Genomic DNA, 209,487 nt, shown 5'->3' with positions numbered 1-209,487 from the left:
TCTAAGTCGAAGTAGCCAAGATTGGATTTCATAGTTTTTCGGCTCTTGCCGTTACGGCTATTAGTTGTGGCTTTATTTTGGTAATCATGTTTCGCATACCCAAGATGATTATCTAATTCGGCTTCCAGCATTTGCTGAAGCACTCCTCCAAATAAGTCTTTTAAAACATTTTGAATATCTTCAGCCGTTTTAATACTTGGATCCTTCGCTAATATTTTTATTAATTCTTCCTTTGAAAATGACATAGTCTGTGTTCCCTCCATAATTGATAATTTATTATATCATTTTCTGAAGTTTACACAGACTATTTTACACTCTCAATTTAAAGGGCCATATTTAAATTTGACCCTTTAAATTAAATATGTTTATTAATCTTCAAATTTAAATAACTCCTCAACGGAAACATCAAAAATTTTAGCTATATCTATTGCTAGTTTTAAGGAGGGATTATATTTTCCATTTTCTAAATGAACAATAGTTTCACGTCTTACTCCAACAAGTTCAGCAAGATCAGTTTGTTTCATAGAATATTTTTCCCTGTACTCCTTTATCTTTGTCTTTAAGGTAGGCAATTTGTTTAAATCTCCTTTCTATCATAGTAACTAAAAAGTAAATATTTTAAAGACATAATACTGAATATTAATAAAAACAATATGTCACTAATTAAATTTAAGCTTAAGTTTGTATAACTAAATGAGGACAAACGTATAAAAAAAGCAAATGCGACAAGGAGTACTAGTAAAACATGAATACATATTCCATTTACTTTACCTAATATTGTATTAGCTAGTTCGTCAAGACCCTCTTTTTTCTTTAAATGATATTTCCAAGTAATAATTAAGATTACCCATGGAATTATACCTAAGAAATTTTTCACAGTACTACTTAAAAAATCAAGCTTATCTATTAATATAATTATAAATACTAATAAACAAGGTATTGATTCTAAGAATAATTGTGTTCTAAGATTCAATTTTTTTTCTTTCATAATATTCTCTCCCTTTTAAGTGATATATTTATAACTTATTATATTATAAATATATCACCATTTCCAATATTAGTAAATATATTTGTTGTATATTTGTAACTTAATTCATATTAGTACATAAAATTAAAGTGATAAGTAAAGACATAAGCAAAAAGGAGCAAATATTTGCTCCTTTTCAATTTAATTATAATATATTTGAAATTACTTACTAAAAAATACAAATACTAATTGTTGAATAATATGGTATTTCATAAATTTAATAGTATTATGTGTAATTTACTTCTTATTCATCATAAGTTCCATATTTTTTATTTTATAAATGTTAAATTGGTCCACATCTAATTCCATATCAACCTCTGCCACCATTAAAACGTAGTATCTCATAGAGTTTACCATCTAATTTTACTTGTATAGTATCATCTGTATTATTTTCTAGAAATTCATAATCAATCTTTTCTTTAATATAATACTTGGCAATAGCATCCTTTGTAATACTAACAGCTGGGTAAATATTGTAGTTTTCATATGGAATATCAATACTTATTTTTATAATATTTTTGAAAATATTCTCCATAAACTCCATCCGATTAATTTATTGAATCTACTTGGTAAATTGGAATTTGTTGAATTTTAAATTATGATTATTTACTATTATTCAACTATCTCAAACGTAAACATACAGGGGGCTTTTATATTATTTTTGACCGCTGTCACGTCAACGTCTTTGATTTTTAGGTTTATGCCTAAAGCAAGCTGCAGCTCATATAAACGTCCACCTGCACATTGTCCGAAATATGCTTCAAAGGAAGTTGAAATCCCCTTTTCCAGATGAATTAAGCCGTGCTTGCAGGCGAAACTTATGGTGATAGTTTTAGTTTTCTCGTCTAATACGATGTCAGTGGGTTTGGATTTATAACCGATTCCTATGGTATTCACAAATATATCAAATCTTTCAGTGAGTGGTTTATTTCTGTATTCAGTTGCGAAAGCTCTACGCTCCTTATCTAACTTAGCGCCACGACACGTACCGTTTTTAGCCCATATTGTAAAACATTGCTCCTTAGTTAGATATTTCTCCATAGTGTTTATGAATTTAGTATCGCGTTCGTTCCTATCACTTATAATCATTATATCTTCAAACAAAGGCAGATAGCTTTCAGGAATATTGTTTTTCTTCTTCTTCATTTCATTTAACATTGTTTTCATCTAAATATACCTCCAAAAATTATAATATAACAACAGTATGTTAAAGTTCATAAAATATAAGTAATATTCTATATAAATTCTAATTTATATAACTCTTTATACAATACTAAATTAGTAAATTTTATATTTTTTCTAGGCATAATTTAATAAATAATTATAAAGAGCATGTACTATAGTTGGAACTACAATTGAATTGGACTTTTCTTTAATAAAATTAAGGAAAAAATGAAATGTTGCTCTATTACCAAGTGAAAATAATATAGATGTTATATTTGTAGAAGAACTTAAATCATTAGGCAGATGTAGAATAGCAAATAAAAGAGCAACTAATAATGTTGCTATAAACTTATTTGAAATTATTTTCTCAAATTTCTCTTGAAAGAACCATCTAAATATGATTTCTTCAGGCAATGCATAAATAAGTAATTCTACCATATATATTATTTTAAAGTTAGGATGATTACTTGTTGCTAATGGAAAAATAATAAAAATTACCCCTACTGAAAACATAATTGCATAAAATATTTTTCTTATTATTATTTTAAATTTTATATTATTCTTTATACTTAATTTCAAATTTTTTAAATTAGTAGTCAGGGATCCAATTATAATTGGCAGAATAAGCAATAAGCTCATTAATATAATTCCAATTAATCCTTGTACGTCACTTTTATTACTTAGGGTTTTTAATTTTTCATGATTATGAATAATTATAGTTGTTATGATAAATTCATATAAATATAAAGTAATACACATACTTACTAATTTGAATTTGTTATTATTTTTTATACTAGTCATAGTTTACGCCCCCATTAATTAGCCGAATTTAGATATCAGAATACTATTATAAACAAGATTTTTTTAATTTATCTAGAACTATTTATTATCATCATATCTATACCCCTTTACCTTTTATTTCTATATTATAACATTTAAGTTTATTTAAGTAAAATTATGTAACATAATACCTTCTGAATTAGTATCAAGATATTAAGTATAATTATGATACTAAGTATATAATTAGTAACTATGTTACTCAAAAGTGCATTATTAACAGAAGTATATAGTTGCTATAAAATTAAGATATAGATGTAGTAGAGATAGAGAGGATCAGAGAAGAAATGAGTAATATAAAATTAAATAAAATAGCTGAATATATTCAAAATGCAGATGCTATAGTTATTGGTGCAGGGGCTGGTCTTTCTGCATCGGCTGGATTGTTGTACAGTGGAAAAAGATTTACTGATAATTTTAGTGAATTTATAGATAAATATGGAATGCAGGATATGTATTCATCAGGGTTTTATCCCTTTGAGACAGAGGAGGAAAAGTGGGCTTATTGGAGTAAGCATATCTATCTTAATAGATATGAGTTTCCTGTAGGAGAAGTATATAAGGATTTATTAGAGATAGTTTCAGGAAAGAAGTATTTCATTATTACTACTAATGTCGATCATCAGTTTTATAAAGCTGGATTTTCAAAAGAAAGAGTATTTGCAACTCAAGGAGATTATGGATTACTTCAGTGTGCACATGGGTGTCATAAGAAATTATATGATAACGAAGCACTAGTTTATAAAATGGTAGAAAAACAAAAAGACTGTAGAATCCCATCAGAATTAGTTCCTAAATGTCCTGTTTGTGGTGAAGAAATGGAAGTGAATTTAAGATGCGATGAGTATTTTGTTGAGGATGAAGAATGGGATAACTCATTAGCTAACTATGAAAGGTTTATTGAAGAAAATCAAAATAAGAATATAGTATTTATAGAACTTGGTGTTGGAATGAATACTCCAGCTATAATAAAATATCAATTTTGGAGAATGACAAATAAACTAAAAGATGCAAAATATATATGTATTAATTTAAATGAAGCCTATGCACCAGGTGCGATTATGAATAAGTCCATTTGTATAGAGAGTGATATTTCTGAAGCAGTAAATGACTTGAAGAAATTAATTAAGTAGTTAATAGGAATGGAAGTGAAAAAGTGAATATTCAAAATCAGGATGAAAGATTAGATTATTTAGTAAAAGAACTTTGTAAGGATTCTATAGAATATAAAACTATGAAGGTTAATAAGGCAGATAGAAGAATGGCTATGAGATCTCTTATGAATATTCGTATGCCTAAGTCAATTTCAAAAGAATTTTTAAAGATTCAAGATGAATTTCTTAAGGAGGAGGCAGTAGAAAAGGGAATTATTAGCCTTCATGATATTCCTACAGTTAGGGAAGAATATGGGTCAAAGATAGACTATGCAGATAAAATATCTATATGGCAGGGAGATATAACAAGACTTGCTGTAGATGGAATTGTAAATGCAGCTAATTCTCAAATGCTAGGATGTTTTGTACCATGTCATAAATGTATAGATAATGCAATACATTCATCAGCAGGAATACAACTGAGACAAGAGTGCTATGAATATATGCAAGGAAAAAGAAAAAAAGATTTAGACTACGAAGAACCGACGGGAAGTGCAGTAGTAACATCAGCTTATAATTTACCATGTAAGTATGTAATACATACTGTTGGACCAATTGTTTATAATGAATTAACAGATAAATTAAGAGATGATTTAAAAAATTGCTATTTCTCATGTCTTAAATCAGCTGTAAATAATGGAATTCGTAGCATTGCATTTTGCTGTATATCAACAGGAGAATTTCATTTTCCAAATGAAGAAGCAGCGAAGATTGCACTTAGCGTAGTTAGTAACTTTTTAAAAACTCATGAAGAATATATTGATAGAATAATCTTTAATGTTTTTAAAGATTATGATTTAGATATATACAAAAAATTAATTTAAATTAGAAAGGAGTTATTACAAAAAGATTATTTCAAATAATTTTGTAATAACTCTTATTTAATATATTAAAATTTAACTATTAATTTTATTTGGAGAATTTGATTCAATCCTATTTATTTTAAAATGATAAACAACTGCAAATATTAAATTATTTATACATAATCCAATATATACTCCTATTAAGCTGAATTTAATAGATAATAGTATAATCCATGATATAGATATAATACTTATAAAACTTGTGAATTTCAATACAAAGCCTTCATTATTGATACCTTGCAAATAACTTTTGTAGATCTGATGAAAAATATTAAACACTTGTACTAAAATTACTAATATAAATATGTTAGTTACTCTTAATATTAAATTTTCATCCTTAGTAATAAGACTTAATATTTTATTAGGGAAAATATAAACAAAAAGCCCTATCATTAAAACTAAGCATCCTGATAAGATTATTGCAGTATTTAAGATTTCTTTTGAATTACCTTTTTTATTTGAAAATGACTTTTGAATAGATAATGTAATTGCAGAGGCTGAAAATGCATAAATAGGCAGAGCCATAATGCTAGCAACGCTTTCAGCTAAATTATATGATGCAATTTCATATACTCCAAGTCTTGAAACAATTCCAGTTAATATAATAGTGAATATAGTTTCTTCCATAATATCTTGACCTAGTAGAGGAATATATAACTTAATAAGTTTACTAGTAATGTTTTTATTAATTGCTCTTTTAAATTTTATATGTCCGTTTTTATAAAATTTAAGTATATAAACTAAAATTCCAGCTAATAATCCTATTACATTTCCTATAGCAGCGCCTTTTGCTCCTAACTCAGGAAAACCTAATTTCCCATATACAAATAAGTAGTCAAATACTATGTTTATACTTGTAGCAATGATTGTACTATAAAAAGATATCTTTGTATCTTTTAGATTTCTAAAATAAACAGAAAAATTAAAGATAATCATATTCATTACTATTGTTATTGAATCGATATAAAAGTATTCTAAGCATAACTTTAAGATAGTACCTTCTAGTCCAAATACTTTTGCAAATAATAAATTACCTCCTAGTAAGGATAATAATATTATAGCTATTCCAACTATTAAAGATATGAACATAACTGTAAAAAATGTATTGTTAAATGTAGTCTTATCATCTTTCCCAATATATTGTGCAGCAATAATATTATATGCAACTGAAATTGCACCTAAGGATCCTGTAATTCCATATACTACACTAGCAGATACACCAACAGCAGCAAAGGCATCGGTTGAATAATTACCAACTATAGCTTTATCGAATACTTCAAATAAAGTCATAACTATATAATTCATTAAAATAGGAACTGACATTTTAAGTAATATATCAATATATTTATTTTTTAATATTTTCATTTTATTCTCACTTTCTCAAACAATATATTTTATTTGATTAAAAGAGAATAGTATTTTAATAGCCTATTCTCCCAATAGGCTGAAAACAAGCAGATTATTCATTATATATTCCTCCATTTACTTATTTTATAAAAAACTACCATAATTATAGCATATTATAAATTTAAATATTAGAGATATTCTATATAAGTTAATTATATGTGAATTATTTGTTAGCATATTTTAAAGAAATTATTACAATATGGTTAACAGTAATGTTTTTATCTTTATTTGATGTTAATATAAGATAAGATTAATTATTAATCATAAGTAAGGTAAAGGATGATTATATGTTAAAAGATGTTGGTAAAAAAATTATTAGAGAAAAAATAATAAATGATGATTTTTTAGATATTATACATAAAAATATGATGCCTATGAATGAGTTGATGGCTTATTATCGTTGTGCAATTATGGAGGTTGAAACAAAGTTTAATGTATTAAATGAACAATTTTCATTACAATATGATAGAAACCCAATAGAAAGTATAAAAACAAGGTTAAAGTCTCATGAGGGTATTATAAAAAAATTAAATAAGAAGGATTTACCTTTTACATTAGAATCAATACAAGAAAATATAAAAGATGTTGCAGGGGTAAGAGTAATTTGTTCATTTCCAGAAGATATTTATATGTTAGCAGATTGCTTATTAAATCAAGATGATATTAAGCTAATTGAAAAGAAAGATTATATAAAGAATCCTAAAAAAAGTGGATATAGAAGCTTACATTTAATTATTGAAGTACCAATTTTTCTACAAAATGAAAAGAAGTCTATGAAGGTAGAAGTACAATTAAGAACAATAGCTATGGATTTTTGGGCAAGCCTAGAACATAAATTAAGATATAAGAAAAATATTGATCCAGAAGAAGCTGAAATAATAAGTAAAGAGCTATTTGAATGTTCAGAGATTAGTGCAGCTTTAGATAAACGTATGGAAGAAGTACGAAATAGAATTGAAAAAAGGTAATAATATAATGAAAAGGTAATTGCACAACTTAGCGTAATTACCTTTATTTTAAGATCTTTAAATAAATTAAAAATAATAAATATTTAAAAGTATATTGACAATATACAGATTAGAATTATAATAAAGATATATTAGTTGAGCAAAATTAAATTTAACTAAATGGAATGAAGGAAATATGGATAAATATAATAAACTAAAATTAGAAAATCAATTATGCTTTCCACTATATGCATTATCAAGAGAGGTAATAAAGTTATATAAGCCATATCTTGATAAATTTAATCTTACATATACACAATATATAACAATGCTTGCAATGTGGGAAGAAGAAAAAATAATATTTAAAGAACTTGGTAAAAAGCTTCACTTAGATTCAGGAACATTAACACCGGTATTAAAGAAATTAGAGTCTATGGACTTTATAGTTAAGTATAGAACTAAGGAAGATGATAGGATTGTTATTGTTGAATTAACAGACAAAGGTAGAGAGTTAAAAGATCAAGTGCTTGATATCCCAGAAAAAATGTATTGTGGCGTTGAAATGAGCAAAGATGAGATTGTTCAGCTTAAATACTATTTAGAAAAAATGTTAAAAAAGTTTTAGGAGTAATCTTAAAATTTTTTAGGAAAATTAATTGAATTAAATTAAATTTTGATAAATTATATTTTATAAAAGAGAGGATTGTTAATATGAATTTTTATGATTTAACTGCAAATAATATGAGTGGAAAAGAAGTAAAGATGAATGAGTTTGAAGGTAAGGTGGTATTAGTTGTTAATACAGCAAGTAAGTGTGGTCTTACTCCTCAACTAGAAGGTTTGGAAGAACTTTATAAGAAGTATAAAGATAGAGGATTTGAAATACTTGGTTTCCCTTGCAATCAGTTTGCAAATCAAGATCCAGGTACTAATAAAGAAATAAGTCAATTTTGTCTTATAAATTATGGTGTTACTTTTAATATGTTTGAAAAGATAGATGTAAATGGAGAAAATACACATCCAGTATATAAGTTTTTAAAAAGTAATACTAAAGGAGTATTAGGAAGCGAAATAAAATGGAATTTTACTAAATTTTTAATAGATTCAAAAGGCAATGTAGTTGAAAGATTTGCTCCAACTACAACTCCAGCAAAATTAGAAAAATATATAGAAAATCTATTAAAAGAAAAATAAAAAATATTTTATATCAGTGTAAAAATTATATAAGAGAATTTTTTATTAATATAAAAATCTGTATTTGTAATAAAAAAATATTATAAATACAGATTTTTTAATTTAATAAATTTCAATTTAAAAGACTTAAAATTATTTTTCTATAAAGCATTAACAGCTTCTTCTAAAACTTTTCCTATAGAATCATGAATAACTAAATCAGCTTTATTGTCAGCAGAAGTTGAACTCTTATTAATTAAAACTAAATTCTTTCCTCTAAAGTAATCAATAAGTCCAGCGGCAGGATAAACTACAAGGGAAGTACCACCAATAATTAAAGTATCCGCTTTTGATATTGAATCGATAGCACCTCTAATAGTAGAGTCATCAAGACCTTCTTCATAAAGAACTACATCAGGTTTAACTGTTCCTCCACATTTAGTACATGTAGGAACCCCTTTAGATTCTAAAATAAACTTTTCATCATAAAAGGCATTACAGCTAACACAATAATTTCTTAAAATAGATCCATGTAATTCATAAACTTTTTTAGAACCAGCAGCTTGATGTAACCCATCAATATTTTGAGTAATAACAGATTTAAGTTTACCCATTTCTTCAAGTTTAGCTAAAGAAATATGAGCAGCATTAGGCTTTGCTTCAGGATATATAAGCTTAGCTTTATAAAAATTAAAAAATTCTTCAGGATATCTTATATAAAAGCTATGTGATACTAGCTGTTCAGGAGTAAAAGTTACATTAAGTTTTTCATTAAACAATCCATTAGAACTTCTGAAATCAGGGATACCAGATTCAGTACTTACCCCAGCACCTCCAAAGAATACTATATTATCACTATTTTTTAAAATTTGAGTTAGGGTTTCTATTTTATTTTCCATAAAATCATCTCCAAAACAAGATTTGTTAATTTTATTATTACATAAATAAATTTTTAATAAAAGAGTGTAGATGTTAATAAGAAAAATAAGTACTTTTATAGAGTATAAAATAAAATCCTAGTTATTATAGATAACCAGGTTGAGTAGTATTAAAGTTAAATTTTACTTATAAGTAGTTTGATGGATACCTATATTGATTCACCATGGAATATAGTAACAGGCAATTTATAGTACTGCTCTAAGGACTCACTTTTACCATCAATTCTTTGAATGAGTAAGTTAATAAGCAAGGATACATATTCATCAATAGGTTGGACAATACTTGTTAACTTTGGAAAATAGCTTCTAATAAGATTACTTCCATCATAACCAATAATTTTTAAATCATTAGGAATAGACTTACCAAGTTTTTCAGATTCATTTAATAAAAGTAGAGCAGTGAGGTCATCAGTACAAAAAACACTGTCAATTTTTTCAGTTTTCAATATTCTAGAAATTTCCATAGATTTAACTGTTGGAGAATAATCATCAGGAAAATTAAAAACTTTAGGTTCAAGGTTATTTTTATTAATAGTATCTAAATAACCTTTTAATCGATCATTTGTTGGAGAAGAGGACTTATTTGTACCAGTAAAAATTGCAATGTCCTTACCACCATGAGTAATCAATAATTTAGTAGCTAATACACCTCCACTATAATTATCACTACTAACAATTGGAATACCATCTGATAGATAACGATCAAATGAAACTATTGGTAAATTGATATTTTCATATTCTTTGATTCCTAGATTATGTGAGCCTGTTATAATTCCATCAACTTTATTAGCAATAAGCATATTCAAATATTCACGTTCTTTTATATGATTATTTGCACTATCACAAAGTATAGATTTATAACCTTTTTCAAATAAATTGCGTTCTAATTTCTCAATAAGTTCGGCAAAAAAAGGATTTGAAACAGAAGGAAAGACTAAACCAATTAGCTGACTTTTCTTCCCTTGTAGTGACCTTGCAAGGGCATTTGGTTGGTAGTTTAATTCTGTCATGGCTGCATGAACTTTATCAATGGTTTTTTGGCTTAGGTATCCATAATTATTAATTACACGTGAAACAGTAGTTGGTGATACACCAGCTTTTTTTGCTACATCTGTGAGTTTAACTGCCATAAATAATTTTTCCCCCCTTACAAAATATATTGTAAATATTTTCATTGTGCTTTTCAAGTTATGTATTAAGATTTAAATTAAGAATCCTTTTAAAATAATAATTATCAATTGCAAATTTAAATTGAATTCTTAATTAAAAAATAACTACAAAGGTCTATAATTGCCATAAATTAAATTATAACGTATTTGATTACTTATAATCAATATTATTTTCCAATTAAATTTATTTATATAAAAACACATAGCTTATAGATGATTAAATATTTTATTTAACAAATAATTTCTGATCATAAAGAGTAATGTCAAACATTAAACATAACACAAAACTGCTATACATATTGATTTAACAGGGATATATATAATTTATTTTATTTTAAAAACAAAATATGATAAACGATTGACAGTTTATTAGAAACATTTTATACTAATATTGTAAAGCGAGGTGAAATTATGGAATATATGGTAAGGTTAGAGAAGACTTTAGATAATCCTGAGATTGTTTCAATAAATCGAAGAGAAGCTCATTCTGATCATAAACATTTTCGAAAAATAGAAAGTGCTGAAAATGAGAAATTAGATTTTTTCCAGTGTCTAAATGGTGAGTGGCTTTTTTCATATGAAGAAAACTTTAAACCATCAGATTTTTATTTGTTGGAATATGAAAATGAAAAGTGGGATAAAATTTCTGTACCAAGTCATATTCAGCTAGAAGGATATGGAACACCCCAATATACTAATTCAGTTTATCCGTGGGATGGAAAAGAGTATGTTGATCAAGGTTGTACACCAAAGAATTTTAATCCTGTCGGACGATATGTGCGAAACTTTTCATTTTTTAGATATGATGATTCGGAGAGGACTATTTTAAGTTTTCTTGGTGTTGAAAGTGCTTTTCGAGTTTGGATTAACGGAGAATTTGTCGGATATTCTGAGGATTCTTTTAGTATATCTGAATTTGATATAACTGATTATCTTGTGCAAGGGCAAAACAAATTAGCTGTAGAGGTTTATCAATGGTGTTCAGGAAGTTGGTTAGAAGATCAGGATTTTTGGCGATTTTCAGGCATTTTTAGGGATGTATTTATTTATCAAATACCTAAAACACATCTATTTGATTTACAAATTAAAACAAAATTTTTTAATAAGTCATATTCAGATGCTATATTAGAAGCAAAGATGGTGTTTGAAGGAGAAATGAAAGGTAATGTTTTTTTAGAATTAATAGATGGAGAAGGCAAAGTATTAAAAACAAATAGATTGGATATTATACCTGAAGTAACAGAAAAGATGGAATTATCTAATGTTTCCCTTTGGAGTGATGAACAGCCATATTTGTATAAACTGCGTCTTCAAATTTTTGATGAAAAGAACAATCTTTTAGAGGTTGTAGATCAGCCTGTTGGATTTAGAGAGATAAAGATTCAGAATGCTGTAATGTATCTAAATGGTAAACGTTTAGTGATTAATGGAGTTAACCGTCATGAATTTAGTTGTTATTCTGGAAGAGCAATAACTAGAGAAGATATGATCTGGGATGTTAAAACTTTAAAACAACATAATATAAATGCTGTTCGAACATCACATTATCCTAATCATCCATTTTGGTATTCATTGTGTGATGAATATGGAATATTAGTTATGGATGAAGCTAACTTGGAATCTCATGGTACATGGCGAGGAGAAAAAGCAAGATTATCTGGGGCAGGAATACCTAAAAACAAACATGAATGGGAAATCTCAGTACTTGATAGAGCAAAATCTTTATTACAAAGAGATAAAAATCATCCATCTGTAATTATTTGGTCCTGTGGGAATGAATCTAATGGTGGTTCTGTTTTGTTTAAAATGTCAAATTACTTTAGAGAAAATGATCACACTAGATTAGTTCACTATGAAGGTATAGTAAATGATAGAACATTCAATGATACAAGTGATATTGAGAGTAGAATGTATTTGTCTCCAAGTGCAGTAGAGGAATATATATCAAAAAACCACGATAAACCAATGATACTATGTGAATACATGCATGCTATGGGAAACTCATTAGGAGGTTTAAGGGAATATCAAGGATTAAGTAAACGATATATTCAATATCAAGGAGGTTTTATTTGGGATTATATTGATCAGCTTCTGTTAAAAAAGAATACTTATAATCAGAGCTTTCTTGGATATGGTGGAGATTTTTCAGATCGTCCAAATGATTCGAATATGTGCGCAAATGGATTGATATTTGCAAATAGAGAAATTACACCTAAATTATTAGAAGTAAAAAAGGTATTTCAAAAAGTTGATTTTGAGATTCATAATGAAAGAATCAGTATTATAAATAATTTTGATTACTTAGATTTATGCGATTATAAATTGGTTGTTTATGCAAAAAAAATTGGTCAATTACTTGGAAGTCTACATTTTGATATAGTTATTCCACCTAAATCTAAAAAAGTAATAGACATTAGCAATTTGGTAAGTGAAAAAATTAATAGTGAGTACACTATTGATGTAGAGTTAAAATTAAAAAAAGAAACTATTTGGGCTAAAAAGGGACATGTTATAGCTTATGAACAATTTATTATAAATGAAGATATAATAAGTGATTTTAAAGAAAATACCAAAGTAGAAGCAATTAATAATAGTAAAATTATCATTGGACAATATAATGCGGGTGTTTATTTGGATAAAAAGTCCATTCTTTTCTCAAAAGCTGAAGGAAGCATGAGTGGAATGATAGATGGTGGATTAATTTCTATTAGAAATGGGGAAGAATTAATTGTTAGACCTCCAAAACCAATATATTGGAGAGGAACTACAGACAATGATAATGGATATAAGTTGGGGTTTAATAGTGGACAATGGTTAAGTGCAACACTTTTTCAAGATTGTGATTTTTCAGAGTTTTATGAAAAAAATGGATGCTTGAAGGTTAAATATGAGTATCGCTTATTCCCTAATTCAGATGCAAAGACAAAAATTATGTATACCATAAATCCAAATTTTGAAATTGATGTAGTGGTGAAGTATATTGGAGATTCAAAGCTACCTAAAATACCTGTTTTTGGATTGAGTTTTGTATTACCATTATCTTTTGATAAATTTACTTATTATGGGATGGGACCCTTTGAAAATTATTTAGATCGTAGGGAAGCAGCTAGGTTAGATGTTTATAAGCAGACTGTAAAAGAAAATTATGTTAATTATAGTATGCCTCAACAAAATGGAAATAGAACAGGAGTTCGAAGGCTGATTGTAGAAAATGAGGATAAATATAAAATAGAATTTTCCTGTGTAGATGGCAAACCATTTGAGTTTGATATTTCTAATTATAGTTGTTTTGATTTGCAAAATGCTAGGCACAATATTGAATTGCCAACACCAAATTATGTATTTTTAAATCTGTACTCAAAGCAGATGGGAGTTGGTGGGATTGATAGTTGGGGCACACTTCCGAATCCAGACACGTTGATCGATGCTTCAATAAATAGAGAATTTAAATTTAAGATAATATTAGTAGATAATCAGGAGGGGAAAAATGGATTATAAAGATATTGCAAGAGAGGTATTAGAAGCTATTGGTGGAAAAGAAAATGTAGTGGGTGCAGCTCATTGTGCAACAAGATTACGTTTGGTATTAAACGATATTAAGAAAATAAATCAAAAGGAAATGGATCAAATTGAAGCTGTAAAAGGAACTTTTGAAAACGATGGACAATATCAAATAATTTTAGGACCAGGAGTTGTTGATGAAGTATACAAGCAGTTTATTAAGATGACTAATATAGAGTCTATGACAAAAAAAGAAGTAAAGGAAGTTGCAAAAAATAAGGTTAAAAATCCTATATTACGTTTAGTTAACGTTCTTTCAGATATATTCGTACCATTAATTCCAGCAATTGTGGCTGGAGGATTATTAATGGGTATCAATAATGTTCTTACAGTAAAGGATTTATTTGGACCTATGTCTGTAGTGGAAATGTACCCAGGTATTAGTGACTTAGTTAGTATGATAAATACTATTGCAAGTGCATCCTTTACATACTTACCAGTTTTAATTGGATTTTCTGCTGCAAAAAGGTTTGGAGGAAATCCTTTTCTAGGGGCAACATTAGGAATGATTATGGTACATCCTGATTTGCTAAATGCTTATGGTTATAGTGAAGCTGTACTTAATAATGAAGTTCCGGTGTGGAATATTCTTGGCGGAATTGAAAAAGTCGGTTATCAGGGGACTGTACTACCAATACTTGCAGCAACATTTGTTTTAACTACTATAGAAAAAATATGTAGAAAGTATATTCCTCAAGTACTAGATAATTTATTAACACCATTGATTACAGTTTTTGTAACTGCATTTTTAACATTTACAATTATTGGTCCTATAACTCGTTCTGCTGGTGATGGGTTGACATATGGTATAGTATGGTTATGGAATACAACAGGTGCTTTGGGAGCAGGAATTTTCGGATCATTATATTCAGTAATTGTAATTACTGGGCTACATCAAAGTTTTACAGCGGTATCCATGCAATTAATTGCAGATATTAATAATACTGGTGGAGATATTATGGGACCAATTTGCTCAATGGCTAATGTGGCTCAAGGCGCAGCAGCAATGGCAGTTTTCTTTGTTAATAAAAATAAAAAAATGAAGGCAATAGCTTCATCTTCAAGTATTTCAGCATTATTGGGAATTACAGAGCCAGCAATTTTTGGCGTAAATTTGAAACTTAAATACCCATTTATTTGTGCTATGATTGGATCAGGAATTAGCTGTGCAATTGTTGGTAAATTTAATATATTAGCATCAGCAATGGGGGTCCCAGCAGGTTTACCTGGATTTATCGCTGTACCAGTTGGAAAATATATTCCATTTGGGATTGCGATGTTAGTGAGCTTTGTTGTGAGTTTTACTTTGACAATTATTGTTGATAAATACTTGGAAAATAAAAATAAATTACAACATATTAATTAAAAGTAGGAAATTTAAATGTTTGGATTAAAAAATACTATTGTCAATATAAACTTTCTATGACAATATGTAAACATAAACATGGTATGAATTAAAAATCGTTAGATTGTTACTGGCTAAGCAGGCAAAACTTTAACTTTTAGTATATAGATTTTAAATATATATACTAATATTAGTTATTGTTTTGGTTGCTTATTTTTTGTAAAGGAGGTTATTTAAATTAGGATAGAAAAAAATTTAAAATAATAATGTTGTTATATCTGTAAGTGATAATAATGAAGATTTTGCATTAACTTGGATTTTAGGGTTTGAAGATGAGGTTGAAGAGACAGAAGAATTAGAAGAGTTAGAAGAAAATAAAGATGTTAAACCTTTAAAAAATAAAATGTCTATAATGAGTCCGATAAATGGTGAAGCAGTTCCATTATCTTCAGTAAATGATTTAACTTTTGCAGAGGAGATTATGGGGAAAGGTATTGCTATAATACCAACAGAAGGTAAAGTAGTTTCTCCTATAAATGGTACAGTTGCCATGGTATTTAATACCAAACATGCAATTGGGTTAAAAACAGAAGATGGAGTAGAAATCTTAATTCATGTTGGATTAGATACAGTAAATTTAGAAGGACAACATTTTAATAGTTTTGTTAAAAGCGGAGATACAGTTAAAGTTGGAGATAAATTACTTGAATTTGATATTAAAGCAATAAAGGAAGCAGGTTATGATACAATTACTCCTATAATAATAACTAATATTACAGATTATTTAGATATTATACCTAGTAATGTAGCTTCAGTTAAAGCATGAGATGAGATTATAACTATCTTATAGGATATTTTATTTAAGATAACTTTAAAATATAAGATAGAATTAGGAGGATTTAATAATGTATGATAATTTAGATAAATTCCCGGAAAACTTTTTATGGGGTGGAGCAGTAGCTGCAAACCAATGTGAAGGTGCATGGAATGTTGGCGGTAAGGGAATTAGTATTTCGGATGTTACAACAGCAGGTGCTTTAGGTGTTCCAAGAGAATTCACAGATGGTGTTGTAGAAGGTAAATATTATCCATCCCATGAAGCTATAGATTTTTATCATAGATACAAAGAGGATATAGCATTATTTGCAGAAATGGGTTTTAAGTGTTTTAGAATATCAATAGCTTGGACTAGAATATTCCCTCAAGGTGATGAATTAGAGCCTAATGAAGAAGGTTTAAAGTATTATGATGATCTATTTGATGAATGTTTAAAAAATGGAATAGAACCTGTAATAACAATTTCTCACTATGAAATGCCTTATTGGTTAGTTGAAAAGTATGGTTCATGGAGAGATAGAAGATTAGTTGATTTTTATGTGAATTATTGTAATGTAATATTCAATAGATATAAAAATAAAGTTAAGCATTGGATGACTTTTAATGAGATAAATTTAATAACACTTCCTCCAACAATGTCTGCTGGAATTAAGATAAAAGAAAATGAAGATAAAGAACAAGTAGTTTACCAAGCAGCTCATCATCAATTTATTGCTAGTGCCAAAGCTGTTAAATTAGGGCATGAAATAAATCCTAATTTCAAAATTGGATGTATGCTTCTTTATCCCCTAGCATATGCTGAAATTTGTAACCCAGATGATGTTTTAGCTGCAAATAATTTCATGAATAAGCATTATTTCTTTAGTGATGTTCAAGCAAAAGGATATTATCCACAATATATGAAGCAATATTTCAAGAAAAATAATATTGAAATAAAAATGGAAGATGGAGATGAAGAAATACTAAAAGAAGGAACAGTAGACTTCATAGGATTTAGTTATTATATGACATTCGTTGTAAGTGGAGACAATAATGACAAAAAACTTACTGGTGGTAATATGATGAAGGGCATAAAAAATCCTTACCTTAAAGCTTCAGATTGGGGATGGCAAGTAGATCCAGTTGGATTTAGAATATCACTAAACAATCTTTATAACAGATATGAAATTCCTCTATTCTGCGTAGAAAATGGATTTGGAGCTGTTGATACAATAGAAGAAGATGGTTCTATTAATGATGATTATAGAATTGAGTACTTAAGACAACATATATCTGAAATGAAAAAGGCTATAACAATTGATGGAGTAGAAATGATAGGATACACTCCTTGGGAATGTATAGATTTAGTTAGTGCAGGTACTGGAGAGATGAAAAAACGTTATGGTTTTATATATGTAGATAAAGATAATGAAGGTAATGGAACTCTTGAAAGAAAGAGAAAAAAATCATTCTACTGGTATAAAGAAGTTATTGAATCCAATGGCGAAATATTATAAAAAATAACAAAAATATGAGATTAAAATAATAAATATTAAATAATTTAGCATATAAGAGATAATTAAAATCTTTTATATGCTTTTTTTATAATGTGGATAAAAATGGATAAGAGAATGGTATAATTATTTTATATTATTATGAAGGATGTTGAATTTATGAAGAATAATGAAAAGGTATTATTAGGATTATCATGCTTTTTAGGGGGAGTTGTTGCAGGTTTTTTAATTGCACCAATAAAACAGGGCATGTACTTTGGAAATAACTGTGGAAATCATGTTTCAAATGCTGAAGATTTAAATAAAATTGCAGAAAATAATTTATATGAAGATATAAGTGAAATAAACGACTAGATTATAAGAAAATCTAATTTTAAAGTACAAAGGAGGTTAAAGTGTGAATAGAGTTATAATTATAGGATGTGGAGGAAGTGGAAAATCTACATTATCAAGAACCTTATCTGAAAAAATTAATTTACCGGTAGTTCATTTAGATAAATTATTTTGGAGAGAAGGGTGGGTAAACATATCTAAAGAAGAGTTTGACATTCTTCTTGATAAGGAGTTAAAAAAAGAAAAATGGATTATAGATGGTAATTATGATAGAACCTTAAAAGAAAGATTAAAGAGATGTGATACTGTATTATATTTAGATTATCCAAGAAGAACATGCCTCCTTGGAGTAGTAAAAAGAGTCATATCGAGTTATGGTAGAACTCGTCTAGATATGGCAGCGGGGTGTCCAGAAAAGTTTGATTTTGAATTTATGAAATGGATATGGAATTTTAATAAAGAACATAGAGAGAAATTTTATAATACTCTTAAAGAAGAAAAAAATAAGAAGATATACATATTTAAAAATAGAAGAGAATGTAATAAGTTTTTAAAATCTTTATAAGAGGTGAATTAATATATGGGGTTAGGTATTATAGGAAGTGTACTCTTTTTGACTATTTTATATTATATTATTAGAGCAGCAGTAGAAGAGGGAACTTTAAGAGCATTAAATAGATATGATAAATCAAAAGAAAATAAAAATAATTAATATCATCCTTTAGGATTTAATTAAATAAGTTTATATAATAAAAAACTTGATAGATATTAATGTTTAGATCGACTTCGAGCGAAACGACGGAGATCATAGCATAATATCTATCAAGCTTTACTTATAAATTATTGGATACTTAGCATATATTCTTTCCAATCACCATTTTTAATATAAATAGCTTCATCTTGGAATTTTGGATCTATATCCTTATTATAAAAATAAGAATAACAATCTTCAGAGCTTTCATCATCAGTTAATTTAACTTGTACAAGTTTTCGTGAGTACTCATTATTAGGATTTCCTTCTTCTAAGAAACCTTCCATTTTGTCCATTGCTTTAAGTGTTGAATCATAATCTTCTATTTCAACAACTTCGCCAACTATGGTATTATTTCCAGGCAATACTGCTGGATAGCCTTTATATGGCATATGGTATAATTCAAATCCATTTATTTCAGCAGGTCTTATTGATTTAACTTTACCTTTTAAATAAAGGTCATAGTTAAAAAAACCTTCTCTTAAACTACCATAGACAAAAAGATTTATATTTTTACTCATTAGCAAATAGCTCCGCCTACAGTCTTTATATCTGATGAATTTTCTATAACAGCTTTTATGCTAAGTTCTAGACCTTTTGCTATATCATCTATTGACATAGATGGTGTATTAGGCTTTGTAGTTACTTGGGATGGTATATACGGTACATGTATAAATCCACCTCTTATATTTGGATACTTTTTATCAACTAAGTATAAAATTCCGTACATAACGTGATTACATACAAAAGTTCCAGCTGTATTAGATACAGATGCAGGAATTCCGTTATCATTCATTTCCTTTACCATAGCTTTTATAGGAAGGTTAGAAAAATAAGCTGCCTCTCCATCTTCATAAATTGATATATCTATAGGTTGGTTACCTTCGTTGTCTTTAATTCTTGCATCATCCATATTTATAGCAACTCTTTCTGGAGTGATACCAAATCTTCCACCAGCTTGACCAATAGATATAACAACATCTGGATTATGTTTTTGTATATTTTCTTCTATTTTTTCTAAAGATTTTCTAAATACAGTTGGTATTTCTATCTTTATTACCTCTTGTCCTAAAATTGTATCAGGTAATTTTTTTACAGCTTCTAAAGCTGGATTTATACTTTCTCCACCAAATGGATCAAAGCCAGTAATTAATATTTTCATATATAAACCTCCTTTATGTACTAAAATGCTAAGAAGTACATTAATGGTATGTGTATAGCAAGTAATATTATTGCAAAGATTGCTTGTACTTTTATTACAGCATTCTTATCTTTAGTTTCTAATAGAGCTACTGGTAAAACGTTAAAGTTTGCAGCCATTGGAGTAATTAATGTTCCACAGAATCCAGCTGTCATAGCTAATGCTGATGCAATTATAGGGTTTCCACCTTGAGCAAATACAAATGGAACACCAATACCAACAGTTATTACTGAGAATGCAGCAAATGCATTTCCCATTATAGCAGTAAATATAGCCATACCAACGCAATAAGCAGTTATACCTAATAAGATATTTCCTTCAGGAATAAAGTTTGAAATCATGTTTGATATAATATCTCCAACACCAGCTGTGGTAAATAATGCACCTAAAGCAGCTAACAATTGTGGTAATATTGCAGTTGATCCAACAGATTGGAACATTCTATTACTGTCTTCTATAAATTCATTAGGTTTAGCTTTAGTTATTAAGAAAGTAGCTATTAATGCAATTATAGATGAAATTCCTATAGAAGCTACGCTTGAAATTGGTGTAAATTGTGCAATAAGTAATGCAGCTAATGCAATTATTAATGAAGGTACAAATATTTTTATACCAATTTCGTTTGCTTTTAAGTTTGCAAAAGTGCTGTCTAATTCTTTTATAGTTCCGATATTAATTTGATTAAATGCAGCTAATATACCTATTACAACAATAAGTAAACCAGAAACAACTGGAGGAATAGTTTCACCTAGTATAAATATACAACCAAGAATTCCCCAGAATAAAGCAGTACCATATCTAGTTTTATGATTTTTATCTTTTAAAGTGAATAACATAGTAAGAATAAAGAATAATCCTACCATTATATAAAATATTTCTAATAAAATATTTGAAATAGCTTTTAAATCCATAAAATTACCTACCTATTTTTATATTTTTTAGCTAACTTTTTGTCTAATAAATAGTTTTGAATAACTCCTAAAACAAATGCTATTAAAGCTACAGGAATTGAGGCTTTAGCAATTTGTAATGTATCAACATTATAACCTAATGTTTCTAGTGTACCAGCTATAAGGAGAACCCCTGAGTTTGCTAAAAATACATTCTGACCAAAGAAGTTACCATAGTTATCAGCAGCAGCAGATGTAGCTTTTATTAAGTCTTCGTCTTCTTCTTTAAGATCTCCATGTTCTGAAATAGCAGCTCCTTGAGCCATTGGGTTAATAAGTGGTCTTACAAACTGAGGATGTCCACCAAGTTTAACCCCCATAAAAGAAGAAACTTCTCTTATAAATAAATAACCAGATAAAAGCTTACCAGTAGATAAACCTTTTACTTTTTCTATTAACATTATTGCTTTTTCTTTTAATCCGTATCTTTCACATAAACCTATTACAGGTAATGTTAGAAGAAATAAACTCATTTCTCTTTTTTGTACAAATGTTTGTCCTAAAGTTGTTAATATTTCAGAAATGCTCATATCGGCTATTAAACCAGTTACAATACCAGAAACAATAACAACTGCTATTGTATTAAACTTTAGCGCAAATCCTACTATTATTATTAGTATTCCTATTAAAGCCATTTTTATCGAATCCTTTCGAAATTTGTAGTTTTGTGAATATTGTAATTTTATTATATATGCAATTTTATAAAAAATCCATAGAAATTTTTGATAATTTATGCAAAAAGAAGTTTTAAAAATACTAAATAAATAATAAAATACAATAAGCATATAAAATAAATATGATTGAATAGCTTAAATTTGTTGGGATTCAAGAAAATTTTGAATTTTATTAAAATTTTATATGATAATATTTGTAATAACATTTTTACTGTAATAATAATCTTAAAAAACTTATTTAAAAAATCAAAAAAAAATTTACATTTAAATTTTAATATGATATTATATGAACATAATTAAATAAGTAGTGTGTTACTGGTAAAGCAGGCAAGGACTAAAAATATTATAGGTATACTATAACTATATCTATAAGTTTTGGTCCTTTTTTTATTTTTTTAGAAGTTTTTATAATATCTTAAAAGAAAATGCAAATAATAAGTCTGTAGAAGAACATACTACTGTAGTAATTTATTTTTAATTTATTTATAAACTTTATATTTGAGGAGGAGTTATAAATGTTACAGCAATTACAAAGAATTGGTAAAGCTATAATGCTTCCAATAGCAGCATTGCCAATAGCAGGTATATTATTAGGACTTGGTGGAGCTTTATTAGGAATATCTGGATTATCGAATCCACCAGCAGTTTATCAACCATTAATAGCTTTTGTTAATATTCCAGTTGTTACAGCAATATTAACAATAATGAAAAACATAGGGGATATTATATTTGGTAATCTACCATTATTATTTGCAGTAGGTGTTGCAGTTGGACTTGCTAAAAAAGATAAGGGGACTGCAGGATTAGCTTCAATATTTGGATTTATAGTTATGAACCAAGTTATATCTTCAATGCTTGCATTAGGATTAACTCAATTAGGTGTTCTTACTCCAGATTCAGTTGGAGAATATGGAACATATGTTACAACTAACTTAGGTATATTCACTTTAAATATGTCTGTTTTCGGTGGAATTATTACAGGTATAGTTACAGCAGTATTACATAATAAATATCATACAATACAATTACCACAAGTTATTGGGTTCTTCTCAGGTTCAAGATTTGTTCCAATAGTAACAGCGGTAGCGATGGCAGTAGTTGGTGCAGTACTAGCATTTGTATGGCCAATAGTTCAAAATGGAATAGTTGCTCTTTCAGGATTCGTTAATAGTTCAGGAGCAATAGGAACATTCTTATATGGACTTATAGAAAGAGCGTTAATTCCATTTGGCTTACACCATGTATTCTATACTCCATTCTGGTATGGATCATTTGTTGAGGGACAAATATTAGTTGATGGTGCATGGCAATCAGTAGCAGGTGCTAACACAGCGTACTTTGCACAATTATCAAGCATGAGTAGTTTAGTTGGTGCTTCAACAGCAGATATGACAACAATAGTTTCAGGAACAACAAGATTTATGGCTGGTAAATTCCCATTCATGATGTTTGGTCTTCCAGCAGCAGCCTTAGCTATGTATCATACAGCAGCTCCAACTAAGAAAAAAGTTGTTGGTTCATTATTAGCATCAGCTGCATTAACAGCATTACTTACAGGTATAACTGAACCTATAGAATTTACATTCTTATTCGTTGCACCAGCACTATATGTAGTTCATTGTATATTAGCAGGTTTATCATATATGTTAATGGGTGTACTTAATGTATTTATTGGTATGACATTCTCAGGTGGTTTAATAGACTTTACATTATTCGGGTTATTACCAGCAGGAGCAGGAGTTCCAACTCACTGGTTAAGATTAATTTTAGTAGGTATAGTTTATGCAGCAGTTTACTACTTCTTATTCTTATTCTTAATTAAAAAGTTTAACTTAAAGACTCCAGGTAGAGATGAGAGTGAAGAAGAAGTTAAGCTTTATTCAAAATCAGATTACCAAGCAAAAGCTGGTATTCCACAAGCTGAAATAAATGAAAAATCAGCAGGTAATGCTAAGAAGGGTAGTGAAATTCAAGAAAAAGCACCAGCTGTATTAGCTGCTTTAGGTGGAGAAGAAAATATAGTTAGTGTTGATGCTTGTATAACAAGATTAAGAGTTGAAGTTAAAGATAAAGCAAATGTTAATAAAGATGAATTAAAAGCATTAGGAGCAGCTGGAGTAGTTGAAGTTGGTAACGGAATTCAAGCTATCTTTGGTGCAAAAGCAGATGCTTATAAGAATGAAATAAAGAATATATTAGATATAGACTAATAATTGATAATTTAAAATTTTTTATGATATTAGGATATATAAATATAAAAGGTACTATTTCGTAACTATAGTTACGAAATAGTACCTTTTTTTAATTTTGGTTAGAAATATATAAGATGTATTTGAAGCAATAGTTTTCATATAAGTTATTATTATTATAGTTTTCTAAAGCTATGGAATTATTCACCAGCAAGAACTTTCTTTAGAGCTGCATCTATGGTATCAGTATCATCTGGATATTTTATATATAATGCTGTTGACTCTGCAATAGCAGCTGAATATGGGGTTTGTACTGATTGTTTAACTTTATGATCGTCAATAGAATCAATATAATCCTGTTGACGTTGCTTAGCTTCTTTTATTATCATATAGTATTCTTCTTCAGTTAAGGTTTGTTTTTCATTGGGGTGAGTGTTTTGTTGTGTATTTTCTTTTGCTGAACCTTGAAGACTATCTAAGCTAAACTTATTACTATAATCTTTTCCATCTATAGTTAAGATAATCTCTAATTCACCAGTAGTTGAATCAGCTATAGGTACTTCGGCCACGTAATGAATATTTCTTGTTTCTAGTGAGTTTATTAAAGTATATTTTTCTAAATCAGATCCATCAGTACTTTCTACAAGAGAAAAACAAGAATACTTATTATTTTTGATTTTTATTTTCGTAGTTATTATATCGTCAGCCATTTTGGCTTCATTACTCAAATTATATACATCGAGAATTACATCTATATAAATATTATCATTATTTTCTACATCATAGTAGGAAGAGTTTTCAGTAATAATTGAAGGTTTAATTCTTGTGGCAACATTAATGTCGTTTAAATAATATTCACAAATTCCAGGGACTTTATTGCTTTCTCCTGCAACACTAAATAATTCAGGAGTGGTAGTATCTTGATTTTCGTTATTAGATTTAGAAATATTATCTTTTTGTCCACATGAGATAAGTGATAAAGATAGTAACAATACTAATAATAATTTTAAAGTTAGATTTTTCATAATAGTTAATATCTCCTTAAAAATATATTTTAGTTTAAAAATACTTATATATTTATATTAACTTAACATGGAAGAAAATGCAAAAGTCTATTGAAATTGATTTCATTAAATGGTATTATTATGACAATAAGTTAAAAAAAGGGAAAAATATGAGGGAGTTTGATGATTAGGCAATCAGATATAGCGAAGATGTTAAATATTTCTAGGACAACTGTAGCAAGAGCTTTAAATGGTAAAGGAAGTATTAATCCTGATACAAAAGAAAAAATATTAACTCTATGTGAAGAATTAGGATATGCTAAAAATCCAATTAGTACATCATTAGCTCTAAAGAAGAGTAAGAGTATATATGCTTTTATTGTAAAGACAAAAAAGGAAGTCTATTCAAATAGTATTAAAGAGGGATTTGAAAAGGCTCAAAATGAATTTAAGTTTTATAAATATAAAATTAATATTATTGAAACGGATATTGATGAACCTAAAGAACAGGTGAAAATTTTAAAAAATATTTTAAAGAGTGAACAAGTTGATGGAGTAATAATAATTCCATTGTTAAAAGATGAAATTATAAAGATAAAGAAAGAAAATGATAAAACAGTCTTTATGGCTTTAGATATGCCTTTGGATAAAAATACTTATAGTGTATATTCAAATTATTTTAAAGCTGGAAGAATTACTGCAAATATACTTTTAAATGCTTTAAATAAAGGAGATAAAATATTACTTATTGATACTGAAGATGATAGAATATCCTCTAAATTAGTTTTTGAGGGATTTTACAGTAAGGTAATGGAAAGTAAAAAATGCGAAATTGTAGGACCTATTTTTCAGAGCAATCTTAAAAGTAACATAGATAATATATTAGAAAATAATCTAACTAAAGATATATCAGCGTTATATAGTAGTAGATTTCTAGTAGATATTGTAGAAAGAGCGATAAGTATAGGAAATGAAAATTTAAAAATAGTAGATAATGGATTTTCAAATGCTACAAAGCAACTAATTAAAAATGAAAAGGTTATTGCAACTGTAGCACAAAAACATTCAGAACTAGGATATTTAGTGGCTAAATATATGTTTGAATATTTATATAAAGATGTTAAGCCTAAGAAAAATAACAATGAATATGAAAATGTTATATTGTTTAAAGAAAACTTACCTTATTAAAACTACTATTTATTTTTCAAAAATGTTCACGAGAACGAATTATAAATATTTAACTACTAATTTTTTGTATATATTTGTTCTCGGGAAACTATATGGAAGATAAAAATTTTAAGTTTAATATCAGTTAGCATTAAATTGTTTGTTAGAAAATATAAAATATTTTCTTTAAAAATAAGTATATTAGGAGGGTAATAAATGAAAAAGTTTAAGGTACTATCAACATTACTTTTAGCAACAACAATAACAGCTTCATTATTTATTGGATGCGGAAACAAGGGAGCTGAGAATAATGGGGGAGATCAGTCGTCTAGTGATAGGAAAGTAGAGATAACTTGGTGGGCATTCCCTAATTTTGAGACTAAAGATGGAGTGGTTGGAAAATATGAGGAAGAGTTAGCAGCGGCTTTTATGGAGAAAAATCCAAATATTAAAGTTAATGTAGAAATGCTTTCATTTACAGGTGGCGGAGAAAAAATAAATGCAGCTATAGCCTCTGATTCAGCACCAGATGTTTTGTATGATGCACCAGGAAGAATAATAGATTATGCGAGGCAAGGGGTCCTAGCTACAGTGGATGATATGATAGCTGATTTAAATGGAGATGTATCTGACTCTATTTTACAAGGATGTAAGTTAGATGATAAATATTATATGTATCCATTTAATACAACTAATTTTATGATGTCAGTAAATAAAGATATGTTTGAAGAAGCAGGACTTTTAGATGTACTTCCATTAGATAAAGATGATAGAACATGGACAATTGAAGAATTTGAAGCAGCTTTAAAAGCTATAAAGGAAGCTAAGCCAGATATCATACCGTTAACATTCTATAGTAAGAGTACAGCAGGAGATCAAGGAACAAGGGCATTTGTTGCAAATATATTTGGTGGAAGTGTTATGAATGAAGATCAAACTGCATATACATTTGATTCTCCAGAAGCAATAAAAGCCATGGAATGGGTTAAAAAGGCAATTGATGAAGGACTTATCGGACAAGGTTCAGAAGCCTTAGCATCAAATGATGCAATTGACTTATACTTACAACAAAAAGCAGCAGTTACAATTCTTTATTCAACAGGATTATTAAAGAGTAATGAATCTAAAAAATCAGTTCAATTTGAAGATGCTTTAGTACCAATTCCATCACCAGAAGGAAAGCTTAAGTTGGAATCTTTAATTGGTGGATTATGTGTATTTGATAATAAAGATGAAGATAAAATTGAAGCGTCAAAGACATTTATAGACTTCTTAGCTAATGACCCAGATTGGCAAATAAAGAACTTAAAAGCAACAGGAACATTCTCCGTTAGAGATTCTGTTAAAGATATTTATGATGATGAGGAAATGAAATTTGCAGAAAGAATGGGGGAATATACTGCTAAATACTATAACACTGTTAATGGATTCGCAGAAATGAGAACTCATTGGTTCCCAGCTTTACAAGAAATAACTTTAGGACAAAAAAGTCCTGAAGAAGCATTAAAAACTTATAATGAAAAAGCAAATGAAACCCTTAAAAAATAATATATAAACTTTTAATAGTATTAATGGAGCAAATTGCTCCATTAATACTATTGAATTATAAAGGAGGTATAATCATATAGAATGGTTACAGAAGTGTTAGATAAAAAGCGAACTAGAGTTAAAGTTAATAAGCATTCAAAGATGGCTAAGAAAGAGTGGTTAGCATCATATTTATTTTTATTACCAGCTGCAATATTCTTTTTAGGATTTGTAATATTACCAATGATAGGTGGACTAGTAATTAGTTTTTTTAATTATGGGCCAAGAACATCTGAATTTATAGGTTTAGAAAATTATATACAAATTGCAAAGGATCCAGTATTTATTAAATCATTATGGAATACATTGTTTTTAGTTGTTGGGAATGTACCAATTGTTGTTGTATTCTCAATGTTTGTTTCGTTAACAATATATAAGAGATCATCAAAAGTAAGGTCTTTCTTTAGATCAATATTTTATTTACCAGCAATAGCATCTGTAGTTAGCATTACAGTTGTATGGGGATGGATATTTCATCCAAACTACGGAATTTTAAATTATATTTTAAGCTTGTTTGGAGTAGAACCTCAGGTTTGGCTTGGAAATCCAAGTATTGCAAAATGGGCAATATTAATTGTATTAGTTACTTTATCAGTGGGACAACCTATAGTTTTATATATGGCTTCATTAGGAAATATACCGAAGGATTATTTAGAGGCAGCAGAAATAGATGGAGCAAGTAATAGACAAGTTTTTCTAAATATAACATGGCCACTATTAAAGCCAACAACACTTTATATAGTTATAATAACAACAATAAATTCATTCCAATGTTTCTCATTAATTCAGTTATTAACAGCAGGAGGACCAAACTATGCAACTACAACTATAATGTATCAGGTATATGAAAGATCCTTTACATTAGGACAATATGGGTTAGCTTCCTCAATGGGAGTTGTACTTGCTGTAATAGTTATGGCTATATCAGTTGTTCAATATAAATATCTGGGTACAGATGTAGAATATTAGAGGGGAGAAGTTAGTATGTTTAGTATAAAGAAAAAGGAGAAAGAAGAGTTATATGACTGGAGAAGTCAATGGACAGTAAAACATGTTATTTCATTAATAATACTATGTATATTTACGGTGGTTTTTATATTTCCTTTTTATTGGATTATAACGGGAGCATTTAAAGATCAAGCTGCAGCTTTATCTATACCTCCTCAATGGTGGCCTAAAACTCCAACTATGGCTAATTTGATAAATTTAGCGAAACAACCACTTGTTAGATGGACTTTTAATAGCTTTTTTATAGCAATTTCAACAACATTTTTAGTTTGTTTAACAGCATCACTTGCTGGATATGTTTTAGCTAAAAAAAGATTCCCAGGAAGAAAGCTGATATTTTGGTTATTAATAGGGGCTATGGCATTACCAAAACAAGTTATAATGGTACCTCTATTTACAATATTAACAAAGCTAGATTGGATAGATACTTATAAATCATTAATATTACCAGCTGTAGGATGGCCTTTTGGAATATTCTTAATGAAACAATTTAGCGAAACAATACCATCTGAATTAATAGAAGCTGCGAAAATTGATGGATGTTCAGAACTTAGAATATTTAAAAGTATAGTATTACCGATAGTTAAACCAGGAGTAGCAGCGTTAGCAATATTCACATTTATTAGTTCATGGAATGATTACTTTATGCAATTAATATTAATTAGAAGTAAAACTATGCAAACTTTACCACTAGGTATAGCAACAATGCAATTAGAATTTACAACTGATTATGGATTAATGATGACAGGAGCAGCATTGGCATCTATTCCTATGATTATAATATTCTTAATATTCCAAAAATCATTCACTCAAGGTATTACAATTGGAGCTGTAAAAGGTTAACTGAGCATAAAGTACTATCATATATAAAAGTTCTCGAGAAGATTTAAAATATCCTAATAAAAGGTGATATATTCAAAATATTAAGATAGAGATAGAAAAAGGCGATAAATTTTGAGTTATATAAATTAATATTTAAAATTTAAAGGTATTGGAGTGAAAACAATGAAAGGATTATTTTCAGCATTATTAGTTTCTTTTGATAAAGAAGGAAATGTAAATGAAAAGGGGCTAAGAGAAATAGTAAGATATAATATTGATGTATGTAAAATAGATGGATTATATGTTGGAGGAAGTACAGGTGAAAACTTTATGCTTTCTATTGAAGAGAAGAAGAAGATTTTCGAAATTGTAAAGGATGAAGCAAAAGATAAAGTAACACTAATTGCACAAGTAGGATCATTAAATTTAAAAGAAGCAGTTGAGCTTGCAAAGTATGTAACTGAATTAGGATATAATGCTCTTTCAGCAGTTACACCATTTTATTATAAGTTTGATTTTGAAGAGATAAAAAATTATTATAATACTATAGTTAATTCAGTTAATAATAAAATGATAATTTATTCAATACCATTTCTAACAGGGGTAAATTTATCATTAGAACAGTTCAGAGAATTATTTGAGAACGAAAAAATAATTGGAATTAAGTTTACAGCAGGAGATTTTTATTTATTAGAAAGAGTAAGGAAGGCTTTTCCAGATAAGCTTATATATTCAGGATTTGATGAAATGTTATTACCTGCAGTTGCATTAGGAGTAGATGGTGCTATAGGGTCAACATATAATGTCAATGGAATAAGAGCAAGACAAATATTTGATTTAGTAAGAGAAGGAAAACTTGAAAAGGCTAATGAAGTTCAAAATGTAACTAATGATTTTATAAGTGATGCAATAAGTAATGGAATATATAATACTTTAAAATTAATATTGCAAGAAAGAGGTGTAGATGCTGGATATTGTAGGGAACCATTTAAGTCCTATACAAGGGAGCAGATAGATAGAAGTAAGGAAATTTCTAATAAATATTTTTAGTATTATATAGGATTAGTATAATGTAAAATTTTAATCTAGGGGGTTCATATGAATTATATAGCTATAGATATAGGTGGAACTAAGATTAAATTTGGAATAGCTGATGATTCAGGTAGTATATATGAAAATTCTGAATTTGATACAGAAGCATATAAGGGAGCCGAAGAATTAATTAAAAAAGTATATACAATTATAGATATACTATTAAAAAAAGAATTCTATAATATAAAGGGAATTGGAATAAGCACAGCAGGACAAGTAAATAGTGAGACAGGAGAAATAATATTTGCAACTAATACAATACCAGGATGGACTGGAGTGAAATTGAAAAATATAATAGAAGAGAAATATCATTTACCATGTATTGTTGAAAATGATGTAAATGCAGCTGCCTTAGGTGAATTATGGATGGGAGCTGGAAAGGGAGTTTCTAATTTTATATGTTTAACAATTGGTACAGGGATAGGTGGAGCAATTATAATTAATAATAATATTTTTACTGGAAGAAGCTATTCAGCAGGTGAGTTTGGACATATAAATTTATATCCTGATGGATTAGAATGTACATGTGGACATACTGGGTGCTATGAAGTATATGCCTCTACAACTGCTTTAGTAAAAAGAGCTAGAGAAGTCTTAAAAAATTCTTTATATAAAAATGAGATTGATTCTGCATTAGAGAATATAAATGGAAAGGTTATATTTGAAAAGGTGAATAATGGTGATGAGTTTTTTATATCTATAGTTGATAATTGGTGTAGAGATATAGCATTAGGATTAAAAACTTTAATACATGTATTTAATCCAGAGTTAATAATAATTGGTGGAGGAGTATCTGCACAAGGTAATAGTCTAATAGATAGAATAGAGAAGTATATTAAGAATATGGTAATGCCATCATTTTCTAAAAATCTTAAAGTGGATATTGCTAAATGTGGTAATATTGCAGGAATGTTAGGTGCAGTATATAGTTTAAAAATTAAATTAGAATTATAATAGAATATAATTTTATAAAAAGATGACTTAATAATATAGTCATCTTTTTGCATTTAAATTAAATAGTTTCCTCACTATAATTATTTCAATTTTTGTAAATAAAAGTTATAATAAAATATATTTATAAGAGGTGAAAATATGGATATAGCACTCATAGGATTTGGAGGAGTAGGTAAGTCTTTCATAAAGCTGTTAATTGATAAAGAAGAAAAGCTAAAGAAAAGAGGATTAGAGTTAAAGGTTAAGTATATTATTAAAAGTGATGGTGGAATTTATAATAAAGATGGAATTAGTTTAAAAGATGTAGTAAGTAATGATTATAAATTGACAGGCTTTAATTTTATAGAAGATATCAATATAAGTACTATTATTAAAAATAATGATATAGATACCTTAGTAGAGCTTACAAGTACTAATATAGAAACAGGGGAGCCGGGTTTAACCCATATTAAATTAGCTTTAGAAAATGGAATAAATGTTGTTACAGGTAATAAGGGACCAATATTATTAGAGTATAAGGTTTTAAAGAAAATAGCAGATGAAAATAATGTAAGATTACAAATAGGGTGCACAACCGGAGGGGCGTTGCCTTCTATAAATGTAGGAAGCTTTGATATAGCTGGTGCTGATATATTATCTATTGAAGGGATTCTAAATGGAACAAGTAATTATATTTTAACTAAAATGTATGAAAATGAAATTGAATATGAAGAAGCGCTACAAAGGGCTATTTCCTTTAAAATTGCAGAAGCTAATTATAAATTAGATGTTGAAGGTTATGATACTGCATCTAAAATTGTAATATTAGCAAATGCATTAATGGATGCAAATTTATCTCTCAATGATATTAAAGTTGAAGGAATAAATAATTTAAAGAAAAATAATATTTTAGAAGAAAAATCTAAAGGTAATAAAATTAAATTAATTGGAAAAGTATATAAAAAAGATGAAAAAGTTAGAGCTTATGTGAAGCCTCAAATTATTAATAGTGAGCATCCACTATATTTTGTAGATTATAAAAATAAGGGGGTATTCTATAGTACAGATACCCTTGGGGATATAAGTGTAATTGGTGGAGCTTCAGGAACCATAAATGCTGCAGCATCTATTTTAAGAGATATAATTAATATATGTTAGCAATTATAAATGAAATATATATTATAGTGGTAAAAATGAATTTATCACAATAGCAACCTTAAGTTGACAAAAAGCAAACTATGATTGGTAGTAGTATAACTTAGTATTAAATATTCTTTAATAGAGGTGATAAGATTGAAGTTTTCAGAAAAATTACAGATGTTAAGAAAAGAAAAGGGACTATCTCAAGAAAAACTCGCAGAATTATTATCTGTATCTAGACAAGCAGTTTCAAAGTGGGAGTCTGGTCAAACATATCCTGAAATAGAAAAATTAATAGTGTTAAGTGACTTATTTGAAATAACATTAGACGATCTATTACGTGATGGATATACTGAAGTTGAAAACAAAGATAATAATGAAATCAAATTAAAAGAGGAAAAGGATGAAGATTTCGAGGAAAAGGATGAACTAATAATTTTAGGAGGTTTTATTGCTGGAACTGCAATTGGATTTATTACAAATAATTTTATGTTAGGAACAGTAGCGGCATTTATAGGATTAGGATTGTCATATATTATTAAAGGAATAAAAGGATAAATATGGATACAAGAATGTGTTTAGGAGAATATTATGAGAAAAGAGAATAAGAAAGATTTAAGAAATAAAATATTATCAATAAGAGATTTATTAAATATTGAAGAAAAAGATATAATGGATAATAAAATACTTAATGAGTTAATAAGTACAGATTTATATAAAAAAGCAAAAAGTATATTTATTTATCTAAGCTTTGGTAGTGAGATAGATACCAATAAAATTATAAATAAGGCATTAGAGGATAAAAAGGAAGTATATATTCCAAAGATATATAAGTTTGATAAATCAATGAAAGCAATAAGATTAAATTCTTTTAAAGATTTGAAGAAAAATACTATGGGAATATTAGAGCCTATTGATGATAGTAATTTTATAGAAAAAGAAAATATAGATTTAATTATAGTTCCAGGTGTAGTCTTTGATTTTAAAGGAAATAGAATAGGCTATGGTGGGGGATATTATGATAGGTATTTAGAACCTATAAAGGAGTTTAAAAATAAAATGGTACTAGCTTATGATTTACAAATAGTGGATTTTATTGAGCAAGAGGATCATGATGTTACTTTTGATTATATTATCACTAATACAAAATTTAGAAAAATTAATAAATAATAGTTGTAATTAGAAAAATATGGTGTATAATATGATTATAATTAAATAGAAAGAGAACTTTATTAAGAACGGTGGAGGGACTGGCCCTGTGAAGCCTAGCAACCTATGAAATATAAACTTTTGTTTTATAAATTAGTGTGGTGCTAAATCCTGCAAGCTTTAGCTTGATAAATAAGGTGGTTTTATTAAAATTTATTTAATAACTGTGAATTTAGTGGTTGCTTCTTATGTTGAAGTAACCTTTTTATTTTTTTATAGGAAAGTATGGAATTATAAAGTTTTAAAATGATATGTAAGTTATTAGCATATAAATATTAGAAAAATACAAATTAATACTTTCCTTCATTTAGATTTCAAGTGAACATTTATAAGTTTGAGTTGACTTGGAGCGTAGCTACGGAATAATCAAACTTATATATATTTACTTAGCAATAAGCATTATTGGAAAAAGGGGCTTTATACAATAAATATTAGAAACCTAGAGAAAGGGAATAATATATTAAGGTGGGGTTATGCACAAAAGGTTGGGGAATCCTTGGTGCTACCAATATTCAAACAGAAACATATAAATATACAGATCATTTGGGGAAGTATTTTTAGTATATAAGCATAAGAGTTATCTACAAAGTGCTTATGTAATATTAGTTTTTTATAATTATTTGAAAAGCATCTCTCTATAAACTATAATATAAAATGATAATTATAACTTAGTATATTAATTACATTTGAGTAAGGAGTGTATTTATGTTTAATAAAGAGGAGCTTCAGATTATTAATGAGGCTGTAAAGATGTATGAAGAAAAGACAACTAAACTTTTAGAAGCTAGTACTAACAATAAGGAAAGAATGGTTGCTTATAATAGAAAGCAAAAGAAAGTTTGGTTACTTCAAAATAAGCTTAAAAAATTAATGGAAGAAAATAAATAAAAAAAAGGCGCTAAAAGCACCTTTTTTTATTTTTCTTTGTTAGCTATTTCTAAGATTAATCTATTCTTTAATTCAGAAACTGGAATTGCACCTTCTTCTCCATTCTTTCTGCTTCTTACTGAAGCTTCATTATTAGAAGCTTCTTTTTCACCAACAACTAGAATGTAAGGAATTCTTTCAAGTCTAGCTTCTCTAATCTTGTAACCAATCTTTTCAGCTCTATAGTCTCCATTTATTCTTATTCCTGCATTTTTAAACTCTTTAACTATTGACTCTGCATAGTCATTATATTTATCAGAAATAGGTAATACTATTGCTTGAGTTGGAGATAACCAAGTTGGGAATGCACCAGCATATTTTTCAATAAGCATTGCTAAAGTTCTTTCATAACATCCAATTGAAGATCTGTGAATTATATAAGGACGCTTCTTATTTCCATCTTTATCTATATAAGTCATATCAAATCTTTCTGCAAGAGCAAAGTCAATTTGGATAGTTATTATTGTATCTTCTTTTCCATGAACGTTCTTAAATTGAATATCAAGCTTTGGTCCATAGAATGCAGCTTCACCTTCAGCTTCTACATAATTAATTCCAAGGTGATCTAAGATACCTTTCATTAATACTTGAGTTTCTTCCCAAGCTTCTGGATTATTTATATATTTTTCAGTATTATTTGGATCCCACTTAGAGAATCTAAATGAAATATCTTCATCAATACCTAAAGTAGACATTATGTGATTGATTAATTCAAGAGAACTCTTGAATTCTTCTTCAATTTGGTCTGGCCTACAAACTATATGTCCATCAGCTAAAGTGAATTGTCTAACTCTTATTAGACCATGCATTTCACCTGATGATTCATTTCTAAATAAAGTAGAAGTTTCAGAATATCTTATAGGAAGTTCTCTATAGCTGTGTTGTTCAGCATTGTATATAGTATATTGGAATGGGCAAGTCATAGGTCTTAAAGCCATAACTTCCTCGTCATTTTCTTCATCTCCTAAAACAAACATACCATCTTTGTAGTGATCCCAGTGGCCAGAAACTTTATATAAATCACTTTTAGCCATAAATGGAGTTTTAGTTAAAACATAACCTCTTTTTTCCTCTTCATCTTCTACCCATCTTTGAAGAAGTTGAATCATTTTAGCTCCCTTTGGCATTAATAGAGGTAGTCCTTGACCTACTTTTTCATCAGTAGTAAATATTTTAAGTTCTCTTCCTAATTTATTGTGATCTCTCTTTTTAGCCTCTTCTAAAGCTTCTAAATGAGAATCTAAGTCTGCTTTCTTTAAGAATGCAGTTCCGTATATTCTTGAAAGCATCTTATTATTTTCGTTACCTTTCCAGTAAGCACCTGCACTTCTAAGAAGTTTAATGGCTTTAACTGGTTTTAATGACATTAAGTGTGGGCCCGCACATAGGTCAACAAAGTCTCCCATTTTATAGAAGGAAATAACTTCATCTTCTCCTAAGTCATTTATTAATTCAACCTTATATGCTTCATTAGCATCTTCCATAAGGCTTAAAGCTTCTGCTCTTGGTAGTTCAAATCTTTCTATTGAAGGATTTTCTTTTATTATCTTTCTCATTTCATCTTCAAGTTTAACTAAATCTTCAGCTGAAAAAGAATTTTCAACATCAAAGTCATAGTAGAAGCCATCTTTAATTGCAGGTCCAATAGCTAATTTTGATTCTGGATATAATCTCTTAACAGCATATGCTAATACATGAGATATACTATGTCTTACAGCATCCTTTCCTTCTTGAGAATCAAATGTACATATTGCAAGTTCAGAATCTTCTTTTACTATGTGACGTAAATCTACAACCTCTCCATTAACTATTCCACAGCAAGCATTTCTAGCTAAACCTTCGCTTATTGATTTAGCTATATCTAGTACTGAAACACCAGCTTCAAATTCTTTTATTGATCCATCTTTTAAAGTAATTTTAATCATATTACATTCTCCTTTCGTTTTTTAAAATAAAAAACTCTCGTCCCTTCTATATATAGAAGGGACGAGAGTAATAAATTCGATATTTCCCGCGGTTCCACCCTTAATTGCCTAATTTGTCTAAGCCACTTAAGATATCGTAACGTGATATTAAACGGACTTTATTAGAGTCACTCAGAGGTGGTCTTCAACTAAAATCAAGTAAGATAATTTCACCAAGCTTATCTCTCTCTGAAAATGAAAAATAGTCTACTCTTCTCTTCAACGAATTAAAATATTTATTAATAACAATTATAAATATTTTAATTAATAATGTCAACATTAATAGTAGCTATTGACAGTATTAATTAAAATTTATAGTTAAATTCCAAAATAAAAATGAACCAATAGGGCAGCCAAAGCAGAGCCAACAAAGGGCGCAATACCTGGTATTAGCAAACCATATTGCCAATCATTATTTGCTTTGTTTTTAATAGGAAGAACTTGAAATGCAAGTCTAGGGCCTAAATCTCTTGCTTGATTCATTGCAAATCCTGTTGGACCACCAAGAGCCATACCTATTGCCCATACTAAAAGGCCAACTCCTATTGGTAAAATACTTTCATATTTATTAGCAATCATAAAAATACTGCTAATAAAAATAAAAGTAGCAAATAATTCTACAAAGAAATTCCTTGGTAACTTACGTATAACTGGATTGGTTGAAAAAATATTTCTTATAGCAATAGGGTCAATTTCTTTTTCACTAGCTTTAAATTGTTCTGCATATACTATGTAGACTAATATTGCACCAATAAATGCACCTAAAAAGTCTGCTATACTATAGGGTAGAAAGTAAGACCATGGTAGCATCCCTAAAATACATTTAGCAAGGACCATAGCTGGGTTCATAGATACACCATCAAAAATAAATAATGCTATTGTTATACCAAATCCCCAGGTTGTAATAGCAAAGAGATGCCCACTTCCTTTATATTTACTACCTTTTAATACTTCATCACAATGCACTCCTACACCAAATATAATCATAAGTGCTGTACTTAAAAATTCAGCAGTTAAATCTTGAAACATATCTATTCCTCCTGTTGTCTTTTACATATTTTTTGTGTCTCAAAATAAATATCTTCTATTGGGATACCATATAAATTTGCAAGTTTAGCGCAATCTTCATATTCAATATCATATTTTTTGATATTTTTATAACATGCAACTTTAACTTGGACATTCCCATAAAGTGTTTTTATATTTAAAGTTTTACGATCCATAACAGTTCTGTGTTTAATTTCATAACGTATTCCTAAAGATGTAGTATGGCGAAATATAGCTTCAAAAAATTCTTCTTTTTTACTTGGATCAATTAAAAGAGTTAGTTTTGATGCCATCCTATTTTTTTTCATAGTGATTGGAGTTAAAAATACGTCTTTAGCACCCATACTAATTAATAAATTCATAGCATAACTAAGCTGCTCACTACTTTGATCATCTATATTAGTTTCAATTTCCATAATTTCATCAGTAATTATTTTTTTTTTAATAAAATTACTCTAAGAGCGTTTAAAGATTTAATATCTTTTTTACCAAATCCATATCCAATTTTTAAAATTTCCATATCATCAGGTAATGGATAAAATTTTGAAACAATATTTTTTACAAGTGCTATTCCTGTTGGAGTTACCAATTCTGTTTCTATATCTAAGCGTTGATGAACAGGAATTGAAGAGTTAACTCTAATTTGCATAACAGCTGGAACTGGAACAGGCATTTCTCCATGAGCAATTTTTATTCGACCACATCCATCAGTTAATGGAGAAGATATGACTTCAGTTATATTTAATTGTTCTAAACCAATAAAGGAACCTACAATATCAATAATTGAATCAATTGCACCTACTTCATGAAAGTGTATTTCTTCAATAGGTTTGTTATGAACAATTCCTTCAGCTTTTGCTATTTCATGAAATACGTCGATAGAATGAGTTTTTACGTAATCACTAAGATCACTTTTTTCTATTAAATTTTTTATATCTAAGAAATTTCTTCCATGATGTTTATGATGTTCAGGGATACCACAATCCTTTTGACCATTTTCTAAAATTACATCAAAATCACTTCCAAAGATAGAATTTTTATTCTTTTTTTCATATTGTAATTTATAGCCTGATAAATTTAATTTTTTTAATTCTGATTTTAAGATATTAAAGTCTAATCCTAAATCTAGCAATGCTCCAATAAACATATCACCGCTAATTCCAGAAAATGCATCTAAATATAATGTACACATAAGAATCCTCCTATAAATGATTAATCATGCTTGCGTTATAAGCAGCACCAAATCCGTTATCAATATTCACGACACTTAATCCACTGGCACAACTATTAAGCATTGAAAGTAAAGCTGTAACACCCTTAAAGCTTGTTCCATATCCAATGCTTGTAGGAACAGCAATTACAGGTTTATCAACGAGGCCAGAAACAACACTTGCAAGAGCTCCTTCCATACCAGCTATTACAATAACAACTTTTGCATTTCTAATAATATCTAAATATCTAAATAATCTATGAATACCTGCCACTCCAACATCATAAATGCACTTCACATTATTCCCCAATACATCAGCGCAAAAAGCTGCTTCTTTAGCAACTGGTATATCACTAGTACCAGCAGTTACAATAGCTATATAGCTGTTAGGTTTAACAATGTCTTTTTTATTTATTACCATACAGCAAGCTTCTTCATCATAAATAACATTAGGAATTTCTTTACATATATAATTTATCTTTTCCTTAGAAACACGTGTCGCTAGTACAGTTTTATTTTTAGATATTAATATTTTAGAAATCTCTATAATTTGCTTTGATGTTTTACCTTCACCATAAATAACCTCAGCATAACCATTTCTTTTTTCACGTTGTAAATCAACTTTAGCAATATCTATATCTATAAAATCTTCATTATCCATTTAAATTTTCTCCTTTACCTAAAACTTCATTTAGGCTTCCAGTTCTATATCCTTTTAAATCAAGAGCAACATAAGTACACCCAAAAGATTTAAATTTAATATAAATATCATCCATTATTGATTCATCAAAGAAATAAGATCTTTCATTTGGTGAAACTTCAATACGAGCGCTTTTATTTTGTAATCTAACACGAACATTTTTTAATCCTAAATTTAGCAGATAATCTTCACATTTACGAATAATATCTAGTTTCTCCTGATTAATTATTTCTTTATATGGAATACGAGTAGCTAAACATCCAGAACTAGGCTTGGATGCAATATCTACATTTATAGTTTTTAAATAATTTCTAATCTCACTTTTAGTAATTCCACATATTTTAAGAGGAGAGTATATTCCAAGCTCATTTAAAGCTTTAATACCAGGACGATAATCACCACAATCACTGGCATTTGTACCGTCAATTACAATTTCTTTTCCATTTTCTTTAGCAATTTCTTTTATCTTTGAAAATAATGCTTTTTTACAGTAGTAGCATCTACTGGATGGATTTTTAATAAAGTCATTTAGTTGAAGCTGACTATATGAAACTTCTATTAACTTTAATCCAATATTTTTTGAATAATTAATAACATCTTTTTTATCTCTTGATGTTAAAGTTTCACAATTAATAGATATTAAAATAGCATTATCACCAAGAACATCCTTTGCAATATAAGATAGAAAAGTACTATCAACACCACTAGAAAAAGCAATAGCACATGAAGAATATGAAGAAAGAAGATTTTTTAGTTTTAATAATTTTTCATTAAATTCATCCATATCTATTTATCTCCTTGAACTATTACACTTAATCCATCAGGTATTACTGCAACTTTTGCATCTTTTCCCTTTAATGAAAATGCATAATTTAATGCTTCATCAATATTTTTAGCTGTTTTCATATGCAAACCAGTTACTAATGAAGGATCAACCAAATCAGAAACAATAATTACAGTATGTTTAACTAAAATTCTAGCTAATATTTGAGAAGTCCATTGCTCTGGTACGGTTTCAGATCTAGGAGTTTCTATAGATTTATCTAAAAATTCTTGTGGATTTTTTACATTAGCTATATTATCATAAAATGCTTGTCCACCATGTCCATCTCTACAACCAGCAACTGCTATAATTATTCCATCTTTATTTAAAGTAGCTTCTGCAGCAGTCATTCCTTTGACAGCTTGATAAATATTTTGATCAAGAGGGTAACCACCATTTGTAGTAATAGCAATATCACAGTTAACTTTATTTACACGAGCTAATTTATTTACAAAACTACATCCGTCTAAATGAGCTTTTTCTGAATCACCTGCAAATGAACCTATAATTTTATGTTCACCATTAAGGACAACATTAACTATAAATGCTAATTTAGCAGTTTTAGCTGCATAGATCATATCTTCATGAATTAAATTGTGGGAAAGATTTCCTGTACGTGAGTTTTTATCATTAATAAATTCACCACAATGATTAGCCATAATTGTTTTATATGAAGCTATGCCTGGGAGAACAGATTTTCTTCCACCAGAAAATCCAGCAAAAAAGTGTGATTCTATAAATCCTTCAGCTAAAAGCAAATCAGCTTCTGCAGCAATTTTATTAATTATACATTCTCCACCACTTGGAAGAGTTCCGATTTTCTTCATAGAAGAATCATCTTTTGATATATGCATTACTATTTCTTCATTATTGACAATATCTTCTCCATACTTAGATATTAATTCTTCTCTTGTACTTTCTCTATGGAATCCTGTAGCAACTAATATACGTATTCTTGCATTAGGTGATACACTACGAATTCTTCTAAGTAAAATAGGTGTAATAATACGAGAAGGAACTGGTCTTGTATGGTCACTACTTATTATTACAATATTTTTTTTATTTTTTGCTAATTCTTCGAGGGAAGGGCTTCCTATTGGATTATCTAAAGATCTTTCGACAATATCTTTTTCACTTTCTTTACATATGTATGTCCCTTGTTTTGATTCTAATAGACCAGCAAAATTGTTATCATTTAATTTAAGAGTTATTGTTTTTGAGTCATAAGGAAGTTTAAATTCTTTCATATAATATCATCCTCCACTTTATAAAATTTTTTTTTGTCTTTTGACATGTCTAGTATAAAATAAATTAAAATATTATAATACATCATGAGATATTATCAATTGATGACATTATATGATGTTAATAATAATTAAAATATTGACATATATTATTTAAAATTTAAGGGGGAACAGTATTTATGAATATAGAATTTTTACTTGAGTTTTTAGAAAAAAACAATACTGATACTATTACTAGAAAACATCATTCATATTTAACTTTTTATGGCCTAGAAGAACAATATACGTATGTTTTAAAGGAAGGAATAATAAAAACAAGTATTATTTTAAAAGATGGTAGGGAATTTAATGTTTCATATATATGTGCACCTGATATAATTTCTTTATTAAGAGATGAAGTCAGTGCTAATACATTATCTCCATTTAATGTAAGAATTGAATCTGAAGAAGCTGTTTTTTATAAAATTCCAAGAGTTACTTTTTGGAAGTATGTTAATAATGATAAGAAATTACAAACATATATAAAGGATTATTATAGAGATAAATTATTAGAATGCATAGATAATCAAAAGATGATGATAATGAACAGTAAAAAAGGTGCCGTTTGTGCAATTCTTTATAAATTAATTGATATTTTTGGAAAACAAGAAAAGGATAGAATAGTTATAGACTTCTTAATAACAAATGATGATATTGCTGGATTTTGTGGAATTTCAACACGTAATAGTGTAAATAGAATTCTTCACGAATTAAAAAATGAGAAAGTAATTGATATAGTAAACAATAAAATACATATATTAGATGTGGAGTATATACATAGTTTTACTTTATATTAATGTTATCATTTGATGACATCATCTATTGTTTTGCATTATATAATCTCATGATAAATTAATCTCAGAAAGTGAGGTTATATTTATGCATATTCCAGATAATTATTTAAGTCCAAAAACTTGTGCAGTATTTGCAGCTACAGTTATACCTATTATAGGTTATTCAGCAAAAAAAATTAAATACGAAGTTAAAAACAAAAAGGAAACAATTCCTTTAATGGCTATTGCTTCAAGTTTATCGTTTCTATTAATGATGTTTAATATTCCTCTTCCAGGAGGAACTACAGCTCATGCTGTAGGAGGGTGTTTATTAGCAGTATTAATAGGACCTTATGAAGCATGTATAGCAATAACAATTTGCTTAATTTTACAGGCATTACTTTTTGGAGATGGCGGAATTCTTTCATTAGGTGTAAATATCTTTAATATGGCTTTTGTGATGCCTTTTAGCGGCTATTATATATATAGTTTTTTGAAAAAAATATTTAATAAAAAAGGTGAAATTATTGGTGTTGCTGTAGGCTCATATTTAAGTATAAATATTGCAGCTTTTTTAGTAGCTATAGAACTCGGAATTCAACCTTTAATTGCTAAGGATCAATTTAATAATCCATTATATAATCCATATCCATTATCCATAACTATTCCAGCAATGGTAGGAGCTCATATTATTATTGGTATAGTAGAGAGTATTTTTACTGTATCAGTTTATAAAATTGTTAATAAAACTAGCTTTAATATGGAGAATAATAAAAAAGAAAGTTTTATGTACAATCCTAATATAAAAATAAGACGATTTTATAAGATAATAGGAGTATTGATTTTACTATGCCCTATTGGACTTATTGCAAGTGGTACAGCTTGGGGAGAGTGGGATGTAGCAGGATTGGCAGAAAGTTTAAAATCATACAATATGACTCAAAGTATTCCAAAAGGTATTGAAAGTGGGATTAGTTTTTCAGCTTTATTTGCAGATTATAAAATACTAAATATACAAGATTCTATAGGATATGTTTTGTGTGCAGTTACAGCAATTATAATCTTTGTATTACTTTACCGTGTTATATTTAGAGAAAGGAAAGTAAAACTATAAATGCCTGAATGGATGAAAGAACAAGAAGATTATAATAGAATAGAACATAAAGCTGGATATATAATAAAAAATTTAAATAAATTTAGTTCATTATTAAGGTTTTTAAGAAATGAACATAGTTATAATAACAATAAAGATATTGAAGCATATTTAAGAGTATTATTTTTAATTATATATATTTTATGTACTGTTAAGAGTACTAGTATATATAAACTATGGGTTTGTATTTTATTTATTTTGATTGAACTATCATCAAATAGTGGAGCTTTAATATGTAGTATTTTAAAAAAATCAATAGTTACATTTATATTTCCTTTTGTGATGTTTATTCCTTATTTATTTTACGGTAAAATAAATAATTCAATATTTTATTTGGTTAAAATATTTACAGTTATGCTTTCTGTTCAAATTTTTATATCTAATACAACTATATACGATATAACAAAATCCTTAAAAAAGATATATTGTCCCAATATTATTATTTTTATTATGGATATAATGATAAAATATTTAAATATTACTACATATCTAATATATGATATATTACAAGCTATTATTATAAGGAATATAGGAATAGATAATAATAAGTACAATACTATCGGTGGATTGTTTGCAAATGTATTTATTAAAATAACTAGTTGTGGTGAAGATATTTATAATGCAATGGAATGTAGAGGGTTTACAGATAAGTATGTTAACGTAAAAAGTAAGTACATAAAAAAGAGTGATGTAGTATATATTTTTAAAAATATTATATTTTTAATTATTTATTATTATATAGATCAATTAATATGATGAAGAAATGTATAGTCCCTGAAGGTATATAGGTAAAGTGAAAATAATACTAGGGGTAATATTTATAGTAATATAAATAGTTTTCTATCAAATGTTACAACTGGATTATACAAGGAGGTTAATAATAATGATTAAATGCGAAAAATTGTATTTTTGTTATGGTGATAACACAGTATTAAATGATATTAATTTTACTATAGGTAAGAATGATTTTACTGTAATTATGGGTGATAACGGGTGTGGAAAATCTACTTTGTTAAAAATATTAAACGGATTAATTTTTCCATCCAAAGGGAAATATTTTTTTAATAATAAAGAAATAACGAAAAATTATTTAAAAGATAATTATAATATGGCTTTGTTTCATCAAAATATAGGATTTATATTTCAAAATTATGATGTACAACTATTTAATTCTACTGTTTATGATGAAATTGCCTTTGGTTTAAGAACTATGGGGTTATCAGAAAATGATGTCAATCAAAGAGTCATGGATTGTCTTAAGCTTTTAGATATAGAAGAACTAAAAACTAGAGTCCCTTATAATTTATCAGGAGGAGAAAAAAAGAAGGTTGTAATTGCTTCTGTTTTAGCGATGAACCCGCAAGTAATAATTTTAGATGAACCATTTAACGGCTTATCTATGAAAGTTCAAGAAGAACTTTTAGCTTTATTAGTGAATTTAAATAAATGTGGTAAAACAATTATTCTAACAACTCATAGATATGATCAAATAAAAGAAATAGCTAATCATTTTTTAATATTTAAAGATAAAAGTATTAAATATGATTTTACAAAAGATCAACTGATAAATAATAATGATGTCAAAGAGTATTGCAGAATGCTTTAAATTATTATATAGAAGTGCTTTTTTATTTATTTTTGTAATGATGGTATTAAGAAGTATTTGTAATTTGAAAATAAGCTATTTTTCTTCCTATATTAAATATATAAAAAATAGAGGAAATATAAAGAAAAATATGGATATATATATAATCATATGTTAAAATATCCATGAAAAACTTTAAAAATATATTAAAGTTATAAAATTTAATAGGCAAACTTAAAGAAATTTAAGGACGCAAAGCTATAGGGACTAAGGTTTATTACTATGTCAGCCAGTTGCCAAAGAGTACATTATACTTTTTGTTTTTAGTCTAATTATTATTAGTACTATCTTTATTGTGGTACAAAAAATATTAATTTAACTAGATTTATTATAAGACTACTCTTTGAAGTAGTCTTTTTTAGTGTGCTTTTTTATGGGTTACTTTACGGAAGGAGGGAATTACAAAAAAATATATCACTAATATAATGCTTTAAATTAAAACTTATAATACTAGGGGGAAAGTGAATGAAAAGGAAAATAGCATCGTTAATATTAGTATCTGTTGTATCTACAAATATATTACCTTCATTAAATACATTTGCATATGAAGATGCTACAGTTGAGTATTCTAATGAAAGTGTAGCAGAAGCAGAAATTTCAAGATTTGATGTGTATTATAGTGAATATAAAGATGCATATTTAGAAAAATTTAAAATGAACAACTCTAATATAGAGAAAGTAACAAATAATGGGAGACAGTATAACACTTCATATTTAAGTTATGCAACTGATGGAGACCTAAATACTCATTGGGAAACAGGAGTGCCTAATAACAGTACATTTAAAAATGAAGTAATCTTCCAATTAAAAGAAGAAACTACATTGAATAGAATAATGTATAAAGTTAGAAATGGTGGAAAAGGTTTCGCAAAAGAATTTAAAATATATGCTTCAAATACAGTTGATGGAGAAGATTTTAAATTGGTATCTACTGGTAGATATAATGTATCAGGAGATTTACTTGAAATTAAATTTACACCGACTAAATTTAAGAGAATAAAATTTGTTTTTGAAAATGCAAATGATAATTGGGCATCAGCAGCAGAATTCATGTTTTTTACTGAAGATGAATTAAGTGATAAAATGAAAAACTTATTTACTGATGATACAAAAAGTAAAGTTAGTGAAGAGTTTAATAGTTTAGAAAAGATAACTGCTTTAGAAGAAGAAATAAAAGATCATCCGTTATATAATGATTTTAAAGAAGAAATAGAAAATGCAAAGTTAATTATAGAAAATAAAAAAGTTATTTATACTAATGCAAAAGTATCTAAATTTAAAGATATGAATAGTGCATTAATTCCATCATACAATGAGGTTTATAAAATTGATTCTAGTAAAATAAAATCAATAACAACAAATGGTGGTCAATATTCAGATAACTCAATAGATAAGGCTATAGATGGAGATATAAACACAAAATGGCATTCAAAAGAAAAAAATAATTCGAATTTTACTAATGAAGTAGTAATTGAGCTAAAAGAATTAACCGTTTTAAATAGAATAGTATATACTGCACCTCGTGGAACTAATAGAGGATTTGCAGAGCAATTTGATATATATGCATCAAGAACTACTAAGGGAGATACTTTTGAATTAGTATCAAGTGGTTCATCAGAATTAACTCAGGATTCTGTAGAAATTAGATTTAATCCAACAGAGTTTAGAAGAGTTAAGTTTGTATTTAAAAAAGCTTATGAGGATTGGTCTTGTGCAGCGGAATTTGGACTATATACTCAAGATGAATTAGCAGAAAAAATTGAAAGATTATTTACTGATAGCACAATGAGTATTGTTAGTGAAGAATTTAATAGTGTTGACAAAATAAATGCTTTAGAAGAAGAAGTTAAAAATCATCCATTTTATGAAGATTTTAAAGAAGATATAGCAAATGCAAGAGAATTAGTAAACCAACAAAAAATAGAAGCTTCAGTAGCAACTACAAAAAAGTTTGAGCATTATTCTAATGAAGAGTATTCAAAATTATTTAAAATGGATAATGACAATATAGAAAGTATTAAAAATAATGGAGGTAAATATTTATCTCAAGTAATAACAAATGCTATAGATGGTAATTTAGATACTTATTGGGAAACTAATAAATATAATACAAATGATTTTACAAATGAAGTAGAGATAGAATTTAAAGAAACTGTAGAATTAAATAGAGTAGTATATGGAGCAAGAAAATCTGATACTAAGGGATTTGCTAAAGAGTTTGAAATATATGGATCTACAACATCTAAGGGGGATACATATCAGCTTGTAGCAACTGGTAGTCATGATAAAGTATCTGGATTAGTTGAAGCAAAGTTTAATCCAACTAAATTTAAAAGAATAAAATTTAAGTTCAAAAATTCAGATCAAAACTGGGCTACATTATCAGAGATAGCATTCTATAAACAAGATAAAGTAAATGATAAAGTTGATAGTTTATTTACAAACGGATTAATGAATGAATTATCAGAAGAATTTAATACATTAGAAAAATTAACAGTGCTAAAAAATGAAGTTAAAGGACATCCGTTAGAAAGCTCATTTGAAGAATCATTTGAATTGGCACATAAAATACTTAATGGTGAGCTAGAAACTGTAAAAATTGTTACTGCAGAGCAACATGGGGATATGGTAAAACATGCTAATAGTAATTTGAAGTTTGGTTTTGGTAATAATAATCAACCAACAGGAATATCTGCAAAACCAAAAGATGTAATAACTGTTTATGTAGATGCAGATCCGACACAGCCACTACCAAAATTAGCATTTTCTCAACAAGAAGGTAGTTATGCTAACTGGATGAGAACTGTGAATTTAGTTCCAGGTAAGAATGTAATAACTGTTCCTGAAGTACCAAAGGATGGAGCATATGCATATGATGTAACTAAAGGTGGAGCAATATATATAGTAAACCCTTATACTAGTGAAGAGCAATCTAAAGCGCCAGTTTTAAGGTTCGTTTCAGGAGATAAGTTCCCATTTCTTACGGAAGATACTAATGTAGATGAATTTAGAGAATTTTTGATAGAGTATAAAAAAGCTATAGATGAAGATATAGCAAAAAATCCTAATGTTTTAGACAGAAAGGTATTAGATGTATTTGAGTTTGTAAGTGATCATATAGTTTGGACAGGGACTGCAACAGGAGCATATCAAGCTTATATAGAACAAGGTGTAAATCCTTTAGATACAATAAAATCTTACAATACTCATATGAAAGAAATCTTTAGATACTATGGATTAGATGGAAGTAGCGAAAAAAATGATCCGAAGTATATAAGAGAAAATGTTAGATTAGCACAACCATTTGGATATATGTATGCAGGTTCTGGACATATAGGAGTACAAAGAGATGTAATGGCAAATCATTTAATTCCATTTGAAGACAGAGGACCATCTTGGGGATTAACTCATGAAATAGGTCATAAAATGGATGTAAATGCAAGATTATATGGAGAAGTTACAAATAATATGTTACCTATGCATATGTCTGCATTTTATAATAAAATAGATAATAGAATACCATATGAATCTCACACTTATAAAAATGTAATAAGTGAAAATTCCAATAAATATATGGATGGTGGATATTTTGAGAGGTTAGCTGTATTTTGGCAATTAGAAATGTATAAACCAGGTTATTGGGCTGAGTTAAATAAGTTATATAGAGAAAGAAATGTTAGCTTAGGAAATGAAAATACTAATAACGTTAAAATGCAATATTTAATTAAATTCTCATCAGAAGTAATAGGCGAAGATTTAAGCGAATATTTTGCTAGACATGGATTTGAGGTTAATGAAGAAACTAAACAGGAAACTAGTAACTATCAAAAACCAGATAAGAAAATATGGTACCTAAATAACAGCAAGGTTAATTATGAAGGAAATGGATTTACTCAAGATACTAATTTAGAAGTTTCATCAGCTTTAGTAGAAAATGGAGTTAAATTAACATTTAATGTAGATAATAATGTTAAATCAGATTTACTAGGATATGAAATATTAAAAGATGGTAAGTTAATAGGATTTACTTCAAGTAATTCCTTTGTAGATACAAATGCAGATAAAACTAAGAATTCTAAGTATGAAGTTGTACCTTATGATATTAACTTAGGAACTGGTGAAGCAGTTGAAATTTACTCATTTGCACCAAGTATAAATATTCAACAAAATAAGATAACGTTAAAATTAAGAGAAGAGTTTGATCCTATGAATTATGTAAAGGGATTAAGCTATGAAGGAAATGATATAACTTCTAAAGTTGAAGCTACACATAATGTAGATATTAACCAAAAAGGTGAATATCAAGTTAAGTATAAAGTAACTGATGAAGGCATAACATTAGAAAAGATTGTATCAGTTGAAGTAGTAAGTGATTATGATTATTTATCAGATGAAGAGTGGACAGCTGTAGAAACTCAATGGGGAAATCCAAGAAGAAATACCAACATAAAAGGTAGGGTAAATGGAGATATAAAATCATTTGAAAAAGGTTTTGGAATACATGCAAATGGTAAAATAACGTATGACTTATCAGATAAAGACTATGATAATTTCGAAGCTTTACTTGGAGTAGATATGGATATAGCAGCACAAAATAACTCAAGTATAAAATTTGAAATAATAGGTGATGATAAAGTCCTAGCAACAACTGACATCTTAAAGCATGCGAATAATATGGTGTATATAAATGTACCTGTCAAAGGAATACAAGAATTAGTAATAAAAATTTCAGATGCTGGAAATAATAATACTTCAGATCATGCGGTAATAGCTAATCCAAAATTAACTACAAATGATGCAAAGCCAGTTATTTCAGTTGAAGATAAGGTTTATAAAATAGGAGAAGCTATAGATTTTAAAGAAGGTGTTACAGCAAGAGATGCTGAAGATGAGGATTTAACTTCTAAGATAGAAATAAAATCAAATTCATTTGAAGAAGGTAAAACTGGAAGATTTGAAGTTGTTTATAGTGTAACTGATAGTGATAATAATACTACTGAAAAGAAATCTTATGTTACAGTATATGAAGATTTTACAGTTAATAAGTCTAAGTTTGGACAGTTTGATAATTTAAATGAATATAATGAAGAATTTAAGATTCCCGTAGTTTCAATAACTAACAATGGTAGAAGTTACCCAGGAACTGCTATTGAAAATGCCATTGATGGTAACATAAATAAACATTGGGAAACTTATACTCAAAATAGTGATACATTTAAAAATGAAGTTATTTTCGATTTAGGAGAAAGCAAAGAAATTAATAGAATAGCCTATGCTGCTAGAAGGGATGCTGGTGGAAAGGGATTTGCTAGAAAATTTGAAATATATGTTTCAGATGATGCAGAAGGAAATGACTTTGTTTTAGCTGGAAAAGGTGAATACAATGGGAATATTACTGATGTTGTTGAATTTAAAATTGCTAAAACAAAGGCAAGAAGGGTTAAATTTAAGTTTATAGAGGCTGATCAAAATTGGGCGAGTATAGGAGAAATATCTTTCTATAAAACAGATGAATTAGCTGATAAGGTTGGTAATTTATTTACTGATAACACTAAAACAGAAGTTTCTGATAGCTATAATACATTAGAAAAGGTACAAGCTTTAAGAGAAGAAGTTAAAGATCACCCAGCGGCTAACCTTTTTGAAGAAGACTTAGTTAAAGCTGAAGAAATAATAAGAGCTAAGTTCCCAACAATAGATGTTGAAGATATAACTTATGTTAAATTAAATAGTGATTTTGATTTAACTTCTGGTGTTACTGCAAATGATCAAGAGGATGGGAATATAACTAAAAATGTTACTGTTAATAACGATAATTTTAATATAAGTAAACCAGGACAATATACTATAACATATGTTGTAACAGATAAGGATGGAAATAAAGCAACTAAAGACAGAAAAGTTATAGTTTATAGTGAGAGTACTTATATATCAGATATTGAATGGGCATCAGCAGTATCAGGATGGAAGACTGTAAATAAGGATTCAGCAGTTAACTTAACTGATAAAATAAAGCTTAATATTAATGGTGAAATAAAAGAATTTGATAAGGGAATAGGAGCTGCAACAAATGCAGAAATAGTATATAACTTAGATGGAAATTATACTAACTTCTCAACATATGTAGGTACTGATAAAAACTACGATCATAATAAAACTACTATAATATTTAAAATATTTGCAGATGGAGAAGAAGTTTATACTTCAGATGTAATAAGAAAAGATAGTGAAGCAGAATTTGTAAAACTTGATGTTACTGGAGTAAAAGAATTAAAGTTAGTAGCTGATGATGTAGATGGAAATGGTCTTGGAGATTTTGCTTCATGGGCAGATTCTAAACTATATACTACAAATGCAAAACCAAAATTAACTATACCAAACTCATTAGTAACTAAAGTTGGAGAAGTATTAGAGTTAGATGAAGAGTTTACAGCAATTGATGCTGAAGATGGAGATATAACTAAAGATATTAAGGTAACTGGTGAAGTAAACTTTAATAAGCCAGGAAAATATCCATTAACTTATACTGTAACTGATAGTGATGGTAATGAAGTAATAAAAACTAGAACTATATCAGTTGTAAATATGGATGATTATACTTATTTAACTGATTTAAATTGGAAATCTGCAAATTCTGGTTGGAATAGTGTAAATAAGGATAAGGCAGTAAGTGGTAATAAACTAGGATTAACAAATGATGATGGTCAAGCTGTTTATTATGATAAAGGCATAGGTACTCATGCAACTTCTACAATAATATACGATTTAACAGATAAAGATTACTCATACTTCACTTCTTTTGTTGGAGTAGATAGAGCGATGCATGGAAGTGTTGGCTCAGTAAAATTTGAAGTATATGTAGATGGAGAAAAGCAATTTGACAGTGGAGTAATGAATTCTGGAGATGCTAAAAAATATGTAGAAATTGATATAAATGGAGCTAAAGAATTAAAACTTGTAGTAACTGATGGTGGAAATGGAATTGGATCAGACCATGCTACTTGGGGGGATGCTAAACTTCATTTTGCAAATGCTGAATCTTTAGATTACACAGAGCTTTCTAAGTTGGTTGAAAGTGCTAAAAGTATAGATAGAGAAGGCTATGCAGAAGAAAGTTTAAGTAAACTAGATAAAGCTATGGAAAAATCAATAGAAATGATTGAAGCTAAAACAGCTACTTATGAAGAAATACAATCAATGGTAGTAGAATTAAGAGAGTCAATAAATAATTTAGAAAAAATAGATCTTAATAAAATAATTACAATAGAAGATAAATATTTAAAGCAAGATATACAAAAGGCTCTTGGAATAAGTAGAGAAATAACTTTAGGAGATATGTATAGTTTAAAAAGCTTAACTTGTACTAGTAGAAGAGTTAAGAGTTTAAACGGATTAGAATATGCTAAAAATTTAGAGGAGTTAAATATAGAACAAAATGAAGTTAGAGATTTATCTCCACTAAAGAACTTAGAAAAGTTAAAGACTTTAAATGCTAAATTACAAATAATTGAAGCTGGAATGGCTGAAATAGAAAACAATAGAGTTATACTTGAAGAAAGAATAGTATCTAGAGATGGAGAAGTATTAAATCCTAAGGAAATAAGCATAAACAGCGAAAAGGTAGATTTAGAGAATAATATAGATGAAAATGGTAATATATCAATAGATACATCTAATTATAATAGTGGATACTATGGCGTTTATATAACATATGAAAATCTAGAAGATAATCATGAAGTTGGTGTATTTTATATTTTTCAAGTTAAGTAGCATATAAAAATTGATTAAAATTATAATAATAATATAAAAAAAGAAGGTCACTAAGAATAATTTAAATAGTTATTCTTAGTGACCATTATATTTTTTATAATTAAATTATATACAGATTATAATGTTTTGTATATAATTTGCCATTTTAGCTAATATTAATATTATGGTAAAGACGCTCTAGTTCAATTTCTTCAAGTATATTATAGGAGTATAGTTTACCACCCATGAGGTTTTTTATAATTTCCTTTTTTGAATAACCTTCTTTATAAAGCCTAAGTTTTTTTATTAGTTTTTTTAATGAAGAATTAGTCATTCCTAAAAGGCTATAGAGCTCTTTAGCTGTATAGTAATCCTTTGGTAAAAGCTTAAATAGCTTTTTTTGCATTTCAAGCTTATATCTAATATCAGTTTCTATGCAGTTGTGAGGACCATTTTTCCCTCTATGGTGGTAGTTACAAAGATATTTATAGTTTAATTTAATATCGCAACCACCTTCGTGTTTATGAACTATATGATGAATGTCCGCTGTTGATCCACAAATTTCGCAGTGGTACAAAGTCATGCCTCCTTTATATATCTTTAATAATATTATATATTTTTTTTAAGCAATTATCTACAGAATTAAGAATTTTATAAAAATTAACACACATATTATAGTATTATCAGAATATTTGCAATGGCAAGTGTTTAGAGTTACTTTGTTATATTCTATGAAAATACTTGAAAATAGGGTATAATTTACTATATAATATATATATATTAAATTATACTACTGAGGTGAAAGAAAGGTGATATAGTGCGACATGGTTATGATTCTTTTGATTATTGGGAAGAATTAATTAGTAAAAATAAAACTATAAGAGGACATATGTTTATGGATAGATTACCTGATGAGAAAAGTATTTATATCCATAGTTTAGTGTTCTCAAAAAACAATGGCCTTAGTAATATATGGTCTTACTTTCCTAATGAAAGAAGCCTATTAGGATATATTCAATATTCATTTCTACAGGAAGCATTTTATAAATGGATATATGGAAAAGAAAGATTAATTATAAATATACCAAGTGTTTCAGTAGAAAGAATTATTACTGATGGTGAAAAAAATAAGAAGATATCTAAAGAAGAAGCAGATAATATGAGAAGACATCTAAGTATGATAAAAAGTTATTGGGACTTACCTAAAGATAAATTAATTAAATCACTACAAAGATTTGCAAGAGATTTTAATAGAACTTGGTATGGAAATAATAAGGAGTTTCTATACTTGAAAATATTTGATAATCCAAAAGAATTAGGAGAGTTTGTTGTTAGTTCTAGTTATACAACTACTACAGAAGAGGATTTTATAGAAAGAACAGGAATAGGTATGGTAGAGTGGAAGAGCATTTGTGAAAAAGCTCAAACAAATAAGAGTGATGGAGAGAAATTTAGAGATATTTTACTAAAATCACTTACAGAAATTATATAGAATTAAAACTTATTATTGACAGTAATATTAATGGAATATATAATATTATTGTCAATAAGTTATGCGGGTGTAGCTCAATGGTAGAGCCCTTGCCTTCCAAGCAAGTTACGTGAGTTCGATTCTCATCACCCGCTCCATATATGCGTTATTAGCTCAGTTGGTAGAGCACCTGACTCTTAATCAGGGTGTCCCGGGTTCGATCCCCTGATAACGCACCAAATAAGAGGGATTTAATATCTAATCTCTCTTATTTTTTTACAATTAATAATTAAAGGAGAGAAGAATATTGAATAATAAAGGTAATGGCTTAGCCTTAATTCCTTTAGCAGTATTTTTATTAGTGTATATAGGAAGTTCGGTGGTAGCAAAGGATTTTTATGCTGTATCTATAATAGTACCTTTTTTAGCAGCTGCATTAACAGCATTAGTAATGAATAGAAAAGAAAATTTTGAAAAGAAAATAGAAATTTTTTGCAAAGGAGCAGGAAATACTAATATTTTATTAATGATACTAATATTTATATTAGCAGGAGCATTTGCACAAGTTGCAAATGATATGGGAGCAGTAGATTCAACTGTAAATTTAGGTCTTTCATTATTGCCAAATAGTCTTTTAATACCAGGTATTTTTATTATAGGTTGTTTTATATCATTGTCTATAGGAACTTCAATGGGGACTATAGTTGCATTGGCTCCAATAGCTGTTGGAATTGCAGGAAAGATAGGAATAGAAACAGCTTTAGCAGTAGGCGCTGTAGTGAGTGGATCAATGTTTGGAGATAACCTTTCTATAATATCAGATACTACAATAGCAGCAACTAGAACTCAAGGATGTGAAATGAAAGATAAGTTTAAAATGAACTTTATTATAGTTTTACCAGCGGCTATAATTACTGCTTTAATATTTATGATATTAACAAAAAATGCTAATGTAGTTAGTTTAGATGCATTAGAATTTAGTTTATTTAAAATATTACCTTACATAATAGTAATAGTAACAGCTTTACTTGGAGTAAATGTTGTAATTGTTCTATTACTTGGAATCTTGTCTTCAGGATTAATAGGCTTCATTTATGGAAGCTTTAACATATTAGGTTTTTTTAATTCTATTTCTACTGGAATATCAGGAATGAGTGAACTTATTATAATTTCAATTCTTATTTCAGGGACTATAGAGATTATAAAATACAACGGTGGAATAGATTTTATATTAGATAAGGGACTTAAAAACTTTAAAAGTAAAAGAGGAGCTGAATATGGTATAGCAACTTTAGTAAGTTTAGTAGATATTTGTACTGCAAACAACACTGTTGCAATAGTTACTGTAGGTCCAATTGCAAAAAATATTTCAAATAAATTTGATTTAGAAGCTAAGAGGGTTGCAGGTATTATGGATATGTTTTCTTGCGCATTTCAAGGGATTATCCCATATGGAGCGCAATTAATATCAGCAGCAGGATTAGCAGCAATATCACCTTTTGCTATAATGAAATATTTATTCTACCCATATCTTATGGGAATTTGTGCTATAATAGCAATATACATTCATTGGATAAATAAATAATGGCTGTTGTAAAATTAAATATATAACCAAGAAAAAAAGACTTTGCTTTTTATAGCAAGGTCTTTTTTAATGCATAATGGATAATGCGTAATGCTTAATTTAGGTAATAATTCACTTGAATGAATTATATAATTAATTATCAATTATGCATTATTAATTTTCCATTGTAATCAGGCATATGCTCTGAGATGATATTCCTTCTCCGGTTCCAGTAAATCCTAAGCCTTCTTCTGTTGTTGCTTTAACGTTAATTTTCATTATATCAATTTTTAATGCCTCAGCTATGTTTTCACGCATTTGTTTTATAAAAGGAGCCATTTTAGGCTTTTGAGCAATTATAGTAGAATCTATATTATTTATAGAATAACCATGTTCCTTTAAAAGTTTTCCTACTTCTTCAAGAAGTTTTATACTAGATATTCCTTTATACTTTACGTCTGTATCAGGAAAAAGACTTCCTATATCGCCAAGAGCAGAAGCACCAAGTAATGAATCTATAATTGCATGAAGTAGAACATCTGCATCTGAGTGACCAAGAAGTCCCTTTTCATATGGAATATTAATACCACCGATGATAAGATTTCTTCCTTCAACTAGACGATGTACATCATATCCTAATCCTATTCTCATTTTTATCCCTCCAAAGGTTTAATATATAGGACTATTGTACCCTATATAAAATTATAATTTCAAGGAGTTGTAAGGAAATTAAAGAAACTATAATACTTTTTTGAAGGGATAAAGTTTAGAGTTATTTGAATTTTTTGTTTTAACATATGATTTAATGTTAAATAATTTGTTAAAATTAAGCTTAATGTTTATTTTCATCTTATAAATAAAAAGCAAGGTTTTTGAAGTTATTCTTTTTTTCTTAAAGATAAAATCTACATAAATAATTTTTCTATTCATAAGTTACTCCTAAATGATTAATGATTATAAGTGTTTATGTTATAATATATGATAGATAAGAATAAAAGTTTATTAGGAGTTGAGGGGTTTGAAAGAAAAGTTTAGAAGAATAGTGGGATTAATTTTAATTATTGTTGGACTAGCTATAATAGGGTCTATTGTGTACAAGAAAATTGACACATCTAAAAAACAAAAAGAACTTCAGAATATATTAGAAGAAGTTATAAATGAAGAACCAAGGGAATTAACGGAGGAAGAAGAACAAAAATTAATAAATGGATATACACCTATTGCCTTAATTGAAATTCCGAGTATAAATTTATCTCAAGGATTAGTTGAAGGAATTACTGATGATGTTCTTCAATATTATTTAGGACATTTTGAAAATTCAGCAATGCCTGGAGAAAAAGGAAATTTTGCAGTAGCAGGACATAGAGTTTCAGATTACTCAGAAGCTTTCGTAAATCTATATAAAACAGAAATTGGTGATCAAATAATAGTAAAGGCAAATAAAAAAGAATATATCTATGAAATTACTGATAATTTTATAGTATCTCCTGAAAATGTATCTGTTTTAGATGATACAGAAGATGCAACAATAACTTTAGTAACCTGTACTGTAGGAGCTAAGGAAAGAGTTATAGTAACAGGAAAATTGGTTGAAACAAAAGATTTATAAACTGGAGGAGAGAAATGTCAATAAGTAGCTTTGAATATGATAAATATAAGTTTTCGACGAAGTTACAAACTAATTTATCTTTAGATGATGTAGTTGAAAAAAGAGAAGAAGAAATTGATCGACTAAAGGAAGAACTTTTAAGTTATAAAATATTAATTAAAGATTTAATTCATTATGAGCCTTCATATATTGTTAGAAATAAAATATTAAATATAGCCTATTTTATAATAGAAGATGTTGAGTTATTTGATTATCTAACTAAAAATAAGAAATTTCCTTTAAATAGACTATTAAAAAGTACACCTGTAGAGAAAGAGTTTTATATAAATTGGAAAGAATATATAGTAACTTATATTGTAATCCTATCAAATCCTAACTATAAGTATTTACAAGAATATCTGCAAGTAGTAGAAGCTATTAATATATTAGGATCTGATGAAATAATAGAAAATAATAAGGAAATAGAACATAGAGGAATTATACTTTCAAAAAGAATAAATTCTGCTATTATAATGACTTCGAAGGGTGAGTTTATAAAGGTTAAGGTTGGAAAAGATAATAAAGTAGGAGAAGACTGTATTGGTGGGGAAGGTTTTACTTTTAAGAAGTATAAGCTTCAAATATCTATATTGCTTAGCATAATATTGATTATTTTTACTATAGGTATTTTTCAATATAGATCTCTAGATAAAACTATCGTAGTTGAAACAACTTCTGAAATTACATTAGAAGTTAATAAGTTTAACAGAATTATAGATGCATATACTGCTACAGAGAAAGGTAATGCTATGTTAAATGAATTAAATTTAAAAAATTTAGATATAGATTATGCAGTTATGGGAATATTAAATTATGCTGTAAATAATGAAATGATACCTGAAACAGGGATATTAATAACTGTAACAGGAAAAGCCTTAGGATATAATGATTTGGCAGAAACTGAAAAATTTATTGGAGAAGAAAAATTACAAGTTAAGCTAAATAATTCAGGAGATGAGCATAAGGTTAGTCCATAAAGTTAATAAAAAGGTGATAAGATGAATCAAAAGAATAATAAATATGTAATAATTCATAAAGAAAGAGGCTCTGAAATAAGATTAAACAAATTTATAAGTGAAACAGGTTTTTGTTCAAGAAGAGAAGCAGATAAGCTTATAGAAGAAGGAAGAGTAACTGTTAATGGAATAAAGGCGGTCATGGGAACAAAGGTTAAAGAAAATGCAAATGTAAAAGTTGATGGAAAGCCTTTAAAGAAAGAAGAAGAATTAGTTTATATTGCCTTAAATAAGCCTGTTGGAATAACTTGCACAACTGAAAAAAAGGTTAAAGGTAATATAGTTGATTTTATAAATCATGAGAAAAGAGTTTTCCCAATAGGAAGATTGGATAAAGATTCGCAAGGATTAATTTTTTTAACTAATGATGGGGATATAGTTAATAAAATTTTAAGAGCAGGAAATAATCATGAAAAGGAATATATAGTTACTGTAGATAAGCCTATAAATAACAAGTTTATTAATGATATGTCTAATGGAGTTAAAATATTAGGTACAGTAACAAAGAAGTGTGTAGTTAATAAGATTAATGAGAGAACTTTTAGAATTATATTAACTCAAGGTATGAATAGACAAATAAGAAGAATGTGTGAAGCTTTAGGATATAATGTAGTTAAGTTAAATAGAATAAGAATAATGAATGTGAAGTTAGGAAATTTAAAAATAGGAAAGTGGAGAAATTTAACACCAGATGAACTTAGAAAATTAAATTCCCTAATAAGTGATTCTGGAAAAACTAAAGAGTTTGATTAAAATAATAAATTAATATAGTAGTATTTGAATTCTATAAGTATTAAAGTTTAAACTAATTAACAGAATTATGAACAAATTATAAGTCTTAGATTGTATATTTCAGCAATCTAAGGCTTTATTTATGTAAAATACAAAAAGTTATCCACAGGCTTTAAAGTGGCTTATACACTAGTTTTAGATAGAATAATAAAATTTAATTATAATAATTCCCAGTAAAAATCTGTATGTTACGCACATAATCCACATATGCATGTGGATAAGTTGTGAAAAGGTTGTTGAAACCTATGTTAATAATTATAAACAATATTGTAGATAATATAATAATAAGAAAATTAATAAAAATAGTAATTTTAAAAAAATTAATTATACATAGGAGAAATACTATATGAAGAGAATTTGTAAGTTATTAATAACAACAATTTTATTTACAAATATTGTCCACATTTATCCACATGCTATGTTGATAAATATTAACAGTAATTCTGGCGAAAATCCAATACTTGTGGATAAGATTATTAGAGAAAAGACAAGTTTTATAAATATTGATGTAGAAATTCCACAAATTGTTGGACTAAGTAATAAAGAGAAGGAAAAAGATATCAACAGTGATATTCTAGATTGGACTAACCTGTGGATAAAAGATGCTAAAGATACAAGTGAAAAGTTTAAGCCAAATATTCCATATGAAATGCAAGCAAGATATATATTGACTAATGATAAGTATATATTAAGTTTCTTTATAGACTACTATCAGTTCAGCGGTGGTGCTCATGGGATAACTACTAGAAATACATATAATATTAATATAAAGGATGGAAATGAAGTCTTATTAAAAGATTTATTTGAAGAAGGATATGATTATAAGACTTTTATTAATGAAGAAATAAGAAGACAAATAAGTAAAAATCCAGAATACTATTTTACAGGAAAAGAAGGATTTAATGGAATTAGTGAAGATCAAAGTTTTTATATAAAAGATGGTAAGCTTATAATACACTTTCCTTATTACAAAATAGCACCATATGTTACGGGAATGCCACAGTTCGAAATTAATTATGAAATAAAAATGTAATTTTCTAAAGAATAAAAATTGGCTGTCTATGACAGCCAATTTTATTCTTATTATTTAAAAACTACGGTTAGTAGTTTTTACATTAATTATCCATTATCTATTCTTCATTTTTAATTAAAAAAAGGCACTAAGTGCCTTTTTTATGCTACTTGACTAATATCTTCATTTTCTTCTTTAACATCGTCTTTAGAAGATTTATTTCTATTAACAATATCTCTAATAACTTTAACTACTTGAATTATTACAGTAGGTGCAAATGCAAATAAGTAAATAAATCCTATTTGTGAACCTGTTAATGTAGCAACTTCAAATAATTGACCTAAGAAAGGTATGAATAAAACTGAGTTTAATAAAACTAAACCTACACCAAAAGCCATCCAGCTATATTTGTTACTGAATAATCCTATAGAGAATATAGATTTATCATCTCTACAGTTAAATCCATGGAATAATCTAGCTAAGCAAAGTGTTGCAAAGGCCATTGTAGAAGCAACTTCATTGTCTGTTTTTAATCCTATATAGAAGGCTGCTAAAGTAAATATTGAAATAATTATACCTTCAAGAACTATTTCATATATAAAGTCTTTAGATAAAATAGAAGCAGTTCTTGATCTTGGTTTTTCTTTTAATAAATCTTTTTTAGATTCTTCCATACCAATTGCAATAGCAGGTAAACTATCAGTTAAAAGATTTATAAATAGTAAATGTACTGCATGGAATGGCATTGGTAAAGCCATTAATGAAGTATATAATACTGATAATATACCAGAAGTATTACCTGATAATAAGAATTTTATAGAGTTTTTAATATTTCTATAAATATTTCTTCCATTAGCTACAGATTTAACTATAGTTGCAAAGTTATCATCAGTTAATATAACAGAAGCAGCATCTTTAGATACTTCAGTACCTGTAATACCCATTGCTATACCAATATCAGCTTGTTTAAGTGCAGGAGCATCATTAACACCATCACCAGTCATAGCAACAATTTCATTTCTTTCTTGCCAAGCTCTAACTATTCTTATTTTATGCTCAGGAGAAACTCTAGCATAAACTGAAATATGCTCTACATTTGCTTTTAATTCTTCATCAGACATCTTATCAAGCTCTATACCTTCTACAGCTCTATCACCATCTTGGAATATACCAATTTGTTTAGCAATAGCAGAAGCAGTAATCTTGTGGTCCCCAGTAATCATAACAGGCTTTATACCAGCAGATATACAATCTCTAACAGCTTCCTTAGATTCTTCTCTTGGAGGGTCAATCATTGATATAAGACCTATAAATGTAAAGCCATTTTCATCTTCAAGATTTAATGGAGCTATATTTGAAAACTCTTTATATGCAAAAGCTAAAACTCTTAATCCACTTTGAGATAATTGCTTATTAGCATTTAATATATTTTGTTTATCTTCATAAGATAATTCTTTAACACCATTAGAAGTTTTAATTTTTATTGTTCTATCTAAAATAACATCTAAAGCACCCTTAGTAAACATTATATTTTTATTATCAAAGGTATGTAGGGTACTCATAAGCTTTCTATCAGAATCAAAAGGTATTTCTTGAAGTCTTTCATATTTACTTCTAAGATCTAATTCATTTATTGATAACTTATGCCCTAAGTTAACTAAGGCAACTTCAGTAGGATCCCCTATCTCAACTCCATTTTTTGAAGTAGAGTCGTTACATAAAATAGAACCTTTAACTAGATATTTAGCTACATCGTCATTTAAATCAAGATCTTCACCATCAATTAATTCATTATTTAAAAATACTTTTTTTACAGTCATTTTATTTTGAGTTAATGTACCAGTTTTATCAGAACAAATAACAGATACAGAACCTAAACCTTCAACAGCTCTAAGCTTTTTAACAATAGCATTTTCTTTAGCCATTTTTTGTGTTCCAAGAGCTAATACAATAGTAACAATTGAACCTAAGGCTTCTGGTATAGCGGCAACAGCTAAAGCAACAGCAAACATAAGAGAGTCTAGAAGAGGAGTTTCTCTATAAAGACTTATTCCAAAAACTACAATACAAACAATTAATATACCAATAGCAAGCTTTTTACTAAAATCATCTAAGCTAGCTTGAAGAGGTGTTTGCTTTTCTTGAGTTTCTTCCATTAAGTGAGCAATCTTACCTATTTCAGTATCCATACCAGTAGCAGTAACTACAACTAAAGCTCTACCATAAGTAACTAAGGAACCAGAGAAAACCATATTCTTTTGGTCACCAAGAGCAATTTCTTCATTTTCAATAGTATCAACAAATTTATTAACACTTTCAGATTCTCCAGTAAGTGAACTTTCATTAACTTGAAGAGAGTAGTTTTCAATAATTCTACCATCTGCAGAAATCATATCACCAGCTTCTAAAATTAAAATATCACCTGGTACAATTTCTTTAGATGGAATTTCAACTTTTACTCCATTTCTATAAACTTTAGCAGAGGGAGCAGATAGTGCTTTTAAGCTATCTAATGATTGTTCTGCCTTGAAATGCTGAACAGTTCCAAGAACTGCATTAAGAATAATAACAGCAAAGATAACTAAAGTACTTTCTAAGTTACCAGTAGCAGCAGAAATTATAGCAGCTACAATTAAAATAAGAACTAATAAATCTTTAAATTGACCTAAAAATACTTCAAGAACAGTTTGTTTTTTCTTTTCTTTTAATTGGTTTAATCCATATTTTTCTACATTTTCTTTCAGTTGCTTGTCCGACAAGCCATTACACGAAACATTAAAATCTTTTAATACTTCTTCATAAGGCATAGAAAAGTATTTTTTCATTTTCATTCCTCCAAACATAATAATAGATTTAAATAATAACGAGAGTCTACGAAAAAAGAGACTCTTAATACAATTTTCATTTAAAAAATAATAAAAACTGTATTAAAAGTCTCGTAACCAAAATGGTATATAACACCAGACCTAACGGCCGCGAATGTTGATGCTATATTTTTTACTACTCCCTCTTAATGGAAATATTTAATTTATACTTTTATTTTATGATTGTTTTGAATAAATGTCAATATATAATATTTGTATTTTAGAGAATTTCACAAATTATTAATCTCGGCATAATATATAACATAGTATTTACATGGAGTTGAAAATTATTGATATACGGGCTAATATTAGCAGGGGGAAAAGGTACTAGACTTTATCCTTTATCTAGATCAGCAAGGCCTAAACAATTTTTAAAAGTTATTAATAACAAAAGTTTTCTGCAAAATACTGTAGATAGAGTATCACCATTAATTAATAAAGAAAATATTTATATAGTTACTAATAAGGAATATGAGGATAAAGTAAAAGTAGAACTAGACAACATCAATTCAAACAATATCTTTACAGAGCCAAGGAATAAGGAAACTGCAACATGCATAGGGTTATCGGCAGTAAAGCTTTTAAAACAAGATAATGATGCTATAATGGTTGTTTTACCTTCGGACCACCATATAGAAAATGAAAGATTGTATATTGAAACATTATCGCAAGCTGTTGAGATTGCAAATAAGAGAAGAGGTATTGTAACTTTAGGAATAACACCTGCAAGAGCTGAGACAGGTTATGGATATATAGAAATGGGTCAAAGACTTCAATCTGAAATACCTACTTATAAAGTAGCAAGATTTACAGAAAAACCAAACTTAGAAGTGGCAAAGGATTTCTTATTAAAAGGCAGTTATTTATGGAATTCTGGAATGTTTATATTTAGGGCAGATGTAATACTAAGGGAAATAGAAAAATATCTTCCTAAACTTTATAAATCCTTAATGGAAATCTATAAGCATATAGGGGAAGAGAATGAGGAAGAGGTTATTAATGAACAATATTCATTAATAGATGGAATATCTATAGACTTTGGTGTTATGCAAAAAACAAGAAAAGCCTATGTTATAAAAAGTGATTTTATTTGGGATGATATAGGAAGCTTTTCAGCTTTAAGTAGATATTTAGAAGAGGATAAAAATAATAAAGTTAGCGATAATGTATATCTTCAGGAAAGTGAAAATTGTGCAATATTTGGAGAAAAAAATTTTATTATTGGCTTTGGATTAAAGGATTTAATAGTTGTAGATGCTGGTGATGTGATTTTAATCATGGATAAAAATAAGGAGCAAGAAATTAAGCACTTATTAAATGATATAGTTAATGATAGAAGGTATGGAGATTTTATGTAAATAAAATTATCAATGAAAATGATAGTTTGTAAAAATTAAGGTTGTAATTTAGGCAGATGCTTAAGTTACAACCTTAATTTAATTTTAGAAATTTATAGGGTGATACACTTAACATAGTATATAAAAGTTATGATAAAATATATTTATATAACCAACAAGTAATACTAAGCATAAGGTGAGATTAAGAAATAAAATGAATGGAGATTAATTTATGGCTAAACTTACATTACAAGAATTAGAATCAAAGCTTTGGCAAAGTGCTGATATATTAAGAGGAGAATTAACGGGTGCAGAGTACAAAGATTATATATTTGGAATGCTATTTTTAAAAAGAATAAACGACGAATTTGATGAAGAAAGAGAAATTAGAAAACAAGAATTCATTGAAAATGGCTTAGAGGAAGATGAAATACAAGAACTTTTAGAAGACCCATCTATTTATGAAAGTTTCTTTGTTCCAGAGCAAGCAAGATGGTCAAAACTTAAAGATTTAACGTTAAATATTGGACCAGAATTAGATAAAGCTTTTAAAGCTATAGAAGATGAGCCTAAGAATTCAGAGCTTATAGGAGTATTAAGTACAACTAACTACAATGATAAGGAAAAGGTGCCGGATAAGAAGCTATCTCAGCTTTTAATACTTTTTAGTACGATAAATTTAGCAAATTCAAACTTAGCATCAGATGATATGCTTGGAGATGCTTATCAATATTTAATTAAACAATTTGCAGACCAAGGTGGTAAAAAAGGTGGAGAATTCTATACTCCAACAGAAGTAGTTAAGGTATTAGTTAATATATTAAAGCCAGAAGAAGGTGATAGAATCTATGACCCCACTTGTGGTTCGGGTGGTATGTTAATTCAAAGTATAGAGTATGTAAAAAAGCACGGTGGAAATCCAAAGAACTTAAGTCTTTTTGGTCAAGAAATAAACCTTTCTACATGGGCAATATGCAAAATGAACATGTTATTCCATGGTGCAAAAGGCGTAGATATACAAAAAGGTGACACTATAAGAGAACCTAAACATACAGAAGGTGGAGCTTTAAAGGTTTTTGATAAAGTGCTTGCTAACCCACCATTTTCATTAAAAAACTGGGGAGTTGAAGAAGCTCAAAGTGATGCTTTCCACAGATTTAATTATGGAATTCCACCAAAATCTTATGGAGATTTAGCTTTTGTTGAGCATATGTTATCAAGCTTAAACATGAAAGGAAAAATGGCATCAGTAGTGCCACATGGAGTATTATTTAGAGGTTCAGCAGAAGGAAAAATAAGAGCAGGATTTATTAATGATGATTTAATTGAAGCAGTAATAGGAATACCACAAAATATATTCTACGGAACAGGAATTCCAGCAGCTATACTTGTTTTAAATAAAGCTAAATCAGAAGAAAGAAAAGGAAAAATCCTATTTATAGATGGAAGTAACGATTTTGTTAAGGACGGAAATAAGAATAAACTTAGAGATGAAGATATAGAAAAGATAGTAAAAGCCTTTGATGCATTTGAAGATGTGGAAAAGTATGCGTCTGTTGTGGATATTGAAATAATAAAAGAAAATGATTGTAATTTAAATATAAGTAGATATGTTGATACTACTGAAGAAGAAGAGCAAGTAGATATTAGAAAGGTTTTAGAAGAAATATCAGAACTTGAAAATAAAGAAGCAGAAACTAAAGAAAAACTTAATGGATATTTAAAAGAACTTGGATTTGATGTACTGTAAGGTGGTGATTTAGTGAAGAAGGTAAGAGAAGGATATAAGATGACGGAATTTGGAGAGATACCAAGTGAGTGGAATATAAATTTGGTAAAAGATATTACAACAGAACATAAACAAGGGTATTATGCTAAAAATGATTACAATGATAATGGTACATATTTAATGAGAATTACTGACTTAAGAAATCAAAAAATAAATTTTAAGGAAATGCCAAGGATTGAAATAGACGATGACATATACGAACAATACAAAGTTGAGTTAGGTGATTTCTTATTTGCGAGGAGTGGGGCAATTGGAAGATATGGAATATATGATACAGAGGATTATCCACAAGCAGTATTTGCTTCTTATATAATAAGGTTTCGATTTAATACGAGTAACGTTAACAATAAATATTTTGGTTATTTTTATGAATCTAACTATTGCTTGAATCAATTGAAAGCAATAACTCAAGGAAGTTCAAATATTAATATAAATGCTAATAATATTAAAGATTTAAAGATATGTTTACCACCCTTAAAAGAGCAAGAAAAAATAGCTTTAATTCTATCAACTGTAGATGAGCAAATAGATAATGTAGATGAACTTATTCAAAAAAATAAAGAACTTAAAAAAGGACTAATGCAACAACTTTTAACTAAAGGAATTGGACATACAAAATTTAAAAAGACAGAGATTGGAGCGATTCCTGAAGAGTGGGAAGTTGTTAAATTAAGTAACTGTGCTAATATAATTGATTCCTTGCATGAAACTCCAGAATACTCTGAAAGTGGGTTTTCAATGATTAGAGTTATTGATGTTAATGGAAAAGCAATTGATACAAAATCAACAAATAAGGTTTGTGAAGAGGTGTATAAAAAGTTCACTAGAAAATATGAGCCACAAAAGGGGGACATTATTATGAGTAGAGTTGGTTCTTATGGATTAGTAAGCTATTTAAAGGATTCGGAAAAGGTATGTTTAGGACAAAATATTGTGGTTATTACTACAGAATTATATAAGAGATATTTATTTTATGTATTAAGTTCAGAGTATATAAAAAGAAATATTGAAAAGGTAACTGTTGGGTCTAGTCAAAAAACTTTAAGTTTAGCAAATATTAATGCTTTAAAAGTTCCAGTTCCAAGAATTCAAGAACAAAAAGAAATAGCTTTAATATTATCAGAAGTTGATAAAAGAATAGAAGAATATGAAAATAAGAAAGAAAAGTTAGAAGAACTTAAAAGAGGATTAATGCAACAATTATTAACAGGAAAAATTAGAGTTTAAAGTTAAAGGAGAGGTATAATGGGGGAAAAAGAGATTAATATAGATAAATATCTAGAAAATAAGGATACTAAAATTTTATTATTTCCAGAAAAAATAGAGAGAGAAATTACTACTATTAATCAGCTTAAGAATTTAATAGATGGAGAAGTTGAGTTTTGGAGTCAGTGCAATGAAGGAAAAGCAACCGAGATAAGAAATTATTTTAATAGTATAAAATCAGATTTAAATTATTTTTTTAATTCTTATAATCAAAATAATAAATATAATGCAGAAGATTATTTAAATAGAGTGCTAAATAATCTTAGATATAATAGATATCCATTAGTTTTTTCAGATACTCAAATAGGGAAATTTATATTAGAACAATATAGTGTTTCATATCAATATGCTAATGCAGCTATAGAGTATATATTTAATATTAGTAATAGCTTAAGTAATATTTCAAATAAGGAATATTTTAAAGGATTACTTGAAGCTTATAAATATACAAATCAAGAGATAGCATTTACTAAGTTAGAAGATAAGTTTGATGAAAGTATTTTAGATGTAAAAGGAAAAATAATAAAAACTCATGATAACTTATATAAAGTATCTAAGGAGTATCATCAAAATCTAGTACAATCATATAATGATTTTTCGGACGATATTAGTAATTGGAGAGATGAAATCAAAAGTGAAGTTGAAACTTATCTAAAGGATAAGGTTAATACATTTAAAGATTTAGAGATAGCATATAAAGAAAAGTTAAAATTAGAAGCTCCAATAGATTACTGGGATAAGTTATATAATGAGTATAATAAAAAGGGGAAAACTTGGACTGGAATAGCGGTATTTACTTCAGTAATTATGATGATGCTTTTAATGCTCATATTATATAATATACCAAGTCAACTAAATGTGAATTTGGAAAGTTTTAATCTTCAAAGTTTAAGAGCTACTTTAATTTTAGCATTACTAGTTTCAATTGGAATATATTTAATAAGATTATTTGTTAAGTTAGCATTAAGTTCATATCATTTATCTAGAGATGCTAAAGAGAGATATCAATTAACATATGTTTATTTATCTTTAATAAACGAAGGAAAAATATCTGAACAAGATAGAACTATTGTACTACAAGCTTTGTTTAGTAGAGCAGATACTGGATTATTAAAAGGAGATTCAAGTCCAACTTTACCAGATGGAATGCTTAATCAATTAACTAAAATGACTATGAATTAAATAATAAAAAATATAAAAGAGGGAATTTAATGAAAGAGTTTAATGTAATAACTGAATTTAAAAATGGTATTAATAGCAAAAGTATAGAAATATATATATACAAAATGAAGGTTAGAGATTTTGAAAAAAGGCATAATGAAAATTATGATGTAGTTAAAGAATTAATTAATTTAAATAATAATTCTACTATAGTATTTTATGAACAATATATTGCTTCTTTTAAAGAAATAGAAAAATGGGGAAGCGAACAATATATTAATGTAGAAAAAAGAGCTATTAATTTAGAAAGTAATGAAAAAAAGATACTAGAAAGATTATTATTAAAGGAAATAAAGGATAATATAGATAATAACAAGTATAAAGCAGTTAAGGATTCAATTTATATTAATAAATCAGTATATAATGAAAAGGGAATAAAAATAGATAGATATTTTAACTTAGATATTAATGTAGAAAGTACTGGAGATATAATTATAGGTTTTGATATAAGTCATAATTTTGAGTATATTAATACATTAGAGTATGAAATAAAAAATAATAATATAAAAATAGGGGATAGTGTTAAGGATTATTTTTATAATTCAACATATGAATATGTTGGTATAGCACCTTTTACTATAAGTGAAGAAAATGAATATATGGGCTGCTCAATAGTAGATTATTATGAAAATAAAAACCAGAGTTATATAGTAAATAAACTTCCAAAAGATATGAAGGCTGTATTAGTAAAAAATAATAAAAATACTATATTTCCGTACATACCAAGTAGGTTAAAGAAAGTATGTAGATTTGAGAATTTACCCCAAAATATACTTAGAGATTTCAATACTAGAGTTAAGCAAAAAACAAATGAAAAGATGCAGTTTATGGTTAATGAAGTTATAAATATAGTTAAAAATATTGAGCATATTGATGTTAAAAAGGAAAACATGATGTGTGATAATATTGGATATAAAATTAAAGATTTACAGCAACCAGATTTATTATTTGGCAATGCTAGAGCTCAAAAATATCCTTTATATGGACTTAAAAATTTTGGAGTATATGAAAATAAAAAAATAGAAATAAAATACTTTATAGACCCAATATTAGCTAAAAGTAAAATCAATTTAGAAAAGATATCTAAATTTGGTGATGAACTTGAAGAGTTTTCTAGTAAATTAGGAGTAGCATTAAATAGAGTCAAGCTTAATAATATAGTTAATTTTAAAGAGATAAGAATGGATAATGAAGATATCTTTAGTTATGAACTAAAGAGAATAGTATCTAATTATAATGAAACAACAATAGTTATCTTAAGTGAAGAAAATTTAAATAAGTATTATAATATTATAAAGAAAACATTCAGTGGTGGAAATGAGACTCCAACACAGTGTATTGGCTTTGATACTCTTAGTTATACTGAAAAAAATAAAGACAGTATTTTCTTAAATATATTATTAGGAGTATATGCTAAAAGTGGTATACAACCTTGGATTTTAAATGAAAAATTAAATTCAGATTGTTTTATAGGATTAGATGTAAGTAGAGAAAATAAGGTTAATAAAGCTGGGGTTATTCAGGTTGTAGGTAAAGATGGAAGAGTATTAAAAACTAAAGTTATTTCATCATCACAAAGTGGTGAAAAGATAAAATTAGAAACATTAAGAGAAATAGTTTTTGAAGCTGTAAATTCATATGAAAATACTTATAGATGTAAACCAAAGCATATTACATTTCATAGAGATGGAATAAGTAGAGAAGAACTTGAAAATTTAAAAAATACTATGAATAATTTAGGGGTAGAATTTGATTATATTGAGATAACTAAAGGAATTAATAGAAGAATAGCAACTATATCTAAAGGTGAAGAATGGAAAACAATTATGGGAAGATGCTATTATAAAGATGATTCAGCATATGTTTGCACAACTAAACCATATGAAGGAATGGGAATGGCACAACCAATAAGAATAAGAAGAGTATTTGGGTCTTTAGATATAGAAAAAATTGTTGAGGATGCATATAAATTAACTTTTATGCATGTAGGAGCAATAAATAAAATAAGATTACCAATAACAACTTATTATGCAGATTTAAGTTCAACTTATGGAAATAGAGATTTAATACCAACTAATATAGATACAAATTGTTTATATTTTATTTAATAATAAAAGTCACAGAGAAATCTGTGGCTTTTTGGAATTTAAAAATGTGATTAATTAATTAAGTTATGGTGTATAATTAAGATAGTATATTTGAAAACTTAATTTCAATTTTTATATAATTAAATATATAAGTATAAGGAAGATAATATGGATAAATTAAAGATAGAAGACACAGTGTTTTCACAAGCATTTGTTAAACAATTAAATGGAGTTAAAGAGATTTTTGGAATAAAAGGAACGAGTTTTAAACCATTAAGAGGAGATATAAAGGAAATACAGTTAGATAGACTTTCAGTAGACTTTATATATGAGGTTGATGATGAAAAACTTATACATTTTGAGTTTCAAAGCACAAAGAAGAATGATGACATATATAGATTTCAATTATATGATGCTCATTTAATTTCTCAATATAAAAAGCCAATTGAAACATATGTAATATATACAAATGATATTTTAAAGGTAAATAGTGAATTGGATTATGGCTCTATTAAATATAGGTTTAATCCAATTTATATGGGGAATTTTTCAGCGGAAAAGATATTAAATGACGTAAAAGAGAAATTAATAATAGGAAAAGAACTTACATTAACTGATATTGCATGGTTAGAATTTACTCCATTGATGGATAGTAAAATTAGTAAAGATAAAGTAATAGAATCTTCACTAGAATTAAGTACAGATATTAAGGATAAAGAAGTGAAAATTCAATGTCAAACTATTTTATTATCATTGGCATTAAAGTTTAATGTTGAAATTAGTGATGAATTAGGGAGGAAGATACGTATGTCACCATTAGGTCAAAAAATATTTAATGAAGGGCAATTAGAAAAACAAAAAGAAATAGCTAAAAATTTAATGGATATATTAAATGATGAAATGATTGCTAAGAAGTGTGATTTATCATTAGATGAGGTAAAAAAACTTAGAAAAGAATATGAAGAAAATAAATAATAATGAGTCATAGAGAAATCTATGGCTTTTTTGTTTACAAAATAAGGCTAATAATTGTAAAATAGTGTATAATTAAAGTGGGATTATAGAGGTTAGGAGGAATGGAATGTCGTACTTAGGAAATGAAGAAACTTTAGTAGAACTACCAGCTATTGAATATTTAGAGAATAAATTAGGATACAATTTTATTCATGGAAAAGAATTGACTCCTGAAAGTGGAGCAAGGGATTCTTTAGCTGATGTTGTATTGGTAGATAGATTAAGAGTAGCATTGAAAAAACTTAATCCTTGGATGGATGAAGATAATTTAGATAAATCAATAAAATATATTAGTAGAGCTGATAATTTAGGAACAGGCTTATTAGAGATAAATGAAAAAATTTATGATGCTCTTGTGGATTTTAAATTTACAGTCAAGCAAGACTTATATGGGAATGGTCAAAAGAAGAATCAAACTGTACATTTTATAGATTGGGAAGAGCCTTATAATAATGATTTTTTAGTAGTTCGCCAATTTGAAGTTCAAACTTTAAGTGGAAAGTCTATTTTTCCTGACATAGTTATTTTTATAAATGGTATTCCAGTAGTTGTTTTAGAAGCTAAGTCTCCTTTTTTAGAAAAGGGAAACAATGAAAGTATTGGAAAGAAACAAGCCTTTGAGCAATTAAGAAGATATATGAATGTTAGAGATGAGGCTTTAGGAGAAGGAGCTCCAAGATTATTTTACAGTAACTTTTTTACTGGAATTTTAAATAGATATAATGCTTATGTTGGAACAATAAGTTCAAGATATAATCATTATTTACAATGGAAGGACCCATATCCATTTAAGAAAGAGAAAATAGAAAATTACAAGGATTGTGGACAAAATATTTTTATTCAAGGGTTTTTAGAAAAGAAAAATTTACTTGATTTAATGAGAAACTTTATTGTTTTTGAAGCTGATAATGGAGCCATTATTAAAAAGGTTTGTAGATATCAACAATTTAGAGCAGTTAATAAAGCTATAGATAGAATTGAAAACGGTAAAGACAAGCTTTCTAGAGGTGGTGTTGTTTGGCATACTCAAGGCTCAGGTAAGTCATTAACTATGGTATTTTTAGCAAGGAAGATTAAGCGAACTAATGGGTTAAAGGATTCTACTATAGTAGTAGTTACAGATAGGATAGACCTTGATAAGCAGATATTTGGAACATTTAATAGAACTTTATCAAAGATTACGACACCAGTTAGAGCAGATAAGATTGAATATATGAAAAGTTTATTATCTAATCCACAGCCACAAATAATAATGACAACTATTCAGAAGTTTCAAAATGAAACTGAAGAGAAAGCAGTATTATTTGATGGTAAGAAGACTATTCAAAAATATGCTGTTGAGTATCCTGTTTTAAGTACAAAACAAAATATTATTGTTTTAGCAGATGAGGCTCATAGAAGTCAATATAAAGATACAGCATCAAATATGAGAATAGCGTTACCTAATGCTGTGTTTATTGGATTTACAGGAACTCCAATAGATAAAGAAGATAAATCAACAAAAAGAACTTTTGGAGAATATATAGATAAATATTCTATTAAATCAGCAGTTGATGATGGAGCTACAGTTAAAATTGTATATGAAGGAAGAAGACCAGATTTGCAAGTAGTTGGTGAATCTTTAGAAGAGTTATTTGACGAAGCTTTTGATGATAAAAGTGATGAAGAAAAAACGGCAATAAAACAAAAATATGCTACTAAAAGGGCAGTTGTAGAATCAGAAGGAAGAATAAATGATATAGTAGTAGATTTACTACATCATTATAAAGAACAAATACTTCCTAATGGATTTAAAGCTCAAATAGTATGTGTATCAAGAGAGGCTTGTGTTAAGTATTATAATGCTTTAAATAAGCATATGAAAAATATATTAGGAGAAGGCTTTGAAGCTAAGGTAATATTCTCAGGTAATAATAATGACCCAGTGCATTTAAAGAAGCACTTTACAACAAAAGCACAGCAAGATGAGTTAATAAATCGCTTTAAACAGCCCTTAAATAAAGATAAATTAAGTTTTTTAATAGTTAAAGATATGTTATTAACAGGATTTGATGCTCCAATTGAGCAAGTCATGTATCTCGATAGACCATTAAAGGAACATACTTTATTACAAGCAATAGCAAGGGTAAATAGAACTTATACTAAAGAGGTAGAACCAACACTTGAGACTAGCATAGTGAAAAAAGGAAATATAACAAAACAATGTGGATATGTAGTTGATTACTATGGAATATCTAATTATCTTGAAGAAGCATTAGCTATATTTGATAAAGAGGAATTAGGTAAGCCTATGGATTCATTAGATGATTTATATAATGAGATGCTAGCTTATAGAGAAGCTATAATGAGCATGTTTAGAGGAATAAATAAAAATGACTTAGATGCATTAGTTAATAAAATTGAGCCAGAGGATAAAAGAGCAGAGTTTGAACTTATGTATAAAAAATTCTCAGGAGCAGTAGAGAGTCTATTACCTAGACATGTAGATACAGATATATTAAATGATTTAAAATGGCTTTCATATATTAGAGCAGCAGCTAAAGCTAAATTTAATCCAAGTGATTCAATAGATATCTCTGACTGTGGAGAAAAGGTTAGAGAAATAATAGAAAATCACTTAACATCATTAGGAGTTAAAGCCTGGATTGCTCCAATAACTTTATTTGAAAAAGACTTTAAGTCTAAGATTAATACATTAAAGTCAGATGAAGCCAAGGCATCAGCTATGGAGCATGCTATAAAGCATACTATAAATATTAAAATGAAAGAAAATCCAGCTTATTATGAATCATTATTGGAAAGACTTCAGAAGATATTAGAAGAAACTAAAATTAATTGGATTGAAAGAAAGAAAAGACTTGAAGAGTTTATAAATAATGATGTAGAACAAGGTGCTACAGATGAAGCTAGCAATTTAGGACTTGATGAGAAAGAATTTGCTTTTTTTAAGATAGTTAAAAAGTATCTAGACGAAGATAGTGATGGAGAAGCAGATTTTGTTGCAAAGGAAGATAAGGAAGCATATGTAAGTAATGAAACCATAGAGTTATCAAAAGAAATAGCTAAAGATGTTAAAAATGTAGTTAAAGACAACTATATGATTGATTGGGTTACTAATCCCACTAAGACAAATGATATTCAAAGAGCTATAAAACTTATGTTAATTAAGAAATATGCTAAGAGGTTATCTAGAGATGTTAGAGAAAAAATAATGGAACCATTGCTTAATTTGGCTAAGATACATTTTGATGTTTTAAATTAGGTAAAAATAATAAAGTTAGTTTAGGTTGAAAGGGTTTTCTAATATGATATCAAAAGAAATTATAAATATAAAAGCTAATATATCTTTTAATGTTTATGAAATTAGTACTTTGAAAAAAGAAATTGAGAATTTAAATATCACTAGAGAAAAATTTTTTGAACAGTTTAAGGAGATAGTGATAGATAAAAATTATAAAAATTATTGCTTTAGTTGTGAAGAAAATATAAGTTCATCAGATGAGTTTTGCATCAGGTGTGGATGGTATAAATGTAGTTGGTGCAAGAGCTGTGGATGTAATTATATGAACTCAAGTGTTAGTAGTAGATATAAACGCATTTTAAAAAATAATATGGAAGCGAAAAGATTAAAAGAGCAAATTGAGAAAATAGATGATAAGAAAAATTTTTATAACAAACAAATACAGGATATAAGAAGTGATATAGATTCTTATCGTAGAAAAATAAATAAATTCATTAAAAATGGAGTTAAAAATGAAACTTAAGATAAAATACGGAACAAAAGATATAGAGTTCAGTGTTGAATTTAGAAATAGAAAAACAGTAAGTCTTTCAGTAGAGCCACCTAACAATATTTTAGTAGTGGCTCCCGTTGGAACTTCAGAAGAAGAGATAAAAAAATTAGTTAAGTCAAAAGGCAGTTGGATAGTTCAAAAACTTTTTGAATTTAGGAACATAGAAGCTAAAAGAGTTAATAGGGAGTTTGTAAATGGAGAATCTTTTATGTATTTGGGAAGAAATTATTCCTTACAAATACATGTAGATGAAACTTTACAGAATAACGCAAAAGTTAAACTTTTCAGAGGGAAATTCCATGTTTATGTTAAGGAGAAAAATGATGAGCTTATTAAAGAAGCAATGGAAGCTTGGTATAGAGAAAAGACTGAAGAGCAAGTAAGGAAAAGAATTAGGTATTATCAGAAGTTTTTTGATATAAAACCAAGTGATGTTAAAGTTAAGGAACAGAAGAAAAGATGGGCTAGCTGTACATCAAATAATGAACTTCTATTTAATTGGAGATGTGCAATGGCAAAGTCTACGGCTTTAGATTATATTGTGGTGCATGAGATGTGCCATATGTACTATAAGAATCATTCACAGCTGTTCTGGGATTTAGTTGCTTCTGTTATGAGTGATTATGAAATAAGGAAAGAATGGCTTAGGGATTATGGTATAAGAATGGATTTGTAATTTATAATATGTCAGAAAAAAAATATTGATTAGCATATAATCAAATAAAATGGAAAAGAGGGGTCATATGAAAATACATTATAAAGGTAATAGATGGTATAAGTGTGATTTACATTTACATACACCAGCCAGCAAATGTTTTATAGATGATGGAGTTACACCAGAAATCTTTATAGAGGAGGTTAAGAAAAAGGGATTAGAGTGTATTGCTATAACGGACCATAATACCGCAGAATGGATAGACAAAATTAGGGATATTGCTAAAATGGAATCTATATTTGTTTTTCCAGGAGTAGAAATAACTTGTAGTGATAGTAAAGTTCACTTATTAATTTTATTTGATACTGAAGCAAAAGTTATTGATATTGAAGATTTTATAAGAGATTCAGGAATTAGTAGAGGAGAGTTTGGTAAGCAAACAGCTCATTCTAATAAAAGTGTTATTGAAATATCTCAAATGGCTGATAAAGCTGGAGCAATAGTTATTCCAGCGCATATAGATTGTTTCAGTGGATTGTCAGAAGTTAGTTTTCAAACACAAAATGATTTTTTAAACTTAGATAATATTAGAGTAGTGCAGATGGTAAACAAAGAATTAATTACAAGTGATATAAATACAGTAAATTTGGATGAATTACATAATATTTTAGAAGCAAAATATAATGGTATTTCAAAAGAAACGGTCGATAGTTATATAAAGTGTGTAAAATTATGCAAAAGTAAAAATAAAGGAATACTTACATTTTCAGATAATCCTTCATTGGAAGATAGTTCTAAGCATGGACTATGGGGAATTGGAAATGAGTATTCTCTTATTAAGATGGGGGAAAAACCTACATTAGAAGGGTTGAGGCAAGCTTTTTTATTTCCTGAAATTAGAATAAAAAATTATTTTAATATAGATTCGAAAAACAAATTATTACCAGAGGTATGGATAAATAAAGTTATTGTTAAAGATATTGAGTTATTATCAGAAGCAGAATTAGAAGTTGATTTTAATCCGCATCTTAATACTATTATAGGGGGTAGGGGAAGTGGAAAATCTACAATTATTAGATTTTTAACAGGAATATTTGCAGAAGAAACAAGAATAGGAACAGATGAAGTTTCGCACGAGTTTAAGAGGTTTTATAGTATTGGAAATGGTGATACTGGAGTATTGAGAGAAACAACTCAAGTTATAGTTGAAATAATTAAGAATAATAATAAATATAGAATCATGGCAAGTGACTTTAAGAGTGATGGAAAAAGTAAAAAAACTATTGAAAAATATAATAAAGATAAGGAAATATATGAGGGGATAGATGATGTTAGTGTAGAAGATTTATTTTCTATAGATATATACAACCAAAAACAAATATATAATTTGTCAAGAAATCCAAATATTCTTAGGGAAAAAATAGATTCGTTAATCAGCTCAATTAATGAACCAAAATTAAATGCTAATAAATATATGTCTGAATATAAAACAAAGTATTCATTTGTGAAGCAGCTTGAAACAGAAGTAAGTATGAAGACGAAGATTATATTAGACTTAAAAGATATTGAAGAAAAAATTGATTTATATAGGGATAGTGGAATTAATGAAATATTAAAAAAATATGAACATTTTAATAAACAGAAAAGTGTATTAGATGAATTTGAAAAGGTATTAGAAAATAATATTAATAATATTAAGCCTATTTATGAAAAATTTAATTTGAAGCCTATAAATTGTGATGATATTGATGAAACTTTTAGGGATGAAATTAAAGGTATATTGAATAATAAGAAGGAAAAATTTAATGAATACAAAATAGAATTTAAACAATTCATTGAAAAAATAGAGTCTTTAAATAATGATTATATTCAGAATATAAAAGATAGTAGCTGGTATAGTGAATATAGCAATATATCTAATGAATATAATAAGGGGATATTGTTGTTGAAAACAGAAGGAATAGATGTTAAGGCTATTAATGATTTGTTAGAAAAACAAAAAAATAAGAAAAAAGAATTGATAAGATTAACAGAAATAGAGAATTCCCTTATTGAAAAATATAATGAGCTTAATGTATTAAGGGATAATTATATTAAAGTTAAGAATGAAATATATAAATTAAGAAAAAAAGAGATAGATAACTTACTTTCAGATACTAACATAAAAGTAAAATTCAAAAAGTTTAGAGATTATAATAATTTTATAGAACAGTTTAGAAAGATTATACAAAGACCTAATAAGTTTGATTTAGACGTGGAGAAAATAGCTAAAAAATGTTTTGAGGGAGATATTGAAAAAAATTTAAAAGTATTAGTAAAAGATATTACAAAGATAAAAAATACAAAAGAGGGTAATAGTGAATATACAGCTAAGTTCAATAATGTGCTAAGAGAGTTAAATGATGAGCAAATAGCTACTTTAAATTTACTTTTACCAGAAGATGATATACAGATACAATATAAACCAAATTTATCATCAGAATATAAATCACTAGTAAATGCATCTGCTGGACAAAAAACATCAGCAATGTTAACTTTTATTTTATCAGATGGGACAACCCCTCTTATATTAGACCAACCAGAAGATGATTTAGATAATCACTTAATCACAGATTTAGTTGTCGAAAGACTTAAGATATGTAAAAATAAAAGGCAAATAGTAGTTGTTACGCATAATGCTAATATTCCTGTAAATGGAGATGCAGAATTAGTAGTTACTATGAATTCTCAATCTAAAGATGTAGAAATATTTACATCTGGAACAATAGAAGAAAAACTAGTTAGAGAAGAAATTTGTAACGTAATGGAAGGTGGAACGAAAGCTTTCAAGATGAGAGCAAGTAGATATTCATTAGGTTAAAGGAATATTATAAAGCAGATAATAAATTATAAAAAAATATAAAGTAGATGAAGTTATTACAATTATAGATAAAGAAAATAATTATAATTAAAAAATTAGGTAATTGAGCGGTTGTGGTATACCACAACCACTCAATTACCTAAAGTAAAATATTAAAAAGAAAAAGAAAATAGATAAGGAATTAACTTAAATATTTTCTCTTTTTTTATTGAAATATAGAATTACTTGTAATATTTAATGATTTATCTCTGTTTTAAACTGATATTGATAATTAAAAGTATAAAAATGGATAGATAATTTATTAACTTTTAATTGGTAATAGTTTAATATTTTGAACTAACCACCTATTGTTTTGTCTCTGTAATGCTAGACTTTTTTGCGCCAAGACACATAACGATAATTGGCAAGCTGCCAAATACAAGCATAATGTAAGGATTAGTGGCAGTTATTTCATAAACTAGGGACATACAGTATCCATAATATAAACTATACCACTGCCATAATTCTGAATTTAGTAGAATTTGAGTTCCACTTGTTAAATCAGTATAAAATGCAGTCAACCATAGTACCATACCTATTAAGCCAATTATACTAAATGATAAGATGTTTTTTATGATAGATAATTGATTGGTTAAAAACTTCCTACTGAAATGATAGTATAAAAATAATGAAACTATAATAATTAAAACAGAAACTCTAAGCATAGCAACATGATGTTGATTAGCAGCTTCCTCAGATACCCACTTCGCAGAAGAATTATGAAAAAGCATTGAAAATATAAATGAGAATATGCTAATCACTATATGAATTAATAGAGCCTTAATATTATTTTTAATCATTTTTATCCACTCCTAAAATTAATGAATATACAAAAGCACTTATTACTCAATATAATACAATTGAGTAATAATATATATTTTTATTATACATTTATAGTGGAATATAATTCCACTATAAATGGGAATAATATCCCCTTTTTAAAAAATTAATAATTACCAACATTCAAATAAAACATAGTCAATGAGTTAAGTTTTGAAGTATAAATAATTTTATTGAATTGTTTAATAAATATAAGGCTATTTAATTACATTCATTAATTGAGAAAATTGCTTTCTAGTAGGATATTTTTTATTGTTTTCAATTAATCCTATTGTAACTGGACTAAGCCTTGTAAGTTTAGCAAATTCCTTTTGATTAAGGTTAAAAGACAATCTATAATTTAGTATTATTTTTGAAAAGTTTTTGCTAAGTATAAATCTATAATATTTATCATAGAGCTTCTTAGGTGGAACTTGTATAAGGTCACAAAATTTTATGAAGTCAGGTGGTTTTAAATATCCTTCATCAAATTCTAATTTAGGATTTTCACTAAGAAATATATTTATTGCATTATAAAATTCTTCTAATGTGACTCCAAGAGCAGAAGATTTATCAAAATACTTTTCATAAAGATTGAGTCTATTAGCCTCTTGGAAGAGATTAAATTCTAGGTGTACAAGCATCGCAAGGGGGTCAAGCGAGCTGATGTAATACTAAGGGAAATAGAAAAATATCTTCCTAAACTTTATAAATCCTTAATGGAAATCTATAAGCATATAGGGGAAGAGAATGAGGAAGAGGTTATTAATGAACAATACTCATTAATAGATGGAATATCTATAGACTTTGGTGTTATGCAAAAAACAAGAAAAGCCTATGTTATAAAAAGTGATTTTATTTGGGATGATATAGGAAGTTTTTCAGCTTTAAGTAGATATTTAGAAGAGGATAAAAATAATAAAGTTAGCGATAATGTATATCTTCAGGAAAGTGAAAACTGTGCAATATTTGGAGAAAAAAATTTTATTATTGGCTTTGGATTAAAGGATTTAATAGTTGTAGATGCTGGTGATGTGATTTTAATCATGGATAAAAATAAGGAGCAAGAAATTAAGCACTTATTAAATGATATAGTTAATGATAGAAGGTATGGAGATTTTATGTAAATAAAATTATCAATGAAAATGATAGTTTGTAAAAATTAAGGTTGTAATTTAAGTGTAGGCTTAAGTTACAGCCTTAATTTAATTATTGAAGGTAATTAGATAATAATGGGATAAATAATTAAAAAATCGATAATTGAAAATATTTGTTAAAAAGTGTATAATTTAGGTTGAAATTGTGATATATGTGGGGATAAATTAATGAAAATTATAAAGTTTAAAAATCAATTTTTAAATCTGATTAAATATATATTCAATTTTTGTTTTAATATGGAACAAAAGTTGAACTTAAATGAAATTGAAAACGATAAACTTATGAAATAAAATAAGTATTGAGGAGGTGATTAAAAGATATAAGAAAAAATTAATCTTAATAAGAAAGTAGGGATTAATAAAAGTGGATAAAGAAATTGTATCAATTCTTCAAATTTTACTAAATAGTACATTAATTACTGCAGATAGGTTACAAGAAGAATCTAACTCATCAAAAAGGCAAATTAATTACAGAATAGATAAAATTAATGACATGCTTAAAAGTAAAAATGTACCGCTTATATATCTAAAAACTGATAAGGATACTGTTGTTAGAAAAGAAACAAAGAATGCAATTAAAGAGATTCTTGAAAATAATTATTCTAAGAATACGTATTACTTTAGTAAATCAGAAAGACTTTTGTATATGTATTTAATGCTTTTTATTAACTTAGGAGATATTTCAATTAATCATTTTATAGATTCTCTAAAAGTAAGTAGATCAACTGTAAATCTTGATTTTAAGGATTTAATTCCATATCTTAGTGAAAAAGGTATTGAAGTTAAAAATAATCGTATAAATGGATATTACTTAAATGGATCTGAGATAGAAATTAGAAGAGTTCTTATCAAAAAGATTATAGAAACCTTAGCTAATGAGAATAGTTCAAGAGTACTTGATATTTTTATTGAAGAATATAAATTAGAGCAGTTTGAAGAAGCTAAAAAAGTTATATTAAAGCTTGTTGAAAAATACCAAATTACTTTTGTAGAAGATAGATTAACAGAATTTATATACATATTTATTTTTATAAAAGCTAGAATGCATTCTGATGATTTGAATAATTCAGAATGTGAAGATATTCCTAGTGTTAAAGCTATGAGTTCAATGAAGGAATACAAGTTTTCTAAGGAACTATTAGAAGTATATGATAATAAAGAAAATATAAAGTCTTATGATGTAATGTATATTAGCGCTTGGGTTTTAGGTATATCAGTAGGAAATTATGAAGAGGATACAGAAGATAGGGCTGCTATTTCAGAGATTGTAAATAAAATTATGAAAAAGTTTGGATATTTAAGTGGGGTTTACTATGTAAGCCAAGAAAAAATATTTAAACAAATATATGCTCATTTTAGACCAGCTTATTATAGACTTTTATTTAAATTACCTGTTTATAATCCTATTTGCGAAAAGGTAAAAGAGGAATATAGATTAGTTTACAAAATTGTAAGTAATGCAATGAAAGATTTTGGTGATTTATTTGGAGAAGAAATTCAAGATGAAGAGATATCATATTTGACAATGCATTTTGCAACTATTTTTTCTGATAAAAAAGATTTTTATGATTTTAAAAAAAGAGTTGCAGTAATAGCTTGTTCAAATGGTGTTGGAAGTTCAGCTATATTATATAAGGAACTTACAAATTTATTCTCTGATCTACATTTTCTACCTCCTATGGAATTATCAGAAGTGAAAAAGCTTAATAAAGATATAGATATTATATTTACTACAAATTACAACTCAGAGGGTTTAGACATAGATGTACCAGTGATTAAAGTTAGTCCCGTTATGACAGCAAAAGAAAAATATAATATTACAAGAGAAGTATATATTCAATTAGGTGATATTTTTTTAAGACAACCTAAAATAGACGAGGTTATTGGAATAATAAAGAAATATGCAAAAATAACGTCAGAAAGTATGCTTTCAAGCGAATTGTTAGCGTATTTTACACAAATAGAGAATTTTAAATCTAATGAAGGAGATGGGCCTATGCTAAGTGAAATAACTAATGAAAGGTTAATAAAATTAAAGGTAAAAGCAAAAGATTGGGAAGATGCCATAAGACAATCGGCAGCAGCTTTGGTTGAAGATAATAAAGTAACTAAAGAGTATGTTGATGCTATGGTTAATACAGCAAAAGAATCTGGGCCATATATTGTAATTACAAAGCATGTTGCACTTCCACATGCTAGACCAGAAGCAGGAGCAAAGGATATTTCCATAGGAATAGCTACATTAGAAAATCCAGTTGAATTTGGAAATGAGGAAAATGATCCTGTAAAGTATGTATTTTGTCTAAGTGCAATAGATAATAGCAGTCATTTAAGAGCTATGTCTGAGTTAGTTGAATTATTAGAAAATGAAGAATTCTTTAGAGTTTTAGATAATGCTAAAGATCCTAAAGAAATTATTAATTTTATAAAAAAATATGAAGTATAATTGGAGGAATTAATTATGTACAAATTATTAATCGCATGTAGAGCAGGAGTTGGCTCAAGTTTAATGTTAAAAATAAAAACTCAACAAGTTATTAATGAAAATAACTTTCCAATACAAGTAGAACACGGTTCTTTAGATTCTTTAAATGGATTTAATGGAGATGCTGTAGAAACATTAGTAGATGTTGCTGAAGAATTAAAAGGTAAGAATTTAAAATTCGATATAATTGGAATTAATAATATTGTTGATCGTAATGAAATTAAAACAGCATTAGAAAAATTCCTTGCTTCAAAAGAAAAATAAAGTTAATTAGAATAAGGGGAAACGATTATGGATTTTATTATTAGTTTATTAAGTACTCCGGCTGTTTTACTTGGAGTAGTTGCATGTATAGGACTAATACTTCAAAAGAAGTCAGCTGTTGAAGTATTTACAGGAGCTTCAAAAACACTTATAGGTTTCTTAGTATTTGGTATTGGTGCATCTGCCATGACAGGTGCTTTACAGAATTTTAATAAATTATTCCAAGAAGGTTTTGGAATTACAGGAGTAATAGCTTCACCAGAAGCAGCAACTGCACTTGCACAAGATACATATGGATTTGCAGTTTCTTGTACATTAATTCTTGGATTTATATTAAACTTAGTTTTTGCACGTATTACAAAATTTAAGAATATCTTCTTTACAACAGGTCATAGCTTATTTTTTGCTTGTGTATTAACTTTAATTATGAAAGCACATGGATTTGATAACACAGTTACTATATTAGTAGGTGGAACTATATTAGGATTCATGTCTGCCGCATTACCTCAATTCTGTCAACCATTTATGCGTGAGTTAACTGGTGGTGATGAACAAGCTATTGGTCATTTTAACATGATTGGATATGGTTTATCTGGTTATATTGGACGTATATTTTCAAAGCATAAAGATGAAACAACAGAATCTATTAAATTCCCTAAGTGGTTATCAATATTTAAAGATTTCTTAATGGGTTTATCAATAGTAATGTTAATCTTATTTTATGTTGCAACATTAAAGGCAGGAAGAGAGTTTACTCAAGAAATTGCTGGATCAACACATTGGCTAGTATTCCCTCTTGTACAAGCATTTACATTTGTAGCTGGTATGTCAGTATTAATGACAGGTGTTCGTATGTTCTTAGCTGAAATAACTGCAGCCTTTGTAATTATTTCAGAAAAATATATTCCAGGTTCACGTCCAGCATTAGATGTTCCAACAGTATTTCCATATGCTCCAAATGCAGTTATTATAGGATTTATCTCAGCATATGCTGCAGGTTTATTAGCAATAGGTGTAATGGCATCATTCCCAAGTATATTCCCTGTAGTAATTATCCCAGCTGCTCATATATGTTTCTTCTCAGGTGGTACTGCAGCTGTATTCGGTAACTCTTCAGGGGGATGGAGAGGAGCTATTCTTGGATCATTTGTTGTAGGATTATTACTTGCATTCTTACCAACTATACTATACCCACTTTATGGAGGTCTTGGTATAGATGGAGCTACTTTCCCTAATATTGACTATAACGTAGTTGGAACAATATTACATCAAATTTTACAATTTATAAAACCTATTTAAGAGATATAAATATTATAAGAGTCATAAGTATGACTCTTATAATTTTAAGGAGGATGGAATATTATGGATAGTAAATTAAGTATATTTTTAGATAGCATATCTAATGAAGTAACAACATTTATTAAATCAATAGATGAAGAAGCTATAAATAAAGCTTGTGAATTAATTTTAGAATCAGAAAAGAAAAATGGTCGTGTACATGTGACAGGTATTGGTAAACCAGGACATGTATCTGGATATGTTTCTTCATTACTTTCATCTACTGGAACACCAGCATATACATTACATGGAACTGAAGCAGTTCATGGATCAAGCGGGCAAGTAGTTGAGGGAGATGTAGTTATTGCAATATCAAATAGTGGAGAAACTCAAGAGTTAAAAGCAACAGTTGAAACATTGAAGGGAAATGGAGCAAAGATAATTGGAGTTAGTGGTAATGCTGATTCGTGGTTAAGTCATGCTTCTGACGTATTCTTATTTGCAGGAGTTAAAAATGAAGGCGGTTGCCTAAATAAAGCGCCTAGAGCTTCAATTATTGCTGAGACTATAGTATTACAGGCTTTAAGCATTTCATTACAATATGCTAAAGATCTTGATTTATCTCAGTATTATAAGTGGCATCCAGGTGGAAGTCTAGGAAAGTCTATTAGAGAAGGAAGGTAATTTTGTGAAATATAAAGGACTTATATGCGCAATGATAACACCACTTGATGAAAATCAAAATATTAATCCAAAAGCAACATGTGAATTAATTGATTATTTAATTAATAAGGGTGTTTCAGGATTATTTATTTTAGGAACAAATGGCGAATGTCATGTACTAACAGATGATGAGAAAGTTGAATTTGCTAAAATTGTTGTTAAACATACTAATAATAGAGTACCAGTTTTTGTTGGAACAGGTGGGAACTCAACTCGTGAAGTAATTAATTTATCTAAAAGGATGGAGGAAATTGGGGCAAGTGCCTTATCAATTATTACACCATACTTTGTACCACCAACACAAAATGAATTAATTGCACACTATAAAGCTATTGCTGAATCGGTTAATTTACCAATTATGATGTATAATATGCCAGGCAAGACAGGTATTAATATTGAACCTGAATCAGTACGTGAATTGGCTAAGGTAAAGAATATTGTTGGAATTAAAGATAGCAGTGGTAAGTTAGATAATATGAAAGCTTATCTTGAAGTAACTAAAGGAGAAGATTTTAGTGTATTTTCAGGATCGGATTCACTTATTCTAGATATTTTGAAAGCTGGTGGACATGGTGCTGTTGCTGCAACAGCAAACTTCTTAGCAGGTATTGATATTGCTATTTATGATAATTTTATCAAGGGAGATTTAGAAGCAGCTCAAAAAGCACAAAATAGTATTGAAGAGCTTCGTCGTATATTAAAACTTGGAACAATTCCATCAGTTATTAAGAAAGCTGTTGTTTTAAATGGAATTGATGTTGGGCCTGCAAGATTTCCTGTGACTCAACCAACAGGTGAGGTTCTTGAGGAAATTAAAAAAGTGGTTGAAAATTACAAGAAAGAATTTAATAAGGACCTATAGGAAGATATATAAATTAATCTATAGTGTATAGTAAAAAAGCCATTTAATAAATATTGAGGTGAATTATATGAAAAAGGTAGATATAACAAAGAAAATTGTAGACTGTGGAGCACTTGCAATTGTGAGAGCAGAAACATTTGAACGTGCATGTGAGATAGCTGATGGGTGTATAAAGGGCGGCATACCAGTTATGGAAATGAGTTATACATTGAACAGCGCTGGGGAAATGATTCAAGGTCTTAGCAATAAGTATGGAAAAGAACTTTGTGTAGGAGCTGGAACAGTTTTAGATAGTGAAACAGCTCGTCATGCAATTTTACATGGTGCTCAGTTTATTATTGCACCAACTTATAATGAAGATGTAGCAAAAGTTTGTAACAGATATCAAATTCCTTATGCTCCAGGATGTACATCATTAACTGAAGCAGTAGATGCATTAAGTTTAGGAGCTGCATTTATTAAGGCATTTCCAATATCAGATTTTTATGGTCCTAAATTAGTGAAGGTATTTAAGACACCAATACCTGATATGCCAATTTTAGCAAGTGGTGGAATTAATCTTGATAACTTACATACATGGATAGAAAATGGTGTTGATGTATGTGGATTTGGTGGATTATTAACTAATGGTAGTGTAGATGATATAGCACAAAATGCTATGAAAATTCGTGAGATTATTGTAAATACAAGAAAAAAATAAAAGTAAGAGCCATTTAAAAATGGCTCTTATTAAATAAAGGGAGGAAAAAATGTTGAATATTGAAAAACTAGAAAATATAGCTCAATCTATAAGAATAGATATAGTAGAAATGCTAGCAGAAGCAAAGTCAGGACACCCTGGTGGATCATTATCAATAGTAGATATATTAACAGTACTATATTTTGAAGAAATGAATATAAAGTCAGATGAACCTAAGTGGGAAGACAGAGATAGACTTATTTTATCAAAAGGTCATGCAGCGCCAGCATTATATTCAACTTTAGCGGAAAGAGGATATTTTTCAAAAGAAGAGCTTAAATCTTTAAGAAAATTTGGTTCAAAACTTCAAGGACATCCTGATATGAAAAAAACTTTGGGCGTAGATATGTCAACGGGATCTTTAGGACAGGGACTTTCAGTAGCTAATGGAATAGCTTTATCAGGAAAATTAGATAAAAAAAATTATAGAGTATACACAATAATAGGAGATGGAGAGCTACAAGAAGGACAAATTTGGGAAGCTGCAATGAGTACATCTCATTATAGGTTAGATAATTTAGTGGCTTTCGTAGACTTAAATGGATTGCAAATAGATGGATCTAATGAAGAAGTTATGAATGTAAATCCAGTAGATAAGAAATTTGAAGCTTTTGGATGGAATGTATTAGTTATAGATGGACATAATTTAGAAGAAATAAAGGATGCTTTAGATAAGGCTAAGGAAGTTAAGGGTAAACCAACAGCAATAATATCTAAAACTACTAAAGGAAAAGGAGTTTCCTTTATGGAAAATCAAGCAGCTTGGCATGGAACAGCACCAAATGAAGAACAAAAAATAAGAGCTTTAAATGATTTGAAAGGAGAAAAATAATAATGAATATAGCAACAAGAGAAGCTTACGGAGAAGCCTTAAAAGAGTTAGTATCAAATGAAAATGTAGTAGTTTTAGATGCAGACCTTGCAAAAGCAACAAAAAGTATAGAATTTAAGAAAGTAGCACCGGAAAGATTCTTTGATATGGGAATATCAGAAGCTGATATGATAGGAACAGCAGCAGGTTTAGCTACTTGTGGAAAGATCCCATTTGCAACAACTTTTGCTATGTTTGGAGCAGGAAGAGCATTTGAGCAAATAAGAAATTCGGTAGCTTATCCTAATTTAAATGTAAAAATAGCAGTAACTCATGCAGGAGTAACAGTAGGAGAAGATGGAGGAAGTCACCAAGCTATAGAAGATATATCTTTAATGAGAGGTATACCTAATATGGTAGTAATAAATCCAGCAGATGCAGTAGAGGCAAAAAAAGCAGTGCATGCAGCTGTAGAGTATTATGGACCAATGTACATAAGATTTGGAAGAGCAGCTACACCAGTAATTCATAATGAAGATTATGAATTTAAAATAGGTAAGGGTGAAGTACTAAGAGAAGGAAAAGATGTACTTATAGTAGCAACAGGAATAATGGTATCAAAATCATTAGAAGCGGCAGAAATCTTAAGTAAAGAAAATATAGAGGCAACTGTAGTAAATATATCAACTATAAAACCATTAGATACTGATCTTATAGTAAGTTTAGCAAATAAGATAGGTAAGGTAGTTACAGCAGAAGAACATAGTATAATAGGCGGATTAGGTTCAGCAGTTGCTGAAGTATTATCTGAACAATGTCCAACTAAACTTAAAAGAATAGGAATTAGTGATATGTTTGGTCAATCAGGAACTCCAGAAGCTTTATTGGAATATTACGGACTAACAGTTAATAAAATAGTGGAAGAAGTTAAGTCTATTTATTAGAAATTTCCAAGGGAGGTAGCCATGATTATAAATTCAAGTAATTTAGAGAATGATATAAAGGTTTCATTGAAAAATCTGAAAAGTGGTACAGACATAAGAGGAATAGCTATAGAAACAGAAGAACATAAGATATCTTTAACTTGTGAAATTATATCATTAATTGGATATGGCTTTTCAAAATGGTTAAAAAATAAGACTAATAATAAAACTAATCTAAAAGTAGCAATAGGTATGGATTCTAGATTATCGGGTCCAAAACTAAAAGAAACATTAAAAGAAGTTTTAACTATGGATGGAATATTTGTATATGACTGTGGAATTAGTACGACTCCATCAATGTTTATGACAACAATTTTAGAAAAATATAGTTGTGATGGGGCTATAATGATTACAGCAAGTCATCTTCCTTATTATTATAATGGAGTAAAATTTTTTACTTCACAAGGTGGATGTGAAGTAGGAGACATTGATGAAATACTAGCTTTAGCTAATGAGGTAGAAAATCCTATATTCTCTGATATAAAAGGGAAAGTTGAAGAAGTTCCATTAATAGAAGATTACTCTTCTTTATTAGTTAATAAAGTGATAAAAGAGGTAAATAATAAAAAACCTTTAGAAGGATGTAAAGTAATAGTTGATGCAGGAAATGGAGCTGGGGGATTCTTTGCAGAGAAGGTTTTAAAGCCTCTTGGTGCTAATATAGAAGGAAGTCAATTCCTTGAACCAGATGGAACTTTTCCTAACCATATACCTAATCCAGAAAATGAAGAAGCTATGGAGTCTATAAAAAAAGCAGTATTAAATTCAAAAGCAGATTTAGGAATAATTTTTGATACTGATGTAGATAGAGCCGCAGTGGTTTCTAGAACTGGTGAAGAGATAAATAAAAATGCACTTATAGCATTGATATCATCTATACTTGTAAGAGAAAATAAAGGCAATGATAAGGATATAACAATAGTTACTGATTCTATAACTTCTACAGGATTAACAGAGTTTATAACAAATATGAATTGTGTCCATCATAGATTTAAAAGAGGTTATAAAAATGTTATAAATGAAGCTAAGAGGTTAAATGAAGAAGGAATTAATTGTCCCTTAGCAATAGAAACATCAGGACATGCAGCCTTAAGAGAAAACTTTTTCTTAGATGATGGTGCATATATAGTTGTAAAAATCCTTATAGAAATGTCAAGATTAAAAAAGGAAAATAAAGATATAGATGATTTAATAAAGGATTTAAAGCATGCTCTTGAAAGTGATGAGAAAAGGATTAAAATTAATTGTGATGATTTTAGAAAATATGGTGAAAGTGTTATAGAAGATTTAAAAGGATATGTTTCTAAAATTGATGGCTGGAGTATAGAACCTAAAAATTATGAAGGCATAAAAATAAACTGTAATAATGAAAGTGGATGGTTTTTATTCAGATTGTCTTTACATGAACCTGTATTTGTTTTAAATATTGAAAGTGATGTTGAAGATGGAGTGAAAAGTATTCTTTCAAAGTTTAATGACTTTATTAAAAATTATAAGGATTTAGTTATATAAATTTTAAATTATATTGACATTGAGCAACAGTAGGTTGTAATTTAAGTTATTTACTTAAGTTGCAGCCTATTTTTTACTATTTAAACTAATTATTGTAGAAATACTTTTTCAATATTTAGGAAATTATATAGAAGTACTTTTTTATGTAAACATATTCTATATAAATTATGATAAAATATATTTATAGTAGTATAAGAAATTGAGGAGGATGTGTCTTTGGGTAAAGGAATTAGCATTCAATGCAAAAAATGTGGTTATAGTACTACATTATTTGAAGGACTAGGTAATAGAACTAAAGATTTTGAAGGTTTTAGAAAAAGACTCAATAAAAATGATAATGAATATATAGATTATATTTTAAGTAAGGGTATTATTAAAGAAATAAATTATCATGATTCCTATGGAAAATGTGATAGATGTGGAGATTTATCAACAATTAATTATATTGAAATACATTATGATGAATATAAGACATTTAATTTAGAAAATAAATGTCATGTTTGCGAAGGAAATTATATACCAGTTAATTTAGAAGAGGTTTTAAATAGCAATTGCCCTAAATGTAATAATGAAAGAATTGATAGTTTTATGTCTATGAATTGGGATTAGTTTAAATTGTATATAATTTTGATTTTAATCTTAATTATATACAATTTTATTTTTTCCTTATATCAAATTCTGAATTTTAAATAAAGATTTTGTTTATAAATTTAAATTAAATGCTTTTTGGTGTATAATCAAATAAAAAATCAAGGAGAGAAGGCTATGGGTGTTGAAAAGAAAAGAGAGTTTATAATAAATACTATATATTTATTAATAATTGGAGCAATAATATATATAACTATTAGATATGCACTAGGATGGTTTCTACCTTTTGTAGTTGGTTTTGGAATAGCATTTATATTAAAGCCATTAATTAATTTTATTACTAAAAAGCTTAAAATAAATAGGAAGGTAGTTGCAGGATTTACTGTATTAATTTTTTATGCAACTGTTGGAGCATTATTTACATTAATTATAATTAAAATATTTATTGCTCTAAAAGAAGTATTCATTAGACTTCCAAGTATATATAGAGTTAACATAGAACCGTTAATATATCAACTAACTAATAATGTGGAAGACTTGTTAGTTAAGTTAGATCCAACATTGATTCAAGCTATTAATGAAATGATGTCTTCTTTTACAGAATCTTTATCTTCGATTATATCTAGTGTATCATCAGGTGTAGTTTCGTTTGTATCATCAGCAGTTTCATTAGTACCTAACTTTTTTATAGTTGTTATATTTTCAATTATATCATCCTTCTTTTTTGCCATGGATTATGTAAATATTACAAGTTTTATTACTAACCAATTTTCACCTAGGATGAGAAGTATTTTCTTTGATGTTAAGGATTATATAGTTGGAACATTATTTAAATTTATTAAAGCATATTCTATTTTAATAACAATTACTTTTATAGAGTTGTCTATAGGACTATCTATATTAAAAGTTGAAAATGCAATTTCTATAGCGTTAATAATTGCATGTGTAGATATATTACCTGTCCTTGGAACAGGAGGAATAGTAATACCTTGGATATTCATAGAATTATTTATGGGAAACATAGCTCTTGGAATAGGACTTACAATACTTTACGTAGTTATAACTGTAATTAGAAATATTCTTGAACCAAAGATAGTAGGAGGACAAATAGGATTACATCCTTTAATTATGTTGATATGTATGTTTGTAGGTGTAAAATTATTTGGATTTTTGGGACTTTTCGCATTACCAATTATAGTTATAATACTGAAGAACTTAAACGATAATGGGAAAATTAAGATATTTAAGTAATAGAATAAAAATGTGAGCATTTTTATAATTTATAATTGGTAATGCATAGTGGATAATTAAGGAAAAATACTAAAGGATTTTTAATAAAAGGTGCTTCTCACAAAATGAATTTAAGTTTTGAGGAGTAAAACATCATTAATTATCTATTATCAATTGTGCATTATCAATTTTTAATTTTGCAAAGCAAAATTAAACAAAGGAGAGGTGAGGAAGCTATGATGATGAATACTCACAAGGCTTTAGCTAATGTTTTTATAGAAAATGTAGAGGATAATAAAAGCTTTTTAATAAGAAGTGGACATTTTATATGGGGAAACATAAAGCCAGACTCAGTATCTAAATATAAATTTAAAAAGCATTATATAGATGAGAGCTTTGATATGATAGTAAAGAAGATAGAGTTTTTATCTTCTTTAACATTAGATGATATTTATATAAGATATTCAATAGGAAAGTTTAATCAGGAATTAGGAGTTATATGCCACTTTTTATGTGATTACTTCTGTGTACCACATTTTCAAAGGTGGGAATTTAAAAGCCCTGGTGCTGTAAAAGATCATGTATTATATGAGAATGACTTAAATAAATATGCTAAGCTTTGCACAATAAGACAAGATATTAATACGAGTTTAAAATCAGAAGATATAAGAAAATATATAGAAAATCTTCAAAAAGAATACGAAGGTAATATTTCTTATGAGAAGGATTTAATATATGCAAGTCATATATGTAATAGTGTAATAAACTTAATTTTAGATGAAGTGATTATGAATCAAAAGTTAAAAGAGTATATTTCTATACTTGTATAGAAAAAGGCATTACATAGTTAAATTAGTAATTATGTAATGCCTTTTTTACTTTTTTAAGCAATGTTTTTTGTGCATAATTTTAATTTAAAAAACAACTAATAATAGTATCAATATTTTTTTATATCGTTGACAAAAGTAGGAAAGCAAGCATATAATAATATTAAAGAAACATATGAACAATTATTCATATGTAAAAGTAAGATGGAGGAAAAGTTATGGGAGAAAATAAATTGGAAAGTTGTAATTGCACCATAATTCATAAGGATGTTGTTGAAAGGGTAAAAGAAAATTTACCTAAAGAAGAAAATTTATATGATTTAGCAGATCTTTTTAAAGCTTTTAGTGATTCCACTAGAATAAAGATATTACATGCTTTATTTCAAGAGGAATTATGTGTATGTGATTTAGCAGCCTTATTAGACATGACTCAATCAGCAATTTCTCATCAACTTAGGGTATTAAAAGGAAATAGATTAGTTAAATTCAGAAGAGATGGAAAAGTTATATATTATTCATTGGCAGATGATCATATAAAGCACATCTTCAATGAAGGATTCAAGCATATATTGGAGTAGGAGAGTGGTGATAGGTATGGATAAAAAAGAAATTAGACTAATATTATCAGGATTAACTTGTGCTAATTGTGCAAATAAAATTGAAACTAGAGTAAATAATTTAGAGGGAGTAAAAGAAGCCAATTTAAACTTTACTACGTCTACATTATTAATTGAAACAGATGGTAGTAAAGAAGAAAATGATATAATACTTGAAGCAAAAGATATTATAAATAAATTGGAACCAGAAGTTAAAGTTTATAATAAAGATGAAAGAAATATTAATGTAGAAAATTTAAATAGATGTACCAGTGGAGTATGTTCAGTTGGAGAAGGGGATGGACATAAAAATCACCATCATGATTCACATGAAAATCATGGACATACTTCTCATGAAGGGAATAGTCATGAACATTCTCATAATCACTCACATAGTGAGCCAATTACTTTAAAAGAAAATTTAAGGCTAATAATTGGAGCTATAATTTTTGTAATAGCAATATTGTTAAAAGATGATTCAGTAATTAAAGTAGCATTATTTGTAGTAAGTTATCTATTAATAGGTGGTAATGTAATTTTAACAGCAGTTAAAAATATACTAAGAGGAGAAATTTTTGATGAAAACTTCTTAATGACTGTAGCAACTTTAGGTGCTTTCTTTATTCAGGAATATCCAGAGGGTGTAGCAGTAATGTTATTTTATGAAATAGGAGAGTTATTCCAATCCTACGCTGTTAATAGATCAAGAAAATCAATAACCTCTCTTATGAATATTAGAGCGGAGTATGCAAATGTAATAAGAAATGGAAAAGAAGAAAAAGTCAACCCTGAAACTGTTAATATAGAAGAAGTAATACTTGTAAAGCCTGGTGAAAGAGTTCCTTTAGATGGGTTAATTATAGAGGGAAGTAGTTTTGTAGACACTTCAGCTCTTACTGGAGAATCAGTCCCTAGAGAAGTATCAAAAGGAGAAGATATTTTAGCTGGATTTATAAATACTAACGGGGTTTTAAAAATTAAAGTAACTAAAAACTTTAAGGAGTCAACAGTATCTAGAATATTAGAATTAGTAGAAAATGCTTCTAATAAGAAGGCTCCAACAGAAAAGTTTATAACTAAATTTGCAAGATATTATACTCCAATAGTTGTATTTTCAGCAATTGCTTTAGCAATAATACCTCCTCTAGTATTAAGAGATGGAAGTTTTTATGAATGGTTACCTAGAGCATTAATTTTCTTAGTAGTGTCTTGTCCATGTGCCTTAGTAGTATCTATTCCTCTTGGATTATTTGCAGGAATAGGTGGTGCATCTAAAAAGGGTATATTAGTTAAAGGCGGAAATTATTTAGAATCATTAAAAGATATAGATACAGTAGTCTTTGATAAAACAGGAACTTTAACTAAGGGGGTATTTAGAGTAACAGAAGTTAATAATGTAAATATATCTAAAGAAGAATTAGTTAGAGTAGCAGCTATTACAGAAAGTCTATCAAATCACCCAATTGCTCAATCTATAATTAAGGAATATGCTAATGAAGTAGATTCAAAAAAATTAAGTGATTATGAAGAAATTTCAGGGCATGGAATTAAAGCTTCATTAGAAGGTTCAGAAGTATTAGTTGGAAATTATAAACTAATGGAAGAGTTTAATATAAATTATAATAAGATAAATTCTATTGGAACTATAGTTCATGTTGCAATGAATAATGAATATAAGGGTAATATAGTAATTTCAGATGAAATTAAAGAAGGTTCAAAAAAGGCTATAGAAGGATTAAAGAGAGTTGGCGTTACAAAAACTGTTATGTTAACAGGTGATAATAAAAATGTTGCAGAAAAGGTAGCAAGCTTAGTTGGAGTAGATAAAGTATATTCTGAATTATTACCAGGAGATAAGGTTGAAAAAGTAGAAGAAATAATTAAAAATAATAAATCAGAAGGAAAAGTTATATTTGTTGGAGATGGAATAAATGATGCCCCAGTATTAGCAAGGGCAGATATTGGAGTTGCTATGGGTGGTATAGGATCAGATGCAGCAATTGAAGCAGCTGATGTAGTTTTAATGAAGGATAATCCAGAGGCATTAGTTACTGCAATAAAAGTAGCAAGAAAAACTAATAAAATATTATGGCAAAATATAATATTTTCTTTAGGAATAAAAGCATTAGTATTACTTCTAGGAGCTTTTGGTATAGCAACTATGTGGGAAGCGGTATTTGCAGATGTTGGAGTAACTATAATCGCTGTTATTAATTCCACAAGGTGTTTGAAATAATTTCTAATATTATTTTTATTGACAAATTTCATCATTTTAAATATAATTATTTAAGTTGAGAACATTCAGGCATAAGGGAAGCATACAAGATCACTATCTTGTTTACAAGGCAATAGCCTTGTATAATTAAGACTTATGTATAACGGATCTGCTACGTTATACATAAGTCTAATTTTTTATTAAATTATAGATAATATTTTAATTTAAATAAAATTATTTAAATAGTGGAATAATATAATATTGACAAAACTAAATATTTTAAGAAAGAATATAAGTACTTTGTTAAATACATAACTTAAATTGTTTTAAAATTATAAAAAGAATGGTAAAATAATAATATGAGTAAGAATAAATTTTATTAATATAAAATAGAAGGAAATTAGGAGAAAAATTTTATGGAGAAAAAAAAGAATATTTCAATGGCCGTAATCAAAAGATTGCCAAAGTATCATAGATATTTACAAGAACTATTAAAAAATGATGTTGATAGAATATCTTCAAAAGAACTAGGAGAAAAAATAGGTTTTACAGCATCGCAAATAAGACAAGATTTAAATTGCTTTGGAGATTTTGGACAGCAAGGATATGGATATAATGTTAAAGACCTTTATAATCAAATAAGTTTAATATTAGGACTAAATAGAGAGTATAAGGGAATAATTATTGGAGCTGGTAATATAGGTCAAGCGATTGCAAATTATAGTAGATTTTCACAATCAGGTTTAAATCTTGAAGCTATATTTGATGCAAATCCAAAATTAATTGGCATGAGAATTAGAGATATTGAAATAAAAGATATTGATGTATTAAACAAATATCTAGTAGAAAATGTAGTGGATATAGGAATAATATGTGTACCAAGAATAAATGCACAAAAAGTTTGTGATACTCTAGTAGAAAATGGAGTTACAGGTATATGGAATTTTGCACCAGTTGATTTATCTGTTCCAGAAGGTGTTACTGTAGAGAATGTACATTTATCAGAAAGTTTATTAACATTAATTTACTTATTACATGATAAAGATGAAAGTCAGTAAGCAGATTGAAGAACTGGTTTTATTTAGAAATAATTATTGCAAATGAAAATTTAAGAGTTTATAATAATAATTGAAGCATGTGCTTCAATTATTTTTTAATGTAATTGTTATAAGATTAACAATTATCTTGTGGTTAAATACATATTAAAAGATGTAGATAATCAGTATAATTAGGGTTAAAAGGGAGGACTTTATCATGGAATTAAAAAATATAATTCTTGAAAAAGAAGGACACTTAGCTGTTGTTACTATCAATAGACCTAAAGCATTAAATGCATTAAATTCAGACACATTAAAAGACCTAGATGCAGTATTAGATGATTTAGAAAAAGATAACAACATCTATGCCGTAATTTTAACAGGAGCTGGAGAAAAAGCATTTGTTGCAGGTGCTGATATTTCTGAAATGAAAGATTTATCAGAAGATGAAGGAAGAAACTTTGGTCTTTTGGGAAATGGAGTTTTCAGAAGATTAGAAAAATTAGAGAAGCCTGTTATTGCAGCAGTGTCAGGATTTGCACTTGGGGGTGGCTGTGAATTAGCTATGGCTTGTGATATTAGAATAGCTTCAGAAAAGGCTAAGTTTGCTCAACCAGAAGCAGGACTTGGAATAACACCTGGTTTTGGTGGAACTCAAAGATTACCTAGGTTAGTTGGAGAGGGGAAGGCAAAAGAACTTATTTATACTTGTGCAATTATAAAGGCTGATGAAGCTTTAAGAATTGGATTAGTAAATAAAGTAGTACCTTTAGAAAATTTAATGGATGAAGCTAAGGCAATGGCAAATGCAATAATAGCTAATGCACCGATAGCAGTTAAACTATGTAAAGATGCTATAAATAGGGGAATGCAAGTAAATATAGATAAGGCTATTGAAATTGAAGCAACTGATTTTGGAAAATGTTTTTCAACTGAAGATCAAAAAGAAGGTATGACAGCATTTATAGAAAAAAGAAATAAAAATTTTTCTAATAAATAGTCTGAAAAAATAAAATATATAAAATAGTTATAAAATTTAAAATTTGAAATTTAACTAAATTTCAAGATAAGGGTGCAATATCGAGGAGGTATAATTAATGAATTTTCAATTAACTAGAGAACAAGAATTAGTAAAAAAAATGGTTAGAGAATTCGCTGTAAATGAAGTTAAACCAATAGCCGCTGAAATTGATGAAACAGAGAGATTTCCTATGGAAAATGTTGAAAAGATGGCTAAGCTTGGAATGTTAGGAATTCCATTTTCAAAGGAATATGGTGGAGCTGGTGGAGATACTCTTTCATATATAATAGCAGTAGAAGAATTATCAAAAGTATGTGCAACTACAGGGGTTATAGTTTCAGCTCATACTTCACTTTGTGCTTCTTTAATAGAACAATTTGGAACTAAGGGGCAAAAAGAAAAGTATTTAACAGAATTAGCAAGCGGTAGAAAGTTAGGCGCTTTTGGATTAACTGAACCAGGGGCTGGTACAGATGCTGCAGGACAACAAACTGTTGCTGTTGCTGATGGAGATAATTATATATTAAACGGATCAAAGATATTTATCACTAACGGTGGAGTTGCTGATATATTTGTTATATTTGCAATGACAGATAAGAGTAAAGGAACAAAAGGTATTTCAGCATTTATAGTTGAAAAGGATTTTGAAGGTTTCTCAGTTGGAAAGAAGGAAGACAAGCTTGGTATTAGAGGATCTTCAACTACAGAATTAGTAATGAGTAATTGTATAGTTCCTAAAGAAAATTTAGTAGGACAAGAAGGAAAAGGATTTGGAATTGCAATGAAAACTCTAGATGGAGGAAGAATTGGTATAGCCTCTCAAGCTTTAGGAATAGCAGAAGGAGCTTTTGAAGAAGCTGTTAACTATATGAAGGAAAGAAAACAATTTGGAAGACCGTTAGCTGCATTCCAAGGATTACAATGGATGATTGCTGAAATGGATACAAAAATTGAAGCTGCTAGACATTTAGTTTATAAAGCTGCTTGGTTAAAAGATAATAAGCTTCCATATTCAGTAGATGCAGCAAGAGCTAAGCTTTATGCGGCAGAAGTAGCAATGGATGTTACTACTAAGGCTGTTCAAATCTTTGGTGGATATGGATATACTAAGGAATATCCAGTTGAAAGAATGATGAGAGATGCTAAGATTACTGAAATATATGAAGGAACTTCTGAAGTTCAAAAGATGGTTATTTCAGGAAGCGCTTTAAGATAAGGGGAGGATTTATAAATGAATATAGTAGTTTGTTTAAAACAAGTTCCAGATACAGCAGCTGTTAAGATTGACCCAAAAACAGGAACACTTATAAGAGATGGTGTACCATCAATAATAAATCCAGAAGATAAAAATGCATTAGAAGCTGCATTAACTATAAAGGATAATGTAGGAGGAAAGGTTACAGTTATAAGCATGGGGCCTCCTCAAGCACAAAATGCTTTGAGAGAAGCTTTATGTATGGGTGCTGATGAAGCAATACTTATAACAGATAGAGCTTTTGCTGGAGCTGATACATTAGCAACTTCTAAAACTTTAGCAGGTGCGTTAAAAAAATTAGAATATGATATAGTATTTGCTGGAAGACAGGCTATCGATGGAGATACAGCTCAAGTTGGACCAGAAATTGCAGAACATTTAAATATACCTCAAGTAACATATGTACAAGATGTAAAGGTAGAAGAGGATGGTTTATTAATAAATAGAGCATTAGAAGATGGATATGAATTAATTAAGGTTAATGCTCCAGTTCTTTTAACAGCTATAAAAGAATTAAATGAACCAAGATACATGAATGTTAAATATATATTTGAAACAGCAAATAAAGAAATTCAAATATGGTCAGCGGATGATATTGAAGTAAATAAAGAAGATTTAGGACTTAAGGGTTCTCCAACGAAGGTTAAGAAAACAATGACTAAAGAAACTAAGGGAGCTGGTGAATTAATAAATGAAGCTCCTAATGAAGCTGTAAAATATGTATTAGGAAAATTAAAGGAAAAGCACTACATCTAAGATATATGGGAGGTAATTAAAGATGAGTATGGCAGATTACAAAGGTGTTTGGGTATTTGCTGAGCAAAGAGAAGGAGAACTTCAAAAGGTTTCTCTTGAATTACTTGGTGAAGGTAGAAAGATTGCAGATAAATTAGGCGTAAAATTAACAGCATTATTATTAGGTAATAATGTAAAAGCTTTAGCTGATACATTAGGAAGACATGGAGCTGATGAAGTTTTAGTAGCTGAAAGTAGTTTATTACAACACTACACTACTGATGGATATACTAAGATAATATGCGATTTGGCTAATGAAAGAAAACCTGGTATAGTGCTTATAGGTGCAACATTTATTGGAAGAGATTTAGGTCCAAGGGTTGCAGCAAGATTAACTACAGGTTTAACTGCTGACTGTACAGTTTTAGATGTTGATGTAGAAAAAGCAGATTTACTTGCTACAAGACCAGCATTTGGTGGAAACTTAATGGCAACAATTGCTTGCCCAGATCATAGACCACAAATGGCAACAGTAAGACCAGGAGTATTCTCTAAACTTCCAGATGAAGAAAGAAACTTCACAGTTGAAGAAGTAGAAGTTAAATTAGAAGATTCAGATATAAGAACTAAAATAGTTGAAATAGTAAAAGAAACAAAGGAAATAGTAGACATAAGTGAAGCAAACTTCATAGTATCAGGTGGTAGAGGAGTTGGCTCAAAAGAAAATTTTGCGATTTTAGAGGAACTAGCAGAAGCTTTAGGTGGAACAGTAGCAGGATCAAGAGCAGCTGTAGAAAATGGATGGATAGAAAGAGATTATCAAGTTGGACAAACTGGTAAGACAGTAAGACCTACTATTTATATAGCATGTGGTATATCAGGAGCTATTCAACACGTAGCTGGTATGCAAGATTCAGATATGATAATAGCTATTAATAAGGATTCAGCAGCTCCAATAATGAAAACTGCAGATTATGCAATAGTTGGTGATTTACTAAAAGTTGTACCAGAAATGACAGCTCAAGTAAAGGAACTAAAAGAAAACTAATAACAATTGATAATGTATAATGCATAATAGGTAATTGGGAAAATAACTCAGATAAGCTGAGTTATAAAATTAATAATTATTACAATAATTATTAATTATCAATTACCAATTATGCATTGAAAAATAGGAGGGTTTTGAAAATGGAAAAGATTTTTGTAATTGGCGCTGGTACTATGGGCGCTGGAATAGTTCAAGCTTTTGCACAAAAAGGTTATGAAGTAATAGTAAGAGATATAAAGGATGAATTTGTTGAAAGAGGAATTAATGGAATAAACAAGGGTTTATCTAAATTAGTTTCTAAAGGAAAGATTAGTGAAGAAGACAAGGAAGCTATTCTTTCTAGAATTAGTGGAACTACAGATTTAGCACTTGCTGAAGATTGTGATTTAGTAATAGAAGCAGCTGTAGAAAATATGGAAATTAAGAAGAGTATATTTGCTGAATTAGATGGAATTTGTAAGGAATCTACTATTTTAGCATCTAATACATCATCTTTATCAATAACAGAAGTTGCATCAGCAACAAAGAGACCAGATAAGGTAATAGGAATGCACTTTTTCAATCCAGCTCCAGTAATGAAGCTAGTTGAAATAATTAGAGGAATGGCAACATCAAATGAAACTTTTGATGCAATAAAAGAACTTTCCGTTGCAATTGGTAAAGAACCAGTAGAAGTTGCGGAAGCTCCAGGATTTGTAGTTAACAGAATACTTATTCCAATGGTTAATGAAGCATCATTTATACTTCAAGAAGGAATAGCATCAGTTGAAGATATAGATACTGCCATGAAGTATGGTGCAAATCATCCAATGGGACCTTTAGCATTAGGAGATCTTATAGGATTAGATGTTTGCTTAGCTATTATGGATGTTTTATATAATGAAACTGGAGATAGTAAGTATAGAGCAAGCAGTCTTTTAAGAAAATATGTTAGAGCTGGATATCTTGGAAGAAAAACAGGAAGAGGTTTTTACACTTATTAAAATTAAGATATATATTACAAAGAGAGGCTGTTGCAGTAAAGGGCAACAGCCTCTCTTTGCTTTTAATAAAATTAGAATCTTCAAAGGAACAATAAATATGATATTTTATGCTGTTATGATATAATTAATCTCAGATAATTAAGGAATAGTTTGTTAAAATTTAGGGGATAAATAATATATTGAATAATACGAGGTGAAAAAATGGATTTTAAAAATGTTAAGTTTGAAGATGATAAAGTTATTATTGAAGGTGCAAAAAACTTTAATATTAAACAAATACTAGAGTGTGGACAATGCTTTAGATGGGATAAGATAACAGATGAAAATTATATAGTAGTAGCTTTTGGAAGAGTAATAGAAGTTCTTCAAAATGATGATGAAGTAATAATTTATAATTCTAATGAGGAAGATTTTAATAATATTTGGTTAAAATATTTTGATTTAGAAAGAAGTTATGATGATATTAAAAATGAATTATCTAAGGATGAAATTTTAAGAAAAAGTGTGGAATTTGGATATGGTATAAGAATTTTAAATCAAGATCCTTTTGAAATGCTAATAAGCTTTATTATTTCTGCTAGAAATAGTATTCCTTCAATAAAGAAGACTGTTAAAAAAATATGTGAAAACTGGGGAGAAAAAATAGAGTATAAGGGAGAAGAATATTATACATTTCCAACTCCACAAGCAATTAAGGAGGCTACTTTAGAAGAAATTCAATCAACAGGGGCATCCTTTAGAAGTAAATACATAGTAGATACTATTAAAAAGGTAAATGAAGCAATTGAAGTTAAAGAAGATATGATGGCTAATCGAGAGAAATATGAAGAAAGACCAGAAATATTAGATTTTGATTTAGAATATATAAGTAGTTTAAATGATGATGAATGTCATATTGCCCTTCAAAAATTTATGGGAGTTGGAGCAAAGGTTGCTGATTGTATAATGTTATTTTCAATGGCAAAACATTCTTCATTTCCTGTAGATGTTTGGGTTAAAAGAGCTATGATACATTTCTATGTAGCTCCAGATTTATCATTAAATAAAATGAGAGTATTTGCAAGAGATAAGTTTGGTGCTTTATCAGGAATGGCACAGCAATATCTTTTCTATTATGCAAGAGAGAACAAAATAGAAGTTTAATCAATGGTTAGTGAAGTTAATTTAGTTTTACTTATAAGCACCTAGAGGAATCTAGGTGCTTTAAAATATTATTTTAAATTCCATCTAGAATTTCTTTATGTACTATATTTAAGTAGGATAATATTCCTTATTCAATTTCTTTCTTTAACATTTTCTTTTGTATCTCATTAATCTCCTTATCAAGTTGTCTACTTAACTCTAAAACCTCATTTGAAAGTCCGATAGATTCATAAAGCTTTTCAAGTTCATATCTAATTTGATTAATTTTAGAATGCATATAATCCCCCTTTCAATGGGAAATTATACAAAAAAATATATTGAAAATCAAGAGAGAAAAGTAAAAAAATGTATAGAAAAATATTGACTACAAAAACATGTACAAATATAATTAAATTGTAATACTTGGTAATAAACCCACAAATCCACAAACCTATAACCCCTACATAAAACACAATTATTATTAAGTATTATATGAAAACCCACATAAAATAGAAAATAACACCTAATTTTCGCTCTGTTGGGTGTTATTTTTATTAGTTTAATTATTAATATTAATAATATTTCATCTTAAAGCGAGAATAAAATATAGAATTAAAATTAGCAATATAATGATATTGGAAAAGATTTGTTATATATATATAATTAAATTAGTGGCTTTTAAAATAAATGTATTATAAATAATTGCAGTTTAATTGAAGTAATAAATGTTATAACACATAAGATATGCCCAGATTATAAATATAAAAGTCTAGGGGGAAGAAACATGTATTATTTAGGTATTGATGGAGGCGGAACTAAGACAAAGTATGTTCTAGTTGATAAAAATTTGAAAAAAGTAGCAGAAAGAGAAGGTTCAACTATTCATATTCATCAAGTGGGAGTTGAAGGAATTAAGAGTCAATTAACTGAAAATATTGCAAAAATATGTGAGGAAGCTAATATTGAAATAAAAGATATAGCGTATACCTTTGCAGGAGTGCCAGGTTATGGTGAGAGTTTATATGATATGGAAAAAATAGATAAAGCTATAAAAGAGGTAATGCAAGTACCATATTCAATAGATAATGATGCTGTTAATGGATGGGCTGCAGGAACAGCTTGTAGGCCAGGTGTTAATATAGTTGCAGGTACTGGAAGTATAGCCTATGGAAGAAATTCAGAAGGAAAATTAGCTAGATGTGGTGGCTTTGGACCTGGAATAGGTGATGATGGAAGTGCCTATTGGATTTCTTTAAAAACTATTAATGAGTATACTAAACAAAAGGATGGAAGAAAAGAAAAGACAGTTCTAGTAGATATATTAGAAAAAGAATATGGAATTACTTATAAATATGAAATAGTAGACATAGTATTTAATAGATTGAACTTTAATAGAACAGATTTAGCAAAATTTTCAACTATATGTTTTTTAGCAGCAGATGCAGGATGTCCAGCATGTAAGCAAATATTTAGAGAAGCAGCAGAAGCAATATTTGAACATATAAGAGCTATATCCAGTGAGTTAAAATTTACAGAAGAATTTATAGTGTCATATACTGGAGGGGTTTTTAAAGCAGGTAAATATGTTCTAGAACCATTAAAAGAAATGATAAATAAATCAGGATTAAATTGTTACTTGCAAGAGCCACAATTGGATCCATGGAATGGAGCAGTATTACTAGCTTACACATTAGATGGAAATATAGTTCCTAATAATGTTAAAGAAATACTAATATAATATAAATAGACTATTGTATATAAGAAATACAATAGTCTATTTTCTATTACAAACTAGCAATAATGTAATTATAATAAATATATTAATATTCTCGCTTACTGTACAAATAAAATAATGAATAATTATGGATAAGTAGAATAAATAAGAAAGACAATAGGAAAAGATTGACAATACATATAATGGAAATTTATAATATATCATAGTGGTAGTTACCACATAGTGATAATATTTATGGAGGTGATTTATATTAAAGAAATTTTTATTATTAATTAATGATTAACATTCATAGATAACTGAGCTTAACTTAAGTAAATATTCACACATTACCTTAAGATAAAAAATACTATTTTGGATAAATTATTATAAAAATATTTATTGTGGAAGTTGAATTAACATTGGAGAAGTAACTTGAATATAGATATCATAATTTATTAAGAAGAGATTAATTATTATAATTAAATACACATCTAAAATTTATCCTTATACGATTCACACATAGCATATGTAACTTACTAATTTATATTAGTAAAGATTCACACAAGAAAATCTCAAAATTAAAATATCTTAAAATTCGAATATTAGCACCATAGGTATAGGAACATAATTTATAACAAACTAGAACAGAAATTATAAAATGAAAAGTGGGGAGAATTATGAAGAAAAAAATGATAGCTGCAAGATTAACAGCACTTGCTATAACTACTGTTTTTGCATCAAGTATAACAATTCAACCAATTTCCGCTTATGGATATTCTGTAGAATCCGACTATACTACAGAAAGTGTGAACAATCAAGAAAAGGCGAAGGAATATAAGGTTATTGGCGGAGTTAAAACTTATACTCAATCAGGTAATAAAGTTACTTTTGAAATGACAACTGGAGAAAAAATAAGAGTATCAACTCTAGAAGATGATGTATTTAGAATATATATGGATCCTGAAGGTAAATTTCAAGAAGAGCCAACTCCAAATTCAAAGGATCACATAACAAAAATTATTGATAAACAAGAGAGCGAGTACACTAATGTAATACCAGTAGTAGAAGATGGTAATATTATAAAGGTTTCTACTGATGATATTGAATTAAGAGTTGAAAAAGAAACTGGTAAGATGGAGTTGATTAATAAAAATAGTAATGAAACTGTGTGGAAAGAAGCAGAGCCATTAAAATATAAAGATAATGAAACTATTCAAACCTTAGAAGCATCAGAAGATGAATACTTTTATGGAGGTGGACAACAAAATGGGAGATTTTCTCATAAAGGGAAAATTATAAATATTAAGAATGAAAATAATTGGGTTGATGGAGGAGTTTCAAGTCCAACACCATTTTATTTTTCAACCAATGGTTATGGTGTTATGAGACATACATTTAAACCAGGACAATATGACTTTGAATCAACTGAGGAAGGAAAAGTAATTGCAAAGCATGAAGAAAAACGTTTTGATGCTTATTACTTTATAGATGAAAGTCCAACAGAAATTATCAATAAATTTACTGATTTAACAGGTGAAGCTATATTGTTACCAGAATATGCATTTTATGTAGGACATGCAAATGCATATGCTCGTGATTGGGTTAATGATGAAACTGGCGAAGAATCACAAACTCAAAAACCAGGATTTGATCGTCAAGAAACCTTAATGGTAGATGCAAAAAAAGTTGTTGATGAACATATTGATAATGATATGCCTCTTGGATGGTTTTTACCTAATGATGGATACGGTGCTGGATATGGTCGTGCAGATACAATTGATGGAAATATAGCTTTATTAAAAGAGTTTGTTGATTATACAAAAAGTAAAGGTATTCAAGTTGGGCTATGGACACAAAGTGATTTAAAACCAACTGGTGTTGGAGAAGTCTATTTACAACGTGATATAGATAAGGAAGTTGGAACGGCTGGAACAAATGCAGTTAAAACAGATGTTGCATGGGTAGGAGCTGGGTATTCATTTGCACTTAATGCCGTTAGACAAGCTGCTGAAGGAATTGAAAATAATTCATTAGATAGTGCTAGACCATTTGTTGTATCCTTAGATGGATGGGCTGGTACTCAGCGTTATGCAGGGCTTTGGTCAGGAGATCAATATGGAGGTAATTGGGAGTATATTCGTTTCCATATACCAACTTATATAGGATCAGGATTATCTGGACAGCCTAATGTAGGTTCAGATATAGATGGTATATTTGGTGGAAATAAATTAATACAAACTAGAGATATTCAATGGAAAGCATTTACACCAATTGAAATAGATATGGATGGATGGGGAAGTAATGAGAAAACTCCTTATGTATTTGGAGAGCCATATACTTCAATTAACCGTATGTATCTAAAGTTAAAGGCAGAGATGATGCCTTATAATTATACAATTGCTAATGAGGCAAGTACAGATGGAGTTCCTATGGTACGTGCTATGATGCTAGAATATCCAAATTCATATACCTATGGAACGAATACTCAATATCAATATATGTGGGGAGAAAATTTACTAGTAGCCCCTATATATCAAGATACTGCTTCTGACTCAGTAGGAAATGATATACGTAATGATATATATCTTCCAGATGAAGATCAAATATGGATTGACTACTTTACAGGAAAACAATACAGAGGTGGAGGAGTACTAAATAATTTTGATGCACCTATGTGGAAATTACCTTTATTCGTGAAGAATGGTGCTATAATTCCAATGGCAAATGAAAATAATACTCCAGAAGATATAGATGATTCACAAAGAATATTTGAAGTATACCCAAGTGGAGATACTAGTTTTGAAGTTTATGAAGATGATGGACTAACAACAGACTATAAGGATGGAAAATCAGCAACAACAATGATAACTTCATCAGCTCCTAAGACAGGAAAAGGAAAGGCTGTTATTAAAGCTGGATTATTAGAAGGAGATTATGAGGGGATTATTACAGAAAGATCAACAGAATTTATAGTAAATGTTAGTGAAAAGCCAACAGATTTAGAATTAAAAGTTGGAAATAAAAATGTTTCATTAAAAGAAGCTACATCTTTAGAAGAATTTGAAAATGGAACAAACTTATATTTCTACAATGAAAGTCCAAATCTTAATAAATATTCTACAGAAGGATCAGCGTTTGAAGATGTAGAAATAATTACAACTCCTAAGCTTTATGTAAAGGTAGACAAAACAGATGTAACAGCTAATGAAGTTGAATTAACTATTAATGATTTCATAAATACTCAAGATATTTCTAAAAATGAAGTAAATACAAAGTTAAATATTCCTACCAATTTCAATGCTCCAGAAGATTTAATAACTTCTGATTCGGTTACTTTAACATGGGATAAAGTAGAAGGTGCAGAATATTATGAAATTGAAATTGATGGAATAATACAAAAAAATATAACATCAACTCAATATGTTCATAAAGATTTAGATTTTGATACCGAGTATAGTTATCGTATTCGTAGTGTAGATAAAGATGGTTATTCAGAGTGGAGTGAAGAACTAACCACTAAAACAGACTTAGATCCATATAGAAATGTGCCTAAAGATATGACGGTAAAGTGGACAGAAGGACAGTATAGTACTGATGTGCCAGCAAATGCTGTAGATGGTGATGATAACTCCCAATTCCACTCAGCAGGGAGTGCCATTGATAAGCCGTTTATAATTGATATGAAAAAAGCTTATCAAATTGAAAAATTAGAGTTACTATTTAGAAATTCAGGAAATGGTTCTGTAAGGCGTGCTGAAATATATAGCAGTTTAGATGGAGTAAATTATCAAAAAGTATTTAGTAATACAAGTGATTCTGGAAATGCAGCTTGGTCTACTGATGGACAAGTAAAAACCATAGAATTTGATACTACAATTAAAGCTCGTTACTTTAAAATTGTAACAAAAGAATCGGTTGGTAATTTCTTAGCTATGAGAGAGTTTAGACCGTATATGGTAGATGGAAGTAAGGGGCAACTTGTTGGTGACTGGAACAATGGTGGAACAATAGAAGAAGGGGATTTAACATTCCTTCAAAATTACACTGGCTTATCATCTGTAGATGCAGATTGGGATTATGTATCAATGGCTGACTTAAACTTTAATAATGTTATTGACGCATATGATATAAGTTATGTAGCAAGCCAATTAGAAGGTGGCATAGTACCAACAGAAGGCGGAAATGTATCTGGAGAAGTTATGCTTGTTCCAAATAAAACAAGTATTTCAGCAGGTGAAACTTTTACTGTTGATGTTGTAGGTACTGGATTATCCGATGTTAATGCATTTAGTGCAGAAATTCCTTTAGATTCAAGCAAGTATGAATTAATAAAAACTGAAGGTGCATTAGCAACAGCTTCTATGAAGAACCTATCAAAGATTAGAGTTCATAGTGATAATTCACAAGATCTTTATACTGTGTTTACTAATATCGGTGATAACATTAGACTTAACGGAACAGATACTCTTGCAACAATTACTTTAAAAGCTAAGAGTGATATTAATTTTAACTTATCATTAAGTGATGCATTAGTGGTTGATAGTAACTTAAATTCTAAAAATGCAATTGCTAATATTACTAATCCAGAAGATCCGTTACCAGGAGATAAAGATTCAGTAGTGAAAATTGGAAAAGAAAGTATTACTGTAACTGGTGATGAGTCACAATTACAAACAGGAATGGGATTAAATAAATTAATAGATGGTACTACAAGTAGTGATGATAGTTCCCGTATGGATTTAAAATGGGTATATACTGCTGACCAAGCAGATAAAGGAAAGCTTCCATTTGAAATGACATTTACATTTAATGAAGCTAAGAAGTTTAATAATTTTACTATATATAATAGAACCAATGCTGATGGTAAAAATAATATTTCAGCAATGAAAAAAGTAAAAGCAGTTGGATACTTAAATGGTGTTGCAACTGATCTAGGTGAAGTATCTAATATTACAACTGCAAAAACTATATACAATTTAGAAGGTAAGTCCTTTGATAAAATTGTAATTACAGCTTTAGAATCTAATAAAGATATATACACTTTAGCAACAAATGAAATAGAATTCTATGAAGAAAAGCAACAATCACCAGCATCAATAGAGTTCTTAGAAAATACACCAACAAATATTTATGTTAATAAGATAGCGCCTATATTTGCAAAAGTATTACCTGAAACCGCAAATTTAAATTATAAACTTACTTCAGAAAATGAAGATGTAGTAAAGGTTATACGTGTAGATAATGATAATTCAGCTACTTATTATTTAAGAGGGGTTAAGCCTGGTACAGCAAAAGTAAAAGCTACAACTGCTGATGGAAAGCTTAGCGTTGAACAAGAAGTTACAATACTTGATGGATTTGATAAGTCTGTATTAATAGAAGCTATTGAAAAGGGTAAATCATACTCAAAGAATAGTGAAATCTATACAGAAGAAACTTATTCTGAATTACTAAAAGCTATAGAAAATGCTGAAAAAGTATTAGAAACAGCAAAGACAGAATCAGAATTGAGTTCTGCAATTATATCAATAAGAGTAGCTATAAACGGATTAAAAGAAAGTGAAGAGACTAATTTAAATGTAATTGACTTTAGTAATTTAGAAGCTATATTTGCTACTTCTGAAGCAGATAGTGACTTTAAGGCAAATGCTGTAGATGGTGATGAAAATACAATATGGCATTCAGGGTATCAAAGTAGTGATAAGTTACCTGTTTCAATAGTAATTAAGTTAGATAAGCCTTATAACCTTAATCAAATTGATTATTTACCAAGACAAAATAGTACAAATGGACATGTAACTGAATATATTGTTGAAACTAGTTTAGATAATGAAAATTGGACAGAAGCAAGAAAAGGAACCTTTAAAGAAGCAAGTAATGGTTCTGGATTAGAAAATAAGGGATACAATCCAATACGTTTCAATACTATTAAAGCTCAATATGTTAGATTTACTGCAGTAAAAACTTTAGGTGATACTCGTGATAAATATGCAAGTGTTGCTGAACTTAAATTCTATGGACAGTTAGAAGTAGATAAATCAAATTTAAGTGCTAAGATTAGCGAGGCAGAGGCCTTAATTGAAGCTAATTATACAGCAGAAAGCTTTGAGGCAGTTAAGGTAGCAATTGATGCAGCTAAGGAAATATTAAATGACAATTTAGCAACTCAAGAGCAAGTTAATGAAGCAATTAGTATTTTAACTGATGCAATTGATAATCTTGTTAATAAAGAGGATGTTGAAGAAGTTAATAAAACAGTTCTAGCAATGGCTATAGAATATGTTCAAAACTTAAAAGCAAATGGAGAGCTTGAAGATGTTGTTCCAGCAGTAATCAAAGAACTTGAAGCTGCATTAAAAGAAGCTAAAGAAGTTTTAGATAATAAAAATGCCACACAAGCTCAAGTAGATATAGCGGAAAAGAGGTTAGTGAAGGTAATTCATATGCTAGAATTCAAAAAGGGAGATAAGACAAAGCTTAAAGAACTTGTTGAAATAATTAAAGTTTTAGATGAAAGCAAATATACAACTTCAACTTGGAATGCATTGCAAATAGAAATTGAAAAAGCTGATAAAGTAATTGCAGATGAAAATGCAATGGAAGAAGAAGTTGCTAAAACCTATGAAAGCTTGAATAAAGTATTCGCTGAATTAGAATTAGTAGCTGATAATTCTAAACTTGCACAATTAGTAGCTGAATTAGAGGCTAAAGATTTATCTAAGTATACAACAGAAAGTGTTAATAAGTTCAAGGTAGAATTAGAATATGCTAAGGGAATCTTAAGCAATAAGGATGCAAGTCAAGAAGAAATAAATGAAGCTTATAATAAGTTAATAAAATCTTACCTTGATTTAAGATTAATCCCAGATAAATCTCTTCTTGAAGATTTAATAAGCAAGGCTGAAGCAATAGATTTATCTAAATATACTAAGGAAAGTGCTAATAAGGTAAGTTTAGCATTAGCTAATAGTAGATCAATTTTAAATAAAGAAGACGTTACTCAAAATGAAATAGATGAAGCAGCAGGTGAATTAAAATCAGCTTTAGATGGTTTAGAAATTGCGAGTAACGGAAATAACAACGGAAACAACGGCAACGGTAACGGAAATAACAACGGAAACAACGGCAGTGGCAATGGAAACAACGGAAGCGGAAATGAAAACAAAAATGGTAATGAAAATAATAACAACAGCAATAATGGAGGTAAATTGCCAAGTACAGGAGGAACAGCATCTAGTACAATAGCATTAATTGGAACATTAACTTCATTATTAGGAGTATCTATTATTAAAAAAAGAAAAGTTAAATAAGTAAAATAATTAAAAATAGTAGATAGGCTTTATTATATAAGTCTATCTACTATTGTATAAAAGTGGTAAAGGATATATTGACATAAAAAAATATATCCTTTAAAATGAAATTAAATAATAGATTTTAAGAAGATAAAAATATGTATAAATTATAATTATTTTTTTATTAATTATTATTATATAATTTAAATAAGATCAATGAGGTGAATTTAATGAGTGCAATAGTAGATAAAAGCTCTAGAACGCCCCTATACTTGCAACTTATGAATATTTTAATAGATATAATAGAAAATAAGTTGGAGGAAAATGATCAAATACTTTCTGAAAGAGAAATATGTGAAATTTATAATGTAAGTAGAACTACTGTAAGGCAAGCTATGGATGAACTTGAAAAGGAAGGATATATATATAAGATTCATGGAAAGGGTACTTTTGTATCACCTAAAAGAATGAATCAAGACTTAATTTCTTTTTATTCATTTACTGAAGAAATGAAAAAGATAGGAAAAACTCCTACTTCAGAAGTTACAGGATTTGAAATAGTTGAGGCAGGAGATAAGATAAGTAAATTCTTCAAAATAGATAGGCAAGAATTATTATATAAGGTATCTAGGATAAGAAAAGCTGATGGAATCCATATGATGTATGAAACTACATATCTTCCATTTAATAGGTTTAAGGGAATAACAAGAGAACAATTGGAAGAAAAGCCAATGTATGATGTTTTAATTAAAAATTTTAATGCAAAGATTACATCAGCAGAAGAGTACTTTAGACCAATTCTAACCAATAAATTAGAAAGTATTTACTTAGATATTAAAGAAGGCTCGCCAAGCTTAAAAATAGAAAGATTCACTTATGAAAATACTAATGTAATTGAGTATACAGTAAGCGTAGCTAGGGGAGATAAATTTAAATATAGGGTGAAGTTAAATAATTAAAAATAAAATAAATTTTTTTGAGTCAACTGGTAATGACAACATTATCAGTTTGGGAGGTATTAAAATGATTTTTGGAATGGAAATGGACAAAATTAATGCTTTAGGTGCAACTTATACTGCAACTGAAATAAAGCAGCAACCAAAACTATGGTTAGAAACATACAATATAGTAAAGGAAAATGAGGATAGGATAAAAGATTTCTTAAAGAGAAGACTTAAATCTAATACTAGAATAATTCTAACTGGAGCAGGAACATCAGATTATGTAGGGGATACGGCTTACTTGCATTTAGCAAAGACGTTAAATTTAAGAGTAGAGGCAATAGCTACAACTGATCTAGTATCAAATCCCTACGAATTTATTGAAGAAGATACACCAACTATATTAGTTTCTTACGCTAGATCAGGAAATAGTCCAGAGAGTGTTGGAGCATATGATATATTTCAAGAAAATATAAAAGATATATCACAACTTGTAATTACCTGTAATAAAGATGGTGAGTTAGCTAAAAAGGCTAGAGATTGTAATAATAATCTTTGCTTATTAATGCCAGAGCTTTCTAATGATAAAAGCTTTGCTATGACAAGTTCATTTAGTTGTATGTTATTAGCAACATTATTAAGTTTTGATATAGAAAATATAGATAAAAATAAAAGTTATGTAGATATAGTAGTTAATCAAGGTAATGAGATTCTAGATAATAGATGGCAAGATGTAAAAGAACTAGTAGATTATGATTCAGAAAGAATAGTTTATTTAGGCTCTGGAGTATTAAAGGGATTATGTCAAGAAATGGCTCTTAAAAACCTTGAACTTACTAGTGGAAAAAAAGTTACAGTATGTGAGTCAGTGCTTGGTTTTAGGCATGGACCTAAATCAATAATAAATGATAATACATTGGTTATATTTATGAACTCAACAAATAAATATACAAACCTTTATGATATAGATTTAATCAAAGAAATAAGTGGAGATTCAGGAGATCATAAATTAGCAGTAATTAGTTATATAAAAAATGAAGAATTAAATGGATTATGTAATAAATATATAGAAATAGATGGACAAGCAATTCCAGAAGTATTCACAGTATTTAATTATATGTTATTTGGTCAGATGTTTGGATTATTTAGTTCATTAAAATTAGGAATATCACCAGATAATCCAAGACCAGATGGAACTGTAAATAGAGTAGTAAAAGGGGTAATTATTCATAAATATAATAAATAAAACATTAGGCAATAAATTGTTTTACTTTATATTATTTAAATAAAAGGTAAGCAAGTTTTTTACAAGCAAATAAATTACTAATGATGATAAAAAACTAAGAGGAGAGAATTTAAATTTTACAAAAAGGAGTTGAAGTAATATGAAAATATTATCAACAAGAGAAATGCTAAAAAAAGCTCAAAGAGAGGGATATGCAGTACCAGCCTTTAATATTCATAACTTAGAAACATTAGAGGTAGTTGTAGAAACAGCAGCAGAACTGAAATCACCAGTAATACTTGCAGGAACTCCATCAACTATTGAATATGCAGGAGGAGAGTTTATAGTAGCAATGGCAGAAGCAGCAGCTGAAAAATATAATATTCCAATTGCAATACACTTAGATCATTTTGAGGTAATAGATGAAATAAAACACTTCGTTGATTTAGGATTTAAATCAACAATGATAGATGCATCTCATGCACCTTTTGAAGAAAATATAGAAACAGTTAAAAAGGTAGTTGAATATGCGCATAAATATGATGCAACAGTAGAAGCTGAACTAGGTAGATTAGGTGGACAAGAAGATGACTTAGTAGTAGATGAAAAAGATAGTAAGTACACTAATCCAAAGCAAGCAAAAGAATATGTAGAAAGAACAGGAATAGATTCATTAGCAGTAGCAATTGGAACAGCACATGGATTATATCATGGAGAAGCAAAATTAGATTTAGATAGATTAAAAGAAATAAGAGATATGGTAGATGTACCATTAGTATTACATGGAGCATCAGATGTACCAGATGAATTAGTTAAAAAAGCAATATCTCTTGGAATATGTAAAGTAAATGTGGCAACTGATTTAAAGATTCCATTTTCAGATGCAGTAAAGAAATACTTTATAGAAAATCCTAATGCTAATGATCCAAGAAAATATATGACACCAGGAAAAGAAGCTATGAAGAAAGTAGTTGCACACAAAATAATGGTTTGTGGAAGTAATGATAGAGCTTAATAAAATACAATAAACTAGGGAGAAAATAATATTAAGGTTAAAGCTTAAGTATTATTTTCTCTCATTTTATATATAAAATAAGAATTTTGAGAGGGTGGGTTTTATGAATCAAATAAAGAGTATGGTTAATAGGTATAAAAGTGGGAATATTGAAGGGGTATTCTCAGTATGTTGTTCGAATAGTTATGTAATTGAAGCTGCAATGACAAGGATTTTGGATAAGGATATGCCTTTGGTAGTAGAAGCAACAGCTAATCAAGTAGATCAATTTGGTGGTTATACTGGAATGACGCCAAAGGATTATGTTAAGTATATATATAATCTAGCTGATAAAGTATCTTTCCCTAAAGAAAGAATAATATTAGGGGGAGATCATTTAGGTCCTTTAACATGGAAAAATATAGATTCTGGAGAGGCGATGAATAATGCAAAAAAGCTAATAAAAGAATATGTATTGGCTGGATTTACTAAAATTCATATTGATACAAGTATGCCACTATTAGGAGATATAGAGGGGAATATTTTTGGTGACGACTTAATATCATATAGGGCGGCAGAATTGTGTAAGGTTGCAGAAAGGGCTTATTTAAACTTAAAGAAAGATAATGAAAATGCTATTCATCCAGTTTATATTATAGGAAGCGAAGTTCCAATTCCAGGGGGAGCACAAGAGGAGGAAGAAGGTCCTACTGTAACTAAAATAGAGGATTTTAAGAGAACTATAGAAACTTTTAAAAATACTTTTTATGCCTTCGGATTAGAAGAAGCATTTCAATATGTAGTTGGTATTGTAGTACAACCAGGCGTTGAGTTTGGCAGCGGTGATATTTGGGACTATAACAGAGAAGAAGCAAAAGATTTAAGTAATGCGTTGAAGGAGTATAAAAATTTAGTTTTTGAAGCACATTCAACAGATTATCAAACTCCAAAGGCTTTACGACAAATGGTTGAAGATGGTTTTGCTATATTGAAAGTTGGACCAGCTTTTACTTATGGATTTAGAGAAGCTGTATTTGCATTAAATTATATAGAAAATGAAATGTTTAAATCTGATTCAAATATAGAACTATCTAATTTTATAGACATTTTAGATTCTTCAATGGAAAAAGAGCCAAAGGATTGGATAAATCATTACATTGGAACTAAATCAAAGATTAAGTTAGAAAGAAAGTATAGCTTGTCTGATAGAGCTAGGTATTATATGCCTAAGAAGGAAGTTAATTTAGCTTTAGAAAAGCTTATAAATAATTTAAGTGATATAGAAATACCAATTACTCTTATTAGCCAATTTATGCATGAACAATATAAAAAAGTAAGAAATGGTGAGCTAGAACCAAAGGTTGAAGAATTATTAAGGGATAGAATTTGTGAATATATAGATGATTATATTTATGCTATAGAGGGAAAAGTGAGTTAGGTTATAAAAGCTTTAATTGAAACATATAAGTTTTTCTTATAAATAAATATATTATCATCTTTAAGATAAATGAATATTATCAATACAACATTTGGTATAAATTAACTGATATAATAATAATGGGGAGTATTGGATTATATTAATTTATATAGGAGGATTTTGGTATGTTTCAATTTGAAACTCAGTTAAAAAAATTAAAGTATGAGGTTTTAACAGAGGTTGCAAGACTAGCTAAGAATGATAACTTAACTGTTGAATCTATAGAAAGAATTCCTTATGAGATTATACAAGGTAATAAGGCTATGTATAGATGCTGTGTTTATAAGGAAAGAGCAATTGTTTTAGAAAGAGCAAAGCTTGCAGCAGGATATTTAGCAAATGGGGATAACGTAGATGATGAATTTGTTGATATTAAAGAGGATGATCAAATAATCTATGTTATAGAGGCAGCTTGTGATAGATGTCCAATTAATAAGTTTAGTATTACAGATTCCTGTAGAAATTGTATTGCACATAAATGTAATGAGGCTTGCAATTTTGGTGCTATAACTTATGCAGGCGGAAGGGCTTATATTAATCAAGAATTATGTAAAGAATGTGGAATGTGTAAGAATGCATGTCCCTACAATGCAATTGCTGAAGTTATGAGGCCTTGCAAGAAAGTTTGTCCTACAGGTGCTTTAGATATAAATGAAAGCGATAGAAGGGCTATGATAAAGGAAGAACTTTGTGTAAATTGTGGTAGATGTATGAGTGCATGCCCCTTTGGAGCTATATCAGATAAGAGTTTAATAGTACCAGTGGCAACAAAACTGGCAAAGGGAAGAAAAATGTGTGCAATAGTTGCTCCAGCTATTACTGGACAGTTTGGAACTAAGATTAGTTATGGCAAAATTAAAAATGCTATTAAAAAATTAGGATTTGAAGATATGTTAGAGGCTGCTTGTGGAGCAGATGTAGTGACAGTTCATGAAAGTAATGAATTTATAGAAAGAATGGAAGCAGGAGATAAATATATGACTAATTCTTGTTGTCCAGGATTTTTAAATTATATAGAAAAGACTATGCCATCAGAAATAGAAAGAGTTTCTGGCACAGTATCACCAATGATAGCTACAGCAAGATATATTAAGCACATTGATCCAGAAACTGAAGTAGTTTTTATAGGACCTTGTACTGCTAAAAAAAGCGAAGCTGCTAGAGAATCATTAAGAGGTGCTGTAGATTACGTTCTAACCTTTGAAGAATTATTAGCTTTATTTAGTGCTTTTGAAATTGATGTTGAAAACTGTGTAGATGAATTAGTTGATGAAGCTTCAATTTATGGAAGAGGTTTTGGTGCTCAAGGAGGTTTAACAGCTGCTATTGAAAATTATATAAGAAGTCAAGGGTTAGAAGTTAACTTTGCACCAGTTAAAGCTTCAGGGGGAAGTGAAATTAAGAAAGCTATGACTATGGCTAAGATTGGTAAGCTTCAAGGAAATTTTATTGAAGGAATGATGTGCGAAGGTGGTTGTATTAATGGTGCAGGAACATTAGTTACTCAATTTAAATCTAAAGGAGTATTTAATAAAACTAATGCACAAGCAACAAGAAAATCAGTCACAGCTAATGAAAAAATAAAAGAGTACGAAGGCATAGATTTAGAAAGAAGATAACTAGTAAAAACTCAGCTTTTACTGGGTTTTTATTTGCAAAAGAATATAGTCTTAAATATTATATTTTTGCATATAATAAAAGAGTGCTTAAAAAGGAGTAAATAGATATAAGTTTAAGAAAATGGAAAGTAATTTATGAAAAATGGAAATATTTATTTATTTTAAGTCAAAAATATAAAGTGTACTGTTTGAAAAAACTAAAGTAAAAGATTATTATAAAATTGTTAGCACTAAATGATGATGAGTGCTAATATAAAAGGGTAATCAATTTAGTTATAAAATAGGAGGGATTTTTTTATGAATATCAAACCACTAGCAGATAGAGTAGTTATCAAGAAATTAGAAGCAGAAGAAACAACAAAAAGTGGAATTGTTTTAACTGGAACAGCAAAGGAAAGACCACAAGAAGCAAAAGTTGTTGCAGTTGGACCAGGAGCTATAGTAGATGGAAATAGAGTAGCTATGGAAGTAAAGGTTGGAGACAAAGTGCTTTATTCAAAATATGCAGGAACTGAAGTTAAGGTTGATGGTGAAGAATACACTATTTTAAAACAAGATGATATTTTAGCAATAGTTGAATAAGGGAGGAATTAATTATGGCAAAGATGATTAAATTTAGTGAAGAAGCTAGAAGATCAATGCAAATTGGTGTTGATACATTAGCTGATACTGTTAAGGTTACATTAGGACCAAAAGGAAGAAATGTTGTATTAGATAAGAAGTTTGGAGCACCTTTAATAACAAATGATGGTGTTTCAATTGCAAGAGAAATAGAATTAGAAGATCCATATGAAAATATGGGGGCTCAATTAGTTAAGGAAGTAGCAACTAAGACTAATGATGTTGCAGGTGATGGTACTACAACAGCAACTCTTTTAGCACAAGCAATAATAAGAGAAGGTTTAAAGAATGTTACTGCTGGAGCAAATCCAATATTAATTAGAAATGGTATTAAGATGGCTGTAGATAAGGCTGTTGATGAAATTAAGAAGATTTCTAAACCTGTAGATGGAAAAGAAGACATTGCAAGAGTTGCAGCTATTTCAGCAGCAGATGAAGAGGTTGGTAAGTTAATATCAGATGCTATGGAAAAGGTAGGTAACGAAGGAGTTATCACTGTTGAAGAATCAAAATCAATGGGTACTGAACTTGATGTAGTAGAGGGTATGCAATTTGATAGAGGATATGTATCAGCGTACATGGTAACAGATACTGAAAAAATGGAAGCTGTTTTAGATAGTCCATTAATTTTAATTGCTGATAAGAAGATTTCTAATATTCAAGAATTACTTCCAATACTAGAACAAATAGTTCAACAAGGGAAGAAATTACTTATTATAGCTGAAGATGTTGAAGGAGATGCTATGACTACATTAGTAGTTAATAAATTAAGAGGAACTTTCACATGTGTAGCTGTAAAAGCACCAGGCTTTGGAGATAGAAGAAAAGAAATGTTACAAGATATAGCTATTTTAACAGGTGGTACAGTTATATCTGAAGAGCTTGGTATAGACATAAAGGAAGTAACTTTAGATATGCTTGGACAATGCGAAAGCGTAAAAGTTACAAAAGAAAATACTACTATAGTTAATGGAAAAGGAAATAGTGAAACTATTAAAGAAAGAGTAGCTCAAATAAGAGCTCAAATAGAAGAAACTACTTCTGAGTTTGATAAAGAAAAATTAACAGAAAGATTAGCAAAACTTGCTGGTGGAGTTGCAGTAATTAAAGTTGGAGCTGCAACAGAAACAGAATTAAAAGAAAAGAAATTAAGAATAGAAGATGCTTTAGCAGCAACAAAGGCAGCTGTTGAAGAAGGAATAGTTCCAGGTGGTGGAGCTGCTTATGCTAACATTATAAATGAAGTAAATAAAGTAACTTCAGATATTCCAGATACTCAAGTTGGTATAAATATTATAGTTAGAGCATTAGAAGAGCCAATGAGACAAATTGCAACTAATGCAGGACTTGAAGGTTCAGTAATTATTGAACATGTTAAGGGCTGTGAAGCTGGAATTGGATACGATGCTTTAAGAGATGAGTATGTAAATATGATAAAGGCCGGTATAGTTGACCCAACTAAGGTTACAAGATCAGCACTTCAAAATGCTGCATCAGTAGCATCAACATTCTTAACTACAGAAGCTGCTGTAGTAGATATCCCTCAAAAGGATGTGCCAATGCCAGGAGCACCAGGAATGGGAATGGATGGAATGTACTAAATTTAAAAAATATATAGGCTGTCTTAATGGCAGCCTAATTATAAAAATTATTTCGAAAACTCCTGAGGGGGTTTTTTTATTTTTTAGGGAATTATGAGGGGGTTACCCTACGAATAAACTTTTATAAGTTCATTCCTTTAGTTTTTAGGAGTAAATATATTTTCTTAGATAAATTTTGAGCTTGTGAGGTCGTGACTAATATAACATGTTTGTTACTTTTTTATTATAAAATTACATATATAAGTTTACATAACATATTGATATAGTTCTAACTTTACTCTATAATTATTTAAGAATTATAAAAGTTGGAGGATATTATGACAAAGAAAAGTAGAAGACAAAAAATTATTAGAATAAGAAAGATAATAATTACAATTTTAATAATAATATTATCTTTGACTTTAATTATTAGTTATATTAATTATAAAAATACTCTTAAGAAGGTAGGAATTAAATACTCCATAAGAGAATTAATATTAACTGTGGAAACTGTTGAAATAAAGGAACCTATAGATATTGAAGAAACAGATACTATATCAAATATTAAAAGTGAAAATGGATCAAAACTACAAGCTTTAGAAAAATATAGTGATATAGATGATTTTAACAGGATAGAATCTTTAACTATAGGAGATGCACGAAAAATACTGAATAATGAAGTAGATTTTGAAATTGATAGTGAAGGAAAGTTTGAAAATATTAAATAATAAATTATATTTGTTATATTTAGTAAAATATGATTTTTAAATATATGATAAAAAACATATCATTAAATTACAGATGATATGTTTTTTTATTGTTGATTTTGGATATAATTTGGAATGTATAGTAAGTATGTGAAGGCGTATTGAATAAGGAGGTAGGTTATGTATTTTTTAGTTTTAATTATAGGATTATGTATAGGAAGTTTTTTAAATGTGTGCATATATAGAATAGCAAAAGAAGAATCAATAATTTTTCCTGGATCTCATTGTACTAGCTGTGGTCACGAACTTAAGGCTTATGAATTAGTTCCAGTACTGAGTTATATATTTTTAAGAGGAAGATGCAGAAAGTGCAAAGATAAGATATCTATAAAATATCCATTAATAGAAATATTAAATGCAATATTATATTTATTATTATTTTGGAAATATGGGTTTGGTTTAAATTTTGTTTTTTATTGTTTATTGTTTTCATTGCTAATGGTAATCTCAGCTATAGATTTAGAAAGTAAGTATATATATTCATCTACAACTTTAGTAGGAGTATTACTAGCAATAATTTATATAGCAATTGGATCATATTTAGGTGAAGTAAATATATTAAATAACTTACTAGCTGGTTTAATTGGATATGGAATTATATTTTTAATAGTATTATTAACAGGAGGCATGGGGAGTGGAGATGCGGATATTGCCGGAATTTGTGGACTTTTTATTGGAATAAAGGGAGTATTAGTAACTTTATTTGTGGCAATAATATTAGGTGGAATATTTGCTTCAATAGCCTTAATTTTAAAATTTAAGAATAGAAAATCAGAAATTGCATTTGGCCCATATATAGCTATAGGAACCTTTATATGTATATTTATGGGAGAAAAATTATTGTTATTATATATGAATTTATATGCATGAATGATAATTAATAATATTACAAAAATATAATTTACTAAAATAAGCATTTTAAATATATATTATTATATCATTGAAATTAATTCATTACTTAAATTAATAAAATTATATATCCACATAAAAAGGATTAAAAGCTGAGAAGTGATAATGAAATTAAAACAAGAAGGAGGTATTAATATGATAAGGAAAAAGAAAAAAGGATTTACAATTATTGAACTTATTATAGTTATAGCAATTATTGCAATACTATCAGCTATAACTATTCCTAAATTTGGAGATATTAGAGAAAGTGCAAATGAAAAATCAGATATAGCAAATGCAAAAACTATTGCAACAGTAACAACATCATTAATTGCAGATGGAGAAATAACTCCAGAAAAGAATAAAAACTTAACAATTGAGCTTAATGATGAAGGAAATTCAGATGCGGAAAAAATTAGAAATTATTTGCAAGTAGTTCCGAAGTTGAGTAATAAAGATGGAGATTTTACAATATCAATAGAAACTAATGGAAATGTAAGTGTTTCATCCTCGGTTGATAAAAAAAAGTTATTTCCAGATGAAACTGAATAATATCTATATAAATTGAAATTTACAGTTAAGCTTTTTTAATGATATATAAATTTAGAATTTTCATAAGAAATGATATAAGTTTATTAGTAAATAAAGTGAAAGAATCTTCAAAAAAGAAAAATAAATATTTGAATTATAAATTGCAAAATTATTGACAAGTATATGGGCTAGATATATAATATCTATAAATTAAGAATAGTTAGATAAAAAACTCGTATATCCTCTGAATATGGCAGAGAGTATCTACCGGAAACCTTAAATTTCCGACTATGAGTGATTTTGGTATACTATATCTATATATATTATTATGTAGAGTTAGGCATATTAACTTCACTTAGAAGATTAATATGTCTATTTTTATACATAAAAATAGAACTAAAATGAATAATTATATTCATATTAAAAATATAATGAAAGAAAAAAATCATTTAAAGGAGGAAGAACAATGGCAACAATTATTAAAACTGCTTATACTTTTGACGATGTACTATTAGTACCAAATAAATCTGAGGTTTTACCTAATGAGGTTAGTTTAAAAACTAAATTAACTAAGAAAATAACATTAAATATTCCTTTAATGAGTGCAAGTATGGATACAGTAACAGAATCTAAGATGGCTATTGCTATTGCTAGAGAAGGCGGAATCGGTATTATTCATAAGAATATGACTATAGAAGAGCAAGCAAAAGAAGTAGATAGAGTTAAGAGACAAGAAAATGGAGTAATTACAGATCCTATATTCTTATCAGAAGAACATACAGTTAGACAAGCTCAAGAACTTATGGCTCAATATAGAATTTCTGGTGTTCCAATAACAAGAGGAACTAAACTAGTTGGAATAATAACTAATAGAGATATAGTTTTTGAAACAAATTATGATAGATTAGTTTCAGAGGTTATGACTAAGAGCCCACTTATAACTTCTACTGAAGGAACAACTTTAGAAGAGGCTCTTGAAATATTAAAGAAGCATAAAATAGAAAAGTTACCATTAGTAGATAATGAAAACAACTTAAAGGGATTAATAACTATTAAGGATATAGAAAAGGCAAAGGCATTCCCAAATGCAGCAAAGGATTCTAAGGGAAGATTATTATGTGGTGCATCAGTTGGAATTACTAAGGATATGATGGATAGAGTAGATGCTTTAGTTAAAGCAAAGGTTGATGTTATTACATTAGATACAGCACATGGACATTCTAAAGGCGTTATGGATGCAGTAAGAAGAATAAAAGATAAACATCCAGAACTTCAAATAATAGCTGGAAATGTTGCAACTGCTGAGGCAACTAGGGATTTAATTGAAGCTGGAGCTGATTGTGTTAAGGTTGGAATTGGACCTGGATCAATTTGTACAACAAGAATAGTTGCTGGTGTTGGAGTTCCTCAATTAACTGCTGTTATGGATTGTGCAGAAGAAGGAAGAAAACATGGAGTTCCTGTAATTGCTGACGGTGGATTAAAATATTCAGGGGATATAGTTAAGGCGTTAGCTGGTGGAGCATCAGTAGCTATGATGGGATCAATGTTTGCTGGTTGTGAAGAAGCACCAGGAGCTATGGAAGTATATCAAGGAAGAAGCTACAAGGTATATAGAGGAATGGGATCTCTTGGAGCTATGGAAAAGGGATCAAGTGATAGATACTTCCAAAATGGAACTAAGAAATTTGTTCCAGAAGGTATTGAAGGAAGAGTTGCATATAAAGGTTATGTAGCAGATACAATATATCAATTATTAGGTGGAATAAGATCAGGAATGGGGTATTTAGGAGCAGCAGATTTAGAAAATTTATATGAAAATGCTAAGTTTGTAGTTCAAACATCATCAGGAATAAGAGAAAGCCATCCACATGATGTTAATATAACTAAAGAAGCACCTAACTACAGCAAATAAATTGCTGTAAATGAATAATTAAGAATGTTATCTGTAGGAGTTATTTTTATATTGTATATATAAAATTTTTCCTTTAAACTTATATATGTTAAGTTTTATAAATAAATTACGTTGGAGGGTCACATGAAAAAAGAATTAGTTTTAGTTATTGATTTTGGTGGTCAATATAATCAATTAATTGCTAGAAGAGTTAGAGAATGTGGTGTTTATTGTGAGGTTCATCCATATACTTTAAGCGTGGATGAAATAAGAGAAATGAATCCTAAGGGGATAATATTTACAGGGGGACCTAACAGCGTATATGGTGAAGATTCTCCTTTATGTGATAGATCTTTATTTGAAGCAGGAATCCCTATACTTGGAATTTGCTATGGTTCACAATTAATGGCACATATGCTTGGAGGTAAAGTTGCTACTGCACCTGTAAGTGAATATGGTAAGACTAAAGTTGATGTTAAAATAGATTCTAAGATTTTTGAAGGTGTATCACCATCTACAATTTGCTGGATGAGTCATACAGATTACATAGAAAAAGCACCAGAAGGATTTAAGGTAGTAGGTAATACACCAGTATGTCCAGTAGCAGCTATGGAATGTGAAGAAAAAAATCTATATGCAGTTCAATTCCATCCAGAAGTTATGCATACACAAGAAGGAACAAAGATGATATCAAACTTCCTATATAATGTTTGTGAATGTACTGGTGACTGGAAAATGGATTCATTTGTAGAAAAAACAATTGAAGAAATCCGTGAAAAAGTTGGAAATGGTAAGGTATTATGTGCATTATCAGGTGGAGTTGATTCATCTGTAGCTGCAGTATTACTTTCAAAAGCTGTAGGAAGCCAATTAACTTGCGTATTTGTTGATCATGGTTTACTTCGTAAAAATGAAGGCGATGAAGTTGAGGAAGTATTTGGACCTAATGGACAATATGACTTAAACTTTATACGTGTAAATGCACAGGAAAGATTCTACGAAAAGTTAAAGGGAGTAGAAGAGCCAGAAGCTAAGAGAAAAATAATTGGTGAAGAATTTATAAGAGTATTTGAAGAAGAAGCTAAGAAGATAGGAACAGTAGATTTCTTAGTACAAGGAACTATTTATCCAGATGTAATTGAAAGTGGACTTGGAAAATCAGCAGTTATAAAATCACACCACAATGTTGGAGGACTTCCAGACTATGTTGATTTCAAAGAAATAATAGAACCATTAAGACTATTATTTAAGGATGAAGTACGTAAAGCAGGTTTAGAACTTGGAATACCTGAAAAGTTAGTATTTAGACAACCGTTCCCAGGTCCAGGTCTTGGAATTCGTATCATAGGTGAAGTAACAGCTGAAAAAGTTAAGATAGTTCAAGAAGCAGATGCAATTTATAGAGAAGAAATAGCAAAGGCTGGAATTGATAAAGAAATCGGTCAATACTTTGCAGCACTTACTAATATGAGATCAGTAGGAGTAATGGGAGATGAAAGAACTTATGACTATGCTATAGCACTTAGAGCTGTAACAACAAGTGATTTCATGACAGCTGAATCAGCTGACCTTCCATGGGAAGTACTTGGAAAAGTAACAACTAGAATAGTAAATGAAGTTAAAGGTGTTAACAGAGTGCTTTATGATTGCACAGGAAAACCACCAGCAACTATTGAATTTGAATAGACTATAAATATAATCGGGAAAGCTATAGATATAAGTTTTCCCGATGATTTTTTTAAATACCAAAAGCATAAATCAAAAAGATTTATGCTTTTGGTGTTTTTGAGTAACGATTAATGAGATATTCCATTAAATTTAAAGAATTACCAAAAAAGTAATTTAAATTCTGATTTTCATGATCTATACCAGTAGATCCATTTTCTACGATGAAGGCAAGGTCACTTTTCGCAGTGTAGCTACTATTTTCCGTAGCTGTTAAGGCAATAACTTTACCACCATAATGCTTACACTCTTCCATTTTGAGTAAACCGTTTTTATTTTCACCTGATTGGGAAAATGTAATTAATGTATAAGGTGTTTGATCTGACACCAAACTGATTTCTACCCCATTTAAGTCAATGGCATAAATTTTTTTCAAGAGTAATTTACGATAAGTGTAGTTAACTAACATTTGGCAAAATCCTTCACCAAACAAGTATATTTTTTTATTTGAGAAAGCATTATTAAAATAGCTATCTATTTGTTGCCAATCTTGGTTTACCATTACAAAGGGTAATGTCTCCAATTGATTTGTCGATTTATATGAGAATTCATTTGAAAGGAAAAAAATGAGTTCTTTAAAATTATTAAAGCCTGCTCTTTTTGCTAAGCGACTGATTGAAGATTGAGAGGTATAGTTCATTTGTGCAATAGTACGAATGTCGATTACGGATTTATTTTTAATTGCTTCGATAATGCTCTCTATTATTTTCTCATCGTCATTTCGAAAATTACTTTTAGGGAATAAACGATTTAAATAGTAAATTTTGGTCATGATATCACGCTCCTGTGAAAGTATATTCATAAAGTGAAATAGTAACCATGCTAGTGTATAAGCATTGTTTACGTTTTCTTTATATAATATACTATTAATATAAAGAAAGCAAATACAATTGTATGAATGTAGTTTCTTTAATAAAAATGGTCATATAACTTAAAAGATCATCTTTAATGAAAGAGGGATATTATGAAAAAAGTAATTATCAACGCTGATGATTTTGGCTACTCCTCAGCAGTCAATCTAGGAATCATCAAATCTCATAAAGAAGGGATTCTGACTTCGACAACTTTAATGGCTAATATGCCAGGATGTGATGAGGCTATTACCCTTGCTAAGGAAAATCCTGATCTTGGAGTAGGTGGTCATCTTGTTTTAACTTGTGGAAAGCCGTTAACCAAAGGGGCTTCACTCATAGATGAAAACGGAGATTTTTATAGCTTAGCCGAATATAAAAAACATCGTAATGAAATGTGTGATGAAGAAATATTTCAGGAATGGTCCTATCAAATAGATTATTTAATGAATCACGGACTTAAGTTGACCCATTTAGATAGTCATCATCATGTTCATACATTTCCTGAAAATTTGGAGATAACGAAAAGGATCGCAGATAAATATCAATTGTGTTTTCGAAATATCTTCGGGGTAGAAGAAAATATAGAGCTACCTGCTCAGAAGGGAATTAAGGGATTTCTGGATTTAATGAATCATTCGGCTATTCGCGATTTAACAATACCTTTTAAAGAAAACCAAATAAAATGTTTCGAGGAAATTCAAACAGTGCTTGATCAAGTTGAAGACAATGAGATAACAGAGTTGATGGTTCATCCAGCTTATGTAGATGAGATTCTGTATTTCAATTCTTCATTTAATGTTCAACGGATGAAGGAAGTATCAATTTTGTGTGATTTACAAATGAAACAACTATTTGAAGATAATCAGATTGTGACATGCAGTTACAAAAATGTATAAGTATTTGTTGGATATCAACTTTTTAAAGTTGGAATAATTAAATTAAAAATATTAAAGGGGAGAGACATACATGAAGGAGAAGTTTATTAAATCGGCTAGTATTTTTTCAAAAGCAATTATTCAGCCAGTAATGTTTATGGCGGTGACGGGAATTATTTTATCAGTTTGTGCAATTTTAAAACTGGAATTTATGCCAACCTTCACAAAAAATATTGGAGATTTTATCTTTAATATTTTATCAGGGGGGATGATTGGTCAGCTAAGTGCTATATTTTGTGTAGGGATTGCTGCAGCATTAGCAAAACCAAAATATAAAACGGATGCGGCAATTTTAGGGATTATTACATTTTTAATATTTTTATATGCAAATAATTCTTGGTTAACAATTACGGATCGTTTGGCTGTTGCTGGTGAACAAGGACTTTATGGTACTGGACAAGGAATGGTCTTTGGTATTCAAGTAACTGATATGGGAGTTTTTCTAGGAATTTCTTTAGGTGTGTTCGTAGGATGGATGGTCAATAAATTCGGAGATATCAAGCTACATAAGTATTTGTCACCATATGCTGGTACAAAGTCCGTTTACATCTTGATCGTATTTGCAACAATTCTGTTTGCAATAGGGATTACTTATGTTTGGCCAATCGTTAATTCAGTAGTTGAAGCAGTAGTGAAAACAACTACAACTGCAGGATCGGTTGGATTTTTCTTCTATGGTTTCTTAAATCGTCTCCTTTTACCATTAGGTTTGCACCACTTTTTATGGATGCCAATTTTTTATACTCCACTTGGTGGTACTGCAGAAATTGCAGGTCAAGTATATAATGGTGCATTCAATATCTGGTTGGCAGAGCTAGGAAATGCAAGTCAAATAACAACGATGCATCCATCGATAGGTTATTTATCAAACTTTGGTTCCATTTCTTTACCAATAGGTATTGCATTTGCACTTTGGAAAACGGCACGTCCAGAAAATAGAAAGAAGGTTGCTACGATTTTAATTCCAACTGTAACCACAGCTTTCTTGGCTGGTGTTACTGAACCGCTAGAATTTTTATTCTTGTTCTTATCACCAGTTTTATGGTTAGCGCATTCTGTAGTATATGGATTGAGTTTGTTCATTACAAACCTAGTGGGGATTAATATCCAGTTTGATACAGGAATCAATATGATTATCAATAGTTTTGCATTTCCAACAGGTTTGGGTCATCAATATTTAATTCCAGTAATATTTATTGCAACTGCTGTTTTAGAGTATTTTGTGTTCAAAAAATTAATCGTGAAGTTAAATATTCCAACATTAGGTCGTGAAAGAGAGGCGTCTGTAAGTGAAACAGTAGCTGATTTTAGTGAAGTTAACTCTGATTCAGGGTTTGAACCACAAATTCAAAATATCGTTGCTGGTTTAGGTGGGGCAGACAATATTGAAAGCATAATTAATTGCTACACAAGATTACGTGTTGATGTCAAAGATGAAAATAAAGTTAATATTAAAATATTAAAAGAAAATGTAAAAGCATCTGGAATCGTTGATAAAGGTAAACACATTCAAATAGTTATTGGTATGGGTGTAGAAGAAGAACGTGAAAAAGTTGAAGCTTATATAGAATATCTAAAAAAAGTAAATAAATAAAGTGAAATATAGTTTTTTAAAAATTGGAGGAAAATATAAGATGGGTAATAAATTTGTAATGGTTGGTGGCGGTTCTACTCAATCGCCTGGTATTTTAGAAGTTTTAAGAAAACGTGCAGAAGAATTAAACTTGAGTGATTTGGTTCTATATGATATTGATGAGGAAAGAGTTTCTTTGCTTGGTCAATATACAAAAATGTACTATAAGGAATTAGGATCTAAAGTAAATGTTACTTATACAACTAATATTGATGAAGCTTTAAAAGGTGCTGATTTCTTATTTATGCAAATTCGTCCAGGTTTGAATAAACAGAGAGCTATTGATGAAAAAATATGCTTAAATAATGGTGTTGTTGGTCAGGAAACTTGTGGCTTAGGGGGATTCTCTTTTGCTATGAGGGTAATACCAGCTGTTTTAGAAATAATCAAAAAAGTAAAAGAAATTTGTCCTAAGGCTTGGATTTTAAACTATACAAATCCAGAGGCAATTTTATCAGAAGCAATTTATCGTGAGTTTCCAGAGGGAAATGTTTTATGTATTTGTGATATGCCGATTTCAATTGAAGGAGCCATTGCAAAGTACTTTAATAAGGAACACCGCGATTTAACATTTAAATACTTTGGACTGAATCATTTTGGTTGGTGGACTAATGTCTATGATGAAAAAGGCTTAGATTTGTTGCCGCAATTACGTGAAGATGTTCTTACTGGTAAAATTGATACACTTCTGATGTCAAATGATGAAACTGTTGGGGATCAGTATTGGGTGGATACCTATAAACAAATGATTAGTCTATTTAAAAGATTTCCAGAGTATTTCCCAAATTGTTACTTGCAGTATTATTTAACACCAGATGAAATGGTGGCACATGATGATGTTTCCTTTACTCGTGGCGATTATGTAATGCAAGGTAGGGAAAAACGTATTTATGATGAATGTCGTCGAGTAATTTCAGAAGGATCAGCTAAAGATTCTTCACTACATGCAGGTGTTCATGGTAATTATATTGTGGATATTGCTTATGCGATTATTCATAATACTAGGGAACGATTTATAGTCAATAAAAAGAATCATGGTGCAATCTCCAATTTTGATCCAGAAGCGGTTGTTGAGACTCCAGCCTATGTTGGCTCAATGGGAGCTGAAACCATTAATATTGGTGAGATACCAACTTTCCAAAAAGGTTTGATGGAAATGCAAAAAGCATATGAAAAAATGACAGTTGACGCAGCATTATCTGGATCTTACCAAAAAGCTTTAGAAGCTGTGATGCTTAACAAAACAATCCCTAATTATACAGTGGGTAAAAAGGTGTTAGATGAATTATACGAAGCTAATAAAGGTTTATGGCCTGAATTAAAGTAAGCTATCAGTAAAAGCTTAATATAATAGTAAAAACTCTAGTAATAATTAATAATTACTGCATTAGATTGTAGACAAAAAGCATTTTCTCCAAGATGAGAAAATGCTTTTTTGGATATTGTTATCCATCTTTTCTCTTTTATAACGTGGTGCAAATATAGTTTTTCCTGTATCTAATGTAGATGGCAAAATAATGCTTTTAAAGCATTATTTTGATTTAAAATAAGTATTAGACTATTAAAAAGCTAATTGTTATAATTTTGACAAAAGGATAAAAATATTAACTGATCAGTTCGAAGTTCCTTTTAGAAAGAGGTAATATATGAAAGGTTATGAAAAATTAAAAGTACCACATGTTTTATTTGGAATTGATACAGCTAAACAAACTGGACTTAAAGCTAAAAGTATAGGAATGAGTAAATGTTTAGTTGTGACAGATAAAGGAATAAGGGATATTGGACTTGTTGATCCAATTTTAGAAACTTTAAAAAGAGAGAGTATTGAATATATTGTTTACGATAAGGTTTTACCTAATCCACCAGATTATTCATGTATTGAAGCAGGTGAATTATTAAAATCTGAACAATGTGATGGTATTATTGCAATTGGAGGAGGAAGTAGTTTAGATACTGCTAAAGTAGCTAATTTAATTGCTAATATTCCTGAAAAAATTGAAGATTTACATGATTATAGTATGACAGGAAGCAAGATGAATCCTGCATTTACACCATATACAAAATTAATAGCTATTCCGACAACTTCTGGAACTGGTGCAGAAGCAACTTGTACAGGTGTTATTACTGATACAAAAAAAGATTTAAAATATAGTATCGGTAATGAAAATTGTGTACCAGACATGTGCATTATTGATCCATTATTGACTATTGGAATGCCTGCAATGCCTACAGCTATTTGTGGTATTGATGTTTTATGCCATGTTTTAGAAAATATGGTTGGTATGGGACAAAATGATTATACTGACGCTATTATGTATGAATGTGCAAGCAAAGCATGGAAATGGCTTCCTATAGCTGTTAAAGAACCAAGAAATATTGAAGCACGTAGTCAAGTGTCTTGGGCATCACATAATGCTTTATGTAATGGTGTTTCTGTTAATGGCCATGCTATGGCACATGGTATTGGTGCTAAGTATCATCTAGTTCATGGTCATGCTTGTGCTGTTGTTATACCAGCAGTTATTCGTCATCATGCATTGACTTCTCAAGAAGCTATTAAAAGAATTGCGACTATTATGGGAATTCCAGTTGTAGAAGATGCAGAAACTATTGCAAAGAGAGTTGCAGACCGTTTTGTAGAATTCTATAAAGCTTTAGGATTAAAAACAATTCAAGAGACTTTTAAGGAACAAGGAGTAGAAGATTCTTTTGAAATGTTTGTAGAAAAAGTTGCTCCTGCAACATTAGATGATTTTAAATCAAGGTTATGGCAGCCACCTATCCATGATAATCCAGAAACTATGAGAAAAGTTTTAGAAATGATTTATTATCAAGAATAGGATTTGATTGCTATGAAAAAAAATTATTATGCTTGGGTTATGGTTGCTATGTCATGCTTTATTTGTTTTGTAAGTATTGGTATGATTAGTAACTCTGTACATGCTCCGTATTTTATTGAGGGTGGTTTAACGAATGCAGAAAATTCATTATTAGTTTCTTTAAGAACTTTTTCTGGGGTTTTTGCTACGGCAGTGTGTGGAGTCTATTATAAAAAATTATCTTTAAAAAATGGCATGGCATTAGGATTGTTATTTGGAGCTATATCTTATGCTTTGTATTCTATAGCTGATGTATTTTGGATATATGCAGTTGCAGCTTTATTTAGTGGGGTTTGTTTTGGAATTGCTAGTTCTGTACCAACATCAATTTTGGTTAAAAATTGGTTTAATAAAAATAGATCACTAGCTTTTGGAATTACAACAGCTTCTAGTGGATTGACATCATTAGTTTTACCACAAATTGTGAAAGTATTAACTGATGCCTTTTCATTTAAAACAACACTTATGATTGAGGCTATCTTATTTGTTGTTGTAGCAGTATTAACATTTGTTCTTGTTGTTGATAATCCAGCTGATAAAGGATTAGAACCATATGGGGGAACAGTAGAAAATACAGAGGAATCAAATGCAAAATCAAAAAAACACTTTGCCTATTTACCGGGTGAGTTAAAACCTACAAAATTACATTTTGTGATTTTATGTTTGATTTTCTTTTTAATCGGTTGTCAATTGTATGCTACATGGAATCATATGAGTTTATTATATTCTACTGAAGGTATTGATATGACTATTGTTATGAGTTTAATATCAATAGCTGGTGGAGCCTTAATGGTAGGAAAAATAGTCTTTGGAGTTTTCTCAGATAAATTTAATGGAAAAATTGCATATATTGTTTTCTGTATTGTACAAGTAGTGGGAATGTTTATTAGTTGTTTTGCAGCATATACTCATAGTCTTCCTTTAGGGATTATAGGGTGTTTATTAGAAGGTGGTGCTGCAGTAACAGCAACTACAGGTATGAGTACAATTTGTTCAGAATTATATCCTAATCCAGAAGAATATAAAAATAAATTAGTAACATTAACAGTTGTCTATAACGCAGGTGGTTTTATTTTCTCTCCGATATTTGGAATAATTGCAGATGGAGTTGGTTCTTATATTCCTGCATTTATCATGGCTTCTATATTAGGTATTGTTACAATTATTCTTATAGCTATTCTTTATTCTGGGGCTAAGAAAAACGCAGAATTATCTTAATGTAAAATAGAATTATAAAGAAGAAGTATAGTACAATTTACTTAAACTTTTTCTTTATAATTTTTTTATGTTGTAGTGAGATTTAATAGTAATATCATCTAATATTATTTGTTACAATATAAAGATATAAAATAGAAAAATTACGATTAAAGGATGGGGGAGAGCTATGGAACTACGTGTATTAAAATATTTTCTTGTGGTTAGTAGAGAAGAAAATGTAACTAGAGCTGCAGAGATATTACATATAACACAACCAACATTGAGTAGACAATTAATGTTATTGGAACAGGAATTAGGTGTAACTTTATTTGATCGTAGTAAAAAGAAATTAATACTCACAAGAGAGGGTATGATTTTTAAAAGACGTGCAGAAGAAATGATAAATATAGAAAAAAAGATTGAAATGGAACTTGGAAATAAAGGAAATGAGTTAAAGGGTGAAATAGTTATTGGATGTGGACTTACTGAGGCTACCAATACCCTTGGTGATTATATTTATGCTTTTAAAGAAAAGTACCCTCAAGTTAGTTTTTGCTTAAGAAATGGGAATAGTGATTTGATTATTGAAAATATTGAAAATGGGATAATTGATATAGGGGTTGTCTTAGAACCTGTCAATCTTGAAAAGCTGGATTTTATGAGACTTAATAAAAAAGAAAGATGGGGATTATTAGTGAGAAAGGATTCCTTTTTAGCAAGGAAAGATTATGTTAATAAAGAAGATTTAATAGGTATTCCACTTATTGATACTTCTGGACAAGGAACTAGAGGGTTCTTTAGAGATTGGGCAAAAGAAGTTTATAATCAATTATATTTTAACTCATCATCTGAATTGACTCCAGCAACATCAATACTTGTAAAAAAGGGGATTGGTAATGCTATTATTATTGAGGGGTCAATGAGAACTGTTAATAGTGATGAATTATGTTTTATACCTTTTTATCCAGAATTAATAACATCATCATTGATTGTATGGAAGAAATATAATACATTTGGTTTAACAATATCAAAGTTTATTGATTTTATGGAAAATAACAATAAGTATCAGATATTAAATTAAGCAAATATTGGACTGTCGCCACTGATTCCGAATGTACATAAGTTCTTGATTCATAGATAATCAAGAACTTTTTTTACTTTTTAGGAAATTATAAAATGTTATCCTATGAATAAATAACATTTTATAATTTCATTCATTTGGTTATTAGTGCTAAACAGTTGTGAGTTAACAAATTTTTGATTAATCTACAAATCTTCAATTGTTAAATGATTTTTCTGTTTTTCCATTTTCCACTATGCCAGCGGAAAGAAAATATTATTGCTCTAAACATCCAATCACAAAGCATAGCTATCCATATTCCAAGGGCACCAAATTTAAGTGGATAGGAAAGAAAATAGGCTGCACCTATTCGAAATATCCACATTGAAATTATGGACATTATCATAATAAAACGTACATCACCGGCAGCTCTCATTGAAGCAGGTAGTACAAAGGATAAGGACCATATTAGCATAGCAGCAAGAGTATGTACGAAAAGCATTTGTCTAGTTAAAATTACTGTTTCGTTAGAAAGATGGTACCATGGTAGAATTATTGGAAGAAGAAACCATAAGGTTCCACAAAATAATAATAAGACTACATATGACATTATAATCATTATACGGTTATAATAGATTGCTTGCTTTTCGTCTTGTGCTCCAATACAGCGGGCAATAATAGTGGTAGCTACCAACTGCATAGCAGATCCAGGAATTACTTGTATGCTGGATATTGTCTGACAGATAGCATTTGCTGCAATGGATGATGTTCCAAAAGAGGCCACTAAACTAGCTAAAATAATTTTTCCAGCCTGAAAAAGGCCATTTTCTACTCCGTTTGGTATGCCTATTGATAAAATTCTGCGGATTAAAAATTTATTAGGGTGATAAGATAGTGTTTTTTTTATGTGTAGGATATGATTAGAACCCATGAGTAAACCAATCATAATAGCTGCTGCTATATAACGTGAGATAACTGTAGAAATAGCTGATCCAGTAACCTCAAGTTTACATGCATAAATCAATACAGTATTGCCTAAAAAATTAATTATATTCATTAAGGCAGCAAGGAACATAGTTATTTTAGAATTACCCATTGTCCGAAAAATAGCTGCACCAGATTCATAAATAGATAGTGCAGGAATAGATAGTGCAACAACAAGTAAATAATTATTTGCATGGTGGTAGACCTCTGATGAGAGTGTACCAAATACATGTCCCAATAAAATGGGACGAACAAGATAAATCAGAAGCATGATTCCCACTGAAATTATTGCAGAAAACCATACTAACTGATTGGCGGTATCACAGGCTTCAGTGTTTTTTTTAGCACCAAGATATTGTCCTGCAACTACAGCACCACCAGTACCAAAAGCTGCAAATATGTAAATAAGAAGCTGAAATATTGTATCAATCAATGATACACCAGATACAGCCGCTTCACTTACACCAGATACCATAATAGAATCAATAACACCTACCATCAATGTCAGTGCCAACTCGGCCATTAAGGGCACAAAAAGTTTAAATATGTCTCTTTTGCTAAATAGTCTTACTGAATTTGACATATTTTATTACCTCCAAGGAATTTTTTCTGAAAATAATTTATGAAATAAAATATAGGTCATGATAAAAATTAGTTATTCTTTAATATGTTTATATTTTAGAAATTATCGTATATTATGTCCAATGCTTATATTTTGGGTTATATCATGCTTAAAAAGCATTTAAAGTAATAGAAGAATATAACTAATGTCAGCAATATGCTTTAAGAGCATATAATGGCAAGTATTATTAAGTATTAGACAAAATAATAATAGAAATTTAAAATTTGAGTATAGGAAAAATTATTTATTTTCTTTAATTTAGATTTAAACTAAAGAAATTTATATAAAAATCAAGGAGGAATTATGAAAAATAAGGAAGATCAAATTTTTGAAGTTGGAGAAAAAAATGATGCATTTTCGCAATACTTTATAGGACAAAGTTATTTGAAGATGCTAACAACTGAAGGAGTAAACATTGCAAATGTTACTTTTGAACCTGGTTGTAGAAATAATTGGCATATTCATCATAAAGGTGGTCAGATATTATTAGTAACTGCTGGTACTGGGTATTATCAGGAATGGGGAAAACCCGTTCAAAAATTACATCCAGGTGATGTTGTAAATATTTCACCTGAAGTAAAGCATTGGCATGGTGCAACAAAAGATAATTGGTTTTCTCACCTTGCTATTGAAGTACCAGCTGAAGGAAGTTCTAATGAATGGTTGGAAATAGTAGGAGATGAAGATTATATGAGCAATACTCCATAAGCTTATTGGAGTAATGAGCTTTAAGTATAAATAATTAGTAAGTATTGAAGTAAAATTTTTAATTTTATTAACTTGTTTAATTAAATATTTGATGATATAAAAAACAATTGCCTATATTTAGACAATTGTTTTTTATACATTTAAGAATTTTTTTGCATATTCTATGAATTTTGCGGTTGCTATAGTAAAAGGCTGTTCCCTTTTCCATGCTAGGGCTGTAGTTGATGTCAATTGAGGAGACAGTGGAAGATATTTGATTTTTTTAGGATCCCAAAAACTGATAGATCCTTCAATTACAATAGCATATGCTAAGCCCTGATGCACCATGACAGCAGCATTGCTGATAAGATTACTTGTAAATAAAATATTTAAGCTACTAAATGAATCACCAAACCAGTTTGCTAATTCGCTTTGCATATTTAAACGATGAGGTAAAATCAAAGGCTTATCTATTAAATCATATGCTGTGATAGATTCTTTTTCAGCCAACGGGGAATCCAAAGGAAGAAGGACCACCCATTTTTCTTGATGAGAAATACGAATAAAATCATATTTGCTTAAATCAACAGGTTCTAAAAGTAGACCAATATCAGTTAATCCCTTATCAATTCTTTCTCGAATATGATCAGCTGTTGCTGTGTATAACTCGAAATTAACATTTGGATATAGAACTGTAAAGGAATCAATAATTTTTGCTAAAATCTGTACAGCAAATAAATCTCCACATCCAATTGAAATTGTTCCTTCAATTACTTCATTTTGTTGAGTGATTTCTTTTTCAGTTTTATCAACAAGTTCCAGAATTTCTTCAGCTCTTCTACGTAGTAAAAGACCTTCATGAGTTAGAGTGATTTTACGGGTTCCTCTAACAAAAAGCGTTACACCCATTTCATCCTCCATCTGTGCCAATTGTCGACTCAATGTAGGTTGTGTAATATGAAGTGTTTCTGCAGCCTTTGTAATATTTTCTTCTCTTGCTAATGTAAGGAAATATTTTAATACCCTGATTTCGATAGGAATCCCTCCTTTTTTTATATTTTAACACTTGTAAAATAATACTACAATAATCTTAGAAGAATATATGCTTAAAAGGCATTATAGTTAGATTAAACATAGGTATTAGACATGAATGAGAGATGGATTTATACTATGATATAAGAAAAGATATTAACCTTAGTAAAGAAGGAGATATAAAAGAATGAAGAAGACATTAACATTGTTATTAGCTATTGGTTGTTTGTTTTCTCTTACGGCTTGTCAGAAAAATATAGAGGAAGAAAATAAACAAATCGAGTATAAACGAGAGAAGGCAGAAGCAAATAGCGAAAATAAGGTATTAATCGTTTATTTCTCTAGATATGGAAATACAAAGTATACACAAGATATTGATGCTAGTACATCAGCAAGTGTAATTATTGAAGAAGGAGAATCTTTAGGAGCTACAGAATATGTGGCAAATGTTATTGGCGAAGAAGTTAATGGTGATTTGCAGTTTATTGAAACAGTAAATTCTTATTCAACTGATTTTGACGAAGTTATAGAGGAGAATCATAAAGAAATTAATGAGAATTATTTACCTAATTTAGCAGAAATAGGTTTAGATATTTCTCAATATGACACGATTTTTATTGGTTATCCAGTTTGGGCAACAACGGTTCCACAAGCAATTAAATCCTTTCTAGAAAAATATGATTTGAATGGAAAAAGAATCATACCTTTCTGTACACATGATGGTTATGGAGCTGGAAGTAGTTATACTGATATTCGATCAGCAGAACCTGATGCGACAGTTTTAGATGGAATTTCAATTGAAGCATCTGATGTTGTAAATTCAAAAGAAATGATATTAAATTGGCTGAATTCAGTTGGATTTGGTGATGATGACAGTGAAGTAATAGAAATCACAATAGAAATCAATGGTGTAGAGTTGGAAGGGGTTTTGTATAATAGTTATTTAGTAAATCAGATCAAAGATAAAATGCCACTAACAGTATCTATGTCCAGTTTTGGAGGACGTGAGTATTATGGGAGTATTGACTTCACTCCAGAAAATAATGAACAAGGACAATTTAATTTTAAAAATGGAGATATTACATATTGTTCACAAAATAATACTATGGCAATTTTCTACGCGCAAACAGATCACCCTACTTTAACGATGGAAGTGAATCAAATTGGTAAAGTAACATCTGATTTATCATTATTTGACGAGCTATCATCAAGTGTAGAAGTTACTTTTAAATTAAAATAGGAGGAAATGATAAATGAAAAGACTATTAATGATTATGCTAACATGTTTTTTAGGATTAACTATGAGTGCATGTTCTAATTTAGAAGGAGATGCTTCTAATGATACAAAGATAACAGAACAACAGGAAATAGTAAATGGAGAAACTAAAAAGGAAAATAATGAAAATATATTAGTGGTATATTTCACCTATGGGGAAAATGTCGGATTCCCTAATGATGTAGATGCTTCATCTAGTGCAAGTATTCAGTTATGGAATAATGAAGTAACTGGGAATACAGGTATTATTGCTCATATGATTGCAGATTCTATAGATGCAGATACGTTCTCTATTAGAACAGTTGAAGAATATCCTAATAGCTACAATAAAACTGTTGATCAGGGGAGAAAGGAAAATGAAGCAAATGCACGTCCTAAATTGGCGACTCATATCGAAAATTTAGATAATTATGATACGATTTTTATTGGATTCCCTAACTGGTGGTATGATATGCCTATGGCAATATATTCATTATTAGAAGAATATGATTTTTCAGGAAAAACAATTGTACCATTTTCAACATCAGGGGGAAGTGGATTTTCAGATACAATTGCAACAATTGAAGAATTAGAACCAAATTCAATTATACTAGAAGGTCTTACAATTGGAGAATCAAGTGTAAATGATGCACAGCAAGATGTGAACTATTGGCTTAAATCACTTGGATATATTAAGTAATTCATTAATGTAGATGATATAATCATTTGGTTTCAAGAGTATCTTATTTGAAGAATATTTTTTTAGAAAAGATGGAGGTTTATATGAAAGCAAAGCTCAGATTTAAAATGATTATCGATGTATTATTGACGATTTCATTATTACTTCAAATGGCTTATATACTAATTGGAGAAGCATTACATGAATGGTTAGGGACAATAATGTTTATATTATTTATTTTTCATCTGATATTGAACAGGAATTGGATAAAGGCTATATATAAAGGAAAATATTCTTTATTGCGTATATTTCAGACTGTAATAAATATTTTAATTTTTATTTGTATGCTTTCATTGATGATTAGTGGGATTATGATGTCTAGATATGTGTTTTCTTTTCTTCCAATACATGGTGGTATGAGTTTTGCTCGCTCTTTGCATATGTTGTCATCATACTGGGGATTCTTATTAATGAGTATACATGTTGGATTACATTGGAATATGATTATAAGTATGTTCAGGAAGAAAAAAGTACAATTAAGTGAAGTATATAATTATTTTTTACAAGGGATAGCAATTATTATTTTTATATATGGAATTTATTGTTTTGCTGAAAATGAGATTATTTCTTATTTATTAGCAAATAAACAGTTTGCGTTTTTTGATGTTAGTAAGCCTTTTTTCTTTTTCATAATTGAGTACATAGCAATGATGGGTTCTATTATATTTCTTACCGTCCATGTAAGAGGATTATTATTAAAAATTAGAAATAAATAGAATATTAATAAAAGCTTTAAAAAAGTTTTTAAAACTATTGACTTAAAGTTAACTCTAAGATGTATGATAAATTTAAAGATATTAAAAAATAATAAAAGTAATAATAAAAGTAATAATAAAAGATTTGAATTTTTATAATATTAGGAGGTAGAACATGTTAGGAAATTTTGTTTATTCAAATCCAACTAAGCTTTATTTTGGAGATGATTCTTTGAAGTATCTAAATGAGGAACTTTCAAAGTATGGAAAGAATATTCAGCTTGTTTATGGAGGCGGATCTATAAAGAAAAATGGTATTTATGATGAAGTAGTAAAGATTTTAAAGGAGAATGGTAAAGAAATCTTTGAAGATGCAGGAGTAATGCCTAATCCTACAGTAGAAAAACTTTATGAAGGTTGTAAGATTGCAAAGGAAAATAATATAGATTTAATTCTTGCTGTAGGTGGAGGTTCTTGCTGTGATTATGCTAAAGCAGTATCTGTGTCTGCACATTGTGAGGAAGATCCATGGGAGAAGTATTATATTCGCATGGAAAATGTAGATAATAAGATTATCCCTGTTGGATGTATTTTAACTATGGTGGGAACTGGATCAGAAATGAATGGTGGTTCAGTAATTACAAATCATGAGAAAAAACTTAAAATTGGTAGAGTGTTTGATGATAATGTATTCCCGAAATTTTCAATTCTTAACCCTAAATATACATTCACTTTACCAAAGTATCAGATGGTAGCTGGATTTTATGATATTATGAATCATATTACAGAACAGTATTTCTCAAATACAGATGATTGTACATCTGATTATATTATGGAAGGATTAATGAAATCTCTTATTAACAGCTCTAAGATAGCAGTTATTAATCCTAGAGATTATGAAGCAAGAAGTAATATAATGTGGACTGCAACTTGGGCATTAAATACTCTTGTAGAGAAGGGAAAATCAACAGATTGGATGGTTCATATGATAGGTCAATCCATTGGAGCATATACAGATGCTACTCATGGTATGACGTTGTCTGCTGTTTCACTTCCATATTATCGCTATATAATGCCTTATGGACTTGAGAAATTTAAAAGATTTGCAATTAATGTATGGAATGTAAATCCATCAGGAAAATCTGATGAAGAAATTGCAAAAGAAGGTCTAATGAAAATGGAAAATTGGATGAAAGAGTTAGGTCTTGTAATGAATTTAAGAGAACTTGGTGTAACAGAAGATATGTTAGAAGGTATTGCAAAAGGATCATTTATTTTAAATGGTGGATATAAAGTTCTTAATCATGAAGAAATAGTAAATATATTAAAAGAAAGTATGTAATACTGATACATACAGCATTTTAAGCTGAATGACCAAAAGTATGGGCAAGTATTACGTATGGAAAAAGAAGTTTATAGCAAAGAAAATAGCAAATTATATGGCTTTATAAGTCTTAAACTTAATATATTATTATTCTTCAAAATGTTTATAAATTTTATTGTATAAGGGTAGCTTAAATGCTATCCTTATACTTTTTAGTAAATTATCACTATAGAAATGGATTGAGGCTGGAAGAGCTTCTTGGTATAATTAATTGTGTAAAATAAATAATATTTTTATGCAAAGATTATGAAAGAGGGTAATGCCGATGTCACAGATAACAAAACGAGCTTTGGTAGCTTCTTTAAAGAATTTACTTCTAAAAAAACCCTTAAATAAGATTACAATCAATGACATTACTGAAGATTGTGGTGTTAATCGAATGACATTTTATTATCATTTTCAGGATATTTATGAGTTAATTGATTGGGCATGTGAAGAAGATGCAAATAAAGTGTTAGAGGGTAAAAAGGCTTATGCAACATGGCAGGAAGGCTTTTATAATATTTTTATGGAAGTAAGTAATAATAAGCCATTTGTAATGAATGTATATCATTCTCTAAGTCGTGAAAATATTGAAAATTACTTATATAAGTTAACATATCAGTTACTTATAGATGTTGTAGAAGAAATGGCAAAAGATATACCAGTAAGAGAAAAGGATAAATGCTTTATAGCTAATTTTTATAAATATTCATTTGTTGGATTAGTTCTTAACTGGATTAAGAATGATATGAAAGAGGATCCAGAAGAAATTATTAAAGAGCTTACTATGCTAATGCAAGGAAATATTTTAAATGCCCTAGAGAATTATCGAACTGACAAAACTAAACAAAGTTAATAAAATGATTAAAAGTTCTACAAAAAAGCCTCCATGATAAAAATTTTATCATGGAGGCTTTTTTGCTGATGGTGAATAATTAAAGAAGATTATATAGTAAGGTTAATAAAAGAAATCTAGTAAATAGAAATATTGAATGGAGGAATTAGATATGTATTATTCAAGTGGAAATTATGAAGCTTTTGCAAGACCACAAAAACCAGAAGGAGTGGATCATAAATCAGCATATATTGTTGGAACTGGGCTTGGAGCATTAACTGCAGCATGCTATTTAGTACGTGATGGACAAATGAAAGGAGAACATATTCATATATTTGAAAAAGATCCTATTCCAGGTGGTGCTTGTGATGGATTTGAGTATCCAGGTCTTGGATATGTAATGCGTGGTGGAAGAGAAATGGACAATCATTTCGAAGTGATGTGGGATTTATTCCGTTCAATTCCATCAATTGAAAAAGAAGGAGTTAGCGTCTTAGATGAATATTATTGGTTAAATAAAAAAGATCCAAATTATTCTTTATGTCGTGCTACTATAAATCGTGGTGAAGATGCACATACAGATGGAAAATTTAATATATCAGATAAGGGTGCAATGGAAATTATGCATTTATTCTTCACACCAGATGAAGAGTTATATGACAAGAAGATAACAGACTTCTTTGATGCTGAAGTATTAGAATCAAACTTCTGGTTATATTGGAGAACTATGTTTGCATTTGAAAATTGGCATAGTGCTTTAGAAATGAAGTTATATATTAAACGTTACATCCATCATATAGGTGGTTTACCAGATTTTAAGGCACTTAGATTTACTAAATATAATCAGTATGAATCAATGATACTTCCTATGATTAAATATTTAGAAGGCTTCAATGTACAATTCCATTTCAACACAAAGGTTGTTAATGTAGAATTTGAAATTAAACCTGATAAAAAATTAGCTAAGAAAATAGAGCTTTTAGTTGATGGAAAAACAGAATATGTTGGACTTACTGAAAATGATCTTGTATTTATTACAAATGGTGGATGTGTAGAAAATTCTAGTCTTGGATCACAAAATGAACCGGCTATATTTAACCCTGAAATTAAGCCAGGTGGTGGCTGGGATATGTGGAGAAGAATTGCAGCACAAGATCCGTCCTTTGGTAATCCAGATAAGTTCTGTTATGATGCAGAAAAGTCTAATTGGATGAGTGCTACAGTCACAACACTAGATGAAAAAATTGTTCCATATATTAAGAAGATTTGTAAGAGAGACCCATTCTCTGGTAAAGTTGTAACAGGTGGAATTGTTACCGTAAAGGATTCTAACTGGTTATTAAGCTGGACATTTAATAGACAACCACAATTTAGAACACAACCAAATGATCAACTTGTGGGATGGATTTATGGTTTATTTAGTGATAAGCCAGGTAACTATGTAAAGAAGACTATGAGAGAATGTACTGGTAAGGAAATTTGCATGGAATGGTTATATCATCTTGGAGTTCCAGAATCAGAAATAGAAGAATTAGCTACTAATAGCGCAAATACAATTCCATGTATGATGCCATATATTACTACATTCTTTATGCCACGTGCAGCAGGAGATAGACCAAATGTAGTACCAGAAGGTTCAGTGAATTTTGCATTTCTTGGACAATTTGCAGAAACACCAAGAGATACTATATTTACAACTGAATATTCAATGAGAACTGGTATGGAAGCAGTATATACATTACTTAATGTTGATCGTGGTGTACCTGAAGTATGGGGAAGTACATTTGATGTTCGTGATTTACTAAATGCAACAGTTACACTTAGAGATGGAAAAGCTGCTACTGATATGAATATGAAGTTGGCTGAAAAGATTGCAATTAAAGAAGCCTTAAAGAAAATAGCAGGAACAGATATTGAAAAATTATTGAAGAAATATAATGTAATTTAATTTTTATTTCAATAATGAAGAAAAAACCTACAAATAAAAAATTTGTAGGTTTTTTGTTTAATATAGGAAAGAGATAAGTGAAGAAAATCTACGGATATAAATAATAGCATAAATGTTAAAAAATATAAAATATATGGTAAAAAATACAAAGATTATAAAGAGTGATTATGTAATAATAGTAAATGATTTCATTATTTCAAAATAATTTACTTAGTATAAAGTGATACAAAAATCTAGATTAAAAAAGGGGGGAATCAGTTAAAAATAATCTAAGATTAGTCATTTAAAGAAGGGAGAAATTTATGAAAAAAAGTTTTTTAAATGTTACAAGAGTTTTACTTATTACGTTTATTACTAGTATAATGCCAGTAAATATGCAGCAGGCATTTGCAACAGAAAATGAAGTAATTGTTGATGATACTATAACAACTGGAACACATTATTTTTCATACACTGAAGCAACTGACTCTACCGGGAAAAATGGATGGGCATCCGATAAGAAGGACGCTATTAAAGGGGATGAGTATGCCAAAACACAGCATTGGGTATGGAATAATGATTCTAATGAAGCGGCAAAGCATACCTATACCTTTACTTTTGAAGGGACAGGAGTTGAGTTATGGGGTGTAAAAAGTGATGATTATAATAACTTCCAATTAGATAATGGTGAAGTGGAGAAAATAAAAATTGAAGGTGAAGCATATACCCCAACAAAATTATATTCTAAGACAGGGTTACAAAATGGTAAGCATACAGTAAAGGTTACTTTAGCAGATGATGGAAAAGGATTACAAATAAGTTATGCCAAAGTAATAGGTGCATCAAAAAATAATTCTGATAACATAATAGAAAAAATATCACCTAATAAAGTAGATGGAACAATAAATAGTTTTAAATATAATAATCCGAATGGATTTTCATGGGTAACATCTGATAAAGAATCTTATATTGATTTAAAGGCTGATGGAACTAAGGCTGAAGAAGCTTATTACGAAATTCCTTTTTACGGAAATGGAGTTGAAATATTTGCGAATAAGAGTACTAACCATGGTATTGTAAAATTTACTATAGACGGTGAAAATGAGCAGGTGGTAGATCTTTATAATGCTAAAAGAACAGAAGCACAATCTGTATATAAAGTTAGTGGATTGGAGGAAGGAAACCATACATTAAAAGCTGTTATGCAAAATACTAAGAATGCAAGCAGTTCTACCTTTGTTAATCAAGTAGCATATGCACAAGTTTCTCATGCGCCTTATTTAATACAAGATATTGAATTAGCAGAAACTAGCTATGAAATGTTAGAAGGAGCAGTACAAAAAATTAATTATAAAGTTGCACCAGATTATGCATCAGCAAATGATGCAACATTTGCAAGTAATGATGAAAAGATTGCAAATGTTGATGAAAATGGTGTTATTACAGCTGTAAAAGAGGGTAATACAAAAATAACTGTTTCTAGTGAAAGTGCTAAAATCAGTAAGGAAATAGAAGTTACTGTAAAGAAAGCTATTCCAGGAATTGGAGGAAGCATTGTTGATGTAAATACTCAGTATACACAAGAGCGTTATGATGAGGTTAAGCAACTAGGAACTACATCTGCAACTCTTACAGCCTGGAAAAATGATAAGGCAATTAGTGAAATATCATTATATTCAAAAGAAAGTAAATTAGATAATGTAACAGTTTCTGCCAGTGACTTTAAAGCTGGTGATAAAGTTTTAAAATCAGAAAATGTAAAAACTACATTTATTAAGTCTGTAAAAGCGTATAATGGTTCATATTTAGGATATGGTGATAAGAATCGTGAAGTACCAAAAGAAACTGAAACAAATCGTAGTGAGTCTAATGATGTATTATATCAAACAACACCAATAGAAATTGGATTTAATAAACTACAAAATGTTTGGATTGAAATTAATGTACCAGCAGGAACAGAGCCAGGAACATATACTGGAAAATTGCAAGTAACTGCAGATGGAATTGATAAGCCATTAGAATTTACTTATACATTAAATGTACAAGATGCAGAACTTCCAGACGCAACAGAGTTTGCAAATGGATTTGATATTGAATTATGGCAATATCCATATAGTAGTGCTGAATACTATGACGTAGATCCATTTTCTGCAGAACATTTAGAAATATTGAAATCAAGTATGTTAAAATACAAGGAAGTTGGTGGAAGTGCAATTACAACATCTATTGTAGAAGATGCATGGAATGCCCAAACATATAGTAAAAATGATGTTCATTATCCATCCATGGTGAAATGGACTAAAAATGAAGATGGATACTTTGAATATGACTATACTGATTTTGATAAATGGGTAACATTCAATAAAGAGCTTGGTCTTGGAGATAAAATAGTATTATATAGTATTGCTCCATGGCATAACAGCTTTACTTATTGGGAAAATGGAGAGATAGTATATGAACAATTTAAGGTTGGAGATAGTAGATATACAGAGGTTTGGAAGAATTTCTTACAAAATTTAGTAAACCATTTAACTGATAAGGGGTGGTTTGAAGAATCCTATATTGGTATTGATGAAAGAGGATTTAGTAAAACGGCTTTCGATCTTGTTGACTCTGTAAAAAATATTCATGGAGAATCTTTAAAGACAGCAGGAGCAATGGATGGATTTGTTGATAAGCATGATTTAGCACTTAGAGTATCAGACTTAAATGTTGGAGATACAGCAGCTGCAGCACATCCAGAGGAGTTTGCAAAATTATTAGAAGAACGTCAGTCATTAGGATTACGTACAACCTTATATTCTTGTACAGAACATCAACCAGGAAACTTCTCATTAAGTGCACCAGTAGAAAGTTATTGGTCAATTATTAATGCTGGTAAGAGTGAAACAGCAGGATTCTTGAGATGGGCATATGATGCATGGGTAGAAGATCCATTACGTGATACAACTCATAATGCATTTGAGGCAGGAGATTGCTTCTTAATTTTCCCAGATGAAAAAAATACGGAAAATCCTACTAGCAAAAGTTCAGTTCGTTTAGAAATGATGGCAAAGGGTGTTCGTGATGCAAATAAGCTCCTAATTATGGAAAAAGAAGTTGCTTCTTTAGAAAGTGAAGTTGATGCTTTATATGATAATATAACAATTACTCCAGTTACAAGTCATTCATATTTAAGCGATGAAACTGTAAAGCAGTTATCACAACAAGTAGATAAGTTTACTGAAGGTATTAATGAATTGACAGAACGTTATATTGAATTAAAAGCAAATGGAACAAATGAAGTTGATTCTGTTAAAATTGATGGTAATGATAAGGAAATTATGTTAGGTAGCACAGTGCAATTAAATGCAGTTGTTAAGCCAGATAATCTATTAAATAATCGTGTAACTTGGACATCTTCTAATGAAAGTGTTGCATCTATTAATAGCCAAGGTGTAGTTACAGCAAATAAACTTGGTAGTGTAACTATTACTGCTACATCTGTTCAAGATGAAAGTAAAAAAGCAACTATTAAAGTTACAGTATCGCCAGTTACAATTGATAAATCAGTACAAGTTTCTTATTATTCTTTTGATAATGATAAAGAGGGAAAAGTAACTGATGAATGGGGTTCTAGAAATGGAAGTAATCAAGGAACTATTGAGTCAGGTAAGTCCAATAATGCATTAAAAGTAACTGAAGTTGGAAAGAGTGTAACTTTAGAGGGAGATTCTAAAGTTGGTGAAAATGATGCATGGAGTATTGCTTATTGGGTAAATACAGATGCTGAGTTTAATAAAGAAATTTCTGTTATTAGTGATAAAAATAAGGATTTTGCAGCATCATTAAAAATGGCAACAGATCGTCCAAGTGGATTCCGTGTAGGAAAGAATTCGGGAGATGTATTAACATTCCAACATGATTTCAGTTCTAACACTTGGTATCATATAGCATGGACACAAAGTAAAGAAGATGGATTAAGCATGTATGTTAATGGAAAATTAGTTCAAAATAATGCTTGGACCAAAAATCATACAGTAAAATTCCCAATGGATATTATAGGTAGTACAGGATTTACTGGATTAATTGATGAAGTTAAGGTTTATAGCAAGGTATTAAATGCTAGTGAAATAGCTTCTACAATGTTAGTTAAAGGATTAAATATTACAGAAAATTATAAGAGATTGTATATTGGTGAGACATATACAATTGAAACAAATCTACTTAGTGATAATAAGGATAAAATAATTACTTATACATCTAGCAATCCAAATATTGCAAGTGTAGATGAAAATGGTGTTGTAACTGCTAAAGAGCGTGGAATAGCTACTATAACAGTAGAAAATAAATCAGGTGGATATAAGGAAGAAGTAACTATTGAAGTAAGTAGGAAATTAACAATTTCAAATACACTAGAAACTTATGAATTACCAGAAAATAGGTTGAGTGATATTGAAAAAGCACCTGGCACAGATCGTCAATATCTTGGACAACCAGATATGGTACGTACTAGTACTGGTCGTTTAATTACTGCATATCCAAAAGGACATGGAAAAGGCCCTATCATCATGCAAATTAGTGATGATAATGGAGAGACATGGACAGAAAAAGAAAATACACCTAGTAGTTGGGCAGGTTCTCAAGAAACTCCTACATTATATGTTTTACCATTAGAAAATGGGAAAGAGCGTATTATGATGATTACAGCATGTCCTGGATGGGGAACAGATTCAAATGGAAATGAAACTGGATGGAATACTTCATATTCTGATGATAATGGAGAGACATGGACAGAATACAAGCATTGGTATACTAATCATAAGGATGGAACCCCTAATAAATCAATTGTAGGTATGGCATCTTTAGTGCAATTAAAAGATGAGGATGGAAATTACATTCAAAAGTGGATGGGAGTATATCACAACTATAGCTATGTAAACTACAAAACCTATTTAACATTTGATGAAAATGGAGAAGAACAATGGAGTGAACCAGAACCATATTTAAGTGAATATCGTAATATTGAAAGTACCTATCAAATGTGTGAAATTGGAATGTTCCGTTCACCAGATGGAAAGCGTATTATTGGACTAGCACGTAGCCAGTCTCATAATAATCCTGCAACTATGATTTATTCTGATGATGAAGGAAAAACATGGAGTAAACCAATGGATTTACCAGGATCTATTGCTGGAGAACGTCATAAAGCTGCATATGATCCAATTAGTGGACGTTTAGTAATATCATTCCGTGAAATTCAATATGATTTAAATGGAAATAACACTTTTGATGGTGGAAATGATTGGACTGCTGGAGAATGGGTTGTATGGGTAGGAACCTATGAAGATCTTATAGAACAAAGAGATGGACAATACCGTATAGAAGTGGCTAAAGATTATTCTAAGAGTGCTAAATCAGGAGATACTGGATATGCAGGGGTTGTTGTTTTAGAGGATGGAACATTTATTATGAACTCTTATGGGCATTGGGATGAAGAGTTTTCTAACAATTGGGCAAATGGAGTAACTACAGATTTAGCTTATATAAAACAAGCAAAATTCAAGCTAAGTGAAATTGATAATATGGCTGGTTTAATTGAACGTGGTGAACTGCAAGAGTTCATTGATAAGATAGAAGGACTTAACAAGGATGATTATACAGCTGATAGTTGGTCTGCATTAGAAATAGAATTTAATGAAGCAAAGGTTGTAAATGATAACGTAGAAAGCACACAAAATGAAATTGATAAAGCATTAGAGAATCTGACAAATGCATTTAATGGATTAAAAGAAAATAATCCAATAACTGTAGATAAGAGCAAACTAGAAGAATTGTATAATAAGGTAAAGGATACAGAAAATAATAATTATACAGAAAAGAGTTGGACTAACTTTATAAATGAATTAGAAAATGCTAAGACTATACTTGATAAAGAAGATTCAACTCAAGATCAAGTTGATAAATCAGTAGAAAGCTTAGAAAATGCATTTAATGAATTAAAAGAAAATGATCCAGTAATTGTAGATAAGAGCAAACTAGAAGAGTTGTATAATAAGATAAAAGATACAGAAAAGAATAATTATACAGAAGAAAGTTGGATGAACTTTACAAGTGCTTTAGAAAATGCTAAAAATTTACTTGCTAAAGAAGATTCAACTCAAGAAGAAATAAATGAAGCTAAAAATAGACTAAGCGAAGCTTTTGACAAATTAAAGGAAAATGATTCAAACTCTGGAGATAACGGATCTGAAAATAATGGATCTGGAAATACCGGATCTGGAAATGAAGGTTCCGGAGATACATCAACAGGGGATACATCTAATTTTAATGGCGTTAATACTGGTGACACTACAAATGTAACAATACTATGTGTAGCATTATTAATGAGTGGAGCAGTAATAGTTATATTTAGAAGGAAGAGAAAAGCTTGTTAATATTTAAAGTGTAAATTTTTAAAAAAGGACAGATATTCTATGGAGTATTTGTCCTTTTTCAAAGGATGAATACGAGTGTGTGAAATAGACCTTAGTGTCAGTAACTGTTTCAATATCACTAAGCCTAGCAAATTCTAATCCATTATCTGAGATTAGTGTTTTATAGTCCATAGTGATTATCCTTCCTTTAGTTCTGAAGTGCTTCTATTAATTTTGTGATGACTTGTAGCTTGCGACGGAATAAGCAAAATTATATAGAAGTACTTTTTTATTTAGTTAAATTTCATTTTACAACTAGCCGAAATTATCGTTATAATTTTTCAAAAAATTTATATGACAGCTCTCTTGATAAACATCGACACTTATTCATGTTTTTAGAATAGAAAATGATATAATAACAAAAAAAGAAGAGTTTATATGAAAGGAATTTATATGAAAATAGAAAAGATTAAAGCATTTATTGATTTATATAATTGTGGTAGTTATACTAAGACAGCAAAAATTAACTATATTTCTCAAACATCTATTACTCAATATATTAACTCATTAGAAGAAGAATTCAATATTCAATTATTTGATCGTAGTGTGACACCTGTAAAGCCTACTTCAGCTGGTGAATTGTTTTACAAAGAAGCTAAACTTATTTATGAACAATACTTAAAAATGCAAGAGGTTATGGCCTCTTTTAATAATAAGCAAAGTATTCCTTTAAAAATTGCTTATACATCAGTTGTAGAAGCACAGATGATTCTTCCTTATATCATGACGTTTAAGAAAAAATATCCTCATATTAATCTTATTTTTAAACAAGTTTTGATGAAAGATTTAGCCAATGCTTTACATGCGGGAGTATATGATATTGTGATTACAATTGATTCGGAATTTGATAAAGAAAATGATATTGAAACATATTCCTTGTATAGTGGTTATTACAATGCTATTGTGAGTAGTAATCATCCTTTATATGATAAAAGTGAAATTACCAATGAGCAATTGTATAAATATCCTTTAATTATGTTAGATAAAAATATTATTGGTAAATCCTATGATAAGATGATAGAGAAGAGTCAAAAAGATGGGTATTTTCCTATCATTCAAAAGACTGCCCATGATTTTGATTCTGAAATGATTCAGATTATTGTTGATGATTTAATTGGTTTTATTCCTGATAATTATAAATTAAATGATTTTTCTTTAGAGCTTAGAAAGATACCTATTAAGGATTCTACACATACTTTTCAAATAGAATTAGGTTATTTAAAAAGTAACCATAATGAATCTATTTCTTTATTATTAGATATTATTCGAAAATAGAATAACCTATTATTATTTAGAATGATTGAATGATACTAATATTAGTTATAATAGATTTATCAAAAAAAAAGGAGAGAAAATATGGGTAAATTATTATTAACTGGTGTTGATGGCAATCTAGGTAGTATTGCTGCTAAAAAATTATTAGAAATAGAAAGTAAAGATAACTTAATTTTTTGTGGATATAATCCTGAAGTTTTAAAAAAATATGCTGACATGGGTATTGAAACACATATTACAAATTTTAATAAAACAGAAGGGCTAAAAGAAGCATTTGCTAATGCTGACAGATTAGCATTAATTTCTATGCCATTCGTTGGTCCTAAAAGACAAAAGGCTCATCGTCAAGCTATAGATGCTGCTAAAGCTGCTGGAGTGAAACAAATTATTTATACTTCTTTAGTAAATGCTGCAGATGAAACCAATCCAAGTGTTGAAAAGAAAGATCATATTTATACAGAAAATTATATAAAAGATGCTGGATTAGATTATATTTTCTTAAGAAATTCTCAATATGCTGAAGCAATGATTACGAACTATTTTACATATGTTAAGGGTGATGGTGTATTAAAGAATTCTCAGGGTGATGGTAAAATGGCTTATATTTCTAGGGTTGATTGTGGTAAAGCAGTTGCTTATGCTTTACATAGAGGTAGTGAATATCATGAAGCCATTCTAAATATTAATGGTTTAGAATTAATGACTATTTCTAATTTTATTGAATATGGTAATGAAGCAACAGGAAATCATGTTTCTTATCAAGAAATTACTGATGAAGAAAACTATCAAGTTTGGGATGCAATGGGTGTACCTAGAACAACAGAGGGGAATTTTGATGAAGATTCTGAAGCACCATTCTCAAGTGATGGTATGGTTACATTTGCACAAGCTATTAGACTTGGAAAAATGGATACTTTTACAGATGATTTTAAAAAGTTAACTGGTGATGATCCTATTAGTGTCTCATATATGTTTGAACATGCTGATGATTTCCAAGTAGGAGAAAGACATTCAAAAGATGATTAAAAAGGTAATTTTAAAATAGTGTAAGAAAATTAAGTAGGGAAAATAAGTATATAGATATTATTTATGGATTAGTAAAAGAGTATAAGGTAAAAATACTGAAAATAAAAATAGTGAATTTAAAGAGAAAATAAAATGATAAAAATTTCCAAAATGAATATTGACATGCTTTTTTACTAGTGATATCATATTATCAATAACAAAAAGAGAGCAGAGACGTTCTTAGAAAGAATGTCTCTGCTCTCTTTTTATTTTAGGGGGTATTATATATGAATACTACAATGATTATTGACACTATGTGGGTATTTCTTGCAGCTATCTTAGTTTTTTTCATGAATCTTGGGTTTGCATCTGTTGAATCAGGTTTTGCAAGATCAAAGAATACAGTTAACATTCTATCAAAGAATTTTATCGTATTTGCTGTTTCATCCCTAGGATTTATGCTACTTGGATGGGGGTTCATGTTTGGTGGGGACAATCCTTTCATTGGAACTGAAAATCTTTTTATTTTAGCAAACTCTGATCTTTCTTTTTATAATGAAACATTAACATCCAATGTTCCTTTCTGGGGAAAATTTTTCTTTCAACTAGTTTTCTGTGGTACTGCAGCAACTATAGTTTCAGGTGCAGTTGCTGAGCGTGTAAAATATATTTCATTTATTATTTTCTCATTTGTGCTTACTCTTATTATATATCCAATAATAGGTCATTGGATATGGGGAGGTGGCTGGCTTTCAAATTTAGGATTTATGGATTTTGCAGGGGACACTGTTGTACATTCAGTTGGAGGTTGGGCAGCTCTTGCAGGTGCATTAATTCTTGGGCCTCGTATTGGGAAATATGGTAGTGACGGTAAGGTAAAAGCTATTCCGGGACACAATATGTCTCTAGCAGTTATAGGCTTATTTGTTCTTTGGCTTGGTTGGTTTGGTTTCAATCCTGGATCAACAATGAGTTTTCAAAATCCTGCTGATGTAATGCATATATTGATGACAACTAACACTGCTGCAATTGCAGCTGTATTAACATCCACTGCTACTGCTTGGTTCATAATAGGAAAACCTGACTTAGGAATGACTATAAATGGTTGTCTTGCAGGGCTAGTTGGAATTACAGGTAGTTGTGCTTATGTTAGTATTGGGGCTTCTTTATTAATAGGAGCTATTTCTGGTATCGTAGTTGTATTTGCAGTAATGTTCTTTGATAAAATAAAAGTTGATGATCCAGTTGGGGCAACAGCTGTGCATCTTTGCTGTGGTATTTTAGGGACAATCTTTATGGGATTATTTGCAAAAGAAGGAGTTACAAGTTTATCTACTATAAATGGTTTATTTTATGGTGGTGGATTTGAACTACTTGGTATTCAACTTGTAGGAATTATTGCTGTAGGTGCATTTGTATTCGCTTCATCGTTACTTGTTTGGTATTTAATAAAGATTACGCTTGGAGTTCGTGTATCCCCTGAAGAAGAAATTGCTGGTCTTGATATTGGGGAACATGGAAATATAGCTTATCCAGATTTTGTTTCAGTTACTACTGCAACAGAATATACAACTAGTATGGAAGAGTTAAAATCAAATAATACAGATAATTCTAATGTTTCGTCAGATATTTCAGTTCCTGTTGTGCATAAAGAACACCATGATGAAAAAATGACCAAGGTTACTATTATTACAAATCAAAGCAAATTTTCAGAATTACAAGAGGCACTTGAAAAGCTTGGCGTAACTGGACTTACAGTTACAAATGTTCTAGGTCATGGTATGCAAAAGGGAAATCCAACTTATTTCAGAGGTGTACCTATGGATACAAGGCTTCTTCCAAAGGTTAAGATTGATGTTGTAATATGTAAAATTCCAACTCAAACCATTATTGAAACTATTCAAAAGGTACTTTATACAGGAAAAATTGGAGATGGAAAAATATTTATTTATGATGTAGAAGATGTAATTAAGATTCGTACCAATGAACATGGATACGATGCATTACAGGATGAGGAATAGAAAAAAATAGAGAATACTATACCATAAAAATTCATTGCTTAATAACGATAATCTTTACGATTTTTTTATAGCGTAGTAACAAAATGGATATGTTTTAAATACTATATATTATGTAACAAAAGAGAAAGGGGTTAAGCCATGAAATATTGCGAATCAGAGCAAAAACACGTTCATGAATTTGTTGGAAGTGTAAAATTAGCTGAGCTTAATAGTAATGACGTTCATAATCATCGTTTTGCAGGTGTAACTGGAGAAGCTGTACCTTGTAAGGGAAGCCATGTTCACAGAATATTAACTAGAACAGACTTTTTCAATGATCATTTTCATATAATTGATGTATTGACTGGTCCAGCAATACCAGTAGGTAATGGAAGACATGTTCATTTTGTTTATGCCTGTACAAAGGAAAGAGATGGTCATAAGCATATGTTTAGGATTGCAACTTTAATTGAAAATCCTATAGGTGAAAATGATCACTGCTAGATTTATTATAAATTGGCAGTGCAGTAGAGATGAATTTAATTCTAATATATTATTCTAGTTAAGTCTAAATTATGAGGTAGTAAATATGTTTGTAAAAATATATTTACTATTTTTTTTGATTTACTTTTCTTTTATGTTATATAAATACTTATTAATTTAAAAGTTTATTATAGAATAAAAAATGGTTATATCTAAGTGGATTAAAAACACCTAGATATAACCAATCTAAATTTGAAAATACATAATTAAATATTATTTAAAATGATATTTGATTTATTTGCGATCTTTAGAAGGTTCGTCAACATACTTGCAGCATTTGTAGTAATATTCACAGCAATAGACCTTTTTCTTCTTCTTGTCATCCTTATCATTTTTATCTTTACAATAATCGTACTTGTCATCATCTTTCTTACAGCATTTATTATTATCTTTGTAGTCATTGTCTTTTTTACAGTAGTTATCTTTATCGTCATCTTTTTCTTCACATTTTTTACGCCAGTTGTAGTAATTTTCATAAGAATGTTCTTTCTTTTTATCATCATCATCTTTTTTACAGCATTTATCATGATCTTTGTCTTTATCTTCATGTTTTTTACAGTATTTTTCACAGTACATTTTTTCACATTTCTTATGCAATTCATTGTAATCCTCGCAATGACAATTTTTCTTTTTATCATCGTCTTTTTTACAATACTTATCTTTGTCTTTATCCTTGTCCTTATCATTGTCATCATGTTCTTTACAATATTTAGCATATTCTTTTTCTTCTTCTTTTTCATGTTTTTTACGCCAGTTGTAGTAATCCTCATAAGAGAATTCTCTTTTTTCATCTTCTTTATACCAATTGTTATACTTCATACTATATTCATCTCCACTAATTATAAAGTATTTGAGCATTACATTTCTGTATTGCACATATTCTATAATATGTAGAGAGGCTAGTATATGTTACAACGTTTATAATAAATTAATAAGTATAGCTTAAAATGTTAATTTTAATGATAAGCAAGGGAGTTTGTATTCATAATGCTGTAAATGATACAATAATAGCTAATGAAATTTCTTGTATTTTCATTTGAATGAGGTTTATATTTTTTAACTAATTATTAATTTAATATGAATTTATAGCTATGGATTATTTTTTGAAATACTTTCAGTTAATGATTCAATAAATTTTTTAGAGGTTTTTGAAAATACCTGGTATTTTTTCCATACAATGCTAAGGTTGCCTTTCAGTATAGGTGAAAATGGACGAAAGCATAATTCACTATCCTCTCCTGTATAAATAAGCTTATCAAGTGCTATTGCATATCCAAATCCCTCCTTTACAAGCAAGGAAGCATTGTAAATTAAATTATAGGTTGCAACGATATTTAGATTTTGCAAATCCCTTTTCATCCAACTAGAAAATTCTCTTTGAAGTCCAATACGCTTTGGTGCAATAATAGGAATAGTCTCCAAGTCTTTTGGCTCAATAATAGATTTAGTAGCTAATGGGCAGTCCTTTCTCATCAATAATCCCCAGGTATCAGCTGTAGCTAAGTGAAGACGTTCATATTTTGATAAATCCACTGGCTCAATTATAATTCCAAAATCAAGAAGACCAGTATCTAATTTTTCCATTATTGCCTCAGCATCACCACAAAATAAATGATAATGAATATTGGGATATTCTTTAGCTAAGCTCATAGCAGTTTGAACAGCTACACTCATAGCTTCTGTTTCTCCACCACCAATTGAAATATCACCACTAATAATCTCTTTGTTAGTTGAAATTTCAGTTTCAGTTTTTTCAACCAATGAAATTATTTCTTCAGCTCTTTTACGTAGCAGAACACCTTCTTCAGTAAGAGTTATCTTTCTTTTTCCTCTAATTAATAATGTTTTTCCAAGCTCCTGTTCTAACTCCATAAGCTGTACAGAAAGGGAAGGTTGTGAAATGTGTAGGGAATTTGCTGCTTTTGTAATATTCTCCTCTCTAGCGACGGCTAAAAAATAACGTAATATACGAATATCCATTATAGTATTTCTCCTCTTTCTAACTTTAATTTTATTATAGTATAGCTACATTTATCATAGGTGTAAACTATTATAAATTATTATAAATAGGTATTTTTTATTAATTATATATTTGATTATAATTAATAAACATAAGGAGGAAGTTATTATTTATGAAAAATAAAAAAAGAATTATATTGACAATAGTTTTACTAAGTTATTTTGTTACTGCAATAGATGGATCTATTGTAATTACTGGCTTAACGAAGATATCAAAAGATTTGAGTTTGAATCAATCTACATTATCATGGGTACAAAATGCCTATATTCTTGCTTTTGGTGGATTTATTCTTTTAGGAGGACGTTTGAGCGATGTGTTTGGAAGAAAGCGGATAATAAATATTGCTCTTATATTATTTTGTGTTGGTTCTGCCCTTGCTGGAGCTTCAACAACTGCTTTTGTTATGATTTTTTCACGATTCTTTCAAGGAGTAGGAGCTGCGATATTAGCACCAACTTCTTTAGCACTACTTATGGATACTTTTGAAGGAGAAGAACGTGTAAAAGTTGTTGCTTGGTATAGCTCTATTTCTGGATTAGGTTCAAGTGTAGGACTTATTTTAGGTGGATTTTTTGCAAGTTTTATGTCCTGGAGAGATGGATTTTATATAAATGTACCACTTACTTTATTTATGTTGTTACTATCTATTAAAACCTTGGAATATAAAGAAATTGAACAAAGCAAGTTTAATATTTTTGGAACACTTCTTTCAATTACAGGGATTTTTACTTTTGTGTATGCTATAAATGGGGCAAAAAATACTGCTCTTTGCTTACTAATTTCAATTATTTTATTGACTGGATTTATTATTGCGGAAATGAAAATAAGTATACCTATTATGCCATTGGAATTATTTAAAAGTAGAACACGAACAGTTGCTTATATTGCGCGTACTTTATATATGTGTGCAATGTTTGGATTTTGGTTCTTTATTTCAGAATGTTTACAAGAGGTTTTTAAATTCAGTCCAATTTTAACAGGTTTTGCATTTTTCCCAATGACAATATCTCTGTTTATTGCAGCTATTATTGTACCTCGTCTTGTTGAAAGTTTTGGAAATAAAAATGTATTATTAATTGGTGCAATTTTTCTTATCTGTGGATTTATATGGATGCTATATCTTGATGAACAAAGTTCCTATGTTATAGGAGTTGGAATACCGATGATTTTACTAGGTTTGGGGCAGGGATTATCTATGAGTCCATTAACTAACCTTGGGATTTATAATACGAAGGCAGAAAACTCAGGCGCAGCTTCTGGACTTGTTAATGTTGCACATCAAGTTGGTGGTTCAATTGGACTATCTACTATGGTTGTATTTAGCAGAAATTCTGTATCTATGATTTCCATTTTCCATACTTCAATGATAGTTGGGTTAAGCTTCATTGTTATTATGACTGTAGTATCATTAATAATACCAAATAACCATCAAAAGCAATAACATCCTTTGTTCTATATGAAGGACCAATAATTCTAATAATATGAGAATGATGTAAAAGTCTATCAAGGATAGCATTCGTTCCCCCATTTACTAGATGGTTGATTAGTTGTTATTATCGTTGAATTATGTTCATATCTTTTAGTTATTAACTGAAAAAGTAAATTACCTACTAATTGATCAATAGGCAAATATCCAATTTCATCTGTAATAAGTACTTTATACTAACATCAGATCTCCTTTTATTTTATCTAGTTTCTTTACTATCTTTGCCTACTAAAATTATACCCTAGCATGATGGGAGTTTAAATATATATGAAGAAAGTTAATAAATTCAAAAGAATTAAAGAAAGAGATAAATACTTTTGTGAAGTTTTAAAATCAACTTTTCTAGTACGTATGTAATAATTGAGAAATATATTTCTTGAATAATTACAATAAAAGGAGAAGATTTAAAATGGCTTTAATTCAAAGACTTATTTCATCGGACAAGTATAGATTAAAATGTCCTTATTCAATGTCACCAAGAGGTATTTGTATTCATAATACTGCAAATGATGCGACAGCAGCAAATGAAATATCGTATATGCAGACTAACTCTAACTCTACATCTTTTCATATTGCAGTGGATAATAATGAAGCAATTCTTGGAATACCAATAAATAGAAATGCCTGGCATGCAGGTGATGGAGGAAGTGGAGAAGGAAACAGATATTATATTGGAGTAGAAATTTGTTACTCAAAATCAGGTGGTGATAAATTTACTAATTCTGAAAAGAGAGCAGCAAAAGAAGTAGCTGCGTTATTAAAGCAATATGGATGGACAATTACCAATATTAGAAGACATCAGGATTTTAGTGGTAAATATTGTCCGCACAGAACTCTTGATTTAGGATGGCAAAGATTTTTAAATATGATTCAAACAGAGCTTAATAACTATAATGATACTACAGAACTTTATAGAGTAAGAAAAACTTGGGAAGATGCAACACCTCAAATAGGGGCATTTAGTGTTCTTGAAAATGCTAAAAAGTGTGCAGATGAAAATCCAGAATATGGTGTATTTAATAGCAAGGGAATAAAGATATATCAACTAAGCAATAATATAGTAGTTGGATCAAAAGTAAAGGTTATTGGATCTAATTATTCTACAGGAGAAACTATACCTAATTGGGTTAAACAAAGTATTTATACTGTAAGCCAGATAACTGATAACAGAGTATTATTAAAAGAGATATCTAGCTGGGTTTATTTAAAAGATTTAGTATTAGCTTAATATTAAATAATAAAGTGAATATTAGGAAGAGTTAAAATAAGTGATTTCTGATGGGTAAATAACTACACATCAGATTTTTTTACTCTTTAGGAAATTATAAAGATGTTAGCCTTTAAATAACTTTTTTATAATTTCCCTCCTTCAGCTTTGAAGTGCTTCTATTAATTTTGCGATGACTTGGAGCTAGCAACGGAATAAGCAAAATTATATAGAAGTACTTTTTTACTTAACATTATATTCATAATAAGTTATTTACTAGTCGGTCTATAATTGATATACTATAATAGACTGAGTAGTCTATTATTATTTTGGGGGTATTTATGAAGAAAGAAAAGAAAACAGAAATTACAAAAGCAAAGATTATTACTGCAGCTATTGAAGAATTTGGGACAAAGGGTTATACTGCGTCTTCCCTTAATAATATCTGTAATAATTTTAAAATTTCAAAAGGACTAGTTTATCATAATTTTAAGAATAAAGATGAACTTTATCTTGCCTGCATTAGTAAATGTTTTTTAGAAGTGACTAAATATTTAGAAAGTCAAAATGTAGAAAGTGATTTACATAGATATATGGAATTGAGATTTATTTTCTTTTCAAAATATCCGCTTTATGCACGTCTTTTTTTTGAAGCAGTTTTACAACCACCAATAAAACTTGCGGATGAAATAAAGGAGATAAAAAAAGGTTTTGATGAACTAAATAAGAAAATTTATCATTCAGCATTGCAGGCTTTACCTTTACGTGATGGAGTAACAGAGGAGGATGCACTAGAATATTACGAACTCATGTTAGAAATGTTTAATGGTTACTTTAGTAGTTCAGCATACTCTAGCACCGATTTTACAATGCTTATTTCTGATCATGAACAAAAGCTTACAAAAATTTTGAATTTTATGTTTTATGGAATAGCAAAGGAGATTGAATAAAGATGACTTTACTTATTTTTAAATGGATTATTGCTATAATTGTTGCTTTTTTTATTGGAAAGCTAGTATCAAAGTTAAAATTGCCATCAATTTTAGGATGGCTTATCGCTGGTATGATATTAGGTCCTCATGCTCTATCAATACTTGATAGTTCAATTCTTCAAGCTGAGTGGTATGAAAATATTGTTCGTATTTTAGAGTGTGTAGTAGGACTTATGATTGGAACAGAGCTTGTGTGGAAAAAAATTAAGAAGTCTGGGAAATCAATTATTATAACAACTCTAACACAATCTTTGGGAACTTTCTTTTTAGTATCATTAGTTTTTGGAGTTGTATTCTATTTTGTTGATGGCCCTATTTATCTTGCTTTCATTTTTGGGGGAATTGCACTGGCTACAGCACCAGCACCAGCATTATCTGTTGTTAGAGAATTTAAAACAGATGGTCCTGTTACTAAAACATTGATTCCTATGGCAGCATTAGATGATATGGTTGGTGTTGTTGTGTTTTTTACAGTAATTGCTATTGTTGCAGGAAATATCTCTGAACAGAAACTACCAGGGTATATGATTCCTATTGTTGTGTTACTTCCATTAATTATTGGACTAGCTACTGGACTTTTAGCTGGTTTATTATTAAAAAAGGAACGTAAAACATTAGACACTTTAGTGATTCTTATTGGAATGATTTTAATTACTTCAGAAATAGGATTTATTTTTAATAATCATATTATGCCTAAGCCAATATTAAATTTTATGTTGATGGGTATGGCTTTTTCAGCTGCATTTTCTAATATGATAACAGAAGATAGGCTTGAGAAGATAATGAATGATTTTAATCCTATTTTAGGTATTTCAATGATTATTGTTATCTTAAATCTTGGAGCACCATTAGACTATAATTTGATTCTTGGTGCAGGTTTATTTACTCTTATATATATTGTTGCTAGAGCTTTGGGTAAATATTTTGGTGCATTCTTTGGTGCAAGCATTACAAATTCTCCTAAGACTGTTAGAAATTATTTAGGATTAACATTACTCCCACACTCTGGAGTATCTCTTGTGTTTACAGGTATTGCAGTATCTGTTTTAGCAGGTCCAGATCCTAAATCAGCAGAAATTATTCAAGGAACTATTGCTGCAGCAGCCGTTGTAAATGAAGTAATTGCTGTTATTGTTGCCAAAAAGGGATTTGAATTGGCTGGTGAATTTGGTAAAAAAGATACAGATCATATTAAATTAGAACAATAATAGCAGAGAAAATAAAGATTAATAAATATTTATTAAATTAAATGTAGGATACATATTAGAAGCCAGTTTTTATAAACTATGAGCAAGATAATATGTATTCTACTTTTCTGTTTTTAAATTAAAAAAAGGAGCATAATATAAAGGAGAAAAATTTGATAATTATTTTATAGAATTTTACAAAAAGCTATATTTAATTGAAAAAAATTTATTATATAATTTAAATTATGTTATAATATAGTAGAATTAATCAGCGTAGAATTAATCGATAGAAATTCGAAGAAAGATTCGGAGGTTAGAATGATGAATAAAGGTTTAAGATTAGACTTATCTAAGGTAGAACCATATGTTAAGTTAGAACAAGAATTAAACAATATGGAAGCAATGGTAAGATGTGCACACAGCACTCTTGAAAATGGTACAGGAGCAGGTAATGACTTTTTAGGATGGTTAGACTTACCTGTTAACTATGATAAAGATGAGTTTGAAAGAATAAAAAATGCAGCAGAAAAGATAAAGAAAAACTCAGATGCTTTAATAGTTATAGGTATAGGTGGATCATACTTAGGACCAAGAGCTGCTATTGAAATGTTAAATAGCAATTTCTATAATGTTTTAGGAAAAGATAAGAGAGAAACTCCACAAGTATTCTTTGTTGGAAATAATATTAGTTCAACATATTTAGCTGATCTTTTAGACGCAATAGATGGCTTAGACATAAGCGTAAATGTTATATCTAAATCAGGTACTACTACAGAACCTGCTATAGCATTTAGAGTATTTAAAGACTATATGGAAAAGAAATATGGTGTTGATGGAGCTAAGGAAAGAATTTTTGCAACTACTGATAAGAGTAGAGGAGCATTAAAGTCATTAGCTGATGAAATGGGATATGAAACTTTTGTAATTCCTGATGATGTTGGAGGAAGATTCTCAGTATTAACTGCAGTTGGATTATTACCAATAGCTGTAGCTGGAATTAGTATAGATGAAATGATGCAAGGGGCTGCAGATGCAAGAGAAGCATATGCAACTGATGACTTCAAAAACAATGATTGTTACAAGTATGCAGCAATGAGAAATATTTTATATAATAAGGGTAAAAACGTAGAAATATTAGTTAACTACGAACCAGGTTTACACTATTTCAATGAATGGTGGAAGCAATTATTTGGAGAATCAGAAGGAAAAGATCAAAAGGGTATTTTCCCAGCAGCAGTTGACTTCTCAACAGATTTACACTCAATGGGACAATTTATCCAAGAAGGTAGCAGAATAATGTTTGAAACTGTTCTTAATGTAGAAAAAGCAAAAAGAGAAGTTTCAATAGAAGAAGTTGAAGGAAACTTAGATGGATTAAACTTCTTAGCTGGAAAAACTATAGATTTTGTTAACAAGCAAGCATTTAATGGAACTTTATTAGCTCACAATGATGGTGGAGTTCCTAACATGGTAGTAAACATTCCAGAGCTTAGCCCATATTACTTTGGATACATGGTTTACTTCTTTGAAAAGGCTTGTGGAATAAGTGGATACTTACTAGGAGTAAATCCATTTGATCAACCAGGAGTTGAAGCATACAAGAAGAATATGTTTGCTTTACTTGGAAAGCCTGGATTTGAAGAATTAAAGGCTGAATTAGAAGCTAAATTAAAATAATGAGAATTATAGTAGATGGAGATGCTTGTCCAGGCATCTCCATTATTGAAAATATAGCAAGAAAATATGGGCTTGAATTAATAGTATTTTGTGATATTAATCATTACATACAATTAGAATATGGAGAAGTTAAGGTAGTAGATAGTGGTTTTCAAAGTGTTGATATGTATGTAGTTAATATTACTAAGAAAAAAGATATAGTTATTAGTCAAGATTATGGAGTTGCAGCAATTGCACTAGGAAAAGGTGCTTATGTTATTAATCCTAAAGGATATTATTATAATGAAGAGAATATTGACAGATTATTAGAAGAAAGACACATATCACAAAAAATAAGGCGTGCAGGTGGAAAAACTAATAATCCTAAAAAAAGGACAAAAGAAGACGACCTAAGATTAGAAAAAAACTTAATAAAGATAATAGAATGTAATATAAGAGGATAAGCTGTAGAAATATAAAATACGGTTTATTCTTATTTTTTTTGCCAGTTGACAAAATTCGTTATATATTTTGTTATGTAAATTGTATAATAATATTAGGTAATATTGAGAAAAATAGGGTGTGAGAGAATGAGTGAATTAATTATAACTTTTGATAAGGAAAGTCCAGCTTCAATAGATGAAACAATTAATATAAAGGCAATATCAGAAGGAAATGAGGAGTTGGAATACAAATTTCTAGAGGGAGTACCAGGAGAAAGAAACTTGGTCTGGAAGCAAATTGAAGATTTTTCTGATAATAGTGTATGTAAATGGAATCCTAAAAATCCTGGCGAGTATATGATAATGGTCCAAGCTAGGGATAAATCCTCAGGATTCACTAATAGTAGAAGAATGAAATATATAATTAATGGTATTGAAGAAAATGGAATTATTGAAGTTAACAATAAAAATAGTAAGTTAATTAGAGATGTAGCTATAGATAAAACAAATTTAACTTTAGGTGAAAAAATTAATTTAGATGTACTTTCTGAAGAAAGTGAAGAGTTATTGTTATATAGATTTTGGATTAGAGGGATCCAAGGATGGGAACTTTTAAAAGACTATAGTACTGAGAATAAGTTAACTTATACAACTACGAAGGTTGGAGATGAAGAAATATTAATTGAATGCAAAAGACCATCTTCAGTAAATAATATAGATGATTTTATTACTATTAAATTTAAGGTAAATGAGCAACCGGTTTTAGAAATAAACTCATTTAGTTGCCTTTCTGAAAGTCTTTTAGTTGGTGAGGAGCTTATATTTAAAGTTGGAGTTAATTATGAAAAGACAAGAACTATTTTATATAAATTTTTAAGAGTAGATTTAAATGGAAGAATAAGCTGTATTCAAGATTATTCCACTAAAAATACAGTATCTATATGTGAAAGAGAAAAGGGAAAGTATAAGATATTATGTTATGTTAGAGATATTTTCTCAAATAAAGCTTATGATGACAGGGCCGCTATTATTTACTTAGTTAAGCCATATGAGGAAATTAAAATAAGGAGTTTTTCTTCAGAATTAAGTTCACCACAATTAGCTGGTAATACCGTAAATTTTAAATCTTCTGTAATAGGAGGAAATGAAGTTTTATATAGGTATATTGTTGAAGGGCCAGTAGCAGAAGATACAGGATATATTAGAGCAAGGAATTTCAGTTGGGACACAAAGGCAGAAGGAGAATATAAGATTATCTTAAAGGTTAAGGATATATCTTTTAATGAAGGCTATGAAGATTCCAAGGAATTAAATTTTAAAATAGATAAAAAAGGTGAAAAGCCAGTTAATATATTGGAGATAAATTCAAGTAAAACAAGAGGATGTATTAAAGGAGAGCCAATAAACTTAAAAGTTAAGGCAGAGGGTGGTACACAGCTTCTATACTCTTTTATTGTATATAAGGATGGAGTTGAAAAGGAAAGAAGCAACTATGGAACAATGAATTGGGTGAATTTTACTCCAGAGGATAGTGGAGAATATGAGGTTGAAGTAAGGGTAATAGATAAATATTCTTCAAGGGAGTACGATGCACATGAATATATTTTCTTTAAAGTAAAAGATTATCAAGAAGCAGAAATAGATTATTTATTGTTATCAGAAAAAGAATTTTATTTAGTTGGAGATATAATAGAAACAGAGCTAATAACTCAAAATACTAAAAATGTTCTACTAAGATATGTAACTAAGATTAATGGACATGAAGTTGAAGATACAGGATTTATTAATAGTAAGCACGTTAAAATAAAACCAAAATGTCCGGGAAAATACACTTTTGAGATTTATGCTAAGAATATATTATGTAAAGATGAGTATGATGCGAAAAAAGAAGTTTCTTTTTATGTAAACGAAGCAACTCCAGTAACTAATACTAAGATAAAATCAGATGTCTTAGAAGTGGTTGCAGGAAAAGAAGTAACATTTGAAGTTAATAGTGAAGGTGGAAAAGAAGTTTGTTATGAGTTTTACATGATGGAAAAAGGAAATTGGACTAGAGTTCAACCTTATGGTAGGAAGAACTATTATACATTCCTTCCATATAGAAGTGGAGATTATAGAATGTTGGTTTTAAGTAAGAGTTATTATAAAAAAGTTAATTATGAAGACTATACTGATATAGAGTTTACTGTTAAGCCTCAATTTAATGTAGAATAAAAAATTAAGATAATTAAATCTACAATAGGAGGTGATATATCTGAAAAAGTTATTAATATATTTGACCTTACTTACATTTGGTACAATTTTCCTTGGGGGATGCTCTAAAAATACTAAAAGCTATATGACTGGTATATATTTGAAGTCAACTAATGGAAGCAACATTATTATTAGTGAGGATAGTAGTCCAACTCTTATGGGGAATGAAACAGGAAATGAAAATATTTTTGATGATTTGAAAAGTGGAGATAAGATAGAAATCACTTACGACTCAATCATGGAAACTTATCCTGGAAAAACAAATATATATAGCTGTAAACTTATAGAGGAAGGTAGTATAAATGATATACCTAAAGATACGTTAGATAAATTACAAGAAATGGGATGGGAATTTGACTTAGTGAGCTATCGCACAATTAAAAATGAATAATTAATTATTATTCCTTGTGTCTTTCATCTATAAGTAATAAAATAAAGCATAAAGGCTTAAAATAAAACTTAAGAAGGAAGGTGCTTTTATGGAAAGACTAGATAAGGTTTTATCTAATTTAGGATATGGAAGTAGAAAAGAAATTAAGCAAGCTGTAAAAAAAGGGCTTATAGAAGTTAATGGTGAAATAGTAAAAGATAATGGGCTACAAGTAGATCCTGAAAGTGACAGAATAATAGTTAATGGTGAAGAAATATTTTATAGAAAATATATTTATTTAATGATGAATAAACCTGATGGGGTAGTTTCTGCAACCTTTGATAATAGAGATGAAACTGTAGTTGATTTATTAGAAATTGAGCATCAAGTTTTTAATCCATTTCCAGTTGGAAGATTAGATAAGGATACAGTAGGTCTTTTATTACTAACTAATGATGGTGAATTAAATCATAGATTAATATCGCCTAAATGGAAGGTAGATAAGATTTATTATGCAAAGATAGATAAGAAAGTAACTGAAGATGATGTTAAGAAATTTAAAAAAGGTATAACATTAGATGATGGATACTTATGTAAAGAAGCTACACTTGAGATATTAGAAGCTTCAGATGAAGGATCTGAAGTAATGATTACTATTCAAGAAGGAAAGTACCATCAAGTAAAGAGAATGTTTGAAGCTGTAGATAAAAATGTGATTTACTTAAAAAGAGTAGAATTTGGAACGTTAAAACTAGATGAGGATTTAGAAGAAGGCGAATATAGGGAGTTAACAGAAGAGGAAGTTAACATTTTAAAAGGATTTTAACGAATATTTGAAAAAAATGAATTGAAATCATTCATAATATGATAAATATACAATAATATTTTCAAAATACCTTGCATTTTATACAGATTTGCACTATAATAATTCTGCAAGGATAAATAAAAGGAATAAATAGCCCCCTTTTTATTTATTGCTTATTGCTAAGGCGCAACCTAGCCCCAAGGGTTGCGTTTTTTTGTTTTTATAAATAAATGTAATTGTTTTCTGTATTGAAATTATTATCAATATTAATAGGAAAACAATTACAGTAAACTTTCAAATAAGATGAAATTAACTAATTTATTATATATATTTGATAGAAGTTTTAACAATAATTGCATAATAGAATATATTTAATTTCAAATATGAATAAAAAAAATTAAAATATATAAAATATGAATTTAATATTGCATAAAATAGATTATATTAACTTAGAATGAAGGAAGTATTAGAAAAAGAGATATTCTAAGTTTTTAAATTAAAAAACTCCTTAGGGAGTTTTTTTACTTTAGACTGTATCAGAGATTTATACATTAAAAATCATATAATTGATTTAACACTTTTAGGCAACAATATAAAAGATATGTATGATATAATATGTTAGTAATATGAAAGGAGCTGTATAGATGGATTTAAAGTCATTACTTAATAAAGAACAATACGAAGGAGCTACTACTGTAGAAGGTCAAGTATTAATACTAGCAGGGGCTGGTTCAGGTAAAACTAGAGTTTTGACATATAGAATGGCTCACATGATAGATGATTTAGGAATTTTACCATATAAAATTTTAGCAATTACTTTTACTAATAAAGCTGCTAAGGAAATGAAAGATAGAGTTAAAGCGCTAATAGGTGAAAGAGCTGAAGACATGTGGATATCAACATTCCACTCAACTTGTGTAAGAATACTTAGAAGAGAAATAGAGAAGCTTGGATATAAAAAGAGTTTTACAATTTATGATACTTCAGATCAAAAAACTCTTATAAAAGAATGCATGCAGGCATTAAATATAAACGATAAAGATATAACCGATAGAGAAATAATGGGTAAGATAGGTAAGGCAAAGGATAATATGCAAAGTCCTTCTAGCTTTAAGAGAGAAAATGAAAGTAATTTTAGAGAAAAGAAAATTGCTGAAGTTTACGAAATGTATCAAAAAAGACTTAAGGAAAATAATGCTTTAGACTTTGATGATTTAATATTTAAGACAGTAGAATTATTTAAAAAAGATAGAGAAACTTTAGAGTTTTATCAAAGAAAATTCCAATATATTATGGTAGATGAGTATCAAGATACAAATAAAGTTCAATATGAATTAATTAGACTACTTGCAGAGAGTCATAAGAATATCTGTGTGGTAGGAGATGATGATCAATGTTTAGTTGAAGGAACTTTAGTTGAATCTGAAAGTGGAAAAATAAGTATAGAAAATTTGAAGGAATCAAATAAGGTAAGAGTTGCGGTAGGTAATGGTGACACTAAGTTACTGGATGTTAAGAATATTTCTAAAAGAAATTATGAAGGCAAGATAGTAAAAGTAACTACTGAAAGTGGCAAAGTTATTAAATCAACTCCAAATCATTTAACATTTTCTAGAGTATTAATTGAAGAAGGAAAATATTACGTATATCTTATGTATAAAAATGGATACGGATATAGAATAGGTCAAACTTCATCAATTAGAAGTAGAGAAAATAGAAAAGCTAGTGGATTAGCAGTTAGGTTAAATGGAGAAAAAGCAGATAAAATGTGGATAATAAAGGTTTGTTCATCAAGAGGAGAAGCAACTTATTATGAAGAATTTTATTCTGTTAAGTACGGTATTCCTAAGATAGTATTCAATTCAAGAGGAAGAAACATAACTTTAAGCCAAGAGCAAATAGATAATTTATTTAAGGAAATAAATACCTTTGATGCAGCAGATAGGTTAATGGATGAAGAGTTTTTATATAAAGATTATCCACATCATTTAAGTTCTGCAGTAATTAGAGGAGAAAGTGTACGAAAGTTAATAAACTTAAGCTTTTTCGGTGGGCGTAAGTCTGAAGAAAGAGGTATCTATTCACATAGAATAGGATTAAACTCTTCAGGAGAAGAAGATAAAAATAAATTTATAAATGCAGGCTTTAATGTAAGAGATGGTCAAAGAAAGACTTTCAGGATAGAAACAGAAAGAGCTTTATATGATGATGCAGAAGAATTTTCAAGAAAGCTTGAAGAGGTTAATGATGAATTCGAAATAGTTAGAAAGGCTAAATTAACTTCAGATAATACTTTTAAGTTTATGCCTATGGGAAGTTTAAAGGAAGGTATGGCACTAGCTATATTAAAAGATAATAATATAATTGAAGATAAAATAGTATCTATAGAATTTGAAGATTATAATGGAAATGTCTATGATCTAAATATAGATTATGCAAGAAATTATATAGCTAACGATATAGTAGTTCATAATTGTATCTATCAATGGAGAGGGGCTGACATTAGAAATATTCTAGACTTTGAAAAAGATTATCCTAATGCAAAAGTAATAAAACTTGAGCAAAACTATCGTTCAAAGGGAAATATACTAGATGCAGCTAATGTAGTTATAGTTAATAATGCAAATAGAAAAAGTAAGGTTTTAAGAACAGAGCAAGAGTCAGGTAATAAAATTAAAATTTATAGAGCATATGCAGATTCAGATGAAGGAAATTTTGTAGCAAGCCAAATTAATAAAATAAAGAATGAAGAAAATAAGAGCTTTAAGGATTTTGCAATTCTTTATAGAACTAATGCTCAATCACGTATATTTGAAGAAAGCCTAAGAAGAAATGATATTCCTTATAAAATTCTAGGAGGAACAAGATTCTACGATAGAAAAGAAATTAAGGATATGCTTTCATACTTAAAGGTATTGGTGAATCCAACAGATAGCATAAGTTTAAAAAGAATAATAAATGTTCCAAAGAGAGGAATAGGAGATGCAACTGTTAATAAAGTTGCTGATTTTGCTGACGATTATGAAATACCTTTATGGGATGCTTTAAGTACAGTTAGAAATATTCCAACTCTTACTGCAAGAAACTGTGGAGGAATAGAAGTATTCATGGAAATGATGAATAGATTCATTGATATGAGTGAAGTTCTGCCTGTATCAGTTTTAATTGAAACTATATTAAAGGAAACAGGATATCTATCTGAATTAGAAAAGTCAAAGGAAATAGAAGATAAGAGTAGAATAGAAAATTTAAAGGAATTAGTATCTGATGCAGTTGATTTTGAAAAAAGTAATGAAGATAAGAGTTTATCTGCATACCTTGAAAAAGTTTCTTTAGTTCAAGATACAGATAAGCTTGAAGAGGAAGATGACACAATAGTTTTAATGACTGTTCATAGTGCTAAGGGGCTAGAGTTCCCAGTAGTATTTATGGTTGGAATGGAAAATGGAATATTCCCAGGAGTTTCTTCATTTGATAGTGAATCTGAAATGGAAGAATCAAGAAGGCTATGCTATGTTGGAATAACAAGAGCTAAAGAGCAATTATTTATGACTTCAGCAGAGGTTAGAAGACAATTTGGAAGAACTGTAGCCTATCCTCAATCTGATTTTATAGCAGAAATTAAATCAGACTTAAAAGAATATGTTTCAACTACTGGAGGAGCACAGGAGAGTAGAAAATCAATGTTCCCAAGTAATAATAGATTTAATAATCCACATAGCTTAAGAGGAAGCTCTATGACTATGACAAAACCACAATCTCCAAAGCAAACATCTAATGTATCAGGAGATGATGTCACCGTAGGAAGAAAAGTTAAGCATAGCAAATTTGGAGTTGGAACAATAGTATCAATAACAGATACAGGAAGCGATAAGAAACTAACTATAGCTTTTGATAACCAAGGGATAAAGATACTTATGCTTTCATTAGCAAACCTAGAACTGCTGTAGCAGAATGTATAATGAATAATGAAGAATTTAGAATTAATGAATAAACTCCTGGGGAGTTTATGAATAGAATTATTTTAGTGATTTAAAAAAATTACATATATAATTCTTCATTTTTAATTTTTAATTTTTCATTTAAAGAGGTGTTTTGTTTGGATAAAAAGAAAAGAATTGAAGAATTAGTAGATGAATTAAATAGATATGCCTATGAGTATTATTCTTTAGATAATCCATCTGTTACAGATAAAGAATATGATGAAAGGTATTATGAACTAAAGGCTTTAGAGGAAGAAACTAATTATGTTCTTCCCTATTCTCCAACATTAAGGGTTGGTGATAGAGTATTAGAAGGCTTTACAAAATATACTCATAAGGCTAGACTTTGGAGTTTAGATAAGGCTCAAAGTATTGAAGAGCTTAAGGATTGGCATAATAGAAATCTTAAGTTTATTAATGAAATGAATGCAAGGGGAGAAGATTTACCGTCTCCTAGATATGTATTAACTAAAAAGTTTGATGGATTAACAGTAAATTTAACTTATGATGAAAAAGGAATTTTAGTTGCAGCAGCTACAAGAGGAAATGGGGAAGTTGGAGAAGAAGTTTCTGCTCAAGTTAAGACTATAAAATCTATTCCATTAAAAATAGATAATAGTGATATGTTTGAGATTCATGGTGAGGCTATAATGACTACAGAAGCCTTTAATAATTATAATAAAACTGCAGATGTACCTCTTAAAAATTTAAGAAATGGAGCAGCTGGAGCTTTAAGAAACTTAAATTTAAAGGAAACAGCAAAGAGAAATTTATCTGCATTTTTCTATGATGTAGGATATAAAGAAGGGAAACCTTTTAAGACTTACGAAGAAATGTTAAACTTCATAAAACAAAAGGGATTTCCTATGGATGACTATGCTAGATACTGTACAACTATTGAGGAAATAGAAAAAGAAATAGACTATATTAATGACATAAGATTTGACTTAAATTACGATATTGATGGAGTAGTTATAGCTATTGATGATATAAGAACTAGAGAGCTTATGGGATATACAGTTAAGTTTCCAAAGTGGGCTATAGCGTATAAATTTGAAGCTCAAGAAGCAACAACAAAGCTTCTTGATGTTGAGTGGAATGTTGGTAGAAGTGGAAGAGTTGGACCAACAGCTATATTAGAACCAATAGAACTTGCAGGAGTAACTGTAAAGAGAGCAACTTTGAACAATATAGATGATATAAGAAGAAAAGGTGTAAGGATTGGTGCTGAAGTATTTGTAAGAAGATCTAATGATGTTATTCCAGAAATTATGGGAGTAGTTGAAGAGTCATTAGAAGGAACAGAAGAAATAAATGTTCCTAATAATTGCCCAGCTTGTGGGGGACACTTAGTTCAAAATGGAGTTCATTACTTCTGTGAAAATACATTATCTTGTAAACCTCAAATGGTTAAGAGTATAGTTCATTTTGCCTCTAGAGATGCAATGAATATTGAAGGATTTTCTGAAAAAACTGCTGAACAATTATTTGAGAAGTTAGACATTAAATCTATGGCAGATTTATATAAGCTTAATAAGGATGAGTTATTACAATTAGATAAATTTGGACCAAAGAAAGCCCAAAATCTTTTAGATGCAGTTGAAAAAAGTAAAGATTGTGAATTATATAGATTTATATATTCTTTAGGGATTCCTAATGTAGGTGTAAAAACTGCAAAAGATCTAGTTAATAAATTTAAATCTTTAGAAGGATTAAGGAGTGCAACATTTGAAGATTTAGTATCTGTTCAAGATGTTGGAGATATAGTAGCACAATGTGTTTTAGAGTTTTTTAAAGAAGAAAAAGCATTAAAGACAATAAATGAACTTTTAGAACTTGGGGTTAATCCAAGATTTGAAGAAAAAGAAATAATAGCAAGTCCTTTTGAAGGAAAAACTGTAGTAGTTACAGGTACATTAAATAATTATTCAAGAGGAGAAATTAAAGCTGAATTAGAGCTTTTAGGAGCTAAAGTATCAGGTAGTGTTAGTAAAAAGACAGACTTTGTAATAGCTGGTGAAGAAGCAGGATCAAAGTTAAATAAAGCCCTTGAACTTGGTGTAAAAGTATTAAGCGAAGAGGAGTTTGAGGGGTTAATAAAGGAGTAAAAGAAATGAAAAAGTTTGATGTTAAGGATATTTTTACATTTATATGCACAATAGCGGTAATTATAACAAGTGTAATTATTATACTTACTTTTTTAACGACATATCATTTCATAAATAATATGCCTATATTTAACTCATACCTTCCTTTACAAATAGGACTATGCATTACTATGGCATTATGGGCCTTAGTATTTATATTAAATAGATATGGTAAGGAAAAGTATATTTATTCAATAATATGTATAAATATTTCTGTTGTTTCTTTATTTTTTATAATGAACTCAGTAAGATAGGAACTGTCGCACAATGAAAAATTAAGAATGAAAATTAATGAAAAACTCCAGAAGGAGTTTTAAAAGAAATTAATTTTAGTAATTTTGTAAGACTTACATAAATAATTCTTCATTTTTAATCTTTAATTTTTAATTCTTAATTTTATATGCTTGTGCGGCAGTTTCATATATTTTCTTTAGAATGGGTATAGAAATGTTAATCTGTGAATAACCTTTTATAATTTATTTATACTTATATTAATTTTAAAATTGAAACTATATAAACAAACTATAAATAATTGTATCTGACAACTTTAATTTATGCATAAACTTTCAATTAGAAATATATTATCTGCATAAATTTTCTGAAAAAATGAATATCAAAATTCGACTATGTAGACAATAATCAAGATATTATAAGAAATATAGTTACAATTTTTATAATGATTTTAATAAAAAATTATAATTATATATTTTTTATTAAAATTTATAAAAAAACTATTGCATAAAAATAATAAAATAGTGTATAATTATGCTATGTTAAATAAAGAGAAAAAAATAGGGGGATAAATAAATGAAAAAAGGAATATTAAAAAAATTATTAGCTGTGACTATTGTTGGGGTTATGGGATTAGGTTTAGTAAGCTGTGGTTCAAAAGAAGACAAGCTATCAGCAATTAAAAAATCAGGAAAGCTAGTAGTTGGTTTAAGTGCTGACTATGCACCATATGAGTTTCATATAGTAGATGAAAATGGAAAAGATCAAATTGTTGGATTTGATGTTGATATAGCAAATGAAATAGCTAAAGATCTTGGAGTAGAATTAGAACTACAAGATATGAACTTTGAAAATTTAGTAGCTGGAGTTTCTACAGGAAAAATAGACTTGGCTATATCTGGAATTACACCAAATGAAGAAAGACAAAAAGCAATAGATTTTTCAGATATTTATTATACTGCTGAACATGGAATATTAGTAAGAGCAGAAGATAAGGATAAGTATAAAACTTTTGAAGATTTAACAGGTCAAAAAGTTGGAGCGCAAATGGGTGCTATTCAAGCCGACATTGCAAAAGAAAAAGTTAAAGATGGAGATATTCAACTTTTATCTAATGTTAATGATTTAGTTATGGCTTTAAAAGGTGGAAAAATTGAAGCATTAGTAGTAGAATTACCAGTAGCAGAAATGATAGTTCAAAATAATCCAGAGCTTACATTGGCAGAAGAAAAAGTAACAGACTCTGAAGGTGGATCAGCAGTAGGAATTCAAAAAGGTCAAGATGCTTTAGTAGAACAAGTAAATGCTACAATAAATAGAATCAAGGAAGAAGGATTATTAGATCAATTTATTATAGATGCTACTGAGTTAGCACCAAAACAAAATTAGTAAGGAGAGTGTAAGTTTTGTCACTAGATTTTAGTATATTAGCTGGAAATATGCAATATTTCTATGATGGAGTTAAAATGACGTTATTAATATCACTTCTAAGTGTTTTACTTGGAGTTATATTTGGTGCATTATTAACTCTTATGAAAAGATCAAAGTTTAAAATTGGAAAGGTGAAGCCTTTAAGTATATTGGCGACAGCTTATATAGAAATAATTAGAGGAACACCAATGTTATTACAAATAATGTTAGTTTACTATGGGTTTGATCAATTATTTGGAATAGATATGAAGGCTATAACAGCTGGTATAATAGCAGTTTCTCTAAATTCAGCAGCATATGTTTCAGAAATTATAAGAGCAGGTATAGATGCTGTAGATAAGGGGCAATTAGAAGCTGCAAGAAGTCTAGGTATGAATCAGTTTATGGCTATGAGGCTTATAATAATACCTCAAGCAATTAAAAATATTTTACCGGCTATAGGTAATGAATTTGTTACAGTAATAAAGGAATCCTCAATGGCATCAGTAATAGGTGTTGGAGAAATTATGTATAGCGCAAAAGTTATTACAGGACAAACATATAGATCCTTTGAACCTTTAATTGTAGCAGCAGTATTCTATTTTGTTATTACATTCACTCTTGGAAGAGTTGTTAATTATATAGAAAGGAGAATGAAGGCTAGTGATTCACGTTAAAAATTTGCATAAATATTTTGGAGAAAATGAAGTTTTAAAAGGTGTTAATGATCAAATAAAAAAAGGTGAAGTTGTAGTTGTTATAGGGCCTTCAGGATCTGGTAAAAGTACTTTTTTAAGATGTTTAAACTTATTAGAAGAGCCAACTAAGGGTGAAATAATATTCGAAGGAGAAAATATAACAGATAAAAATATTAATATAAATAAAATAAGAGAAAAGATGGGGATGGTATTCCAACAATTTAATTTATTCCCACATAAGACGGTTTTAGAAAATATAACGATAGCACCTATAAATGTAAAAAATAAATCAAAGTCTGAAGCAGAAGAAAAGGCAAAAGAATTACTAAAAAGAGTAGGTCTTTTAGATAAAGCAGGTGCTTATCCAGCATCATTATCAGGTGGACAAAAACAGAGAATAGCTATAGCAAGAGCATTAGCTATGGAACCAGATGTTATGTTATTTGATGAACCAACATCAGCTTTAGACCCTGAGATGGTAGGGGAAGTTCTAAGTGTTATGAAAGACCTTGCAAAGGAAGGTATGACTATGATAGTTGTAACTCATGAAATGGGCTTTGCAAGAGAAGTTGGAGATAGAATTATATTCATGGATGGAGGAAATATAGTAGAACAAGGAACTCCTGAAGAAATATTTGATAATCCTAAAAATCCAAGAACCAGAGACTTTTTATCTAAAGTACTGTAGTGCATTCGCAATTAAAAATTAAGAATATAAAATTATTGATAAAACTCAGCTTTAGGCTGAGTTTTTTTACTTTTTAGTAAGATACAAAGTATATATTCTATAATTAAGATAATTAAAAGTTTCTTTTAAATTAGTAATCAGTTCTAAATAATTAATAATGATACTAAATATTAATAGGACACTTTAATTTGTAATACTAAAAATATGTATGAAAAAGTAAAACGTATATAATTGACAGCAGAGAATTAAAAGTGCTAGAATGAAATTGTTTTTGTAAATAATTTCAATAATAGCTTTGAAAGTTGGAGATAGAGTGATTAATTTTAAAGAAATATTAGAAGAAAATCCTGTGGTAGCTGCTGTAAAAGATAATGAGGACCTAGAAGTTGCACTAAAAAGCGATTTGAAGGTTATCTTTGTTTTATTTGGGAATATTATTAGTATTAAGGATATAAGTAAAAAAATATTTGAAAATAACAAGATAGGTATTTTGCATATAGATCTGGTAGAGGGTCTTTCTAGTAATGAGTTTGCTTTAAAATTTATTAAAGAAAATACTGATTTCAAAGGCGTAATAAGTATAAAGCCACAGGTGTTAAGAAATGCTAAGAAACTTGGCTTTATAGTTATTCAAAGAGTATTTATGATTGATAGTTTATCTAAAGAAAATATGAAAAATCATTTAGTAAAAGAGTGCGATGCTGTAGAAATACTTCCAGGATTACTTTTTAAGGTAATTAAGGAGCTTTCATCAACATTAGACAAGCCTCTAATAGCAGGAGGTCTAATATCTGATAAGGAAGATGTAGTTGAGACATTAAAAAGTGGTGCAACTTGTATATCTACAACTAAAAAAGAAATATGGTTAATGTAGTAGAGATTTAGAGATAGACTACATAAAATTGTTTCGGCAGTTTTATGTAGTTTTTTATTTTTGCTATTTAAAAATTCTTTAATATTCATTCCTTTAATACCAATTATTGAACCTATAATTGGGGGAATATTTGGTAGTCTATTATTTGATTTTATTATAAAATTATAAATGAAGGAGTGAGAAGTTATGAAAAAATATATTATAGCTTTAGACCAAGGTACTACTAGTTCAAGAGCAATAGTATTTGATAAGGAGCAAAATATATTAGGAGTAAGTCAAAAGGAATTTACTCAAATTTATCCTAAAGAAGGTTGGGTAGAACATGATCCATTAGAAATATGGGCAACTCAATATGGGGTTCTCCAAGAAGTTATAGCTAAGACTAATATTAGTCAAGATGAAATAGCAGCTATTGGAATAACAAATCAAAGGGAAACAACTATAGTATGGGATAAAAATACAGGGAATCCAGTTTATAATGCAATAGTCTGGCAATGTAGAAGAACAGCTGATATTTGTGATAAATTAAAAGCAAAAGGATTAGAAGGCTATATTAAAGAAAGTACAGGGTTAGTTGTTGATGCTTATTTCTCAGCAACTAAAATAAAATGGATTTTAGATAATGTTGAGGGTGCAAGAGAAAAAGCTGAAAGAGAAGAATTATTATTTGGAACTGTAGATACATGGCTTGTATGGAAGCTTACTAATGGAAAAGTACATGTTACAGATTATACAAATGCTTCTAGAACAATGCTTTATAATATAAGAGAATTAAAATGGGATGATAAGATTTTAGAAGAATTAGATATTCCAAAATCAATGCTACCAGAGGTTAGAGACTCATCTGAAGTATATGGAGATACTAATCTTGGAGGAAAGTCAGATATAAGAGTTCCTATTGCTGGAATAGCAGGAGATCAGCAATCAGCATTATTTGGTCAAACTTGCTTTGAAAAGGGAGAAGCTAAAAATACTTATGGAACTGGATGTTTCCTATTAATGAATACTGGAGAAGAAATCATTGAAAGTAAAAATGGACTACTAACTACTATTGCAATAGGGATAGATGGAAAAGTTCAATATGCTCTAGAAGGATCTGTATTTGTTGGTGGAGCAGTAGTTCAATGGTTAAGAGATGAATTAAGGTTAGTTAATGATTCTGCAGATACTGAATACTTTGCTAAAAAAGTTGATGATAATGGTGGAGTATACATAGTACCAGCCTTTGTTGGACTTGGAGCTCCACATTGGGATATGTATGCTAGAGGTGCTATATTTGGATTAACAAGAGGGACAAATAGAAATCATATAATAAGGGCAGCATTAGAGTCCATTGCATACCAAACAAAGGATTTAATAGATGCTATGACTGAAGATATTGGAGATAAGCTTAAGGGAATAAAAGTAGATGGAGGAGCAAGTAGAAATAAGTTCTTAATGCAATTCCAAGCAGATATATTAGGAAATAATGTAATAAGACCAATAATATCTGAAACTACAGCATTAGGAGCAGCATACTTAGCAGGTATTGCAGTAGGATTTTGGAAAGATAAAGAAGAAGTTAAAAAGTTCTGGCATAAGTCAGATGAATTTGAACCTAAATTAGATTCAGATACAGTAAATAAATATTATAATGGCTGGAAAAAAGCCGTTAATAGATCGTTAAAGTGGGAAGAAGAATAATAGAAGGAGCTGTCGCACAAACAGCTCTCTTTTAATGTAAAATTAGTTGAGGAGATAGATATTATATTCTGGTGACTTAGAGCCTAAGACTAAGTAAAGAATACAATATCTATCTCCTTTTTTGTTCTATTAAATAAATCTAGAAATAAAATAGTAGTAAGAAATATAAGGGGGATATAGAGCTTAAAATGAAATACAAATTTGATTTTTTATTACTAGAATTTAAGGATATTTACTATATTTTGAATAAGATATGGATGGAAGAGGATTTAAATATAATAAACTTAAGACTTATAAAGTTAATTAAAGAAATAATAATAACAGCTCATTTGAACAATAAGATATTTTATGATTCAGATAATTCTTTAGAAGAAAATATAGAACTCCTTTATAAGAAAGATATAATACCCTATGACTTAATGAGATATATAGCTAATTACTCAGAGGAATTGCAATATTTTAAATATTTATTAAATAACAAATTAAGTGATGAAAGAATAAAGGATTATGAGGAATTAATAAAGAATGAAGATGTTATTTATGAGGCTTGTGTATGGCTTGCTATAAAATGTGGTGAAGAAGACTATTCATTGTTTATAAACAAATTAAACGAAGAAGAGAAGAACATATTTAATAAATATATAAATCTTAATACTGAAAAGGATTATGAAGATATTGATAATTTTAATTCCTTTGAAATGGATGGTTTTGAAGATGAATATATAGAAGATGAAGAAGAGATATCTTCTGAAGAAAACTTACTAACAGGAGAATTATACTATTTAGGAAAAAATGTTGAGAAAGATTATTTTAAAGCAAAAGAATATTTTGAGAAGGCTGCTAAAGAAGGAAATGAACATGCTGAAAGCTATTTAGGATTATTTTATGAAAAAGGTTATGGAGGAGAAAAGGATATTAATAAAGCTCTTTATTGGTATAAGAAGGCTGCCTTAAAAGGAAATATATTTTCTCAATACTCGCTAGGATTTATATATTATGAAGGAGAATTAATTGAGAAAAATTTAGAATGCTCATTTAAATGGTACAAGGAGGCAGCAGAGAAAGACTTTGCCCCAGCTCAGTATGCCTTATCATATCTTTATAAAAATGGAGAAGGATGTGAGCAAAATAATTTTAAAGCTTACTACTGGCTTGAAGAATCTGCAGATAATGATTTCGAAGATGCTTATTATATTTTAGGACAATCTTACTTAGAAGGAAACGGCATAGATACTAATTATAAAAAGGCATTTTTTTATTTGTCTAAAGGAGCTAGTAAAGATGATAAAAGTTGTTTAGAAAGCCTTGGAGATATGTATTATTGGGGATTATATGTAAAAGAAGATAAAGAAAAAGCATTTTCTCTATATGATAAAAGTGTAGCAGAAGGTAATATAGGACTTTATTATAAAATAGGTAAATTATATGAAGCAGAAGAAAAATTAGAAAGAGCATTATTGAATTATTATAAAGGTCATAACAATGGAGATTTTAAATCAAGTCAAAGGCTTGGTGTAATGTATATAAATGGGGAAGGGGTTAAGCAGGATAGAACAAAAGGGCTAGAATATATTAAGGTTGCAGTAGATGGAGGAGACACACATAGTATATATATAATGGGTTTAGCCTTTTTAAATGAAGATAGAGAAAAGGCAATGAATTATTTATTAGAAGCATATAGAAAGGGCTCATACTATGCAGCAGAAGTTCTTGCAAGGGAAGGAATAAGAGATTATTTAAGTAAAAAAGAGATTAAAGAGGTGGATATTTTAGGATATGTAAACACTGCTATGGAAAATGGATTGCCTATTGGAACATATTACCATGGGCTTTTAAATCACTATGGAATATCTGTAGATAAAAATGATGAAATGGCCTTTGTTCATTTTATAGAAGCTGCAGAAAGAGGTTGTGAAGAAGCAATGTTACAAATAGCAAACTGGTATAAACACGGAATATTTTTATCTAGAGATATAGATAAGGCAATAGATTGGTATGAAAAGGCAGCAGAAGGATTGAATTTAAAAGCTATTATGGAACTTGTAGAAATTTATGAAAAAGGTATTGGAGGTAAAGAAGATTTTATTAAGGCATACGAAGGAGCTTTACTTTTAAAGAGAATAGATATAGTTGAAGGAAATCTGAAACTAGCATACTATCATTTTAAAGGAATAGGAGTAGAAGTTTCAAAGAATAAAGGAAATAAATATATAAATGAAATATTAACAATTAATGAAGGAAGAGCCTATGATTTATTAGGACAATTATGTGAAGAATCATTATTAGAAATACCAGAAGAAGAGGCTATTGGATATTATTTAAAAGCAATTTCATTAGGGGAATTAAATGGATACTCAAATTTAGAGTATTACTTATATAAAAGAGGAAGAAATATAGAAGAATATGAACTAACTGAATATAAGCAAAGATCAAATAATAATCCTAAAAGCTTGTATGTAAAAGCAATGAAAAAAATAGACTATGGAGAAGATAATAAAGATATATTAAATGAAGATATTAAGTTATTAAAAGAAATTATTTATTTAGGTTTTTATGATGGAATAAATGACTTAATTAATATCTATAAAAAAGATAAAAGTACTGAAGGATTAATTAATTTTTATAAATATAAATCGATGAAGGCATATTATAATATAAATTGATTATAAGAAAAAATGGAGAATCTAAACTTGTTAGATCCTCCATTTTATATATGATTATGAATACAATAATTACAACCCACAAATAATTTATCAATTCACTTTTTATATATTAATATTTTACTAATGAAATTAGTTAATAGCATACTAACAATATAGGAAAATTGCACAAATGCTTTAAAATACTTTTTTGCAAATGAAAGTTATAGTGTTACTTTCTATTAGAATAAAAATTCCTATCCCTATGAATATTATTGGAACAAAGATATGCTTGTATTTTTCAATATTTTTCCGAATAAAAGGGTTTTTTGATAACTTCAATCCAATGAAACACAATAGTAATATAAGAAGTACAAATACTATAACTGTTATTAAAATATCAAATAAATTCATACTTGCAAAAAGGGGGATATAGATGCCTATATTATCTCCACCGTTAGCAAAAGTTATACTGAATACTTTTAATACACTTGGATTAATAAAACTCTTAACAAAACTTATTATATTATTCCATTGAGAGGAAGTTGATTCTTTAGATTTACTATTCTGACAGCTTTGATTTTCTTGCTGATATGTATTCTTATTATCCTTACTTTCCTTTTTATGATCAAGATAAGCCTTTATTGCTAAGCATATTGGTACGAATCCAAGTAAGCCTATATATTCATGTGGAAAAATTGATACACCTAAAGCACCTATAATGCTTATTGTAATTAAAGCACCAATTCCCAAATACTGTCCAATAACAATATGACGTATTTTCATATCATTGTTTATTTGTGAGAAAAATAGCATCAGTATAAATATATCATCAATATTGGTACTAGCGAATGAAACAAAAGCAGTTATTACTGTGCTAATCAATAATTTTCCCTCCATCTTGTATATTCTAATAATAATAGCATTTTTAATGAAAAATTATAACAAATATAATGAAAATTCTTATAAAGTCTCTCCTCATATAAACTCTTAAAGTAATTTAGAGTTGGATATAATATATTTTATAGCTAATCCAAGTTTTTAACATATTCCTTTGCTTCTATTATAGACATTTGTGTTTTTTCACGGATTTTTTTTATAGCTTCAACTTCTTTTCCAGTTCTATTTAAATGAATAGCAAGTTCTTTTAATTCATCTGAAACCCAATAAGAAGATAAATTATTATGTCCTGTTATTTTACACAGTTGATTTAAGCGGTCTTCTTGAATTTTTATTCTTTTCTTTAATGTGGAGATTTCACTAAATGCTAGAATACCACCAATAATAAATAAAAAAATAAAGTATTCCATATGTTTCCTCCTTATAAAAAATAGTACTTTTATAAATGGATTATAACATATTTTTACAATATCTTACTATTCAATTTTCAAAGAGCATTTAATTACTAATAATTTTAAACTACCTATTACTTTTGAATTGCGAACTAAAAAATACCGCATATTCACTTTGAATAATACGGTATCATGATTAAATTAATATATAAATATTTAAGTGAAAGATCTTCTGCTCTTTGCTGTACATTTTAGTTGTTAATTTCCTCTTTATTTAGTTTATTATCAATAGCTTCTTGTTTTTTCTTGTTTAAAGCTATCATTGCTGAACGAAATACAAAGAAGAAAAGAACGAAACTTACAAAGTATGATCCCAAATTCTCCATATCATATTGACCACTTAACAATGCAAATAGAACTACTGAAGCAACACCTGATATAACTGTGTTTAATAATAATTTTTTCTTAGAGTCACCTTTTGGATTCCAGATATCAATTCCTTCCTTAAAATGGCGGATTGAAATATATAAACCGCAACCTATTAAAGCAAAAAATTCAACTGCATATTGAGCAAATGGAGCTTTAAGAAAAAATTGCTGTACAATAATAGAGATTAATAATCCATATACGAGCCATCCATATGCTTCGCTTTGAATTTTTCTTCTTTCAAAAATTATTCTTTCATCTTGAATTTTATTATTTCTCATATTCGTCCTCCCAAAATAAATCATTCAATGTTTTGTTTAGTGCTTTGCAGATTGCTATACAAAGGTTTAGTGTAGGATTATAATTACCAGCTTCAATAAGCCCTATTGTTTGCCTTGTTACTCCAACTGCTTTCGCCAAATCTTCTTGTTTCATATCGCATTCAATACGAGCAATTTTCATGCGTTTATTTTTCATATATACCCTCCTTATATTACATAGTGTAACATATTAATTGTATAATGTAAAATATATATTACATTGTCTATGTGTTTTATTTTTATATACCGTACTATTCAATTTTCAAAGATCAAATTTTCTTAATTAGTTTGCAATAAATTCAAATTTTTAATCTATTTGATAAAGTGAAATTAGAGAAATGAAAAATTATTTCCTTTAGGTATGAGAGTATTAATCATAGCACGGTGACTTGGAGCGAAGCAAAGTTAGAAATACAAATATAATTTTAAAGTATATATAAGTAATAAAATAATCATATTCATAATTCCGAAGTATTGAGGAATTATTACCTTTAGTTATGGGAGTATTAATAACATAGTACGGTGACTTGGAGCGAAGCGACGGAGCAAGTACTATGTTATTAATACGACTTTTACTCCATGTAGTCGTAGTCTATTGTAATTACGCAGTTGTATTGTGGATGCTCTTTATGTATTGCATCTTTAATATTTTTAAGCATTGTTTCTTCTTCTTTTCTACGTCCTGATAATGAAGGTGAAACAACTATATCGAAAATAAGATTTTTAGAATCGCCTTCTCCAACTATTCTAAAATCATGCATTGATTTGATTTCAGGATATCTTCTTAAAACAGTTTCTACATAACCCCAAGTTTCTCTAATTTCATCTGTAATAAGGCAAATAGGGTCCATGTGTATTACTAAGTGTATATTTAAATCTCTTGAAACTTCTCTTTCTGCCATATCTATAACATTATGAATTTCCATTATATCTTTGTCAGATGGTATTTCTGCATGAAGTGAAGCTATAATTCTTCCTGGACCATAGTTATGAATTATAAGGTCATGAACTCCTGAAATTAATGGATAAGATAGAACTTTTTCACATATTGCATTAACAAGTTCAGGATCTGGAGCTTCTCCAAGTAAGGGATTAAGAGTTTCTTTAACTAAGCCAAAACCAGCATATAAAATTGCTAGGGCAACAAAGATACCGATATATCCATCTATTGGTAATGTTGTAAACTTAGATAATAAAAATGATATTACAACAGTACTAGAAGTAAATACATCTCCTAATGCATCTGTAGCGGATGCTTTTAAAGCAGATGAGTTAATTTTATCTCCTATAAATTTATTAAATGTAGATAACCAAACCTTAAATCCAATAGAAATTATTAATAGAATAAATGGAACTAGATCAAAAGTTACAGTTGTAGGATTTAAAACTCTTTCTATAGAGGATTTTACAAACTGAACACCAACAAGCATTACTAAAAAAGCAACTAAAAGAGCTGATAGATATTCTATTCTACCATGACCAAAGGGATGCTCTGCATCAGCAGGCTTATTTGCCATTTTAAATCCAATTATAGTAATTACAGAAGAACCTGCATCAGATAAATTATTAAATGCATCAGCTGAAATTGCTATAGATCCAACCAAGATACCAACAGAGAATTTAATTAAGAATAAAAGAGAATTAATTATTATTCCTATTACACCACCTAAAGTACCGTAAGCATTACGAACAGTAGGATTTTTAATATCTTCATTATTTTTAATAAATTTGTTAACTAATAAATTTGAAAGCATTATATCACTCCTATCTATAGAAATCTTATATGTAAGTTGTAAGAAATATTCTATATTTAATTAAATTATTACAATAGCTATAGTATTTCATGTAATAGTTATTTATATAAAATTTATTTTTAATTATTAAAAAACTCTTATTAGAGCCTTTTCATTAAACTATTCATTTTGTACTATTAATTATTCAGTTTGCAATAGCATCATAAACTTATTATATACCAAAGTATGTTAATTTCAATTATAATAGGATTTATTAAAACAATAATAATTTTGTTATGACTTAGAGATTACAACGAAGAAAAAATTTATAATTACGAGGAATGAGGAATTATTACATTCAGTGTATAAAGAGATAAATATTGTATGACGGCGACTTGGAGCTTGCGACGGAATAAGCAAAATTATATAGAAGTACTTTTTTATGATATAATAAAGTTATCTTAGCTTAGGAGGAATAAAAATGGAAAAAGAATTAGCATTAGACTTAATTGACTTTTTATATAAAAGTCCAACAGCGTATCACTCTGTAAAAACTATTAAAGAGAGATTAGACTTAAATGGATTTAATGAAATAAAAGAAAGTGATAGATGGAACTTACAAAAAGATGGTAAGTATTATGTTATAAAAAATGATTCAGCACTTATTGCCTTTACTATTGGAAATGGGGATATAGAAGAAGAGGGTTTCAAATTAATTGGAGCACATACAGATTCACCAGGATTTAGAATTAAAGCGAATCCAGAAATAGTTTCAGAAGGAAAGTACTTAAAGTTAAATACTGAAGTTTATGGTGGACCAATTCTATATACATGGTTTGATAGACCTTTAGGCATTGCTGGTAAGGTTACATTGAAAGGAAAATCACCATTAAAGCCAGAAGTTAAGCTTGTAAATATAAATAAACCAGTTCTTATAATTCCAAGCCTTGCTATTCATATGAATAGAAGTGTAAATGAAGGATTTAATATAAATAGACAAAAAGATACATTACCTTTACTAAGCCTTATCAATGATAAGTTTGAAAAGGATGGATACTTAGTTGATATTTTAGCAAAAGAACTAAGTGTAAATTCAAGTGATATACTAGGATTTGATTTAGGACTTTACGAGATTGAAAAGGGAGCTATTATAGGATTAAATGAAGAATTTATTTCATCTGGAAGATTAGATGATATGTGGATGGTATATGCAGGTATTCAAGCTTTAATTGAAAGTAAATCAAACAAATCAACTAAAGTTATGGTATGTATAGATAATGAAGAAATAGGAAGTTTAACTCCTCAAGGAGCAAACTCAGCATTATTATTAAATATATTAGAAAGAATAACTTTAGCATTAGGAAAGGATAGGGAAGGACTTCATAGAGCATTAGCAAATTCATTAATGATTTCTGCAGATTTAGCTCATGCTGTTCATCCAAATGTTGAAGAAAAACATGATCCAACTAATAGACCAGTATTAGGAAATGGGCCAGTTTTAAAGACAGCAGCATCAGGAAGCTATAGTACAGATAGCTATAATGCAGCTATATTTGAAGGATTATGCAAGTCAGCAGAAGTTCCATATCAAAAGTTCTTTAATAGATCAGATGTAAGAGGTGGAACAACTATAGGACCAATAACATCATCATTATTAACTATCCCAGTTATGGACATGGGAGCACCATTACTTTCAATGCACTCTATTAGAGAGTTAGCAGCAGTTAAGGATAATGTATATACTATAAAATTATTTACAGAGTTCTTTAACCTATAATTTGAAATATAATTTCATGAGTTTAATAATATTAAATATAAAAAGGAAGTCTAGCAAATTTATGCTTAGGCTTCTTTTTGCTTTACAAATAATATTTTAAGAAATATAAGTTATATAATTATGATAAAAAATGAAATAATATTTCAATAATAATAATATAATATTGTGATAAAAGGTTTATATCTTACTACAAGGAGGTAGTTACATGAAAAAAATAGATTTAGAAAAATTAACAACTGAAAGTAGGAATCAAAATACCATAGATATAGATAAGGTTTCAACATTAGAAATGGTTAAAAAAATTAATGATGAAGATAAGAAAGTGGCGATAGCAGTTGAAGCAGAGTTACCAAAGATTGCAGAAGCTATAGATGGAATAGTAAATAGGATGCATAAAGGAGGAAGGCTTATTTATATAGGGGCTGGCACTTCAGGAAGACTAGGAATATTAGATGCATCAGAGTGTCCTCCAACCTATAGAGTTTCAGAAGAATTAGTACAAGGTATAATTGCAGGTGGAAAGGAAGCGATCTTTAGGGCAAAAGAGGGAGCAGAAGATTCAAAAAAGTTAGCAGTAGAAGATTTAAAGAATAAATCCTTAAGTGAAAATGACACTGTAGTTGGGTTAGCTGCTTCAGGAAGAACACCATATGTAATAGGTGGATTGGAGTATGCAAATGAAATAGGAGCACTTACTGTAGCAATAACTTGTAATGCAAAGTCAGAAGTTGCAAAGTCTGCTAAAATTTCAATATCACCTATAGTTGGACCAGAAGTTGTTACAGGATCAACTAGATTAAAATCTGGGACAGCACAAAAGTTAGTCTTAAATATGTTATCAACAGGAACTATGATAAAGCTAGGTAAGGTTTATGGAAACTTAATGGTTGATGTAAGGGCAACAAATGAAAAGTTAGTTGAAAGAGCAAAGAAAATAGTTTGTGATGCTACGGATATAACAATAGAAGAAGCTGAAAAGGTACTAAAAGAAACTGATTTTGATGTTAAGCTTTCAATATTTATGGTTCTTTCAAACTTAAAGAAAGATGAAGCAAAAAAAGTCTTAGATGAAAATAAAGGCTATATTGCAAAAGCGCTAAGAGAAATTAAAAATTAAAAATGGAGAATTAACAATTGTGGAAATAACTAAGCGAGTTAAGTTATAAAAATTCCTGCGGGAGTTTTTTCTTAATTATGCATTACCAATTATAAATTAACACAAGGAGTATTTTATGAGTTATGGATTTTCTGTTTATTTTGGATTAGATAATACTAAAGAAGAAAATATTAAGCTACTAAAAGATGCCCATGAATTAGGCTTTACTAGAATATTTACATCTCTTCATATACCAGAAGCTAATTATGAGATATTTAAGATTGAAGTAAGAGACTTCTTTAAATTAGCTAAAGAATATAATATGGATATAATTAGTGATATATCTCCTAATACTTTTAAATTTTTAAATTTAGAAGATATGGATTTAAAGGGATTAAAAGATATTGGAGTTAAAACTATAAGAATTGATTTTGGATATAGTGAAGAAAATATAGCTAAGATGAGTAAAAATCAATATGGAATAAAAATTCAGTTAAACGCTTCTACTATTACAGAAGAGTTTTTAAAAAATTTGGATAGTTATTCTCCTGATTATAAGAATATAGATGCTCTTCATAATTTTTATCCTAGAGTAGGAACGGGAATTTCTGAAGAGAGTATGATAAATAAAAATAATTTACTTAAGATAAGAGGAATTAAACCCTGTGCCTTTGTCCAATCTAATAATAGAAAAAGAAGTCCTTTAAAAGATGGGCTTCCTACCCTAGAAGATCATAGGGGGATGCCAGTGAGGGATACGTCTAATCATCTATTTGCTCTAGGAAATACTTCAGTATTTATTGGAGATTCATTACCTAGTTTTAATGAGCTTAAAGATTTATCATCTCTAAATCCAGAAGTTATAGAGTTAGATATAAAAGTTAAAAATAAAGATGAAATTACCCTTAGATTATTAGGTGAGACCTATTCTGCCAGAACTGACGAAGCTAGGGATGCTATAAGGGCAAGTGAAAGTAGATTAATATTAAGGGGAGATATTATAGAACCATGTAATACTGTTAATAAGAAGTTCGGGGATATAACTATAGATAATAAGGGGTATTTAAGATATATTGGGGAGCTTCAAATTTTAAAAGTAAATCAAGAAAAGGATTCTAGGACAAATGTTGTAGCATCTGTTTTACAAAAAGATTTTTATTTATTAAAATATATATTTAGTGGTAAAAAATTCCACTTTAATATAGTGGAATAATTAAGAATAGTAGGGTATGAATATGAACGTATTGCAGTATATTAAGCAAAATTTTGAGAGCTTTACTGATAGAGAAAAGTCTATAGCAGAATATTTACTTAGTAATAAGAAAAGTATTATTAGTATGTCAGCAAAAGAAATTGGTGATGTAACAAAGACTTCTGCTCCAACTGTAGTAAGATTTTCTAAAAAAATAGGTTTTGATTCATTAAATGAAATGAAATTACAGTTATCTTTAAATTTGCAAAGTGATAATGATAATGCAGATTTTGAATATCTTCATAGTGATTTATCCACAAAAAATATAATTAGAGGAGTTAAAAGCTCTATAGATTTAATAATGAATCAGACTTTAGAGGTATTAAAGGAAGAGGATTTAGAAAGGGCTATCGAATTATTAAATAAGGCTAATAATATTTATATTTTTAGTGTTGGTAGTTCTAGTTTAGTTGGAATGGACTTTTACTATAAGCTAAGTAGAATAAATAAAAGATGTGTAGCTCATAGTGATACTCATCTTCAAATGACAGCTTCTGCTCTTATGGAAAAAGATGATGTTGCCATTGCAATTTCGTATTCAGGGGAGACAAAAGAGGTTATTAAGTGTGTAAAAAATGCTAAGGATGAAGGAGTTCCAGTAATATCAATTACTAAGGCTAGTATAAGCAACACTTTAGCAGATATGTCTGATATAGTATTAAGGGTTCCTTTTGTTGAAAAGTCATTAAGAGAAGGTGCAATGAGTTCAAGAATTTCACAACTAGCAATTATAGATATGTTGTTCTTAGGCATGGCAAGAAGAAATTTAAAAGGAATAGAAGAAAAGTTAAGAGTAACTAGAAAAGCAGTAGAAGAATTTAAAGTTAAATAGAAATTTAAGAGCTTAGTATTAAAAGAGAGTAAATAATTTATATAAATTTATTATATAGAGATGATTACTATTTTATAAATAGAATCTATCGTGAATAAGGACAAGAAATGCCCTTATTTACGATAGATAATTTCAATAATATTTTAAAATAAATTCTTTTATTTGAGAAAATATAGATTTATTGTAGTTCATCAAGTATTTTAGAAAGTATATACGGTATTATTATTAATGCTAAGCCAACATAAAAGGGAATACGCAATAATTCAGTTCTTAGGAAATATCCTATAAAAATAAAGATACCTAAAATTATAAACAATATTATCCAAGTTACAAAAAAAGTTTTGATTTTCCCAAATTGAACATTTTCATTGAAAGAGGTTTTACATATAAATTTAACAATAAAAAAAGAAAATAAGATTATAATAATTGAATTTATAATAGCGCCTAATGTTATAGGTAGGCTATTTATAGAAGTTTTGCCACTAGAAGCTGTGATAATTGATGAAGAAAAACAAATTAATGAGAGTATACTAAATAGCTGAAGAATTTGACTTGAACAATCTAGAATTTTTTCCTTTTTACTACGCTTGGGAAAAGCATTTACTATTTCGTTGCAGAATGTTTTGTAATCTTCTCCTATAATAATATTTATATCTTCATTTCGGGCTTCTCCGTCAGCTACCATTTGCATAATATCACGTCTAACTTCTTCCTGATGATATTCAGAAATATCACATCCTCGTAAATACACAACTATATCTGTAAGAACTTCAATACTTTTTTTATTTAGATTTTTTTCAAATTCATTATTTTCTTTTAATAATGCTTTAACCTTTTTATTCATAGTTATCTCCCCCTTATTTATCATTTAATAGTGTATTTACAGCAGTAGTAAGTTCTATATAACTTTCTATAAACTTTAAATACTCATCTGTACCTTTATCAGTTAGACTATAATATTTTCTTTTAGGACCTTGATCAGATTGTCTATAGGTTGCTAAAATAAAGCCGTTTTTTTCGAGCCTTAATAGTAATGGATAAATAGTACCTTCAGCTATTTTCCCGAATCCATATTCATTAAGATTTTGAGATATTTCATAACCATAGGTTTCTTTTTTACTTATTATTGCTAGAATACACCCTTCTAGAGTTCCCTTTAGCATTTGTGATGATATCATAAACTACCTCCAACACTATCTTGTAATACATAATACTAAGTATAATGTATTACAAGGTAGTAAATTTGTCAACAATATTTTCTCAAAATAGAAGAATGGGTAATAAAATATCCATGTGATTAATATTTCATATTTTTGCAAATAATAAATTTACTCATTGGGAAAAATACTTTAATGTTTATTAGTTTAAATAAAGTTAATTTGGGTATAAATCATAAATAGAGTAAGAAGAAAGGGGAATTATTTGTGAAGGATGAATCATTAAGAAATAGTAGAAAAACTGTACTTATGGAATTAAATGAAGCATTTAAGGGGATTCTTCATAATCATAAATATTTAAACAAATTAGTAAAGCAGGGAGAAGAGGTTATTCCATCAGCAGAATGGCTTCTAGATAATATTTATTTAATAGAAAAGGAATTTAAAACTATAAAGCATAACCTTCCTTATAGTTACTTTGATAATTTATCTAATATAGATATAGAAGGTGTTAGTTATCCTAGAATATATAGTTTAGCTAAGAATTATATTGAAATAAATCAAAATGTTATAAATGAAGAAGAAACAATTAAGTTTATAAATAATCAAAAGTTAGATTTTACTATTGGTGAACTTTGGGCATTCCCTTTGATGCTTAGAATAGCTTTAATTATTAATCTTGGATTAATAGTAAATGAAATGGTGATTTTACAGAAGCAAAGACTTGGAGCCAAAGAGCTAGCAAATGTAGTTATAGACTATTATGAAAAGAAAAATATAGAAGCGTTATTAAACAAACTTGAAGAGAAATATCCTTTAGAAAAAGCAAATAATAAGGAAAAAGAAAAAATAGAAAATACCTATATGGGAGATGATGAAAGTCTTCATGATGGCTTGTTTTCTTCTGAATTTATAGATAAGTTTTTTAGTATTTTAAGAGATAATTCAGTAGATGATGAGAGAATATATAAGTTTGCTTTAGAAAGATTAAAAGGGAGAGAAAACACCAATTTTGAGAAAGAAATAATTAAAGAGCATATAAAAGAAGGCAATATAGCCACATCTATTGGAACAAATATAAATTCTTTAAGAATAATGGATTCAGTTAATTGGAAGAGATTTTTCAATGAGACATCGGAGTCAGAGAAGCTTTTAATGAGAGATCCATCTGGAATTTATAATAGCATGGATTTTGAAACTAAGGATTATTATAGGCATAAGGTAGAAGAGATTGCTAGAAAAACTAATATAGATGAAATAAATTTAATAAAAACTGCTTTAGAACTTAGTAGTTTACATTTAGAAAATAGAGATTTATATAAAAAGCATATAGGCTATTATTTAGTAGATGATGGAATAGTAGACTTATTAAGAAGGTTCGGAATAAACAAAAATACAGATAGTAGAATTCCACAGACTTCCTACATAGTATCTATATTAATTGGAACAATTTTAGTTGATTTAGTAATTTTACTTTTAACTTACTTTATTCCATTAAACTTTAGTATTAGTCAGTATATTTTTGCTTTCATTATAATGCTTATCCCTGCAAGTGAAGTAGTTATTTCTTTATACAACTGGTTTGTTGCAAAAATTACACCTGTTAGTTTTATACCAAAGATGGATTTTTCTAAAGGTATACCAAATGAATATAAAACTATAGTAGTTATTCCAGCTATTTTAAGTAATAGCAGAGATGTAATTAAGCTAATGAAAAAGTTAGAAGTATATTATTTAGCAAATAGAGATGAAAATATATACTTTGCCTTACTTGGAGATTTATTTGATAGTGCTCATGAAAAAGAAGATATAGATAAGGCTATAAATGATGAAGGATTAAATATAGCAAAAAAGTTAAATAAGAAATACTCAAAAAATAATATACCTAGATTTTTCTTTTTAAATAGAAAAAGATTATTTAATCCATCAGAAGATGTGTATATGGGCTATGAAAGAAAAAGAGGAAAGCTTATGGAATTTATGGCTCTACTTCAAGGAGAAAGAATAAATAGCTACAATATTATAAGCGATGATTTAGATAATTTAATAGATGCAAGATACATAATTACATTAGATAGTGATACCTTCTTACCTATTGGGAGTGCAAAAAAATTGATTTCAGCAATGAGTCATATTTTAAATAAACCATATGTTAAAGATAATAAAGTAATAAGAGGTTATAGCATAATGCAGCCTAAGGTAAGTGTTAATTTAGAAGATAAACATAAAACTTATTTTTCAAAGATATTTGCTGGTAATGCAGGGGTAGATGCTTATTCTATAGCTGCCTCAGATACATATCAAGATTTATTTAAAGAAGGTATATTTACAGGAAAGGGTATTATAGAAATCACTAGTTTTCATAATATCTTGAAAGAAGAAATTAAAGAAAATAAAGTATTATCTCACGATTTAATAGAGGGAGTATTAACTAGATGTGCTTTAGTTACGGACATAGAAGTAGTAGATGGGTATCCATCTAGCTATTTATCTAGCGCTTTAAGATTACATAGATGGGTTAGAGGAGACTGGCAAATAGCAAGTTTCTTATTCTCAAAGAAGTTATCGCCTATTTCTAAGTGGAAGATATTTGATAACTTAAGAAGAAGTTTGTTAGCACCAAGTCTTTTACTAGGGTTACTTTCAGTATTAACAGTTCTTAGTGGGGCTGTACAAATATCAATATTACTATTTTTAGCCATAATAATACCTTTAGTATTTACAGTAACTGATTTTGTTGTAACTCCTAAAAAAAGGATTATGGGAACTTTTAAGAACTTAAGGCAAATAATACTTATACTAAGCTTTATACCATATCAAGCCTATTTAATGGTAGATGCTATATTTAGAACTATATATAGACTAACTATTTCTAAAAAGAACTTACTTCAATGGAAAACAGCTGAAAAGGTTGAAACATCAGTAAAAAATACTTATTCATATTACTATAAAAAAATGTGGATATCAGTAGCTATGGCAGTTATTATTGTTCTTCTTAGTTTATTGAATTCCTTTGAAATAGTTGTAACTACTATACCTATTGCAATATTATGGTTTTTATCACCTACAATTGCATGTAGAATATCTAAAGAGGAAATAGTAATTGAAGATAGGTTAGAAATTGAAGATGATGAATTTTTACGAGAAGTATCAAGAAGAATTTGGGCGTATTACGAAGATTTTGTTAATGAAGAAAATAATTATTTAGCCCCAGATAATTATCAAGAAAAGCCATATAAGGGAGTTGCTCATAGAACATCTCCAACTAATATAGGTATGGGGTTAATTAGTAATATTGTGGCATATGATCTAGGGTACTTACCTATAGGGGAAGTTATATATAGAATTGAATTGATACTTGATGGAATGAGAGGATTAGAAAAATACAATGGACATTATTTAAATTGGTATGATACAAAATCAAAGTTATCCCTATGGCCAAGATATGTATCCACAGTTGATAGTGGAAATCTTTTAGGATACTTGTGGATAATTAAGGAAGAGATAAAAAACTTTAGAAATAAACCTATAATTAGAGAAAAAGAAATATTAGCTTTAAAGGATACTTATTCATTAGTTAGAAAAGATGATAAAGAAGAGTTCCATGATGGGATACAAGATAATTTTGATTTAAATGAATATAAGGATATCTTAAAAGAAGAATTAAAGAAAATTAAAGATAGAATTTTAAGTATTACTATTAATTTTGATGAAAATAATAAAAAGGAAATTTACTGGCTAAGAAAATTAGAAAAGGAAATAGAAAGTAAAATAGATTTTTATGATTTTATATTTGAAGGAATTGAAAAAATCGTAGGGGATTCTTTAAAGAGTTATAAAACACCAACCTTACTTCAAATAATAGATATTTTAGAGGATATAAAAGAAGTTTCAGGAGAAGAATTTAAAGAAATTTTAGATAAAAAGATATTTAAGCTTAAAGAATTTGATGAAAGACTTTTAGTTTTGGCATCTGAAATAGATAGTATCATGGAGGATATGAAGTTTGATTTCTTATATAGTAAGGATAGGGGATTATTTGCTATTGGATATAATGTGGAAGAGAAATCTTTAGGAAATTCTTATTATGATTTAATGGCTTCAGAGGCAAGGATAGCATCTTTACTAACTATAGCAAGAGGAGAAGTGCCAAAGGAACATTGGTATAACTTAAGTAGAAATATGACAAAGGCTTTTGGATTTAAAACCTTAGTATCCTGGAGTGGAACTATGTTCGAGTATTTTATGCCATTCCAAATTATGAAATCCTTTGATAACACTATTTGGTCATTAACTTATTCATCTGTAGTTAATGCTCAAAGAGTATATGGAGAAAAGAAAAATATACCATGGGGAATATCAGAGTCAGCTTATTATGTATTTGATATAAATCAAAATTATCAATATAAAGCCTTTGGAGTTCCAGGTATAGGATTAAAGAGAGGCCTTGAAGATGAAGTAGTAGTTTCTCCCTATTCATCTATTATGACATTACCACTAGATACAAAGTCATCTTTGGATAATTTGAAAAAACTATATGAAAATAAAGCTTATGGTAGATATGGATTTATTGAAGCTATAGATTATAGTGAAGGAAGTGAAGAGGCAAAAGAAGTTAGATGCTATATGGTTCACCATTTAGGAATGTCTTTTTTAGCATTAGATAATATTTTAAATAAGAATATTTTAAAAGAAAGATTCCACAGTATTCCTGAAATTAAGGCTGTAGAAATATTATTAAAGGAAAGAGTGCCTGAAGATATAGTTTTTGATAGAGATATAGATATTGGTGGAATCAGAAATAAAGTAATGGAAAGAGAAGATTTTATTCCTAGAGTATTTAAAGGTAGCAAGAGAGAAAATCTAGAGGTGTTACTACTTTCAAATGGAAGTTACTCTACTATGATTTCAGATAGTGGAAGTGGATATTCTAAAAAAGATGATATGACAATTTATAGGTGGAAAGGAGATAGTACTTCTGATTCAAGTGGAATGTTCTTTTATATTAAGAATTTAAATTCAAATGATTTCTGGAGTGCTACTTATGAACCTTGCAAGGAAGAAAATGATGATTATTCAATAGAGTTTACTTTAGATAAGGCAAAATTTCAAAGACAAGATGGAAATATTAGCACGAAATATGAAGTGATGCTATCTAGTGAAAATAACGTTGAAATAAGAAAATTAACTTTAAAAAATAATGCAGAAAAGCAAAGAACTATAGAAATAACTAGTTATCTAGAGGTAACATTGCAGTCCTTTGAAGGAGATGCTGTTCATCCTAGTTTTTCAAATCTTTTTATAAGTACAGAATATGATGATGAGGCGAGGGCTTTAATTGGAAATAGAAGGCCTAGAGCAGAGGGGGCAATTACTCATTATATTTTCCATAGTTTAGTTACTAATAATGAGTTAGATGGTGATTTAACCTATGAAACTTCAAGACTTAATTTCATAGGAAGAAATAGAAGCTTAAAATATCCAGAGGTTATGGATAATGATGCACCACTTCAAAATACTACTGGAACAGTTTTAGATCCGATTATGAGTATTAGATGTAGAGTTACATTAAGTCCTGGTGAAGAAGGAACTGTATATTATCTAACAGGGGTTTCAGAAAGTAAAGAAGAGATAATAGATTTAATTTATAAATATAAGGAAGTTCCTGTTATTGAGAAAATTTTAGATGCTTATAATTATGCTAACCAATTAGAATTAAAACATATTGGAATTAGATCAGCTCAAGCTAATATATATCAAAGCTTAGCATCTTATTTACTTTATCTACATAGTGGCAGAAAAAATAGAGAAGAGTATATAAGAAATATCAATATGTATCAAGAAAATTTATGGGCTTATGGTATTTCTGGTGATTTACCTATAATTTTATTAGTAATTTATGATGAAGATGATGTAACTTTATTAAGGCAAGTTATTAATATGCATTACTACTTTAGAAATAAAGGAATAAAGGCAGATTTAATAATTTATAATGAAGAAGAGGCCTCATATGAAGAGCCTTTGCAAAAGGATATTATTTCAACAGTTAAAAATTCAATAGAAAGAGAAAATATAAATAAGGCTGCTGGAATATTCATTCATAATAAGTCAACCATGGGAGAGGAAATTAAAAATTTCTTAATTGGTATTTCTAAGCTATATATAGATTCAAAAGAAGGAAATTTAGCAAATCAATTATTAGAAGCTGTTAATTATGAGAAAGAAAAATATAAGCAGAGTGAAGACGTAGCTCCAATTAATAGGATAAAAGTTAATATAAATGAAGGCGATTATATTAAGAATCTTATTAATAAAGAAGATAGTAGAAAAACAGAAGATTTATTAAAGGATGAGCTAATTAAAGAAGCTTTAGAACTCAAAAATTTCAAGGAAGTAAATAATTTAAATGAAGACAATAAAGCGTATATTAATAGTGAAGGTAATTCCTTAAATAGTGAAGAGAACTGTGAATCTTTAGATTTCTTCAATGGATTTGGAGGATTTAATAAGAAAGATAAGAGTTATGTTATAAGACTTAAGGATTATGAAAATACTCCTGCTCCCTGGATAAATGTAGTTTCTAATAAGGATTTTGGATTCCATATTTCTGAAGTAGGTTCAACTTATACTTGGTGTGAAAATAGTAGAGAAAATAAGATTACTCCATGGAGTAATGATTGGGTAGTAGATCCAAGTGGAGAAGTATTATATATAAGAGATAATGAAATTGGAACATACTTTAGTATTACACCAATGCCAATTAGAGATGGTGGAGAATATATTATAAGTCATAGCTTTGGATATTCAACATTTAATCATACAGCTTATAATATTAAAGGAGAAATGCAAGTATTTTGTCCTAGAGATGAAAAACTAAAGATATGTAAGGTTAAACTTAAAAATTTATCTAATACCAATAGAAATCTATCATTATTTTATTATGCTCAATTAGTTCTTGGAGTTTATAATTACGGAAGCGCAAAATACATAAGTACTTCTATAAAGGATAATTATATTTATGGAGTAAATCCATACTCTAAGTACTTTGGAAAATTAAAAGCTTACTTGTCTATTTCTGGAGAAGAAAGTCAAAACTTTACTGGAGATAGAAAGAGTTTTATTGGAATTGGAGAAGATTTAAGTCATCCTAATGCATTAAATATGAATAATTTAAATAATGCTTCAGGAAGTATTTATGATCCTTGTTTAGCTTCACAATTAAATATTTATTTAGAAGCAGGAGAAGAAAAGGAAGTTGTAATTTTATTAGGACAGGAAGAAGAGGAAAGTTTAATAGAAGAAAAGATAAATAAATATAAAAATATAGGAAATGTATATAGTGCTTTACAAGAAGTAAAAGATTATTGGTCAAATTTCCTAGGAAATATACAAGTAAAGACACCAGATTTGTCTATGGACTATCTTTTAAACGGTTGGTTAATGTATCAAACTCTAAGCTGTCGATATTTGTCAAGAACTGCCTTTTATCAAAGTGGTGGTGCTTATGGATTTAGAGATCAGCTTCAGGATTCTATGTCTATAGGAATTTTAAATCCATCTATAACTAGAGAGCAAATATTAAGAAGTGCTTCAAGACAATACTTAGAAGGAGATGTTCAACATTGGTGGCATCCAGTAATTAATTCTGGTATTAGAACTAGATTTTCAGATGATTTATTATGGCTACCCTATGTAACTATTGAATATATAAATTCTACTGGAGATTATAGTATTTTAGATGAAGAAGCTCCATATTTAGAAGATGATCCTTTAAGAAATGGGGAAGATGAAAGATATACTATAGTAAATACATCTAAAAAAAATGGAAGTATTTATGATCATTGCTTAAAAGCTATAGATAGGGGATTAAAATTTGGTAGACATAATATACCTTTAATGGGTAGTGGTGACTGGAATGATGGTATGAGTACTGTTGGTAATAAGGGTGAAGGAGAAAGTGTTTGGGTTGGTTGGTTCTTATATAAAATATTAGATGGGTTTAAGGATATTTGTAAATATAGGAATGATACTGAAAAAGAGGAAGAGTATATTGGATTCCAGGAATTTATTAAAGAAAATCTTGAGAAAAATGCCTGGGATGGAGGATGGTATAGAAGAGCTTACTTTGATAATGGTAAGCCTTTAGGATCAAGAGAAAACGATGAGTGTAAGATAGATTCAATAGCTCAAAGTTGGTCAATAATTTCCAAGGCTGCTAAAGAAGAAAGATCTAAAGAAGCAATGGAAGCAGTTGATAGATATCTTGTTGATAAAGATAAGGGACTAATTAAGCTTCTTGCACCACCATTTGATAAATCGGCATTAGAACCTGGATATATTAAGGGATATGTTGCCGGAGTTAGAGAAAATGGAGGCCAATATACTCATGCTGCAGTTTGGGTAATTCTTGCATTAACAAAGCTAGGATTCGGGGATAAGGCATGGAAATACTATAACATGATAAATCCAATAAATCACTCAAACACTGAGCTTGAAGCAAGAAGATACAAAGTTGAACCTTATGTAATGTCGGCAGATGTATATATTAAAGAACCTCATGGCGGTAGAGGTGGTTGGAGCTGGTATACTGGAGCATCTGGATGGATGTATAAAGTAGGATTAGAGGATATTTTAGGTTTAAAAAAGGTTAAAGGGAAAGGGTATTTAATAGAACCATGCATTCCAGAAAGTTGGAATGAGTATGAGATTAATATAAAAAATGATTTTGAAGATTATAACATAAAGGTTAGAAGAGGTGAAGTTGGAAAGACGAAGGGGATATTTATTAATGGGAAAGAAGCTAGTGATAATTTAATTCCAAAAGAGGGAGGAACCCTTGAAATAGTAGTTATAATATAAGTTTTGTCCCATTGTAAGTTAATGTTTAATTATGTATAATTTTATTATTGGTACAATAAAATTGGGGGGAGAATTATGACAGATTATACAATGGGGAAAATAAAGAAAATAGCCCTTATTGCCCATGATAATAGAAAAGAAGCTTTAATTAGCTGGGCATATGATAATAAGGAAGAGTTAAAAAAACATAGGCTTTGTGGTACAGGAACTACAGCAAAACTTATTAATGAAAAAACTGGGTTAAAAGTAGAAGGATTTAAAAGTGGTCCCATGGGTGGGGATCAGCAGATAGGTGCTGCTATAGTAAATGGAGATATAGATATAATGGTGTTTTTTTGGGACCCGTTAACATCTCAGCCTCATGATCCAGATGTAAAGGCATTACTTAGAATAGCTGTATTATATGATGTAGTAGTTGCTATGAGTAAGTCAACAGCAGATTTTCTTTTAAACTCCATAAAATTTAAAGAAATATATGATAGAAATGTTATAGATTATTATAATCGTATACGAAAGGATAATTTCTAAGAAGGTGGAGATTTAATGAACAAAACTAAACGGGCTATATTTGAATCAGCTATAAAGGTTTTTTCAAGTAGCGGTTATACTGGAGCAACTATGGATGAAGTAGTAGAAAGAGCAGGTGTAGCAAAGGGAAGTTTATATTATCACTTTAAAAGTAAGGAAGAGCTTTTCATATTTATTATTAAAGAAGGTATTAATCTTATTAATGAAGAAGTGAATAAGGCAATAAGTGGAATAGATAATCCTTATGAAATAATTAAAGAATCCCTGAAAGTGCTACTTAAGTATGTTTATGAAAATAAGGATTTATTTAAGGTGATAATTAGTCAACTTTGGGGAACCAAAGGGAGAAATGATTTACTAAGAGAAAAAATAAAAGTTCTTATTGATAATAGTACTGAAAAGTTTAGAGCTGGGATACGTGAAGGATTTATAGATAATGAAGATCCAGAATTATTAAGTTATAGCTTAATAGGAGTAGTTATTTCAGCAGCTCTTTATGAAATAATTAATGAAGAAGAATATAATCATGAAGAAGTAGCTGAGAAGTTTATGAAGTATTTTGAATATGGAATAAAAGCAAAATAAATTAAATAATTTTATTTAAGTAAAAGAGCTAACTATAAGATTTTCTTTAATTAGCTCTTTTCAATATATTGAATAATATAAAGGGATTAACTTATAAATTAATTGTATCTATTTCAGTAATTTTATTAGAAGAGGATTTAGAACCACTATCATCAACCTTTGTTAAACAAATAAATCCTACAACAAATAAAAGTATTAAACTTAAAATACCATTTTTAGTTTCACCTGTTGCTTGAGTAATTATAGCAACAAGTAGTGGGCCCATAATAGCTGCAAACTTTCCAAATATATTATAGAAGCCAAAGAATTCATTCGCATGCTCCTTAGGTACCATCTTACCGAAAAAGGCTCTAGAAATTGCTTGAATACCGCCTTGAGCAGAACCAACAGCCATAGCTAAAATCCAAAAATCTACTGTAGTTTTTATAAAATATCCATAAATACAGATTATAGTGTAAGTAAGTATTCCAACATAAAGTAACTTTTTCCCACCAATTTTTTCTGATAGCTTGCCATATAATATTGTAAATGGGAAGGCTACAAATTGTGTTAGCAATAAAATAATTAATAATGATATCATAGAAATTCCGAGGTCAGTTCCATAAGAGGAAGCCATACCAATAATAGTGTCGACACCATCTATATAGAAGAAGTATGCTATTAAAAATAAGAAAATATTTTTATGACTCTTAATTTGCTTTAATGTAGAAAATAATCTTTTAAATGATTTCTGTACAGGATTTTTTTCAGGTTCTATATAATAGATTTGATTAACATTCTTAAGGATTGGTATTGTGAATATTAACCACCAAACTGATGTAATTAAAAATGTTATTTTACATGCAAGGGGAAGGGTAATAGGTAATATCTCCATTTGAGTAAGTAAGACAACTGCTATTGAAATCATAAATGGAATAGTACTTCCAATATATCCAAGAGCAAAGCCGTAGGAAGAAACCTTATCCATTCTTTCTTTAGTAGATACATCTACTAAAAATGCATCATAGAAAATATTGGTTCCAGAGAATCCAACTAATGTGAAGCCATAGCATATTAATAATAAAATTGGATTATTCTCTGGTATAAAAGCAAGGAGAGTAGTGAATAGCACCCCTAAGCTAAAGAAAAATTTGAAAAATTTCTTTTTATTACCTTTATAATCTGCTATAGTTCCAAGGATTGGTGCAAGCAATGATACAACCATAGTAGATAAAGAAATTGTATATCCCCAAAGTGCAGTTGAGTTAGAGGAAGACATTCCTCCAGCTTCAGCAACAGATTTAAAATATATTGGAAGTACAGTTGAAGTAATAGTCATTGAATAAGCAGAATTAGCCCAATCATAAAGAGCCCAACTCTTTTCTTGTTTAGTTAATGTTTTCATATATTTCCTCCCATTAGCTACATTTAAAGTAACAAAATTAATAATGGATAATTATTAATTTTGCTTGAAATTACTGATAAAAGGTTAATTTTATATTACTTATTTTTATTTGTGAGACATATTAAATATCTAAAATTCTATCTTCAGCTTTACCATCAGTATTTCCCAGATCAACGCCTAAAAGTTTTGCAAGAGTAGGACCATGATTTATTAGTTTTCCACCATCTATTTTAACGCCCTTTTTTATTCCTTTTCCAAATGCCATGAAGAAGGTATTATAATTAGGTCTTCTAGGATGATATCCATGAGTAGCTTTAGTTCTATGAGAAACCTTTCCAACTTCATTTTCAGGAACTTTTTCTATAAAGTCTCCTAAGGCTTCGTCTATAAAGTAATAGCCAAGAGAGCCTTCTACCATAAAGCTACAATTAGGATCTGCTCCTTCTTTTTCTGCTTCGTTACCAGTTAAAATAAATTCTATAGGTGAATCTTTGGAGTATATAATATTATCTAATATTTTATTAACTTTAGTATATGTTTCAGTATCATTCTTATCTTTTAAGTAAACATAAGAAGAACCATCACAAGTTTTTGCAACTGCTTTATAAGATGTTATTTTTCCTGCTTCATTAACTTTAAGAAGTCCATTTTCTCTAAATAAAGAATTTAATCTAATCATAAAGTCACCATCTAAGGCACTATGATCACCTAAAGTTACAATAGTACTTTCTTCAAATATATTAGCTTCTTTTAAAGTGTTTATAATATCACCTAATCTCTTATCATGTCTTAATAAAGCATCATTTGCTTCTTTGCTATCATATCCATGATAATGCCTATTAGAATCAACATCTGTATAGTGAATAAGTAGTAAATTAGGTTTATATTTGTTAATAGTATATTTTACAGATTCATGTACAAAGTCATCTAATTCAGGTTGAGATAAGCCATTTCTTAAATGTCCAAATTTTTTATTTAAATCTAATTGAAATTTAAGACTACCAGATAAAGCAGACATAACTATTTGATTTTGCCAAGGTTTTGGAGCAAAAATTTCAGTTAAGTTGTAATTAATTTTGCTACGTCCAGTTACTGGCCATAATAAAGCTGCAGTAGTTAGGCCTTTTTCTGATGCAAGATCATACAAGGTTTTAGTTTTTATATATTTTCTATACCAATACCAATTAGGATTTATATCAGAAAATTTATTTAAAGTATTATTAATAACTCCATGATTTTTAGGATACATGCCAGTCATTATAGTAGTATGAGCTGGATAAGTTAATGTTGGATAAATACTCTCAACATTAGTTATTAAGCTACCATTATCTATTAAGTATTTAAAATTATTAAGCTCTTTTAATTTGTCAATATCTTCAGATGAAACAGCATCAAAAGATATGACTATCAAATATTTTGAATTCATTTATTCTCCAATCTTTACAATGTTTATATGTATATATTTATTATACATAATAAGATGTTAAAATAGAATATATAGACATGTTATATTGTTGTTAAATGAAGTTAAGAGATTTTAATAATTATAAGTAAAAAGGAATTAAGCGAACTTAATTCCTTTTTACTTATAATTATGATAGATTAATACTATTTTTACTTTTTAAGAAATTATAAAAATGTCACCCTGTGAATGATCTTTTATAATTTCTTTCCTTCAGCTCTGAAGTGTTTCTATTAATTTTGCGATGACTTGGAGCGAATGCGACGGAATAAGCAAAATTATATAGAAGTACTTTTTTAATATAGTTGATTTGTTTTAGAAGTTTTAGCTACTTCATTTTTATTTGGATAACTATAAAATGAAGTAGAAATATTACTTGAATTTATTGGAGCTGCAACATTTTTATTTTTCATTGGAATGGTTCCATCACTTCTTTTTTTCTTATTATTAGATTTAGCCATTTTTATCGCCTCCTAAAGTTTTATTTAAATACGAAAAAATTTTACTCATCTAAATCAAGATCTGGTTGCTCAGTATAATCAAATTCCACATTTGAAATATTGTTTACAACTATAGCATCTTCCACAGTACTTGGTAATGGAGAAGACGGTCCTTCTATTTTTCCATGACTAATTAAAGCATGCTTTTCTGGAGCATAACCAGTCCTATCTTTAGGTAAATAATTATTTTTACTATTCTCAATATTTGACATTTAAATCCCTCCTTATAATAATATTATTTGAGATATTAAATATTTAATTCCTAGTATTATCTTCTAATAATGTGTAGAATAAAATTAAATAATAAAAATAGGATAATAATTTACATAGAAAAGATTAAATATTATAGTTAAATTTACCTTGGAAATTAATTGAAAGTATATATAATTATAAATACAGAGTATATATTTAATGCTTTTACAAAAGGAGGAATATTTATGTATCCAATTAAATTTGAAAATTTATATTATGAAAAAATTTGGGGTGGAAGAGATTTTGAAACCTTTAGAGATAATATGCCTGAAGGAGAAATAGGAGAAACTTGGGATATAGCTTGTCATCCAAATGGAACAGGTATAGTAGCTAATGGTGAATTACAAGGAATTAAATTTGATGATTTAATAAATAGATTTGGACATGCTTTAGTAGGAAATAAAGTAACTTTAGAAAAATTCCCATTACTTATTAAATTAATTAATTCAAAAGAAAAATTATCAGTTCAAGTTCATCCAGGAGATGAATATGCAGCAAAGTATGAAGGGGATTATGGGAAAACAGAAGCTTGGTATGTTATGGATGCAAAGCCAGGTGCTTCTTTAATAGTTGGAACAAAAGATTGCACTAAGGAAGAATTTGAAGATGCAATAAAAAATAATAAAGTTGAAGAATTTTTAAATAAAATAGAAGTGAAAAAAGGAGATTGCTTCTTAATAAATAGTGGGTTAGTTCATGCTATTTGTGAAGGAGTTATAATTGCAGAAATACAACAAAATAGTGATGTAACTTATAGAGTTTATGATTATGGAAGACCAAGAGAAATTCATGTTGAAAAAGCCTTAGATGTTATAAATTTTAATCTTCAATGTGAAAACTTAAACCAAAAAGAAGAAATTAAATATGATGGTTATTCTCAAAGTTTACTTTGCAAAAATGAATATTTTGGAATAGAAAAGATATCTATATCTAAAGAATATCGTGATGCTAGTGATACAGATAAGTTTGATATGTATACATGCGTTGAAGGAGAAGGGATTATTGAAGGAAATAAATTCTCAGAAACTATTAAAATGGGAGATAGCTTCTTAATTCCAGCAACATTAGGCGAATATAAGATAGTAGGAAATATAAAAGTATTAAAGAGTTATCCAGTAGTTTAATATATAAATTGATTTCCTTAGGTTGTTATAATTTAAATTAATAATAGTGGATTATAAACTTATATTTAAGAATTACCAAAAACTTGACTTTAAAGAGGAAAATAATCAAATTTAAGAGGGGAATGGGATAATATGAGTAATGTAAAAGAAGAAAGATATGAGAAAATGAAGTATATAAAATGTGGGAATAGCGGATTATATCTTCCTAGAGTTGCATTAGGATTATGGCATAACTTTGGTTCTGTAGATCCAATTGAAAATCAGAAGTCTATAATTTTTGAAGCATTTAATAATGGGATAACTCATTTTGATTTAGCTAATAACTATGGACCTATTTATGGATCTGCTGAAGAAAACTTTGGAAGGATATTAAATGATAATTTAAAAGCTTATAGAGATGAGATGATTATTTCTACAAAGGCTGGATATGATATGTGGCCAGGACCTTATGGAAATGGTGGCTCTAGAAAATACTTAATGGCAAGCTTAGATCAAAGCTTAAAAAGAATGGGATTAGATTATGTAGATATTTTTTATCATCATAGACCAGATCCAGATACACCATTAGAAGAAACTATGGGAGCGTTAACAGATATAGTTAAACAAGGAAAGGCACTATATATAGGTTTATCAAATTATCATCCAAAAGAATTAAAGGAAGCATCAAAAATACTAAAAGCAAATGGTACTCCATGCTTAATTCACCAATTTAGATATAGTATGCTTAGCCGTTGGAGCGAAGAAGAAGGCTTACATCAGGTTCATAAAGATGAAGGAATAGGTTCAATAGCTTTTTCACCATTAGCACAGGGAATGTTAACAAATAAATACCTTCATGGAATTCCTGAAGATTCAAGAGCTAAGAAAGCAAGTAGTAGATTCTTACATGAAGAAGATATAACAGAAGAAAAGTTAAGCGTAA

Annotated in this window: 167 protein-coding genes, 2 tRNA genes, 3 pseudogenes, 3 riboswitches and 1 other annotated feature (1 of these 176 only partly in view); of the genes and pseudogenes, 127 read left to right on the top strand and 45 right to left on the bottom strand. The window is 28.8% G+C overall.

Annotated elements, in window-relative coordinates; translation table 11 throughout:
* From ACQPVP_RS01700 to ACQPVP_RS01675, 6 genes are all read right to left on the bottom strand, one after another.
* On the bottom strand, positions 1 to 245 hold a 245-nt coding region (locus ACQPVP_RS01700; RefSeq protein ID WP_430846634.1), incomplete at its 3' end, for a transposase.
* A gap of 123 nt (positions 246 to 368) precedes the next feature.
* Positions 369 to 572: a helix-turn-helix transcriptional regulator gene (locus tag ACQPVP_RS01695; protein WP_430846632.1), complete on the bottom strand. Its 204-nt coding sequence runs from the start codon at positions 570 to 572 to the stop codon at positions 369 to 371.
* A gap of 5 nt (positions 573 to 577) precedes the next feature.
* Entirely contained in the window at positions 578 to 988 is a 411-nt protein-coding gene (locus tag ACQPVP_RS01690; protein ID WP_430846630.1) for a hypothetical protein, read from the bottom strand.
* 349 nt (positions 989 to 1,337) lie between these two features.
* Complete coding sequence (locus tag ACQPVP_RS01685; protein ID WP_430846628.1) at positions 1,338 to 1,562, bottom strand: hypothetical protein; 225 nt, start codon at positions 1,560 to 1,562, stop codon at positions 1,338 to 1,340.
* Positions 1,563 to 1,639: 77 nt separating this feature from the next.
* A complete protein-coding gene (locus tag ACQPVP_RS01680; protein ID WP_430846626.1) occupies positions 1,640 to 2,194 on the bottom strand; it encodes a hypothetical protein in 555 nt (184 codons plus the stop codon).
* A gap of 132 nt (positions 2,195 to 2,326) precedes the next feature.
* Positions 2,327 to 2,992 carry a CPBP family intramembrane glutamic endopeptidase gene (locus tag ACQPVP_RS01675; RefSeq protein ID WP_430846624.1) on the bottom strand — a complete coding sequence of 222 codons (666 nt, stop codon included), beginning with the start codon at positions 2,990 to 2,992 and terminating at the stop codon, positions 2,327 to 2,329.
* A 323-nt stretch (positions 2,993 to 3,315) separates the two neighbouring features.
* Between ACQPVP_RS01675 and ACQPVP_RS01670 the strand changes: the two genes are divergently transcribed.
* Positions 3,316 to 4,161: an SIR2 family NAD-dependent protein deacylase gene (locus ACQPVP_RS01670; RefSeq protein ID WP_430846622.1), complete on the top strand. Its 846-nt coding sequence runs from the start codon at positions 3,316 to 3,318 to the stop codon at positions 4,159 to 4,161.
* A gap of 23 nt (positions 4,162 to 4,184) precedes the next feature.
* The gene (locus tag ACQPVP_RS01665; protein WP_430846620.1) at positions 4,185 to 5,006 is read left to right on the top strand and encodes a protein-ADP-ribose hydrolase; all 822 of its coding nucleotides are present in this window, start codon (positions 4,185 to 4,187) and stop codon (positions 5,004 to 5,006) included.
* Positions 5,007 to 5,078: 72 nt separating this feature from the next.
* Here ACQPVP_RS01665 and ACQPVP_RS01660 read toward each other — a convergent pair whose 3' ends face one another.
* Positions 5,079 to 6,410 (bottom strand): MATE family efflux transporter, encoded by a 1,332-nt coding sequence (locus tag ACQPVP_RS01660; RefSeq protein ID WP_430846618.1) that lies wholly within the window; start codon positions 6,408 to 6,410, stop codon positions 5,079 to 5,081.
* Between the two features lie 329 nt (positions 6,411 to 6,739).
* Here ACQPVP_RS01660 and ACQPVP_RS01655 point away from each other — a divergent pair, with 329 nt between their 5' ends.
* The 3 genes from ACQPVP_RS01655 (at position 6,740) to ACQPVP_RS01645 (ending at position 8,593) form a co-directional block, all read left to right on the top strand.
* Complete coding sequence (locus tag ACQPVP_RS01655) at positions 6,740 to 7,420, top strand: GTP pyrophosphokinase (RefSeq protein WP_430840759.1); 681 nt, start codon at positions 6,740 to 6,742, stop codon at positions 7,418 to 7,420.
* A gap of 175 nt (positions 7,421 to 7,595) precedes the next feature.
* Entirely contained in the window at positions 7,596 to 8,024 is a 429-nt protein-coding gene (locus ACQPVP_RS01650; RefSeq protein WP_430846616.1) for a MarR family winged helix-turn-helix transcriptional regulator, read from the top strand.
* 86 nt (positions 8,025 to 8,110) lie between these two features.
* Positions 8,111 to 8,593 carry a glutathione peroxidase gene (locus ACQPVP_RS01645; protein ID WP_430846614.1) on the top strand — a complete coding sequence of 161 codons (483 nt, stop codon included), beginning with the start codon at positions 8,111 to 8,113 and terminating at the stop codon, positions 8,591 to 8,593.
* Between the two features lie 140 nt (positions 8,594 to 8,733).
* Here ACQPVP_RS01645 and ACQPVP_RS01640 read toward each other — a convergent pair whose 3' ends face one another.
* Together ACQPVP_RS01640 and ACQPVP_RS01635 are read right to left on the bottom strand one after the other, a co-directional pair.
* Positions 8,734 to 9,471, bottom strand: a complete 738-nt coding sequence (locus tag ACQPVP_RS01640; protein WP_430846612.1) for an NAD-dependent protein deacylase — start codon at positions 9,469 to 9,471, stop codon at positions 8,734 to 8,736.
* A gap of 188 nt (positions 9,472 to 9,659) precedes the next feature.
* Positions 9,660 to 10,640: a LacI family DNA-binding transcriptional regulator gene (locus ACQPVP_RS01635; RefSeq protein ID WP_430846610.1), complete on the bottom strand. Its 981-nt coding sequence runs from the start codon at positions 10,638 to 10,640 to the stop codon at positions 9,660 to 9,662.
* A 450-nt stretch (positions 10,641 to 11,090) separates the two neighbouring features.
* Between ACQPVP_RS01635 and ACQPVP_RS01630 the strand changes: the two genes are divergently transcribed.
* The 7 genes from ACQPVP_RS01630 (at position 11,091) to ACQPVP_RS01600 (ending at position 18,960) form a co-directional block, all read left to right on the top strand.
* Positions 11,091 to 14,177 carry a glycoside hydrolase family 2 TIM barrel-domain containing protein gene (locus ACQPVP_RS01630; RefSeq protein WP_430846608.1) on the top strand — a complete coding sequence of 1,029 codons (3,087 nt, stop codon included), beginning with the start codon at positions 11,091 to 11,093 and terminating at the stop codon, positions 14,175 to 14,177.
* The gene (locus tag ACQPVP_RS01625; protein WP_430846606.1) at positions 14,167 to 15,606 is read left to right on the top strand and encodes a sucrose-specific PTS transporter subunit IIBC; all 1,440 of its coding nucleotides are present in this window, start codon (positions 14,167 to 14,169) and stop codon (positions 15,604 to 15,606) included. The genes ACQPVP_RS01630 and ACQPVP_RS01625 overlap by 11 nt, the downstream gene beginning before the upstream one ends.
* A 391-nt stretch (positions 15,607 to 15,997) precedes the next feature.
* Complete coding sequence (locus ACQPVP_RS01620) at positions 15,998 to 16,411, top strand: PTS sugar transporter subunit IIA (protein ID WP_430846604.1); 414 nt, start codon at positions 15,998 to 16,000, stop codon at positions 16,409 to 16,411.
* A gap of 79 nt (positions 16,412 to 16,490) precedes the next feature.
* Positions 16,491 to 17,918, top strand: coding sequence for a 6-phospho-beta-glucosidase (locus ACQPVP_RS01615; RefSeq protein WP_430846602.1), 1,428 nt, complete (start codon positions 16,491 to 16,493; stop codon positions 17,916 to 17,918).
* 156 nt (positions 17,919 to 18,074) lie between these two features.
* Positions 18,075 to 18,269 (top strand): hypothetical protein, encoded by a 195-nt coding sequence (locus ACQPVP_RS01610; protein ID WP_430846600.1) that lies wholly within the window; start codon positions 18,075 to 18,077, stop codon positions 18,267 to 18,269.
* A 43-nt stretch (positions 18,270 to 18,312) separates the two neighbouring features.
* A complete protein-coding gene (locus ACQPVP_RS01605; RefSeq protein ID WP_430846598.1) occupies positions 18,313 to 18,813 on the top strand; it encodes a DNA topology modulation protein in 501 nt (166 codons plus the stop codon).
* A gap of 15 nt (positions 18,814 to 18,828) precedes the next feature.
* Positions 18,829 to 18,960, top strand: coding sequence for a hypothetical protein (locus tag ACQPVP_RS01600; RefSeq protein ID WP_430846596.1), 132 nt, complete (start codon positions 18,829 to 18,831; stop codon positions 18,958 to 18,960).
* A gap of 128 nt (positions 18,961 to 19,088) precedes the next feature.
* On the opposite strand, the gene ACQPVP_RS01595 is transcribed toward ACQPVP_RS01600, so the two are convergent.
* From ACQPVP_RS01595 to ACQPVP_RS01580, 4 genes are read right to left on the bottom strand one after another with little or no spacing between them, the layout of a single operon-like run.
* The gene (locus ACQPVP_RS01595; protein WP_430846595.1) at positions 19,089 to 19,520 is read right to left on the bottom strand and encodes a gamma-glutamylcyclotransferase family protein; all 432 of its coding nucleotides are present in this window, start codon (positions 19,518 to 19,520) and stop codon (positions 19,089 to 19,091) included.
* Entirely contained in the window at positions 19,520 to 20,161 is a 642-nt protein-coding gene (gene pcp, locus ACQPVP_RS01590) for a pyroglutamyl-peptidase I (protein WP_430846593.1), read from the bottom strand. Before pcp ends, ACQPVP_RS01595 begins: the two co-directional genes overlap by 1 nt.
* 20 nt (positions 20,162 to 20,181) lie before the next feature.
* Entirely contained in the window at positions 20,182 to 21,111 is a 930-nt protein-coding gene (locus ACQPVP_RS01585; RefSeq protein WP_430846591.1) for a DUF979 domain-containing protein, read from the bottom strand.
* A gap of 8 nt (positions 21,112 to 21,119) precedes the next feature.
* On the bottom strand, positions 21,120 to 21,785 hold the full coding sequence (locus tag ACQPVP_RS01580; protein ID WP_430846589.1) for a DUF969 domain-containing protein: 666 nt from the start codon (positions 21,783 to 21,785) through the stop codon (positions 21,120 to 21,122).
* Positions 21,786 to 22,339: 554 nt separating this feature from the next.
* Here ACQPVP_RS01580 and ACQPVP_RS01575 point away from each other — a divergent pair.
* Positions 22,340 to 24,034, top strand: a complete 1,695-nt coding sequence (locus ACQPVP_RS01575) for a PTS transporter subunit EIIC (RefSeq protein WP_430846587.1) — start codon at positions 22,340 to 22,342, stop codon at positions 24,032 to 24,034.
* A gap of 179 nt (positions 24,035 to 24,213) precedes the next feature.
* Here ACQPVP_RS01575 and ACQPVP_RS01570 read toward each other — a convergent pair whose 3' ends face one another.
* Complete coding sequence (locus ACQPVP_RS01570) at positions 24,214 to 25,038, bottom strand: hypothetical protein (protein ID WP_430846585.1); 825 nt, start codon at positions 25,036 to 25,038, stop codon at positions 24,214 to 24,216.
* Positions 25,039 to 25,200: 162 nt separating this feature from the next.
* Here ACQPVP_RS01570 and ACQPVP_RS01565 point away from each other — a divergent pair, with 162 nt between their 5' ends.
* From ACQPVP_RS01565 to ACQPVP_RS01520, 10 genes are all read left to right on the top strand, one after another.
* Positions 25,201 to 26,205, top strand: a complete 1,005-nt coding sequence (locus tag ACQPVP_RS01565; RefSeq protein WP_430846583.1) for a substrate-binding domain-containing protein — start codon at positions 25,201 to 25,203, stop codon at positions 26,203 to 26,205.
* A gap of 195 nt (positions 26,206 to 26,400) precedes the next feature.
* Complete coding sequence (locus tag ACQPVP_RS01560; RefSeq protein ID WP_430846581.1) at positions 26,401 to 27,732, top strand: ABC transporter substrate-binding protein; 1,332 nt, start codon at positions 26,401 to 26,403, stop codon at positions 27,730 to 27,732.
* An 81-nt stretch (positions 27,733 to 27,813) separates the two neighbouring features.
* Positions 27,814 to 28,740, top strand: coding sequence for a carbohydrate ABC transporter permease (locus ACQPVP_RS01555; RefSeq protein WP_430846579.1), 927 nt, complete (start codon positions 27,814 to 27,816; stop codon positions 28,738 to 28,740).
* A 15-nt stretch (positions 28,741 to 28,755) separates the two neighbouring features.
* Positions 28,756 to 29,622: a carbohydrate ABC transporter permease gene (locus ACQPVP_RS01550; protein WP_430846577.1), complete on the top strand. Its 867-nt coding sequence runs from the start codon at positions 28,756 to 28,758 to the stop codon at positions 29,620 to 29,622.
* A gap of 162 nt (positions 29,623 to 29,784) precedes the next feature.
* Complete coding sequence (locus ACQPVP_RS01545; protein WP_430846575.1) at positions 29,785 to 30,651, top strand: N-acetylneuraminate lyase; 867 nt, start codon at positions 29,785 to 29,787, stop codon at positions 30,649 to 30,651.
* A 48-nt stretch (positions 30,652 to 30,699) separates the two neighbouring features.
* The gene (locus tag ACQPVP_RS01540) at positions 30,700 to 31,647 is read left to right on the top strand and encodes an ROK family protein (RefSeq protein WP_430846573.1); all 948 of its coding nucleotides are present in this window, start codon (positions 30,700 to 30,702) and stop codon (positions 31,645 to 31,647) included.
* A 138-nt stretch (positions 31,648 to 31,785) separates the two neighbouring features.
* Positions 31,786 to 32,784 (top strand): homoserine dehydrogenase, encoded by a 999-nt coding sequence (locus ACQPVP_RS01535; RefSeq protein ID WP_430846571.1) that lies wholly within the window; start codon positions 31,786 to 31,788, stop codon positions 32,782 to 32,784.
* Between the two features lie 126 nt (positions 32,785 to 32,910).
* Positions 32,911 to 33,324 (top strand): helix-turn-helix domain-containing protein, encoded by a 414-nt coding sequence (locus ACQPVP_RS01530; protein WP_430846569.1) that lies wholly within the window; start codon positions 32,911 to 32,913, stop codon positions 33,322 to 33,324.
* Positions 33,325 to 33,357: 33 nt separating this feature from the next.
* Positions 33,358 to 33,936, top strand: coding sequence for a 5-formyltetrahydrofolate cyclo-ligase (locus ACQPVP_RS01525; RefSeq protein WP_430846567.1), 579 nt, complete (start codon positions 33,358 to 33,360; stop codon positions 33,934 to 33,936).
* Positions 33,937 to 33,992: 56 nt separating this feature from the next.
* Positions 33,993 to 34,114, top strand: a riboswitch (SAM riboswitch).
* A 566-nt stretch (positions 34,115 to 34,680) separates the two neighbouring features.
* Positions 34,681 to 34,863, top strand: a complete 183-nt coding sequence (locus ACQPVP_RS01520; RefSeq protein ID WP_430846565.1) for a hypothetical protein — start codon at positions 34,681 to 34,683, stop codon at positions 34,861 to 34,863.
* Between the two features lie 26 nt (positions 34,864 to 34,889).
* Here ACQPVP_RS01520 and thrS read toward each other — a convergent pair whose 3' ends face one another.
* From thrS to larA, 7 genes are all read right to left on the bottom strand, one after another.
* Entirely contained in the window at positions 34,890 to 36,827 is a 1,938-nt protein-coding gene (gene thrS, locus ACQPVP_RS01515; RefSeq protein ID WP_430846563.1) for a threonine--tRNA ligase, read from the bottom strand.
* A gap of 54 nt (positions 36,828 to 36,881) precedes the next feature.
* Positions 36,882 to 37,098 (bottom strand) — a binding site (T-box leader).
* 86 nt (positions 37,099 to 37,184) lie between these two features.
* Entirely contained in the window at positions 37,185 to 37,895 is a 711-nt protein-coding gene (gene larD, locus ACQPVP_RS01510; protein WP_430846561.1) for a D/L-lactic acid transporter LarD, read from the bottom strand.
* 2 nt (positions 37,896 to 37,897) lie between these two features.
* Positions 37,898 to 38,329: a nickel insertion protein gene (larC, locus tag ACQPVP_RS01505; protein ID WP_430846559.1), complete on the bottom strand. Its 432-nt coding sequence runs from the start codon at positions 38,327 to 38,329 to the stop codon at positions 37,898 to 37,900.
* 14 nt (positions 38,330 to 38,343) lie between these two features.
* Complete coding sequence (locus ACQPVP_RS01500; protein ID WP_430846557.1) at positions 38,344 to 39,105, bottom strand: LarC family nickel insertion protein; 762 nt, start codon at positions 39,103 to 39,105, stop codon at positions 38,344 to 38,346.
* Between the two features lie 10 nt (positions 39,106 to 39,115).
* Complete coding sequence (gene larB, locus ACQPVP_RS01495; protein WP_430846555.1) at positions 39,116 to 39,784, bottom strand: nickel pincer cofactor biosynthesis protein LarB; 669 nt, start codon at positions 39,782 to 39,784, stop codon at positions 39,116 to 39,118.
* Complete coding sequence (gene larE, locus ACQPVP_RS01490; RefSeq protein WP_430846553.1) at positions 39,777 to 40,607, bottom strand: ATP-dependent sacrificial sulfur transferase LarE; 831 nt, start codon at positions 40,605 to 40,607, stop codon at positions 39,777 to 39,779. The genes larB and larE overlap by 8 nt, the downstream gene beginning before the upstream one ends.
* A 2-nt stretch (positions 40,608 to 40,609) precedes the next feature.
* Complete coding sequence (gene larA, locus ACQPVP_RS01485; protein WP_430846551.1) at positions 40,610 to 41,893, bottom strand: nickel-dependent lactate racemase; 1,284 nt, start codon at positions 41,891 to 41,893, stop codon at positions 40,610 to 40,612.
* A gap of 176 nt (positions 41,894 to 42,069) precedes the next feature.
* On the opposite strand from larA, the gene ACQPVP_RS01480 reads away from it, so the two are divergent.
* The 5 genes from ACQPVP_RS01480 (at position 42,070) to ACQPVP_RS01460 (ending at position 53,270) form a co-directional block, all read left to right on the top strand.
* Positions 42,070 to 42,726: a Crp/Fnr family transcriptional regulator gene (locus tag ACQPVP_RS01480; protein ID WP_430846549.1), complete on the top strand. Its 657-nt coding sequence runs from the start codon at positions 42,070 to 42,072 to the stop codon at positions 42,724 to 42,726.
* An 82-nt stretch (positions 42,727 to 42,808) separates the two neighbouring features.
* The gene (gene cbiM, locus ACQPVP_RS01475; protein ID WP_430846547.1) at positions 42,809 to 43,816 is read left to right on the top strand and encodes a cobalt transporter CbiM; all 1,008 of its coding nucleotides are present in this window, start codon (positions 42,809 to 42,811) and stop codon (positions 43,814 to 43,816) included.
* Positions 43,817 to 44,611: an energy-coupling factor transporter transmembrane component T gene (locus ACQPVP_RS01470; protein WP_430846545.1), complete on the top strand. Its 795-nt coding sequence runs from the start codon at positions 43,817 to 43,819 to the stop codon at positions 44,609 to 44,611.
* A gap of 127 nt (positions 44,612 to 44,738) precedes the next feature.
* On the top strand, positions 44,739 to 45,461 hold the full coding sequence (locus tag ACQPVP_RS01465; RefSeq protein ID WP_430846543.1) for an energy-coupling factor ABC transporter ATP-binding protein: 723 nt from the start codon (positions 44,739 to 44,741) through the stop codon (positions 45,459 to 45,461).
* 196 nt (positions 45,462 to 45,657) lie between these two features.
* A riboswitch (cyclic di-GMP riboswitch) is annotated at positions 45,658 to 45,741 on the top strand.
* A gap of 224 nt (positions 45,742 to 45,965) precedes the next feature.
* Positions 45,966 to 53,270, top strand: a complete 7,305-nt coding sequence (locus tag ACQPVP_RS01460) for an NPCBM/NEW2 domain-containing protein (RefSeq protein ID WP_430846541.1) — start codon at positions 45,966 to 45,968, stop codon at positions 53,268 to 53,270.
* A gap of 145 nt (positions 53,271 to 53,415) precedes the next feature.
* Here the strand turns inward: ACQPVP_RS01460 and ACQPVP_RS01455 are convergent, their stop codons facing one another.
* Positions 53,416 to 53,832 (bottom strand): HNH endonuclease signature motif containing protein, encoded by a 417-nt coding sequence (locus ACQPVP_RS01455; protein WP_430846539.1) that lies wholly within the window; start codon positions 53,830 to 53,832, stop codon positions 53,416 to 53,418.
* Between the two features lie 234 nt (positions 53,833 to 54,066).
* Between ACQPVP_RS01455 and ACQPVP_RS01450 the strand changes: the two genes are divergently transcribed.
* From ACQPVP_RS01450 to ACQPVP_RS01435, 4 genes are all read left to right on the top strand, one after another.
* Entirely contained in the window at positions 54,067 to 54,741 is a 675-nt protein-coding gene (locus ACQPVP_RS01450; RefSeq protein WP_430846537.1) for a hypothetical protein, read from the top strand.
* 63 nt (positions 54,742 to 54,804) lie between these two features.
* Positions 54,805 to 54,878, top strand: a tRNA-Gly gene (locus ACQPVP_RS01445).
* A gap of 5 nt (positions 54,879 to 54,883) precedes the next feature.
* Positions 54,884 to 54,959: transfer RNA gene (locus tag ACQPVP_RS01440), tRNA-Lys, on the top strand.
* A gap of 68 nt (positions 54,960 to 55,027) precedes the next feature.
* A complete protein-coding gene (locus tag ACQPVP_RS01435; RefSeq protein ID WP_430846535.1) occupies positions 55,028 to 56,305 on the top strand; it encodes a Na+/H+ antiporter NhaC family protein in 1,278 nt (425 codons plus the stop codon).
* Between the two features lie 153 nt (positions 56,306 to 56,458).
* On the opposite strand, the gene ispF is transcribed toward ACQPVP_RS01435, so the two are convergent.
* Positions 56,459 to 56,935 (bottom strand): 2-C-methyl-D-erythritol 2,4-cyclodiphosphate synthase, encoded by a 477-nt coding sequence (gene ispF, locus ACQPVP_RS01430; RefSeq protein WP_430846533.1) that lies wholly within the window; start codon positions 56,933 to 56,935, stop codon positions 56,459 to 56,461.
* A 367-nt stretch (positions 56,936 to 57,302) separates the two neighbouring features.
* Here ispF and ACQPVP_RS01425 point away from each other — a divergent pair, with 367 nt between their 5' ends.
* The 4 genes from ACQPVP_RS01425 (at position 57,303) to ACQPVP_RS01410 (ending at position 60,773) form a co-directional block, all read left to right on the top strand.
* Positions 57,303 to 57,893, top strand: coding sequence for a class D sortase (locus ACQPVP_RS01425; RefSeq protein WP_430846531.1), 591 nt, complete (start codon positions 57,303 to 57,305; stop codon positions 57,891 to 57,893).
* Between the two features lie 14 nt (positions 57,894 to 57,907).
* Entirely contained in the window at positions 57,908 to 58,909 is a 1,002-nt protein-coding gene (locus ACQPVP_RS01420; protein ID WP_430846529.1) for an anti-sigma factor domain-containing protein, read from the top strand.
* Between the two features lie 21 nt (positions 58,910 to 58,930).
* Positions 58,931 to 59,701, top strand: a complete 771-nt coding sequence (gene rluF, locus ACQPVP_RS01415; protein WP_430846527.1) for a 23S rRNA pseudouridine(2604) synthase RluF — start codon at positions 58,931 to 58,933, stop codon at positions 59,699 to 59,701.
* A 385-nt stretch (positions 59,702 to 60,086) separates the two neighbouring features.
* On the top strand, positions 60,087 to 60,773 hold the full coding sequence (locus ACQPVP_RS01410) for a DUF3298 and DUF4163 domain-containing protein (RefSeq protein WP_430846525.1): 687 nt from the start codon (positions 60,087 to 60,089) through the stop codon (positions 60,771 to 60,773).
* Positions 60,774 to 60,913: 140 nt separating this feature from the next.
* Here the strand turns inward: ACQPVP_RS01410 and ACQPVP_RS01405 are convergent, their stop codons facing one another.
* Positions 60,914 to 63,577, bottom strand: coding sequence for a cation-translocating P-type ATPase (locus ACQPVP_RS01405; RefSeq protein ID WP_430846523.1), 2,664 nt, complete (start codon positions 63,575 to 63,577; stop codon positions 60,914 to 60,916).
* A 329-nt stretch (positions 63,578 to 63,906) separates the two neighbouring features.
* Between ACQPVP_RS01405 and ACQPVP_RS01400 the strand changes: the two genes are divergently transcribed.
* The 10 genes from ACQPVP_RS01400 (at position 63,907) to ACQPVP_RS01355 (ending at position 79,639) form a co-directional block, all read left to right on the top strand.
* Positions 63,907 to 64,974 (top strand): mannose-1-phosphate guanylyltransferase, encoded by a 1,068-nt coding sequence (locus ACQPVP_RS01400; protein WP_430846521.1) that lies wholly within the window; start codon positions 63,907 to 63,909, stop codon positions 64,972 to 64,974.
* A gap of 211 nt (positions 64,975 to 65,185) precedes the next feature.
* Complete coding sequence (locus ACQPVP_RS01395) at positions 65,186 to 66,703, top strand: type I restriction-modification system subunit M (RefSeq protein ID WP_430846519.1); 1,518 nt, start codon at positions 65,186 to 65,188, stop codon at positions 66,701 to 66,703.
* A gap of 12 nt (positions 66,704 to 66,715) precedes the next feature.
* Complete coding sequence (locus ACQPVP_RS01390) at positions 66,716 to 67,969, top strand: restriction endonuclease subunit S (RefSeq protein WP_430846517.1); 1,254 nt, start codon at positions 66,716 to 66,718, stop codon at positions 67,967 to 67,969.
* Between the two features lie 18 nt (positions 67,970 to 67,987).
* Positions 67,988 to 69,190, top strand: coding sequence for a DUF6161 domain-containing protein (locus ACQPVP_RS01385; protein ID WP_430846515.1), 1,203 nt, complete (start codon positions 67,988 to 67,990; stop codon positions 69,188 to 69,190).
* A 29-nt stretch (positions 69,191 to 69,219) separates the two neighbouring features.
* Positions 69,220 to 71,337: a Piwi domain-containing protein gene (locus tag ACQPVP_RS01380; protein WP_430846513.1), complete on the top strand. Its 2,118-nt coding sequence runs from the start codon at positions 69,220 to 69,222 to the stop codon at positions 71,335 to 71,337.
* A 147-nt stretch (positions 71,338 to 71,484) separates the two neighbouring features.
* Positions 71,485 to 72,291, top strand: coding sequence for a hypothetical protein (locus tag ACQPVP_RS01375; RefSeq protein ID WP_430846511.1), 807 nt, complete (start codon positions 71,485 to 71,487; stop codon positions 72,289 to 72,291).
* A 106-nt stretch (positions 72,292 to 72,397) separates the two neighbouring features.
* On the top strand, positions 72,398 to 75,592 hold the full coding sequence (locus ACQPVP_RS01370) for a type I restriction endonuclease subunit R (protein ID WP_430846509.1): 3,195 nt from the start codon (positions 72,398 to 72,400) through the stop codon (positions 75,590 to 75,592).
* Between the two features lie 43 nt (positions 75,593 to 75,635).
* Positions 75,636 to 76,094 (top strand): hypothetical protein, encoded by a 459-nt coding sequence (locus ACQPVP_RS01365; RefSeq protein WP_430846507.1) that lies wholly within the window; start codon positions 75,636 to 75,638, stop codon positions 76,092 to 76,094.
* Positions 76,084 to 76,800, top strand: a complete 717-nt coding sequence (locus tag ACQPVP_RS01360; RefSeq protein WP_430846505.1) for a M48 family metallopeptidase — start codon at positions 76,084 to 76,086, stop codon at positions 76,798 to 76,800. The genes ACQPVP_RS01365 and ACQPVP_RS01360 overlap by 11 nt, the downstream gene beginning before the upstream one ends.
* Positions 76,801 to 76,867: 67 nt before the next feature.
* Positions 76,868 to 79,639 (top strand): TrlF family AAA-like ATPase, encoded by a 2,772-nt coding sequence (locus ACQPVP_RS01355; protein ID WP_430846503.1) that lies wholly within the window; start codon positions 76,868 to 76,870, stop codon positions 79,637 to 79,639.
* A gap of 344 nt (positions 79,640 to 79,983) precedes the next feature.
* Here the strand turns inward: ACQPVP_RS01355 and ACQPVP_RS01350 are convergent, their stop codons facing one another.
* The gene (locus ACQPVP_RS01350) at positions 79,984 to 80,478 is read right to left on the bottom strand and encodes a hypothetical protein (protein ID WP_430846501.1); all 495 of its coding nucleotides are present in this window, start codon (positions 80,476 to 80,478) and stop codon (positions 79,984 to 79,986) included.
* 237 nt (positions 80,479 to 80,715) lie between these two features.
* On the bottom strand, positions 80,716 to 81,141 hold the full coding sequence (locus tag ACQPVP_RS01345) for a helix-turn-helix domain-containing protein (protein ID WP_430846499.1): 426 nt from the start codon (positions 81,139 to 81,141) through the stop codon (positions 80,716 to 80,718).
* 15 nt (positions 81,142 to 81,156) lie between these two features.
* On the opposite strand from ACQPVP_RS01345, the pseudogene ACQPVP_RS01340 reads away from it, so the two are divergent.
* The 22 genes and pseudogenes from ACQPVP_RS01340 to ACQPVP_RS01235 all read left to right on the top strand — a co-directional run.
* Positions 81,157 to 81,624: pseudogene (locus ACQPVP_RS01340) on the top strand (mannose-1-phosphate guanylyltransferase); the annotation flags it as partial.
* 394 nt (positions 81,625 to 82,018) lie between these two features.
* Positions 82,019 to 84,100 (top strand): BglG family transcription antiterminator, encoded by a 2,082-nt coding sequence (locus ACQPVP_RS01335; protein ID WP_430846497.1) that lies wholly within the window; start codon positions 82,019 to 82,021, stop codon positions 84,098 to 84,100.
* A gap of 15 nt (positions 84,101 to 84,115) precedes the next feature.
* Positions 84,116 to 84,403 carry a PTS sugar transporter subunit IIB gene (locus tag ACQPVP_RS01330; protein WP_430840690.1) on the top strand — a complete coding sequence of 96 codons (288 nt, stop codon included), beginning with the start codon at positions 84,116 to 84,118 and terminating at the stop codon, positions 84,401 to 84,403.
* Between the two features lie 27 nt (positions 84,404 to 84,430).
* Positions 84,431 to 85,702, top strand: coding sequence for a PTS ascorbate transporter subunit IIC (locus tag ACQPVP_RS01325; RefSeq protein ID WP_430846495.1), 1,272 nt, complete (start codon positions 84,431 to 84,433; stop codon positions 85,700 to 85,702).
* Positions 85,703 to 85,765: 63 nt separating this feature from the next.
* Positions 85,766 to 86,365 (top strand): KpsF/GutQ family sugar-phosphate isomerase, encoded by a 600-nt coding sequence (locus ACQPVP_RS01320; protein ID WP_430840688.1) that lies wholly within the window; start codon positions 85,766 to 85,768, stop codon positions 86,363 to 86,365.
* Positions 86,366 to 86,369: 4 nt separating this feature from the next.
* A complete protein-coding gene (dapA, locus tag ACQPVP_RS01315; RefSeq protein WP_430846493.1) occupies positions 86,370 to 87,266 on the top strand; it encodes a 4-hydroxy-tetrahydrodipicolinate synthase in 897 nt (298 codons plus the stop codon).
* Positions 87,267 to 87,333: 67 nt separating this feature from the next.
* The gene (locus ACQPVP_RS01310) at positions 87,334 to 87,966 is read left to right on the top strand and encodes a ketohydroxyglutarate aldolase (RefSeq protein WP_430846491.1); all 633 of its coding nucleotides are present in this window, start codon (positions 87,334 to 87,336) and stop codon (positions 87,964 to 87,966) included.
* A gap of 49 nt (positions 87,967 to 88,015) precedes the next feature.
* Positions 88,016 to 88,837 carry a transketolase gene (locus ACQPVP_RS01305; protein ID WP_430846489.1) on the top strand — a complete coding sequence of 274 codons (822 nt, stop codon included), beginning with the start codon at positions 88,016 to 88,018 and terminating at the stop codon, positions 88,835 to 88,837.
* Between the two features lie 2 nt (positions 88,838 to 88,839).
* Positions 88,840 to 89,760 carry a transketolase family protein gene (locus tag ACQPVP_RS01300; RefSeq protein ID WP_430846487.1) on the top strand — a complete coding sequence of 307 codons (921 nt, stop codon included), beginning with the start codon at positions 88,840 to 88,842 and terminating at the stop codon, positions 89,758 to 89,760.
* A 21-nt stretch (positions 89,761 to 89,781) separates the two neighbouring features.
* Positions 89,782 to 91,311 (top strand): phosphomannomutase/phosphoglucomutase, encoded by a 1,530-nt coding sequence (locus ACQPVP_RS01295; RefSeq protein ID WP_430846485.1) that lies wholly within the window; start codon positions 89,782 to 89,784, stop codon positions 91,309 to 91,311.
* Between the two features lie 216 nt (positions 91,312 to 91,527).
* On the top strand, positions 91,528 to 91,920 hold the full coding sequence (locus ACQPVP_RS01290) for a hypothetical protein (protein ID WP_430846483.1): 393 nt from the start codon (positions 91,528 to 91,530) through the stop codon (positions 91,918 to 91,920).
* 156 nt (positions 91,921 to 92,076) lie between these two features.
* Positions 92,077 to 93,150: a sporulation integral membrane protein YtvI gene (gene ytvI / locus ACQPVP_RS01285; RefSeq protein WP_430846481.1), complete on the top strand. Its 1,074-nt coding sequence runs from the start codon at positions 92,077 to 92,079 to the stop codon at positions 93,148 to 93,150.
* Between the two features lie 215 nt (positions 93,151 to 93,365).
* Positions 93,366 to 93,959 (top strand): zinc dependent phospholipase C family protein, encoded by a 594-nt coding sequence (locus tag ACQPVP_RS01280; RefSeq protein WP_430846479.1) that lies wholly within the window; start codon positions 93,366 to 93,368, stop codon positions 93,957 to 93,959.
* Between the two features lie 215 nt (positions 93,960 to 94,174).
* The gene (locus ACQPVP_RS01275; RefSeq protein WP_430846477.1) at positions 94,175 to 94,534 is read left to right on the top strand and encodes an ArsR/SmtB family transcription factor; all 360 of its coding nucleotides are present in this window, start codon (positions 94,175 to 94,177) and stop codon (positions 94,532 to 94,534) included.
* 16 nt (positions 94,535 to 94,550) lie between these two features.
* The gene (locus ACQPVP_RS01270; protein WP_430846475.1) at positions 94,551 to 96,788 is read left to right on the top strand and encodes a heavy metal translocating P-type ATPase; all 2,238 of its coding nucleotides are present in this window, start codon (positions 94,551 to 94,553) and stop codon (positions 96,786 to 96,788) included.
* A gap of 395 nt (positions 96,789 to 97,183) precedes the next feature.
* Positions 97,184 to 97,825: a redox-sensing transcriptional repressor Rex gene (locus ACQPVP_RS01265; RefSeq protein WP_430846474.1), complete on the top strand. Its 642-nt coding sequence runs from the start codon at positions 97,184 to 97,186 to the stop codon at positions 97,823 to 97,825.
* Positions 97,826 to 98,021: 196 nt separating this feature from the next.
* Positions 98,022 to 98,804: a short-chain-enoyl-CoA hydratase gene (locus tag ACQPVP_RS01260; RefSeq protein WP_430846472.1), complete on the top strand. Its 783-nt coding sequence runs from the start codon at positions 98,022 to 98,024 to the stop codon at positions 98,802 to 98,804.
* Between the two features lie 97 nt (positions 98,805 to 98,901).
* Complete coding sequence (locus ACQPVP_RS01255) at positions 98,902 to 100,041, top strand: acyl-CoA dehydrogenase (protein WP_430846470.1); 1,140 nt, start codon at positions 98,902 to 98,904, stop codon at positions 100,039 to 100,041.
* A gap of 15 nt (positions 100,042 to 100,056) precedes the next feature.
* Positions 100,057 to 100,836, top strand: coding sequence for an electron transfer flavoprotein subunit beta (locus ACQPVP_RS01250; protein WP_430846468.1), 780 nt, complete (start codon positions 100,057 to 100,059; stop codon positions 100,834 to 100,836).
* A 22-nt stretch (positions 100,837 to 100,858) separates the two neighbouring features.
* Positions 100,859 to 101,863 (top strand): electron transfer flavoprotein subunit alpha/FixB family protein, encoded by a 1,005-nt coding sequence (locus tag ACQPVP_RS01245; protein WP_430846466.1) that lies wholly within the window; start codon positions 100,859 to 100,861, stop codon positions 101,861 to 101,863.
* 140 nt (positions 101,864 to 102,003) lie between these two features.
* Positions 102,004 to 102,846: a 3-hydroxybutyryl-CoA dehydrogenase gene (locus ACQPVP_RS01240; RefSeq protein WP_430846464.1), complete on the top strand. Its 843-nt coding sequence runs from the start codon at positions 102,004 to 102,006 to the stop codon at positions 102,844 to 102,846.
* A gap of 201 nt (positions 102,847 to 103,047) precedes the next feature.
* Entirely contained in the window at positions 103,048 to 103,989 is a 942-nt protein-coding gene (locus tag ACQPVP_RS01235; RefSeq protein WP_430846462.1) for a DNA-3-methyladenine glycosylase family protein, read from the top strand.
* A 127-nt stretch (positions 103,990 to 104,116) separates the two neighbouring features.
* Here the strand turns inward: ACQPVP_RS01235 and ACQPVP_RS01230 are convergent, their stop codons facing one another.
* The gene (locus ACQPVP_RS01230; RefSeq protein ID WP_430846460.1) at positions 104,117 to 104,266 is read right to left on the bottom strand and encodes a Spo0E family sporulation regulatory protein-aspartic acid phosphatase; all 150 of its coding nucleotides are present in this window, start codon (positions 104,264 to 104,266) and stop codon (positions 104,117 to 104,119) included.
* Positions 104,267 to 104,752: 486 nt separating this feature from the next.
* On the opposite strand from ACQPVP_RS01230, the gene ACQPVP_RS01225 reads away from it, so the two are divergent.
* The 14 genes from ACQPVP_RS01225 to guaA all read left to right on the top strand — a co-directional run bounded on the left by ACQPVP_RS01225 (position 104,753) and on the right by guaA (position 127,197).
* A complete protein-coding gene (locus ACQPVP_RS01225) occupies positions 104,753 to 105,706 on the top strand; it encodes an N-acetylglucosamine kinase (protein WP_430846458.1) in 954 nt (317 codons plus the stop codon).
* A gap of 653 nt (positions 105,707 to 106,359) precedes the next feature.
* On the top strand, positions 106,360 to 112,992 hold the full coding sequence (locus ACQPVP_RS01220; RefSeq protein WP_430846456.1) for a discoidin domain-containing protein: 6,633 nt from the start codon (positions 106,360 to 106,362) through the stop codon (positions 112,990 to 112,992).
* Between the two features lie 212 nt (positions 112,993 to 113,204).
* A complete protein-coding gene (locus ACQPVP_RS01215) occupies positions 113,205 to 113,933 on the top strand; it encodes a GntR family transcriptional regulator (protein ID WP_430846454.1) in 729 nt (242 codons plus the stop codon).
* Positions 113,934 to 113,997: 64 nt separating this feature from the next.
* Positions 113,998 to 115,161 carry an SIS domain-containing protein gene (locus ACQPVP_RS01210; protein ID WP_430846452.1) on the top strand — a complete coding sequence of 388 codons (1,164 nt, stop codon included), beginning with the start codon at positions 113,998 to 114,000 and terminating at the stop codon, positions 115,159 to 115,161.
* Between the two features lie 139 nt (positions 115,162 to 115,300).
* Positions 115,301 to 116,155 carry a tagatose bisphosphate family class II aldolase gene (locus ACQPVP_RS01205; RefSeq protein WP_430846450.1) on the top strand — a complete coding sequence of 285 codons (855 nt, stop codon included), beginning with the start codon at positions 115,301 to 115,303 and terminating at the stop codon, positions 116,153 to 116,155.
* 103 nt (positions 116,156 to 116,258) lie between these two features.
* On the top strand, positions 116,259 to 117,572 hold the full coding sequence (locus ACQPVP_RS01200; protein ID WP_430846448.1) for a class II D-tagatose-bisphosphate aldolase non-catalytic subunit: 1,314 nt from the start codon (positions 116,259 to 116,261) through the stop codon (positions 117,570 to 117,572).
* 164 nt (positions 117,573 to 117,736) lie between these two features.
* The gene (locus ACQPVP_RS01195; RefSeq protein ID WP_430846446.1) at positions 117,737 to 119,230 is read left to right on the top strand and encodes a 4Fe-4S dicluster domain-containing protein; all 1,494 of its coding nucleotides are present in this window, start codon (positions 117,737 to 117,739) and stop codon (positions 119,228 to 119,230) included.
* A gap of 297 nt (positions 119,231 to 119,527) precedes the next feature.
* Positions 119,528 to 119,812, top strand: a complete 285-nt coding sequence (gene groES, locus ACQPVP_RS01190; RefSeq protein WP_430840660.1) for a co-chaperone GroES — start codon at positions 119,528 to 119,530, stop codon at positions 119,810 to 119,812.
* A 14-nt stretch (positions 119,813 to 119,826) separates the two neighbouring features.
* Entirely contained in the window at positions 119,827 to 121,452 is a 1,626-nt protein-coding gene (groL, locus tag ACQPVP_RS01185; protein ID WP_430846444.1) for a chaperonin GroEL, read from the top strand.
* Between the two features lie 317 nt (positions 121,453 to 121,769).
* On the top strand, positions 121,770 to 122,159 hold the full coding sequence (locus ACQPVP_RS01180; protein WP_430846442.1) for a hypothetical protein: 390 nt from the start codon (positions 121,770 to 121,772) through the stop codon (positions 122,157 to 122,159).
* Between the two features lie 159 nt (positions 122,160 to 122,318).
* Positions 122,319 to 123,068, top strand: a complete 750-nt coding sequence (locus ACQPVP_RS01175) for a prepilin peptidase (protein ID WP_430846440.1) — start codon at positions 122,319 to 122,321, stop codon at positions 123,066 to 123,068.
* Between the two features lie 174 nt (positions 123,069 to 123,242).
* Positions 123,243 to 123,638 (top strand): prepilin-type N-terminal cleavage/methylation domain-containing protein, encoded by a 396-nt coding sequence (locus ACQPVP_RS01170; protein WP_430846438.1) that lies wholly within the window; start codon positions 123,243 to 123,245, stop codon positions 123,636 to 123,638.
* 192 nt (positions 123,639 to 123,830) lie between these two features.
* Positions 123,831 to 123,928: riboswitch (purine riboswitch) on the top strand.
* Positions 123,929 to 124,083: 155 nt separating this feature from the next.
* Positions 124,084 to 125,532, top strand: coding sequence for an IMP dehydrogenase (gene guaB / locus ACQPVP_RS01165; protein ID WP_430846436.1), 1,449 nt, complete (start codon positions 124,084 to 124,086; stop codon positions 125,530 to 125,532).
* 123 nt (positions 125,533 to 125,655) lie between these two features.
* Complete coding sequence (guaA, locus tag ACQPVP_RS01160; protein ID WP_430846434.1) at positions 125,656 to 127,197, top strand: glutamine-hydrolyzing GMP synthase; 1,542 nt, start codon at positions 125,656 to 125,658, stop codon at positions 127,195 to 127,197.
* Between the two features lie 82 nt (positions 127,198 to 127,279).
* Here guaA and ACQPVP_RS01155 read toward each other — a convergent pair whose 3' ends face one another.
* Positions 127,280 to 128,008 carry a MurR/RpiR family transcriptional regulator gene (locus ACQPVP_RS01155; RefSeq protein WP_430846432.1) on the bottom strand — a complete coding sequence of 243 codons (729 nt, stop codon included), beginning with the start codon at positions 128,006 to 128,008 and terminating at the stop codon, positions 127,280 to 127,282.
* A 192-nt stretch (positions 128,009 to 128,200) separates the two neighbouring features.
* On the opposite strand from ACQPVP_RS01155, the gene ACQPVP_RS01150 reads away from it, so the two are divergent.
* The 6 genes from ACQPVP_RS01150 (at position 128,201) to ACQPVP_RS01125 (ending at position 135,815) form a co-directional block, all read left to right on the top strand.
* On the top strand, positions 128,201 to 128,986 hold the full coding sequence (locus tag ACQPVP_RS01150; protein WP_430846430.1) for a carbohydrate deacetylase: 786 nt from the start codon (positions 128,201 to 128,203) through the stop codon (positions 128,984 to 128,986).
* Between the two features lie 70 nt (positions 128,987 to 129,056).
* Complete coding sequence (locus ACQPVP_RS01145) at positions 129,057 to 130,619, top strand: PTS transporter subunit EIIC (RefSeq protein ID WP_430846428.1); 1,563 nt, start codon at positions 129,057 to 129,059, stop codon at positions 130,617 to 130,619.
* A gap of 40 nt (positions 130,620 to 130,659) precedes the next feature.
* Entirely contained in the window at positions 130,660 to 131,985 is a 1,326-nt protein-coding gene (locus ACQPVP_RS01140; protein WP_430846426.1) for a 6-phospho-alpha-glucosidase, read from the top strand.
* 319 nt (positions 131,986 to 132,304) lie between these two features.
* Positions 132,305 to 133,498, top strand: coding sequence for an iron-containing alcohol dehydrogenase (locus ACQPVP_RS01135; protein ID WP_430846424.1), 1,194 nt, complete (start codon positions 132,305 to 132,307; stop codon positions 133,496 to 133,498).
* Between the two features lie 12 nt (positions 133,499 to 133,510).
* Positions 133,511 to 134,755 (top strand): MFS transporter, encoded by a 1,245-nt coding sequence (locus ACQPVP_RS01130; protein ID WP_430846422.1) that lies wholly within the window; start codon positions 133,511 to 133,513, stop codon positions 134,753 to 134,755.
* Between the two features lie 166 nt (positions 134,756 to 134,921).
* Positions 134,922 to 135,815 carry a LysR family transcriptional regulator gene (locus ACQPVP_RS01125; protein ID WP_430846420.1) on the top strand — a complete coding sequence of 298 codons (894 nt, stop codon included), beginning with the start codon at positions 134,922 to 134,924 and terminating at the stop codon, positions 135,813 to 135,815.
* Between the two features lie 202 nt (positions 135,816 to 136,017).
* Here the strand turns inward: ACQPVP_RS01125 and ACQPVP_RS01120 are convergent, their stop codons facing one another.
* A complete protein-coding gene (locus ACQPVP_RS01120; protein WP_430846419.1) occupies positions 136,018 to 137,361 on the bottom strand; it encodes an MATE family efflux transporter in 1,344 nt (447 codons plus the stop codon).
* A 342-nt stretch (positions 137,362 to 137,703) separates the two neighbouring features.
* Between ACQPVP_RS01120 and ACQPVP_RS01115 the strand changes: the two genes are divergently transcribed.
* A complete protein-coding gene (locus ACQPVP_RS01115; RefSeq protein WP_430846418.1) occupies positions 137,704 to 138,108 on the top strand; it encodes a cupin domain-containing protein in 405 nt (134 codons plus the stop codon).
* Positions 138,109 to 138,240: 132 nt separating this feature from the next.
* Here ACQPVP_RS01115 and ACQPVP_RS01110 read toward each other — a convergent pair whose 3' ends face one another.
* A complete protein-coding gene (locus ACQPVP_RS01110) occupies positions 138,241 to 139,116 on the bottom strand; it encodes a LysR family transcriptional regulator (protein ID WP_430846637.1) in 876 nt (291 codons plus the stop codon).
* A 190-nt stretch (positions 139,117 to 139,306) separates the two neighbouring features.
* On the opposite strand from ACQPVP_RS01110, the gene ACQPVP_RS01105 reads away from it, so the two are divergent.
* The 7 genes from ACQPVP_RS01105 (at position 139,307) to ACQPVP_RS01075 (ending at position 152,352) form a co-directional block, all read left to right on the top strand.
* Entirely contained in the window at positions 139,307 to 140,359 is a 1,053-nt protein-coding gene (locus ACQPVP_RS01105) for a flavodoxin (RefSeq protein ID WP_430846417.1), read from the top strand.
* A 13-nt stretch (positions 140,360 to 140,372) separates the two neighbouring features.
* Entirely contained in the window at positions 140,373 to 141,074 is a 702-nt protein-coding gene (locus tag ACQPVP_RS01100) for a flavodoxin (RefSeq protein WP_430846416.1), read from the top strand.
* An 83-nt stretch (positions 141,075 to 141,157) separates the two neighbouring features.
* A complete protein-coding gene (locus ACQPVP_RS01095) occupies positions 141,158 to 141,829 on the top strand; it encodes a DUF4405 domain-containing protein (RefSeq protein ID WP_430846414.1) in 672 nt (223 codons plus the stop codon).
* 154 nt (positions 141,830 to 141,983) lie between these two features.
* Positions 141,984 to 143,150 (top strand): iron-containing alcohol dehydrogenase, encoded by a 1,167-nt coding sequence (locus tag ACQPVP_RS01090; protein WP_430846413.1) that lies wholly within the window; start codon positions 141,984 to 141,986, stop codon positions 143,148 to 143,150.
* Between the two features lie 307 nt (positions 143,151 to 143,457).
* Positions 143,458 to 144,030 carry a TetR/AcrR family transcriptional regulator gene (locus ACQPVP_RS01085; protein WP_430846411.1) on the top strand — a complete coding sequence of 191 codons (573 nt, stop codon included), beginning with the start codon at positions 143,458 to 143,460 and terminating at the stop codon, positions 144,028 to 144,030.
* 151 nt (positions 144,031 to 144,181) lie between these two features.
* On the top strand, positions 144,182 to 145,957 hold the full coding sequence (locus ACQPVP_RS01080) for an oleate hydratase (RefSeq protein WP_430846409.1): 1,776 nt from the start codon (positions 144,182 to 144,184) through the stop codon (positions 145,955 to 145,957).
* A gap of 302 nt (positions 145,958 to 146,259) precedes the next feature.
* Positions 146,260 to 152,352: a glycoside hydrolase domain-containing protein gene (locus ACQPVP_RS01075; RefSeq protein WP_430846407.1), complete on the top strand. Its 6,093-nt coding sequence runs from the start codon at positions 146,260 to 146,262 to the stop codon at positions 152,350 to 152,352.
* A gap of 51 nt (positions 152,353 to 152,403) precedes the next feature.
* Here ACQPVP_RS01075 and ACQPVP_RS01070 read toward each other — a convergent pair.
* A pseudogene (locus ACQPVP_RS01070) lies at positions 152,404 to 152,505 on the bottom strand (IS30 family transposase); the annotation flags it as partial.
* Between the two features lie 279 nt (positions 152,506 to 152,784).
* Between ACQPVP_RS01070 and ACQPVP_RS01065 the strand changes: the two are divergent.
* From ACQPVP_RS01065 to ACQPVP_RS01050, 4 genes are all read left to right on the top strand, one after another.
* Entirely contained in the window at positions 152,785 to 153,666 is an 882-nt protein-coding gene (locus ACQPVP_RS01065; RefSeq protein WP_430846405.1) for a LysR family transcriptional regulator, read from the top strand.
* 81 nt (positions 153,667 to 153,747) lie between these two features.
* Positions 153,748 to 154,692, top strand: a complete 945-nt coding sequence (locus ACQPVP_RS01060; RefSeq protein ID WP_430846403.1) for an NAD(P)H-binding protein — start codon at positions 153,748 to 153,750, stop codon at positions 154,690 to 154,692.
* A 266-nt stretch (positions 154,693 to 154,958) separates the two neighbouring features.
* Positions 154,959 to 156,692, top strand: coding sequence for an ammonium transporter (locus tag ACQPVP_RS01055; RefSeq protein ID WP_430846401.1), 1,734 nt, complete (start codon positions 154,959 to 154,961; stop codon positions 156,690 to 156,692).
* Positions 156,693 to 156,830: 138 nt separating this feature from the next.
* A complete protein-coding gene (locus tag ACQPVP_RS01050; protein WP_430846399.1) occupies positions 156,831 to 157,175 on the top strand; it encodes a YmaF family protein in 345 nt (114 codons plus the stop codon).
* 273 nt (positions 157,176 to 157,448) lie between these two features.
* On the opposite strand, the gene ACQPVP_RS01045 is transcribed toward ACQPVP_RS01050, so the two are convergent.
* Together ACQPVP_RS01045 and ACQPVP_RS01040 are read right to left on the bottom strand one after the other, a co-directional pair.
* Positions 157,449 to 158,072 carry a hypothetical protein gene (locus tag ACQPVP_RS01045; protein WP_430846397.1) on the bottom strand — a complete coding sequence of 208 codons (624 nt, stop codon included), beginning with the start codon at positions 158,070 to 158,072 and terminating at the stop codon, positions 157,449 to 157,451.
* A 231-nt stretch (positions 158,073 to 158,303) separates the two neighbouring features.
* Positions 158,304 to 159,194, bottom strand: coding sequence for a LysR family transcriptional regulator (locus ACQPVP_RS01040; protein WP_430846395.1), 891 nt, complete (start codon positions 159,192 to 159,194; stop codon positions 158,304 to 158,306).
* A 176-nt stretch (positions 159,195 to 159,370) separates the two neighbouring features.
* Between ACQPVP_RS01040 and ACQPVP_RS01035 the strand changes: the two genes are divergently transcribed.
* Complete coding sequence (locus ACQPVP_RS01035; protein ID WP_430846393.1) at positions 159,371 to 160,675, top strand: MFS transporter; 1,305 nt, start codon at positions 159,371 to 159,373, stop codon at positions 160,673 to 160,675.
* On the opposite strand, the pseudogene ACQPVP_RS01030 reads toward ACQPVP_RS01035, so the two are convergent.
* Positions 160,626 to 160,884 (bottom strand): annotated as a pseudogene (locus ACQPVP_RS01030) (ATP-binding protein). The gene ACQPVP_RS01035 and the pseudogene ACQPVP_RS01030 overlap by 50 nt on opposite strands.
* A 245-nt stretch (positions 160,885 to 161,129) precedes the next feature.
* On the opposite strand from ACQPVP_RS01030, the gene ACQPVP_RS01025 reads away from it, so the two are divergent.
* From ACQPVP_RS01025 to ACQPVP_RS00945, 17 genes are all read left to right on the top strand, one after another.
* Positions 161,130 to 161,948, top strand: a complete 819-nt coding sequence (locus ACQPVP_RS01025; protein ID WP_430846391.1) for a peptidoglycan recognition protein family protein — start codon at positions 161,130 to 161,132, stop codon at positions 161,946 to 161,948.
* A gap of 320 nt (positions 161,949 to 162,268) precedes the next feature.
* The gene (locus tag ACQPVP_RS01020; protein WP_430846389.1) at positions 162,269 to 162,877 is read left to right on the top strand and encodes a TetR/AcrR family transcriptional regulator; all 609 of its coding nucleotides are present in this window, start codon (positions 162,269 to 162,271) and stop codon (positions 162,875 to 162,877) included.
* A 2-nt stretch (positions 162,878 to 162,879) separates the two neighbouring features.
* The gene (locus ACQPVP_RS01015) at positions 162,880 to 164,127 is read left to right on the top strand and encodes a cation:proton antiporter (protein WP_430846384.1); all 1,248 of its coding nucleotides are present in this window, start codon (positions 162,880 to 162,882) and stop codon (positions 164,125 to 164,127) included.
* Positions 164,128 to 164,427: 300 nt separating this feature from the next.
* Positions 164,428 to 165,783, top strand: coding sequence for a glucose-6-phosphate isomerase (locus ACQPVP_RS01010; RefSeq protein ID WP_430846382.1), 1,356 nt, complete (start codon positions 164,428 to 164,430; stop codon positions 165,781 to 165,783).
* Positions 165,783 to 166,226 (top strand): YaiI/YqxD family protein, encoded by a 444-nt coding sequence (locus ACQPVP_RS01005; protein ID WP_430846380.1) that lies wholly within the window; start codon positions 165,783 to 165,785, stop codon positions 166,224 to 166,226. Before ACQPVP_RS01010 ends, ACQPVP_RS01005 begins: the two co-directional genes overlap by 1 nt.
* 126 nt (positions 166,227 to 166,352) lie before the next feature.
* Positions 166,353 to 168,419, top strand: coding sequence for a triple tyrosine motif-containing protein (locus ACQPVP_RS01000; protein WP_430846378.1), 2,067 nt, complete (start codon positions 166,353 to 166,355; stop codon positions 168,417 to 168,419).
* A 139-nt stretch (positions 168,420 to 168,558) separates the two neighbouring features.
* Entirely contained in the window at positions 168,559 to 168,849 is a 291-nt protein-coding gene (locus ACQPVP_RS00995; protein WP_430846376.1) for a hypothetical protein, read from the top strand.
* An 88-nt stretch (positions 168,850 to 168,937) separates the two neighbouring features.
* A complete protein-coding gene (locus ACQPVP_RS00990) occupies positions 168,938 to 169,654 on the top strand; it encodes a pseudouridine synthase (protein WP_430846374.1) in 717 nt (238 codons plus the stop codon).
* 623 nt (positions 169,655 to 170,277) lie between these two features.
* A complete protein-coding gene (locus tag ACQPVP_RS00985; RefSeq protein WP_430846372.1) occupies positions 170,278 to 173,583 on the top strand; it encodes a UvrD-helicase domain-containing protein in 3,306 nt (1,101 codons plus the stop codon).
* Between the two features lie 149 nt (positions 173,584 to 173,732).
* Positions 173,733 to 175,724, top strand: a complete 1,992-nt coding sequence (ligA, locus tag ACQPVP_RS00980; RefSeq protein ID WP_430846370.1) for an NAD-dependent DNA ligase LigA — start codon at positions 173,733 to 173,735, stop codon at positions 175,722 to 175,724.
* A 5-nt stretch (positions 175,725 to 175,729) separates the two neighbouring features.
* A complete protein-coding gene (locus tag ACQPVP_RS00975) occupies positions 175,730 to 176,017 on the top strand; it encodes a hypothetical protein (protein WP_430846368.1) in 288 nt (95 codons plus the stop codon).
* A gap of 553 nt (positions 176,018 to 176,570) precedes the next feature.
* A complete protein-coding gene (locus tag ACQPVP_RS00970; protein ID WP_430846366.1) occupies positions 176,571 to 177,383 on the top strand; it encodes a transporter substrate-binding domain-containing protein in 813 nt (270 codons plus the stop codon).
* A gap of 50 nt (positions 177,384 to 177,433) precedes the next feature.
* The gene (locus tag ACQPVP_RS00965; protein ID WP_430840855.1) at positions 177,434 to 178,081 is read left to right on the top strand and encodes an amino acid ABC transporter permease; all 648 of its coding nucleotides are present in this window, start codon (positions 177,434 to 177,436) and stop codon (positions 178,079 to 178,081) included.
* A complete protein-coding gene (locus tag ACQPVP_RS00960; RefSeq protein WP_430846364.1) occupies positions 178,068 to 178,790 on the top strand; it encodes an amino acid ABC transporter ATP-binding protein in 723 nt (240 codons plus the stop codon). Before ACQPVP_RS00965 ends, ACQPVP_RS00960 begins: the two co-directional genes overlap by 14 nt.
* 313 nt (positions 178,791 to 179,103) lie before the next feature.
* Entirely contained in the window at positions 179,104 to 179,664 is a 561-nt protein-coding gene (locus ACQPVP_RS00955) for a glycerol-3-phosphate responsive antiterminator (RefSeq protein WP_430846362.1), read from the top strand.
* 186 nt (positions 179,665 to 179,850) lie between these two features.
* Complete coding sequence (gene glpK, locus ACQPVP_RS00950; protein WP_430846360.1) at positions 179,851 to 181,347, top strand: glycerol kinase GlpK; 1,497 nt, start codon at positions 179,851 to 179,853, stop codon at positions 181,345 to 181,347.
* A gap of 188 nt (positions 181,348 to 181,535) precedes the next feature.
* Complete coding sequence (locus ACQPVP_RS00945; RefSeq protein WP_430846358.1) at positions 181,536 to 184,010, top strand: tetratricopeptide repeat protein; 2,475 nt, start codon at positions 181,536 to 181,538, stop codon at positions 184,008 to 184,010.
* A gap of 174 nt (positions 184,011 to 184,184) precedes the next feature.
* On the opposite strand, the gene ACQPVP_RS00940 is transcribed toward ACQPVP_RS00945, so the two are convergent.
* From ACQPVP_RS00940 to ACQPVP_RS00920, 5 genes are all read right to left on the bottom strand, one after another.
* The gene (locus ACQPVP_RS00940; protein WP_430846356.1) at positions 184,185 to 184,871 is read right to left on the bottom strand and encodes a cadmium resistance transporter; all 687 of its coding nucleotides are present in this window, start codon (positions 184,869 to 184,871) and stop codon (positions 184,185 to 184,187) included.
* A gap of 143 nt (positions 184,872 to 185,014) precedes the next feature.
* Positions 185,015 to 185,296, bottom strand: coding sequence for a hypothetical protein (locus tag ACQPVP_RS00935; protein WP_430846354.1), 282 nt, complete (start codon positions 185,294 to 185,296; stop codon positions 185,015 to 185,017).
* Between the two features lie 233 nt (positions 185,297 to 185,529).
* On the bottom strand, positions 185,530 to 185,985 hold the full coding sequence (locus tag ACQPVP_RS00930; RefSeq protein ID WP_430846352.1) for a DUF6773 family protein: 456 nt from the start codon (positions 185,983 to 185,985) through the stop codon (positions 185,530 to 185,532).
* Positions 185,975 to 186,181 (bottom strand): helix-turn-helix transcriptional regulator, encoded by a 207-nt coding sequence (locus ACQPVP_RS00925; protein ID WP_430846350.1) that lies wholly within the window; start codon positions 186,179 to 186,181, stop codon positions 185,975 to 185,977. The genes ACQPVP_RS00930 and ACQPVP_RS00925 overlap by 11 nt, the downstream gene beginning before the upstream one ends.
* Before the next feature lie 415 nt (positions 186,182 to 186,596).
* On the bottom strand, positions 186,597 to 187,778 hold the full coding sequence (locus ACQPVP_RS00920; RefSeq protein WP_430846348.1) for a cation diffusion facilitator family transporter: 1,182 nt from the start codon (positions 187,776 to 187,778) through the stop codon (positions 186,597 to 186,599).
* Positions 187,779 to 188,238: 460 nt separating this feature from the next.
* On the opposite strand from ACQPVP_RS00920, the gene ACQPVP_RS00915 reads away from it, so the two are divergent.
* From ACQPVP_RS00915 to ACQPVP_RS00900, 4 genes are all read left to right on the top strand, one after another.
* Positions 188,239 to 189,534, top strand: coding sequence for a M18 family aminopeptidase (locus ACQPVP_RS00915; RefSeq protein ID WP_430846346.1), 1,296 nt, complete (start codon positions 188,239 to 188,241; stop codon positions 189,532 to 189,534).
* Positions 189,535 to 189,739: 205 nt separating this feature from the next.
* On the top strand, positions 189,740 to 190,651 hold the full coding sequence (gene murQ / locus ACQPVP_RS00910; RefSeq protein ID WP_430846344.1) for an N-acetylmuramic acid 6-phosphate etherase: 912 nt from the start codon (positions 189,740 to 189,742) through the stop codon (positions 190,649 to 190,651).
* A 115-nt stretch (positions 190,652 to 190,766) separates the two neighbouring features.
* On the top strand, positions 190,767 to 191,843 hold the full coding sequence (locus ACQPVP_RS00905) for a DUF871 domain-containing protein (RefSeq protein ID WP_430846342.1): 1,077 nt from the start codon (positions 190,767 to 190,769) through the stop codon (positions 191,841 to 191,843).
* A 22-nt stretch (positions 191,844 to 191,865) separates the two neighbouring features.
* Positions 191,866 to 192,714, top strand: coding sequence for a MurR/RpiR family transcriptional regulator (locus ACQPVP_RS00900; RefSeq protein ID WP_430846340.1), 849 nt, complete (start codon positions 191,866 to 191,868; stop codon positions 192,712 to 192,714).
* A gap of 178 nt (positions 192,715 to 192,892) precedes the next feature.
* Here ACQPVP_RS00900 and ACQPVP_RS00895 read toward each other — a convergent pair whose 3' ends face one another.
* Both ACQPVP_RS00895 and ACQPVP_RS00890 read right to left on the bottom strand, forming a co-directional pair.
* Entirely contained in the window at positions 192,893 to 193,558 is a 666-nt protein-coding gene (locus ACQPVP_RS00895) for a hypothetical protein (RefSeq protein WP_430846338.1), read from the bottom strand.
* Positions 193,559 to 193,571: 13 nt separating this feature from the next.
* Positions 193,572 to 193,892, bottom strand: a complete 321-nt coding sequence (locus tag ACQPVP_RS00890) for a PadR family transcriptional regulator (protein WP_430846336.1) — start codon at positions 193,890 to 193,892, stop codon at positions 193,572 to 193,574.
* A gap of 246 nt (positions 193,893 to 194,138) precedes the next feature.
* Between ACQPVP_RS00890 and ACQPVP_RS00885 the strand changes: the two genes are divergently transcribed.
* The 3 genes from ACQPVP_RS00885 (at position 194,139) to ACQPVP_RS00875 (ending at position 203,843) form a co-directional block, all read left to right on the top strand.
* Positions 194,139 to 202,730: a GH36-type glycosyl hydrolase domain-containing protein gene (locus ACQPVP_RS00885; protein WP_430846334.1), complete on the top strand. Its 8,592-nt coding sequence runs from the start codon at positions 194,139 to 194,141 to the stop codon at positions 202,728 to 202,730.
* A gap of 75 nt (positions 202,731 to 202,805) precedes the next feature.
* Positions 202,806 to 203,258 carry a methylglyoxal synthase gene (locus tag ACQPVP_RS00880; protein ID WP_430846332.1) on the top strand — a complete coding sequence of 151 codons (453 nt, stop codon included), beginning with the start codon at positions 202,806 to 202,808 and terminating at the stop codon, positions 203,256 to 203,258.
* A gap of 15 nt (positions 203,259 to 203,273) precedes the next feature.
* A complete protein-coding gene (locus tag ACQPVP_RS00875) occupies positions 203,274 to 203,843 on the top strand; it encodes a TetR/AcrR family transcriptional regulator (protein WP_430846330.1) in 570 nt (189 codons plus the stop codon).
* A gap of 91 nt (positions 203,844 to 203,934) precedes the next feature.
* Here ACQPVP_RS00875 and ACQPVP_RS00870 read toward each other — a convergent pair whose 3' ends face one another.
* From ACQPVP_RS00870 to ACQPVP_RS00855, 4 genes are all read right to left on the bottom strand, one after another.
* Positions 203,935 to 205,227 (bottom strand): MFS transporter, encoded by a 1,293-nt coding sequence (locus ACQPVP_RS00870; protein WP_430846328.1) that lies wholly within the window; start codon positions 205,225 to 205,227, stop codon positions 203,935 to 203,937.
* Positions 205,228 to 205,348: 121 nt separating this feature from the next.
* Complete coding sequence (locus ACQPVP_RS00865) at positions 205,349 to 206,653, bottom strand: ectonucleotide pyrophosphatase/phosphodiesterase (RefSeq protein ID WP_430846326.1); 1,305 nt, start codon at positions 206,651 to 206,653, stop codon at positions 205,349 to 205,351.
* 332 nt (positions 206,654 to 206,985) lie between these two features.
* Positions 206,986 to 207,150, bottom strand: coding sequence for a hypothetical protein (locus ACQPVP_RS00860; RefSeq protein WP_430846324.1), 165 nt, complete (start codon positions 207,148 to 207,150; stop codon positions 206,986 to 206,988).
* A gap of 41 nt (positions 207,151 to 207,191) precedes the next feature.
* On the bottom strand, positions 207,192 to 207,401 hold the full coding sequence (locus tag ACQPVP_RS00855; RefSeq protein ID WP_430846322.1) for a hypothetical protein: 210 nt from the start codon (positions 207,399 to 207,401) through the stop codon (positions 207,192 to 207,194).
* A 225-nt stretch (positions 207,402 to 207,626) separates the two neighbouring features.
* Between ACQPVP_RS00855 and ACQPVP_RS00850 the strand changes: the two genes are divergently transcribed.
* Positions 207,627 to 208,565, top strand: coding sequence for a type I phosphomannose isomerase catalytic subunit (locus tag ACQPVP_RS00850; protein ID WP_430846320.1), 939 nt, complete (start codon positions 207,627 to 207,629; stop codon positions 208,563 to 208,565).
* Between the two features lie 132 nt (positions 208,566 to 208,697).
* On the top strand, positions 208,698 to 209,487 hold the 5' portion of the coding sequence (mgrA, locus tag ACQPVP_RS00845) for an L-glyceraldehyde 3-phosphate reductase (protein WP_430846318.1). It continues 203 nt past the right edge of the window; only the first 790 of its 993 coding nucleotides appear in the window; it begins with the start codon at positions 208,698 to 208,700; its stop codon lies beyond the right edge, outside the window.

Origin of the sequence: Clostridium nigeriense (genome assembly GCF_050585265.1) — a bacterium.
GTDB classification, from domain to species: domain Bacteria; phylum Bacillota; class Clostridia; order Clostridiales; family Clostridiaceae; genus Clostridium; species Clostridium nigeriense_B.
The sequence above is the reverse complement of the archived record's forward strand: the minus strand, read 5'-3'. Positions and strand labels throughout refer to the sequence as shown.

Bases quoted from the DNA above. Each gene is read 5' to 3' on its own strand.
- cbiM (WP_430846547.1), top strand. From the start codon at position 42,809: ATGCATATTCCAGATAATTATTTAAGTCCAAAAACTTGTGCAGTATTT.
- ACQPVP_RS01000 (WP_430846378.1), top strand. From the start codon at position 166,353: ATGAGTGAATTAATTATAACTTTTGATAAGGAAAGTCCAGCTTCAATA.
- guaB (WP_430846436.1), top strand. From the start codon at position 124,084: ATGGCAACAATTATTAAAACTGCTTATACTTTTGACGATGTACTATTA.
- ACQPVP_RS01580 (WP_430846589.1), bottom strand. From the start codon at position 21,785: ATGGCTTTAATAGGAATACTAATAATAATAGTAGGATTTGCGCTAAAG.
- ACQPVP_RS01055 (WP_430846401.1), top strand. From the start codon at position 154,959: ATGAATACTACAATGATTATTGACACTATGTGGGTATTTCTTGCAGCT.
- ACQPVP_RS01660 (WP_430846618.1), bottom strand. From the start codon at position 6,410: ATGAAAATATTAAAAAATAAATATATTGATATATTACTTAAAATGTCA.
- ACQPVP_RS01080 (WP_430846409.1), top strand. From the start codon at position 144,182: ATGTATTATTCAAGTGGAAATTATGAAGCTTTTGCAAGACCACAAAAA.
- ACQPVP_RS00920 (WP_430846348.1), bottom strand. From the start codon at position 187,778: ATGCTTTCAAATTTATTAGTTAACAAATTTATTAAAAATAATGAAGAT.
- ACQPVP_RS01310 (WP_430846491.1), top strand. From the start codon at position 87,334: ATGAAAAAGGTAGATATAACAAAGAAAATTGTAGACTGTGGAGCACTT.
- larE (WP_430846553.1), bottom strand. From the start codon at position 40,607: ATGGATGAATTTAATGAAAAATTATTAAAACTAAAAAATCTTCTTTCT.
- ACQPVP_RS01230 (WP_430846460.1), bottom strand. From the start codon at position 104,266: ATGCATTCTAAAATTAATCAAATTAGATATGAACTTGAAAAGCTTTAT.
- ACQPVP_RS01345 (WP_430846499.1), bottom strand. From the start codon at position 81,141: ATGCTTGTACACCTAGAATTTAATCTCTTCCAAGAGGCTAATAGACTC.
- ACQPVP_RS01245 (WP_430846466.1), top strand. From the start codon at position 100,859: ATGAGTATGGCAGATTACAAAGGTGTTTGGGTATTTGCTGAGCAAAGA.
- ACQPVP_RS01635 (WP_430846610.1), bottom strand. From the start codon at position 10,640: ATGGCAGTTAAACTCACAGATGTAGCAAAAAAAGCTGGTGTATCACCA.
- guaA (WP_430846434.1), top strand. From the start codon at position 125,656: ATGAAAAAAGAATTAGTTTTAGTTATTGATTTTGGTGGTCAATATAAT.
- ACQPVP_RS01355 (WP_430846503.1), top strand. From the start codon at position 76,868: ATGAAAATACATTATAAAGGTAATAGATGGTATAAGTGTGATTTACAT.
- ACQPVP_RS01175 (WP_430846440.1), top strand. From the start codon at position 122,319: ATGTATTTTTTAGTTTTAATTATAGGATTATGTATAGGAAGTTTTTTA.
- ACQPVP_RS00925 (WP_430846350.1), bottom strand. From the start codon at position 186,181: ATGAAAAATAAACGCATGAAAATTGCTCGTATTGAATGCGATATGAAA.
- ACQPVP_RS01140 (WP_430846426.1), top strand. From the start codon at position 130,660: ATGGGTAATAAATTTGTAATGGTTGGTGGCGGTTCTACTCAATCGCCT.
- ACQPVP_RS01585 (WP_430846591.1), bottom strand. From the start codon at position 21,111: ATGGATTTAAAAGCTATTTCAAATATTTTATTAGAAATATTTTATATA.
- ACQPVP_RS01595 (WP_430846595.1), bottom strand. From the start codon at position 19,520: ATGAGTAAAAATATAAATCTTTTTGTCTATGGTAGTTTAAGAGAAGGT.
- ACQPVP_RS01460 (WP_430846541.1), top strand. From the start codon at position 45,966: ATGAAAAGGAAAATAGCATCGTTAATATTAGTATCTGTTGTATCTACA.
- larB (WP_430846555.1), bottom strand. From the start codon at position 39,784: ATGGATAATGAAGATTTTATAGATATAGATATTGCTAAAGTTGATTTA.
- ACQPVP_RS01240 (WP_430846464.1), top strand. From the start codon at position 102,004: ATGGAAAAGATTTTTGTAATTGGCGCTGGTACTATGGGCGCTGGAATA.
- ACQPVP_RS00935 (WP_430846354.1), bottom strand. From the start codon at position 185,296: ATGGAATACTTTATTTTTTTATTTATTATTGGTGGTATTCTAGCATTT.
- ACQPVP_RS01620 (WP_430846604.1), top strand. From the start codon at position 15,998: ATGAGTCCGATAAATGGTGAAGCAGTTCCATTATCTTCAGTAAATGAT.
- ACQPVP_RS01525 (WP_430846567.1), top strand. From the start codon at position 33,358: ATGAGAAAAGAGAATAAGAAAGATTTAAGAAATAAAATATTATCAATA.
- ACQPVP_RS01600 (WP_430846596.1), top strand. From the start codon at position 18,829: ATGGGGTTAGGTATTATAGGAAGTGTACTCTTTTTGACTATTTTATAT.
- ACQPVP_RS01685 (WP_430846628.1), bottom strand. From the start codon at position 1,562: ATGGAGAATATTTTCAAAAATATTATAAAAATAAGTATTGATATTCCA.
- ACQPVP_RS01145 (WP_430846428.1), top strand. From the start codon at position 129,057: ATGAAGGAGAAGTTTATTAAATCGGCTAGTATTTTTTCAAAAGCAATT.
- ACQPVP_RS01300 (WP_430846487.1), top strand. From the start codon at position 88,840: ATGAATATAGCAACAAGAGAAGCTTACGGAGAAGCCTTAAAAGAGTTA.
- ACQPVP_RS01265 (WP_430846474.1), top strand. From the start codon at position 97,184: ATGGAGAAAAAAAAGAATATTTCAATGGCCGTAATCAAAAGATTGCCA.
- ACQPVP_RS00930 (WP_430846352.1), bottom strand. From the start codon at position 185,985: ATGAGAAATAATAAAATTCAAGATGAAAGAATAATTTTTGAAAGAAGA.
- ACQPVP_RS01670 (WP_430846622.1), top strand. From the start codon at position 3,316: ATGAGTAATATAAAATTAAATAAAATAGCTGAATATATTCAAAATGCA.
- ACQPVP_RS01410 (WP_430846525.1), top strand. From the start codon at position 60,087: ATGAAGAGAATTTGTAAGTTATTAATAACAACAATTTTATTTACAAAT.
- ACQPVP_RS01150 (WP_430846430.1), top strand. From the start codon at position 128,201: ATGAAAAAAGTAATTATCAACGCTGATGATTTTGGCTACTCCTCAGCA.
- ACQPVP_RS01350 (WP_430846501.1), bottom strand. From the start codon at position 80,478: ATGATTAAAAATAATATTAAGGCTCTATTAATTCATATAGTGATTAGC.
- ACQPVP_RS01645 (WP_430846614.1), top strand. From the start codon at position 8,111: ATGAATTTTTATGATTTAACTGCAAATAATATGAGTGGAAAAGAAGTA.
- ACQPVP_RS01560 (WP_430846581.1), top strand. From the start codon at position 26,401: ATGAAAAAGTTTAAGGTACTATCAACATTACTTTTAGCAACAACAATA.
- ACQPVP_RS01180 (WP_430846442.1), top strand. From the start codon at position 121,770: ATGACAAAGAAAAGTAGAAGACAAAAAATTATTAGAATAAGAAAGATA.
- larA (WP_430846551.1), bottom strand. From the start codon at position 41,893: ATGAAAGAATTTAAACTTCCTTATGACTCAAAAACAATAACTCTTAAA.
- ACQPVP_RS01060 (WP_430846403.1), top strand. From the start codon at position 153,748: ATGGGTAAATTATTATTAACTGGTGTTGATGGCAATCTAGGTAGTATT.
- ACQPVP_RS01690 (WP_430846630.1), bottom strand. From the start codon at position 988: ATGAAAGAAAAAAAATTGAATCTTAGAACACAATTATTCTTAGAATCA.
- ACQPVP_RS00855 (WP_430846322.1), bottom strand. From the start codon at position 207,401: ATGTCAAATATTGAGAATAGTAAAAATAATTATTTACCTAAAGATAGG.
- ACQPVP_RS00905 (WP_430846342.1), top strand. From the start codon at position 190,767: ATGAGTTATGGATTTTCTGTTTATTTTGGATTAGATAATACTAAAGAA.
- glpK (WP_430846360.1), top strand. From the start codon at position 179,851: ATGAAAAAATATATTATAGCTTTAGACCAAGGTACTACTAGTTCAAGA.
- ACQPVP_RS01385 (WP_430846515.1), top strand. From the start codon at position 67,988: ATGGGGGAAAAAGAGATTAATATAGATAAATATCTAGAAAATAAGGAT.
- ACQPVP_RS01235 (WP_430846462.1), top strand. From the start codon at position 103,048: ATGGATTTTAAAAATGTTAAGTTTGAAGATGATAAAGTTATTATTGAA.
- ACQPVP_RS01625 (WP_430846606.1), top strand. From the start codon at position 14,167: ATGGATTATAAAGATATTGCAAGAGAGGTATTAGAAGCTATTGGTGGA.
- ACQPVP_RS01075 (WP_430846407.1), top strand. From the start codon at position 146,260: ATGAAAAAAAGTTTTTTAAATGTTACAAGAGTTTTACTTATTACGTTT.
- ACQPVP_RS01115 (WP_430846418.1), top strand. From the start codon at position 137,704: ATGAAAAATAAGGAAGATCAAATTTTTGAAGTTGGAGAAAAAAATGAT.
- ACQPVP_RS01200 (WP_430846448.1), top strand. From the start codon at position 116,259: ATGAATCAAATAAAGAGTATGGTTAATAGGTATAAAAGTGGGAATATT.
- ACQPVP_RS01020 (WP_430846389.1), top strand. From the start codon at position 162,269: ATGAAGAAAGAAAAGAAAACAGAAATTACAAAAGCAAAGATTATTACT.
- ACQPVP_RS01455 (WP_430846539.1), bottom strand. From the start codon at position 53,832: ATGACTTTGTACCACTGCGAAATTTGTGGATCAACAGCGGACATTCAT.
- ACQPVP_RS01570 (WP_430846585.1), bottom strand. From the start codon at position 25,038: ATGAAAAATCTAACTTTAAAATTATTATTAGTATTGTTACTATCTTTA.
- ACQPVP_RS00915 (WP_430846346.1), top strand. From the start codon at position 188,239: ATGGAAAAAGAATTAGCATTAGACTTAATTGACTTTTTATATAAAAGT.
- ACQPVP_RS01010 (WP_430846382.1), top strand. From the start codon at position 164,428: ATGAATAAAGGTTTAAGATTAGACTTATCTAAGGTAGAACCATATGTT.
- ACQPVP_RS01380 (WP_430846513.1), top strand. From the start codon at position 69,220: ATGAAAGAGTTTAATGTAATAACTGAATTTAAAAATGGTATTAATAGC.
- ACQPVP_RS01365 (WP_430846507.1), top strand. From the start codon at position 75,636: ATGATATCAAAAGAAATTATAAATATAAAAGCTAATATATCTTTTAAT.
- ACQPVP_RS00945 (WP_430846358.1), top strand. From the start codon at position 181,536: ATGAAATACAAATTTGATTTTTTATTACTAGAATTTAAGGATATTTAC.
- ACQPVP_RS01545 (WP_430846575.1), top strand. From the start codon at position 29,785: ATGAAAGGATTATTTTCAGCATTATTAGTTTCTTTTGATAAAGAAGGA.
- ACQPVP_RS01260 (WP_430846472.1), top strand. From the start codon at position 98,022: ATGGAATTAAAAAATATAATTCTTGAAAAAGAAGGACACTTAGCTGTT.
- ACQPVP_RS01675 (WP_430846624.1), bottom strand. From the start codon at position 2,992: ATGACTAGTATAAAAAATAATAACAAATTCAAATTAGTAAGTATGTGT.
- ACQPVP_RS01025 (WP_430846391.1), top strand. From the start codon at position 161,130: ATGGCTTTAATTCAAAGACTTATTTCATCGGACAAGTATAGATTAAAA.
- ACQPVP_RS01095 (WP_430846414.1), top strand. From the start codon at position 141,158: ATGAAAGCAAAGCTCAGATTTAAAATGATTATCGATGTATTATTGACG.
- ACQPVP_RS01420 (WP_430846529.1), top strand. From the start codon at position 57,908: ATGTCAATAAGTAGCTTTGAATATGATAAATATAAGTTTTCGACGAAG.
- ACQPVP_RS01395 (WP_430846519.1), top strand. From the start codon at position 65,186: ATGGCTAAACTTACATTACAAGAATTAGAATCAAAGCTTTGGCAAAGT.
- ACQPVP_RS01330 (WP_430840690.1), top strand. From the start codon at position 84,116: ATGTACAAATTATTAATCGCATGTAGAGCAGGAGTTGGCTCAAGTTTA.
- ACQPVP_RS00990 (WP_430846374.1), top strand. From the start codon at position 168,938: ATGGAAAGACTAGATAAGGTTTTATCTAATTTAGGATATGGAAGTAGA.
- ACQPVP_RS01155 (WP_430846432.1), bottom strand. From the start codon at position 128,008: ATGACCAAAATTTACTATTTAAATCGTTTATTCCCTAAAAGTAATTTT.
- ACQPVP_RS01275 (WP_430846477.1), top strand. From the start codon at position 94,175: ATGGGAGAAAATAAATTGGAAAGTTGTAATTGCACCATAATTCATAAG.
- ACQPVP_RS01465 (WP_430846543.1), top strand. From the start codon at position 44,739: ATGATTAAATGCGAAAAATTGTATTTTTGTTATGGTGATAACACAGTA.
- ACQPVP_RS01500 (WP_430846557.1), bottom strand. From the start codon at position 39,105: ATGTGTACATTATATTTAGATGCATTTTCTGGAATTAGCGGTGATATG.
- ACQPVP_RS01405 (WP_430846523.1), bottom strand. From the start codon at position 63,577: ATGAAAAAATACTTTTCTATGCCTTATGAAGAAGTATTAAAAGATTTT.
- ACQPVP_RS01045 (WP_430846397.1), bottom strand. From the start codon at position 158,072: ATGCTCAAATACTTTATAATTAGTGGAGATGAATATAGTATGAAGTAT.
- ACQPVP_RS00985 (WP_430846372.1), top strand. From the start codon at position 170,278: ATGGATTTAAAGTCATTACTTAATAAAGAACAATACGAAGGAGCTACT.
- ACQPVP_RS00975 (WP_430846368.1), top strand. From the start codon at position 175,730: ATGAAAAAGTTTGATGTTAAGGATATTTTTACATTTATATGCACAATA.
- ACQPVP_RS01555 (WP_430846579.1), top strand. From the start codon at position 27,814: ATGGTTACAGAAGTGTTAGATAAAAAGCGAACTAGAGTTAAAGTTAAT.
- rluF (WP_430846527.1), top strand. From the start codon at position 58,931: ATGAATCAAAAGAATAATAAATATGTAATAATTCATAAAGAAAGAGGC.
- ACQPVP_RS00890 (WP_430846336.1), bottom strand. From the start codon at position 193,892: ATGATATCATCACAAATGCTAAAGGGAACTCTAGAAGGGTGTATTCTA.
- ACQPVP_RS00895 (WP_430846338.1), bottom strand. From the start codon at position 193,558: ATGAATAAAAAGGTTAAAGCATTATTAAAAGAAAATAATGAATTTGAA.
- ACQPVP_RS01090 (WP_430846413.1), top strand. From the start codon at position 141,984: ATGTTAGGAAATTTTGTTTATTCAAATCCAACTAAGCTTTATTTTGGA.
- ACQPVP_RS01215 (WP_430846454.1), top strand. From the start codon at position 113,205: ATGAGTGCAATAGTAGATAAAAGCTCTAGAACGCCCCTATACTTGCAA.
- groL (WP_430846444.1), top strand. From the start codon at position 119,827: ATGGCAAAGATGATTAAATTTAGTGAAGAAGCTAGAAGATCAATGCAA.
- pcp (WP_430846593.1), bottom strand. From the start codon at position 20,161: ATGAAAATATTAATTACTGGCTTTGATCCATTTGGTGGAGAAAGTATA.
- larC (WP_430846559.1), bottom strand. From the start codon at position 38,329: ATGGAAATTGAAACTAATATAGATGATCAAAGTAGTGAGCAGCTTAGT.
- ACQPVP_RS01015 (WP_430846384.1), top strand. From the start codon at position 162,880: ATGACTTTACTTATTTTTAAATGGATTATTGCTATAATTGTTGCTTTT.
- ACQPVP_RS01255 (WP_430846470.1), top strand. From the start codon at position 98,902: ATGAATTTTCAATTAACTAGAGAACAAGAATTAGTAAAAAAAATGGTT.
- ACQPVP_RS01280 (WP_430846479.1), top strand. From the start codon at position 93,366: ATGATGATGAATACTCACAAGGCTTTAGCTAATGTTTTTATAGAAAAT.
- ACQPVP_RS01550 (WP_430846577.1), top strand. From the start codon at position 28,756: ATGTTTAGTATAAAGAAAAAGGAGAAAGAAGAGTTATATGACTGGAGA.
- ACQPVP_RS01650 (WP_430846616.1), top strand. From the start codon at position 7,596: ATGGATAAATATAATAAACTAAAATTAGAAAATCAATTATGCTTTCCA.
- ACQPVP_RS01050 (WP_430846399.1), top strand. From the start codon at position 156,831: ATGAAATATTGCGAATCAGAGCAAAAACACGTTCATGAATTTGTTGGA.
- ACQPVP_RS00965 (WP_430840855.1), top strand. From the start codon at position 177,434: ATGCAATATTTCTATGATGGAGTTAAAATGACGTTATTAATATCACTT.
- ACQPVP_RS01170 (WP_430846438.1), top strand. From the start codon at position 123,243: ATGATAAGGAAAAAGAAAAAAGGATTTACAATTATTGAACTTATTATA.
- ACQPVP_RS00850 (WP_430846320.1), top strand. From the start codon at position 207,627: ATGTATCCAATTAAATTTGAAAATTTATATTATGAAAAAATTTGGGGT.
- ACQPVP_RS01125 (WP_430846420.1), top strand. From the start codon at position 134,922: ATGGAACTACGTGTATTAAAATATTTTCTTGTGGTTAGTAGAGAAGAA.
- ACQPVP_RS01135 (WP_430846424.1), top strand. From the start codon at position 132,305: ATGAAAGGTTATGAAAAATTAAAAGTACCACATGTTTTATTTGGAATT.
- ACQPVP_RS01270 (WP_430846475.1), top strand. From the start codon at position 94,551: ATGGATAAAAAAGAAATTAGACTAATATTATCAGGATTAACTTGTGCT.
- ACQPVP_RS01220 (WP_430846456.1), top strand. From the start codon at position 106,360: ATGAAGAAAAAAATGATAGCTGCAAGATTAACAGCACTTGCTATAACT.
- ACQPVP_RS01520 (WP_430846565.1), top strand. From the start codon at position 34,681: ATGTTTAATAAAGAGGAGCTTCAGATTATTAATGAGGCTGTAAAGATG.
- ACQPVP_RS00900 (WP_430846340.1), top strand. From the start codon at position 191,866: ATGAACGTATTGCAGTATATTAAGCAAAATTTTGAGAGCTTTACTGAT.
- ACQPVP_RS01105 (WP_430846417.1), top strand. From the start codon at position 139,307: ATGAAGAAGACATTAACATTGTTATTAGCTATTGGTTGTTTGTTTTCT.
- ACQPVP_RS01575 (WP_430846587.1), top strand. From the start codon at position 22,340: ATGTTACAGCAATTACAAAGAATTGGTAAAGCTATAATGCTTCCAATA.
- ispF (WP_430846533.1), bottom strand. From the start codon at position 56,935: ATGAGAATAGGATTAGGATATGATGTACATCGTCTAGTTGAAGGAAGA.
- ACQPVP_RS01480 (WP_430846549.1), top strand. From the start codon at position 42,070: ATGAATATAGAATTTTTACTTGAGTTTTTAGAAAAAAACAATACTGAT.
- ACQPVP_RS01130 (WP_430846422.1), top strand. From the start codon at position 133,511: ATGAAAAAAAATTATTATGCTTGGGTTATGGTTGCTATGTCATGCTTT.
- ACQPVP_RS01295 (WP_430846485.1), top strand. From the start codon at position 89,782: ATGATTATAAATTCAAGTAATTTAGAGAATGATATAAAGGTTTCATTG.
- ACQPVP_RS01680 (WP_430846626.1), bottom strand. From the start codon at position 2,194: ATGAAAACAATGTTAAATGAAATGAAGAAGAAGAAAAACAATATTCCT.
- ACQPVP_RS01065 (WP_430846405.1), top strand. From the start codon at position 152,785: ATGAAAATAGAAAAGATTAAAGCATTTATTGATTTATATAATTGTGGT.
- ACQPVP_RS01370 (WP_430846509.1), top strand. From the start codon at position 72,398: ATGTCGTACTTAGGAAATGAAGAAACTTTAGTAGAACTACCAGCTATT.
- ACQPVP_RS01325 (WP_430846495.1), top strand. From the start codon at position 84,431: ATGGATTTTATTATTAGTTTATTAAGTACTCCGGCTGTTTTACTTGGA.
- larD (WP_430846561.1), bottom strand. From the start codon at position 37,895: ATGTTTCAAGATTTAACTGCTGAATTTTTAAGTACAGCACTTATGATT.
- ACQPVP_RS01615 (WP_430846602.1), top strand. From the start codon at position 16,491: ATGTATGATAATTTAGATAAATTCCCGGAAAACTTTTTATGGGGTGGA.
- ACQPVP_RS01205 (WP_430846450.1), top strand. From the start codon at position 115,301: ATGAAAATATTATCAACAAGAGAAATGCTAAAAAAAGCTCAAAGAGAG.
- ACQPVP_RS01320 (WP_430840688.1), top strand. From the start codon at position 85,766: ATGGATAGTAAATTAAGTATATTTTTAGATAGCATATCTAATGAAGTA.
- ACQPVP_RS00870 (WP_430846328.1), bottom strand. From the start codon at position 205,227: ATGAAAACATTAACTAAACAAGAAAAGAGTTGGGCTCTTTATGATTGG.
- ACQPVP_RS01040 (WP_430846395.1), bottom strand. From the start codon at position 159,194: ATGGATATTCGTATATTACGTTATTTTTTAGCCGTCGCTAGAGAGGAG.
- ACQPVP_RS01375 (WP_430846511.1), top strand. From the start codon at position 71,485: ATGGATAAATTAAAGATAGAAGACACAGTGTTTTCACAAGCATTTGTT.
- ACQPVP_RS01630 (WP_430846608.1), top strand. From the start codon at position 11,091: ATGGAATATATGGTAAGGTTAGAGAAGACTTTAGATAATCCTGAGATT.
- ACQPVP_RS01210 (WP_430846452.1), top strand. From the start codon at position 113,998: ATGATTTTTGGAATGGAAATGGACAAAATTAATGCTTTAGGTGCAACT.
- ACQPVP_RS01225 (WP_430846458.1), top strand. From the start codon at position 104,753: ATGTATTATTTAGGTATTGATGGAGGCGGAACTAAGACAAAGTATGTT.
- ACQPVP_RS01005 (WP_430846380.1), top strand. From the start codon at position 165,783: ATGAGAATTATAGTAGATGGAGATGCTTGTCCAGGCATCTCCATTATT.
- ACQPVP_RS00880 (WP_430846332.1), top strand. From the start codon at position 202,806: ATGACAGATTATACAATGGGGAAAATAAAGAAAATAGCCCTTATTGCC.
- ACQPVP_RS01470 (WP_430846545.1), top strand. From the start codon at position 43,817: ATGCCTGAATGGATGAAAGAACAAGAAGATTATAATAGAATAGAACAT.
- ACQPVP_RS01540 (WP_430846573.1), top strand. From the start codon at position 30,700: ATGAATTATATAGCTATAGATATAGGTGGAACTAAGATTAAATTTGGA.
- ACQPVP_RS01250 (WP_430846468.1), top strand. From the start codon at position 100,057: ATGAATATAGTAGTTTGTTTAAAACAAGTTCCAGATACAGCAGCTGTT.
- ACQPVP_RS01195 (WP_430846446.1), top strand. From the start codon at position 117,737: ATGTTTCAATTTGAAACTCAGTTAAAAAAATTAAAGTATGAGGTTTTA.
- ACQPVP_RS01610 (WP_430846600.1), top strand. From the start codon at position 18,075: ATGAAGAATAATGAAAAGGTATTATTAGGATTATCATGCTTTTTAGGG.
- ACQPVP_RS01085 (WP_430846411.1), top strand. From the start codon at position 143,458: ATGTCACAGATAACAAAACGAGCTTTGGTAGCTTCTTTAAAGAATTTA.
- ACQPVP_RS01305 (WP_430846489.1), top strand. From the start codon at position 88,016: ATGTTGAATATTGAAAAACTAGAAAATATAGCTCAATCTATAAGAATA.
- ACQPVP_RS00860 (WP_430846324.1), bottom strand. From the start codon at position 207,150: ATGGCTAAATCTAATAATAAGAAAAAAAGAAGTGATGGAACCATTCCA.
- murQ (WP_430846344.1), top strand. From the start codon at position 189,740: ATGAAAAAAATAGATTTAGAAAAATTAACAACTGAAAGTAGGAATCAA.
- ACQPVP_RS01360 (WP_430846505.1), top strand. From the start codon at position 76,084: ATGAAACTTAAGATAAAATACGGAACAAAAGATATAGAGTTCAGTGTT.
- ACQPVP_RS01655 (WP_430840759.1), top strand. From the start codon at position 6,740: ATGTTAAAAGATGTTGGTAAAAAAATTATTAGAGAAAAAATAATAAAT.
- thrS (WP_430846563.1), bottom strand. From the start codon at position 36,827: ATGATTAAAATTACTTTAAAAGATGGATCAATAAAAGAATTTGAAGCT.
- ACQPVP_RS01100 (WP_430846416.1), top strand. From the start codon at position 140,373: ATGAAAAGACTATTAATGATTATGCTAACATGTTTTTTAGGATTAACT.
- ACQPVP_RS00865 (WP_430846326.1), bottom strand. From the start codon at position 206,653: ATGAATTCAAAATATTTGATAGTCATATCTTTTGATGCTGTTTCATCT.
- ACQPVP_RS01640 (WP_430846612.1), bottom strand. From the start codon at position 9,471: ATGGAAAATAAAATAGAAACCCTAACTCAAATTTTAAAAAATAGTGAT.
- ACQPVP_RS01120 (WP_430846419.1), bottom strand. From the start codon at position 137,361: ATGTCAAATTCAGTAAGACTATTTAGCAAAAGAGACATATTTAAACTT.
- ACQPVP_RS01565 (WP_430846583.1), top strand. From the start codon at position 25,201: ATGATTAGGCAATCAGATATAGCGAAGATGTTAAATATTTCTAGGACA.
- ACQPVP_RS00875 (WP_430846330.1), top strand. From the start codon at position 203,274: ATGAACAAAACTAAACGGGCTATATTTGAATCAGCTATAAAGGTTTTT.
- ACQPVP_RS01535 (WP_430846571.1), top strand. From the start codon at position 31,786: ATGGATATAGCACTCATAGGATTTGGAGGAGTAGGTAAGTCTTTCATA.
- groES (WP_430840660.1), top strand. From the start codon at position 119,528: ATGAATATCAAACCACTAGCAGATAGAGTAGTTATCAAGAAATTAGAA.
- ytvI (WP_430846481.1), top strand. From the start codon at position 92,077: ATGGGTGTTGAAAAGAAAAGAGAGTTTATAATAAATACTATATATTTA.
- ACQPVP_RS00970 (WP_430846366.1), top strand. From the start codon at position 176,571: ATGAAAAAAGGAATATTAAAAAAATTATTAGCTGTGACTATTGTTGGG.